At 32.9% G+C, this 230,686-nt stretch carries 192 protein-coding genes (2 of these 192 running past the window's edge); 98 read left to right on the forward strand and 94 right to left on the reverse strand.

The genetic code is table 11. The annotated features are described in order from the left end of the window. Positions 1 to 76, reverse strand: the 5' portion of a protein-coding gene (locus tag ACFQ1Q_RS01175) for a DUF6090 family protein (protein ID WP_386127123.1). It extends 638 nt beyond the left edge of the window; the window shows 76 of its 714 coding nt (coding positions 1-76); the start codon lies at positions 74 to 76; its stop codon lies off the left edge, out of view. A gap of 92 nt (positions 77 to 168) precedes the next feature. Here ACFQ1Q_RS01175 and ACFQ1Q_RS01180 point away from each other — a divergent pair, with 92 nt between their 5' ends. After that, positions 169 to 2,286 carry a DUF3857 domain-containing transglutaminase family protein gene (locus ACFQ1Q_RS01180; protein ID WP_386127125.1) on the forward strand — a complete coding sequence of 706 codons (2,118 nt, stop codon included), beginning with the start codon at positions 169 to 171 and terminating at the stop codon, positions 2,284 to 2,286. Positions 2,287 to 2,289: 3 nt separating this feature from the next. On the opposite strand, the gene ACFQ1Q_RS01185 is transcribed toward ACFQ1Q_RS01180, so the two are convergent. Beyond that, on the reverse strand, positions 2,290 to 3,408 hold the full coding sequence (locus tag ACFQ1Q_RS01185) for a DEAD/DEAH box helicase (RefSeq protein WP_386127127.1): 1,119 nt from the start codon (positions 3,406 to 3,408) through the stop codon (positions 2,290 to 2,292). 82 nt (positions 3,409 to 3,490) lie between these two features. On the opposite strand from ACFQ1Q_RS01185, the gene ACFQ1Q_RS01190 reads away from it, so the two are divergent. Continuing rightward, positions 3,491 to 4,300 carry a DUF1853 family protein gene (locus ACFQ1Q_RS01190; RefSeq protein WP_386127129.1) on the forward strand — a complete coding sequence of 270 codons (810 nt, stop codon included), beginning with the start codon at positions 3,491 to 3,493 and terminating at the stop codon, positions 4,298 to 4,300. Next, positions 4,300 to 4,866 (forward strand): pseudouridine synthase, encoded by a 567-nt coding sequence (locus tag ACFQ1Q_RS01195; RefSeq protein ID WP_386127131.1) that lies wholly within the window; start codon positions 4,300 to 4,302, stop codon positions 4,864 to 4,866. Before ACFQ1Q_RS01190 ends, ACFQ1Q_RS01195 begins: the two co-directional genes overlap by 1 nt. Here ACFQ1Q_RS01195 and ACFQ1Q_RS01200 read toward each other — a convergent pair. Next, the gene (locus tag ACFQ1Q_RS01200; RefSeq protein ID WP_386127133.1) at positions 4,847 to 5,557 is read right to left on the reverse strand and encodes a hypothetical protein; all 711 of its coding nucleotides are present in this window, start codon (positions 5,555 to 5,557) and stop codon (positions 4,847 to 4,849) included. The two genes, ACFQ1Q_RS01195 and ACFQ1Q_RS01200, sit on opposite strands and share 20 nt — an antisense overlap. Before the next feature lie 94 nt (positions 5,558 to 5,651). Beyond that, a complete protein-coding gene (locus ACFQ1Q_RS01205) occupies positions 5,652 to 7,172 on the reverse strand; it encodes a DEAD/DEAH box helicase (protein WP_386127135.1) in 1,521 nt (506 codons plus the stop codon). A 167-nt stretch (positions 7,173 to 7,339) separates the two neighbouring features. Here ACFQ1Q_RS01205 and ACFQ1Q_RS01210 point away from each other — a divergent pair, with 167 nt between their 5' ends. Both ACFQ1Q_RS01210 and ACFQ1Q_RS01215 read left to right on the forward strand, forming a co-directional pair. Next, positions 7,340 to 7,906, forward strand: a complete 567-nt coding sequence (locus ACFQ1Q_RS01210; protein WP_386127137.1) for an ExbD/TolR family protein — start codon at positions 7,340 to 7,342, stop codon at positions 7,904 to 7,906. Between the two features lie 366 nt (positions 7,907 to 8,272). Next, positions 8,273 to 9,382, forward strand: a complete 1,110-nt coding sequence (locus ACFQ1Q_RS01215; protein ID WP_386127139.1) for a dipeptidase — start codon at positions 8,273 to 8,275, stop codon at positions 9,380 to 9,382. Between the two features lie 88 nt (positions 9,383 to 9,470). Here ACFQ1Q_RS01215 and ACFQ1Q_RS01220 read toward each other — a convergent pair whose 3' ends face one another. Next, positions 9,471 to 9,950, reverse strand: coding sequence for an Hsp20/alpha crystallin family protein (locus tag ACFQ1Q_RS01220; protein WP_386127141.1), 480 nt, complete (start codon positions 9,948 to 9,950; stop codon positions 9,471 to 9,473). A gap of 104 nt (positions 9,951 to 10,054) precedes the next feature. Continuing rightward, positions 10,055 to 12,031 carry an alpha-ketoacid dehydrogenase subunit alpha/beta gene (locus ACFQ1Q_RS01225; RefSeq protein ID WP_386127143.1) on the reverse strand — a complete coding sequence of 659 codons (1,977 nt, stop codon included), beginning with the start codon at positions 12,029 to 12,031 and terminating at the stop codon, positions 10,055 to 10,057. 175 nt (positions 12,032 to 12,206) lie between these two features. Here ACFQ1Q_RS01225 and ACFQ1Q_RS01230 point away from each other — a divergent pair, with 175 nt between their 5' ends. The 7 genes from ACFQ1Q_RS01230 (at position 12,207) to ACFQ1Q_RS01260 (ending at position 17,144) form a co-directional block, all read left to right on the forward strand. After that, a complete protein-coding gene (locus tag ACFQ1Q_RS01230; RefSeq protein ID WP_386127145.1) occupies positions 12,207 to 13,154 on the forward strand; it encodes an isopenicillin N synthase family dioxygenase in 948 nt (315 codons plus the stop codon). Positions 13,155 to 13,268: 114 nt separating this feature from the next. Then, on the forward strand, positions 13,269 to 13,598 hold the full coding sequence (locus tag ACFQ1Q_RS01235) for a translation initiation factor (RefSeq protein ID WP_386127147.1): 330 nt from the start codon (positions 13,269 to 13,271) through the stop codon (positions 13,596 to 13,598). A gap of 5 nt (positions 13,599 to 13,603) precedes the next feature. Continuing rightward, positions 13,604 to 14,530: a DUF1835 domain-containing protein gene (locus tag ACFQ1Q_RS01240; RefSeq protein ID WP_386127149.1), complete on the forward strand. Its 927-nt coding sequence runs from the start codon at positions 13,604 to 13,606 to the stop codon at positions 14,528 to 14,530. A gap of 3 nt (positions 14,531 to 14,533) precedes the next feature. Next, a complete protein-coding gene (locus tag ACFQ1Q_RS01245) occupies positions 14,534 to 15,406 on the forward strand; it encodes a nucleoside phosphorylase (RefSeq protein WP_386127151.1) in 873 nt (290 codons plus the stop codon). 4 nt (positions 15,407 to 15,410) lie between these two features. Further along, complete coding sequence (locus tag ACFQ1Q_RS01250; protein ID WP_386127152.1) at positions 15,411 to 15,617, forward strand: hypothetical protein; 207 nt, start codon at positions 15,411 to 15,413, stop codon at positions 15,615 to 15,617. Positions 15,618 to 15,625: 8 nt separating this feature from the next. Continuing rightward, positions 15,626 to 16,486 (forward strand): substrate-binding domain-containing protein, encoded by an 861-nt coding sequence (locus ACFQ1Q_RS01255; protein ID WP_386127154.1) that lies wholly within the window; start codon positions 15,626 to 15,628, stop codon positions 16,484 to 16,486. A gap of 52 nt (positions 16,487 to 16,538) precedes the next feature. Continuing rightward, a complete protein-coding gene (locus ACFQ1Q_RS01260; RefSeq protein WP_386127156.1) occupies positions 16,539 to 17,144 on the forward strand; it encodes a hypothetical protein in 606 nt (201 codons plus the stop codon). Here the strand turns inward: ACFQ1Q_RS01260 and ACFQ1Q_RS01265 are convergent. After that, on the reverse strand, positions 17,134 to 17,808 hold the full coding sequence (locus ACFQ1Q_RS01265) for a uracil-DNA glycosylase (RefSeq protein WP_386127158.1): 675 nt from the start codon (positions 17,806 to 17,808) through the stop codon (positions 17,134 to 17,136). The two genes, ACFQ1Q_RS01260 and ACFQ1Q_RS01265, sit on opposite strands and share 11 nt — an antisense overlap. A 106-nt stretch (positions 17,809 to 17,914) precedes the next feature. Between ACFQ1Q_RS01265 and ACFQ1Q_RS01270 the strand changes: the two genes are divergently transcribed. Further along, the gene (locus tag ACFQ1Q_RS01270; protein ID WP_386127160.1) at positions 17,915 to 20,098 is read left to right on the forward strand and encodes an endonuclease MutS2; all 2,184 of its coding nucleotides are present in this window, start codon (positions 17,915 to 17,917) and stop codon (positions 20,096 to 20,098) included. Continuing rightward, positions 20,098 to 20,517 (forward strand): thiol-disulfide oxidoreductase DCC family protein, encoded by a 420-nt coding sequence (locus ACFQ1Q_RS01275; RefSeq protein ID WP_386127162.1) that lies wholly within the window; start codon positions 20,098 to 20,100, stop codon positions 20,515 to 20,517. Before ACFQ1Q_RS01270 ends, ACFQ1Q_RS01275 begins: the two co-directional genes overlap by 1 nt. A gap of 258 nt (positions 20,518 to 20,775) precedes the next feature. On the opposite strand, the gene ACFQ1Q_RS01280 is transcribed toward ACFQ1Q_RS01275, so the two are convergent. From ACFQ1Q_RS01280 to aroC, 7 genes are all read right to left on the reverse strand, one after another. After that, positions 20,776 to 21,933 carry a flavohemoglobin expression-modulating QEGLA motif protein gene (locus tag ACFQ1Q_RS01280; RefSeq protein WP_386127163.1) on the reverse strand — a complete coding sequence of 386 codons (1,158 nt, stop codon included), beginning with the start codon at positions 21,931 to 21,933 and terminating at the stop codon, positions 20,776 to 20,778. Continuing rightward, positions 21,933 to 22,769 (reverse strand): N-formylglutamate amidohydrolase, encoded by an 837-nt coding sequence (locus tag ACFQ1Q_RS01285; RefSeq protein WP_386127165.1) that lies wholly within the window; start codon positions 22,767 to 22,769, stop codon positions 21,933 to 21,935. Before ACFQ1Q_RS01285 ends, ACFQ1Q_RS01280 begins: the two co-directional genes overlap by 1 nt. Then, the gene (locus ACFQ1Q_RS01290; protein ID WP_386127167.1) at positions 22,766 to 23,095 is read right to left on the reverse strand and encodes a hypothetical protein; all 330 of its coding nucleotides are present in this window, start codon (positions 23,093 to 23,095) and stop codon (positions 22,766 to 22,768) included. The genes ACFQ1Q_RS01285 and ACFQ1Q_RS01290 overlap by 4 nt, the downstream gene beginning before the upstream one ends. Before the next feature lie 139 nt (positions 23,096 to 23,234). Then, entirely contained in the window at positions 23,235 to 24,065 is an 831-nt protein-coding gene (locus ACFQ1Q_RS01295) for a sulfurtransferase (RefSeq protein WP_386127169.1), read from the reverse strand. A gap of 77 nt (positions 24,066 to 24,142) precedes the next feature. After that, entirely contained in the window at positions 24,143 to 25,180 is a 1,038-nt protein-coding gene (gene gshB / locus ACFQ1Q_RS01300) for a glutathione synthase (RefSeq protein WP_386127171.1), read from the reverse strand. A 140-nt stretch (positions 25,181 to 25,320) separates the two neighbouring features. Next, entirely contained in the window at positions 25,321 to 26,646 is a 1,326-nt protein-coding gene (locus tag ACFQ1Q_RS01305; protein ID WP_386127173.1) for a dicarboxylate/amino acid:cation symporter, read from the reverse strand. A gap of 72 nt (positions 26,647 to 26,718) precedes the next feature. Further along, positions 26,719 to 27,789 carry a chorismate synthase gene (aroC, locus tag ACFQ1Q_RS01310; RefSeq protein WP_386127175.1) on the reverse strand — a complete coding sequence of 357 codons (1,071 nt, stop codon included), beginning with the start codon at positions 27,787 to 27,789 and terminating at the stop codon, positions 26,719 to 26,721. Between the two features lie 185 nt (positions 27,790 to 27,974). Between aroC and ACFQ1Q_RS01315 the strand changes: the two genes are divergently transcribed. Continuing rightward, positions 27,975 to 28,802: a UDP-2,3-diacylglucosamine diphosphatase gene (locus ACFQ1Q_RS01315; protein WP_386127177.1), complete on the forward strand. Its 828-nt coding sequence runs from the start codon at positions 27,975 to 27,977 to the stop codon at positions 28,800 to 28,802. 1 nt (position 28,803) lies between these two features. On the opposite strand, the gene ACFQ1Q_RS01320 is transcribed toward ACFQ1Q_RS01315, so the two are convergent. After that, a complete protein-coding gene (locus ACFQ1Q_RS01320) occupies positions 28,804 to 31,704 on the reverse strand; it encodes an FAD-binding and (Fe-S)-binding domain-containing protein (protein WP_386127179.1) in 2,901 nt (966 codons plus the stop codon). A 101-nt stretch (positions 31,705 to 31,805) separates the two neighbouring features. Between ACFQ1Q_RS01320 and ACFQ1Q_RS01325 the strand changes: the two genes are divergently transcribed. Next, complete coding sequence (locus tag ACFQ1Q_RS01325) at positions 31,806 to 32,300, forward strand: hypothetical protein (protein ID WP_386127181.1); 495 nt, start codon at positions 31,806 to 31,808, stop codon at positions 32,298 to 32,300. Positions 32,301 to 32,358: 58 nt separating this feature from the next. Here the strand turns inward: ACFQ1Q_RS01325 and bshA are convergent, their stop codons facing one another. From bshA to ACFQ1Q_RS01385, 12 genes are all read right to left on the reverse strand, one after another. Beyond that, positions 32,359 to 33,495, reverse strand: coding sequence for an N-acetyl-alpha-D-glucosaminyl L-malate synthase BshA (gene bshA, locus ACFQ1Q_RS01330; RefSeq protein ID WP_386127183.1), 1,137 nt, complete (start codon positions 33,493 to 33,495; stop codon positions 32,359 to 32,361). 87 nt (positions 33,496 to 33,582) lie between these two features. Beyond that, positions 33,583 to 36,543: a glycoside hydrolase family 3 N-terminal domain-containing protein gene (locus ACFQ1Q_RS01335; protein WP_386127185.1), complete on the reverse strand. Its 2,961-nt coding sequence runs from the start codon at positions 36,541 to 36,543 to the stop codon at positions 33,583 to 33,585. Between the two features lie 275 nt (positions 36,544 to 36,818). Then, positions 36,819 to 38,042 carry a phosphoserine phosphatase SerB gene (gene serB / locus ACFQ1Q_RS01340; RefSeq protein ID WP_386127187.1) on the reverse strand — a complete coding sequence of 408 codons (1,224 nt, stop codon included), beginning with the start codon at positions 38,040 to 38,042 and terminating at the stop codon, positions 36,819 to 36,821. A 170-nt stretch (positions 38,043 to 38,212) separates the two neighbouring features. Next, complete coding sequence (locus ACFQ1Q_RS01345; RefSeq protein WP_386127189.1) at positions 38,213 to 38,695, reverse strand: ABC transporter ATPase; 483 nt, start codon at positions 38,693 to 38,695, stop codon at positions 38,213 to 38,215. Between the two features lie 25 nt (positions 38,696 to 38,720). After that, positions 38,721 to 40,220 carry a PH domain-containing protein gene (locus ACFQ1Q_RS01350; protein ID WP_386127191.1) on the reverse strand — a complete coding sequence of 500 codons (1,500 nt, stop codon included), beginning with the start codon at positions 40,218 to 40,220 and terminating at the stop codon, positions 38,721 to 38,723. After that, entirely contained in the window at positions 40,207 to 40,722 is a 516-nt protein-coding gene (locus ACFQ1Q_RS01355; RefSeq protein ID WP_386127193.1) for a PH domain-containing protein, read from the reverse strand. Before ACFQ1Q_RS01355 ends, ACFQ1Q_RS01350 begins: the two co-directional genes overlap by 14 nt. Positions 40,723 to 40,829: 107 nt before the next feature. Then, positions 40,830 to 41,480, reverse strand: a complete 651-nt coding sequence (locus tag ACFQ1Q_RS01360; RefSeq protein WP_386127195.1) for a hypothetical protein — start codon at positions 41,478 to 41,480, stop codon at positions 40,830 to 40,832. A 180-nt stretch (positions 41,481 to 41,660) separates the two neighbouring features. Further along, complete coding sequence (locus ACFQ1Q_RS01365; protein WP_386127196.1) at positions 41,661 to 42,164, reverse strand: hypothetical protein; 504 nt, start codon at positions 42,162 to 42,164, stop codon at positions 41,661 to 41,663. Between the two features lie 4 nt (positions 42,165 to 42,168). Then, positions 42,169 to 42,954, reverse strand: a complete 786-nt coding sequence (locus ACFQ1Q_RS01370; protein WP_386127198.1) for a (Fe-S)-binding protein — start codon at positions 42,952 to 42,954, stop codon at positions 42,169 to 42,171. Positions 42,955 to 42,966: 12 nt separating this feature from the next. Continuing rightward, the gene (locus tag ACFQ1Q_RS01375) at positions 42,967 to 44,304 is read right to left on the reverse strand and encodes a 4Fe-4S dicluster domain-containing protein (RefSeq protein ID WP_386127200.1); all 1,338 of its coding nucleotides are present in this window, start codon (positions 44,302 to 44,304) and stop codon (positions 42,967 to 42,969) included. 9 nt (positions 44,305 to 44,313) lie between these two features. Further along, on the reverse strand, positions 44,314 to 45,264 hold the full coding sequence (locus ACFQ1Q_RS01380; protein ID WP_386127202.1) for an MlaD family protein: 951 nt from the start codon (positions 45,262 to 45,264) through the stop codon (positions 44,314 to 44,316). Between the two features lie 59 nt (positions 45,265 to 45,323). After that, positions 45,324 to 46,436, reverse strand: coding sequence for an N-acetylmuramoyl-L-alanine amidase family protein (locus ACFQ1Q_RS01385; RefSeq protein ID WP_386127204.1), 1,113 nt, complete (start codon positions 46,434 to 46,436; stop codon positions 45,324 to 45,326). A 112-nt stretch (positions 46,437 to 46,548) separates the two neighbouring features. On the opposite strand from ACFQ1Q_RS01385, the gene ACFQ1Q_RS01390 reads away from it, so the two are divergent. The 5 genes from ACFQ1Q_RS01390 (at position 46,549) to ACFQ1Q_RS01410 (ending at position 53,480) form a co-directional block, all read left to right on the forward strand. Then, entirely contained in the window at positions 46,549 to 49,344 is a 2,796-nt protein-coding gene (locus ACFQ1Q_RS01390) for a putative LPS assembly protein LptD (RefSeq protein WP_386127206.1), read from the forward strand. Between the two features lie 138 nt (positions 49,345 to 49,482). Further along, positions 49,483 to 49,863, forward strand: a complete 381-nt coding sequence (locus ACFQ1Q_RS01395; RefSeq protein WP_386127208.1) for a RidA family protein — start codon at positions 49,483 to 49,485, stop codon at positions 49,861 to 49,863. Positions 49,864 to 49,905: 42 nt separating this feature from the next. Continuing rightward, positions 49,906 to 50,670, forward strand: coding sequence for a TIGR02757 family protein (locus tag ACFQ1Q_RS01400; RefSeq protein ID WP_386127516.1), 765 nt, complete (start codon positions 49,906 to 49,908; stop codon positions 50,668 to 50,670). Between the two features lie 48 nt (positions 50,671 to 50,718). After that, entirely contained in the window at positions 50,719 to 51,915 is a 1,197-nt protein-coding gene (locus ACFQ1Q_RS01405; protein WP_386127210.1) for a sensor histidine kinase, read from the forward strand. Positions 51,916 to 51,992: 77 nt separating this feature from the next. After that, positions 51,993 to 53,480, forward strand: a complete 1,488-nt coding sequence (locus tag ACFQ1Q_RS01410; RefSeq protein WP_386127212.1) for a S10 family peptidase — start codon at positions 51,993 to 51,995, stop codon at positions 53,478 to 53,480. Here ACFQ1Q_RS01410 and ACFQ1Q_RS01415 read toward each other — a convergent pair. Continuing rightward, positions 53,477 to 54,649 carry a proline dehydrogenase family protein gene (locus ACFQ1Q_RS01415; RefSeq protein WP_386127214.1) on the reverse strand — a complete coding sequence of 391 codons (1,173 nt, stop codon included), beginning with the start codon at positions 54,647 to 54,649 and terminating at the stop codon, positions 53,477 to 53,479. The two genes, ACFQ1Q_RS01410 and ACFQ1Q_RS01415, sit on opposite strands and share 4 nt — an antisense overlap. 94 nt (positions 54,650 to 54,743) lie before the next feature. Here ACFQ1Q_RS01415 and aroB point away from each other — a divergent pair, with 94 nt between their 5' ends. Then, positions 54,744 to 55,820, forward strand: coding sequence for a 3-dehydroquinate synthase (aroB, locus tag ACFQ1Q_RS01420; RefSeq protein ID WP_386127216.1), 1,077 nt, complete (start codon positions 54,744 to 54,746; stop codon positions 55,818 to 55,820). Here the strand turns inward: aroB and ACFQ1Q_RS01425 are convergent. Continuing rightward, positions 55,817 to 56,896 carry a DUF3667 domain-containing protein gene (locus ACFQ1Q_RS01425; RefSeq protein WP_386127218.1) on the reverse strand — a complete coding sequence of 360 codons (1,080 nt, stop codon included), beginning with the start codon at positions 56,894 to 56,896 and terminating at the stop codon, positions 55,817 to 55,819. The two genes, aroB and ACFQ1Q_RS01425, sit on opposite strands and share 4 nt — an antisense overlap. A 249-nt stretch (positions 56,897 to 57,145) precedes the next feature. Between ACFQ1Q_RS01425 and ACFQ1Q_RS01430 the strand changes: the two genes are divergently transcribed. Together ACFQ1Q_RS01430 and ACFQ1Q_RS01435 are read left to right on the forward strand one after the other, a co-directional pair. After that, positions 57,146 to 57,814, forward strand: coding sequence for a hypothetical protein (locus ACFQ1Q_RS01430; protein WP_386127220.1), 669 nt, complete (start codon positions 57,146 to 57,148; stop codon positions 57,812 to 57,814). A gap of 137 nt (positions 57,815 to 57,951) precedes the next feature. Then, entirely contained in the window at positions 57,952 to 59,247 is a 1,296-nt protein-coding gene (locus tag ACFQ1Q_RS01435; RefSeq protein ID WP_386127222.1) for a hypothetical protein, read from the forward strand. A 98-nt stretch (positions 59,248 to 59,345) separates the two neighbouring features. Here the strand turns inward: ACFQ1Q_RS01435 and ACFQ1Q_RS01440 are convergent, their stop codons facing one another. Genes ACFQ1Q_RS01440 through ACFQ1Q_RS01455 form a run of 4 tightly spaced genes read right to left on the reverse strand, consistent with a single transcriptional unit; the run spans position 59,346 to position 64,878 of the window. Beyond that, positions 59,346 to 60,803 (reverse strand): lipopolysaccharide biosynthesis protein, encoded by a 1,458-nt coding sequence (locus tag ACFQ1Q_RS01440; RefSeq protein WP_386127224.1) that lies wholly within the window; start codon positions 60,801 to 60,803, stop codon positions 59,346 to 59,348. Between the two features lie 25 nt (positions 60,804 to 60,828). Then, positions 60,829 to 62,118: a glycosyltransferase gene (locus ACFQ1Q_RS01445; RefSeq protein WP_386127226.1), complete on the reverse strand. Its 1,290-nt coding sequence runs from the start codon at positions 62,116 to 62,118 to the stop codon at positions 60,829 to 60,831. Between the two features lie 3 nt (positions 62,119 to 62,121). Next, a complete protein-coding gene (locus ACFQ1Q_RS01450; protein WP_386127228.1) occupies positions 62,122 to 64,566 on the reverse strand; it encodes a YfhO family protein in 2,445 nt (814 codons plus the stop codon). A gap of 30 nt (positions 64,567 to 64,596) precedes the next feature. Further along, on the reverse strand, positions 64,597 to 64,878 hold the full coding sequence (locus tag ACFQ1Q_RS01455; RefSeq protein ID WP_386127230.1) for a DUF4834 family protein: 282 nt from the start codon (positions 64,876 to 64,878) through the stop codon (positions 64,597 to 64,599). 105 nt (positions 64,879 to 64,983) lie between these two features. Between ACFQ1Q_RS01455 and ACFQ1Q_RS01460 the strand changes: the two genes are divergently transcribed. Together ACFQ1Q_RS01460 and ACFQ1Q_RS01465 are read left to right on the forward strand one after the other, a co-directional pair. Beyond that, positions 64,984 to 65,973 carry a transporter gene (locus tag ACFQ1Q_RS01460; RefSeq protein ID WP_386127232.1) on the forward strand — a complete coding sequence of 330 codons (990 nt, stop codon included), beginning with the start codon at positions 64,984 to 64,986 and terminating at the stop codon, positions 65,971 to 65,973. Positions 65,974 to 65,984: 11 nt separating this feature from the next. After that, entirely contained in the window at positions 65,985 to 67,103 is a 1,119-nt protein-coding gene (locus tag ACFQ1Q_RS01465; protein WP_386127234.1) for a GTP cyclohydrolase, read from the forward strand. Between the two features lie 50 nt (positions 67,104 to 67,153). Here ACFQ1Q_RS01465 and ACFQ1Q_RS01470 read toward each other — a convergent pair whose 3' ends face one another. The 3 genes from ACFQ1Q_RS01470 to ACFQ1Q_RS01480 form a co-directional block, all read right to left on the reverse strand. Beyond that, complete coding sequence (locus ACFQ1Q_RS01470; protein ID WP_386127236.1) at positions 67,154 to 68,413, reverse strand: aminotransferase class I/II-fold pyridoxal phosphate-dependent enzyme; 1,260 nt, start codon at positions 68,411 to 68,413, stop codon at positions 67,154 to 67,156. Positions 68,414 to 68,606: 193 nt separating this feature from the next. Next, entirely contained in the window at positions 68,607 to 69,644 is a 1,038-nt protein-coding gene (locus ACFQ1Q_RS01475) for a PLP-dependent cysteine synthase family protein (protein WP_386127238.1), read from the reverse strand. Between the two features lie 69 nt (positions 69,645 to 69,713). After that, a complete protein-coding gene (locus ACFQ1Q_RS01480; RefSeq protein ID WP_386127240.1) occupies positions 69,714 to 71,774 on the reverse strand; it encodes a S9 family peptidase in 2,061 nt (686 codons plus the stop codon). Between the two features lie 91 nt (positions 71,775 to 71,865). On the opposite strand from ACFQ1Q_RS01480, the gene ACFQ1Q_RS01485 reads away from it, so the two are divergent. Next, complete coding sequence (locus ACFQ1Q_RS01485; RefSeq protein ID WP_386127242.1) at positions 71,866 to 72,177, forward strand: YbaB/EbfC family nucleoid-associated protein; 312 nt, start codon at positions 71,866 to 71,868, stop codon at positions 72,175 to 72,177. A gap of 445 nt (positions 72,178 to 72,622) precedes the next feature. On the opposite strand, the gene ACFQ1Q_RS01490 is transcribed toward ACFQ1Q_RS01485, so the two are convergent. The 3 genes from ACFQ1Q_RS01490 to ACFQ1Q_RS01500 all read right to left on the reverse strand — a co-directional run bounded on the left by ACFQ1Q_RS01490 (position 72,623) and on the right by ACFQ1Q_RS01500 (position 76,602). After that, entirely contained in the window at positions 72,623 to 73,012 is a 390-nt protein-coding gene (locus tag ACFQ1Q_RS01490; protein ID WP_386127244.1) for a hypothetical protein, read from the reverse strand. Positions 73,013 to 73,034: 22 nt separating this feature from the next. Then, positions 73,035 to 74,054: a threonine aldolase family protein gene (locus ACFQ1Q_RS01495; RefSeq protein WP_386127246.1), complete on the reverse strand. Its 1,020-nt coding sequence runs from the start codon at positions 74,052 to 74,054 to the stop codon at positions 73,035 to 73,037. A 133-nt stretch (positions 74,055 to 74,187) separates the two neighbouring features. Continuing rightward, positions 74,188 to 76,602 carry a zinc-dependent metalloprotease gene (locus ACFQ1Q_RS01500; protein WP_386127248.1) on the reverse strand — a complete coding sequence of 805 codons (2,415 nt, stop codon included), beginning with the start codon at positions 76,600 to 76,602 and terminating at the stop codon, positions 74,188 to 74,190. A gap of 105 nt (positions 76,603 to 76,707) precedes the next feature. On the opposite strand from ACFQ1Q_RS01500, the gene prfB reads away from it, so the two are divergent. The 3 genes from prfB to ACFQ1Q_RS01515 all read left to right on the forward strand — a co-directional run bounded on the left by prfB (position 76,708) and on the right by ACFQ1Q_RS01515 (position 78,676). Beyond that, positions 76,708 to 77,809 (forward strand): peptide chain release factor 2 gene (prfB, locus tag ACFQ1Q_RS01505; RefSeq protein WP_386127250.1). Its coding sequence is split into 2 segments (ribosomal slippage): positions 76,708 to 76,770 and positions 76,772 to 77,809, totalling 1,101 coding nucleotides; the frame shifts between segments, so codons are not numbered across the junction. Positions 77,810 to 77,861: 52 nt separating this feature from the next. Continuing rightward, positions 77,862 to 78,203, forward strand: a complete 342-nt coding sequence (gene arsC / locus ACFQ1Q_RS01510) for an arsenate reductase (glutaredoxin) (RefSeq protein WP_386127252.1) — start codon at positions 77,862 to 77,864, stop codon at positions 78,201 to 78,203. Then, positions 78,200 to 78,676, forward strand: a complete 477-nt coding sequence (locus ACFQ1Q_RS01515; protein ID WP_386127254.1) for a hypothetical protein — start codon at positions 78,200 to 78,202, stop codon at positions 78,674 to 78,676. The genes arsC and ACFQ1Q_RS01515 overlap by 4 nt, the downstream gene beginning before the upstream one ends. 6 nt (positions 78,677 to 78,682) lie before the next feature. On the opposite strand, the gene ACFQ1Q_RS01520 is transcribed toward ACFQ1Q_RS01515, so the two are convergent. From ACFQ1Q_RS01520 to ACFQ1Q_RS01530, 3 genes are all read right to left on the reverse strand, one after another. Continuing rightward, complete coding sequence (locus tag ACFQ1Q_RS01520) at positions 78,683 to 79,339, reverse strand: HAD family hydrolase (RefSeq protein ID WP_386127256.1); 657 nt, start codon at positions 79,337 to 79,339, stop codon at positions 78,683 to 78,685. A gap of 233 nt (positions 79,340 to 79,572) precedes the next feature. Then, positions 79,573 to 81,480, reverse strand: a complete 1,908-nt coding sequence (gene acs / locus ACFQ1Q_RS01525; RefSeq protein WP_386127258.1) for an acetate--CoA ligase — start codon at positions 81,478 to 81,480, stop codon at positions 79,573 to 79,575. An 8-nt stretch (positions 81,481 to 81,488) separates the two neighbouring features. After that, positions 81,489 to 82,868 (reverse strand): alanine/glycine:cation symporter family protein, encoded by a 1,380-nt coding sequence (locus ACFQ1Q_RS01530; protein ID WP_386127260.1) that lies wholly within the window; start codon positions 82,866 to 82,868, stop codon positions 81,489 to 81,491. Positions 82,869 to 83,046: 178 nt separating this feature from the next. On the opposite strand from ACFQ1Q_RS01530, the gene ACFQ1Q_RS01535 reads away from it, so the two are divergent. Together ACFQ1Q_RS01535 and ACFQ1Q_RS01540 are read left to right on the forward strand one after the other, a co-directional pair. Beyond that, positions 83,047 to 84,150 (forward strand): heparan-alpha-glucosaminide N-acetyltransferase domain-containing protein, encoded by a 1,104-nt coding sequence (locus ACFQ1Q_RS01535; protein ID WP_386127262.1) that lies wholly within the window; start codon positions 83,047 to 83,049, stop codon positions 84,148 to 84,150. A gap of 45 nt (positions 84,151 to 84,195) precedes the next feature. Beyond that, complete coding sequence (locus ACFQ1Q_RS01540; protein ID WP_386127264.1) at positions 84,196 to 85,092, forward strand: carboxylesterase family protein; 897 nt, start codon at positions 84,196 to 84,198, stop codon at positions 85,090 to 85,092. Here ACFQ1Q_RS01540 and ACFQ1Q_RS01545 read toward each other — a convergent pair. Further along, positions 85,089 to 86,015 (reverse strand): LysR family transcriptional regulator, encoded by a 927-nt coding sequence (locus ACFQ1Q_RS01545; protein ID WP_386127266.1) that lies wholly within the window; start codon positions 86,013 to 86,015, stop codon positions 85,089 to 85,091. The two genes, ACFQ1Q_RS01540 and ACFQ1Q_RS01545, sit on opposite strands and share 4 nt — an antisense overlap. A gap of 89 nt (positions 86,016 to 86,104) precedes the next feature. Here ACFQ1Q_RS01545 and ACFQ1Q_RS01550 point away from each other — a divergent pair, with 89 nt between their 5' ends. The 3 genes from ACFQ1Q_RS01550 (at position 86,105) to ACFQ1Q_RS01560 (ending at position 87,766) form a co-directional block, all read left to right on the forward strand. Further along, complete coding sequence (locus ACFQ1Q_RS01550; protein WP_386127268.1) at positions 86,105 to 86,359, forward strand: hypothetical protein; 255 nt, start codon at positions 86,105 to 86,107, stop codon at positions 86,357 to 86,359. 22 nt (positions 86,360 to 86,381) lie between these two features. Beyond that, entirely contained in the window at positions 86,382 to 86,696 is a 315-nt protein-coding gene (locus ACFQ1Q_RS01555) for a hypothetical protein (protein WP_386127270.1), read from the forward strand. A gap of 107 nt (positions 86,697 to 86,803) precedes the next feature. Next, a complete protein-coding gene (locus ACFQ1Q_RS01560; protein WP_386127272.1) occupies positions 86,804 to 87,766 on the forward strand; it encodes a sodium-dependent bicarbonate transport family permease in 963 nt (320 codons plus the stop codon). Positions 87,767 to 87,782: 16 nt separating this feature from the next. On the opposite strand, the gene ACFQ1Q_RS01565 is transcribed toward ACFQ1Q_RS01560, so the two are convergent. Together ACFQ1Q_RS01565 and ACFQ1Q_RS01570 are read right to left on the reverse strand one after the other, a co-directional pair. Then, a complete protein-coding gene (locus ACFQ1Q_RS01565; protein WP_386127274.1) occupies positions 87,783 to 88,736 on the reverse strand; it encodes a phosphoribosylaminoimidazolesuccinocarboxamide synthase in 954 nt (317 codons plus the stop codon). A gap of 213 nt (positions 88,737 to 88,949) precedes the next feature. Next, positions 88,950 to 89,903 (reverse strand): PhoH family protein, encoded by a 954-nt coding sequence (locus ACFQ1Q_RS01570; RefSeq protein WP_386127276.1) that lies wholly within the window; start codon positions 89,901 to 89,903, stop codon positions 88,950 to 88,952. A gap of 112 nt (positions 89,904 to 90,015) precedes the next feature. Here ACFQ1Q_RS01570 and ACFQ1Q_RS01575 point away from each other — a divergent pair, with 112 nt between their 5' ends. The 10 genes from ACFQ1Q_RS01575 (at position 90,016) to ACFQ1Q_RS01620 (ending at position 98,270) form a co-directional block, all read left to right on the forward strand. Then, entirely contained in the window at positions 90,016 to 90,852 is an 837-nt protein-coding gene (locus ACFQ1Q_RS01575) for an SAM hydrolase/SAM-dependent halogenase family protein (RefSeq protein WP_386127278.1), read from the forward strand. A gap of 1 nt (position 90,853) precedes the next feature. Next, positions 90,854 to 91,150, forward strand: a complete 297-nt coding sequence (locus ACFQ1Q_RS01580) for a putative quinol monooxygenase (RefSeq protein ID WP_386127280.1) — start codon at positions 90,854 to 90,856, stop codon at positions 91,148 to 91,150. 101 nt (positions 91,151 to 91,251) lie between these two features. Next, the gene (gene gldF, locus ACFQ1Q_RS01585; RefSeq protein ID WP_386127282.1) at positions 91,252 to 91,974 is read left to right on the forward strand and encodes a gliding motility-associated ABC transporter permease subunit GldF; all 723 of its coding nucleotides are present in this window, start codon (positions 91,252 to 91,254) and stop codon (positions 91,972 to 91,974) included. After that, the gene (locus ACFQ1Q_RS01590; protein ID WP_386127284.1) at positions 91,975 to 92,475 is read left to right on the forward strand and encodes a hypothetical protein; all 501 of its coding nucleotides are present in this window, start codon (positions 91,975 to 91,977) and stop codon (positions 92,473 to 92,475) included. Further along, on the forward strand, positions 92,462 to 94,129 hold the full coding sequence (gldG, locus tag ACFQ1Q_RS01595) for a gliding motility-associated ABC transporter substrate-binding protein GldG (RefSeq protein ID WP_386127286.1): 1,668 nt from the start codon (positions 92,462 to 92,464) through the stop codon (positions 94,127 to 94,129). Before ACFQ1Q_RS01590 ends, gldG begins: the two co-directional genes overlap by 14 nt. A gap of 119 nt (positions 94,130 to 94,248) precedes the next feature. Further along, positions 94,249 to 95,367 carry a DNA polymerase III subunit beta gene (dnaN, locus tag ACFQ1Q_RS01600; protein ID WP_386127288.1) on the forward strand — a complete coding sequence of 373 codons (1,119 nt, stop codon included), beginning with the start codon at positions 94,249 to 94,251 and terminating at the stop codon, positions 95,365 to 95,367. 57 nt (positions 95,368 to 95,424) lie between these two features. Continuing rightward, entirely contained in the window at positions 95,425 to 96,075 is a 651-nt protein-coding gene (locus ACFQ1Q_RS01605; protein WP_386127290.1) for a hypothetical protein, read from the forward strand. Positions 96,076 to 96,151: 76 nt separating this feature from the next. After that, entirely contained in the window at positions 96,152 to 96,352 is a 201-nt protein-coding gene (locus ACFQ1Q_RS01610; protein ID WP_386127292.1) for a hypothetical protein, read from the forward strand. Between the two features lie 110 nt (positions 96,353 to 96,462). After that, positions 96,463 to 97,512, forward strand: a complete 1,050-nt coding sequence (locus ACFQ1Q_RS01615; protein ID WP_386127294.1) for an acyloxyacyl hydrolase — start codon at positions 96,463 to 96,465, stop codon at positions 97,510 to 97,512. Between the two features lie 5 nt (positions 97,513 to 97,517). After that, on the forward strand, positions 97,518 to 98,270 hold the full coding sequence (locus ACFQ1Q_RS01620) for a head GIN domain-containing protein (protein WP_386127296.1): 753 nt from the start codon (positions 97,518 to 97,520) through the stop codon (positions 98,268 to 98,270). Positions 98,271 to 98,327: 57 nt separating this feature from the next. Here ACFQ1Q_RS01620 and ACFQ1Q_RS01625 read toward each other — a convergent pair whose 3' ends face one another. Next, positions 98,328 to 99,110, reverse strand: a complete 783-nt coding sequence (locus ACFQ1Q_RS01625; protein WP_386127298.1) for a DUF547 domain-containing protein — start codon at positions 99,108 to 99,110, stop codon at positions 98,328 to 98,330. Between the two features lie 119 nt (positions 99,111 to 99,229). Next, positions 99,230 to 99,568, reverse strand: a complete 339-nt coding sequence (locus ACFQ1Q_RS01630) for a DUF4870 domain-containing protein (RefSeq protein ID WP_386127518.1) — start codon at positions 99,566 to 99,568, stop codon at positions 99,230 to 99,232. 147 nt (positions 99,569 to 99,715) lie between these two features. Here ACFQ1Q_RS01630 and ACFQ1Q_RS01635 point away from each other — a divergent pair, with 147 nt between their 5' ends. Next, positions 99,716 to 101,836, forward strand: a complete 2,121-nt coding sequence (locus ACFQ1Q_RS01635) for an MORN motif precursor (RefSeq protein WP_386127300.1) — start codon at positions 99,716 to 99,718, stop codon at positions 101,834 to 101,836. A gap of 10 nt (positions 101,837 to 101,846) precedes the next feature. Continuing rightward, a complete protein-coding gene (locus tag ACFQ1Q_RS01640) occupies positions 101,847 to 102,473 on the forward strand; it encodes a hypothetical protein (RefSeq protein WP_386127302.1) in 627 nt (208 codons plus the stop codon). 2 nt (positions 102,474 to 102,475) lie between these two features. Here ACFQ1Q_RS01640 and ACFQ1Q_RS01645 read toward each other — a convergent pair whose 3' ends face one another. The 8 genes from ACFQ1Q_RS01645 to ACFQ1Q_RS01680 are packed head-to-tail and all read right to left on the reverse strand — an operon-like array spanning position 102,476 to position 114,388. Further along, positions 102,476 to 103,219 (reverse strand): LytR/AlgR family response regulator transcription factor, encoded by a 744-nt coding sequence (locus ACFQ1Q_RS01645; RefSeq protein WP_386127304.1) that lies wholly within the window; start codon positions 103,217 to 103,219, stop codon positions 102,476 to 102,478. Positions 103,220 to 103,223: 4 nt separating this feature from the next. Then, on the reverse strand, positions 103,224 to 106,070 hold the full coding sequence (locus ACFQ1Q_RS01650) for a sensor histidine kinase (RefSeq protein WP_386127306.1): 2,847 nt from the start codon (positions 106,068 to 106,070) through the stop codon (positions 103,224 to 103,226). A 20-nt stretch (positions 106,071 to 106,090) separates the two neighbouring features. After that, positions 106,091 to 106,594 carry a hypothetical protein gene (locus ACFQ1Q_RS01655; RefSeq protein ID WP_386127308.1) on the reverse strand — a complete coding sequence of 168 codons (504 nt, stop codon included), beginning with the start codon at positions 106,592 to 106,594 and terminating at the stop codon, positions 106,091 to 106,093. An 18-nt stretch (positions 106,595 to 106,612) separates the two neighbouring features. After that, positions 106,613 to 107,200, reverse strand: a complete 588-nt coding sequence (locus tag ACFQ1Q_RS01660; RefSeq protein ID WP_386127310.1) for a hypothetical protein — start codon at positions 107,198 to 107,200, stop codon at positions 106,613 to 106,615. Between the two features lie 18 nt (positions 107,201 to 107,218). After that, positions 107,219 to 107,662 (reverse strand): hypothetical protein, encoded by a 444-nt coding sequence (locus ACFQ1Q_RS01665; RefSeq protein ID WP_386127312.1) that lies wholly within the window; start codon positions 107,660 to 107,662, stop codon positions 107,219 to 107,221. 29 nt (positions 107,663 to 107,691) lie between these two features. Continuing rightward, positions 107,692 to 108,714: a hypothetical protein gene (locus ACFQ1Q_RS01670; RefSeq protein WP_386127314.1), complete on the reverse strand. Its 1,023-nt coding sequence runs from the start codon at positions 108,712 to 108,714 to the stop codon at positions 107,692 to 107,694. A 9-nt stretch (positions 108,715 to 108,723) separates the two neighbouring features. Continuing rightward, positions 108,724 to 111,870 (reverse strand): isopeptide-forming domain-containing fimbrial protein, encoded by a 3,147-nt coding sequence (locus ACFQ1Q_RS01675; RefSeq protein WP_386127316.1) that lies wholly within the window; start codon positions 111,868 to 111,870, stop codon positions 108,724 to 108,726. 22 nt (positions 111,871 to 111,892) lie between these two features. Then, a complete protein-coding gene (locus ACFQ1Q_RS01680; RefSeq protein ID WP_386127318.1) occupies positions 111,893 to 114,388 on the reverse strand; it encodes an outer membrane beta-barrel protein in 2,496 nt (831 codons plus the stop codon). A 174-nt stretch (positions 114,389 to 114,562) separates the two neighbouring features. On the opposite strand from ACFQ1Q_RS01680, the gene ACFQ1Q_RS01685 reads away from it, so the two are divergent. Then, positions 114,563 to 116,407, forward strand: a complete 1,845-nt coding sequence (locus ACFQ1Q_RS01685) for a cystathionine beta-synthase (RefSeq protein WP_386127320.1) — start codon at positions 114,563 to 114,565, stop codon at positions 116,405 to 116,407. A 71-nt stretch (positions 116,408 to 116,478) separates the two neighbouring features. Here ACFQ1Q_RS01685 and ACFQ1Q_RS01690 read toward each other — a convergent pair whose 3' ends face one another. Both ACFQ1Q_RS01690 and mnmE read right to left on the reverse strand, forming a co-directional pair. Further along, on the reverse strand, positions 116,479 to 116,910 hold the full coding sequence (locus ACFQ1Q_RS01690; RefSeq protein WP_386127322.1) for an organic hydroperoxide resistance protein: 432 nt from the start codon (positions 116,908 to 116,910) through the stop codon (positions 116,479 to 116,481). An 85-nt stretch (positions 116,911 to 116,995) separates the two neighbouring features. Then, entirely contained in the window at positions 116,996 to 118,387 is a 1,392-nt protein-coding gene (mnmE, locus tag ACFQ1Q_RS01695; protein WP_386127324.1) for a tRNA uridine-5-carboxymethylaminomethyl(34) synthesis GTPase MnmE, read from the reverse strand. Positions 118,388 to 118,493: 106 nt separating this feature from the next. Between mnmE and ACFQ1Q_RS01700 the strand changes: the two genes are divergently transcribed. Next, the gene (locus ACFQ1Q_RS01700; protein WP_386127326.1) at positions 118,494 to 119,645 is read left to right on the forward strand and encodes a redoxin domain-containing protein; all 1,152 of its coding nucleotides are present in this window, start codon (positions 118,494 to 118,496) and stop codon (positions 119,643 to 119,645) included. A gap of 48 nt (positions 119,646 to 119,693) precedes the next feature. On the opposite strand, the gene ACFQ1Q_RS01705 is transcribed toward ACFQ1Q_RS01700, so the two are convergent. Then, positions 119,694 to 121,745 carry an HD family phosphohydrolase gene (locus ACFQ1Q_RS01705; RefSeq protein WP_386127328.1) on the reverse strand — a complete coding sequence of 684 codons (2,052 nt, stop codon included), beginning with the start codon at positions 121,743 to 121,745 and terminating at the stop codon, positions 119,694 to 119,696. Positions 121,746 to 121,858: 113 nt separating this feature from the next. On the opposite strand from ACFQ1Q_RS01705, the gene ACFQ1Q_RS01710 reads away from it, so the two are divergent. Both ACFQ1Q_RS01710 and ACFQ1Q_RS01715 read left to right on the forward strand, forming a co-directional pair. Continuing rightward, the gene (locus ACFQ1Q_RS01710; protein ID WP_386127330.1) at positions 121,859 to 123,037 is read left to right on the forward strand and encodes an acetyl-CoA C-acyltransferase; all 1,179 of its coding nucleotides are present in this window, start codon (positions 121,859 to 121,861) and stop codon (positions 123,035 to 123,037) included. Between the two features lie 9 nt (positions 123,038 to 123,046). After that, positions 123,047 to 123,796 carry a C40 family peptidase gene (locus ACFQ1Q_RS01715; RefSeq protein ID WP_386127332.1) on the forward strand — a complete coding sequence of 250 codons (750 nt, stop codon included), beginning with the start codon at positions 123,047 to 123,049 and terminating at the stop codon, positions 123,794 to 123,796. A gap of 76 nt (positions 123,797 to 123,872) precedes the next feature. On the opposite strand, the gene ACFQ1Q_RS01720 is transcribed toward ACFQ1Q_RS01715, so the two are convergent. Both ACFQ1Q_RS01720 and gyrA read right to left on the reverse strand, forming a co-directional pair. Then, on the reverse strand, positions 123,873 to 125,138 hold the full coding sequence (locus ACFQ1Q_RS01720; RefSeq protein ID WP_386127334.1) for a tetratricopeptide repeat protein: 1,266 nt from the start codon (positions 125,136 to 125,138) through the stop codon (positions 123,873 to 123,875). 25 nt (positions 125,139 to 125,163) lie between these two features. Beyond that, entirely contained in the window at positions 125,164 to 127,689 is a 2,526-nt protein-coding gene (gyrA, locus tag ACFQ1Q_RS01725; RefSeq protein WP_386127335.1) for a DNA gyrase subunit A, read from the reverse strand. 261 nt (positions 127,690 to 127,950) lie between these two features. On the opposite strand from gyrA, the gene ACFQ1Q_RS01730 reads away from it, so the two are divergent. Further along, positions 127,951 to 130,509 carry an ATP-dependent Clp protease ATP-binding subunit gene (locus ACFQ1Q_RS01730; protein ID WP_386127337.1) on the forward strand — a complete coding sequence of 853 codons (2,559 nt, stop codon included), beginning with the start codon at positions 127,951 to 127,953 and terminating at the stop codon, positions 130,507 to 130,509. A 52-nt stretch (positions 130,510 to 130,561) separates the two neighbouring features. Here the strand turns inward: ACFQ1Q_RS01730 and hutH are convergent, their stop codons facing one another. The 3 genes from hutH to ACFQ1Q_RS01745 all read right to left on the reverse strand — a co-directional run bounded on the left by hutH (position 130,562) and on the right by ACFQ1Q_RS01745 (position 135,128). Next, positions 130,562 to 132,109 carry a histidine ammonia-lyase gene (gene hutH / locus ACFQ1Q_RS01735; protein ID WP_386127339.1) on the reverse strand — a complete coding sequence of 516 codons (1,548 nt, stop codon included), beginning with the start codon at positions 132,107 to 132,109 and terminating at the stop codon, positions 130,562 to 130,564. A 290-nt stretch (positions 132,110 to 132,399) separates the two neighbouring features. Beyond that, positions 132,400 to 133,941: an NAD(P)H-hydrate dehydratase gene (locus ACFQ1Q_RS01740; RefSeq protein WP_386127341.1), complete on the reverse strand. Its 1,542-nt coding sequence runs from the start codon at positions 133,939 to 133,941 to the stop codon at positions 132,400 to 132,402. Between the two features lie 20 nt (positions 133,942 to 133,961). Beyond that, the gene (locus ACFQ1Q_RS01745; protein WP_386127343.1) at positions 133,962 to 135,128 is read right to left on the reverse strand and encodes a THUMP domain-containing class I SAM-dependent RNA methyltransferase; all 1,167 of its coding nucleotides are present in this window, start codon (positions 135,126 to 135,128) and stop codon (positions 133,962 to 133,964) included. Positions 135,129 to 135,216: 88 nt separating this feature from the next. Here ACFQ1Q_RS01745 and ACFQ1Q_RS01750 point away from each other — a divergent pair, with 88 nt between their 5' ends. Genes ACFQ1Q_RS01750 through ACFQ1Q_RS01765 form a run of 4 tightly spaced genes read left to right on the forward strand, consistent with a single transcriptional unit; the run spans position 135,217 to position 137,490 of the window. Beyond that, entirely contained in the window at positions 135,217 to 135,948 is a 732-nt protein-coding gene (locus ACFQ1Q_RS01750; protein ID WP_386127345.1) for an SAM-dependent methyltransferase, read from the forward strand. Between the two features lie 9 nt (positions 135,949 to 135,957). Then, entirely contained in the window at positions 135,958 to 136,632 is a 675-nt protein-coding gene (locus ACFQ1Q_RS01755; RefSeq protein ID WP_386127347.1) for a ZIP family metal transporter, read from the forward strand. After that, on the forward strand, positions 136,633 to 137,061 hold the full coding sequence (locus ACFQ1Q_RS01760) for a DUF4268 domain-containing protein (RefSeq protein ID WP_386127349.1): 429 nt from the start codon (positions 136,633 to 136,635) through the stop codon (positions 137,059 to 137,061). Positions 137,062 to 137,118: 57 nt separating this feature from the next. Next, complete coding sequence (locus ACFQ1Q_RS01765) at positions 137,119 to 137,490, forward strand: VOC family protein (RefSeq protein ID WP_386127351.1); 372 nt, start codon at positions 137,119 to 137,121, stop codon at positions 137,488 to 137,490. Here the strand turns inward: ACFQ1Q_RS01765 and trhA are convergent. Together trhA and ACFQ1Q_RS01775 are read right to left on the reverse strand one after the other, a co-directional pair. Then, complete coding sequence (gene trhA, locus ACFQ1Q_RS01770) at positions 137,487 to 138,113, reverse strand: PAQR family membrane homeostasis protein TrhA (protein WP_386127353.1); 627 nt, start codon at positions 138,111 to 138,113, stop codon at positions 137,487 to 137,489. The genes ACFQ1Q_RS01765 and trhA overlap by 4 nt on opposite strands. Position 138,114: 1 nt before the next feature. Next, positions 138,115 to 138,792 (reverse strand): DUF4294 domain-containing protein, encoded by a 678-nt coding sequence (locus tag ACFQ1Q_RS01775; protein ID WP_386127355.1) that lies wholly within the window; start codon positions 138,790 to 138,792, stop codon positions 138,115 to 138,117. A 124-nt stretch (positions 138,793 to 138,916) separates the two neighbouring features. On the opposite strand from ACFQ1Q_RS01775, the gene ACFQ1Q_RS01780 reads away from it, so the two are divergent. From ACFQ1Q_RS01780 to ACFQ1Q_RS01840, 13 genes are all read left to right on the forward strand, one after another. Next, positions 138,917 to 140,005 carry a M42 family metallopeptidase gene (locus ACFQ1Q_RS01780; RefSeq protein ID WP_386127357.1) on the forward strand — a complete coding sequence of 363 codons (1,089 nt, stop codon included), beginning with the start codon at positions 138,917 to 138,919 and terminating at the stop codon, positions 140,003 to 140,005. 95 nt (positions 140,006 to 140,100) lie between these two features. Further along, positions 140,101 to 140,613 (forward strand): hypothetical protein, encoded by a 513-nt coding sequence (locus tag ACFQ1Q_RS01785; protein WP_386127359.1) that lies wholly within the window; start codon positions 140,101 to 140,103, stop codon positions 140,611 to 140,613. Positions 140,614 to 140,744: 131 nt separating this feature from the next. Continuing rightward, positions 140,745 to 141,440 (forward strand): hypothetical protein, encoded by a 696-nt coding sequence (locus ACFQ1Q_RS01790; RefSeq protein ID WP_386127361.1) that lies wholly within the window; start codon positions 140,745 to 140,747, stop codon positions 141,438 to 141,440. Positions 141,441 to 141,596: 156 nt separating this feature from the next. After that, entirely contained in the window at positions 141,597 to 142,127 is a 531-nt protein-coding gene (locus tag ACFQ1Q_RS01795) for a DUF6584 family protein (RefSeq protein WP_386127363.1), read from the forward strand. Positions 142,128 to 142,312: 185 nt separating this feature from the next. Continuing rightward, complete coding sequence (locus ACFQ1Q_RS01800; protein ID WP_386127365.1) at positions 142,313 to 143,068, forward strand: fibrobacter succinogenes major paralogous domain-containing protein; 756 nt, start codon at positions 142,313 to 142,315, stop codon at positions 143,066 to 143,068. A gap of 505 nt (positions 143,069 to 143,573) precedes the next feature. Further along, complete coding sequence (locus tag ACFQ1Q_RS01805) at positions 143,574 to 144,290, forward strand: VIT1/CCC1 transporter family protein (protein ID WP_386127367.1); 717 nt, start codon at positions 143,574 to 143,576, stop codon at positions 144,288 to 144,290. Between the two features lie 104 nt (positions 144,291 to 144,394). Continuing rightward, positions 144,395 to 144,949, forward strand: a complete 555-nt coding sequence (locus ACFQ1Q_RS01810; RefSeq protein WP_386127369.1) for an NUDIX hydrolase — start codon at positions 144,395 to 144,397, stop codon at positions 144,947 to 144,949. Then, entirely contained in the window at positions 144,949 to 145,635 is a 687-nt protein-coding gene (locus ACFQ1Q_RS01815; RefSeq protein ID WP_386127371.1) for a PrsW family intramembrane metalloprotease, read from the forward strand. The genes ACFQ1Q_RS01810 and ACFQ1Q_RS01815 overlap by 1 nt, the downstream gene beginning before the upstream one ends. A gap of 138 nt (positions 145,636 to 145,773) precedes the next feature. Beyond that, positions 145,774 to 146,250 (forward strand): biotin/lipoyl-containing protein, encoded by a 477-nt coding sequence (locus tag ACFQ1Q_RS01820; RefSeq protein ID WP_386127373.1) that lies wholly within the window; start codon positions 145,774 to 145,776, stop codon positions 146,248 to 146,250. A gap of 1 nt (position 146,251) precedes the next feature. Continuing rightward, positions 146,252 to 147,691 (forward strand): acetyl-CoA carboxylase biotin carboxylase subunit, encoded by a 1,440-nt coding sequence (accC, locus tag ACFQ1Q_RS01825; RefSeq protein WP_386127375.1) that lies wholly within the window; start codon positions 146,252 to 146,254, stop codon positions 147,689 to 147,691. A gap of 6 nt (positions 147,692 to 147,697) precedes the next feature. Then, positions 147,698 to 149,239 (forward strand): acyl-CoA carboxylase subunit beta, encoded by a 1,542-nt coding sequence (locus ACFQ1Q_RS01830; protein WP_386127377.1) that lies wholly within the window; start codon positions 147,698 to 147,700, stop codon positions 149,237 to 149,239. 164 nt (positions 149,240 to 149,403) lie between these two features. Beyond that, positions 149,404 to 150,381 (forward strand): serine hydrolase, encoded by a 978-nt coding sequence (locus tag ACFQ1Q_RS01835; protein ID WP_386127379.1) that lies wholly within the window; start codon positions 149,404 to 149,406, stop codon positions 150,379 to 150,381. 24 nt (positions 150,382 to 150,405) lie between these two features. Then, positions 150,406 to 153,237 carry an Npt1/Npt2 family nucleotide transporter gene (locus ACFQ1Q_RS01840; protein WP_386127381.1) on the forward strand — a complete coding sequence of 944 codons (2,832 nt, stop codon included), beginning with the start codon at positions 150,406 to 150,408 and terminating at the stop codon, positions 153,235 to 153,237. On the opposite strand, the gene ACFQ1Q_RS01845 is transcribed toward ACFQ1Q_RS01840, so the two are convergent. The 4 genes from ACFQ1Q_RS01845 to ACFQ1Q_RS01860 form a co-directional block, all read right to left on the reverse strand. Further along, on the reverse strand, positions 153,234 to 154,565 hold the full coding sequence (locus ACFQ1Q_RS01845) for a serine hydrolase (RefSeq protein ID WP_386127383.1): 1,332 nt from the start codon (positions 154,563 to 154,565) through the stop codon (positions 153,234 to 153,236). The two genes, ACFQ1Q_RS01840 and ACFQ1Q_RS01845, sit on opposite strands and share 4 nt — an antisense overlap. A 2-nt stretch (positions 154,566 to 154,567) precedes the next feature. Next, positions 154,568 to 157,462: a PEP/pyruvate-binding domain-containing protein gene (locus tag ACFQ1Q_RS01850; protein ID WP_386127385.1), complete on the reverse strand. Its 2,895-nt coding sequence runs from the start codon at positions 157,460 to 157,462 to the stop codon at positions 154,568 to 154,570. A 132-nt stretch (positions 157,463 to 157,594) separates the two neighbouring features. Beyond that, entirely contained in the window at positions 157,595 to 159,367 is a 1,773-nt protein-coding gene (locus ACFQ1Q_RS01855) for an ABC transporter ATP-binding protein (RefSeq protein ID WP_386127388.1), read from the reverse strand. Between the two features lie 24 nt (positions 159,368 to 159,391). After that, a complete protein-coding gene (locus ACFQ1Q_RS01860) occupies positions 159,392 to 159,832 on the reverse strand; it encodes a DUF1572 family protein (protein WP_386127390.1) in 441 nt (146 codons plus the stop codon). A 63-nt stretch (positions 159,833 to 159,895) separates the two neighbouring features. On the opposite strand from ACFQ1Q_RS01860, the gene ACFQ1Q_RS01865 reads away from it, so the two are divergent. Beyond that, positions 159,896 to 161,107, forward strand: coding sequence for a multidrug effflux MFS transporter (locus tag ACFQ1Q_RS01865; RefSeq protein ID WP_386127392.1), 1,212 nt, complete (start codon positions 159,896 to 159,898; stop codon positions 161,105 to 161,107). On the opposite strand, the gene ACFQ1Q_RS01870 is transcribed toward ACFQ1Q_RS01865, so the two are convergent. Continuing rightward, the gene (locus ACFQ1Q_RS01870) at positions 161,104 to 161,724 is read right to left on the reverse strand and encodes an L-threonylcarbamoyladenylate synthase (protein ID WP_386127394.1); all 621 of its coding nucleotides are present in this window, start codon (positions 161,722 to 161,724) and stop codon (positions 161,104 to 161,106) included. The two genes, ACFQ1Q_RS01865 and ACFQ1Q_RS01870, sit on opposite strands and share 4 nt — an antisense overlap. 97 nt (positions 161,725 to 161,821) lie before the next feature. Next, a complete protein-coding gene (locus tag ACFQ1Q_RS01875) occupies positions 161,822 to 164,173 on the reverse strand; it encodes an ATP-dependent helicase (protein WP_386127396.1) in 2,352 nt (783 codons plus the stop codon). Positions 164,174 to 164,324: 151 nt separating this feature from the next. Here ACFQ1Q_RS01875 and ACFQ1Q_RS01880 point away from each other — a divergent pair, with 151 nt between their 5' ends. The 6 genes from ACFQ1Q_RS01880 (at position 164,325) to ACFQ1Q_RS01905 (ending at position 172,688) form a co-directional block, all read left to right on the forward strand. Then, entirely contained in the window at positions 164,325 to 167,306 is a 2,982-nt protein-coding gene (locus ACFQ1Q_RS01880; RefSeq protein WP_386127398.1) for a sensor histidine kinase, read from the forward strand. A gap of 9 nt (positions 167,307 to 167,315) precedes the next feature. Next, complete coding sequence (locus tag ACFQ1Q_RS01885) at positions 167,316 to 167,960, forward strand: response regulator (protein WP_386127400.1); 645 nt, start codon at positions 167,316 to 167,318, stop codon at positions 167,958 to 167,960. Between the two features lie 768 nt (positions 167,961 to 168,728). Next, the gene (locus ACFQ1Q_RS01890) at positions 168,729 to 169,271 is read left to right on the forward strand and encodes a DsrE family protein (protein ID WP_386127402.1); all 543 of its coding nucleotides are present in this window, start codon (positions 168,729 to 168,731) and stop codon (positions 169,269 to 169,271) included. 16 nt (positions 169,272 to 169,287) lie between these two features. Continuing rightward, on the forward strand, positions 169,288 to 170,556 hold the full coding sequence (locus ACFQ1Q_RS01895) for an amidohydrolase (RefSeq protein WP_386127404.1): 1,269 nt from the start codon (positions 169,288 to 169,290) through the stop codon (positions 170,554 to 170,556). Between the two features lies 1 nt (position 170,557). Further along, the gene (locus ACFQ1Q_RS01900) at positions 170,558 to 172,120 is read left to right on the forward strand and encodes an FMN-binding glutamate synthase family protein (protein WP_386127406.1); all 1,563 of its coding nucleotides are present in this window, start codon (positions 170,558 to 170,560) and stop codon (positions 172,118 to 172,120) included. Positions 172,121 to 172,166: 46 nt separating this feature from the next. Continuing rightward, entirely contained in the window at positions 172,167 to 172,688 is a 522-nt protein-coding gene (locus tag ACFQ1Q_RS01905) for a DUF7935 family protein (protein ID WP_386127408.1), read from the forward strand. Between the two features lie 30 nt (positions 172,689 to 172,718). Here the strand turns inward: ACFQ1Q_RS01905 and ACFQ1Q_RS01910 are convergent, their stop codons facing one another. Both ACFQ1Q_RS01910 and ACFQ1Q_RS01915 read right to left on the reverse strand, forming a co-directional pair. Further along, complete coding sequence (locus ACFQ1Q_RS01910; protein ID WP_386127410.1) at positions 172,719 to 173,606, reverse strand: patatin-like phospholipase family protein; 888 nt, start codon at positions 173,604 to 173,606, stop codon at positions 172,719 to 172,721. Next, positions 173,606 to 175,561, reverse strand: coding sequence for a M1 family metallopeptidase (locus ACFQ1Q_RS01915; protein ID WP_386127412.1), 1,956 nt, complete (start codon positions 175,559 to 175,561; stop codon positions 173,606 to 173,608). Before ACFQ1Q_RS01915 ends, ACFQ1Q_RS01910 begins: the two co-directional genes overlap by 1 nt. A 78-nt stretch (positions 175,562 to 175,639) precedes the next feature. Here ACFQ1Q_RS01915 and recG point away from each other — a divergent pair, with 78 nt between their 5' ends. After that, a complete protein-coding gene (gene recG, locus ACFQ1Q_RS01920) occupies positions 175,640 to 177,814 on the forward strand; it encodes an ATP-dependent DNA helicase RecG (protein WP_386127414.1) in 2,175 nt (724 codons plus the stop codon). Positions 177,815 to 177,956: 142 nt separating this feature from the next. Here the strand turns inward: recG and ACFQ1Q_RS01925 are convergent, their stop codons facing one another. After that, positions 177,957 to 179,006, reverse strand: a complete 1,050-nt coding sequence (locus ACFQ1Q_RS01925) for a DUF2911 domain-containing protein (protein WP_386127416.1) — start codon at positions 179,004 to 179,006, stop codon at positions 177,957 to 177,959. 157 nt (positions 179,007 to 179,163) lie between these two features. Then, positions 179,164 to 179,784: an SDR family oxidoreductase gene (locus tag ACFQ1Q_RS01930; protein ID WP_386127418.1), complete on the reverse strand. Its 621-nt coding sequence runs from the start codon at positions 179,782 to 179,784 to the stop codon at positions 179,164 to 179,166. A gap of 109 nt (positions 179,785 to 179,893) precedes the next feature. Between ACFQ1Q_RS01930 and miaE the strand changes: the two genes are divergently transcribed. Further along, complete coding sequence (gene miaE, locus ACFQ1Q_RS01935; protein WP_386127421.1) at positions 179,894 to 180,475, forward strand: tRNA-(ms[2]io[6]A)-hydroxylase; 582 nt, start codon at positions 179,894 to 179,896, stop codon at positions 180,473 to 180,475. 37 nt (positions 180,476 to 180,512) lie between these two features. On the opposite strand, the gene ACFQ1Q_RS01940 is transcribed toward miaE, so the two are convergent. Continuing rightward, positions 180,513 to 181,730 carry a peroxiredoxin family protein gene (locus tag ACFQ1Q_RS01940; protein ID WP_386127423.1) on the reverse strand — a complete coding sequence of 406 codons (1,218 nt, stop codon included), beginning with the start codon at positions 181,728 to 181,730 and terminating at the stop codon, positions 180,513 to 180,515. A gap of 194 nt (positions 181,731 to 181,924) precedes the next feature. On the opposite strand from ACFQ1Q_RS01940, the gene pheT reads away from it, so the two are divergent. The 8 genes from pheT (at position 181,925) to ribB (ending at position 192,762) form a co-directional block, all read left to right on the forward strand. Then, entirely contained in the window at positions 181,925 to 184,351 is a 2,427-nt protein-coding gene (pheT, locus tag ACFQ1Q_RS01945) for a phenylalanine--tRNA ligase subunit beta (protein ID WP_386127425.1), read from the forward strand. A 2-nt stretch (positions 184,352 to 184,353) separates the two neighbouring features. After that, entirely contained in the window at positions 184,354 to 185,205 is an 852-nt protein-coding gene (locus ACFQ1Q_RS01950; protein WP_386127427.1) for a phosphatase PAP2 family protein, read from the forward strand. A gap of 205 nt (positions 185,206 to 185,410) precedes the next feature. Continuing rightward, the gene (tpx, locus tag ACFQ1Q_RS01955) at positions 185,411 to 185,911 is read left to right on the forward strand and encodes a thiol peroxidase (RefSeq protein WP_386127429.1); all 501 of its coding nucleotides are present in this window, start codon (positions 185,411 to 185,413) and stop codon (positions 185,909 to 185,911) included. Between the two features lies 1 nt (position 185,912). After that, positions 185,913 to 186,290 carry a diacylglycerol kinase family protein gene (locus ACFQ1Q_RS01960; RefSeq protein WP_386127431.1) on the forward strand — a complete coding sequence of 126 codons (378 nt, stop codon included), beginning with the start codon at positions 185,913 to 185,915 and terminating at the stop codon, positions 186,288 to 186,290. A gap of 207 nt (positions 186,291 to 186,497) precedes the next feature. Continuing rightward, positions 186,498 to 188,927, forward strand: coding sequence for an FtsK/SpoIIIE family DNA translocase (locus tag ACFQ1Q_RS01965; protein ID WP_386127433.1), 2,430 nt, complete (start codon positions 186,498 to 186,500; stop codon positions 188,925 to 188,927). A 27-nt stretch (positions 188,928 to 188,954) separates the two neighbouring features. Continuing rightward, complete coding sequence (locus ACFQ1Q_RS01970; protein ID WP_386127435.1) at positions 188,955 to 189,593, forward strand: LolA family protein; 639 nt, start codon at positions 188,955 to 188,957, stop codon at positions 189,591 to 189,593. 3 nt (positions 189,594 to 189,596) lie between these two features. Further along, complete coding sequence (locus tag ACFQ1Q_RS01975) at positions 189,597 to 191,582, forward strand: LptF/LptG family permease (protein ID WP_386127437.1); 1,986 nt, start codon at positions 189,597 to 189,599, stop codon at positions 191,580 to 191,582. A gap of 31 nt (positions 191,583 to 191,613) precedes the next feature. Continuing rightward, complete coding sequence (gene ribB / locus ACFQ1Q_RS01980; RefSeq protein ID WP_386127439.1) at positions 191,614 to 192,762, forward strand: 3,4-dihydroxy-2-butanone-4-phosphate synthase; 1,149 nt, start codon at positions 191,614 to 191,616, stop codon at positions 192,760 to 192,762. Here the strand turns inward: ribB and ACFQ1Q_RS01985 are convergent. From ACFQ1Q_RS01985 to ACFQ1Q_RS02000, 4 genes are all read right to left on the reverse strand, one after another. Further along, positions 192,759 to 194,333, reverse strand: a complete 1,575-nt coding sequence (locus tag ACFQ1Q_RS01985) for a family 16 glycosylhydrolase (RefSeq protein WP_386127441.1) — start codon at positions 194,331 to 194,333, stop codon at positions 192,759 to 192,761. The two genes, ribB and ACFQ1Q_RS01985, sit on opposite strands and share 4 nt — an antisense overlap. A gap of 87 nt (positions 194,334 to 194,420) precedes the next feature. Further along, entirely contained in the window at positions 194,421 to 195,617 is a 1,197-nt protein-coding gene (locus ACFQ1Q_RS01990) for a DegT/DnrJ/EryC1/StrS family aminotransferase (RefSeq protein ID WP_386127443.1), read from the reverse strand. A gap of 3 nt (positions 195,618 to 195,620) precedes the next feature. After that, the gene (locus ACFQ1Q_RS01995) at positions 195,621 to 196,052 is read right to left on the reverse strand and encodes a hypothetical protein (protein WP_386127445.1); all 432 of its coding nucleotides are present in this window, start codon (positions 196,050 to 196,052) and stop codon (positions 195,621 to 195,623) included. 55 nt (positions 196,053 to 196,107) lie between these two features. After that, the gene (locus ACFQ1Q_RS02000) at positions 196,108 to 196,737 is read right to left on the reverse strand and encodes an NAD(P)H-dependent oxidoreductase (RefSeq protein WP_386127447.1); all 630 of its coding nucleotides are present in this window, start codon (positions 196,735 to 196,737) and stop codon (positions 196,108 to 196,110) included. A gap of 276 nt (positions 196,738 to 197,013) precedes the next feature. On the opposite strand from ACFQ1Q_RS02000, the gene ACFQ1Q_RS02005 reads away from it, so the two are divergent. The 11 genes from ACFQ1Q_RS02005 (at position 197,014) to ACFQ1Q_RS02055 (ending at position 211,755) form a co-directional block, all read left to right on the forward strand. Then, positions 197,014 to 198,495, forward strand: coding sequence for a helix-turn-helix domain-containing protein (locus ACFQ1Q_RS02005; protein ID WP_386127449.1), 1,482 nt, complete (start codon positions 197,014 to 197,016; stop codon positions 198,493 to 198,495). Between the two features lie 191 nt (positions 198,496 to 198,686). Next, positions 198,687 to 205,814: a BspA family leucine-rich repeat surface protein gene (locus ACFQ1Q_RS02010; protein ID WP_386127451.1), complete on the forward strand. Its 7,128-nt coding sequence runs from the start codon at positions 198,687 to 198,689 to the stop codon at positions 205,812 to 205,814. A gap of 1 nt (position 205,815) precedes the next feature. Continuing rightward, positions 205,816 to 206,748, forward strand: coding sequence for a PorP/SprF family type IX secretion system membrane protein (locus ACFQ1Q_RS02015; RefSeq protein ID WP_386127453.1), 933 nt, complete (start codon positions 205,816 to 205,818; stop codon positions 206,746 to 206,748). Between the two features lie 4 nt (positions 206,749 to 206,752). Beyond that, positions 206,753 to 207,322, forward strand: a complete 570-nt coding sequence (locus ACFQ1Q_RS02020; protein ID WP_386127455.1) for a methyltransferase domain-containing protein — start codon at positions 206,753 to 206,755, stop codon at positions 207,320 to 207,322. Between the two features lie 87 nt (positions 207,323 to 207,409). Next, entirely contained in the window at positions 207,410 to 207,970 is a 561-nt protein-coding gene (locus ACFQ1Q_RS02025; protein WP_386127457.1) for a helix-turn-helix domain-containing protein, read from the forward strand. A 3-nt stretch (positions 207,971 to 207,973) separates the two neighbouring features. Then, positions 207,974 to 208,420: a response regulator gene (locus tag ACFQ1Q_RS02030; protein WP_386127459.1), complete on the forward strand. Its 447-nt coding sequence runs from the start codon at positions 207,974 to 207,976 to the stop codon at positions 208,418 to 208,420. Positions 208,421 to 208,422: 2 nt separating this feature from the next. After that, on the forward strand, positions 208,423 to 210,207 hold the full coding sequence (locus tag ACFQ1Q_RS02035; protein WP_386127461.1) for a sensor histidine kinase: 1,785 nt from the start codon (positions 208,423 to 208,425) through the stop codon (positions 210,205 to 210,207). A gap of 139 nt (positions 210,208 to 210,346) precedes the next feature. Beyond that, complete coding sequence (locus ACFQ1Q_RS02040) at positions 210,347 to 210,871, forward strand: hypothetical protein (protein WP_386127463.1); 525 nt, start codon at positions 210,347 to 210,349, stop codon at positions 210,869 to 210,871. Between the two features lie 22 nt (positions 210,872 to 210,893). After that, entirely contained in the window at positions 210,894 to 211,046 is a 153-nt protein-coding gene (locus ACFQ1Q_RS02045) for a lmo0937 family membrane protein (RefSeq protein ID WP_386127465.1), read from the forward strand. 55 nt (positions 211,047 to 211,101) lie between these two features. Further along, positions 211,102 to 211,332, forward strand: coding sequence for a hypothetical protein (locus ACFQ1Q_RS02050; RefSeq protein WP_386127467.1), 231 nt, complete (start codon positions 211,102 to 211,104; stop codon positions 211,330 to 211,332). Positions 211,333 to 211,581: 249 nt separating this feature from the next. Further along, a complete protein-coding gene (locus tag ACFQ1Q_RS02055) occupies positions 211,582 to 211,755 on the forward strand; it encodes a hypothetical protein (RefSeq protein WP_386127469.1) in 174 nt (57 codons plus the stop codon). Positions 211,756 to 212,143: 388 nt separating this feature from the next. On the opposite strand, the gene ACFQ1Q_RS02060 is transcribed toward ACFQ1Q_RS02055, so the two are convergent. After that, positions 212,144 to 212,332 (reverse strand): hypothetical protein, encoded by a 189-nt coding sequence (locus ACFQ1Q_RS02060; protein WP_386127471.1) that lies wholly within the window; start codon positions 212,330 to 212,332, stop codon positions 212,144 to 212,146. Between the two features lie 209 nt (positions 212,333 to 212,541). Between ACFQ1Q_RS02060 and ACFQ1Q_RS02065 the strand changes: the two genes are divergently transcribed. Beyond that, the gene (locus ACFQ1Q_RS02065) at positions 212,542 to 213,291 is read left to right on the forward strand and encodes a hypothetical protein (protein ID WP_386127473.1); all 750 of its coding nucleotides are present in this window, start codon (positions 212,542 to 212,544) and stop codon (positions 213,289 to 213,291) included. Positions 213,292 to 214,158: 867 nt separating this feature from the next. On the opposite strand, the gene ACFQ1Q_RS02070 is transcribed toward ACFQ1Q_RS02065, so the two are convergent. The 13 genes from ACFQ1Q_RS02070 to ACFQ1Q_RS02130 all read right to left on the reverse strand — a co-directional run. After that, entirely contained in the window at positions 214,159 to 214,599 is a 441-nt protein-coding gene (locus ACFQ1Q_RS02070; RefSeq protein ID WP_386127476.1) for a heavy-metal-associated domain-containing protein, read from the reverse strand. A 32-nt stretch (positions 214,600 to 214,631) separates the two neighbouring features. Then, positions 214,632 to 216,410, reverse strand: a complete 1,779-nt coding sequence (locus ACFQ1Q_RS02075; protein WP_386127478.1) for an efflux RND transporter periplasmic adaptor subunit — start codon at positions 216,408 to 216,410, stop codon at positions 214,632 to 214,634. Continuing rightward, positions 216,400 to 216,882: a DUF305 domain-containing protein gene (locus ACFQ1Q_RS02080; RefSeq protein ID WP_079738446.1), complete on the reverse strand. Its 483-nt coding sequence runs from the start codon at positions 216,880 to 216,882 to the stop codon at positions 216,400 to 216,402. The genes ACFQ1Q_RS02075 and ACFQ1Q_RS02080 overlap by 11 nt, the downstream gene beginning before the upstream one ends. A 17-nt stretch (positions 216,883 to 216,899) precedes the next feature. Next, the gene (locus ACFQ1Q_RS02085; protein ID WP_386127481.1) at positions 216,900 to 219,401 is read right to left on the reverse strand and encodes a heavy metal translocating P-type ATPase; all 2,502 of its coding nucleotides are present in this window, start codon (positions 219,399 to 219,401) and stop codon (positions 216,900 to 216,902) included. After that, positions 219,401 to 220,639 (reverse strand): TolC family protein, encoded by a 1,239-nt coding sequence (locus tag ACFQ1Q_RS02090; RefSeq protein WP_386127483.1) that lies wholly within the window; start codon positions 220,637 to 220,639, stop codon positions 219,401 to 219,403. The genes ACFQ1Q_RS02085 and ACFQ1Q_RS02090 overlap by 1 nt, the downstream gene beginning before the upstream one ends. After that, positions 220,636 to 224,358 carry an efflux RND transporter permease subunit gene (locus tag ACFQ1Q_RS02095; protein WP_386127485.1) on the reverse strand — a complete coding sequence of 1,241 codons (3,723 nt, stop codon included), beginning with the start codon at positions 224,356 to 224,358 and terminating at the stop codon, positions 220,636 to 220,638. The genes ACFQ1Q_RS02090 and ACFQ1Q_RS02095 overlap by 4 nt, the downstream gene beginning before the upstream one ends. Before the next feature lie 109 nt (positions 224,359 to 224,467). Then, complete coding sequence (locus ACFQ1Q_RS02100) at positions 224,468 to 224,881, reverse strand: HYC_CC_PP family protein (protein ID WP_386127487.1); 414 nt, start codon at positions 224,879 to 224,881, stop codon at positions 224,468 to 224,470. Between the two features lie 71 nt (positions 224,882 to 224,952). Next, complete coding sequence (locus ACFQ1Q_RS02105) at positions 224,953 to 226,905, reverse strand: heavy metal translocating P-type ATPase (RefSeq protein ID WP_386127489.1); 1,953 nt, start codon at positions 226,903 to 226,905, stop codon at positions 224,953 to 224,955. Then, positions 226,902 to 227,264, reverse strand: a complete 363-nt coding sequence (locus ACFQ1Q_RS02110; RefSeq protein ID WP_386127491.1) for a DUF3703 domain-containing protein — start codon at positions 227,262 to 227,264, stop codon at positions 226,902 to 226,904. Before ACFQ1Q_RS02110 ends, ACFQ1Q_RS02105 begins: the two co-directional genes overlap by 4 nt. A gap of 56 nt (positions 227,265 to 227,320) precedes the next feature. Further along, complete coding sequence (locus ACFQ1Q_RS02115; RefSeq protein WP_079738441.1) at positions 227,321 to 227,734, reverse strand: Fur family transcriptional regulator; 414 nt, start codon at positions 227,732 to 227,734, stop codon at positions 227,321 to 227,323. Between the two features lie 2 nt (positions 227,735 to 227,736). Further along, a complete protein-coding gene (locus ACFQ1Q_RS02120; protein ID WP_386127493.1) occupies positions 227,737 to 229,923 on the reverse strand; it encodes a TonB-dependent receptor in 2,187 nt (728 codons plus the stop codon). Positions 229,924 to 229,972: 49 nt separating this feature from the next. Continuing rightward, positions 229,973 to 230,293 carry a DUF6660 family protein gene (locus ACFQ1Q_RS02125; protein WP_079738439.1) on the reverse strand — a complete coding sequence of 107 codons (321 nt, stop codon included), beginning with the start codon at positions 230,291 to 230,293 and terminating at the stop codon, positions 229,973 to 229,975. 50 nt (positions 230,294 to 230,343) lie between these two features. Beyond that, positions 230,344 to 230,686: the final stretch of a hypothetical protein gene (locus tag ACFQ1Q_RS02130; RefSeq protein ID WP_079738438.1), read on the reverse strand. The gene runs 1,154 nt beyond the window's last position; the window shows 343 of its 1,497 coding nt (coding positions 1,155-1,497); its start codon lies beyond the right edge, outside the window — the gene reads right to left on this strand; the stop codon is at positions 230,344 to 230,346.

The raw sequence follows: 230,686 nt of genomic DNA on the forward strand, positions 1-230,686 counted from the left end.
CAACTGCATAAGCTAAATATTTTCCTATACGTTTTTTGCTCATCGCTTTGTTTCGTAATTTGTTAAAAAACTTCATTTCGTAAAATTCAATATTTAAATTAAAAGTAAGATATAAATAGTTAACTGTAAGTATTTTCTTTTTTATATTGCTTGCTGAAATTTATTAGCATGCAAAACAAACCTACCTTTTTAAAATTAAAATCTTTTCTTTTTTTAATCCTTATTTCTTCAAGCTTAATTGCACAGATACAAAAACGTAATACACCTAATTGGGTTGATATTCAATCTTATGAGAAAGCTCCAGATATTGATGGCGATGATATTTCGTTTGGTTTATTAACATTGTTAAGCGACGAGCAAATTCATGCACCTAAACAAGAGCGTTATTTGCGTACAGTAAGCAAAATTACAGACAATGTTGGTGTACAATCTGGTTCTTTAATATCTATAAATTATGACCCAACCTACCAAAAGTTGTATTTGCACAAAATATTGGTAATTAGAGATGATAAAGTAATTGATAAACTTAATTTAAATGATTTTCAGACTATTAGAAAAGAGTCAAATTCTGAAAATTATATTTATGACGGAAGCGTTAATGCTACGGCAAATTTGTCGGATATAAGAACAGGAGATATTGTAGATTATAGTTACACTATTGTTGGTTTTAATCCTATTGATAAAAAGTTTTCGGGTATGTTTTTATTGAGTGCTTATGTGCCAATAGGAAAAATAAATGTTAGTATTTTAAATGATTCAGACTTAAACATTAAGCTTATTAACTCGGAGATTCAATCAAAAATCAGTTCAGAATTTGGTTTAAAAAAATACAATTGGACTAACACAAATACAACTGCACCAGAGTTTGAAGAAAACACGGCCTCTTGGCACATGCACTATGAAAATTTGTTTGTTTCTGAATATGATACTTGGAACCAAGTTGTAGATTGGGCAATACCAATCTACGAAAAAGAACAACAGCTATCAAAAGAGCTAAAAACCAAAATTGCATCAATAAAAAATGCTTCTGAATATGAAAAAGACCGGATAAAATTGGCTTTAAAATTTGTTCAGAACGATATTAGATATTTAGGATTAGAATCTGGAATTGGAGCCTACAAACCATTTAAACCCAATAAGGTTTTTGAACAACGCTTTGGAGATTGTAAAGACAAAAGCTGGTTATTAGTAAATATGCTGCGAGAAATGGATATTGAGGCGTATCCTGTACTTATTAATACAACCTATGGCAAAACATTAGGTAATTTTTTGCCATCACCTAAAGCCTTTGACCATGTTATTGTAAAAGTGATTGACAGTACAAAAACAGGTCGTTTTTTTGACCCAACAATTACCAACCAAGAAGGTTCTTTTAATACTATTGCTACACCAAATTATAAAAACGGACTGGTTTTAAAGCAAGGAAATTCAAGCTTTGAAGCCATACAAAATGATGACCAAGATTTAGTTGAAATATTCGATATTTTTAATGTTAATGGCATCGGAAATGATATGACACTTAACGTTACAACTGTGTATCGTGGTAGTGAAGCAGACATGATGCGTGGTGTTTTAAAATCGAATAGTTTAACGTCTTTAAATAAAGATTACAGAGATTATTACAAGAATTTATATGGCGAAGTTGAAATTATAGAAGCCATGATTTTTGAAGATGATACACTGAGTAATAAAATTACTATAGAAGAGTCTTACAGACTTGATAAAGTTTGGGAACCGGTTATTGGTGATGACAACCAGATTGGTCTTAATTTTATGCCTTATAGTTTTTATAACAATATTGTTTTTCCTACAGAGAAAAATAGAAAAACACCTTTTTCGCTATATTACCCAATTCATAAAAAACACAAGGTAACGATAAAGCTCCCAATGTCGTGGGGTTTTACACCAGATAGCAAGCAAATTAATAATGAACATTTTAAGTTTTCTTACAAATCAAAAGCCAACAGACGCAAAGATATTTTGTACTTAGATTATGAGTACATCAACAAAAAAGATGCAGTTGCTCCTGAGGATTTTTTGCAATTTTATAATGATTGTAAAGCGGTTGAAGAAAACTTTTCCATGTACCTTTTTATTCCGAAAAGCGCTGCTAAAATGAGCTCATTATTTTCAAATAAGAAAACCAAAGTAACACCAAAAATCTCAAATACTTCTGAAACAAAAAGTCAATCTGATACCGTAAATATTATATTCTTGGTGCTAATTGGCTTTGGTATTGTTGGTTTGGTGTCTTACGTCATCAAAAACAACAGAAAATACAAATAGGCTTTACACATTCATTTCAGCAAAAGTAATATTTAAATTATGCTGAATATCAATGACTTTTTGCATTTCTCCTGGAATAATTAAGGCTATAGATTGCCCTGTTTTGCCTGCTCGAGCTGTACGTCCACTTCTATGAGTGTAATATTCTAAATGTTCTGGTAATTGATGGTGAATAACAAAAGCTAAGTTATTAACATCAATGCCTCGTGCAGATACATCCGTTGAAACTAATACTTGCAAACTTTCATTTTTAAAAGCACGCATTACTTTATCGCGTTCTTTTTGCTGCATATCACCTTCTAAAGCATCAACTGAAAAACCTTCTGCCTTTAACTCTAAAGCCAATTTTTTAGTTCCAGCCTTTGTACGGCAAAAAATTACACCACGGTCATTTGGTCTTCGGTCTAAAATTTTAGAAATCACTAAGGTTTTTTCAGGAATTGAAGTCTTTATGTAGTGATGAGAAATATTTTCATTTACTAAGGAGGTTTTATCAATTTCAATACGTGCGGCATCTTTAGACATATAAGTCTTAATCATATGCTTTATATCGTCTGGCATTGTTGCCGAAAATAACCAAGTTTTACGCTTGCCCGTATTGTACTTTAAGATTTTACTTAAATCTTCTTTAAAACCCATACTAAGCATTTCGTCTGCTTCATCAAAAATAAGTGTATGCACATCACTAATATCAACAGCACCTCGTTCTACTAAGTCTAAAAGTCTACCTGGAGTAGCAACAACTATATGCGTACTACGATTTAAGTTAGAAATCTGGCGGTCAATTTTTTCGCCACCAAAAACGGCTTCTATAAAAATGCGGTCATCCACATATTTGGTGAATTTAAAAAGTTGCTTTTTTATTTGCTGAACCAACTCGCGCGTTGGTGCAATAATTAGAGCTTGTACATTGTTGTTTTTTGTGTCAATATATTTAAGAACTGGTAAGCCAAAAGCCGCCGTTTTACCTGTACCAGTTTGCGCTAGTGCAATTAAATCGGTTTTAGATTCTAAAACTACCGGAATTACAGCTTCTTGTATTTTAGTAGGCACTTTTATACCTAATTCCTTTAAGCCTTTTACGTAGTCGTTGGTTATTCCAAGTTCTAAAAATGTGGACATGCTAATAATTTTTTTTGCAAAGGTAAACTTATTTATAGCGTCGAGACATTTTTGCGTGCTTCTTTGTATTTTTATTTTCTGAATGAAAAACATCACGCAACGGCAATATTTAGGTTTTCTCAATACACCAAATCTTTGGAAAGGCAATGTTGTAAAAGATTTGCAACAGTTTGAAATGCCTTTAGAATATGAACAATTAAATTGTGCGGAAGATTTTAACGAAATCCGATTAGGAAAACGTGTTGAACAATTTTTTAACTATCAAATTGAAAAATCTTCAGAATTTAAAAGCATTGTAGCAAACCTTCAAATTAAAAATGAAAAAATTACTATTGGCGAATTAGACGCTTTAATTGCATCTAAAACCGAATTATATCATATTGAAATTGTTTACAAATTTTACTTGTACGACCCAAACATTACAACCAAAAATGAACTAGACAAATGGATTGGCCCAAACCGTAAAGACACTTTAATTTATAAGCTTGATAAACTTAAACAAAAGCAATTGCCACTGCTCTACTCCAAGCATACAGAAAAAGCAATAAGACATTTTAATTTAAAAGCTATACATCTTAATCAGCAAGTGTATTATAAAGCACAACTATTTTTGCCTTTTGAAAGTGAAGATGTATCTATTAACCCTTTAAATAAATCTTGTGTTTATGGTTTCTATTTAAATTTTGATACTATAGAAAGATTTTCAGAATGTAAAATGTTTATTCCAAGAAAATTAGACTGGTTAGCGCAACCACATGCAGAAGTAAATTGGCTTGATTTTGAAACTGGAAAAACTGAAATTTTTAAATTTATATCTGAAAAACGGTCTCCAATGGTTTGGCTTAAATCCAAAAAGGAGTCGTTCCAAAAATGTTTTATAACCTTTTGGTAATGCACAAATACTACAAAATTTACAAGCCATATGGTGTGCTGAGTCAGTTTGTAAACAACCAAAACAAGCGACGTAACAAAAAGCTACTTAGTGATATTTATGATTTGCCACCAAATACGATGGCAATTGGAAGACTTGACGAAAAATCTGAAGGTCTGTTATTGCTAACCACAAACGGAAAATTTAGCGAATACATTAGAAGTCAATCTGTAGAAAAAGAATACCATGTCATGGTTGACGGTATTATTACTGATACGCACATTAACCAATTAACAAAGGGAATTGACATTTCTATAAATGGTAAATCCTACCAAACTAAACCTTGTAAAGCACATATACTTAATGACATATGCCATATAGAAGAGCGTTTTGTACGTGACCAACGTCATGGCAAAACGTCTTGGCTCAGCATTACAATAGCGGAAGGCAAATTTAGACAAGTCCGAAAAATGACCTCAAGGATTGGATTACCAACGTTGCGATTGGTACGTGTGAGAATTGGAGATTATAGATTGGAAAATTTAACGTCCGGTAAAATTGAAGAAATTAATTGCCCTCATTTTTAGCGGTAATTACAGGCTTTTCGTTAATAAACGTGATGGTGGCTTTTACGCCAGTGAGTAAATTCCATTCTTTAGAGGAAACAACATTACCTTTGTCATCGTAAACAACGAATTCTGCGGTATTTGGACCAGAATCACCCTGATTAAGTGCTTTAAAATCAATCTTATTAATACCTTCGGATAATTTTATTTTTAACCTTCTGTATTGTGATTGTAAAACAACACTAGGATAAATTATTTCGTCATTTACAGAAACGCTTACACGGTCGCCATCTGGATATTCATGGTCTCTACAAATGATATTAACAAATTCTGTATCAATATTATACTGTCCTAAAAATTGGTCACTCATATATTGAACAATACCTGTTCTTGCAGCTTCTTTTCGCCAGCGTTCTTCAAATATCTCACCTGGATTTTTAAGGCCATCACCACCAGTCATAGAAAAAGGTCGTTCAATTTCATTTTTTTTAATTCTTGAAATTGTACCCGTTTTATTGTCTTTATCTTTGTCGTCTTTGGCTTTGGGATTCTCTTTAGGAGCAACTTTAATCACTTTTGGCGCTTCGTCTTTTTTAGTTTTAGACTCAATTGCAGGTATTCTAATCGATTTGTTTTCTTTATCCGTCACTTGGGCATTCAGCATTATACCGAAGCTTAGAAAAAGGAGTAATAAAATAAAACGATTGTTCATAATTTTCTTTTTTGTTATAGCATTTAAAATATAATCAAAAACTATACCTACTTCAAATTAAACGTATAAAAAACAAAAACCTTTCAAAAAAAAGTTAAAACTTTCCGTTAAAGCTCAGTCGTAACCGTCTGTTGTATTCCTCAAACAACCAATCTTTATAGTTTTGTGTGCTGTTCATTATGCAATAGCAATACTGCTTAATTCGGTAAGCAATTTCATCTTGAAGCTCTTTTATTAATTCTCGTGCTTCAAACACATCTTCACAATTTTCTATACAAATTTTAGAGTGTTGTTCTATTGATTTTTCTATAACAGTAAACGACTTTTTGTTTGATTTTAATACCTTTTTATATTCGGTTTTGACATTAAAATCTAAGTCATCAGACTTGCCAAGTCTTTGTTTTAATGCTTCTGGCATTTTGTAAATAAAGTCACGCTCTAATGCTTCGTCATCTACAATATTTTCCAAATAAAAATCTGGATATTTAAAAATATGTTGCCAATCAACCGGTTGGTCCCAAGGTCCAAAACGCGCAATATTATTTCCTAAATCTACAACCTGAAACGTATCTCTATCCTTATAAATACGTGAGCCACGACCTATCATTTGAAAATATAATGTTAATGAGCGCGTTGCTCTATTCAAAATAATAGATTCTACAGACGGTTCATCGAAACCAGTCGTTAAAATACTTACTGAAGATAAAATAGCGTTTGGCGTTTTATTAAACCATTTTAGCGTGTCTTTTCGTTCTTGTTTACTAGCAGTGTTATCTAGATGTCTAACATCATAACCAGCACGTTTAAAGGAATGATAGACTTCTTTTGAAGTGTGAATACCATTATTAAAAATCAGCGTTTTTTTGTTTTTAGATGTTTCCTCGTAAGCGGCTATTAATTTGGTTTGCATAAAGCTATTGGTATACAATGCTTCAGAAGATTTTACAGTATAATCACCATTAATTCCAATTTTTAAACTTGTTAAACCAACATCAAAACTTATAGCTTCTGCTTTTGCTAAAAAACCATTTTTAATTAATGTTGCAATGTCATCGCCAACAATAAGTTTATCGTAATTATCTTTCATCGGCAGCTTTATATTGCTACTCAAAGGTGTTGCTGTTACACCAAGAATAAAGCAATTATCAAAAAATTTAAAAAGCTTTCTAAACGAATTATAATGTGCTTCATCAATAATAACAAGTCCAACATTTTTTAACTCAAAATCATTTTCAGACAAACGGTTATTCAGCGTTTCAACCATGGCTACAAAACATTGATACTCGTCTTGGTCTGGTAAGGTTTTTACCTTACTGTTGATGATTTTATTTTTCACATTAAAACCAGACAATACATTAGAGGTTTGCTTACACAACTCAATGCGATGGGTCAGTATAACAACTTTTTGGTTTTTCTCTTTGATATAACGACGAACGATTTCGGAAAAAATCACCGTTTTTCCGCCACCAGTTGGTAATTGATAGAGCAAATTGTAATCAGCCGGCGCTTGGTCCATAACATCAAAAATTCGATTTAAATCGTTTATTTGATAGTCGTACAAACGCTTTTCGCTCTGTTGCTCTATTTCTATAGTGTCTTGAGTCTCTAAGGACATATAATTTTTTGTGTTGTATTAATAGCTTAGGTCTTTGGCTATGCTAAAAAGACCAATTTTGCAAAAATAGTACATAATAACGGTTTGATTAAGCGATGTTAACAACATTTTAAAAGTGGTATTGTTTTTGTGATTTCTTTAACAATAATCCTAAAACACTACAAATTATGAGAGATTCTAGACGACAAGCCCCAACAGTAAATGCAGGTTCAATGGCAGATATCGCCTTTTTGCTATTAATCTTTTTTTTAGTGACCACAACCATTTCTGCCGATAAAGGAATTTTGAGGAAATTGCCCGCAGAATGTTTAACGCCAGATTGCAATATTGAAGTGAATGATAGAAATGTTTTAGAGATTTTTATCAATAGGAATAATGAATTAATGGTTGAAGGTGAATTAATTGAAGTCAGCGACTTAAAAACTTTGGCTATAGATTTTATTGATAACGACGGTGCAAATCAATGCGACTATTGCAATGGAAAGCAATTAGAAACTTCATCTGATAAACCTCAAGATGCCATAATCTCATTAAAACACGATTCTGAAACGAGTTACGGCACTTTCATCGATGTACAAGATGAAATTAGTAAAGCTTATCTTAAATTGAGAACAGCTTACGCAAAGTCAAAATTTAATAAACTACCCGAAGGATTAACAAAAGACGAGCTTATTGAAGTGAAAAAAGCTTATCCTTTTATTCTTTCTGAAGTTCAATTAGATAGAAATCAATAGTTAACTTTTGTTAAATCAGTAAGTTAAATGTAACACAGCTTGTTTTTGGTCGTCTTTATTATATAACAATCAAAAATCGAACAATCATGAGAACATTAAACAGTAATCAGTTAACAGACAGAAATTCAGAATCAAAAAGTTTTACTTGGAATAGTAAAAGACGATTTAGATAACCCTTTAAAATCAATCAATTATGAGAGCTTTATCAAAAATCGTTAATACATCTAATAGCCTAGATGATGACCTAGAAAATTTTAAAAGATGAATTTAAAACTTATTAACTTTAACTAAACCAGTATTTGAAAGAATGCTGGTTTTTGTTTTTCAATCTTAAGGCATTACATTTATAAAAAATTGACACGAACTATGCGACCAACTAAAACTTTAATCCTATTAATTATTACAATTCTTTTTTTAAGCTGTAAATCCGAGACAAAAACTGAAGCAGAACTATTGGCTTATGCAAAAGATATTCACGAGCGCGTCATTACTCTTGACACGCATTGCGATATAAACGTAAAGAATTTTACAGATTCTATCAATTACACCCAACGTCTCAAAACACAAGTAAATCTTCCTAAAATGATAGAAGGTGGATTAGATGTGCCATGGTTCATAGTGTATACAGGACAAGATAGTTTAAGTAGACAAGGTTTTGAAAATGCTTACGATAATGCCATGTCTAAGTTCAATGCCATACATCGTTTAGTAAAACAATATGCGCCAGACAAAATTGAATTAGCGACAACATCAGATGATGTTAGGCGCATTGTAAAATCTGGTAAAAAAGCAGCTATGATTGGGATTGAAAATGGGTATCCTGTTGGTCTTAATATCGAAAATGTAGAGAAATTTTACAATTTAGGTGCACGTTACATGTCTTTATCTCACAATGGTCATAGCCAATTATGCGATAGTAATACTGGCGAAGCCGATGGCGTTTGGTTACACAATGGCGTTAGTGATTTTGGGAAATTAGTCATTGCCGAAATGAACCGCTTAGGGATGATGATAGACGTTTCGCACCCGTCAAAAGAAGCGATGCGCCAAATGATAGAACTGACCAAAGCACCTATTATCGCGTCTCATTCTTCCGCAAGAGCGCTTTGTAACCACAGTCGTAATTTAGACGACGAGCAACTCCAATGGCTTAAAGAAAACGGTGGTGTTGTACAAACTGTAGCATTTAGAACTTATGTGTCTGATAAAAAAGACAAAAAAGATGTAAATGTCTCAGATTTTATAGACCATATCGATTATTTGGTAGAAAAAATTGGCATTGACCACGTTGGTATCAGCTCAGATTTTGATGGTGGCGGTGGCGTTAATGGTTGGGATGACGCCTCAGAAACCTTTAATGTGACTCACGAATTGGTAAAACGCGGTTATTCTGAAAAAGAGATAGAACAATTATGGTCTGGAAATTTGTTCCGTGTTTTGGATGAATGTGCTGCTGTAGCTGAGAGTTTGAAATAAATTTTTGATATTTAAACTTAAAAAAATAGCAAATCATATTATAAAAAAAGCCAGCGATAGCTGGCTTTTAGTTTTATAGAAATAATAATTATGAAATCTTGATTTGTTTTGCTGGTTTCTTTTTAGCCTCATCGCGTTTTGGCAATAAAACTTTTAAAATACCATCTTCATATTTTGCTTCAATTTTGTCTCTTTCCACGGTTTCTGGCAGAGAAAACGAACGTTTAAATGATGAATATCCAAATTCACGTCTTGTGAAATTGTCATTTTCATCTTCATTAGATATTTCTGTTTCTGCAGAAATTGAGAGCATATTATTATCTAAATTGATATCAAAATCAGATTTCTTTAAGCCTGGCACGGCCATCTCAACTATGTATTCTTCATCTCTGTCTAATACATTTACTGCTGGTAGCGTAATACCAGTATTAAAATTTGATGTTAGCTCGTGACCAAAACTTTTATTAAAAATATCATCCATCCAAGATGACAAACTCGGTAATGTTCTTAAACCTACGTTAGAATTTGAATCACTACCATTTCTTAATGTTGGAAATAAATTACTCATAATAATATAGATTTTAATTAAACTTTATTTACATATACAAGTGCAAACAAAGTGCCAACCAACTAATTATGAAATAATTGCAGTTTTTCTGACATTTTTTCAGATTAATATTTAAGTAATTTTTTAAGAGCTTCTTCAAACCTGCCTTTCGCCAAATATTGTTGTTCCAATTCACTTTCAAAAGGAATTGGTGTTTCTAAACTTGCCACTCGTTTTACTGGTGCGTCTAAATATTCAAAACAGGCTTCCATTAGCATTGCAGATAAATCACTCGCGATACCGCCAAACAGAGAGTCTTCTTGCAGAATTATAGCTTTGTTTGTTTTCTTAACTGAATCAATAATCGCGTCTTTATCTAAAGGCTGTAATGAACGTAAATCAATTAAATCTGCTGAGATTTCAGGATTGTTTTTAAGTGTTTCTAAAGCCCAATGCACGCCAGCACCATAAGTAATGATGGTAATATCATTTCCAGTTCTTAAAAGTGATGCTTTTCCTAAAGGTAAGGTGTAATAATCTGTCGGTACATCTTCTCGTATACTTCTGTATAAAGCCTTATGCTCAAAAAATAACACAGGATTTGGGTCATTAATCGCCGTAGCCAACAATCCTTTCGCATCAGCAGGAAATGCCGGATAAACTACCTTAAGACCTGGCGTTTTGGTAAACCAAGCTTCGTTAGTTTGTGAGTGAAATGGTCCAGCAGCAACGCCTGCACCACAAGGCATTCGTATCACAACATCGGCGTGTTGTGCCCAACGGTAATGCGATTTTGCTAAATAATTTACTATTGGATTAAAACCAGAACTCACAAAATCGGCAAATTGCATTTCTACAACGGCTTTCATTCCTGCAATGGATAATCCCATTCCAGCTTCAACAATGGAAGATTCGCAAATTGGTGTGTTACGCACACGCTCTTTTCCAAATTGCTCGACAAAACCATCTGTAATTTTAAAAACACCACCATATTCGGCAATATCTTGACCCATAATTACAAGATTATCATGACGTTCCATAGACTGTTTTAAACCATCAGATATAGCATCAATTAATCGTTTTTCTTCAACTTCAAAACCTTTGCTAACTTCTTGATAATTATACGGTTTGTAAACGTCATTTAATTCAGTAGTTAAATTCGGAATTATGTTTTCTTCCGCATAAGCTTGATCTAAAGCATCATCAATTTCAGTCTTTATTTCGCTTTCAAATTTCTGCTTAATGTCTTCGGTTAAAACCCCTTCAGATTTTAAGAATTCTTCAAAGTTAGAAATTGGGTCTTTTTCTGCCCAAGCATCCATCAAATCTTGCGGAACATATTTTGTGCCACTCGCTTCTTCATGACCACGCATTCTAAAGGTTTTAAACTCAATTAAAACTGGACGCGGATTATTTCGGATATCTTCAGCTAATTCCGAAAGTGTATTGTAAACTTCTAAAATATTATTGCCATCGATAATATGAGACTCCATGCCGTAGCCTTTTCCTCTATCGGCCAAATGCTCACAATTGTATTGCTCTTTTGTCGGTGTAGATAAGCCATAACCATTGTTCTCAATACAGAATAGCACTGGCAATTGCCAAACCGAAGCCACATTTAAGGCTTCATGAAAATCACCTTCACTTGTACCACCTTCACCTGTAAATACAGCAGTGACTTTCTTATTTTTCTGTAATACATTTGCCAACGCAATACCATCTGCAACACCTAATTGTGGACCGAGATGCGAAATCATTCCAACAATATTATACTCTTGCGTACCAAAATGAAACGACCGGTCGCGACCATTAGTAAAACCACTGGCTTTACCTTGCCATTGACAAAACAAACGAAATAGCGGAATTTTACGGGTTGTAAATACACCTAAATTTCGGTGCATTGGTAAAATGTATTCTTCGTCTCGCATAGCCAAAGTAACACCAACAGAAATGGCTTCTTGTCCAATACCAGAAAACCATTTTGAGATTTTTCCTTGTCGCAATAAAATAAGCATTTTTTCCTCTATTAATCGAGGTTTGAGCATATTATAGTATAAATCTAAAAGTGTACTTTTTGATAGATTTTGTTTATCAAATTTCATTGATTTTGGTATTGTGTTCGGCAATTAAGCAAAACATTTAGTTGGTATTTCAAATGTAATTAATTTAACAAGAAATCACTTCGTTACAGCTTTCATTTTTATTCTTCAAAATATCCCAATTTTAAAGGCTTTTCATTAAATTTGTGATTACATCAAATAAATAAAACGTTATAACATGGACAGAATACCTAGCGTAGACCTGAAAGATTTTTTGTCGGGTGACCCAAATAGAAAACAAAAATTTATTAATGAAATTGGTAAAGCCTATGAGGATATTGGCTTTGTAGCTTTAAAGGGTCATTTTTTGGACGATGCATTAGTTGATGAACTTTATAGCGAAGTCAAAAACTTTTTTGATTTGCCTGTTGAGAAAAAGCGTGAATACGAGATCGAAGGTATTGGCGGACAACGTGGCTATATTTCGTTTGGTAAAGAGAGTGCTAAAGGTAAAAAAGAAGGCGATTTAAAGGAATTCTGGCATTTTGGTCAGTACGTTGAAGATGATGAAGAACGCAGAAAAGAGTATCCTGAAAATGTTGAAGTTAAAGAGCTTCCTAAGTTTAATGAAGTTGGAAAAAAAGCATACAGAAAACTTGAAGAAACTGCTAAATATGTGTTACGTGCATTAGCATTGCATGTCGGTTTAGAAGAAACTTATTTTGATAATTATATTCATAATGGAAATTCTATTTTAAGACCAATACATTACCCACCAATTTTAGAAGAACCAGAAAACGCTGTTCGTGCAGCTGCTCACGGTGATATTAATTTAATTACACTTTTAATGGGTGCGCAAGGTCGTGGATTGCAAGTGCAAAATCATAAAGGCGAATGGATTGATGCCATTGCTGAGCCAGATGAATTGATGATTAATGTTGGTGATATGTTATCGAGACATACTAATAATAAGTTAAAATCGACAATTCATCGTGTGGTTAATCCACCAAGAGAATTATGGGGAACTAGCCGCTACTCTATCCCGTTTTTTATGCATCCAGTAAGCGAAATGAAACTTGATGTTTTAGAAAGCTGCATAGATGAAAATAATCCAAAACAATACGATGACATTACAGCTGGAGAATTTTTAGATGAGCGTTTACGAGATTTAGGTTTAAAAAAATAAAAAAAAAAACACCTTAATCCTCCCAAAGGGAGGAAATACTCACTCATATGGAAATAAACACTCAGACTGCTTGTGTAACAATTTTTCCCCTTTGGAGAAATTAAAAGAGCTTTTATGGATTTACAAGATCAACTCAAAAACCTTTTTCCAGAACACGTGCCTGAAGTTTCAGAAAATAAAACAGACGAAACTTCTGATATTTGGTTGCAAGACGACCCAATAATTTGTAAATACGAAAAACGTAAAGGGAAACCAATAACTATACTAGAAGGTTATACAGGCGCTACGGAAAATTTTAAAAAATTGGCGAAAGAGTTAAAACAGAAACTGAGTGTCGGTGGTAGTTTTAAAGATGATAAAATAATTATTCAAGGTGACTATAGAGACAAAATCATGGCAATGCTCAAAGAAAAAGGGTTTAATGTAAAACGTGTTGGCGGCTAAGTTTTATGGCCAAAAACATCTTACATATCACAAATGGCGATAGCCTGACAAATTATCTCAACGAACTAAATTTTGAGGGTGATATATTCACTTGGCGTGAAATGTTGTGTGAAGGTCCTGTAGTTCCACTTATAGATTCTGAAGATTTTTTTGAAAAGCGACGAGCGTTTTTAAACGAAACTTACAATATTAAATTATCGGATTACACGTTTAATGCGGATTTAAAAATTTTGGAGAATGCAGATGATTACAATGAAATTAATTTGTGGTTTGAGTATGATTTGTTTTGTCACATCAATCTTATTGCAGCTATTAATTTATTACATCAAAAAAACATAAAAAAACCAATTTATCTTATCTGTAGCGGATATATTGATGGCGAGAAACTCTTAAAAGGATTATCAGAACTTACAACACAACAACTAAAAACACATTACGATAATAAAATTTTACTTCAAAAAGACGATAAAGATATGGCAATTGCCATATGGCGCACTTACTGCGGCACAGACCATAATATTTTGAAGCCTTATATTACTAAAAAATCAAATTTTAAATATCTGACCAATTGTTTAAAAGCACATTCCAAACGCTTTCCTAATGCAAAAACTGGACTTTGTACTATAGAAGAAAACATCCTAAAGTTAATAAATGAAAAGAATATTAAATCAAAAAATCATCTTCTTGGTTATTGCTTAAATTATCAAGGTTATTATGGTTTTGGAGATATTCAGTTTAGACGAATGATTGAAAAACTATCATTTTTATTTGACGAATCCGGTAACGTTCTTACTTTAAATTCTGAAGGTTTAAAAGCTCTAAATGGTGAAAAAAACTATTTGAATGAAATAGATAATAATATTGCTTTTGGAGGAATAAACCGCTTAGATTTTGTTTTTAGTACAACAGAAAATAAACTTATAAAGAAATAACAAATGTCTATAAAAGACTCCGAACTTATATTAAACCCTGACGGTAGTGTTTATCATTTAAATTTAAAACCAGAAAACATTGCAGAAACTATCATTTTTGTGGGTGACCAAGACCGAGTAGAAAAAGTTACAAAGCATTTTGATAGTATTGAATTCACAACTCAAAAGCGTGAGTTTAAAACTCAGACAGGAAGTTACAATGGCAAACGTATTTCTGTAATTTCAACAGGTATTGGACCAGATAATATCGATATTGTTTTGAACGAACTAGATGCGCTTGTTAACATAGATTTTGTTTCAAGACAACCAAAACAAATATTAACTAGTTTAAATATTATAAGAATTGGAACTTCTGGCTCATTGCAAGCTGATATTCCTATAGATTCTTTTCTAGTTAGCGAATATGCTCTAGATTTAAACGGAATGCTTCATGCTTATCAAGTTGAAGGTATTACAAATCCTGAAATTGAAGCAGAATTCATCAAACAAACCAATTGGAGCGAAAATAAATCAAAACCTTTGGTCATTGGCGGAAGTGATTTCTTGCAAATGCATTTTAATAGCGATGTGATCTTTAAAGGAATGACGGCAACTGCTGGCGGATTTTACGCACCACAAGGTCGTGTGTTACGCTTGCCACTTCAAGATGAAAACTTAAATTCTAAGATTGATAGTTTTAAATATCGTGATTTTAGAGTAACAAATTTAGAAATGGAAACCTCTGCAATCTATGGACTTTCAAAATTAATGGGTCATGAGGCTATATCGCTAAATGCTATTATTGCCAACCGTGCAAATGGTACGTTTAGCAATCACCCAAAAAAAGTGGTTGAAGACTTAATAACATTCACATTGGATAAAATTTCAAATTTATAGTATAATGTCAAAGAACGTAAATAGGCTACTTAATATATTCAGCGTCATTTCTGTAATTGTATTAATAGCAACAGCGTTTAGAACGCTCATATATTGGTTTATAGGCATTGACAATGCACGAGTTTTTAGAACAGAATTATTTATTATTTGGGGAATTTGTATAACGGTGTTATTGCTAAATTTCTTTCAAAACAAACAAAAACGAAATTAAATATAGAAGTGGATTCTAGACAAATAAATATTGGTGGCGTTCCAGAGCATTTTAATTTAGCTTGGTATCTTGGACTTAAAAATGGCGAGTATAAAGCTGAAAACATCAACTTACGATGGCACGATTATCATGGCGGAACCGGCCAAATGTGTAAAGCATTACGTGACGGTAGTATTGATATGGCAGTAATTCTTACCGAAGGTATCGTTAAAGACATTATCGCAGGTAATCCATCTAAAATTGTACAAACATTTACGAAATCGCCATTAATTTGGGGAATTCATGTTGCTGCCAAATCAAAATTTAAAACCTTAGAAGATATAAAAGGTACTCGCGCTGCAATTAGTCGTTATGGCTCGGGATCACATTTAATGGCTTACGTTAATGCCCAAAATAACGGTTGGAATTTGGAAAAAGACCTCAAGTTTGAAGTCATAAAAAATCTTGATGGTGCAGTCGAAGGTCTTACTAATGGTGATGCAGATTATTTTATGTGGGAAAAATTTACCACAAAACCATTGGTTGATGATGGTACGTTTAGACGTATTGGCAATTGTCCTTCGCCTTGGCCATGCTTTGTTATTGCTGTGAGGAACGAGTTTTTAAAGTCTAATAAAGATGATGTGAAAACCATTTTAGATATCGTCAACAGCACGACTTCAGAATTTAAACATATTCCAAGTATAGACAGAACCATTGCGAATCGTTACGGACAAGAATTAGAAGATGTGCAAGAATGGTTATCACTTACCGAATGGTCACAAGAATTAATTGATGAAAAAACACTGACAAAAGTGCAAAACCAACTTTTCGATTTAAATATTATTGACGAAAAGTGGAAGTATGATGATTTGGTTTATAAATTATAGATTTATTACGCAATCTTTCTGCAAATAATCCATCTAGGAAGAAATCAAGTCTATGAAACTATCTTCACTTCTTTTTATGGTTACAATTTCTCTGTGTGCATCTTTATGTTGCCCAGAAGAAAATGATTTTGGACCTACAATTTTTATTGAAAATGAAAATCTTATTCAAGTTGAAAATAGTGAAACTACTTTTAATTTAAATGAGAGTATTGTTATTGAAACCACTATAAACAATAGTCAGACAACAACTTCAGGTGAAACTATTTTGCTAACAGATTTGTTTTATAATGATAGTTTAGAAGATGCGTTTCTTCAATTTGATGTATCTCTTTTTAAAGAAACTGGATTTGGTACCTTATCGCCTATTTCACTAACACAAGACGCAGTTACTAATGATTTCGGTCAGGTGGAAGTTAACAGCCAATTCAACCTTGTTAGAGCGTTTTATGACGAAACAACTCATAGTTTTAGAAGTCGATTTTCAATTAACTTAAGAGAAAGCGGCACTTTTTTTCTGGCAAATTCACGTTTTGGATTTAATGATTTTACGCAAGTAATTATTTCTGGCGGCGTTTATGAATTAGGTTTTGTAGAGTTAAGAACCAGCATCGAAAACGCAAATGCTGAAGGTGCTTATGAGTTTCAGGTTATTGAATAGTCCAATCAATTTCAGATTTTCCTAAATCTCTTAAAATCGAATTCGTTTCACTGAAATGTTTATTTCCAAACCAATAGCCGCGATTAGCGCTTAATGGCGAGGGATGCCCAGAAGTTAAAATATGATGTTTTGTTTTATCAATCAGCTTTGCTTTCTTTTTTGCAAATCCGCCCCAAAGTAAAAAAACTACATTCTCTTTCTGGTCACTTACAACATTAATTACTTCATCTGTAAACGTTTCCCAACCTTTTTTCTGATGACTTCCTGCTTCATGCGCTCTTACAGTTAATGTCGCATTTAACAACAACACACCTTGGTCTGCCCAAGGCATTAAATTTCCACTTTTTGGATAAAGCATATTAAAGTCTGCCTGTAATTCTTTAAAAATATTTATTAAAGATGGTGGATGCGAAATGCCATCATTCACAGAAAAACATAGACCATTAGCTTGATTTGGCCCATGATAAGGGTCTTGACCAATGATAACAACTTTTAAGTTTTCAAACGTACAATGGTTAAAAGCGTTAAAAATGTCTCCGCCTTTTGGGTAACAGGTATTAGTGCTGTATTCCTGTTTTACAAAAGCGACTAAGTCTTTAAAATAGGGCTTTTCAAATTCAGAAATAAGATATTTTTTCCAGCTTTGGTCAATGGATACGTTCATAATACAAAGATAAAATTTTAGAGTCAAAAATGCCTCTTAATGTATTAGGTCTTAAATAGTATTTTGATGTAACTTTGTTTTTAAATTCCGCTATTACAAAACAATTTTGAGTAAAGACAGAACTATAAATATTCACCAAAAAACTTTAGATGACCTTGAGTTTGGCACTGTACAATCGCAATTAAGTGAACATTGTATTACTAACCTCGGAAAAGAAGCCGCATTAGCTATTTCACCCTTTGAAAATGCTGAAATTCTAAAAAAAGAATTGGCCTACACTAATGAATATTTATCGTCTTTTGATAATGACAATCGCATACCAAATCACGGGTTTGAAGATTTAAGCAAAGAAATTAAACTTCTCAATATAGAAAACACATATTTAGAAGTGCTGAGTCTACAGAAAATTGTCAGCACATCTTTAACTGTAAATACTATACTCACATTCTTGAAGAAATTTAAAGAATATTACGAGAGTTTATACCTATTATCTCAACCCATTGAGCATACGACAACTATTATTGAGCAGGTTGATATTGTTGTAGACCGCTTTGGAGATATTAAAGATAATGCCTCGTCAGCGCTTTCGGTCATTAGAAAATCGATTGCAAGTTTGCGCACAAAAATAAATACAAGTTTTGCTTCAGCCTTAAATAAATACCACAATCTCGAATATTTGGATGAGATCAGAGAATCCGTAGTAGAAAACAAACGTGTACTTGCCGTAAAATCCATGTATCGCCGCAAAGTGAAAGGCGCTATTATGGGCGGCAGTAAAACGGGAAGCATTGTTTATATTGAGCCAGAAACGACACTTCAACATTCACGAGAGCTGAATAATTTGGTGTATGAAGAGCAAGAAGAAGTCATTAAAATTCTAAAAGAATTAACCGATTACATTCGTTTGTTCTTGCCGCTATTAGAAAAATATCAATCTTTTCTTACTAAAATAGACCTCATTTCTGCGAAAGCAAAATATGCGCGTAGCATGAATGCGATTCTACCAGAAATCTCTGAGGAACGTGAAATGTTTCTGCGAGATGCTTATCATCCACTACTCTATTTAACCAATACTGAGAAAGGCGAAAAAACCTTTCCACAAACGATTGGTTTAAAAGATGATGCACGGATTATCGTGATTTCTGGGCCAAATGCTGGTGGAAAAAGTATCACACTAAAAACTGTTGGTTTATTGCAAGTCATGTTACAAAGTGGACTTCTAGTACCTGTTCATGAGCGTAGTAAAATGTTTTTATTTGATAGGATTTTGAGTGATATTGGTGACAATCAATCTATAGAAAATCACTTAAGCACCTATAGTTACCGCTTAAAACAGATGAACTATTTTTTGAGGAAATGTAATAAAAATACACTGTTTTTAATAGATGAATTTGGTACAGGCTCTGACCCAGAATTAGGTGGTTCTTTAGCTGAAACATTTTTAGAAGTTTTTTATGACCGAAAAGCCTTCGGAATAATAACAACGCACTACTCCAACTTAAAATTGTTGGCTAACGAACTGCCGTACATGCGCAACGCGAATATGCTATTCAACGAACGAACGTTGGAACCAATTTACAAATTAGTTATCGGTCAAGCCGGAAGTTCATTTACGTTTGAAGTCGCTCAGAAAAACGGTATTCCGTATAGTTTAATTAACAAAGCAAAGAAAAAGATTGAGCGCGGTAAAGTCCGTTTTGATGCTACGATTGCAAAGCTTCAAAAACAACGAAGCCGACTAGAAAAGACCGAACAATCTCTAAAAGCCAATGAAAAGAAAAAACAAACAGAAGCTGATAAACTTGAAGAGATAAATCAAAAAGTTCAAAAAAAATTAGAAAGCTATCAAGAGTTATATGACAGCAATCAGCGACTCATTTACCTTGGACAGAAGGTGAATGATTTAGCAGATAAATTTCAGAATAATAACAAAAAACGCGAATTAATGTCGGAATTATTCCGGTTGGTTCAAATTGAAAATTCCAAGAAAAAGAAAGTTTCTGCCAAACAGAAACGTGCCGAAAAAGCAAAAGAAGAGCAAATAAAAAAGGAAGCCGAAAAGAAGGTTGAAGTAATTAGAAAAAAGAAAAAAGAAGCCAAACAAAAAGAGAAAGAAAAACCAGCTCCACCAAAACCCGTTTTAAAAATTGGCGACCGCGTACGAATGCACGATGGTAGAGCGATTGGTAGCATAGATAAATTTGAAAAAGGAAAAGCTATAGTAAATTATGGTATGTTTACCACAAATGTGAATGTTGATTTACTAGAATTAGTTGAAGCAAAAAAATAATGAAAGGCGTACCAAAAGATAAACAACTTATTTTATTTGATGGTGTTTGCAACCTTTGCAACAGCAGTGTTTTGTATGTTATAAAACGAGATAAAAAAAATCTTTTCTTGTTCGCACCATTACAGAGCAACATTGGTGAGCAAATTATAAATGAGTTTAATATTGATACTACAGAAACTGATTCTATAATTCTTTATAATCCTTCAGAACAAAAAATTTACAGTAAATCTACGGCAGCACTTAAAGTCGCAAAACTGTTATCTTATCCAACAAAACTACTTTCTGGGTTTTTAATCGTTCCTGCTTCGATTCGTAATTGGGTTTACGATTTTATTGCTAAAAACCGTTATAAATGGTATGGCAAAAAGGAATCTTGTATGATTCCTACTCCAGAATTAAAGGCTAAGTTTTTGGATTAAGTCTTACTTATTAAAACATCAGTTTTACTCACTCAAAAGGATTATTTACTCAGTATGAGTTTTAGAATCTCAACTAAATTTCTACTTTTAAAAAGAGTTTAAAGTTAATGGTTGGTTAACGAAACCTCAAAGTTGGTCTTTTAGTTTGAGCCTTACTTCTGTTAGTGAGGAACGAATCGAACTCTATTAATTTGGCAAGTCTACCCAATTAATAGCTTTATTTTACAAATGATGATTGAGTGACTGACTTTGAGGTTTTTATTTTAAACTATTAAGGATAAAATCTAAATTTGGATTGCTATTATTATTTTGTTCGTAAGCATCAGTATAATGTATTGGGTTTATAGCTAAACCAACATCCAATAACTTTTCAATAGTTGGTTCGTAAGACATACTGACTTTTCCCATTAAAAGTTTTCCTAAGTCGTTTCCTTTTTTTGCATATTGATATACGTTTCTTAAACCCGTTAAGTATAAAAAATCTTTTGTAAATCCACCACCACGATGAATACGTTGCGTAATACTAAAAGCTTTGTTTCTTTCTAATTTATGATTTCTGTGTAATAAATCAAAGGTATCAGCGAAACTGTAACCTTTACTTAAACTATCTGCGGCTATAACTCTAAAAGACAATTCGCGTAAACGGTCCATTGTTAAAGAATCGCTCATATACTCGGCATATACCGCTAATCCTTCTTGAGTTTCAACATTATTAGGAAAGCCGTTTGAAAACAATTTTAATGGCTGAGATAACCCATTAAATGTAGTGACCATATGAACGCCAATTTCATGATTTGCTAAAACCTGAAGCTGATTTTTACTAAACTTATGATTTTTCTTTAATACCAACGTTTGCGTATTATTTAAAACCATAGCAGCTGCCGAGATATTATTGCTCGTTTTTAAGTTATATTTAAAATCATAACGTTTGGCATAATTTTCAAAATAATTAATGGCATAATCCGTATCATGGATTGGTTCTAAATCTGCGTCATCATTTGGGTCGAATCGTAATATAAATTTTGCATTATCAATATCATTTTCAGTTGGTGTACCAAAGCTTTTTAAGCTATTGAAATAGAATTTACGTCCTTGTCCAATAGTTTCAATACACTCAATTAAACCCGAATATTCATAAATAATATCTTCATACAATTGTCTAATATCATCGTCTTCAATACGTTCTAAACGCTGAGAGAAAAACAACCGATGTAACTTATACCCATTAAATTTAATTTTACGATACTTAAATTCTGGCTCGTATGTATATTTTGAAGTAAAAAACTTCTTTTTTTCCGCAGCAATATTTAGCGGATTGATGTAATTAAGTAATTCGATATTTTTTACCAATCTATCAAGATTAGAATCAATATCAAATATATTCTGAAACTCTAATGTTGTTTTTATTTGAGACATTAATTATGATGTGTATTGTAAAATTCTGAAGCATGCTTTGGTAATAAAAATTTAAGCTGTTGTGCTACGGCATCGACCACTTCAGGATATATGATTTGCTCATATTCATCGCAATAAACTTTTGCGATTTCGGTTGCCAAAACTAAGGTATTTTTAAAATTATTTGTTATGAATTTTAGAAAATAACCATTGCCTTGAAAAGTGTCATTTATTTTTGAAGTTTGCTTTATACCATGAGGTAAATTAATGGAAGCCAAAGTTACTCGCCATGATTCAACTTCGTTTCCAAAACGCTCATTATCAATATTTGATGTACCCAAATTCCAAGTTGGCACTTCTCTATCCCAACGCTTCCAATTGTAACTGTGCATATCATAAACGATACAAATCTCAAATTTTTCTTCGAGTTTGGATATTAATGCTTCTACAACTTTATAAAAGTTTGAATGTTTTTTTAAACTATGTTCCTTTTCTGAGGCATCTAAGGGTGATTTCCACAGTTGTTTTCCCCAAGCTGTATCAAAAACCGCATTTTCTGGGTCGCGATTAAGGTCATATTCAAATCGAGAATCGCATGCAGCCAGAACAATTGGGTGCGACGCAACCATCCTTTTAGTTTCTGGGTCTTCTTCGTACCATCGTTCATATTCGGTATGCAAACAATTATCCCATAATTCTTTTCTAAACTGATGACCATCATGTACTGCAGCACAAGCATAATGTACATAACTTTCAATTTTTAATGTAAAAGAATAATCATCAGAAACGGCATGAAAACAAAATTCGTTTTCAATATTATTTATAATTTCTGCTAATGAAAGTCGTTGTAATTTCATTTTAAAATACGTTTTAAGAATAATAACATTGAATGCTCACGGATATCAAAATCGCCATCAGCAAAAAATAAGGCTTTGATGTCTGCCAAGAGTTGATTAAAATTTTGTATTGAATAATTGTGATGCTTAACGGAAGCCAATATTTTTTGAATACTTTGATAATCGTTATCATCAGAAAATTCCTCGTGCACTTTTTGAAATGTTTGCATATCCACCTTTGAAATAATAACGTTTCGTTCGTGATTATCTTCCTTAAAGTCTGAATGTGCAGCGTACAATAAAGTGTATGCAATAAGCTCGTCTTTTGTCCAATTTGGTACTTCCATAATTTCAATTTATTCCATTTGTTTAAGCTTATTCATTGCCTCGTTGAGTCCAATTAAAACCTTAACCTTACGATTTGCAATGCAAAGTGATTTCGACAAAATTATTTTTGTCTTAACCAATGCCTAAGGCATCATATAGTCATTCTTTTTTTAATGTACCATATTCCGTCCAAGAACCATCGTATACAACTAAATCTTTATAACCTGCAATTGTAGCGCCTAATGCAAGATTGCAAGCCGTAATTCCTGAACCACAACTAAATACTAATTTTTTATTATCAATTTGAAATTGACTGAATATTGATTTTAATGCGTCTTTAGATTTCAATGTATTACCGTCTAATAAATCAGTAAAAGGTAAATTTAATGAGTTTGTAATGGTTCCGCTTGGTAAACCTTCTCGAGGCTCAGGAGTTTCGCCTTTAAAACGTTTAGCTGAACGTGCATCAAAAATTTGTGTGTTTTTATCGTTAGAAAATTCACAAACCCCTTCAAAATGTGTAAATAATTTTGAATTTATATTTGCTTTAAAATCTCCTTTTTCAAATTTCAATTGATAGTCGTTTACAGTTTGAAAGCCTTTAGAAATCCACTCGGGCAATCCACCATCTAAAACAGCAACGTTTTCATGACCAAAATATTTAAAAAACCACCAAGCTCGTGCAGAAGAATAAATACCGTGCTGGTCATAAACTACAATTGCCGATGAATTATTTATGCCTAATTTACGAGCTTCAAGTTGAAATTGTTCTAGGCTTGGCAGTGTGTTAGGAAGTTCAGCTGAAACGTCACTAAATTTTTGCTTAATATCGAAGAATTGTGATTTTGGAATGTAACCCAATTCATCATTTAAAATTGCACCTGAAACCTTAGGAATAGTTGCATCTAAAACCAAAAGATTTTCAGCTTCAATGTGTTTTTGAAGCCATTCTGCTGAAACTAAAGGAGATTTAAATTTTATATTATTCATGTAAAGCGGATAATATTATTTAAGCGTTTCAACACGTTAGTAAAACTGAAAATGACGACGGTAAATTACTAATACAATTAAGCGTCTTCAACTGTTTTTCGCAGGCGTGTTCTTCGATTAAAAGCTTCGAGATTATCTAAGACTTTACTTTCTAAGAAATCAATTACTTTTTCTTCGACCTTACGCTTGTTTTTATAGACTTTGTTAATGTAGGTTATTCCGCCAGGTGACATAACATTAACTTCAACTAATTTTCCACCGATAACATCAATTCCTACAAAATATAAGCCATCTTTTACCAATTTTGGCCCTATTTGCTTACATAAAGCTTTTTCTTCTTTAGTAAGCGTATGTCTTTGTACAGAACCACCAGCAGAAACATTTGAGCGATGGTCATCATTACCAGGAACACGTCTCATGGCACCAACAGGTTCACCATTTAGCAACAAAATACGGACATCACCTTTATCGGCACCTTCAATATAATCTTGAAGTATAACGTAATTAGATTCGCCATCACCAGCACTTATATAAAAATCTAAAAGTGAATTTATATTATTCATCGCTGATTTTTCAATTAAAATAACTCCAGAACCACCAAATCCATTTAAAGGTTTCAAAATCATTTTATCTGACTTTGAATCTTTAATTTGCTGAACTAAGTATTCTTTATTTTTTGATACATGCGTGTTAGGAATAATATTGCTGTGCGCATCTCCAAAAGCAGCAGTGTATAATTTGTTATTGGCTTCGCGCATGCCTTGAAGGGAATTTACGATAAACACATCATCTTTAACAGAATCTAAAAAGTTAAGCATTAATGGATCTAGCGGCGGATTTGCTCTAAAGAAAATAGCATCAAACCCAGCAAGCGGCAACATTTCTTCCCTTAAATTCGCTTTATTATAAAACGCTTTTAATGATGCCGGTACTTTATCCATTCGGCCAACTACCGTACAAAAGGCATTAGTTACGCTATCTCGTATTGTAAGGTTTGCTGGTGAGCACATGGCAACACCATGACCACGTTTTACACATTCTTTAATTAAGGCTAAACTCGTATCGTTTTCTGGGTCAATTTTTTCCCAAGGATACATGATAAAGCAAATATTCATAGTTTTCGGTTGGTTTTAGTATGAAGTGAAAAGATACTAACTTTTCTTTTTTCTATGAAATTATGAAAGAAATTTATGCTAAGTCAACTCTTTGATTGCCTCAAGTATGGTTATTTGCTCTTTTAAAAAAAGTTGTTTACTTATTTTACTTCCTCATAATGGTCATCCCACTCTTTTGGTTTTGGGTTATCATGAAGTTTTCCAAGAGACTTTGCCACCAACATTGACACTGTTGCATCACCAGTAACATTAACAACAGTTCTGCACATGTCCAAAGGTCTATCTACTGCAAAGATTAAGGCCAAACCAATAGGTAATAATTCTGCGGGAAAACCTATAGATTCTAAAACAATAACCAACATTACCATACCAGCGCTTGGTACTGCTGCAGAACCAATTGACGCTAATAAAGCTGTAAAAATGATAACCATTTGATTGGTAAATGTTAAACCTTCAGGCCAAATTACTTGCATGATAAAAACGGCTGCAATTCCTTGGTATAAACTTGTTCCGTCCATATTTACAGTAGCACCAACTGGTAAAACAAAACCAGACACTTCTTTGTCTACACCCAAATGTTCTTCCACACGTTCCATAGTTACCGGCAATGTCGCTGCACTACTACTAGTAGAAAATGCTAATAATTGTGCCGGACTAATTTTATTTAAAAACCACATTGGTGATTTTTTGGCATAAACGCTGACTAGTAAAAGATAAAAACCAATCATTAAAACCAAGCCACCAACCACGCAAAATGCATATTGAAGAAGTTTTACAAGAATTGTTGTATCGTCAAAAGCAATAATAACGTTTGCCATTAGTGCGAAAACTGCATACGGTGCAAAAAGCATGATTAAATCTACCATTTTCATGACGACTTCATTGAGAGAATCAAAAATATCAATCATGGGTTTGGCTTTCTTCTCTCCAATCAACAACAAGCAAATTCCAACAAAAAGCGCAAAGAAAATGACCTGTAACATACTTGCATCTGCCATTGACTGAAAGATATTACTTGGAAAAATATCAACCAATGCTTGTAAAGGTCCAGCATCTTTTTGAGCACTGGCTTTCATCAATTTATCTGTAACACCAGCATCATTCTCATATTTTTGTTTGATATTCTCAATTGTTTCCGCAGGCATTCCAGCGCCAGGCTTTACAATATTTACAATCGACAAGCCAATTACAATAGCTACTAAAGTAGTTGCCACATAGATTCCGATAGTCCGTAATCCCATGCTTTTAATTTTAGAAATATCTTTTAAATCTGAAATTCCTTTTATTAAAGATGCTAGTATTAAAGGAACCGCAATTAGCTTGAGAAGATTAATGAAAATCTTACCAAACGGTGCAATCCAATCGGTTACAAATTGTTGTCCGTTTACAGAATTCATGATAAATCCGAAAATGATTCCAAGAACCATTCCGATGATGATTTTCCAGTGTAATGCGAGTTTTTTCATAAGTCGTTTTACCTTTCAGAAATCTTTCTAAAGAAAGAAATTCCGACAAAGTTTATTGTTTTAAATTATAATTTACCATTTAGTAGTTTCAGTACGTCTCAACAGCATATAATCTGCAATAACCAACGCTGCCATAGCTTCAACAATAGGTACGGCACGTGGCACAACACATGGGTCGTGACGGCCTTTGCCTTGCATCTCTACGGTTTCCCCTGAGCTATTAATGGTTTCTTGTTTTTGTAGAGTTGTTGCAACTGGCTTAAAAGCTACTCGAAAATAAATGTCCATTCCGTTAGATATTCCGCCTTGTACACCACCAGATAAATTGGTTTGCGTTGAGCCATCTTCGTTAAATTTATCGTTATGGTCGCTACCTTTCATTCTGGCACCGCAAAAACCGCTTCCATATTCAAATCCTTTTACAGCATTGATGGATAACATGGCTTTACCAAGTTCGGCATGAAGTTTATCAAAAACAGGCTCACCCAAACCTGCAGGTACATTTTGTATAACACAAGTAATTGTTCCTCCAATAGTGTCGCCTTGTTTTTTTATTTCGGTAACTTTAGCAATCATCTTTTCTGCGGTTGCTGCATCTGGGCAACGGATTGCATTGTCTTCAATTTTAGAAAAATCTAAATCTTGATAAGGTTTGTCGATAAAAATATCGCCAACTGAGGATGTAAATGCATTGATGTTAACTTGATTAATAAATTGCTTTGCAATAGCTCCAGCAACTACTCTACTTGCGGTTTCTCTTGCAGAACTTCGTCCGCCACCACGATAATCGCGTACACCATATTTTTGGTCGTACGTATAATCGGCATGGCTTGGTCTATAAACATCTTTAATATGTGAATAATCTTTCGATTTTTGATTGGTATTGTGGATTAAAAAACCAATTGGTGTTCCTGTTGTTTGTCCTTCAAAAATACCTGAATAAAATTCAACTTCGTCTGGCTCTTTTCGTTGTGTTACAATTTTAGATTGTCCAGGTTTGCGACGATTCATTTCGCGTTGTATGGCTTCAAAATCAAGTTTTATTCCTGCAGGGCAACCGTCAATTATACCACCAATTGCTCTACCATGAGATTCACCAAAAGTGGTGAGTTTAAATAGTTTTCCGAAGGAATTTCCTGCCATTTCAATTTATTTTACGCTAATGTAATTGTAATCTTAGAGAAACAAAAACGCAATATTAAATTTGTGCTATGCGTGAATCTTAAATTCGATAACATTTTAATAACAATTCCCTTATAAAGAGTTAATTATACAGTAACCTTTAAGTTACAAATGAAGGAGTTATTTGCAGTATTAATTTTCTAAAGTTGAATATTAAACGCAAATTAGATATTGTTGTTATTTCGGATGTACATTTGGGTACAAAAGCTTGCCATGCAAAAAAGTTAATTAATTACTTAAACAGCATTGAGCCTAAGCATTTGGTGCTTAATGGCAATATTTTAAATACTTTTAAGTCTGATAAAAATCATTTTTCGAAATCTCATTTTAAAGTTTTAAAGAAAATTATAAATCTTTCTGTGAACGGCACCAAAGTTACCTATGTAAAAGCAAAAGGTGAAGATGCGATTAAGAAAACCCAATATTTTAAAGTTGGAAACATCTCGTTTGTAAATAAATTGTTACTAAATGTTGATGGAAAAAAGGTGTTGATTATTAATGGCGATGTATTTGATTTTGCAATTCGGAAAACGTATACCTTAAACAAATTTGGACGCATTGGTTTTGAAAGTGCTTTACTTTTAAACAACCTTTTTAATTGGTATAAAAAAAGTATTAATAAGCAAAAAGAATCCAATTTTGCAATAGAAAATAGAGATATAAAGTATGTCGATTTTTTTGAATCCTTTATATCAAAATATGCCAATAAAAAGAGATGTGATTATGTCATTTGCGGACATATAAACGCTCCGAAAATTAAAAACAGAAAAAACGGAACTGTAAAGTATTTGAATTCCGGTAATTGGACTGAAAATTTTACAGCATTAGAGTATCGATTAAAACGTTGGAAATTATACAATTACAAAAACGATAAACTTATCCCGTTCGTGCCAGATGATGATTTTGATGAGGTAAAATTAAAAGAATTTATTTCGGCGATTACCATTGTAAAGCTGCCAAATTCTGAAGATTAATTTATAACAACGCTTGTCTTAAAATAGTCACAGGATGCTTTGCAATAACATCTGTGCCATCTTTAATTTGATGCCTACAACTTGTTCCATTTGCAGCAATAATAATATCTTTTGAAGCTTTACGAACTGCAGGAAAAAGCGTTTGCTCACCTATTTGCATACTAACATTAAATTTATCTTTTTCATAGCCAAAACTACCAGCCATGCCACAACATCCACTTGGGATAATAGTGACTTTATAATTATGAGGAAGATTTAGGACATCAAAACTACTTTTTTGATTGGCCAATGCTTTTTGGTAACAATGCCCATGAAATTTAATAGTTCTAAACTCTTTAGTAAATTGCTCTGAGGTAATGTTTCCTAATTCAATTTCTTTCTGAATAAACTCCTCAATTAAAAACGTATGTTTTGCGATGCTTTTTGCGGCATCTTTGTCATCAGCTAATTTTATGTATTCATCTCTAAAAGTTAAAATGGCGGAAGGTTCTATGCCTATTAATGGCGAGTTTTCATCGATAAGATTTTTAAAAATCGTAATATTTTTATTAGCTAAAGATTTGGCTTTATCTAAAATTCCTTTTGAAATTTGAGCGCGACCACTTTCAAAATGATTGATGTAAATGAGTTTGTAATTTAACCGTTTTAACAAAATTTCGACATCTTTGGCGATATCAGATTCTAGATAATTAATGAATTCATCTACAAATAAATAAACTGTTTTTATCGGATTAGAAATATTTGAACCATCCTCGTTTTTATAAGCTTTTGTAAATCTTGGTAAACTTCGTTTAGGATGAATTCCGAGACTATTTTTTATAAGACTTCCAAGAATCTTATTTTGAAACAAGGCATTATTTAATTTAGGAAATTTAGCACCTATTTTATTGTATTTACTTGCATTGGCAAAGAATTTTTCTTTAAACGAAACACCATTTGCTTTTTGATACTGGTATTGAAATTCGGCTTTTAAACTCGACACATCTACACTACTTGGACATTCGGTTTTACACGCTTTACAGCTTAAACACAAATCAAAAACATCTTTTAATTCTTGATGATTAAATCTATTTTCTTTTTTAGAAGTCGTCAAAAATTCTCGTAAGGCATTAGCACGAGCACGCGTGGTGTCTTTTTCATTACGAGTAGCTCTGTAACTCGGACACATCGTTCCGCCAAACTCTGGTAATTTTCTGCAATCACCAGAGCCATTACATTTTTCGGCTTCACGAAGAATTCCTAAGGATTCTGAAAAATCTAAAATTGTTTCAATTTTTGGTTCTTCTCTACCAACTTCGTAACGCAAATTTTTATCCATCGGTAAAGCATCAACAATTTTACCTGGGTTAAAAATATTATTTGGATCAAAGGCTGATTTAATTCGTTTTAAAATTTGATAGTTTTCTTCTCCAATCATCAACGGAATAAATTCTGCTCGGACAATACCATCACCATGTTCTCCAGACATTGAGCCTTTATATTTTTTAACCAAATGCGCCACATCTGTTGTAATCTTTCTAAATAATTTTACATCTTCTTTATCCTTTAGATTTAATATTGGTCTTAAGTGGATTTCGCCTGCACCTGCATGTGCATAATAAACCGCATTTTGGTTATAGGTTTTCATTAAAGCCGTAAACTCAGAAATAAAAGGACTTAAATCATCTAAAGCTACCGCAGTGTCTTCAATACATGCTACTGCTTTTTTATCGCCAATCATATTACCCAACAATCCTAAACCTGCTTTACGCAATTCCATAGCTTTGGTGATGTCTTCACCCTTTAAAATAGGTTGCGCATAACTTAAATTTTGTGTTTTTACGGTGTTAAGAAATTGAGCGATTAAATTTTCTAAATCGTCATCTGTTTCGGCCTTAAGTTCACACATTAAAATGGCAACAGGTTCACCTTCGATAAATTTTCGGTTTTCTTGTTGTGTTTTATTGTGCTTTGTAAGATTTAAAATAGTATCATCCATCATCTCACAAGTATGTAAATTGTGTTGCATAAGCCCTTTTACGGAGAACATGCATTTTTCAATACTTGCAAAATGCAATGCAACCATTACATTTTTAGAAGGTGGTAAATCATCTAATTGTAGGGTTATTTCAGTAGTAAAGGCTAAAGTGCCTTCGCTTCCGGCGAGCAATCGACACATATTAAAATCTTCTGAATAATTATCTGAAAAGACATTATTCTTTATAATCTCATCAATAGCATAACCTGTGTTTCGTCTGTGGATTTCGGGTTTAGGAAAATTTTTATTTATTTGATTTTTAATAGTTTCAGAATGTAATTCTTGATAAATTGTACTATAAATTTTTCCCTCTAAATTGCTTTGCTTTCGTTTGTTTTCGAATTCTTTTTTTGAAATTGATTTAAATTCAATTTCGCTCCCATCACTTAAAATTGTTTTAAGAGAAATAACTTTGTCTCGTGTAACACCATATTGTATAGAAGTTGTACCCGAAGAGTTATTACCTACCATTCCGCCAATCATACACCGATTAGAGGTCGATGTATTTGGTCCAAAAAACAATCCAAATGGTTTTAAATAGTTATTTAACTCATCTCGGACAACTCCTGGTTGTAGAGTTACTGTTTTGGCAGATTTATTTACAGAAATAATCTTATTAAAATATTTAGAAACATCGACAACAATACCATCACCAACACACTGTCCAGCCAATGACGTACCAGCTGTACGAGGAATTAAAGACGTATTATTTGAGTTAGCAAACGCTATAAGTTCCCTTAAATCTTTATGAGACTTAGGCAAAGCTACTGCTACAGGCAACATTTTATAAACTGAGGCGTCTGTGGCGTATATTTTGCGCATCAGGTTATCCGTGTGTAATGAACCGTCTAAGTTATTTTTTAAAGATTTAAGTTCCTTTTTCAATCTTTTTTATTTGAGTTCATAAAACTATTAATAATTATACATTCTTATACAGTTTTAGCGTTATTATTGTGAATCAAATAAATCAATTAAATAAACTCATTATGAAAAAACTAATTTTATCGGCAGTTGCCGTATTTGCTTGTGTTTTATTTACTAACGCACAGTCTATTGCAGATAATGCTATTGGCTTACGCTTGGGTGACAGTGACGGTTTTGGTGCTGAAATTTCTTATCAACGTGCACTTGGAGATAACAATCGATTAGAACTCGATTTAGGTCTAAGAAGCGGTAACAGTTTTGATGGATTTAAGCTCGTGGGTCTTTACCAATGGGTTTGGAACATCGATGGTGGTTTTAACTGGTACGCTGGCGCTGGTGGTGGATTGGCATCTTACGAATTTGATAATGTTCCAGCTGGCATTGATGATAGCGAAACCTTTTTCTTTGTTGCGGGAGATGTTGGAATAGAATATAATTTTGATATACCACTTATACTTTCATTAGATTTTAGACCAGAATTTGGTTTTGGAAATGACAGATTTGATAATGACGATTTAGACTTTGATATTGCTTTGGGTATTAGATATCAATTCTAAACAGAAAAGATAGATTTTAATAGCCATTTTTTCCTTCACAGGAGAATATGGCTTTTTTTTATTTTGCTAAACATTCAGATAATGTGCGCTCATAAATTTCCTCGTACATCGGCACAATTGCTCGCAAATCAAATTTTAAAGATTGTTTTTTAGCATTGATTTTAAATTGATTTAATGTTTCTGAATCTCGTAATATTTTAATTGCATTTTTAGACATATCGCCAACATTCCCAACATCGCTCAAATATCCTGAAAACCCATTCGCATTTACTTCAGGCAAACCACCAGTGTTAGATGAAATAACAGGAACACTTGCAGCCATAGCTTCAAGTGCTGCTAAACCAAAACTTTCTGTTTGAGATGGAAGCAAAAATAAATCGGTAAAGCATAAAATTCGGTCTATTTCGTTACTGTTTCCAAAGAATACAACTTTATCACTAATCCCTAAATTTTGAGCCAATTCTTGTGCAGGTTCTCGTTCTGGACCTTCACCAACCATCATTAATTTAGCAGGGATTTCTTTTTGAATATTATTAAAAATTCGAATGACATCAGGAATGTTCTTAACTTCTCTAAAATTACTGATGTGAGTAACAATCATTTCATTTTCAGTAGCCATAGCTGTACGTTGACAGTCGGTAAAATTTGGTTGAAACTTTTCTACATCGATAAAATTTGGAACAACTTCGATATCTACTTTAATGTCAAATAATCGAAGCGTATCTTGCTTTAAACTTTCTGATACTGAAGTAACTGCGTTAGATTTATTAATACTAAAAGCAACTGCAGGTTTGTAAAATGGATGACTACCTACTAAAGTAATATCTGTGCCGTGTAACGTTGTTACAATTGGAATAAAGATACCTTCTTCTTTAAGCATTTGTTGAGCCATATACGCTGCATAAGCGTGAGGAATAGCATAATGCACATGAAGTAATTCTATACCATATTGCTTTACCATATTTACAAGTTTGCTAGATAACGCAAGCTCATAGGGTTGATAATGAAATAAAGGATATTCTGGGACATTTACTTCGTGAAAATGGACATTATTACTTAATAATTCAAGTCTAACAGGCTGTTTGTAAGTTATAAAATGAATTTCGTGACCACGTTTAGAGAGTTCTAAACCAAGCTCTGTAGCTACAACGCCGCTACCTCCAAAAGTTGGGTAACAAACAATTCCTATTTTCATTTTTGAATTTTTATTTCTGCTAATTTAAAGGAATAATAACGCTTGAGAATACAGAAATGATAATTTAACGAATAATTTAGAACCTTTTTATTCTTCGATTGCTTCGTAAATATAGCGCTGAATTTCGGTTCTTATATTTTCGCGTAATAATAAATTTTTACCAGCTTTTGGATAAGTTCTATTAGCTAAAAAGATATAGACAATTTCTTCTTCTGGGTCTGCCCATGCATATGTTCCAGTAAAACCAGAATGGCCAAAACTTGTCATAGATATACAGCCACAAGTTGGTCCAACATCTCCTAATTGTGGCTTGTCAAAACCTACTCCACGACGATTATCTTTATGGCAAAAATGGCATTTTGTAAATTCGTCAAGTGTATCAGTGTTAAGATAGCGTTTGCCACCATAAAATCCTTTTTGCATATACATCTGCATAATTTTTGCGACATCGTTAGCATTACTAAAAATGCCTGCATGTCCTCCAACACCATCTTGCATTGCTGCACCCATGTCATGTACAAAACCATGAACTTTTTGATTTCTATAATAATCATCAACTTCTGTTGGAACAATATCCTTTAAGCTAAATTTATCTCGTGGATTATACGTTGTATAGTTGGCACCTAATGATTGGTAAAAATGGTCTTGTACCAATTCGTCTAAACCTTTGTTATGATAATACTCTAAAAATCGCTTAAGTATATAATATGGCAAATCGCTGTATCTATAACGTAAGCGGTCTAGTAAATCTGATTCTTTAATTATCTGCTGTATAGAATCTTGATACTCTCTTTTCATAAAAAGTTTGTCGGTTACCTGCACATTAAAATCACCAGTTTTTGTAGTTCTGTACCATTTTTTTGAAGGCTTGCCAGTAACAGTATCTAGAGTTTTTGCATAAAATGGTACCCAAGGCTTTAAACGTGCATAATGCGAAAGCATTTCTTTAATTGTGATATTCTCTTTATTGGTGCCTTTGTATTCTGGCAATAATTTAGAAATTTTTGTATTAAGACTAATAACATTTTTCTCTTGTAGCTCCATCATAAGTGGTAAAGTCGCTAAGATTTTTGTAAGTGAGGCTACATCGTAAACATCGTCAAAATCTATTTTATTCTTTTTGCTATATGTGTGATACCCAAAATTTTTGTTGTAAATGACTTTTCCTTTTCTGGCAACCAATAACTGAATTCCTGGAGTCATTTTCTGATTAACTGCATAATTAGCTATAGAATCTAATTTTTGATTTAATTTTTTGGAGTTCATCCCAACATCTTCTGGTAAGCCATAAGATAAATTGCTTAGTGCACCAAAGGTAATACCATCTGCAACAGAGAAATATTCACCAGCAGAAACAGGAAGTTTTCCCTTCGCTTTAATAGCGCCAAAAAGTAATTGCGCAGATTTTTGTTGAGCAATTTCACTATTTTGATAACTCATTACAATACCTTCAATGTTTTCTATTGTTGATAAGTCCATTAATGCATAAGGCCTCGCAAAAACATCTAAAATTACTGTATTTGTTCTAGCAATTTCATAAAGCCATGTCAACTCTTTTGTCGAAAATTTATAAGATTTCCATGGATTATCATTCGATTTATGAAAGCCTAAGATTACTGTATTGTAGTTTTTTAGTTTACCTAATAAATCACTTAGGTTTTCTGCTGAAACCTTATGAACTTTGGTATATCTTTTTAATTCTGAATAAAACGAGGAGCCATTATCATCACCTAAAGACACATAAGCAATTTTTTTTGTCTCAAGATTTCGTAATGGTAAAATATCATTCTTGTTTTTTAGAACCGTAATCGCCTCTTCCATCAACTTTCCATACAAAACGTCATCCTTAATACGTTTGATATCACCATGTGCACCACGAATATCTAATGGTTTGTAGTTTTGAAGTCCTACTTTATATTTCGCCATTAAAATTTTCTTAACCGAATGTGCCAAACGCTCTTCTGTAATATCGCCTTTATTAAAAGCTGCAGTAATTTTTTCGATGCCTTTTTCAACATTTTCAGACATGAGCATTACATCGTTTCCTGCTTTAAAAGCCATTAAATCTATTTCGCCTCGTGTATCTATTTTTCCTTTTGAAACGCCATCCACACTTGGGTTAACAAAATCTGCAGCACCTTTCATTGTTAACGCGTCAGTAAAAATAAGGCCTTTAAATCCTAATTTTTCTTTTAATATATCAGTTACTACATATTTTGACAATGAGGTAGGTAAACCATTCTGAATTCCTAATTCTGGAATGTTAAGATGAGCAACCATTACGCTAGATAAGCCTTCTTTAATAAGTTTTCTGTATGGATATAATTCTACCGAGTCGATGCGTTGTTTGGTGAAATTTACCGTTGGTAAAGTTTTGTGTGAATCTGCATCTGTATCACCATGACCTGGAAAATGTTTTGCATTTGCTAAAACGCCTGCATCTTGCATTCCTTTCATAAATGCAGCTGCTTTTTCCGTAACATTATATTTGTCTTCTCCAAAAGATCGATTACCTATAATTGGATTTTTTGGATTTGTATTAATATCTACAACTGGAGCAAAATTAAAATGCACACCAACGCGCTTACAGTGTTCACCAATTTGGTAACCTGTTTGTTCAATTAATTTATTATCAGAAATTGCACCAAGTGTCATATTCCATGGAAATGCATACGTAGAATCTAAACGCATACTTAAACCCCATTCAGCATCCATACCAATAAGTAATGGTACTTTTGATAATGATTGTAAATTATTATCAAGTTTAATTTGTCGTGTCGGTCCACCTTTTGAATAAATAACACCACCAATATGATGATTTGTAATTAATGCCGAAATCTGGTTTTCATGCTTGTAACCTTTGTCCGAAAATGCCTGCACCATAAATAATTGGCCAACACGTTCTTTCAATGTCATATTATTATAAATACTATCTACCCATTTTTGCTGAGCTTCAATATCATCTGCTAATAGTGGATTTGGCGTTTCTTCTTGAGAAAAACTATGAGTAAAAAATGAGAAAAATATTATGAAAGCTATATAACGCATGAAGTGTCTTTTTGGAAAGTAAATTAATAACTAATACTATGCCAAATTAGTATAATTAATATGAAGAAAAAAAGGCTTTAAGATAGATTTATAAAGACATTAATTAACAAGGTAAAGCTGAATTATTTGTCGAAGTTAACGAGCAATGAAGTCGCAAATTATTTTTACACAACGAATTAAAGAGCATCACAGAAATTCTAAGAGATTGTTGATAAAACAAATAACTTATTCAGACTCAAACTACGAACTTTCTTCTGCATACTTCTCACTGAATACTAATCATACAAATCTATATGCCTATCATGATATCCTAAAAGATATAAAACACCATCTAAACCAATACTTGATATAGAACTTTGGGCAGCATCTTTTACTTTTGGCTTGGCATGAAATGCAATACCTAAACCAGCTAAGTTAAGCATTGGTAAATCATTAGCACCATCACCAACCGCAATAGTTTGACCAATGTCAATTTCTTCGTTTTTCGCAATTAGCTTAAGATATTCGGCTTTTTTATCGCCATCAACAATTTCTCCAATATATCCGCCAGTTAGTTGGCCATCTTTAATTTCAAGCTCATTAGCATAGACGTAATCAATATCTAATTTTTCTTTTAAATAGTTTCCAAAATAAGTAAAACCACCTGAAAGAATTGCAGTTTTAAAACCATAAGCATGAAGCGTTTCAATGAGTCTTTTTGCACCTTTTGTAATCGGGAGGTTTTCAGCAACGTTCTGTAGTAGATCTTCTGATAAACCCTTAAGAAGTTTCATACGCTTTGTAAAACTTTCGTTAAAATCTATTTCGCCTTGCATTGCAGATTCTGTTATAGCTCTAACTTCATCTCCAACACCAGCGAGTTCTGCAAGTTCATCTATAACTTCAGTTTGTATTAGAGTAGAATCCATATCAAAGCAAACCAATCGCCTATTTCGCCTAAAAATAGTATCTTCTTGAAATGCAATATCTACGTCCAAATCTTTAGAAATTTGTATGAACTTTTCGGTTAATTCAGATTTGTTTTCAATTTTTCCTCTTATTGAAAGTTGTATCGAAGCTCTCGGATATTCTTCTTCTCTAACTAAAGACAGTCGACCTGTTAGGCGCTTAATATTATCGATATTAAGACCTATATCCGAAATGGCTTGCGTCACTTGAGATATCTGTTGTGCAGCCAATTTTTCGCCAAGAATTGTTATGATATAACGGTCTTTTCCTTGAAGATTGACCCATTTTTCATAATCTTCTAATGAAATAGATTTAAAAGTTGCAGTGACATCGAGCTCGTAGGCTTTAAAAAGTAAATCTTTTTGAACGGCCGAAGACGTTTCTCCAGCATCAATTTCAAACATCATACCTAGTGACAAAGTATCGTGAATGTTCGCCTGTCCAATATCTAAAATTTTAGCACCATATTGAGCCAAAACACTTGTTAAACCAGAGGTTAATCCAGGTTTATCTCTTCCAGAAATGTTAAGTAAAAAAATGTCTTTAGCCAAAAGATATAAGATTTGCGATTATTGATTTACGATTTCGTAAATATTGAATAAATAGATGATTTTTGAAAATTTTGAGAGGTGTAAAATATTGAAAAATTTACGTGTTAAAATATGATTTCTTCAAAAAAAAAACTCTCAACTGCATCTCAAAGTAACAGTTATAAAAAAAACTATAAAAATCGACTGTGCCAACTTTCGCTTGCTGGTACTTCCCAGTTTTCTTTGTATTCGGCAATATTATTAACCAAATTATTAAAAACTATAGTGTTTTTTGAAACTGCTTTTTGCTTGGCCATCTTTTTAAAATCTAATAATGGTTTATGAGCAATAAATTCGCCTTGCTTGTAAGACACATTCATTTTATCCATTAAATCGACATTGTATTCTTTTTCTAATTGTTGAATAAAATGTACTGATGCATCGATAGAACAACCAGTCGCAATATTTAAATTTTGGTTTAAAGCAATAACTATAAAACGCTTATATTTAATTTCGAAACCCGCTTGAAGGTCTTTGCCATGTGCCGTCCAAACCTCTATAAATTGTCTGAGCTTATCCTCTATTTCTTTTATTTCAGAGTCTGAAAATGACCGGTTAGCTTGGTAAATCCAAATTCTAGACTCTTCGGGTAATGTGTTAAAATCTACTAGCATTTTTTTCTTTTTTCAAATATATAATTTACATCCAATCTTTGTTCTCAAACTCAACTTTAAACAATAAAAAGTTTTTTATTTGTTGTCCAAAAGCAATAGGAATGTGTGGGATTTTTAAAGATTTGCCTGCAGTATAAATAACCAATGTGCCTAAATTTCTTCTTTTTTGAAATATAGTTTGATTAAAACTTACAGCTTGCGTTTTATGTAGCTCTGCAACAGTTTTTACGGTACTTATAAAATTCCCGCTACCTATTGTTATAAGTGCGTCATCAATCTTAAAATATGCTTTTTTGTAGTGATAAATAGCATTAAGGGCAATTATTGACATTATCGGAATATTAAGTAAATAATATTCTGGAGAAAAGAAATAAAACAAAATATTTAGTAGCAGTATTGGTATAATCGATATGTAAAATATACGATACATAAGATATTTATGCGGTTTGTGTTTTATATTTTCCGAATTAAGCATCGGCAATATTTCAGATAAAAATGAATTTAAATTATCTTTTTTAAGACCTATTACAGTAAATTTCTCTTTCTGTTTTTTATTTACCATCGCTTGTGTAAAACGCAATTGATACAAGCCCAAGGCTTTTTTAAAACGGTTAGTTACAACACTTGTGGTTTGTATACGAGACGTTTTTAAGCTTAAGTTGACTTTATTGAAAAGTCCTTTTGAAATTTCGAAGCCTTCTGATTGTTGGCTTACTGTTAAGTTAAAATTTTGAAGGAAGGTTCGTATAAGTGATAACAAAAACGAAACAACTATTAAAACGAAAACAATACCAGTATTAAAAAGAAGAATACCCATAAAGCTTTCTGTGTCTAAGTCAAACCAAGAAGTTACTTGAGATTTAGAATCGAGCTGGTCAAAAAAATCTTTTAAATCGCTATAAATTCCAAAAATAAAAGCCAAAATAATACCAAAGCTTCTAAAATGATTTTCGCTAATTCCTTCTAAAAATAAAAGTTTAGGAGACGCTTTAAAAAACACACTTGCATCTTCTGTCTGAACATTATCAATAGAAAATTCATTTTTTTTATCAGACTTAAGTAAGATACCTTTCAAAGCTAGTGCTTTTGGTCTGCTCAATGCTTTTATTTCAATTTCGGTAGAATCGTCACCTGCCGTTTCTATGGATAACGATACTACATTGATAATTTGTTGCAAGACATTTTGCTTTATAAAAACATTTTGGATTTTTGATTTATTTATTGAAACTTCTTCCTTATTTATTATTCCATCTTGAAGTACAAACGCAGAGTCATTGACATAAAATTTAAAATTGAGATATTTTAAAATGGCAATGCATAGAAAAATAATTAAAGTACCTATACCATAAAGTATTAAACTTTGAATTGAAATAAAACCTGAACTTCCGCCTTGAAAATACTTAAAAAAGAATGCTAATATTAATATAATTGAAGCTCTAACGATTTTATACAAACTGTATCCAAAGATTACAATAATGCCCTTGGAGGATTGCCGAGAAGGAATACTAAAGTTATACTCGCTCATTTAATATGTCAATTAAAAAAGCGTATTTATTCTCTGCAACAGATTTTGGTAATCCAGCAATTGATATATCACCACCAGATTCACCTGCAGAGTATATTTTTAATGTTGATAAGCCAAGTTTACGAGATAAAAATGAACGCGAAATTTCAATATGTTGTACCCTGTTAAAAGGCAAGGTTGTAGTTTTATTTGTTATAAAACCTGCAGAGTAAATTATATCTTTTTCCCTTAAACCGTACTTACGCGTTTTAAAATTTAAATACATAAAAATAGCCTGAATACCAATTAAAAGAAGTATACCAGCTATTGCAAACCAAAAATAATTACCTAAAAAATTTTGATTAAAAATGTATTTTATTGAAATAAGTGTAATTAATACAATGCCATAAGTAAAAATCAAATTAAAAAAAAGAATATAGATGTATTTTGAAGATATAGGCTGTAATTGTACATCTTGAAATTTTGGTAAACTATCTATATCTATTTGAGAATTTGAAAACATTTTTTTTATTAAATTTTATCTACTCGCCGAGCTCTTAAAAATTATATGATAATGAAATAAAAACTATTGGAAGTAAATTCTTTTCATTCATTAAGTATTTATTCTTGTTATATCATTTTTAATGATTTTAAAACTTTCTTTTTCACGTAACGTTTTTCGCTTAAATCATAAACATCAAGCTCATAATACTCAATTACAAAATTCTTTTTAAAATTTGATTTTTTCAATAATTCTGAACCGCTAAAGTCATTAATTATAATAAAATTATGAGTTTTCCCAAAGTCATCTTCCATATTTAGAGATGAAATGGTATTATTCTCCATTGCAATCAAAGTTGCATTGAGTTTTAGCGTATTTGTATTAGAATAGGTGATTTTATTGCTTTCCGTACTTTTTTCATCATAGGTTTCTTCTGCGTAATTTATAAGCTCCTCTTCACTAAACACATTTAAAAAATTTTCACTACACATTCCTAATAAAAACATGCCCACTTGTTCTCCAAAAGCTTCAAAATCATCTACAGGATTTTCTTCAAAATAAGTACTTCCCTTTTTACGCTCATTTAAGCTATTTATCATACAAAGACCTAGTGCCATTTGCTTTTGCTTTGGAGTTTTTCCATCAAAATTTTCTTTTTTTGATATGCACTCGCATGTATCTTCGGCTACCAATTGTAATACTTCTTCTTTTGTTTTGTCCTGTGCGTTTAAAATTAAACCGCTAGCAAGAAATAAGGTAAATAGTAATTTTTTAATCATTTGATTTTTTGTTTAAATAGTAAAAGCGAAGTGCACCTGTTGCAGCAAAAAAAATAAACCAAATAGGAATCCAATTGTAATTAATCATTCGGTTTTTGAAGTAACTTATAATAAGCAAAATAGCCGTAAAAGCTATTCCATTTTTTAAAGCAACTTTAAGCATTTGCTTATCGGTGGAATTCACTGATTATAACGTTTTTTAAATTTATTTGAAGCAATATAGATATACATACTATAACTTAATAAGCCTAACACAAAAAGCTTCAGCATTATACCACGATACCATTCTGTAGGGTTTAGAACAATTTCTATCCCATAAACAAATAACATGAGAAATAGTGGAATACCTAGAAAAACCAAGGGTGCTTTTTTAATAAGTAGTGCAGAAGCAATAATAATTGTAGGAATCAAAAACGAGATGATTGCAACAATAATATTTTGAAAAACCACTTCGTAATTTATTGCTATACCCACAATATTAAGTATAGCTACAAAAAATAATACATTTCTGCTTTTATCTAAGCTATTTTCAGAGTCTTGAATAATTCCTTTTTTACCAATAAATTTTCCGATATGTATAGATTTCTCTTTATCTGAACCTTCAAAGGGAAAATCACAAATCATGCAATTAGCATTACCAATAATATGTTCGTTTTTACAGGCAGGACAAAATTGTGCTTCCATGCATTTATAATGAATTAGCAATCACTTCTGCAACGTCTAAAACTGTAACTGAATCTTCTTTTTCTTTGGCTTTAATTCCGTCTGTCATCATGGTATTACAGTATGGACAGCCTGTTGCAATAATATCTGGCGTTGTTTCTAAGGCTTGTTCTGTTCTTAAAATATTGACATCCATATCACCTTTTTCTGGCTCTTTAAACATTTGTCCGCCACCAGCGCCACAGCATAAACCAAAACGCTTATTCTTTTTCATCTCAACTAAAGTGGCATTTGATTTGCCAAGTATGGTTCTCGGTGCATCAAATTCGCCATTAGCACGTCCGAGATAACAAGGGTCATGAAACGTAATACGCTTTCCTTTATAAGTATCGCCTTTTACAGAAAGCCTACCAGCGTCAATTAATTCTTTTATATATTGAGTGTGGTGAACTACATCGTAGTTTCCACCCAATCCAGGATATTCATTTTTTATACAGTTGAAAGAATGCGGGTCACAAGTGACAATGCGTTTTATTTCATAAGCATTAAGCACTTCTATATTCATCATTGCTTGCATTTGAAATAAGAACTCGTTTCCTGCACGTTTTGCCACATCACCAGTGTTGCTCTCTTCTGCACCTAAAACGGCAAAGTCTACACCAGCATTATTCAAAAGTTTTACAAATGCGCGTGATATTTTTTTTGCTCTATCGTCATAACTTCCAGCAGAACCAACCCAGAATAAAATTTCTGGTTGTTTACCTTCTGCCATAAATTGTTCCATGGTTTTTACCTGTAATTTTTCGCTCATCATCAAAATATTTTACTCATTAACCCAATTTAAGCGGTCTTGTTGGTTGTATGGCCAAGGTGCGCCGTTGTTTTCTATATTGGTCATCATATTGTTTAATTCCATTGGTGCGGCGCTTTCTTCCATCACCAAATAACGACGCATATCCATGATTATAGATAATGGGTCGATACTGATTGGACAAGCCTCTACACAAGCATTACACGTTGTACAAGCCCAAAGTTCTTCTTTAGTGATGTAGTCGTTGAGTAGCTGTTTACCATCGTCTTTAAATTCGCCGCCGTTTGCTTCAATATTTTTACCAACCTCGGTTAAACGATCTCGAGTGTCCATCATAATCTTACGAGGCGATAATTTTTTACCAGTTTGGTTGGCAGGACATTCGCTAGTACAACGTCCACATTCTGTACAAGTGTAAGCGTTTAATAATTGGATTTGATTTAAATCCATAACATCACTTGCACCAAATTTAGCTGGTATTTCCTCATCATCTGCGCCTTCTGCTGGCGTTGCAAATGGGTCAGCATTTGGGTCCATCATTAACTTTACCTCATTGGTAACAGCTTCTAGATTATTGAATTGCCCTTTTGGCGTCACTCTTCCGAAATACGTATTAGGAAACGCTAAAAGAATATGTAAATGTTTAGAATAATAGAGGTAGTTTAAGAAAATTAAAATACCAACAATGTGCAACCACCAAGCGGTTCTTTCAACAAATGATAACGTGGAATCTGATAAACCATCAAACCAAGGTGCAATAAATTGTGAAATTACATTCCCTGAATTCATATCTTGAAATGTTTGACCAGTTGCTTCAATGACATGTACCGAATCCGTGGCGTTCATTACCAAGAATAAGCACATTAAAACGACTTCAAAATACAGTATGATATTTCCATCGTTTTTTGGCCAACCTTTTAAACTTTTAAAACGTTTTATGTTTATAACGTTTCTTCTTGTCCAAAAGAAAATTACCGCAACTAAAACTAAAACGGCTAAAATCTCAAAACTACCAATAAGGAAACCATAAACAGACTCTGGTAAAACACTTAAACCAATACGATGCGTCCCAAAAAGACCATCAATAATGATTTCTAAAACTTCAATATTTATAATAACAAACCCTATGTAAACAATAATATGAAGTATTCCAGCGATTGGCCTTACCACCATTTTGCTTTGTCCTAAAGCTATTCGGGCCATGTTTGTCCATCGCTGAGATTTATTATCGCTTGCATCAACCTCGCGACCAAGTTTTATGTTTCTAATAAGTTTTTTAATATTTCTGGCAAAATAGCCGATGCCAGCAACAAGGAGAATTGCAAAAATTATATTTGGTACGTATTGCATAATTGGTGGTTAATTCTTTTCGTTAATTTGTTCTTCAGTCGGTGGTTCGTAAGGAATTTCTCTTTTAGACAAAATACGTCTGTAACGTGCTGGATGCAACTTTATATCTAAAATGAGTAGCTCCATTTCCTTTGAAACCGCTTCTAAATTGTTGTATAATTTATCGTCTTTTAGCAATTTACCCATTGAACCTTGACCTTGTTCTAAACCAGATAAAACACTATTAAATTTTTGTAAAGTCTCATCAAAGCTAGCAACAGCTTTAGACAATTCTGCTTTTTTTAAATCCTCAGACAATGCTGAAAAATTTTCACTCGCTTTTTGTATACTTTCTAGTGTAGCAGCAATTTTTTCATCGTTTTGTTTTACAACATCGTTAATAGAATACGATAGATTTTTAAAAGATTTAAGTGTTCTATTTAATTCTGAAATAGTTGCTTTTAATCCTTCTGGTGAAGCATCATTGACAACGCTTGTTAAACTTAACAATAAAGTGTCTGCAGAACGGATGGTTTTGTCTAGGTCTGTGCTTATTTCTGAAAAATTTCCACTTAATGAAGATATTAATCCTTTTTCAACTTCAGACTGAATGAAATCTCCTTTTTGAGCAATTGGGCCTTCGTTTGAATCTATAATTGCCAAGCCGTTTCCGCCCATTAAGCCAGTTTCATATAAACGGATAACCGAAGATTTTGAAAATTTAAGTTTTGGGTCAACAGAAAACTCTACACGTGTTTTTCCTGATTCAAAATCGTATTTGATTTTTTCGATTTTACCTATTTGATTTCCTTTTATTGTGACGGGAGATGACATGTTTAATGCATTATATTCAAACTCTGTGTAGAATTCGACTTCATCTGCAAAAATGTTTTCACCCTTAAGAAAATTAAATAAGTATATAAATAGAAGGATGCCTGATATAACAAGAACGGCTGCTTTTACTTCTCTAGAAATTTTCAATTTTTTTGAATTTTAATGTAAACAAAATTAGGAATAATAATATTAAGACCGGTTCTAATTTATGAGCTTTTAAGAGCTGTCTCTACAGATATTCGCTTTCCGTCTTTATAGGCTACAATAAAACAAGATGTATAGCCTTTAGATTTTGCAATTTCTTTAAATTCTTTAGCCTTATTATAATCTCCAGTGTAGCCAAAGTAGTATTTGTAAAGATTTCCTTCTTTTTGTCTACTAATATCTGACAAGCCTTTAAAATTATATGCTTTTGTTTCAAGCTTTTTTGAACTTGCTGCTATTTGCACTTTAAAGGTTACATCTTCTATATTTCTAGTCTCTGTTGTTACGTCTGTTTCGTTTGGTACTGTTTCGCTAATCAAATTTTCACCAACGTTACCATCAAGCTCTTTTTTATAATCTAAAATAGCATCTTTTATTGCATTTGCCATTTTTGACTGACCGGTTTTGGTGTTTAAAAAAGCGCCTTCTTTTTTGTTAGTTAAAAAACCAAGCTCAATTAAAACACTTGGCATGTACGTATTTCTAATAACGAGTAAGCTTTTTTGTTTTAGTCCTCTACTCTTTCGTTTCACTTTTTGTTTGAATGCATCTTCAACTTTACGAGCTAATAATATACTTTGCTCAACATAAACTTCTTGCTCAATACCAATGGCAATCGTAGATTCTGGAGAGCTAGGGTCAAAACCAGCATAGTTTTTTTCGTAATCATCTTCAAGAAAAATAACTTCGTTTTCGCGTTTTGCAAATTCAAAATTTCGGTCTGTATTTTTTTCACCTAAAACCCAAGTTTCAGTTCCGTAAGGTTGTGAGTTGGCTACTGAATTACAATGTATAGATACAAAAAGGTCTGCATCAGCTTTGTTTGCAATATCGGCTCGTTTCCATAGTGGAATAAATTTATCGGTTTTTCGGGTATAAATGACTTTAAAGTTATCGTTTGCTTCTAAATCTTTGCCTAGTTCTAAAATAACTTTTAAAGCGATATCTTTTTCTTTATAACCATTACCTAAATTTCCATGGTCTTTTCCGCCGTGACCTGCATCTAATACTACTATAAACTTATCTTTATTAGTTTGAGAATAGCATTGAGATGTTAAAGCTGTTATAAATACAGTAATGAATAATACTAATATGTGTTTGTAGTTCGTTTTCATGTAAATTTTAAACGGTATTAAATCAATGTTTATTACCTAATAATATTTGGCACAGTTATATTAAAAACTTTACTTGCAATTATAAATCAATCACAAAAAAATAAATGTAATTTTGGGGTTTCAAAAACCGAGCCATACTTTTACAAAAATACCATTAAAAGGTTTGCGTACAAATAGCCTAAAGATACTTTTTACTCTTAGTTTTACAGTGTTTATCAACACTCTTGGCTATGCTCAAGACATACCTCCTAAACAAAAGCCAATTAAGCCACAAGAAACACCTAAAGAGGTTATAAAAGATACAACTACAGTTTCTGTAGATTCTATATTAAATCCTTTAACAAATATAAAAGAAGTTGATTCTATTAAAAATGACAGTTTAAAACCTAAAGAATTTCTTGAAGACGTTGTAAAATATAGTGCTGATGGATATGTAAGTTTAAATAAAAAAGAAAATAAAATTTACCTCTACGACAAAGCAAAAATTACTTACCAAGACTTAGAAATTACCTCAGGAATTATTGTAATTGATAATAATACAGGGTTAATCTATGCTGGAAGATTAAAAGATTCTACAGGATACTCGCAAGCACCAGTGTTTACCCAAGCTCAAAATGTGGTTGAGCCAGACTCCATAATATTTAATAAGGATACTAAAAAAGCCATCATCTTTAATTCTAAAACTGAACAAGACGGTTTTAACATTTACGCACCAATAACGAAGCGCGAAAACGACTCTACAATATTTATGAAAGATGCCAGATTTACTACATCTGAAAATTTAGACGACCCAGAATATCAATTTATATCCAACAAAATTAAATTGGTACCAGGAAAGAAAATTGTGGTTGGACCAACATATATGGAAATATATGGCGTACCGACACCAATTGCACTGCCATTTGCCTATTTTCCATTAACTAAAGAACAAAAATCTGGTATTATTTTTCCGACTTTTGGTGAAGATACGGGTAGTGACAGAGGTTATTTTATTCAAAATGGTGGGTATTATTTTGCAATAAGTGATTATCTAGATTTAGCTGTTTTAGGAGATTATTATACCAATGGTAGTTACGGTTTGCGTGTGGAGAGTAATTATGCAAAACGCTATAAGTTTAATGGAAATGTAGCCATACGCTATGAAAATTTGTTGACTAGTGAGCGTGCTTTTCCAGACTTTACGCAAAATACGATTTACAATATCCGCTGGTCTCATAGTCAAGATGCAAAGTCTAACCCAAATTCGAGATTTTCTGCATCTGTAAATTTAGGTAGTTCTCAATTTTTTAGACAGTCTATAAATCAGAACAATATCATTAACTCACAAAATAACACATTGGCATCATCAGTGTCTTATTCAAAAACTTTTACTGGAGAACCACAGGTTAATGTAAATTTAACGGCAACGCATTCTCAAAATACACAAACTGAAACCATCAATTTAACACTACCTACATTACAAATGTCTGTCGGTCGTGTTTTTCCTTTTGCACCAAAAGTTGGTTCTAAAAAAGGAATTATACAAAACATAAACTTGCAGTACAATTCTAGAGCAGAATATAGAATTTCTACTACAGATTCCATCTTTGGGACAAGCGCTATGTTTGATGATGCATTAGCAGGAATGCAACATAGTATTCCTATTACAACAAACTTTAAAGTATTTAATTATTTTAGCGTTAGTGCTGGAACAAACTTTCAAGAAAACTGGACACTTAATACCATTAGAAGACAATTTGACCAAAATACACAAGCCGTAGTGACTACTGATGTCAATGGGTTTGATAGTTTTAGAACTTATAATTTCAATGCCAATATCGGTACAACCTTATATGGTATGTTCAACTTTAATAAAAAGAACAAAAACGCACATATACAAGCTATTAGGCATGTCGTTAGACCATCATTAAGTTACACAGTACAACCTGCATTTGACCAGTTTTATGAAACCTATGATGTTATTGACGCTAACGGATTAACAACAGACCAAGTTGAATATACCCGTTTTGAACGCTCTATTTTTGGCTCACCAGGAAACCGCTACTCTAGCTCAATAGGCTTAGATATTGGAAATAATATTGAAGCAAAAGTATTATCAAAAAACGATACAATTGATGATGCTGAGCCTCGAAAAATTTCGCTAATCAACAACCTGAATTTTAATACAAGTTATGATTTAGCTGCAGATTCATTAAATTTTTCTCCAGTGCGAATGTCTGGTGGATTAAAGTTTTTAAAAGATAAAATGTCTGTAAACTTTTCTGCAACGTTAGACCCTTACGCTTTAGACAACAATAATAACAAAGTCAATAAATTTAATATTAATAACGGAGGAAGTCTATTTAGAATGACGTCTGCAAATATTAATATGAGTTATTCCTTATCCAACGACACATTTAAACGTACTGGCAAAGATCCGGTTGACCGTGACAAAGCTGAAGCTATTAGAGCCAACGGACGTACCGATGATTTGTTTGGTGTAACAGAAGATTTTACATCACGAATTTATACCGAAGAAGATGCTGAGCGCCAAAAAGAAAAAGAAAAAAACTTAGAATACTATAATTATAAAATTCCTTGGAATTTACGCTTGGCGTATGCCGTAAATTATAGTAACACTCGGCGCGAAGACCAAATATCATCACACTCGTTAATGTTTTCTGGCGATGTTGAATTATCTCCAAAATGGAGTGTTGGTGCTTCCTCTGGCTATGATTTTTTAAATAATGGCTTTACATTTACCCAATTCCGATTTGAACGCGATTTATTAAGTTGGCGAATGAATTTTACGTGGGTTCCATTTAGTACATTATCTAGTTGGAATTTCTTTGTCGGTATAAAATCTAATTTCCTTAAAGACCTCAAGTACGAACAACGTCGTCAGCCAGACCAGCGATTGGGGAATTAGTATTTTAAAACTTAGATTTAAGAAATTATAAATAAAGGCTAAAAGCCTCAAAGATAAATTGTTTTGAGAATTTCATTGAGCACAATAAAATTATGGGCAAGTGAAAACCGAAATGATTTTTATTTAAAAAATATAAATGTGAAAAAAATAATAAACACTACCAAAGCACCTGCACCTATCGGACCATATAACCAAGCGGTTTTAGTAGGAAACACTCTTTACACTTCAGGGCAAATTGCACTTAATCCAGAAACCATGGAATTGGTTTTAGACGATATTAAAATCGAAACTAAGCAAGTCATGGAAAACATGAAAGCTGTGTTAGAAGCTGCAGATATGACGTTTGAAAACGTATTTAAAACTTCAATATTTATCAGTGATATGAATAACTTTTCACAAATTAATGAAGTTTACGCCACATACTTTGATGAAGCAACTGCACCAGCTCGCGAAACCGTTGAAGTTGCAAATTTGCCTAAGTTTGTAAATGTGGAGATTAGTATGATTGCGGTGAAATAAATTATTAAAATTTCAATTTTAAATCACACTAATCGTTTGAAAATTAAAAAAACAGAGCTAAAAGACTTTCTTGACGAAAAAGTAATTCAATATAACAACCCAAAGTTTATTGAGAGCGACCCTATACAAATTCCACATCTGTTTTCTAAAAAGGAAGACATAGAAATTATTGGTTTTTTAACAGCTACCATTGCTTGGGGAAATCGCAAAAGTATTATTACTAATGCTAATAAAATGGTGAATTTTTTAGAGAATTCACCTTACGATTTTGTATTAAATCATCAAGACAGGGATTTAGAAAAATTGTTACCTTTCGTGCATAGAACTTTTAATGGCAGTGATTTTATTCAATTTATCACAAGCTTAAAACATATATATAACAATCACGATGGATTAGAAGCCATTTTTGCTAAATATGCCGAATCTAATTCGCTTCAAAATGCAATTCATAATTTTAAAAACGTATTCTTTGAAATAGAACATTTAGAACGTACAAAAAAACATGTGAGTGACCCAAATAAAAATTCAGCGGCAAAACGCATAAATATGTTTTTACGCTGGATGGTACGTAATGACAATACTGGTGTAGATTTTGGTATTTGGAAAAAACTTTCTCCTGCACAATTAAGCTGTCCTTTAGATATACATTCTGGTAATGTAGCCCGTAAACTAGGCTTGTTAAAACGAAAGCAAAATGATGGAAAGGCATTATCAGAATTAGATAATGCATTGCGTAAATTAGACCCATCAGACCCTGTTAAATACGACTTTGCGTTGTTTGGTTTAGGTGTTTTTGAAAATTTTTAAAACCTACTAACCATTTTTTACGTAAAGTAGGTTATAACCTACTTTGTTATGATAGTACCAAAATTACATAAAAACGAAAATGAACGTCTTAAAGCCGTACAGAGTTACGACTTGTTAGATACGCTTCCCGAATCTGATTTTGACGATATTACAAAACTTATTTCAACAATTTGCGAAGTCCCAATCTCTCTGATTACTTTGCTTGACGCGGACCGAAATTTTATAAAATCTCATTTTGGTATTGAATTAAATGAATCGCCACGCGATATTTCTTTTTGTGGCCATGCTATATTGAGTGATAAAGATATTTTTATCATTGAAGACGCACGTGAAAGCGAATTGTTTAAAAATAATCCACTTTTAGAAGACTTAAAAGCTATTTTTTATGCTGGTGTACCATTAAAAAATCCTGAAGGCTATCCGCTTGGAACTTTGTGTGTATATGATCATAAACCGAGAAAACTAACTTTAAATCAAATAGAAACTTTAAAAATTGTTGCAAGACAGGTAATGAATTTGTTTGAGCTGAGACGTAAAAACAAATTACTAGAATCTGCAACTGAGCAACTTACGGTGCAAAATAAATTTTTAGAAAAATTTTCTGGTCAAGTATCGCACGATTTAAAATCACCAATAGCAAATATTAGTTCTCTCACTGAGTTTGTTAAAAACGAAAATTCTGATGTTCTATCACAAGAAACATTAGAATATTTAGATTCTATAAGTGAATCTACGGAATCGCTTCGTAAATATATTGACGGCGCACTACTTCATTACAAAGCAAGTACAAATCTAGACACAAATTTAGAGGACACAACTCTTAAAATTATTTACGATGAAATTTCAGCCATTCAAAATTTAAAGAAAAAGAATTTTAATTTATTAAATGATGCCAATCTTATTCGTATAAACAAATCCGCATTGATGCAAATTTTATTCAATTTGGTGGAAAATGCTTATAAATATAATAATAATGCTACTCCAAGAGTCGATTTAGGTTTTAAAGAGTCAGAGACACACTATCATTTTATTGTAAAAGACAATGGAATGGGAATTAGCAAAGTAGATAAAGACAAAATTTTTGATTTATTTAAGGTCGCAAATCCAAAAGATATATTCGGCAAAACTGGTACAGGAATTGGATTATTTACTGTAAAGACCATTATACAAAAATTGGGTGGTGATATTGATGTTGAATCAGAAGTAAATGTCGGAACCACTTTTAATTTTTCTATTAAAAAATAGCAATTCAAATATTTATGGATAGTAAAATGTTTGTACTATCTTGAAGGCTGATTTCAAACTATCATAAATAGCAAAACATGAAACTTTTTTTCACCTTTTTCTTAGCATTAGCTAGTGGTTATATTTTTTCTCAAAACCTTAAGGTTCCTGTAGACACTGTGTATACCACAACCAACTCAATTAAAATAAAAGGCCAATCAGTAGATTACAAAGCTATGACTGGTTTTCAGCCCGTTTGGAACGATGATGGAGAAGTTACAGCTTCTCTTTACTACACCTATTACAAACGTACAAATGATAGTAAAGGCAATAAACGACCATTAATTATTTCTTTTAATGGTGGGCCAGGTTCGGCTTCTGTTTGGATGCACATAGCCTATACAGGCCCAAAAATATTGAATATAGATGACGAAGGTTATCCTATACAACCTTATGGTGTTAAAACAAATCCAAATTCAATTTTAGATGTTGCAGATATTGTTTTTGTTAATCCTGTAAATACAGGTTACTCGAGAAAAATAAAGCTTAAAAACGGCGAATATGAAGATGATAAAACATTTTTTGGGATTAACGCTGATGTAAAGTATTTAGCCAGTTGGATTAATACCTTTGTCACTCGAAATAATCGCTGGGAATCGCCAAAATATATCATAGGCGAAAGTTATGGCGGCACACGAGTTATGGGCTTGGCATTAGAGCTTCAAAATAACCAATGGATGTATCTTAACGGTGTTGTAATGGTGTCACCAGCTGACTATAAAGTGCTGCGTGTCGGTGGACCAGTATCTTCAAGTTTAAATTTACCGTATTTTACTGCTACAGCTTGGTATCACAAAATGTTACCTGCTGAACTTCAAAATAAAGACTTATTAGATATTCTTCCAGAGGCCGAAGATTTTGCGGTTAATGAACTAATTCCTGCTATCGCAAAAGGAGGATTTATATCTGAAAACGAAAGGAAAGCTATTGCAAAGAAAATGAGTTATTATTCTGGGCTATCAGAGAAAGTTATTCTTCAACAAAATCTAGATGTCCCAAACCGCTTTTTTTGGAAAGAATTACTACGAGATGAAACCGGCCAAACTGTAGGCAGATTAGATAGTCGTTATTTGGGTATTGATAAAGTTGAAACAGGTGATGCACCAGATTACAGTGCTGAATTAACCTCATGGTTACATTCGTTTACTCCAGCAATAAACTATTACATCCAAAACGAATTAGGTTTTAAAACTGACCTCAAATATAATGTTTTTGGAAACGTTGGGAATTGGGACAGAAGCAACGATAATGTTAGGGATAATCTTAGACAAGCTATGGCGCAAAATCCATATTTAAAAGTTTTGACACAATCTGGATATTACGATGGGGCAACTACATATTTTCAGGCAAAATACAGCCAATGGCAAATTGACCCTAGTGGAAAATTAAAAGACCGCATGTACTTTAAAGGCTACCGTAGCGGACACATGATGTACCTTAGAAACGAAGATTTAATTAAAGCTAATGACGATTTGAGAGAATTTATTATTAATTCTTCGGCTAACGGAAAAGCAGCAAAGTATTAAAGCTTTCGGCGATTGCGTTCAGCTATAATTAAATCTAGCTCTCTGCTTGTTTGTCCTGCAACAGATGTGTTTTCTTCAGCTCGACGTATCAAATAAGGCATCACGTCTTTTACAGGTCCAAATGGTAAATATTTAGCTACGTTGTAACCTAGCTCTGCCAAATTAAAGCTGATGTGATCGCTCATACCATATAACTGACCGAACCAGACATTGTTATCAGATTTAGAAATCTTTAATTCTTCCATCAGATCCATGGCCAAATAACAACTTTCTTCATTATGAGTCCCAATGAAAACCGCAATGTCTTTGTTGTTTTCAAGAATATATTTTAGACCATCATTAAAATTGACATCGGTGGCTAATTTGCTTTCGCATATTGGTGACGGATAGCCTTTTTCTTCAGCACGGCTTCGCTCCTTTTCCATATAGGCACCACGGACAATTTTCATTCCTATATAAAAATTATCAGCTTTTGCACGTTCATGCAAGGCTTTTAAATAATCTAGTCTATCCCAACGGTATAATTGCAGCGTGTTATAAACGATAGCTTTTTCAGTGTTGTAAGTACGCATCATCTCTTCTACCAAATCATCTGCAGCAGACTGCATCCAACTTTCTTCGCCATCGATTAAAACTTCTACGTCTTTGGCTTTTGCGAGCTCACAAACTTTATGAAAACGCTTAACAATTCTATCCCATTCGGCTTGTTCGGCTTCAGTAAAAGCTTTTCCTGCTGATTTTATTTCGTATAAATAAAAACGACCAAATGCCGTTGGCTTAAACACCACGATTGGCATAGCTTCACGCTCATCACAAAAATTTATAATTTTTAAAATCTTTGCTAACGCGTCATCAAACTGATTTTGAGATTCTTTACCTTCAACCGAATAATCTAAAACTGAACTAACACCTTTGGTGTACATTTCATCAATAGTATTTAAACAATCTTCTTCATTAACACCACCGCAAAAATGATCAAATACCGTAGACCGAATTAAGCCTTCAACTGGTAAATTAAGATTTAAAGCAAATTTAGTTGCCGCTGTACCAATACGAACCAATGGTTCTTTAGAAATCATTTTAAACAAAAAATAAGCGCGCTCTAATTGAGAGTCTGTTTTTGTTGCAAAAGCGATTTCGGTGTTATTAAAAAGCGTTTTGTCGGTCATTCAAATTCAATTTTTCACAAAAATAGATATAAGATTTATTATTTTCTGAAAAAACAGACTATTTTCACAACATAAAATTAAGTTAAACATACTAATGCAATCCATTAAAACTAAAAGTGCCGTAGTCCATTTTAATTCAAAGGTTTATATCGAGTTAAATTCTTATATAAAATATACAAATCCGTCTAGTATTTTTATACTAGTTGATACAAATACTCACGATTTATGTTTGCCAAAATTTATGGCGCAATTAGAAAACGGAGATATTCAAACCGAAGTGATGGAAATGCCTGAAGGCGAAGACCATAAAACTATTGATATTTGCATGGGTGTTTGGGAAGCGATGTCTCAATATGGTGCAGATAGACAGAGTTTACTTATTAATCTTGGTGGTGGCGTTGTAACCGATTTAGGAGGATTTGTAGCCTGTACTTACATGCGTGGTATTAATTATATCAATGTGCCGACGTCTTTATTGGCAATGGTTGACGCCTCTGTTGGAGGTAAAACTGGTGTAGATTTGGGACCACTTAAAAACCAAGTTGGCGTTATTTCTGAAGGAGAAATGGTACTTATTGATACCAGTTATTTAGACACTTTGCCTCAAAATCAAATGGTATCGGGTTTTGCTGAAATGTTAAAACATGGTCTTATTACAGATAAAAATTATTGGCACACCTTAACGCATTTAGAAAATTTAGATATTTCGGATTTAGACCAAATAATATATGATTCTGTAGTGATAAAAAATACTATTGTAAGCGAAGACCCTACAGAAAAAGAGTTACGCAAAACTTTAAATTTTGGTCATACAATTGGTCATGCTATTGAAAGTTATTTTTTAGAAAATGATGAAAAAAGAACCTTACTACATGGTGAAGCGATTGCCGTAGGAATGATTCTAGAAAGCTTTATATCTACTAAAATTTGTGGATTAAGTACAGTTGCTTTATCTGAAATTTCGGAAGGAATTCTAAAAACATTTGCCAAGGTTGAAATTGATAAAAAAGACCACGAGCATATTATTGATTTTATGAAACATGACAAAAAAAATAGTCATGGTATCGTAAAATTTGTGTTACTTGAAGCAATCGGTAAAGCGAAAATTAATTGCGAAGTTTCAAACGAAATTATTCTTGAAGCTTTTGAGTATTATAAAAATCTTAGCTAGGCATTTACAAAGGCAACTACGGTAATAATACCTGCAGCAAAAGGTATAACCATCATTAAAAATATAAACGTTATAACATTAGCTTTAATAAATGTTGTAAACCAGTGACTATTATAAAAATGCAATACAGCTAGGTAAAAATAGATAAATGTAGAGAGAGCAATTAGTAAATTTACATACCACGGTATTACATCAAAAATCTCATTTGTTGCTAGTAAAATACTAAAGACCGTAAACAAAAAAGAAAAAAAGTAAAAACTAAACACCAAATGATGTGCATATCTACCTCTATTAAAATAAAATATCTTTAATAGAAAGGCAAAAATTGGCAACAAAAAGAACATGGCTATAGGAATAGTATCTGCAAAACGCTTTATTAAAATACCTACACCTTGTCCATCTGCTAAGTCTAACATTGTTTTGTAAAAACCACGAGTAATAAACCCAGCGTCATCATCCATACCCATTTCCTTATAAATAATATTATTATCTACACCTGCATTTCGGAGTGAGTCTAGTTTTTTCTTACTTATACCAAAATTAATAGAGTTTCCATTTTGATTCGATTTTACTGATTTGAGAATAGAATCAATAACTTTTTGAGTTTCATTTTCGCTAAGTTGCGTTGATTTACCATTTGTTTTTTCATCTCTTAGCTGAGACATTTTTACGATGGTGTCTAATGCCTTTTCATAAGCATTGTTTAGTCTGTCAATTTCGTTTGGTTTAACAATAGCAGCATTAGCATTGTTTGCTTCTTTTATCCAATCGTTAACTGTAAATGAAAAAATGAAAAAGAAAATGACTGAGACAAATAAATACATTTGTGCCGGATGTAAATAAAGTAGTCGTTTGCCTTCTAAAAATTTTTTAGCCAAATAACCTGGCTTAAACATAAGCGGTATAAAACTTTTTAAAAATCGAGCATCAAACGAAAAATAATTACTGATGGTATTGTAAAAAAGCACACCAAGGGTAAGTTCTTCATTAGTTTTTTGCCCGCAGTTTGGACAAAACTTAAAGTCTCCCTCTAATGGTTCTTCACAATTTTGACAACAATCTATTTCGGTTTTCATTGTTTTTTATTCGCTAGCTTAAAATTACAAAATGAATATTTATGTCTATAAATGTAGCTGATTTTAATTCAAATTATCAGTAAAAATTTACATAAAATCATATTCAGTAAAATATAAGATTAAAAATAACACCTCTAAAATATTGATATACAATGTGTTAAAATAATGGCACGCAAATTGGTTTATTAAAGTCAAATAGCGTAAGCCGAAAAGCTAAATATGAGTAGGCACAATCTAAATTTTTTAATTATGAAAAAGGTAACTTTACTTTTAGCAGTTATGTTAACTGGGTTAACATCTGTAACAGCAGCAGAAAAAACATCAGCAACGATTAATGAAGGTTTAGACATTACATCACGCTATAATTATGTACAACCTATTTTGTTCGTAGAACGTGGTGTAGAGTTTTTAATCTTTGCTGATGGTAGCTTTGATTTTAATACCGATGTTTTTGGTAACTCAACAAATCCAGACTACTATCGTAACCGTCGTAGAAACGTAAATAGGTCGTTTGGCGCTCCTGGAACTACATATAGTCATCGTGGTGCCAGAGGTGTGAGAGTTACGCACGATTATCTTGGACGCGTAAGACGAATTGGTAACGTTTTTATTAACTATGATGATCAAGGTCGAATAAAACGTGCCGGAACAGTTTATATAAGATACCGTAACAATAGATTACAACAAGTTGGTAATCTGAGATTACAGTATAACCGCAGAGGTCGTTTAGTTGGCTTTAGAGGATTTGTAAACCATAACAACAGAGATTGTAATATGTTTCAATTAAACGATTGGAACAACAATTGGGGAAACAATCATAACTATGATGATGATGATGGTGAATTTTACTATTACCGTCAGAACGGAAAAGTAAAAAAACATAAAAAACTAAAGAGACGTTCTCGTGACGATGACTAATGTTTTAATAATCAAGAGCCTGAAGCTATATGCTTCGGGCTTTTTTGTTGCTTAAAACCCTTGTAAACTATAGCGTTTTTGTTTTTGGCACGCTGTTTGGTATTAATAAAATGAGTTTAATTTAAAACCCAAATATTATGAAAAGGATTCTATTTTTATTAGCAGGTATGTTCCTCATCGGAGGCACATCTTATGCATCAACCAGCACTACCAATGAAGCAGATGCTTCAATAAATACATTTGTGAGAGGTTATGGTAATTCTTTCATATTTACAGAAGGTGGTATTGAATTTTCGGTTTTTCCTGATGGTCAATTCGATTTTTATGCACAAGCCTTTGGACCAGAAGTTACTTTTGGTGTTAGTAACAGAAATTTCAGCTTTAGCTTTAATACTGGATACAATTACAATCCATATGTTCAGTATGATGAGTTTGGAGCAGTAATCCAGGTCGAAAACACACCTATCTTTTACGACTTTTATGGTCGAGTAAATCAGATTGGAGATATCTTTATCGATTACAATGGGTTTGGTCGAGTAGCACGCGTTGGAGGATTAAATGTATTTTATAGAGGAAATGTATTTTCGCACTATACCGGATTTATAAATATATACAATAGAGCTTATGTATATAGACCATGGCACAGGTTTTACGCAGTGCCACCAGTAAACTTATGTATAGTAAACACAAGGCCATACAGACAGTTCTATACACCATACAGAAACGTATTTTACAGACCATACAGAAATAACGTACGCTATGTAAATGTTAATGGTAGACACGGATTTAACGACTTTAGAAGAGGTACAAATAGAGATTATTACCGTAGATACGCTCAAACACCGAGAAATAATAGAGAACGTAACTTAGGTAGACGTGTACAAGAACGTCATGAGCGTTTAAACAGAAGTAGAAGTACACGATTGGCTTCAAACAATTCTGGAAGACGTAATAGTTTAGCTTCTAATAGAGAAAATTCAACTAGAAATGATAGAGCTACTCGCGGAACATCTAGAGATAGAAACGTGAATGCAAACAGAAATACTAGGCAGAATGAAACAAGACGAAGCAATACTACTAGAAACAGTAATGCAAATAGAGGTGTAAGTAGAAACAATAACGTTAATAGAAAATCAACGCGAAATAGCAGACCTCAGGCAACAAAAAGGTCCTCTTCTCGTAGTTCTAATGCAACGTCAAATACAAGAACAACAAGACCTAATGTTTCGTCAAATAGAAATCAGAGAAATAATTCAGCTTCTAGAAAACCGACAAGCACAAATTCTCGTAAATCTATTAGAACTGCACCTCAAAGAAAAATTAGAAGTGTAAATTCGAATACTAAAAAACCGTCTTCAATAAAATCGAGATCAAGTAATAATAGAAGTTCTGGGAGCAGAACATCTAGGTCAACATCAAGAAGACGCGGATAACATTTTTTTGGTTGGTTAGATTGAATATCCTGCAAGTGTGTGCCTCAAAGCATTCTGCGGGATATTCTTATTTAGGTATTATTTTTTGGTTTAATTATTTAATTAAAAAATAAATACTTTTTAATCTGTTGATTAATATCCTCAGAAATTTTCATTTTAAAGACTAAGAATATATAAGCAATACTTAAAAAGATTGTTTTTAGAGTAATATTTAGAATAGGATGAAAGCTGAATTCAAAAAAATAAAATATTGAACCTAACAGCAGAAGAAGCCCAATAGCCTTCAGTGTAGCCCAACTAAAAGGTTGCATATTAAATTTCATTTTTACGAAAAAAAGCTTTAAGGTATTATAAATTATTATGGCTAGAAACGTGGCTATAGCAGAACCATTGATTCCATACAGCGGAATTAAAATCATATTAAATACCACGGCTAAAAAGGCTAATAACACCCCGAAAACAAGTACCATCCTATAATAATCGCTGTTAAATAAAATGGCATTATTAATTCCCATTGCATTATCAAATAATTTTGCTAGGCTAATGCTAATAACTACAAACAATCCGCCAGTAAATTGCTCTGGTAAAATTTCATAAAGCATATTAATATTTACGACAATCAACAAAAAAATCAAACCACTGATCACTAAAAGATTTATAGAACTTTTTCTGTATAATCTCCTTAATTCATTCTTTTCGCCATTATTTAAAAATTGAGCAGTCAAGGGCATCATAATTTGATGCATAGATCTTTGTGGCACTGAAATGACTGTAGCAATAAAAATAGCTACGCTGTAATAGGCGACGTTTTTAATTTCAAGATATTGACCAATCATAAATTTGTCTAAATCTAAAATGACCATCGCAATAGATCCAGCAATAATAATGAGAAAGCTATATTTTAATATGGATGAAATATTTTCAATTTTATTAAATCTAAATACTGGTAAATAAATTGAAAAGGCATAAATCATCATAATTAGCATTCGCAATACATAAACACAAACCACAGACCAAATAAAGGTTTCTACAGAAATGTAACTTAGATAAACTCCAAAAAGCAATAGCATGATTGCTACACGATGAAAAATTTCACGCATAACGTTGCCAAATACAGTTTTTAACTTCACTTTAGACCAAGCAAAGAAAATTTCAAAATACGCCATAGCAATTGCTGTGATAAAAATGTACCAGACATAATCGTAAACCAATTGGTTTTTTTGAGACAATAAATTAGCTACGAAATCATACCCAAAAACACCAACAATCGTTGTGGGAATAATAAACACTAAAGGCAAAAACAACATTAGCGTTAAAAAGCTATTTCTATTGTTTTTTGTCTTAAATGTAGAATGAAATTTTATCAGCGCATTCTGCACACCAAAAGCCATAAAAGGCAACATTATATTAGCCGCAGATAAGATAAATGCAACTAGACCGTAATATTCGTCCGTTAAAAAATTTGTATATAAAAACAGAGTGTTTATCGCGCCAATACCAAAGCCAATATAGGTACTTATGGTGTTTTTAAAGGATTGACTAATTACGATGCCCATGAGATAAATTTACAATTTTACTGTTTTATAAATCCTTTAAAAGCTCAGAAAGTTTTTTGGTTAAAGCTTTTCGGCTGTATTGTTCTAAACCAATTGGGTTTGTTTTTAAATTCTCTTTTTTAAATTTCTCGAAAGAATCTAAAAGCTGTTTTTTCAATTCTAATTTCTGATTGTAATAAAAATAACTTCCTGTATTTGTAGAAGAAATCATCTGCTCAACATCAGAATCTTTTGGCCCAATTGCTAAAATTGGTGTTTCAGAAATCATATATTCAAATAACTTTCCTGGAATAATAGCTTTGGTATCCTCCGAGTTTATTTCAATTAACAATAATAATTGCGATTTTTTCTGAAAGTGAATTGCTTTTTTATGACTCACATACCCAACCAAATTTAAATGACTTTCAAGATTATGCATTTTAATAGATTCAACAATAGAGTCGCTTACAACACCAACAAGATTTAATTGAAAATTAGTTTTAAAATCTTCATTTTCTTGAACTAATTCTGAAAGACATTCCCATAAAATTTGCGGATTTCTATCTGACAATAAAGAGCCAATATGGGAAATACTAAATTTTGAATCTTTTTGAATTGAGACTTCAGATTTTGAATCGTATCCGTTAGTAATTACTGTTGTTGGCTTATGTGTTTTTGAAATAAACTCATTTTTAGTGTTATAACTTGTAACGATGATTTCATCGGCAGCATTTAAAACATCATTTTCCAACTGCAAATGTTTTTTCTTTGCAAATGGTAATAGTTTTAAAGCTTTATGATAACCAATAGTTGTCCAAGGATCACGAAAATCGGCAACCCAGTTTACGTTTAATTTTTGTTTTAGTTGAAGTCCAATAAGATGCAAACTATGAGGCGGACCTGTGGTAATAATGGTGTCTATATTATGTTTATTAATATATTTTGAAAGAAAACTTACCGAAGGTTTAATCCAATTTTTCCGGGCGTCAGGTATAAAAAAATTTCCACGGATAAAAAGCATTAATCTTTCGACGAATGATTGCTTTTTCTTATCAGGAATTACTCCAGAACTAATAGTTTTAGCGCTATTTTTTGACAAAAATTTAGCAAAACGATAAGGCTCCTTTATAGGCTGTTTTAGGATTGTAACTTCACTAGGGATTTCATCTAAAAGACTTTTATCTCCAATAGGATAATTTGGGTTTTCTGGACAATAAACAATAGGTTTAAATCCAAAATCTGGTAAATACTTTGTAAACTTTAACCAACGTTGAACGCCTGGACCACCAGCTGGCGGCCAATAGTAAACAATGATAAGTACGTTTTTGTCGGTCATAAATTATGATGTCGACTTGTGTTTTTTATATTGAAAAAATCCACCAAGCAATAACAAAATCACAAAAACAGCTGAACTACCCAAAGAAATTTTGCTACCTGTTTTTACAACTTGTGGTTCAAATTTAAATTCTATAGTGTGATTTCCTTTTGGAATTTCTAAACCACGTAAAGCGTAATTAACTCGTAAGTGCGGGACTTCTTTTCCATCTATATAAGCTTGCCAGCCTTTGTAATAGTACAGTTCTGAAAATATTGCGAAACCGTCGTTCCTATTGTTAGATTCGTATTTAAGGTAATTTGGTTTATGTTCAGTAAGCTTAATTGAGGCTAAACTATCTCTCTGATATTCTTGTTTAAGCTGAAATTCTTTGGCAATGGATTTTAAAACAACTGCTTTATTTTTAGTATCTAAACTATCTAAAGCCAAAATTTCTAAATCTGCATTTTCAACAGATTTTAATTCAGAAATAAACCAAGCGTTGCCATTTGGTTCTGTATATCTCGTAGAAGCTTCTACTCTACCTGATTGGTCTTCAGCTAAAACATATTTGGTGTTAAGCATGTTAAGAACTTCGACATTATTTTTATAAATATGAAACTCCATTAGCGCATCAAAACGATTCATTTTAGCCGCATGATAACCACTTAAAGAATTATGAAAATACGCTGCTCTTGCCGGTTGTTGCTGACCCTGACGAGAAACATCAAAAACTCTGAAATGTCCTTTGTCTTTTAATATTTCTTTATCAGCATCTGTAGCTTGATAAGGCTTATCAACTTGTCTTGCTTGTACAAAATTATCGCTATTAACGTATTCTCTATTCACAGAAACCAAATCAAAAACAATAAGTACGGTAAAAACAATGACTAGGACTTTTTCAGACAATTTTTCTTTTAAAAAGAAGAAGATTGCACCTGCTGAAAGTAAAACTAAGAGTAAAGTCCTAATCGTATCTGAAATAAATAATGACTTTCGGTCTTCAACTAAAGCATTAACAAAAGGTCTTCCGTAAGCTTCAGCATACCTATCATCTCTAAGGCTTTCAAATTCAAAAAACACAGAATGAAATAAAAGAAATACTAAAGCCAATCCACCACAAATAAATACAGCATACTTAAGTGCTTTAAGCTTTTCTTCTCTGCTTTGAAAATCATTGAATAATCGTACCAAAGCAAATATTCCTAACACGGGAATACATAGTTCTAATATGACTTGAATTGAGCTTACTGCACGGAATTTATTATACAACGGAACATAGTCAATGAAAAAGTCGGTCAAAAATCCAATATTTTTTCCATAGGATAATAAAAGTGATAATAATGTTCCGCCAACAAGCCACCACTTTAATCGGCCTTTTACTAAAAATAAGCCTAATACAAACAAAAATATGATTACTGCACCAACATAAGCAGGTGCTTCAACAATGGTTTGGTCGCCCCAATACATTGGTGCGTTTCTTGCTGCCTCTATCGCTTCTATAGGAGATGCACCTAAATTTAAATATGCTTTATAGGTTTCAGAATCTCTACCGACATCTTCTGTGCTTCCGCCACCCATAAATTTTGGGATGAATAGATTAAAGGACTCCGCGATGCCGTAACTGTATTCTGTTATGTAATCACGGTCTAAACCATCGGTTACCTTTTTTGGCTGACCACTTGCAGTTATTGTTAAATCACTTTTTCCACGCGTACTTTCCTTTACATACTCTTGAGTTGCCATGATGTTTGTGGCATTTAATCCAACGGCTAAAATGGCTGCGATAGATAAAATACCAACCGACTTGAAAAAGTGCGGCAACATTTTCTTTTTGTAGGCATCTATGAGATAAGCAATGCCTAATACCAAAACCAAAAGCAACAGATAATAGGTCATTTGGTAATGATTGGCTACTATTTCTAATCCTAGCGCTACTACAGTGAGTAAAAATCCCCAAATATATTTTTTTCGGAAGGTGAGAATTATTCCAGATAACACTAACGGCATATAAGCAATAGCATGTGCTTTAGAGTTATGACCAACGCCTAAAATAATAATCATATAGGTTGAAAACCCAAAGGCTAAAGCACCGAGTGCAGCGAGTTTAAAGTCAACTTTTAAACTCAACAACAAAATGTAAAATCCTATAAAGTATAGAAATAGGTAATCTGCTGGTCGTGGCAAAAACCGAATAGCTAAATCTAATTTCTTAATATAATTATGTGGATATTTTGCACCTAGTTGATAAGTTGGCATTCCGCCAAAGGCGCTGTTTGTCCAATAGGTTTGCTCTCCTTCAGCTTTAGCAAAATCGACCTGTTGTTTAGACATGCCAATGTAATGCATAATATCACTCTGAAAAATTTTTTTACCCTGTAAAACAGGACTAAAATAAGCTAGTGATAGAACTACAAAACCTATTAATACAAGTAAATGCGGTAAAAATCGCTTTAAGTATTTTAACATGAAAAAAAGTTAAATGAATTATGCTGAAAATTAATCAATTTCTTCGTAATCGATATATTCACCAACCTTTTTATTTGAAGAATTACCCGTGTTTGGCATTTTGTCAATCACTGTTTCACCTTCTTTATGTTTAGGTTGTTGTGGTTGACGTTGTTGATTAAATTGCTGACCAAATCGGTCTTCCATTTTTTTGGCAGCGTATTTAATTAAAAATGGAGATAACAATCTCGATAGTATTTTAATTACAAAATAAATACCAATAATATATAATAGCATTCTTGCTAATCCTGCGGCCGATAAAAAATAAATCATAACTCTGTATTATGCTTCAAAAATACAATTAACATCATTTATAATCTGTTATAATTCTATAAAAAAAGTATAAAATATCTATATTTGAAATCTAACCTATTTAGCATGAAAAAAATAAAATCAATATTGCTTATTGCGCTTGTTATGTCTCCACTAGCTGCGATTGCTCAATATACAGATGTTATAAACTCAAATAGACCAGGTGTTTCCAAATCAGCATTTTCAGTTGGCACCAATGTTTTACAGTTTGAACTTGGCGCATTAACAGTTAAAGAAGAACATGAACCTCTAAACTACGAAGTGTCAGGATTTGGTATTGATTTTGCAACACGGTTTGGTCTATTGTTGGAACAGCTAGAGATTAATATTGAAGGTATTTATCAAAACGATACGTTTATGAGTACTGCTTCATCTTTAGTCACAGAAAATAAGCGCTCAAACTTTAGAAACTTTACTATTGGTGCTAAATATTTGGTTTATGACCCATACAAAAATGCAGAAGAAGATAAACCTAATATTTACAGTTACCACGCAAACAGAAAATTTAAATGGAAATCTTTAATTCCTGCTGTGGCAGTCTATGCCGGCGCAAATCTAGATGGCGAAGGTAATCCATATATACCAAATTCATCTGTTTTTGGTGGTGTTCGTGAAGGCGGATTTTCCCCAAAAATAATGGTTGCTACACAAAATAATTTTGCTGGTGGTTGGGTTTTTGTTACAAACTTTTTAATGGATAGAATTGGTACAGACTATTCAGAATTTCAGTATATCCTCACTTTGACACATTCGTTCTCTGACCAATGGGTCCTTTTTGGCGAAGCGCAAGGCATAAAAGGCGATTTCTACTCGGATAATATTTTTAGATTTGGTGGCGCATATTTATGGTCAAAAAACTTTCAGTTAGATACCAATATAGCGTTTAACACTAAGAATACGCCTTCTGTATTTAATATTGCGTTAGGTGCCTCTTATCGTTTTGATTGGCATAAAGATAAAGAGATTGATAATGGCGGAAAGGTTGAGGACAAAGTAGATACCTCAAACAGAAAGACCAGAAAAAAGAAGAAAACAGATTTCGATTCTGATAATTAATAGCCGATTTTATGATTGAAATTAAGGAAGCGATTTCTAAAAAGGAATTAAAACAATTTGTAAAATTTCCTTTTAAGCTTTATAAAGATTCAAAATATTGGGTACCTCCAATAATTAGTGAAGAGCTTAAAACGTTTGATAAATCTGAAAATCCTGTTTTTAATGATGCAGAAGCCCGTTTTTTTCTGGCTTACAAAAATGGAGAAATTGTAGGTCGTATTGCTGCAATTGTTAATTGGTTAGAAATAAAAAATCAAGACATCCAGAAAATGCGTTTTGGTTGGTTTGATTTTATTGATGATTTAGGCGTATCTAAAGCCTTACTTGATAAAGTTATTGAAATAGGAAAATCTTATAACCTCAAATATAACGAAGGTCCTGTTGGGTTTTCAAATCTTGATAAAGTTGGTGTAATGACAGAAGGTTTTGACAGTATTGCACCTATGATAACTTGGTATAATTATCCGTATTATGTTGAGCACTATAAAGCGCATGGTTATAAAATTGAAAAAGAGTATTCAGAAAGTAAATTTCCTTTTGCAAACGTAAAACCAGAATTTTTTAAAAAAGCACAAGATCTAATAAAGCGTCGTTATAAACTAAAGGCAAAGAATTTTACAAAAACAATTGAAGTGATGCCATATGCGGATAGGATGTTTGATTTGTTTAATAAAAGTTATTCTTCTTTAGCGTCGTTTGTTGAAATTACTGATATTCAAAAAGAATACTTTAAAAAGAAGTTTATCAGCTTTATAAATCCAGAATATATCAAATTTGTAATTGATGAAAATGAAAATCTAGTAGCCTTTGCTATTGTAATGCCACGCTTTGCCGAAGCTTTGCAAAAAGCGAAAGGAAAACTTTTTCCATTTGGAGTATTTCATATTTTAAAAGCAAAAAAACACAGTAAAGACGTTATATTTTATCTCATTGGTGTTCACCCAGATTATCAAAATAAAGGTGTACATGCAGTTGTTTTTAATGAAATGTATGAAACATTTACTAAAAAAGGAATAGAAATGTGTTACCGAACTCCTGAGCTAGAAGATAACGAAGCTATTCATAAAATTTGGAAACATTTTGACCCTGTAGTGTATAAACGACGGAAAACATTTAGAAAAGATTTGTAACAAAAAAAGCTACCAAAAAGGTAGCTTTTTTATTATTACTATAAGATTATTTATTCACCCATTGCTGCCATTAAAGCTGCAGACATGCGTTTGTAAGTTCCATTATCTAATCGTTCTCTAATAGCATCAAATGCGTCAAGTGTTTCTTCAACATCTTGCAACGTGTGCGTTGCTGTAGGAATCATTCTAAGTAAAATTAATCCCTTAGGTATCACTGGATAAACAACTATAGAACAAAATATTCCGTGGTTTTCTCTTAAATCTCTTACCAATGCCATAGCTTCAGGAATACTTCCTTTTAAGTAAACAGGAGTTACACAACTTTGAGTTGTTCCGATATCAAAACCACGATTTTTTAAACCCGATTGTAACGCATTAACAATTTTCCAAAGGTTCTCTTTCAATTCTGGCATTGTTCGCAACATCTCTAAGCGCTTTAAAGCACCTTTTGTTAAAGTCATTTGTAATGACTTAGCAAACATTTGAGAACGTAAGTTGTATTTTAAATAATCAATAATTTCTTGGTCTCCAGCAATAAATGCACCTGTACTTGCCATTGATTTTGCAAAGGTTGCAAAATATACATCAATATCGTCTTGTACGCCTTGCTCTTCTCCTGCTCCTGCGCCTGTTGCACCTAAAGTACCAAAACCATGTGCATCATCAACTAAAAATCTAAAATTGAACTTTTTCTTTAATTCAACAATTTCTTTTAATCGACCTTGCTCACCACGCATACCAAACACGCCTTCAGAAATAACTAAAATACCTCCGCCTGTTTGTTGTGCCATCTTAGTAGCTCTTTCTAAGTTTTTCTCTAAGCTTTCTACATCATTATGTTTATAAGTAAAGCGCTTACCCATATGCAAACGTACACCATCAATAATACAAGCGTGTGCATCTACATCATAAACGATAATATCATCTTTACCAACTAGAGCATCAATAGTAGACATGATGCCTTGGTAGCCAAAATTTAATAAGTAGGCGGCTTCTTTATTTACAAATTCAGCTAATTCGTTTTGTAATTGTTCGTGCAGCTCTGTATGACCAGACATCATGCGTGCACCCATTGGGTAAGCAGAACCGTATTCTGCCGCAGCTTCTGCATCAACTTTACGAACTTCGGGATGATTAGCTAAACCTAAGTAATCATTAATACTCCAAGTAATAACTTCTTTTCCTTGAAACTTCATGCGGTTAGAAATCTGCCCTTCAAGCTTTGGAAAAACAAAATATCCTTCGGCTTGAGAAGCCCATTTTCCTAGCGGTCCTTTATCTCTGTAAATCTTTTCGAATAAATCCTTCATATTATCGCTCTCGAAATCCTTTTGTCAATGTAAGCTGACAAAATTATTGCTAAATAGTTTAGTTTAACCCTGCAAAATTAAGGCAAAATATTATGAATGCATAATTTATTTACCCTTTATATTCACCAAGTTTTAAACATAAAAAACCCTTTGAAAACATCAAAGGGTCTTTAGTTTTATATTAAAATAGAAATTATTTTACGTATTCTATTGCTGCTTGCATTTCTGTTTTTGAGTCAAAAAAACCTTGGTCTTCCATCCATTTATCGTTGTAAACTTTACTCATATAACGAGAACCGTGATCTGGAAAAACAACGACTATGTTATCAGTTGGCTTAAACTCACCTTCTTCATTTAAGATTTTAATAGCTTGTAAAGCAGCGCCACTAGTATAACCTACAAATAAGCCTTCGTTACAAGAAATTTCTCTTGCTGAATGTGCACTTTCTTCATCCGTAACTTTTACAAACTTATCAATAGCATCAAAATCTGTTGCTGTAGGTATTAAGTTTTTCCCCAAACCTTCGATACGGTATGGATAAATTTCGTTTGAGTCAAACTCACGTGTTTCGTGATATTTTTTTAATACTGAACCATAAGCATCTACTCCAATAACTTTTACATCCTTATTTTGCTCTTTTAAATAACGAGCAATACCAGATATTGTTCCTCCAGTACCACTACAAGCTACCAAATGTGTTATTTTACCTTCGGTTTGTTCCCAGATTTCTGGACCTGTAGATTTGTAATGTGCCTCAGTATTTAAAGCATTAAAATATTGGTTAATATAAACTGAACCTCTTATTTCAGAATGTAAACGCTTTGCCACTTCGTAATATGATCTAGGGTCATCTGCCTTTACGTGGGCAGGACAAACATAAACCTTTGCTCCCATTGATTTTAGCATGTCTATTTTGTCTGGTGATGACTTAGAACTTACAGCTAAAATACACTCATAACCTTTAATAATACTCACCATAGCAATACTAAAACCTGTATTACCAGATGTTGTTTCTATGATGGTATCGCCAGGTTTTAATATACCTTGGCGCTCCGCTTCTTCAATAATATGAAGCGCGATTCTGTCTTTTGAAGAGTGACCTGGATTAAAAGCTTCGACTTTAGCATAAAAATTGCCTTCGAAACCTTCTGTAACCTTGTTTAATTTAATTAGGGGTGTACTTCCTACAAGCTGAAGTACATTGTCATAAACGTGTTTACTTTTCGTCATATTTGTAATTTATGTGGTACTCAATAAAGTAGTACCCAAAACCGTGCAAAATTACAATATTTTTTTTAATTAGGAATTTATACCTTCTAAGTCCAACAGAAACGCAAACTCCTCGGCATCTTCTTTTAAAGATTCGAAACGGCCAGATGCGCCACCGTGACCAGCATCCATATTGGTCTTTAAAAATAATTGGTTGTTATCCGTTTTATACTCGCGGAGTTTTGCCACCCATTTTGCTGGTTCCCAATATTGTACCTGACTATCATGTAAACCAGCAGTAACCAACATGTTTGGATATGCTTTTGCCGAAATATTATCGTATGGCGAATAGCTTTTCATGTAATTGTAATACAACTTATCATTAGGGTTGCCCCATTCGTCATACTCGCCTGTTGTTAGTGGAATAGATTCGTCTAACATCGTCGTCATCACATCTACAAAAGGAACTGCTGCGATAATTCCGTTATATAATTCAGAAGCTTCATTAATAATGGCACCCATTAATAAACCACCTGCACTTCCACCCATAGCATACAAATGTTGCGACGACGTGTATTTTTGTTTAATTAAATGAATAGAACAAGCTATAAAATCTGAAAACGTATTTTTTTTATTTAGAAGTTTTCCATCTTCGTACCAATTTCTACCGAGATATTCGCCGCCACGAATATGGGCAATCACATATATAAAACCTCTGTCCAACAAACTTAAACGGATGGTCGAAAAATAAGGGTCTACAGTAGAGCCATAAGACCCATAAGCATATTGCAATAATGGATTATTTCCATCTAATTTGATGCCTTTTCTGTAAACTACTGACATCGGTATTTTTGTACCATCTTCAGCAGTTGCCCAAATCCGCTCTTCGGTATAATTATTCTTGTCGAAATTTTTATCTAAAACGGCTTGCTCTTTCAGAATTTTCTCTTCACGAGTTCTCATATTAAAATCAATGACAGACGCTGGAGTTGTCATGGAATTATAGCCATAACGTAAAATTTCAGTATCAAAATCTACATTTGTACCTGTGTAGCATGTGTAAGTTTCTGAAGTGAATGGCAAGTAATAATCTTCAGTATTATCCCAACGTTTAATCCGAATTTGATTCAACCCGTTAGTACGCTCACTCAAGACCAAATAGTCTTTAAAAATATCTAAACTTTCTAATAAAGTATCTTCTCTATGCGGAATGACATCTACCCAATTCTCAATATTGGTTGCCGCTTCTGGCGTTTTCATTAATTTAAAATTGGTGGCCTTATCTTTATTTGTTAAAATGAAAAAATGACCATCGTAGTGCGATATATTATATTCTAAACCACGAACACGTGGACTAAAGACTTTAAATTTTCCATCTGGATTGTCGGCACTTAGCACGTGATATTCGTTGGTTAATGTGCTGTAACACGCGATGATGAGATACTTCCGAGATTTAGATTTGTAAATGGCAACGCCAAACGTATCATCGTTTTCTTGAAAAATAAGTTCGTCTTGAGTTTCGCCTAATTTGTGTTTATAAATCTGGAATGCACGTAAAGTTTTTTCATCTTTCTTGGTATAAAAAAGAGTTTCATTATCATTTGCCCAACTCGATGAACCTGTGGTGTGCTCTATTTTATCTTTAGCAATTGTTCCAGTTTCTAAATCCTTAACATAAACGGTATAGTTTCGTCTTCCTGTTAAGTCTAAACCATAGGAAACTTTTTTGTTATCTGGACTTATGGAAATGCCAACTAACTTAAAATAGCTTTCGCCTTCAGCCATTATATTACAGTCAAAAAGTAGCTCGGCTTCAGCATCTAAACTTTCTTTTTTTCGGGTATAAATCGGGTAATCTTTCCCTTTTTCGTATTTGGTAATGTACCAATAGCCATTATATTTGTAGGGTACAGACTCGTCATCTTCCTTAATTCGGGCTTTCATTTCTTCAAATAAATCTTTCTGAAACACTTTGGTATGCGCCATCATCGCATCACAATAAGCATTTTCGGCATTAAGATGATTGATGACTTCTTCATCTTCGCGATTGTTCATCCAGAAATAATTATCGGTTCTCACATCAGCGTGCGCTTCTAATAATTTTGGAATTTTCTTAGCAATTGGTGGTTTAATTTCTGAAGGATTTGCCATATGGAATTATGAAAATTTTAAATCTATTTGTTCTGAAAAAAGAAACGCAATTTACTAATTTTGTTGTGTAAAATTTTTAAATACACGGAATATGTTTGGAGATATGATGGGCATGATGAATAAACTGAAAGAAGCCCAAAAGAAAGTTGAAGAAACCAAAGAACGTTTGCATAGCGTTTTGTTAGACGAAGCCAGTAATGACAACAAATTGAAAGTGACAATTTCGGCAAATAGAACCATAAAATCTTTGGAAATTTCTGATGAATTATTGGAAGACAAAGAAATGCTCGAAGATTACTTAATCTTAACGCTTAACAAAGCCATTGAACGCGCTACTGCCGTTAATGAAGCAGAATTGGCTGCAGTTGCTAAAGAAGGTATGCCGAATATTCCAGGACTATAGCCCCATTGTCCTTCGGACATTTCCCCTAAGGGGAAAATCTGTTCACTGTTGTATTGTTACGGTTCCTTATTATTGTTTGTCATGCTGAACTGTCTCACTGAGCGTAGTCGAAGTGTGTTTTAATTTTAGAATTATCAATTACACAAAACTCCAGAATGATGCAAGTTATTAGCTAATAAACAAATACTAACACTTGCAATAGCAATTATCACAGCATGTTTTATTATCTGCTTTTTTAATAACAATAATATTCCTGATATAAGATTTACGATACAAATAAAAATTGAACCAAAAATAATCCAATTTGGCAACATAAAAGCAAAATTAATATTTGGGTTCTGATATGCGATGTATAAACTTAAGTAATGCCATATAAAATATATTGAAATTGATATTACTAAAATTGCATATATGTTTTTAAGTATTTTTCGCATCAAAATAAAGTTTAGATACCAAGCGTTTCATAAATAAAACATTTACCGTTTTTAAGATTTATGAAATAGGCTGACCTATCATATTTATCTTTATTGGAGTATTTAGTGTAGCTGGAATTGAATTTAAACCATTCTGGTAGTTCCGTTAAAAAATCAGATGATGTGTTATCTAAGCTTAAATTATTAATTCTTATAAAATCTTTCCACCACGTTTTTGTGACTTCCATTTCTAAAAAAACTTCATACTCTAAAGTGAAATGTGGAGATTGGTAATAACTTCCATTAATAATTTTTAACTCTTTAGGTGGTTTCTCTCCAAGCCAGTATTTATAGACCTCTTCAGGATTAGTTGATGATTTTGAATAGCATCCAGCTAAACTAAAACTAATTATAAAAATCAATATAAATTTTGAAATTTTCAAACTACAAGCTTTTCAAAATCTCTAAAACCCGCTCATGCATCGCGTCTGTATAATCCAAATGCGTTACCATTCTTAACTTATTGCTGCCCATACCTATAATCTTGATATTTTGCTTGGTCAGTTTTTTAAGAAATTCAGCTTCATCGATATGCGATTTTAATTCAAAAATTATGATGTTGGTTTCAATTGGCTCTACTTTTTCTATGTCTGAATGTTGACGCAACACCTCGCCTATTTCTTTGGCTTTTTTGTGGTCGTCGGCAAGTCTTTCAAAATGATTATCTAAAGCATATAACCCTGCTGCTGCTGCAAAACCGACTTGTCGCATTCCGCCACCTAAAATCTTACGAACACGGATGGCACCTTTCATCAATTCAGAATTACCAATTAAAACCGAACCCATTGGGCAACCCAAACCTTTACTTAGACAGACTGAAATGGTATCGAACAATTCGCCATATTGTTTTGGCGACTGTCCTGTTGCGATTAAAGCGTTCCACAAACGTGCACCATCAAGATGATAGCCTAAATCGTGTTTTGTTGCTACGCGTCTCAATTTTTTAAGTTCTTCAAAGTCCCAACATGCACCTCCGCCTTTGTTAGTGGTGTTTTCAACAGCTATTAATGAAGTTAGCGGACTGTGATAAAAATCTGGTGGATTTATAGATGCTTCCGCTTGTGTTGCTGTGAACATTCCACGATGACCATCTACCAATTTGCATGAGATTCCGCTATTAAATGATGCGCCGCCACCTTCATAATTATAAATATGGGCGTATTTATCGCAAATCACTTGCTCACCTGGATTGGTATGTAATTTTAAAGCGGCTTGGTTGGCCATACTTCCTGTTGGGAAAAATAAGGCTTCGTCCATGCCAAACATATCGGCTAAGCGTTGCTCTAAAACATTAATACTTGGGTCTTCTTTATATACATCGTCACCAACTTCTGCGGATAGCATGGCATCTAACATGCCTTTGGTTGGTTTGGTTACGGTGTCGCTTCTTAGGTCTATTATCATATTTATTTCCCGTAAAAACCGGAATTTATTTTGTTAAACTAAGTTTTATTTTGACACGAATAGCACTAATTTACACGAATGGAATACTAAAAATCATATTTGTGAACATTCGTGGAATTCGTGTCGATTTAATTTAATACTGATTATACTCACAAAAACCACTTCCAATTGGTGAACCATCAGGAATTTTTGGTGCTGCATCTAATTTGAATTTTTCTGGGTGTTCAAAAAACTCTTTCATCATAATTTTATATTGTAAATCAAACTTTTCAGATTCACTATAACTTTTACCAAAATTCTCTAATGATTTAACTAAAATATTATTTACAATTGCTTTAACTTGAAAATAAGATTCATCATTCACAGCAAGATTCATCAAATATTTAAGTACATTAACATTGACTTGATGTTGACTATCATTGATATAACTATCTGAATAATTTTTACCAAAAGTATTACTCATTATTTCATTAATTACTTCTTCCAATCCAATTTGCTTATCATCCAAACTCTTCTGCAACACCAAACGATTAGCTCGTTGCGGATGCAACAAGAATTTCAACGTCATGTCACTTGCCGTATTTGCCGCACTAAATGGGTCAAAAGCAACACCCGTTTTTCCTTTAAAAGATTCTCGTGAGCGACCATAACCAAATGCGCGTGGCGGAAATAAGCTCAATTTATCTTTCGGAATGGCTAAATTTTCAGCAGAAAGTGTTTTTAAAACAGCGTCCAAAGTTTCTTTTTGAAGTTTTACATCAATAGTTTTCACTGTAAACTCTTCACCATTTTTAACCGCATAATTATAATCCAATCCACCTATAACCTTAGTCGCAGCTTCAGTTTGGTAACGGTGATAAAAATAAAGTGGCACAAAAACATCTTCTAAAACAGAATAAGGCTCGTAACTCTTGATATTATCTTTTGAAAAGTTCTCAATAGCTTTTTTTCTTAATTCTAAAACAGCATTTAATTCATCAGCAGCACTTTTGCCATTGTCCCACAAATGTGCCGTAGCATGTGCGCCGCCAGCTGCTCGAGCATCAGAGTCTGTGATAAAACGATGACCTGAAAAAGTTGCTGCTTTTAAGATTTTGTTTAATTCAGTTTTCTCATCGACATTCTTATCAAATTCAGAATAACTGTAAGCTACGGTGACTTTATCCCAATCGCCAATTCCTGTTGCGTAAGCGTTACTGAAATCTATGTTTCCGTTTTTAAGTTCAATCTGTGGATGCGGATAATCCATAACCGAAGCCCGATTATTTGCACTAGCCGCAAAATTATGAGCAAAACCTATGGTGTGACCAACTTCGTGAGCACTTAATTGACGGATACGTGCCAATGCCATGTCTAACATTGGTTGGAAATTATCATCACGCTCAGCAAAAGGCTTGTTCATCAAGGCTTGCGCAATCATAAAATCTTGACGAATCCGCAAACTTCCCAAACTCACATGGCCTTTGATTATTTCTCCAGTTCTTGGGTCAACCACACTGCCGCCATAACTCCAACCACGCGTACTTCTGTGCACCCATTGAATCACGTTGTATCTACAATCCATTGGGTCGGCATCTTCAGGCAATAGTTTCACCTGAAAGGCATCTTTAAAACCAATAGCTTCGTAAGCTTCATTCCACCAACGTGCACCTTCTAACAATGCAGAACGCACTGGTTCTGGCGTTCCTGGGTCGAGGTAATAAATAATTGGCTCTTTGGCTTCACTAATTTGAGCATTAGGATTTTTCTTTTCCAAACGATGACGAATAATAAAGCGTTTTCTAATATCGTCTTGAATTGGTGTTGCATAATCCATATAACTCATAGAAATCGCACCGCTACGCGTATCAAAAATTCTTGGTTTATAATTATCATCTGGTAATTCTATAAATGAATGATGTTGCGTCACTGTAACTAATGTTGGTGTTGGCGTTACACTTCTTAGATTTCGACCTGCAGGATTTCCATTAAAAGTTAGCATGGCTTCAAATTCCACATTCTTAGGAAATGCTTTTGTGCGTTCTAAAGCTAATGCGCTTTTTGATGCATCTATTTTGTAATTACCTTCGCCTCTACCTTTTAAACGTCCTGAAACATTATGTGCATCTTCCATCAAAAATGGCGTAAAATCAACATAAAATGCGTCGTCTTTTTGTTCTAAAATTTTAAATCCGAATAATACAGACTTCGCAAAGGCTTGTTCTATGCTTTTCTTTTCTAATTCGTTATCGGTATTAGCACGGAATTTTAAATTCGGCTGAATCAACAATAATTTATTTCCTGCTTTTTGAAAATACACCATACGTTCGTTTCCTAATTGTCCACGGTCTAAACCAATGTCATTACTACCAACTCCAGAAGCGAGAGAATTCACGTAAAGAAATTGGTCGTTCAGCTTTTCAACTTTTAGATAAATTTTATCGGTAGCTTCTTCATAATAAAAATCAAAATACCCTTCATAAGCTTTCAAATCTTTTTTATTGGTAACTTGAGCTTGAATAGATATGGAAAACAAAAAAAGAAAAGTGAGTTGTATAACGTGTTTCATAGTTGATTTTTTTAAGCGACATAAAACTACGGAATTTCTAAAAATTCCTCTAAAAATAAAGAAGACTTTAAAGCATCCTATTATATTTGCAGAAATTGAAGATAGATGATAACATCAGACCAAATAAAATCCCTAAACCAACGTCTCGACACACTGAGACAGTATCTTTGACTTAGATGCCAAACGCATAGAAATTACCAACGAAGAAGAGCAAACCTTCGACCCAAATTTTTGGAACGACTCTAAAAAGGCAGAAGCCGTAATGAAATCGCTTCGCGAGAAAAAAAGTTGGGTCAATGATTTTGAAAATGCCAAAACACTCTTCGAAGATTTAGAAGTTATTTACGAGTTTTTCAAAGAAGATGAGGCACCAATGGAAAACGTTGAAGAGCGTTATGAAAAAGCCGTAAACGCCATTGAAAAATTGGAGTTTAAAAATATGCTTTCTGAAGAAGGTGATTCTCTAAGTGCTGTCCTTCAAATTACTGCTGGTGCAGGCGGCACCGAAAGTTGCGATTGGGCAAGTATGCTCATGCGTATGTACATGATGTATGCCGAAAAAAGTGGTTTTAAAATAAAAGAGCTTAACCTTCAAGATGGTGATGTCGCTGGAATTAAGACTGTGACCCTAGAAATTGAAGGTCCGTTTGCTTTTGGTTGGCTTAAAGGCGAAAATGGCGTGCATCGTTTAGTACGAATTTCGCCTTTTGATAGTAATGCCAAACGCCATACGAGTTTTGCTTCGGTTTATGTGTATCCTTTGGTGGATGATTCTATTGAGATTGAAATAAATCCCGCGGATATCGAAATAACGACAGCACGTTCGAGCGGTGCTGGTGGACAAAATGTGAATAAAGTCGAAACAAAAGTGCAGCTATTACATAAGCCATCTGGAATTCAAATTCAGTGCTCTGAAACGCGTTCACAACACGATAACCGAGCACGTGCTTTACAAATGTTGAAGTCTCAACTTTATGAAATAGAATTACAAAAGCGAATGGCACAACGTGAAGATATTGAAGCTGGAAAGATGAAAATTGAATGGGGAAGCCAAATACGAAACTATGTGATGCATCCTTATAAATTGGTTAAAGATGTTAGGACTGGGCACGAAACAGGAAACGTCGATGCCGTTATGGATGGCGATATTGAAGCATTTCTTAAGGAATATTTGATGATGATGGGTCAAAAAGATTCGGCACAGTAATTGATTAAAAGAGTTTAATAAAATAAGATTCCCAATTTCACAGGAAATAAATATGATACAAATTTTACACAACCCAAGATGTCGTAAATCTAGAGAAGGTCTACAACTCTTGGAAGCCACAAATAATGAATTTGAGGTTATTAAATACCTAGACCATCCACTTACTGTTTTGGAATTAAAATCCATTATCAGTAAATTAGAGATTTCACCTTTAGATTTAGTAAGAAAAAATGAAGCTATTTGGAAGAGCGACTACAAAGGAAAAAATCTATCTGATGAAGACATCATCACAGCTATGGCTAAACATCCTAAACTTATTGAACGTCCAATCGTAATTAATAAAGACAAGGCTATTGTTGGGCGACCAGCAGAGGCTATAAATACAATATTATGAGAAAACTTGCACTATTTACTATTCTACTGTTATTTTCGATTTGCGTTTTTGGTCAAATTGGTCGTCAACGTCAAAATAGATTTAATCGTCAGCCACAAACTCAACCAAATCCTAATCAGATTGCGCATATGGAGAAAAAAGCAGCTGAAAACCAAGCAGAATATATTAGAGATTTTTTATCAACTTTAGAGGCTGACGATTTTCAAAAAGAAATTGCAAAACAATCTTTAAATGAGTTCTATGAAAAAATAAAAGAATTTGCGAAAATACCTTTTGAAAGTTCCGTAAAAAGAAAAGATGCTTTTGATTATTTTAAATCAGAACATTTTAAAGAGTTAAAAACCATAATTTCTGAAAGTGATAGCAAAAAACTAGATGACTTCTTAGATGGTAAATTTGATAAAAAAGACTCTGAAAAGAAAAAGAAAAAACGCAGAAAGAAAAAGAAAAACAAAGAGGAAAACGATAATTAAAAACTATCAGAAATTACTTTGAATTTTTTCAGTATAAATCTCTTTAAAGTTAGATATTACCCTATTTGCTAAACTATAGTCTTGTTTTATTGAGTGTGGACTTTTAAAAGCTACGCAATAAATACCGGCTTTATGCGCTGCCTTAATGCCGTTGGTTGAATCTTCAATAACCATACATTCGGATTTTTTAAAACCTGTATATGCAGCTGCTTTTATAAAAATTTCTGGATGTGGTTTTGATTGCTTTAAATCGGCTCCACTAAATTTCCATATAAAGTATTGATTTAAATCAAATCTTTCAAAAATTCGATTAATATTTGGCATTGATGCTGAAGACGCAACAACCAATTTTATTTTATTAGAGTGATAATTTTTTATTAAGTCTAAAACACCTTCAATTAGTTTTAAGTCTGAATCATTTTCAAATAAATATTTAAAATGCTTTCGTTTTAGGTTTACCAAAATGTCTGGAGTTTCAGAAATATCAAAATGTTCAACTAAACGCTTGCAAATGTTTATTGTGGATTGCCCCGTAAAAGATGAATATAACTCGTCGTCCACGATTATACCTACATCATCAAACATTTTATAATAAGCTTTTCTGTGTAAAGGCTCAGTATCAACAATGACACCATCCATATCAAACAAGACTGCTTTAAGCATAAATATTTAGTAATTTTGAATATTAAACGCCGAAATTAAGGATATAAAACGGTATTAGAAATTTATCATGGCCAAAAAGGGACAAGAAAAAAACACGAAAAACAAAGCCAAACATAGTCGGTTAGTAAATCAGAAAAAAAACAAGAAAAAGAAAGAAACCGAAATACGAAAAGCACGCCTTAAAGAAATCGTTAAAAAAGCAAACGACCTTAAAAAGGAGTAAATTGAATTTTTTATAAAGAATTTTCTTTTATTTCTTGAACCACTTCAGGATTTAAAAGTGTGCTAATGTCACCAATATTTTCAATGTCGTTTGAAGCAATTTTTCTTAAAATACGACGCATAATTTTTCCACTTCTTGTTTTAGGTAAACCAGTTGTAAATTGAATCTTATCTAACTTAGCGATTGGTCCTATTCTATCCGTAATAAGTTGATTAATTTCTTTCCGAACATTATCATGATTTCGGTCTTCACTAGTATCTTTTAAGGTTACAAAGCCGTAAAGTGCATTTCCTTTAACATCATGAGGAAAACCAACAATAGCAGATTCCGCAACGGCTTGATGCTCATTAATTGCATCCTCAATTGGTGCAGTACCCAAATTATGACCAGAAACAATAATGACATCATCGACACGACCCGTGATACGATAGTAACCTACTTCATCTCGTAAAGCGCCATCACCCGTAAAATACATATTATTAAAAGCTGAGAAATAGGTGTCTTTATAGCGTTGATGATTTCCCCAAATGGTTCGTGCCATAGATGGCCAAGGTGCTTTTATACACAAACGACCTTCAACTTGATTTTCTTTTAATTCATTTCCATTCTCATCCATTAACGCTGGCTGAATTCCTATAAATGGTAAGGTGGCATACGTTGGCTTAGTAGGCGTAGAAAATGGTATTGGCGTTATCATTATTCCGCCTGTTTCGGTTTGCCACCACGTATCTACAATTGGGCTTTTTTTCTTTCCTATATTTTCATTATACCAATGCCAAGCTTCTTCATTTATAGGCTCGCCTACAGTTCCCAAAACTTTTAATGAAGATAAGTCGTGTTTTTCAACCAACTTTGTACCATGCTTTGCTAATGCACGTATAGCGGTTGGTGCTGTGTAAAATTGATTGACTTTATGCTTTTCTACAATTTCCCAAAAACGTCCAAAATCTGGATAACTCGGTACACCCTCAAACATAACAGTAGTTGCACCATTTACTAAAGGTCCATAAACAATATAACTATGACCAGTTATCCAACCAATATCGGCCGTACACCAATACACATCATCTTCTCGATAATCGAATACATTTTTAAACGTATAAGCCGAATATACCATATAGCCAGCGGTAGTATGCATCATCCCTTTAGGTTTTCCAGTTGAGCCAGATGTATAAAGAATAAATAACGGGTCTTCCGCATCCATCAATTCAATATTGCAATCGCTATATGCTTCATCTAGCAATGGTTGTAACCATTCGTCACGACCATTCTTCATATTAATTTCAGAATCAATTCGCTTTGCGACCAAAACTGTTTTTACGCCTTCGCATTTATCTAAAGCATCATCAACAATACCTTTTAAATCAATAGTCTTATCACCACGGTAAGAACCGTTGGAAGTAATAACCATTTTAGCATCACAATCATTAATTCTGGTAGCTAAAGCAGAAGAAGAAAATCCAGCAAAAACAACGGAATGTACTGCCCCAATTCTTGCACAAGCTAAAACCGAAATAGCCAATTCTGGAATCATTGGCAAATACATACAAACGCGGTCACCTTTTTTAATACCTTTATCTTTTAGCACGTTAGCAAATTTACAGACGCGCTCATGTAGTTGTTTGTAACTAATATGTTCGCTTGGCTCTTCAGGATGATTAGGCTCAAATAGAATAGCTGTTTTATCGCCACGTGTTCTTAAATGACGATCTATACAATTTTCGGTAATGTTTAGTTTTGCACCTTCAAACCATTTCACTTCAGGTTTTGTAAAATCCCATTTTAAAACAGTTTTCCATTTTTTTCGCCATGTAAAATGCTCTTCAGCAATTTCTTCCCAAAAACCTTCAGGATTCTCTACTGATTTGCGATAGACTTGAAAATATTCTTCGAAATTTTTTATATGGTAGTTGCTCATTTTTAATTTTAATTTTCAGACTTCAATTTATTAAAATAAATTTTAGAAGCTCTAATTACTTTTGGTGCTAAAATAAGAGTTGCCGTCATTGTAGGTATGGCCATTAGCGCAAAAACACCATCTATAAAGTTTATCATAGCTTTAAAGTCTGTCGTAGCTGCCAAAATAATACTAGCAATGTATAAGTAGTTATAGTAGTGTTTTCGCTTTGCACCAATAAGAAAAGACAAACATTTATTACCATAATAGGCATAAGAAAACAAGGACGACACACTAAAGACAAACACGCAAATCATTAACAAATACTGACCAAAACCTGGCATCGCCGATTGAAAAGCAGCGGCTGTTAAGCTTACGCCATTGGTGTTCGTTGTTTCCCAAACACCTGTAACTAAAATTGCTAAAGCTGTTAGTGTACAAACAATTAATGTGTCTATAGCTGGTCCAAGCATAGCTACTAAACCTTCTCTGATAGGTTCGTTGGTTTTTGCGGCGCCGTGTGCCATCGCTGCTGTTCCGAGACCAGCTTCGTTTGAGAAAGCACCTCGCTTTATACCGTGTAAAATCAAAGCTCCTAAAACGCCACCAAGAAATGGTTTATCCTTTGGGTAATAATCAGCATTAAAAGCATCAGTAACTATCATTGCTAAATATTTAGGGACTTCAGAAAAGTTTACAACCAGAATTATTAAAACTAATATAAAATATAATACCACCATTGAGGGTACCATTTTAGATGCCCAATTGCTAATACGCTTTAGTCCACCAAGGACGACTATGCTTGTGAAAATAACTAAAACACCAGCAATTATTAAGTTAGTAGTCAAATTTACTTCAACGCCATTTGGAATTAAAATAATATCATTAATCGCTTGTTTTAATTGATTGACGTTTACCACTGGTAAAGCACCCAACATTCCAAAAAAACTAAACATTATAGCTAGGAACTTCCAGTTTTTCCCAAGACCTTCGACTATAAAATACATTGGTCCGCCTTGTAGCTCTCCTGCAGAATCTTTTCCTCTATATAAAATTGCTAAAGAAGACGTGAAAAACTTTGTACTCATACCAATTACAGCACTAATCCACATCCAAAAAACTGCTCCTGGTCCACCAATAGCAATAGCTAAAGCCACACCTGATATATTACCCATGCCAATGGTTGAAGACAATGCTGTTGTTAAAGCCTTGAAATGAGATATTTCACCAGAATCATTAGGATCATCAAATTTTCCTCGTAACACTTTTATGGCGTGTCCTAGATATCTAAAAGGTAAAAATTGTGAACGAATGATAAGATACAATCCGCCACCAACTAATAAAATAAGGAGTGGCAAACCCCAAGCGAACTCAGAAAATACTGAAAAAATAGAGTTGAGTCTTTCCATGTAAGGTTAAAATTAGAAAAATTATCTTATTGTAATCTTTTTTATCAATGTTTAATTTTTTCTCTTTAAAAACAATTTATAATGTTCTTATATAAATCTTTTAGGCGTTTTTAAAAAATTAAGTTTAATTTCATTCTCCACTCAAATTCCTATATTTACGTAACTAATTCAATCTACCTTGTCGTCTACCCAACGCCTCTATTTTATTGATGCCGTACGAGCATTTGCTATATTAATGATGCTTCAGGGTCATTTTATTGATACACTATTAGCACCAGAATTTAGAGATAAAACTTACGATGCCTTTAGAATTTGGTCTTATTTTAGAGGTATAACAGCTCCTACTTTTTTTACCATTTCAGGACTGATTTTCACTTATTTATTACTTAAAGCTAAAGAAAAAGGCAACGAAAAACTCCGTATGAAAAAAGGGATTAATCGTGGTTTGATGTTAATTGGTATTGGCTATTTGCTTCGTGCACCTTTTTTAAGTTGGCTTACCGGCCATTTTAATTCCTATTTTTTTGTGACAGATGTATTACAAATTATCGGTTTGTCATTGATTTTTGTGGTTATATTATATTACATATGTTTTAAAAATGTAACACTGTTTTCGGTAATAACAATCGTATTGGGATTTCTAATATTTTTAACAGAACCAATGTATCGAGAAGTTAGTTTTGAGAACATACCATTATTATTTTCAAATTACATATCTAAAGCAAATGGCTCTGTCTTTAAAATTATTCCCTGGTTTGGATATATTGCCTTTGGTGCGTTTATTGCCACTTTATTTTATCGCCATTTAGATAAACCAAATTTTAAACCAGTCACCGTTTCAGTATTTTTTATTATAGGCTATTTCTTAATAGAAAAATCTTCAATAGCCTTATTTTACTTACACAAGTGGACAGATATAAAACTATTTATTGACTCTGCAAATTATAATTATTTATTCTCTCGTTTAGGAAATGTATTTTTATATTTTGCTATATTTTATGGCTTAGAACGTTACTTAAAGCCACCATTATTACTAAAAATTGGACAGAAAACTTTGTCGATTTACGTTATTCATTTCATAATAATTTATGGAAGTTTTACAGGTTTTGGCTTACATCAACTGATTGGTAAAACATTAAACCCATATGAAGCCGTCATCGGAGCGATTGGCTTTTTAGTAATTGTTTGTATTATTTCTTTTCATTACGTTAAGACAAATGCATATATATACGAAAAACTCCGTCTTCTATTTTTTAAACTGAAAGGAAATTCGAAGACTTAACGACAAACTGATAAAACACTATAACAAATCATAAAATATCATAAATTGAACAAATACATATTTACTTTATTTATCTTATTTCTAACTCTTCAATCTGAAGCACAAACCGAATATTTAGATTCCCTTTATGCGGTTGAAAAATCAACACACACTTATTTAAAACTGGGTAAAAAAGATAGTCTTCAATTAGATTTTTACAAACCAGTAGGTGACCAAAAAAAACGTCCTCTACTACTCTATGTTCATGGTGGTGGATTTTCGGGCGGTCAACGAGATGATGAAAATACGATTCAGTTTTCCTATAAGATGGCTGAAAAAGGCTATGCTGTTGCTTCTATTTCGTATCAATTGATTATGAAAAAAATAGGTTTTGGTTGCGACACTAAAACAAAAGAAAAAATAAAAGCTTTTGACACAGCTGCGGAGGATATTAGTGAAGCCATAAAATTTATATTAAAGAATGATGATATTTTTAACGTGGATGAAGAAAAAGTGGTGATTTCAGGCACAAGCGCTGGTGCTGAAGCTGTATTGCATTTAGCTTATGTTCATGAAAATATAATATTGCCTCGAAAATTTAAATTTGCTGGTGTAATTGGTATGGCTGGCGCCATAATTAATATTAATAATGTAACTTCAGAGACTGCAATACCAACACAACTATTTCATGGAACAAACGATAATTTGGTGCCCTATTATATTGCGGCTCATCATTATTGCAGCCCAAATGATAAAGGCTACATGATGCTTTATGGTAGTCGTGCCATTGCAGACAGACTTAAAGGACTAGGCAAAACATATTATTTGTTTTCTATAAACGGAGGTACACATAGTTGGTCCGGAATTCCAATGAGTCGCTGTATTATGGAAGTTACGGACTTTTTATATAATGATGTGCTCAATAACGCAAAACGACAGACAGAGCGTACTATTGGACTTTAGTTATAAGCTTCGTACCAACTAAAAGTATCCTTTATAATTTTTTCTTTTTCAGATTGAATATATTTTAGGTATTCTGATGCAACTGGAGATAATTTTTTGGATTGGAGCCAAATTAAATTCCAATTGGTTTTAATAGGTAAATTTTTAAAAGGTATTATTTGAAGCTCATTATCCTTCAACTCATTTTTTAAACCAATTAATGGCATTATAGAAATTCCCAAGCCAGCAATTAAAGCTTGTTTTAAGGCTTCGTTAGATTTTAGTTCTATTTTCTTCTTATCAGGGACATTTAAACTTGATAAAAACTTCTCCATTGCCGCTCTGGTTGCAGAACCTTTCTCGCGATAAATAATAGGATGTTTTTCGAAAATAGTTTTTGTAATACGCTTATTCTGTAAACTGAAATTAGTACTACTTACCAAAAAAAGCTTATTCTGCATTAGCTCTATTTTGTTTAAACTTAAGTGTTCTGGCAATACAGAAACCATCGCAAAATCAACCTCGTTATTTTCTAAACTTTTAATAACTTCAGCCTTATTGGTAACATCCATTAGTAAATCTACTCCTGGATGTTTTTCCATAAAACCGCTTAAAAAGTAAGGCATAGCATATTTCGCAGTCGATACTATTGCAATTTTTAGTTTTCCTGCTAATTTACCTTGTTGAGATAGCGTTTTGTAATTAATGGCTTCCACTTCGGCTAATATTTTTTCAGCAGCTTCAGCTATTTCTCTTCCAAAATCTGTAACGTACAATTGTCTTCCAACGACTTCGGTTAAAGGAATTGAAAATTGGTCCTGAAACTTTTTTAGTTGCATAGAAACGGCAGGTTGACTCAAAAAAAGTTCTTCCGAAGCCTTCGTTACACTCTTTAGTTCCACGACTTTCGAGAATATTTGAAGTTGATGCAATGTGTAATTCATAAGTTATACTTATATATATCATAACAAATATATATAAAAATGTATGAATAATTTGTTTCAATTTTGCAGCGTCTAAAACTACAAACGCCATGAAACAAAATTTTATTCAGCATCAAAATCAAAATGCTAAAACTCAAAAAGAAAAAACGTTCTCTAAAAGCTATAAAGACGCATCTAAAAAAGATATCCGTTCTGGACTTCAAGCAGCAGGATTAGTTTTAACACTAATGTTGGCCTTAGGTTTTACATTTTATGGCAATTCAATTTTTTCTGAAAAGATTGCTTTATGCCTCTATATCGTCGTAGGAATATTATTTATTAAACTTTGTGAATCTTCAAAATAAAAATAACTAAACACTTAAAATTATGTCATTAGAAACTAAAGAAAACACGCTAGTAAAAACAAAACAAGAAGTTCAACTTGTTGAAGGTCAATTTTCATGTTCGGAAGCTTCACACGTTATAAACGAATTAATTAACGAAAAAATTAACTTTCATAAATTACAACGTTTAAGCCTTTGCGAAGGAAATGAAAACGCAGATACACACTACGCAACCAACAGAATTGCAGAGTTAGAAAACGAAAAACTAATTGCAAAATCATATATTGACAAAGCTCGCAAAGAAGGATACGATGTGTTTATAGATGGTGTTTTAGAAATACGATTTGTAAAAAAATAACTAACCATTTTAAATCCCGCTTAACCAGCGGGATTTTTTCAAACTAACCTTTATTTTAATACAAGCTTATATCTCTTTCTGAGTTTATAGGACTAACCGCTTATGTCATGGATTTAAACTTATTATTTGACAATCTCACTAATCCTGCGCTTTTATTTTTCTTTCTAGGTATTATTGCTGTGCAAGTAAAAAGCGACTTAGCATTACCAGAAAATTCTTCAAAATTTATCTCATTATATCTTTTATTATCTATTGGTTTTAAAGGCGGACATGAGTTAGCACATAGCACACTAAACACCGAAATTATTCTATCGTTATTACTGGGAATTCTACTCGCTGTCATTGTTCCTTTTTACACTTACTTTATCTTAAGGCGAAAATTTAATGTCGTCAATTCTGGTGCAATTGCTGCAACATACGGTTCTATTAGTGCTGTAACATTTGTAACAGCAGTTTCCTTTTTAGAAATAGCAGATATTCCGTTTAGTGGACACATGGTAGCCATTATGGCATTGATGGAAGCACCATCGATTATTGTAGGTGTTTTACTTATTTCTATTTACGATAAAACAAATAAAACAGATATTTCTATTCCGAAATTGGTTAAACACTCTTTTACCAATGGAAGCGTGCTTTTAATATTAGGAAGCCTTATTATAGGAATGCTTACAAGTGATGCTCAAGCTGAAGGTATAAAGCCATTTACTACAGATATTTTTAAAGGCTTTTTGATGGTTTTTTTATTAGATATGGGAATAACAAGTGGAAAAAAATTGGGGTCTTTCTTAAAAAAAGGATGGTTTGCATTTCTCTTTGCCATTATAATACCTATAATAAATGGTGTAACAGTTGCTGTTGTTAGTGGTTGGATTACGGATAGCGTCGGAAATCGATTGTTGTTTTCCATTTTAGCGGCAAGTGCTTCTTACATCGCAGTGCCAGCAGCAATGCGTTTAGCAGCACCAAAAGCGAATCCAAGTTTGTATTTACCAATGGCTTTGGCCATTACATTCCCATTTAATATAACGCTTGGGCTACCGCTCTATTTGGGCGTTATAAACTGTTTTTAAAATCAGTTATTGTTTTTTACTTAGATGTCTCTAAATAATTTAGCACGTTTTTTTCAATTCGAAGCTGAATGTTAGAGACATCTGCTTTTACGAATGTTTCGCCAGTAATATTCTCGTATAGTTCAATATATCGTTCGCTAACAGATTCTATGTATTCGTCTGACATTTCCGGAACGGTTTGTCCTTCTAATCCTTGAAAATTATTTGATATCAACCACTGACGCACAAATTCTTTGGATAATTGTTTTTGGGCTTCTCCTCTGCACTGGCGTTCTTCATAACCATCTGCATAGAAGTAACGTGAAGAATCTGGCGTATGGATTTCGTCAATCAACACAATTTTTCCGTCTTTGGTTTTTCCGAATTCGTATTTGGTATCGACTAAAATTAGTCCACGGCTTGCCGCGATTTCTGTTCCACGTTGAAATAGTTTACGGGTATAATCTTCGAGAACTATGTAATCTTCTTCAGACACAATGCCTCGTTTTAGGATATCTTCTCTAGAAATATCTTCGTCATGGTCACCCATTTCGGCTTTGGTTGCTGGTGTAATGATTGGATTTGGGAATTTGTCGTTTTCTTTCATGCCTTCTGGCATTGCAACGCCGCAAAGCATGCGTTTACCAACTTTATATTCTCGTGCAGCATGACCAGACATGTAACCACGAATAACCATTTCTACTTTAAAAGGCTCGCACAAATGTCCTACTGCAACATTTGGGTCTGGTGTAGCTACGAGCCAGTTTGTCACTATATCTTCTGTAGCCTTCATCATTTGAGTAGCAATTTGGTTAAGGATTTGACCTTTATACGGAATTCCTTTTGGCATAACCACATCAAAAGCCGAAAGTCTATCTGTAGCAATCATTACCAATTGTTCGTCATTGATGTTATATACTTCTCTTACTTTTCCTTTGTAAACACTTTTCTGATTTGGAAAACTAAAGTTGGTGTCTGTAATTGTGTTCATTCCCTTTCTATCTTTCAGACATCTTTCCCTAAAGGAAAGAAACCGATTTTATACTATTTATTTATTCAATTAAAAAAAAGTTACTCTTAAATCAATTAATAACTTTCTAGTTTAGCCCAGATGGAGGCATTTGTTGAAGCTCCTCGAAGAGAGCGACTGCCGAGAGCTGGAAATAGCTCCAAAAAACATATTTCTTTATCTTATTATTAATTACTAATCTCTATTCTCAATTTCTTTATATGCTGCAATAACTTTCTTTACTAACTTATGACGAATAACATCCTTATCATCTAAATAAATCATGCCAATACCTTCGACATTTTTGAGAACCAAAAGTGCTTCCTTAAGACCAGAAATTGTACGACGCGGTAAATCAACTTGCCCTGGGTCGCCAGTGAGCAAAAACTTAGCGTTTTTCCCCATTCGGGTTAAAAACATTTTCATTTGATTGTGCGTGGTGTTTTGGCCTTCATCTAAAATTACAAAGGCATTATCTAAAGTACGACCACGCATAAACGCTAATGGCGCAATTTGTATGGTACCTTTTTCTATGTAATTGGCGAGTTTTTCTGCAGGAATCATATCGCGTAATGCATCGTATAGCGGTTGCATGTACGGATCTAGTTTTTCTTTTAAATCGCCTGGCAAAAATCCGAGATTTTCTCCTGCTTCTACAGCTGGTCTTGTTAAAATGATACGTTTAACTTGCTTCTTTTTTAATGCCTCAACAGCGAGTGCAACGCCTGTGTATGTTTTTCCTGTTCCGGCAGGACCAATAGCAAACACCATATCATTTTTGCGCATACTCTCTACTAACTTTCGCTGATTTGCGGTTTGGGCTTTTATTAGTTTTCCACCAACGCCATGGACAATAACTTCGCCACTTTGTGCGGATGTGTTATAGTCGTCACTGGTTTGACTTGTTAATACACGCTCTATAACATTTTCATCTAATTTGTTGTATTTGCCAAAATGATTCATGAGCATTGTCATGCGACGATCAAATTCTTCTAGCAGCTCTTCATCGCCATAGGCCATGATTTTATTGCCGCGCGCAACGATTTTTAATTTTGGAAAAAACTTTTTAAGTAAAGTAATATTGGCGTTTTGAGCACCAAAAAATTCTTTAGGCGAAACTTCTTCGAGTTCTAAGATAAATTCATTCAAAAGCAAGCTGGATTTAGTGAATATATATGTTTAATTTTAATAGCTTTGTATTGTAACAAATCTAACAAATTTAATCGCGTAGTAGATTAAAAAAATATTAACAATTCGGTAAATGCCCATCATAACTTTAACGACAGATTTTGGAGAAAAAGACCATTTTGCGGGTGCTGTTAAAGGTGCTATTTATAGCGAACTTTCTGATGTAAGAATTGTTGATGTTTCGCATTCTATTTCTCCATTTAATATCATTGAAGCGGCGTATACCATACAAAATGCGTATAGCAGTTTTCCTAAAGGCACGATACATATTATAGGTATTGATTCTGAGCTTAGCCCAGAAAATAAGCACATTGCTGTACAATTAGACGATCACTATTTTATCTGCGCCAATAACGGAATTATGAGCATGATTTGTCAAGATATTGTACCCGATAAAATTGTTGAAATTAATATACACGATAAGATACAGACTAGTTTCCCAGTGCTCGATGTTTTTGTAAAAGTGGCTTGCCATATTGCACGTGGCGGAACGCTAGAAGTGATTGGCAAAGTTATTAACAATATAAAACCTATTAAATATTTGGTACCTTTTGTTAATGACGATAAAACTCAAATTATTGGTACTGTTATTCATATTGATAATTACGGAAACGTCATCACAAATATTAAACGTAAATTTTTTGAAAACATACAAAAAACACGAAACTACCAAATTGCTGCACGCAGTTATAAATTTAAAAAAGTGTATAATAGATATGGTGATTTTATAAATTTTGATATTCCTGAAAATAAACGTGATGACGAAGGAAAAGCACTTGTTGTTTTTAATGCATCAGATTATCTAGAAATTGCTGTTTACAAAAGTAATTGTAGTACAGTTGGTAGTGCATCTACACTTATGGGACTGAAAGCTATGGATACAGTAACAGTGACATTTGATAAAATTTAATATGTTAGTACGAATTGTAAAACTTAGTTTTAAGCCTGAGAAAATAGATGAATTTTTAGCTAATTTTGAAGCAAATAAATTGAAGATTCGTGCGTTTGAAGGCTGTCATTTTTTAGAGTTATACAGAGAGCAAAACAATACAAACGTATTTTTTACGTATAGCTATTGGACATCAGAAACCGAATTGAATAATTACAGACATTCGGAATTATTTAAAAGCGTTTGGGCAAAAACCAAACCTATATTTAATGCGAAACCTGAAGCTTGGAGTGTGGAAAAACTCGCTTCGCTTGAGTGATGAGTGAAAAAATACTCTTGAAAAGGCGCAAAGTGGAATTAGGAAAATTATTGATTTTTAAATAAATAAAAACTGAGACTGAACACTGAATACTAAGAATAATGTTAGCAATATTAAAAAAAGAAATAAACACCTTTTTCGCTTCACCAATTGGTTATTTGGTAATTGCGGCGTTTTTAGTGCTTAACGGTTTGTTTCTTTGGGTATTTACTGGAGAATTTAATGTGTTGGATAATGGTTATGCAGATTTGTCCTCTTTCTTTTTATTAGCACCTTGGATACTAATTTTTTTAGTTCCCGCTGTGACGATGCGCAGTTTCAGCGACGAAAAAAAACAAGGCACTTTGGAGTTGTTGATCACAAAACCAATTTCGCATCTACAGATTGTTTTAGGAAAATATTTTGGAGCATTTTTGCTGATTGTAATCGCTTTAATTCCCACATTACTTTACGTTTTTACCATTTACAAACTAGGCAATCCAGAAGGTAATTTAGATTTCGGCAGTACACTTGGCTCTTATTTTGGACTTCTATTTTTGGTGGCTGCTTATACCGCAATTGGTATTTTTGCATCAAGTGTTACAGATAATCAGATTGTGGCATTTATCATTGCAATATTTATATGCTTTATATTCTATTTTGGATTTAATGGTATTTCGAGTTACAACTTATTTGGCTCAGGGTTTAATTTTGAAACTCTCGGCATGTCTTCTCATTATAAAAGCATGAGTCGCGGCGTTATTGATACTCGCGATTTAGTCTATTTTATAAGTATTGCTGCATTTTTCATTTTACTTACTAAACTTAACATAAAGCAGAAATAAATGATAATTACACCCGTATTAGTTGTTTTTTTAGTGATTGTTTTTGTACTTCTGTTTTTGTTTTTAAAAACAGTTGATAAGCGTAATTGGTTGGTCTTTATAATTAGTTTGGTGTTGACGCCTATCGTTTACTTTTATGTAGTTTATCCGTTTATAAATATTGTAAGTAGTTACCATCATCAAAAATACTTTGATGCAGAAGCTTGGGAAGAAAAGCCCGCATTACGTTACGAAATGATTGATTCTACTATAGAAACCGATACATTGATTGGGCTAACAAAACCTCAAGTAAAATCACTTCTTGGTGAAGCCGAATGGTTAACTTGGAACGACGCCATTAAAGCACACAATCCAGATAGATGGAACTATGGGTTAGGTATAGAACCAGGTGCATTTACCGAAGAAAAAAGTAATGTAGAAATTCTATTTGAAAACGGAAAAGTATCTGCATTGAGGCCATACACAGAACCTATTACTTTTGAAACTATTGAAGACAAATAAACTTACATATATCATTTCGGTTATTGCTGCTGTCATTTTGATTAATGTTTTGGCTAGCTATGTATTTAAACGTTTCGATTTAACTAAAGACAATCGTTATACACTTTCAGAAACCACAAAAAACATTATAGATTCAGCAGATACGCCACTTATAATTGATATTTTCTTGGAAGGCGATTTACCGTCGGAATTTAAATTACTTCAAACCGAAACAAAACAACTCATTGAAGAATTTCAGACTTTAAATCCTTTATTGAAGGTAAATTACATAGACCCATTAGCTGATGAAGCTAATCGTGATAACATCATAAGAGAACTCACTAAAACGGGGCTTGAACCGTATGTAAATAGCAAAAAAGTTAGTGGAAAAGTCACACAAGAACTCCTTTTTCCTTGGGGCTTTGCTAGCTATAAAAATCGAACAGTTAAAATTCCGCTTTTCAAAAAAAGTATTACTGAAGATTTACAAACACAAGTTGCTAACTCTGTACAACAGTTAGAATATAATTTTGCTGATGCCTTTAGTCAACTCACAAAGGAAAAATCTAAAACTGTAGCGGTTTTAAAAGGGAATGGTCAATTATCAGACATTTACATTGCAGATTTTCTTCAAACTATAAAACCGTACTACAATATTGCGCCCTTTACTTTAGACTCTGTGGCTACTAATCCAGTTTCGACATTAAAAAAAATTAAAAATTACGACCTTATTATTTCAGCAAAACCAAGCGAAGCTTTTACAGAAGAAGAAAAGTTGGTGCTCGACCAATATACCATGTCTGGCGGAAAAAGCATTTGGCTAACTGAATCTGTAATTATGGACCGCGATAGTCTTTACAATGATAACGGTAGTTCAGTAAGTATCGGAAGAGATTTAAATTTGACGGATTTCTTCTTTAAATATGGAGTCCGAGTTAATCAGAATTTGGTAAAAGATTTGTACTCTGCTCCTATTCCTTTAGCCATTGGCGAAGGAAACAATACTCAATTTCAACCTGTACAATGGCAGTATTCGCCTTTAGCAAAAGCGGATAATAATCACCCAATTAGCGATAATATCGATTTGGTAAAGTTCGATTTTGCAAGCCAAATTGATACGTTGAAAAACACAGTCAACAAAACAATTTTATTACAATCTTCTGACCGCACAAAGCTCGAAGGTCCTCTAAAAACCATTTCATTATCGTCAGTGACTCAACAACCAGATGTTGAAAATTATACTGAAGGAAATCAGAATTTGGCCGTTCTATTAGAAGGCAATTTTACTTCTGTTTATAAGAATAGAGTTTTGCCTTTTGAAATTGAAAATTTTTTAGATAAAAGTGAGTCTACAAAAATGGTTATTATTTCTGATGGAGATGTTATAAAAAATGAGGTATCTAGAAACCGACCAATGCAACTTGGCTTTGAACGCATTACTGGTAAAACCTTTGGAAATAAAGAATTTTTACTCAATGCAGTGAACTATCTTTTAGACGATACAGGACTTATAAACATTAGAGCAAAATCTGTAGAAATTGCGTTTTTAGATTCTGAAAAAACTGAAGCCCAAAAAACAACTTGGCAATTTATAAATTTGGTCTTACCATTAGTGATTTTAGGCATTTTTGGACTACTATTTAATTTTATTAGAAAGCGAAAATACACGCGATAAATCGCTTTATTCCTTCATTTTTAGTACAAATTATTGTTAATAAGTTTGTTTCCTTAAAACAAGTGTTTACGATATATTTGTAAGTAATATTGAATGTTAAAAATTCGGAATTAAATCCTATGAAATTTATAGTATCAAGTACTTATTTACTAAAGCAACTCCAGGTTTTAGGTGGCGTGATAAACAGCAGTAACACCTTACCAATTTTAGATAATTTTTTGTTTGAATTAAACCAGTCAAGCCTTACCGTTTCGGCAAGTGATTTAGAAACAACAATGGCTTCAAAAATTGAAGTCGAAAGTGATTCTGAAGGTAGTATCGCTTTACCAGCACGTTTACTTTTAGACACGTTAAAAACATTTCCTGAGCAACCATTAACTTTTGTTGTTGAAGATAACAACACGGTTGAAATCAGCTCTAATCACGGTAAATACGCCTTGGCGTATGCTGATGGCGCTGAATTCCCAAAGGCTGTTGCTTTAGATGATCCAAGCACAACAAAACTTGAAGCTGATATTTTAGCAACTGCAATCAGTAAAACCATTTTTGCTGCAGGAAACGATGATTTACGTCCTGTAATGAGTGGTGTTTTCTTTCAGTTTTCGCAAGAAAATTTAACTTTTGTAGCTACTGATGCTCACAAATTAGTAAAATACACTCGCGAAGATGTTTCTGCAGATGCCGTTGCCGAATTTATTATGCCTAAGAAACCTTTAAATCTTTTAAAAGGAATTCTTGCAGGAAGCGAAGATGATGTAACGATTGAGTATAACGATTCTAACGCAAAATTCACTTTCAATAATTCTGAATTGGTTTGCCGTTTAATCGATGGAAAATATCCAAATTACGAAGCTGTTATTCCAAATGAGAATCCTAACAAATTGGTTATCGACCGTACGCAATTTTTAAATTCTGTTCGTCGTGTGAGTATATTTTCAAATAAAACTACTCATCAAATTCGTTTAAAAATCGCTGGTGCCGAATTAAATATTTCTGCTGAAGATATCGATTATAGCAACAAAGCCGAAGAGCGCTTAAGCTGCGATTACCAAGGTGATGACATGCAAATTGGTTTCAACTCCCGTTTTTTAACAGAGATGATAAATAACTTAAGTTCGGACAACGTTCAGTTAGAAATGAGCTTACCAAACCGCGCTGGTATTTTAACACCGACTGATGGTTTAGATGAAGGCGAGCATGTAACGATGCTGGTTATGCCAGTTATGCTTAATAACTAAAACCATAAAATCTACAAAAGCTCACCAAACGGTGAGCTTTTTTTATATCAAAAAAATATGATTCGTTATAAAAAAATACGAAACACGAAATTTATAGAAAAAGACATCCAAATCTGGAAAAATTACAATCTAGATTTAGATTTAGACTATCTCGCATCTCGGCAACGCAATTACTGTAAGGTTTACGTCAGTCCGTTCTGTGATATTTCTATGTTACAGTCTGATATTCCTTCACCTTATGGTAAATTCAGAAAAGAAATTATTAAAAGTTTATTGGAAATTTACAACAGTTGGGAAGCAAAACTAAAAACACTTAATAAGCCTTATTATTTAGCAATTTGGCTAACAGAACCAAAAATTGAAAAATCGCAAGTGGTTTGTGCCATTGACGATTTTCTTCATTTTTATGAAGATACCTTTTTTAGACCTGAAGAACAACGCAAATTACCAATACAGAATTATGGCAAATTCAAATCTGAATTAGAGCAATTTAATTGGATTTTCGGGCACGATGAAGGTCATTTTACAAATGACGATTTGGCTATGGAAGTTGACGATTACGCCAATGAAGAAGACTATCATTACTACCAAAGTTGGTACAAACGAAAAATAAAAGAAGGTGCACGCGTTTATGATGACGGCAATGGTTATGTGAGTTATTCATTTAAGCAGAATGATGTTTGGATTGGGACAAAGGAAAATAGATAGAATGAATTTTAAGACTGTTTAACAAATCTCAAATTATTCGAGTATCTTGTCAGTCCACTAATCAATTCAATTTATTATGAACAAAACAGTACAAACCATTTTACTTGTTGTTGGTGTTATTCTTGTTGGTTACGGTATTTACCAAATGATTGCTCCAGAAGCTTCGATAGACATTGGTCCGTTAAATGCCGAAGTTCAAGATAACAACAACGCTTATATCGCAATTGCTCTTGGCGTCGTGGCACTTGTTGGTAGTTTTATTGGTCGAAAAAAATAAAAATTTTATTTAGCAATTTTAAAAAATTAACTATCATCAAAAACCAATTCAATCTTCCTTTTAAATGCAGTTTTATTGTTTTAATAGGAAGCTTTTTTTGCACTACACTTTTGGCTCAAACCGAAGAGAAAAAGCCAGTTTCCGTAGATTTTAGTCCCTTTTATGGAACTATTTTGCAGCACAATCCTGATATTTCGCATTTAATTACGGAACATCCAACTGGTTTTATTTTAAGCTACAATCGTAAAACCTACGGATTTAACGACTGGGAACGCCGTTACAATTACCCAGATTGGGGTTTTTCTATGGCTTACCAAGACATGAAGAATTATAACTTAGGTGAAGTCTTTAGTCTCTATGGTCATTTTAATTTTTATTTTCTAAATAGAAGTTTGGTGTTTAGAATTGGACAAGGTATTGCTTATGCTAATAAACCCTATGATAAAAATGATAATTTTTTAAATAATGCATACGGCTCACATTTATTAAGCAGTACATATCTAAAGTTTGATTATATAAAGGAAAATATTTACAAAGGATTAGGTGTAAATGCAGGTGTAACCATCATCCACTACTCCAACGCCAATCTTAGAGCGCCGAACAATAGTACAAACACATTCGCATTTTCTGCTGGATTAAATTACACGTTTGATGGAGAAAATTTCCCTGAATACATTCCCGAAGGCGAACGCACTAAATACAGCGAACCTGTAAAATACAATTTCGTATTTAGAAGTGGAATTAATGAGAGTGACGTTAATGGTAGCGGACAGTTTCCGTTTTACGTATTTACAGCATTTGCAGATAAACGCATCAACCATAAAAGCACATTTTTGGTTGGTACCGAATTGTTTGTGTCTTATTTTTTGAAAGAATTTGTTGAGCATCAATCCATCGCTTTCCCAGAAAATAATGTAAGTGCTGATACTGATTTTAAACGTGTTGGTATTTTTGCTGGGCACGAACTGCGATTTAATAAAATCGCTTTCATCACACATTTAGGCTATTATTTATATTGGCCAGTTGAATTTGAAAGCCGAATTTATAACCGTTTAGGTTTGAAACGTTATTTCTCTGATAAATGGTTTGGTGTTATCAATGTGCATTCGCATGGCGCAAAGGCTGAAGCTGTTGAATTTGGTGTAGGAATTAGACTTTAAAAACAATGAAAAAAATAATATACATAATTGCACTATTATCTGTATTTACTTGTGACAATGCAGATGTTCCCGATTGTTTTCAAGCAGCTGGTGAAATTATTCAGGTTGAATATGATTTGAACGGTTTTGATAAAATCACAGTTTTGCAACGCAGTCAACTTATAGTTTCAGAAGGTCAATTTTCAGTGACTTTAGAAACAGGAGAAAATTTAGAAAATGATATTTCTGTTTTTGTCAACGCCAACGGAAGATTAATCATTGATAATGAAAATGCTTGTAACATTTCTAGAGATTATGGTATTACAAAAGTTTTTGTTTCGGCACCAAATGTGACTGAAATACGAAATGCATCAGGACTAGAAGTTTTGTCTGTTGGTGTGCTTTCTTATCCTAATTTATTATTAATTTCAGAAGATTTAGAAGAAGAAGAAGATGCCTTTAATACCAATGGCGATTTCAGATTGGACTTGGACGTTCAGAATTTAAAAATCATTCAGAATAATTTGAGTAATTTCTTTTTAACAGGAAATGTAACCAATCTTGATATCAACTTTTTATTTGGTGATGGTCGTTTTGAAGGTAGAAATCTTAGTGTTGAAAACACGACGCTTTTTCATCGTGGTACCAATGACATTATCTTAAATCCGCAAAATAGCTTAACAGGTAGCATTTTAAGCACTGGCGATGTGCGTATTACAAACACACCAACAGTTTTAAATGTTGAAGAATTATATACAGGCCGTTTAATTGTTGAGTAATTCTTAAACATAAAAAATCCCGTTTTTCAACAGGATTTATAATATTTATAGAAAAAATTACTTTGTATCATTTAATCCCCAATCGTATTCAATATAAGAAATTTCAGTATTTGAATTTATTTTTACTTCAGAATATCTATTTACATACTCAATTACAGACGATGCATTTTGTAAAAAGTCTTTTTTATACCATTTAAAAATTTCCGAAAGTTTGACACTGTTTTCAGAAATTTCATTTTTATCAGAATTTATAAATTCTTTTGCTGCCTTATCCATGAGCTCATCGACATTTTTTGCGGTGTAAGCCTCATTTAATAATTTAGGACATGAAATTGATGCACAATTAATGGCAAAGTGAATTCGAGGTTCGTTCATTTTTTGAAGAATTCCTTTTTCAATATCTGCTAATGAAAATTCCTTTTCACCAATAAAAATAAAGTTCTTTAAAAACGGTGAAATCGTTGCATCCACTTTTTTTATACTTTCAACAGGGTAATTATCTACAATAAGTTTTATTGTATTGGCATTGTAAACGTTGATAAAATATGCTAATTGTTCTGCTGTATTCCATTTTTTATTTGGTATTTGTTTGCTAAGAAATTTTACATAAGCATCCAAATCAGATTTGTCGGCTTTAAAACCTTTATAGTCTACCAAACCATTTGTTTTTACGTGTTTTTTAAGAAGTTTATCCCATTTACTATGGTCTATTTCATTCTTAGACGCGCTTTGAAACGTATCATCTACTTTTTTTACGTTGATGCCTTTTGCCGAAATGCACGATGTAGCACTCAATAAAATAAATGCCAATAATCCTATTTGTAATTTAAAATTTTTCATACATCAATATTACTATTTTTTAAAATGGTCGTTTAATGGCAAAAAAAATTACATTAACTCTTATACCAAAAAAGGCTTTCTGTAAAGAAAGCCTTTCTTATTATCTCCATAACAAATAACTAACTAATAAGATTCAGAGATAATGGATAGCTTGGCATTTCGCCATTACTAGCTTTTATAGCGTTTATAATTGGAAAAATGATAGAGAAAATTCCGATTAATATTAAGGTTAAAATTCCTAATCCAAACAACAATATAAGTGGAATACTAATTAGTGAATAAATAATAATACTTATCTGAAAGTTGAGTATCGCTTTTCCGTGTTCGTTCATGCCTTCTACACTGTCTCTTTGAGTTAACCATAAAATTAATGGTACCACTAAACCACCAAAACCAGTAAAGGCAGTAAGTAATTGACACAAATGCGTTATAACCAATAATTGATTGTCTTTACGCATTGATACTTGATAATAATTTGATTCCATGATTGATAATTTTTACCTATATGACGCGTAAATTATAAAAATGTTACAGATATACGCAATTTTTCGTATTCCATAAAAAGATAAGTAAAAGTAGTTTTACAGCAGAATAAATTTGATATTATGAAAGCTATTAAAACACTCCTTATTATTCTACTGTCTATTCAATTTGGATTTTCTCAAGTTATTGATATGGTAAATGCGCCGAGAAATCCGATTGGCTTTAAACACAAAAAAGAACATTTTTATTTAAAAGGCGATATTTATTCCTCTGCCGGAAAGATTTTTGACAAAGCTGGTAATATAATTTACAACTACGGGACACGCTACTATTACGAAAATAATGATGGCAGAATAACTGGTAACAATTATGGAGATGAATTTAAATATGATTCTCGAGGCAACATCATAAAATTTAAGTACAAAAGCGGAAGCACTAATGAATATAAGTTTGATAGTAATTATTTACTAGTATTTGAAAAAAATTCTTATGGAGATGAAAAATTTTATACCTACGATTCCCAAAATAGAATTATCAAAGAGGTCATCAATAAGAAAGGTGTGTTTTATCAGCAACGCGATTATACCTATGATAAAAAAGGTAGTAATATAATTGTTTCGGTGCAGTACTTAAATGCCAACAAAATGCCAGGATTTAAAGGCAGTTATCACTATAAAAATGGTTTTTTAGTAAAAGAAGAACTTGCAAGTGGCACTTACGAGTATATTGTTGATACTGATAAAAAAGGAAATAAAATTAATTTTTATGCAGCAAATGAGCCAAATGCAAAAGAGTTTAAAACCTTTAATCGATACTATAGTGATGCCAATAAAAACATAAAAATAGAATTTGGCTACTACAAACCTTACAATACTAAAGACCAACCAAAATTAGAGACTGTATTTATTGATGGAGAAAGAGATAGTGCTTTAAAAATAAGCAAGAGTGTACGACCAAATGAAAAACTAATTTATGACGGTTTAACGCAAACCTACTATGTAATTCCGCTTGGAAATCCTGATGACCATACCTTAGAAACGCGAATAGAAGCTACTTCAATTTTATCTAAAGGAGAACCTATGATAAGTTGCTCTTATGACGGAAAGTTTATCAATTATGTACATGGCGAAAACAGAGTAAAATCTCGTGAATTTGCATTTATTGGACCACATATGGTAGATTATCGTATCGACAAATCTGAAGGGCGCACTTATGTTGTTGATAATTATCAAAACATAAAAAATCAATCGCTTAAAACCATGCGATTGTTTACAACCAACGAAAACTCCATACTGTATTTGCGTGAGCTTGAAAAAGACAACTTTTTTATTGTTGTAGAAGGTAAACATATCGACTATAAAAAAGCACGTTTCGAATATTTAACTAATGGCGACCCAGTAATCTTTTTAGATAATAAACCCTTATATATTCTTACTGGTTTTAGAACTGCGCAAAATAATAAAATCTATGAAGGACGACCTTATAATGGCGAGTTAGACACTCAAAATTCAGTATCTTCAGTAACACCTACACCTAAAACCCAAACGACTCAAACTGCATCTTCTCCAACAGATTATAACTGTTCAATTGGTGATTGTCAAAATGGCTGGGGACAAGTCAAAGTAAATAATATTACTACAGATGCCACATTTAAAGATGGTGCAATAAATGGCGTTGCGTATATCCAATATCCAAATAACGCTTTTTATCATGGCGAATATGTAAATAATCGTAGACATGGTTTTGGTTATTACAAATGGTCTACCGGAAATAGTTACGTTGGCGAATGGAAAGATGGTAAACAACATGGTTTGGGATATACCATGGATGATAAAAATTACATAACAACCGCTGGTCGTTTTGAAAATGGAAAATTAGTAGAAAAGCAAGACCAAGATTATCTAAACACTAAAAAAGTTGGAAGCTGCACAGGCGAATGCTCAAATGGTTTTGGAAAATATGAGTACTCCAATGGTGATGTTTACTTTGGGTTCTTTAAAAATAGTCAGCGTTATGGCGTAGGTTCATATTCTTGGAATAACAATAGCGCATATACTGGCGCATACACAATCGGTGGCAAACGCAATGGTTTTGGTATTTATACTTACGTCGATGGTTCAGTATTTAGGGGTATGTTTACAGATGACCGCATTGATGGATTAGGCCGGATGACCTATAAAAAATCTGGAAATACTGTAAAAGGTGTTTTTAATAACAAAGGCGCAAAAATAAGAGATTATTAAATTTTAAATAATGAAAAAAATATTACTAATTATTCTCGCTTTTACGGTTCAAGTATCGTTGACCAATTGTCAAAACAAAACAATAGAAACAAAAACTTACGAAGTTACTCCAGAATTTGCTAAAAGTATTAACAAGCCTGAAGTTCACTTTAAAGTTGAAATTCCAACCTCGTTAAATTTTGATAAGCCGCAACCTGGAAAGAAAACCTCTTCTTACGGTATGATTCAGAAAAAAAATGACAAGAATGAAATTATAGAAATGTGTTCCTTTGGATACATTGACATAAAAGGACAAACCGATTTTGAAGACACAGCTAAGTCATTTTTAGGACAAGTTAAAGACATGCTTGAAGGTGCTGGTTACAAAATGGAAGAAAGCAAAATTGGCTACATTAAACTAGATAATAACGACCATTTGGCACTTACAGCTATTGCTAGTATGGATGAGGGTTTATTTGATGAGTTTGTTGGTCGTTATTATTTCAATGCCGTTATAAGACCAAATCCAAACCCTAAAGCATCTACACAAATCATGTTTTTTATGTCCGCGAGAGACGACCAAAATATTAACGAGTACAAAGATTTTATTGAAAAATTAGATATTTCTACCGTTTGGGAAACGTTTAAATATTTGTAAATCTAGCTTTTTAAGCTATTTAAAAATTCTTGACGTCGGTTACGAGATACTGGCAGTTTTGAGCCATTTGATAATTGTACGTAACCTTCATTTAAATATTTTTCTATATAGCTTAGATTAATTAAATGTGATTTATGGATTAAATAAAACGATTGATTATCCAAAATTTTATTAAAATGCCCAATGCTATTGGAACTTAATATAGATTTTCGGTTTTCTATGTAAATATGCGTGTAGCCATTATCACCCTTTAAATGAATAATTTCTGAAATCTTTACAAACTCTAATCCATCTTGCGATGGTATTACAATCTTTTTATCCTGAAAAGTTTGTACGCCTAAATTGTCAATTAGTAACTTATTTTTTTCTAAAGCTGATTTCTCTTCTATATTATCAATCGCTTTTTTAACTGCTGTCACTAAATCTACATTGTCTATTGGTTTTACTAGATATCCGATAGCACAATGTTTGATTGCTTCAATAGCGTAGTTATCAAAGGCCGTGGCGAATATAATTTCAAAATTTGGTTTTTTAATTTTAGATAATACATCAAAACCACTAAGTTCTGGCATCGCTACATCTAAAAACACCAAATGCGGATTTTTGGCTTCAACCAACGCAATAGCATCTTTTGGGTCTTGAGTTTCGGCAATAATATTAACATTAGGACAAAGACGTTCTAATTTATTTTTTAGAATGGCAATCGCCTTTCGTTCATCATCAATTATGATGGCATTTATCTGCATTTTGTTAGTTGGTTTTAAAAGTTAGGTTAACTAATGTGCCTGTGGTTTTTGGGTCAATTTCTGAGCAATCTTGTATGCTATAATCAATACTAATAGCATCTGTTTTATTCAATAAATCCAAACGTTCTTTTAATACTGCAGAAGAGTTAGAATTGTAATTTTTGGTCGACGTTTTAAAAATTTCTTTCGCCTTATTAATACCAATACCGTCGTCTAGTACAGAAACTTTGAAGGTGGTTTCATCTATATATTTAAACGTAATTTTTATATAACCATTTTCCTTTTTATGAAATAAACCATGATTCAGCGCATTTTCCACAATCGGTTGTAACAACATTGAAGGTATGGTTTGTTCTTCAGTTTCAAACTCATCACTCACGTAAATATCATAATTCAGCTTATCTTCAAACCTCAACTTTTCGATATCTAGATACAGTTGAAGCAACTCAATTTCTTGTGCTATGGTAATGTTTTGCTCTCTTGAATATTCAAAAAACAAGCGAATTAATTTTGAAAATTTAGACAAGTAATTCTCAGAAAATTCCACCTCATTTCGTTGTATAAAATACTGAATAGCATTTAAAGAATTATGTACAAAATGAGGATTCATTTGGCTACGTAACGCTTGTAACTCTAGACCTGCGGTACGCTTTTCTCTTTCTGTGCGCTCATATTCGCGTTTTTTAATTTGTTTTTTTAAAACAAAATACATGATTACAAAACTGGATAATCCTAAGATTACAAAACCTATTTTTGCATAAATAGTTTGCCACCATTTAGGAATAATTTTTAAGTATTGTTTTACAACAGTGGTGTTAAAATGCTGGTCACGCGCTAATACTTTTAACTCGTATAAATTAGGCGAAAGGTTTGAGAAGTTTAACGTTTTTGTATTTGTAATTGTCCAATCCGTTCGTGTTGGCTCTAATTTATATTTGTATTTTATGTTTTGTTGATTTTTAAAATCTAAAGCCGCAAATGAAATTGATATATTATCTCTAGCGCCATTTTTGTAAACTAACGTATCACTTTTAGTATTAAAATATATGTTGGGTTGTTGTTTGTAAATGGGATTGTTAACATTAAGCTTTGCTAATCCCAAATCGCTTGCAGCGTATAAGGTATCACCAACTATAAAAATATCATTAGTATTTGTCTGTAGTAAACCATCTGATTCTACAAAACGGTCTGTAATTTTTGAGGCTTCTAAATTATTATTATTCAGAGTTACTTTAAGCACACCATTCTGGGTTGCTAACCAAAGGTCTTCATTTTGTTTTACTACTTTTTGTACAAATAAATCTGAAGTGTTTTTAAGAGGAATTACTTCTTCTTCATTATATAAATAAACACCTTGACCGTCTGTAGCTACATAAAGGTAGTTTCCTTCTTTTTGAATATAATTAATATTCGTTTGTAAAATTTCATGTTTTATGCTAGGCTTTACAATGCTGTCATTTTGCAAAACGCTTAACCCATCGCTTCCACCAAGATATATTCTATTTTTAAAAGTCTCAAGCTCAATTAAACCAATTTTTCTATCAATATAACTTACGATATTGCTTTGTTTTGATAATTTTGAGAAACCAGCATTTGTAATAAGATAAGTACTATCATTTTTGAAAATGACATCTTTATAATTTAAAGTTTCATCTTGAAAATATTCATATTTTAACGGTGTTATATCATTTTTTGAAAACGAATACAAATCATAAGATGATACAATCATATTATTTTTTATTTGATAAATATTCTGTTTCTTTTTATTCAGATTAGAAAGGCGTCTTGCCTTATTATTTTCCAGCTTATAAATGCCGTCTTGATTGGTACCTACATGCAACTGGTTGCCAATATTTCCAATTCTTTTAGTTGCTTTGTTTTCTAAAAAGTAAGCAGAGCTTTTTTGAGTATTATTTATTAAATACACACCCTTATTTGAGCTAACAGTCCATAAATTACCATGGCTATCTTTGTAAGCGCGTGTCGCGTTATTTTCTTTAGGCAATTCTATGGTTTCAATTAAATTGTAATCAGTATCAAATCTTAACAATTGATTGTCAATAGTAATTTGCAGTATGTTATCATTTATTTTATAATATAGTTTGTCTAATATCGTTTTATATTGATAAGTTTTAAATGGGTGAAATTTGTAATTGTCTTTGCCATCTGTTAATAAAATCCCATTTTCTGAAAATATTAAAAAAATTGATTTTTCACCTAAAACTTCGAAACACGCAACTAAAGGTTTTATAGGTACTGATAATCTAAAATTGCTTACTTCTTCATGTTTATTATTAAAAAGACGTATTTGATTTTCATCTAGAGTTAATGAGTTTTTACTTATAAAATCATCATTTAAATGAGTATATCCTCTTTTTTTAAAATACAACTTTCTTGATTGTATTGAATCATGTCTGGGATATTCCTTCAATACATTATTTTCTAATTTATAAAATGACTGAAAAGCGAAATAAGTTTCTAATTTGCTTGATACTACATAAGGCGCAATTACTTTATTATTACTAGTTTTTACCTTATGGATACTATCATTTTCAAAATAACTTTGGTATTTACTTTTAGAAATAAACCATATACGGTTTCTATGGTCTTTTTCCAATAACCAAATATCATTATTTTGCAAACCGTCTTTAATGGTGAAATTTTTAAAAGTTTCCCCATTATATCTAGAGACACCACGATTTGTTGCAAACCAAATAAAACCATCGTTATCTTCCAACACATCGTAGACGTGGTTACTAGGCAAACCATCATCTACAGTGAGAGGTATTGGTTTTTGGGCAGAACCTACCCAGCATACAAAAAGGAAAAGAATGGTTAGTTTTTTAATCACATTTTAAAGATACTAGAAAATTAATCTCTTACAATATCAATAACTACAGAAATGGTATGTTGTACAGAGCTGTTATCAAAATAAGTACCTGTGATATTTATCTCAATGGTGTCACCAGTATTTGGTCCAAAAGCCACATAACTAAAAGTTAAATTGTTAGCTGCAGCGTCATCTATATCTACTCCAAATATTTGCAAACGCCCAGAAACAGGTCCTGAAATCGTTTCAGAACTTGGTACCGTCACTGTAAACGGATTTGCATTAGATGGTCCAAACTGAAACAAAAAAGGATTTGTACTCGTGTCTTGAGACGTGATTCTAAAAATATTAGAAAATCCTGTTTGTGGTGCAACAGGAAAATCGTCTGCTGTTATGTTCGTTGAAAATTCAACAGGCACTGTTGCACCATCTATAAAAACTTCAATAGTTTCAGAACCTCGTTGTGTTGCGTCGTCATCACCTTCACATGATATAGATAATGTTATTGCTAAAATACAGATGAGTGCTAAAACTCTATTTTTCATAATTATAAATTTAAAAGTTTAAATACCTTCTGAATCTAACCAATCGCAAGACCATTTTCCTGTATCCGATTTTCTGAATTTTACTTTGTGAGAATAGACACCGTTTCTACTCTTCAGCAAAGCGTTATCTGATGACGCATCGTAAAATGGTGTTTTCACTTTTTCAAACTCAGCTGTAACTATTGCTTGTCTTTCATTTACCATATTGACTTCAAGTATAGATTTTGTATCTCTATATGCAGTTTGCACTTGTGCAGAATTGCCTTGTTGTTTAATAATAAAATTTTGGTATTGTGGTTTAATTGCAATGGTGTAAATCGTATGGACTTCCGTTCTTGTTCCAAAAGTCAAGGTTTTACTCGCACCTGTTGTAATGGTTATAACACCTTGTTGTTCTAATTGGCGTAACTTATTAAGTTCTGAAACTCCAGAGCCAGAATTCTTTAATGACACCTGACCAACAGGAATAAATCTTGTGGTTTGCATTGGTCTCTCAACTTCCATTTGCTTCATTACGGCTAATGCTTCTGTCTTGGTTAAGCCTTGACTTCCACAAGCCAATAATAACAATAGCGCTAGACCTGATAGTCTTGATAAAATTTTCATATTAAAAAATTTAGATGATTATGGTGATACGCTATCAATCGTTACGCAAAACTCTGCCTCGCCTACATTAGGTATAACTACATCAAACCTAAACTCATCGCCAACATTGGTGCCTGCACGCTGACATGTTACTGTAGCATTATTATACGTATTCCCGTTTAAGGTAATAGTTCCTGGTCCAGATGCATTTTGTGTGACGATGTTTGTAACAAAGTTTGTCATGGCCTGAGCGCCAGATTCACCAATTTCTATCTGACCAACGCCTTGACCCAACGCGTTTGGAAAAAAGTCAGTAATCATCGATGTATCCGTGTATTGTTGTACAATATTGCCATTAGTATCTACATAGGTTAAACCGGCGAAAGTGCACGCATTATTGTTTGGATTATTGGCATCATCATTATCACAATTAAATAATAAGATGGCGCATAAAACGATTAAGGAATTTTTTAAAGTTTTCATGATTTTTGAATTTTAAGTTATACTTGTTTTTAATTATTGTTTTTAGATGTTAAGCCAATTAAATAAAAAGGAATACTTTGGCTTGAAGTTGTACTGTTGGCTAAATCTATTTCTTTAAAGAAACTAACATTTGGATTTGATGTGTCTGATGTTGTTATACAATATGTATCATCAAAAGCATCATAAGTTGTAGAATAGCGCTCTTTATCAATGCTATTGTTATTAGATATAAAATCATACAAAACTAATGGTGCAGAAGTAAGATTATTAATATCTAGTTGGACTAACTCTAATCTTACGCCATTGACACCATTTTGCTCTCTTATTGCTAATAAATTACCGTTTCTTCGATATTCTAAACCATAGAATTCTTCAAAACTAGTTGTAGCATTGAAATTGGGAGATAATTCCGTATGCGCTGTCGTATTTGAATTAATAGTATAACTCACCAAATTAGTTCCTGATAAAAAGTAAAGTGTACCTGTTCTGTTTGATGCAGATGACATATAATTCCAATCAAAACGACTAAGTAAAGGGAATGAACTAGACGTATTTATTGATAAAGAACCATCTGCCTGGTTTATAGTATCGATACTATAATTGACAGGATTATTTCCACTTCCAAAATTATCTACGGTTATTGCATATAAATTACCATTATCAAATATAGGCGCCGAATAAAATCCTGAGATGACAAACTCTTGTCTACTTTGAGCATTTAAATCGTATTTATAAATGCGTTGTTCTCTTGGAAATTCGATAAAATAAGTGTTTGAATTACTATCGTAAGCATCATAATTTAATGGCTTTGTCGACACTCCGAAAAAATTCTGTTGCACATCAGTTCTGATGGTATTAAATACCACGGGAGATGAAATAGGTTTACTTATACTATCTAATGAAAATGTCACTGAAGGCGTCTGAGTTACGTCTGAGGTGATTACCAAAAGACCATCAGATTGATTATTATTAGTATTAATACCATCATCACTATCGCATGCAAGCAATACAATTGAAATAATTATTGCAAATATGTATTTAGTCGTTTTCATAATATTGATTTACATTTTAGTAGAAAATCCACCATTCAGTATTATGCCACCACCAAGATGCGTTGGTTTGTAGCTTGCAAAATATTTGTAATAATCTGTAACGTAACAGATGCTACAATCCTCGAAATAGACTACTGCTGTTATTGAATATTCGTAAATACCATTACAGTTTAAACTTGTTGGAAACTTAAATGTTCTATTATCTTGTGTTACAGCATGTGGCATTCCGCTATACTCAACCTTATTTGTTTGGCTATAGTTACCTATAATCGGAGGTTGGTTTACTAACCAACTGCCTGGACTTGGTGGCGGACTTGTGCTGATAAAACGACCTGAGATGTTTCTATTACATGCGCCGAAACAACCATAAACAAAAGGTCTTCCGTTAAAATAGAATACATTTGGTATACATGGATTTACAGGTTTAATATCATTAAGCACATACTCAATCTTCATTATTTTTTCTTGAGAATTATTATTCAATGTGGTTGAAATATCTCCGTTTCTAGACACACCTATGATATTAAAATCGAAACTACCATTGCCATCTACAATACAATCTGCTTCTTTATTTTTAACACAATCTGAAATTGTGATACATTTTTGAGGTAAACTCTGCGTACCGAAATCTATGTTTTTCTGAAGTGCCGCTTGATAATTTTGGCTTTTTTGAGGTGTATCGAAATTTACAATTTCAGGATTTTGTTGTAATGCTTTTGCTACCTCAACAATATCGAGTTGTTCTTTTCTAGAACCTGCATTTAAATATTGCTGAATTAAAGAGGTATCTGATAATAAAACGGGTTTTACAATTGAAGATTGTGGACCATCTATATAGGTTTTCACTTTTGCATCATTACAAACCTGAACTGTTTCGTTATTTGGCAATTGTGCAAAATTATATTCGAATTCGTAACTTATAACTCTAGCCTCGCAAGGTTGTAAAACAACACCGATATAATCAAATCCTGTTGCGGTTGCAGCTGTTGGCGAAAATGGCGTGCTCGGCGAACATAATGGTCCTGCTCCTATACTTATACATTCTTTAAAATTTCCAAAACTTGTTACTGTAATATTATTTGGTACCGTTAAACGGTCTGTAATATCAGCTGTTACTGGAATACTTCCTAGATTAGCCAACAATATAGAATAAGTCACCTTTTGTGTATTTAAATCACAATTTTTTGTATCGGCATCCATAGACTTATAAGCCATCACTAGATTATCTCTATTAATTTGAATTGAAGCTTTATTAGATAATAAAGATTGCCTTCCGCCAAGATTAGAATCTATATAGTCAAGCCTGTAAATATTTTCGTACAAACCTGTTGGTGCATCGGGTTTAATTTTGGCTTTAACCTTAACGATGTATTGCACAACACCATCGCACGTAAACTCATTCAGTCTATGCTTATTGCCAAAATCAATATTCAATAGATTGGTATTTGAATTAAATCTTTTGGCTACTGTGCTTGTCACATCCTTAAAATCTGACGTGTCGCATGTAGAAATAGAAGTCTGTCTAGTTTTAGATTTAAATATTCTTACATCAGTATTAATATCATCAATTGTAAAATGTGTAGGAAGAGCATCTTCAAGATTAATGTCTTTGGCTTCTGCAAGACCGTAATTATAAAAATGAAGCGCATACTCAACTGTATCTCCTGGCAAAAATTCATCTATTGCAAATGGACCACATGTTCTATCTGGACTGTTACAAATCGTTTTAGTTCTTTGAATAGCTACTGAGTTTGGTACAGTTCGCAATGTTTCTGCACATGATTCTTTATTTAACGTAAAGAGATTTCCTAATTCATCTTCGCCATCTACTATTAACGTTGCGCAATTATCAATAGATTCATTAGGCACATTGGTAGATGTTTTAAAAGAAATCTCAATTATAATACTCTCCGTCGGCGCAATATTAGCATTATTTGTAACTGTTAAATTGTTGTTAGCTAAATTTGCAGTAGCATTATTCGAGGTCGTAATTTGACCAATATCTAAATCCTGATTTGGTAAAATGTCTTTGAGTTTAATAGTATTATAACTTAATCTAGGCGTACAGTTTTTAATTTCAATGGTATATTTCCCTTTACAACCTTTCATGGTAAGGTTTAAATCGTTACCATACATTTTTAAAGTTTTAGAAAAACAAATGCTATCTTTTATGGTCACAGGAATATTCGGAGATCCTCCGTTAGGGTTGTTTGGGTCTTTAATACAGGTAATATTCTCAATAATTGATTGTTCTTTTTCAAATATTCGATTTCCGCATTTATCTTTTGCTTCAAAATAAGCTGTGTTGGACAATGTAAAGGTTGGGCCAAAACACGTACAATTAACTAATCTAATTTTTACTTGATATAATAGGCTGCTTGCTGATTTCAAGTTTTGGTCAAGATTCCAATCCATGGTTACAACATTTGGGCTAAATGCTATATTTGGCGTAACTGTGTTACCTGTCATCGCTGATTCGTCTGTAATATGCTCTACTTCTATATCGCTTGGATTACCTGTTAGAGTTATACAATTAGGAATATTAAATTCGTCAAAGAATTTTGGAGTAAAATTTGCAAAGTCTAAAAATTCAAAATTCCCAGTATTTGAAGTCAATCTCACATCATAAGTCAATACATTATTTTGAAGATTTCTAAACGTTTTCTGTAATTGTATTGGGATTTGAGTTTTTACAGAAATTTGCTCTGTATTCGATTTTATATTGGCATCAGCCAATTTTAAAACACCTTGATTATCTAATGTTGAATAATTACAAGCTTGACTATTAAGCTTTACATAAATTTTAAAACTGTAAGATCCATTTGGTATTGCTGAACCATTACATTGATTAAATTCTACTTTAACTTCTCTCGTACCAGCATTGTAAGAATTATTAATTGCATTGCAAAACCCCCAATTTTGAAGTAAAACTGTCGATGGATTATATTCCACTCTCACAAAATCTAAAGCTGGGTCTATTTTATCTGTAAACTCAATTAATTTGCTTAAATCAGTCACGTTATTTATAGAAATGGTATAATGAAATTCTTCTCCAATAAATACTGATGATTTTGAAGCTGTTTTTGTTACCGTTTGTGCCTGCATTACTTGAACTAATGCAAAAGCAACTACTAAAATGTTTATTATTTTTTTCATTTTTTAAAGTCTTTAATTTGAATTAGTTCGGGATGTATTGCTCGCAAAATTGTCCATCAACCATATGCACAGTCACCTTAATTCTATACTGAATCATTTCTTTGTTATAGTAATTATCTATTAAAAGTTTTAAAGGCACACTTTGTTTTAATGGCGAAATATCTTGAATAATCATTGTACTTCTAAAGCCTGATAAACTTCCTGTAAGTTGTACTGGATTATTGTCTATTCTTGAGGTACTTAAAAATTCAAAATTTACTGGAGTAACAAGTCTTGTATTAGGTATATCTTTAACTTTCGTATAATCTAATTTTACAACAATCTTCTCTATGTCTGTTGGTGCATTTACAACAGCATCTACTACAAATTGATTGCCGACCTGATTTGGTGGGGTTGTATTATTAATAACAACGCCATCACAATCGATACAACACATAGGTATGTCAAACGTTATTTTTTGGCTACATATAATTGTGCCTTTACTATCTCTAAAAACAACAATAACAATTAAGCTTTCTCCTGTGTAATTTGAGAAATCTCCACTTAAGTTTAGCTTTCCGTTTGCATTTAAATTGTTGTTATTATTTGTTATAGGAATATTAATTACAGTGTTGTTTAAATCTCTAATTTCAACAGAAGCTGTATGAGTTGATGGATTATTGTAGTTATTTAAACTCGCGACAAAATTTAGCTCTGTTTTACCGTTATTAAACAAGCATGATTGTGGTTCTGCATCGATACCACAACTCTTCACTGGTGGACATTGCGGAACAGCAAGATTTATAATTCCGCAACTAAATGGCTGACCTGTAGTCGGGTCTGTTAGTGTTACGCTAATATTAATATTAGAATTTCCATAACTGTTAGGAATAGTAATATCATAAGAAATATTACCAGTAGTTGCCGTTGTCACATAAGGAAAGTTTACAGTACTTGTAACAGGAACAGTGACTCCATTTTGTGTCGCTTCGAGCGTAATTGTACTACCAACTAAATGATTTGCCCATGATGTTGTGACGCCTGTAAATGTAACTGTATTGGCGTCACAGGTAAAAGCAGTTTGGTCTATATTGAGCTCGCAGTCTTTGGAAGGAACACAAGTTGGTACTAAAACATCTGCTCCACCACAACTTCTAGCAAAACCTGTATTTGGATTAGATATTCTAGAGATTAAAGTAATCTGATTTCCAGAATAAGTATTAGGTATTGTAATTGAGTATGATGCAGTTCCACTTAAATTACCATTAGCAGTCGTTAATTGAATTGGTAAATTATTTGGATTAACTATTAATGGTACAGAATTTGCGTTTTGATTAGTTGCTAATATGTCTATTGTACTACCACTAATTGCATTACTCCAAGTTACAACTCCAGAATATGTAATTCCATTACTATCACAACTGTAGTTGTTAGGGTCAATCTCAAAATCACAAGTATATGGTGCTATACATGGCGGTACTTGAAAAGTGATAACTGGCGAGGTACAAACTATATTACCTGTTGCATAATCCATAACTTTGAAAACTGCAGTTAAAGTAGAATTAGCATGACCATTGAGAGTTGCACTACCAGTAAAGCTTCCTGCACTTCCTCCCAATGCAGTATTATTCCCGACAATAGAAGTATTCACTATATTGTTATTAGTGTCATAAACTTCTATGAGTTTAGCGAAATTAGGATTATAACCAGACCAATTGACTGTTAAGCTAGCATAAGGCGTTGTATATTTACAATTAACATTATTAAAAACAATTTCACAAAAAGGCGGAAAAACACTATCTGGCTCATCCTTATCCTTAGAACTTCCACCAAGATTAATTTTTATTCCCGCGTTAATCCCAATAGATGAAGTCTTTACGGTTTCGTCATTAAAGTCCTGCTCAAAATCTATTTGGTCATCTGCGCCTGGTCCATCAGCTAGAATTATTGTAAAATCTCGTGTTTGGTAATTGATTTCAGAACCTGAAAAATTAAACTGAGGATTTACAAATAAAGAGATTTTAGGAGAAACATTGTAATTAAATCTAACTCCAGTAGTTAAACCAAATGCAGTGGAACTCTCTTCTTTGGTATTAAAAACTTCAGTCATATTTATTGAAGCACTCGTTGTTGGACTATTTACAAAAGAAATACCAGCTTTACCATATAATTCAGTTGTAAATTTTCCTGAGCCAATTTTATAAGTTGGACCAACGGTTATGCTTGTTGTTGTAAAATTTTTATCAGTATTTTCTGATATTGCAAAAGAACCAGGCAAAGCATTAAAATCTATGGGATTCTTTACTGCAAAAGTCTGATAATTAAAATCTAAACCAAAAGCTAAGCGTTTAGTAACATATTTATCTGCTGCTAAGCCAAAACCAAATCCATTATCTGCAATATTTTTAAAACTAGATTGTGGTGTACTTAAACCAGCGTATGGCGAAAGATTAAAAGGATTAGAACCTTTCTCCTGAGCGTACAAATTACTTGCTTGTAAACAAAAAAGTATAAGTACTAAAAAACATCTATATCTCATATGGGTGATTTATTTTACCTAAAGATTTCATATTTCTCTTACAAAACAAGTCACCAATGCATTATCGGTTGATTTCAATCTATGAACAGAAAATAAGGTTAACGGTATTTTAGGGTTTGTACCTTTAAATACTTTACATTTTAATGTAAATTGCAGCTCAAATTTTTCAGAAAAATGCAGCAAAATCGAATATTAAACTATATAAAAAACGTTTTAAAAAACAAACCATCGGATTGGGTGAAATTAACCACTCACAGGTTAGATATTTATAATGAAAGCTTAGCAAAAACACAGTTTTTAGAATATTTCGAAAATTTATTTTCGGATAATAATTACGAGGTTTCAGCACTCGAAAATTTGCCAACGGCGTATGATTATATAAGACTTGGTCATCCGCTGTCTTGCGTTTTAGAATGGACCATTGCAAAATTGAACAATTTAGATGCAGAATCTGTTATCAGTTTTGACTCCAAAACAGTGCCAGTACTTTCAATCTTAAGAAAGAATTTATTAGACGGTAAAGCAACCACAATATATTATTCCGAAGTTATTCCAGAAGCTTTTAAAACGGACGTTTTCAAAACAGTTTATGGTTATAATTTTGAAGTTAAAAAGGTTGAAAGCATTTCAGATATTTCTAAAAATGCATCCACTTCAGTATTTATTTCAAATTCTAATACCATTAAAGATTTTAATCTGAATATTAACATTGATATTTTAATTAATAGCTACGGAAATTACGGAAGTATTTTGTTAATTAATGGCAAAGAGAATAAAGATTTTATTTCTGAAATACAGCATGTACGCCGACGTGAAACTGTGGCAATGACGCCCTTAAATTGTCTGGAAGTTTTAGAAGCTGTATCAAGTTCAGAAACTATTGAAGAACGACAAATTAATATTCAAACAGAAAAGCAATCTGTTTTAGAATCTTTAAAAAAAATAACTTATACATCAGCGGAACCACTTGTTGCATCTAGCGGTTTATCCATGCAATATGCCATTATGATGGGATTAATTGATGATGCGCAACATAATTACCCTAACAAACCTATACGTTTTTTAGTTCCGCCTAATTGCTACGGTGGCACCAACGACCAAGCAAGACGAGTCGCAGCTTGCCTTGATAATGTCGAAATTTTAGATTTACCTGTTGACGGTGAAAACGATATGGTAAAAAGCGTTGATAACGTTTTAGAACAAGTTGCCAAAATTGATGGTGTGCCGTTTATCATTGCAGAAATACCAACAAATCCAAGAGTTGAAGTCCCAAATCTTGACGACTTAAAAACAGCTCTAAAAAAGAAACGAACTACCAAAAATGGAGAAACTGCCATTGATTCCGTTTTTATATTAGACCAAACGTTTTGTCCAAATGTTAATTTTTTAGGTGAAAACAAAGTTCTTTCAGAAGTAAGAGCACTCTCCTATTCTAGCGGATCTAAATTTCCAAGTGGTGGTTTATGTACTGCTGGTTATTGTGTGGTTAATAACAAGGCAGAAGCACTTCAAAATAAGATAGCAAAACACCTAGGTTTGTGTGACAATGAGGCTACAGTTCAGCAATATCAAATATTAGCAAAACAGTTACCATCTATGTTGCAGCGTATTGATAATGCTTATAAATACACACGTGAATTTGTAAATTTTATAAAAGAAAAATTACCTGAAGCCAAAATTAATTTTGTTTCAGAAGAATTGGCTTCTCATGGATTTACGCCGTCGGTATTTTCATTAGATTTACCCACTAAAGGAGAAACACCAGAAGAAAAAGAAAACTACAAACGAGAACTGAATCATAAATTAATTAATCTTATGATTACAGAAATCCCTGATGAAAGTAAATACTGCGTCAGCTACGGGCAACTCAAAGGGTGTTATTGGACGATACCTGCGACTTCTACACAAGGCACAACCAAAGAAGGCGACAAAGATTATATCGCACGTGTGGCTTTGTCCGGTAATATGGATTTAGAAAAACATAAAGCTGTTTTTCAACAGTTTGTGAATTCCATTTAATTGATTTTAGAAACAAGAAATGCCATTGTTATTCATCACAATGGCATTTTTTTTATATAATAAAATAAATTTTATTCGTCCACTAATAAATTGAGTGTCACTGTTATATTGTCTCGCGTCGCTTTACTAAATGGGCAAACCTCGTGTGCAGCATTAATTAATTCTTCACCAGTTTCAATATCTACATTTGGGATAAAAGAATCTAAAGTTGCTTCTAAGAAAAAGCCATCGTCATCTTTGCAAAATCCTATAGTTGCAGATACTGAAATTTTATCAGTATCAATATCTTTCAGCTTTTTATTTTCTATAACGGCCTGTATTGCTCCTCCAAAACAAGCTGCATAAGCTGCTCCAAAAAATTGTTCTGGGTTTGCACCGTTTCCACCATCACCACCCATTGATTTAGGTACTGATAAATTAAAATCCAATGGTCCATCTTCAGATTTTACTTGGCCGCTACGACCACCTTTTGCTACTGTTGTAGCTTCGTATAACGTTTTCATTTTTTCTAATTTTATTTAATTATTTCAATATAAAAGTTAAATTGAAGGAAGTAAAATCTAAGCTCATAAAATTGTCTTAAATCTGTTACTTCCCGATACAAAAATTAGCAAAGATATTGCCCAATAAATCATCAGTTGTAATTTCGCCTGTAATTTCACCAAAATGAAATAAAGCTTGACGAATGTCAATTGCCATTAAATCACCTGAAAGACCCATTTCTAAACCAGATTTAACTTTAGAAATTTCTTCAAAAGCTTTCAGTAAAGAATCGTAATGACGTGTATTAGTAACGATAGTTTCATTGTTTCTGAGAGCGCCTGTATTGACAAATCCAATTAATTTTTCTTTAAGTTCTTCTACGCCTTTTCCTGTTTTTGCAGAAAGCAAATGAATGGTTTCAAATTCAGACTCGATACTCATTAAATCCTTTTTGGAGACAGTATCAATTTTATTAGCAATAATAACCAATGGTTTTTGCGGAAAACGGTTTTTTATTTTCTCAATTTCAACTTTTAAACGTTTTCCGTCTTCTTTAAATTCTTGAGCAGAAAATAGAAGCACAACGACTTGTGCTTGCTCCATTTTTTCGAACGTCTTTTTTATACCAATACTTTCAACTACATCTTTGGTTTCTCTAATTCCTGCAGTATCAATAAATCGAAATCCAATACCACCAATAGATATTTCGTCTTCAATAGTATCTCGAGTAGTCCCTGCAATGTCACTTACAATGGCACGCTCTTCATTTAACAATGCGTTAAGTAATGTAGATTTACCTACATTAGGCTCGCCAACAATGGCAACAGGAATTCCGTTTTTAATAACATTTCCGACTGCGAAAGAATCGATTAGGCGTTTTAATACAAAGGAAATTCTATCAATTAATTCTTTAAATTGTCCTCTATCGGCAAACTCAACATCTTCTTCGGAAAAGTCTAGTTCTAATTCAATTAAACTGGCAAAATTCATTAATTCTTCGCGTAGTTTTGCAATTTCAGAAGAAAATCCGCCACGCATTTGTTGCATAGCTATTTGGTGAGAAGCTGCATTGTCACTTGCTATTAAATCGGCAACAGCTTCTGCCTGACTTAAATCTAACTTCCCATTTAAAAAAGCTCTTAATGTAAATTCACCGGCATCCGCCATTCGGCAACCATTCCTCAAAAACAGTTGTATTATTTCTTGTTGGATATATATTGAACCGTGGCAAGAGATTTCCACCACATTTTCTCCAGTGTAAGAATTTGGATTTTTAAAAATAGAAACCAAAGCTTCGTCAATGACACGATTATCGTCAATAATATGTCCTAAATGAATTGTATGCGTTTTCTGATTAACCAACAATTTATCTTTAACCACAGATTTAAAATGCCTGTCTGCTATTTTCACTGCATCTTTACCAGATAAGCGAATTACGGCAATTGCACCGCTTCCTGAAGCTGTAGCTAAAGCAACTATTGTATCGTTGTTAATCATGACATAAAATTTTATTCAAAAATAGGGCTTTTACGCTTTTTAAGATATAATATTTATTTGCTTTAATCTAACTTTTTATATTTGCGGAAGACTAAAAAATCATATTATGAAAAGAATAATTTATTTCGCTTTTTTAAGCTTGTTTTTAATAGCATGTGAGCAAGAACCTAAAGATAGCTATGTGATTGATGGTAAAGCAGAAGGAGTATATAACGGTATGCGAGTATACCTAAGCAAGGTAAATGAAAGAGGTGCGCCAATACCAAAGGATACTGCGATAGTCATGAATGAAAAGTTTTCTTTTAATGGTAAAGTAGATTATCCGCAGTTATATTATGTTACAATTAATGGTACTCCAGGTAGATTACCGATTATTTTAGAAAATGGTATTTCTAAATTACATATTGACAATAAAATTTTAAGTAATTCTAGGTATACAGAAAACAAAGCACACAATGTATTTAGTCAGTATAATTCTCAATTAGATGAATTGAATGAAAAGAGGAATTTAGCCAAAAAGAATTTATCTGAATCAACATTTCTTAAAAATGATGAAGTAATGAAAACAGATGCAGAAATTCTAGAAAAAATTGAGAATAAAATTAAGGAATTTCATTATGAGTATATAAAAAGTAATAATGATAGTTATGCAACGCTAACGATTCTTAATTCTCAATTAAGAACACGAGATTTAGAATACGATAAAATAGTGGAGCTTTACGAAAACCTTGACAACAATTTAAAAAAAACAGCTGAAGGGCAATTTATAAATGAAGCCTTAATTAAGATAAAAAAAATAAATGAAGCTGAAAAAGCTACTGCTATTGGTGCTACAGCTCCAAAATTTTCTGCACCAACTCCCGAAGGTGATATTTTAGCTTTAGATGATGTACTTTCTAAAGGAAAAATTACAATTATAGATTTTTGGGCAGCTTGGTGCGGACCTTGTCGAAGAGAAAACCCTAATGTTGTCAAAATTTACGAGAAATATCACGATAAAGGCCTCGAAATCATTGGTGTTGGTCTAGATGGGAGACGTGGCCAGCAAAATCCTAAAGAGGCTTGGATAAAAGCAATAAAAAATGATAACCTGACTTGGCATCAAGTTTCTAACCTTAGATATTTTGATGAAATTGCAAAAATGTATAATGTAAACTCTATCCCTTCAATGTTTATTTTAGATAATGAAGGAAAGATTGTTGCCAAAAACCTTAGAGGGAAAGCTTTAGAACTAAAAATTGGTGAGTTTTTAGACTAAGTTTTCAAATTTATAATTAAAAAAGCCATTCAAATTGAATGGCTTTTTCTATTCAGGATACTCAATTCTTAGATGGTAAATATTTGCAAGTTTTAGTTTAAGCACTTTTTTTATAGATTCGATATCTTTTAAAGTGATATCTGCATTTAAAAATTGACCACTTTCTACCTGTTTTGAGATAATAGTTTCTACGAAATTGTTGATTTTTGTACTTGTAGGTTCTTTTAGACTTTTTGAAGCTGCTTCTACACTATCACACATCATTAATATAGCAGTTTCTTTACTAAATGGTCTTGGTCCTGGATAAGAAAAATCTTCTTCTTTAACTTCGTCATTAGCTGCCTTTTCTTTCATATAAAAATAATATACCGTACTAGTACCGTGATGCGTTCTAATAAAATCAATAACACGATCTGGTAAGTTATTTTTCTTTGCAATTTCAATTCCATCAATAACGTGGTCAATAATTACATCTTTGCTTTCTGAAGCAGATAACTCATCATGAGGATTTAATCCTGTTGATTGGTTTTCAGTAAAAAAAGTTGGATTTTTCATTTTACCAATATCGTGATACAATGCTCCAACTCTTATTAACATGGCATTGGCGCCTATTTCATTTGCAGCAGCTTCAGCTAAATTAGCTACATTTAAAGAGTGATGAAAAGTTCCTGGGGCTTTATTTGAAAGTTCTTTTAGTAATTTAGTATTAGTGTCTGATAATTCTAAAAGTGAAACGTCAGATACCAAACCAAATAATTTTTCGTAGATGTAAATCAGAGGTTGAACAAAAAGTGTCGCTAAACCACATAAAACAAACAGTCCAAAAGTTCCCCAATTTATAGTAGTAATTTGGCCTTCGTGAATCACAAAAAAAGCAAAATATGCAATGATATAAATGAGTGTAATTTGCCCTACAGAAATAAACAAATTTGCTCGTTTATAAAGTTCTGAAACTGTAAGTATGGTCACAATACCAGCTATGATTTGTAAAAACATATACTCATAACTATTTGGTACAATAAAACCTAACAATAAAACTGTGAGAACATGCGCAAAGAGTCCTAAACGGGCATCGAAAAATGCTTTTAAAACTAAAGGTAAAATACACAACGGCACAACGTATAGATATTGAGAATCGTAACCAATTACAATCGTTGTAAGCAATATCATACTTACAATGTTAAAGAAAATGAATGTAACTTTAGTGTTGTTTAAAAATACATCTTCTCGGTATTTTCTTAAAAAAAGTAAAAGCATCAAAAGAGTTAATGATACTAACAACGTATAAGCAACAATTACCCAATTATAATTGTTAGACGTCCAAACTTGAGATTCATATTCAGACTTTAAAGAATTTAACACGGCATATTGTTTGTCTTCAACAACTTGACCTTTTGATATAATCAATGTACCGGTAGAAACAACACCTCGTGTTGGGGAAATATTAGCTAAATTTTCTTTTAGGGTTTTCTCTGTTAGTGATTTATTGTAAGAAAGATTTGGTTCAACTAAATCAAAAAACAAAGAGATAAAATCATCTTTATAATTCTTAAGATTATTTTTTATAATGATAGATTCTAAGTAAGGTCTTATTTCATTTTGACTTGTTAAATCTTTAAATCTGACTTTTTCTTTTTCAACATTGTTCTCAACAATAGCGACTTCTTTATCATCATCATAATTATATATTGAATTTAAAATTCCATACTCATAGAAGTCATCTAATGCTTTTTTTCCAGAAGAAAATAGTGCTTTTCTTTCCTCAAAACCGACGACAGAATCAATGAAAATTTCATTAAATTTAGGTAAATAGTTATTTTTTACTTTAGCCTCTATATCTGAATCTGTTTCAAAATAAACAGTGCTATTTTTAGTGATATTTTCTGTTTCCTCTTTTAATTGATTTTCTGATTTTTTTATTGCAAAATCAAAAGGAGCTAACAAACTTTCGGACTGCCATGGCTTCCCTTTTTCAAAAGAATATCTAAATTTTCCTGTTTTTGGAAAGAGATAAACTATAAAAAAAGTAGTCCCTAATAAAAGTAGGATTTTATAAACGAGAGCATGGTTTTTATACCATTTATTTATAAGTTCAGTCATATGCAATCAAATGTAATAAATATATATATTTTGATGTTGGTTTAACTGAAATTTAGTTATTAAATCGTATAAAAATTATTAAATTCGCAACAGCAAAATTCAAAAAAAGTATTATGAATAAAGAAGTCGTCATTGTATCAGCAGTTAGAACTCCTATTGGTAGTTTTATGGGTGCGCTTTCAACAGTTTCGGCACCTAAATTAGGTGCGATTGCTATTAAGGGAGCTTTAGAGAAAATAAATCTAAAACCCGAAATGGTTGAAGAAGTACTCATGGGCAATGTTGTACAAGCTGGTACAGGACAAGCTCCGGCAAGACAGGCTGCAATTTACGCTGGTATTCCTGATACAGTTCCATGTACTACTATAAACAAAGTCTGTGCTTCTGGCATGAAATCTATTATGCAGGCTGCTCAAGCTATACAGCTTGGTGATGCAGACATTATAGTTGCTGGTGGAATGGAAAACATGAGTTTAATTCCGCATTATTACCATGCGCGTTCAGCAACAAAATTTGGTCCGGCAACTTTTGAAGATGGCATGCAAAAAGACGGTTTGGTTGATGCTTATGATAATAATGCAATGGGCGTTTGTGCAGATGCCTGTGCCAAAGAATACAATTTTTCAAGAGAAGACCAAGATGCATTTGCAATACAATCTTACGAACGCTCTAAAGCTGCTTGGGATTCAGGAAAATTTGACGATGAAATTGTGGCCGTTGAAGTTCCTCAGCGTCGAGGCGATGCTATTATAGTTTCTAAAGATGAAGAATATACTAATGTCAAAATAGAAAAAATTCCTGCATTACGACCTGCATTTACAAAGGAAGGCACAGTTACAGCTGCAAATGCCTCTACAATTAATGACGGAGCCGCAGCGGTCGTCTTAATGAGTAAAGAAAAGGCTGACGAACTTGGATTAAAACCATTAGCTACGATTAAAAGCTATGCAGATGCGGCACAAGAGCCAAAATGGTTTACTACAGCACCTGCAAAAGCATTACCAAAAGCATTAGCAAAGGCAAACTTATCTTTAGAGGATATAAACTATTTTGAATTTAATGAAGCATTTTCTGTAGTTGGTTTAGCCAATATGAAGATTTTAGGACTCAACGATAGTAACGTAAATGTCAATGGTGGTGCCGTTTCATTAGGTCATCCATTAGGATGTTCAGGAGCACGAATATTAGTAACACTACTTAATGTTTTAAAACAAAACGATGCTAAGTATGGTGCTGCTGCAATTTGTAATGGCGGTGGTGGCGCATCTGCATTAGTTTTGGAGCGTTCTTAAACAAAATCTATGCAATACGGTATCTGTAACCTTGGTATTGTACCAATGCGATTTGAACCGAGTGATAAGTCCGAACTTGTTTCTCAAGTACTTTATGGAGAATTTTTTAAAGTTTTAGAACGCCGAAAAAAATGGAGTCGTATCAGAATTGCTTATGACAAATACGAAGGTTGGATAGATAACAAACAATATAAAGAAATTACTGAGGAAGATTACAATGACAATGTTATCTCTTCTCCAATTTTGTCTACCGACTTACTAGAATACGTTTCAGACGAAAATGAAAATATCTATACAATTCCTTTGGGTGCTACCTTAAATGGTTTACATATTTTAAATCATAAATTTGATGGGAACAAAATTCAAAAGGTTCTAAAAAAATCTAATCTCATAAAAACGGCATTTTTATATTTAAATTCACCTTATTTATGGGGAGGAAAAACTCCTTTTGGTATAGATTGCTCTGGTTTTACACAAATGGTCTATAGGATTAATGGCCATAAATTAAAGCGAGATGCTTCGCAACAAGCATCACAAGGTGAGGCGTTAAGTTTTATTGAAGAAAGTGAACCTGGCGATTTAGCCTTTTTTGACAATGTAGATGGAGATATTATTCACGTTGGAATAATTATGGAAGACAACTACATCATCCACGCTCATGGAAAAGTACGCATTGACAGACTAGACCATAGTGGTATTTATAATGTTGACACAAACTTACACACTCATAAACTTAGAGTAATTAAAAAGATTATTTAATTTTTTAAAAAAAATTATATTCAATAAAAAAAGACAATCCTTTTGAGATTGTCTTTTTTATTAATGAAATGAAAATTTAATTTCCTGCTTCCATTTTTTCTTTTAATGCTTTTGCTTTTCCGTTTTGAAAAGATGCATTATAAACACTTACTAAAAACTTTCCGATATCTTCGGTAGGCTTAAGTTCGTAAGCCTTTTCAAGATAAGGAATAGCTTTCATTAGTACCGCTGTTTTCTGATTTCTTAATTCATCATATCGAGCATTGTCTGCCGCAGAAGTTCCTAAAGCATTCATTTCTTTCACAATTGCTTCTTCTTCAGTAGTTATGAGGTTAGCAATATTCAAATAAGCATCTGCAAATTTTGGATCTTTTTCAATAGCTTTTTCAAAATATTCCATAGCCATTTCATTTTCTCCAGATTCCATTGCGTAAAAACCAAGATTATATAAACTTACAGGGTCGTTTCCTGCTAGAGATTTTGCTTCCTCTAATAAAGATAACATCTTGTCTTTCTGCCCATTTGCTAAATATGCTTTAGCTTCTGCAATGATTAATTGCATGTCATTTGGATTGTATTTTTTTGCGTCAGAAATTAAAGATAATGCTTTCTCTGTATTACCTTGATAAGAGTATATTAAAGACATGTATCTAAGAACATCTCCTTTTTTAGAAGGTAATTTTTCGTCTTTTGGAGCTACATACTTACCAGATTTAACAGCTAAATCTCTAAGATTTTTATTTCCAAAGGTCTCTAATTCGTTAGTAGCTTTATTAGTTGCTTTATAAACCGTACCTGAACCTTCATAGTTCAACTCTAACAATTTTTCATAAAGAGGTAAAGATTTATCAAATTTTTGACCGTTAAGGTAAGCAGTAGCGGCTGCATATAAAAACAAGGTGTCTTTCTTTGACATTGTATACGCCTTATAATAGTTTTCTGCTGCTGCATCATATTTTTTTGCTTTAAAAGCAGATTCAGCTTTACTAGCAACGCTTCCAAAAATCTGATTTTTTATTGCCAATGCTTCATCCAAATATTTAGACTTACCCGTTTGTTCTTTAAGGGTCATTAAATTATCAATGGCTTTCATAGCTTCATCAATATCATCAGCAACAATTGCTCCGCCTGCATTAAGAGATTGAGCCTTTAAGTAATAAAACTTATCCTTAGTTTTATCATCCATATTTGCTAATAAAACTTCTGCAGCCATAACGCTGGATTTAGCGGTTTGATAATCATTATTTTTTAGTGCTTTTTCGATAGCTTTAATCTCGTTTTTTTGAGCAAACGACATTGCGCCAATTACAAATGCACAAATTAAAGTTATTAGTTTTTTCATTTTAATATTTAATTTTAGTTATTTTTTAGTTTTCAGTTTCATTATTATCAATTGCTGTGCCATTTTCTGTATCGCCTGTGTTTTCGGAAGTTTCATCAACAATTTCTTCTTCATCGTCTTTCATAACTTTTGCAACTGCGGCAATAGAATCATTTCCTTTCAAGTTAATTAATTTTACACCTTGAGTCGCTCTTCCCATTACACGTAAGTCTGAAACTTCCATACGAATAGCAATACCAGACTTATTAATTATCATTAAATCATCGTCATCAGTAACATTCTTAATTGCAACTAAATCTCCTGTCTTGTCAGTAATAGAAATTGTTTTTACACCTTTTCCACCACGATTGGTGACTCTATAGTCTTCAAGGCTAGAACGCTTACCATATCCGTTTTCTGACACAACAAGAATGTTACTTTCCATATCATCTACTGCAATCATACCAATTACTTCGTCTTTATCGTGTTGAAGCGTAATACCTCTTACACCTGAAGCATTACGACCCATAGGGCGCGTTTTTGCTTCTTCGAAACGGATTGCTTTTCCAGATCGTAATGCTAACATAACTTGACTTTCGCCTGTTGTCAATTTAGCCTCTAACAACTCATCATTCTCTTTAATGGTAATAGCATTAATACCATTTGTTCTAGGACGAGAATATTGTTCTAAAGCGGTTTTTTTAACCTGACCATTTTTAGTAGCCATAATAACGTAATGGTTATTAATGTACTCTTCATCTTTTAAATCTTGAGTACAGATAAATGCCATTACTTTATCATCTTGTTCTATATTGATAAGATTTTGTATAGCTCTACCTTTAGATGTTTTGCTGCCTTCTGGAATTTCGTAAACACGCATCCAGAAACATTTTCCTTTCTGGGTAAAGAACAACATATATTGGTGATTTGTGCCTACAAATAAATGTTCTAGGAAATCTTCATTACGCGTCGTTGATGCTTTTTGTCCAACGCCACCTCTATTCTGAGTTTTGTATTCTGTTAAAGACGTACGCTTAATATAACCTGCATGTGAAATAGTAATAACTACTTTTTCATCTGGTATCATATCTTCAATACTTAAATCGCCACCAGCATATTCAATTTGCGAGCGACGCTCATCACCGTATTTAGACTGCACTTCTCTCAACTCTTCCTTAATAATTTCCATACGACGGTCTTTCTTGTCGAGAATATCTTTAAGGTCTTCTATAGTTTTCATCAACTCATCATACTCAGCACGTAACTTGTCTTGTTCAAGACCCGTTAATTGACGTAATCGCATCTCTACGATTGCTTTTGCTTGTAATTCTGAAAGTTTAAATCGTTCAATTAATTTTTCTCTTGCTTCCTCAGCATTTGAAGACGCTCGGATTAAAGCAATAACTTCATCAATATTATCTGAAGCAATTATTAAACCTTCTAAAATATGAGCACGGTCTTCAGCTTTTTTTAATTCAAACTTTGTTCTACGAACGACAACCTCATGTCTGTGCTCAACAAAATGATGAATTAAATCTTTAAGGTTAAGCATCTCCGGTCGTCCATTAACTAGTGCAATATTGTTTACACTAAAAGAAGACTGTAATGCTGTGTATTTGTATAATTTGTTTAAAACAATATTAGGAATAGCGTCACGTTTCAAAATATAAACAATACGCATACCATTTCTATCCGATTCATCACGTATCGAAGAAATACCATCAATTTTCTTATCATTAATTAAATCAGCAGTTTTTTTAATCATGTCTGCTTTATTGACTTGATAAGGAATCTCATCAACTATAATACATTCACGACCATTAACTTCCTCTATATTAGCACGACCTCTTAAAACAACACGTCCGCGTCCTGTATGAAATGCTTCTTTAACACCATCATATCCATAGATTGTTCCACCTGTCGGAAAATCTGGCGCTTTAATGTGCTGCATTAACTCATCAATCTCTATGTCGTTGTTTTCAATGTAAGCAACGGTTCCATCAACAACTTCTGTTAAGTTGTGAGGTGGCATATTTGTAGCCATACCAACCGCAATACCAGATGCACCATTTACCAAAAGACCTGGAATACGCGTTGGTAAAACTGTTGGTTCTTTTAAGGTATCATCGAAATTTAGTTTGTGATCAACGGTATCTTTATCGATGTCTGCCAACATGTCTTCTGAAATTTTACGCATACGCGCTTCAGTATAACGCATTGCAGCAGGACTGTCACCATCAATAGAGCCAAAGTTTCCTTGTCCATCAACCAACATATATCGTAAGCTCCACTCTTGTGCCATACGCACCATAGTGTCATAAACTGAAGTATCTCCGTGTGGGTGATATTTACCTAAAACTTCACCAACAATTCTTGCTGATTTTTTATGTGCGGTGTTTGCTCTAACACCAAGTTCGTGCATGCCGTAAAGTACACGTCTATGCACAGGTTTTAATCCATCCCTCACGTCTGGTAAAGCACGTGACACAATGACTGACATCGAATAATCGATGTAAGCCGATTTCATTTCATCTTCAATGTTAATAGGGATTAATTTTTCGCCTTCTGCCATATTATAAATGTTAATTTATTTACTTAATTTTCGTAACGTGCTAATATACCAATTTCATTAGGTTTAGCTGTGCATTTCAACAGTTCATTTACGGGTATTTATTAACAATTTTTAACTGCTTTTTCGTTAATAACTCCTAATAGCAAAATTTTGAAATATGATGCTTTTTTAGTCAATTCGTTAATTATCTATTAATAAGGTATAGTTTTTGCCTTATTCATAGTTGAATTTATTATTTTTAATGCTGAACGATATAATATAATGGACGATAATTTTTCACCAAGAGTAAAAGATGTAATTGCATATAGTAAAGAAGAAGCTTTACGTTTAGGCCATGATTTTATTGGTACTGAGCACTTAATGCTTGGACTTTTGCGCGATGGCAATGGCAAAGCTATAGATATTCTAAATGCTTTAGATGTAGACTTAAATCACCTTCGCCGAAAGGTTGAAATATTAAGTCCTGCAAACCCAAATATTGCAATAGTTTCAAACGAGAAGAAAAACTTGCATTTAACGCGTCAAGCAGAACGCGCTTTAAAAACTACTTTTTTAGAGGCAAAACTTTTTCAAAGTACATCTATAAACACAGCGCATTTATTACTGTGTATTTTAAGAAATGAAAACGACCCAACAACTAAACTTTTAAATAAGCTAAAAGTTGACTATGACAACACAAAAGAAGAATTTAAAACTATGATAACAAATGAAGATGATTTCCTTGACACACCAAAAGCCGAATCATTCTCTGATGACGATATGAACGAATCAAGCGAAAATGAAAAACAAAATCCTTTTGGTGGCACACCGCAAAAAGGAAATAAAAAGTCTAAAACTCCTGTTTTAGATAATTTTGGAAGAGACTTAACCATACTTGCCGAAGAAGGTAAATTAGACCCTGTAGTCGGTCGTGAAGAAGAAATACAGCGTGTTTCCCAAGTTTTAAGCCGACGTAAAAAGAATAATCCTCTTTTAATCGGTGAACCTGGTGTTGGTAAATCTGCCATTGCCGAAGGTTTAGCGTTGCGAATTGTAAAACGAAAAGTGTCTCGTACGCTTTTCAACAAACGCGTTGTGACTTTAGATTTAGCAAGTTTAGTAGCAGGCACAAAATATCGTGGTCAGTTTGAAGAACGTATGAAGGCTGTAATGAATGAGCTTGAAAAGAATGATGATATAATTCTATTTATAGATGAAATTCATACCATCGTTGGTGCTGGTGGTGCAACAGGAAGTTTAGATGCTTCTAACATGTTTAAACCTGCCTTAGCTCGTGGCGAAATACAATGCATCGGTGCTACAACATTAGACGAATACAGACAATACATAGAAAAAGATGGCGCTTTAGAACGTCGTTTTCAAAAGGTAATTGTGGAGCCAACTTCTGTTGAACAAACTATAGAAATACTCAATAATATTAAAGGCAAATACGAAGAGCACCATAATGTTAATTATACAGATGAAGCTATTGAAGCTTGTGTGAAGTTAACAAATCGTTACATGACGGAGCGTTTTTTACCAGACAAAGCAATTGACGCTTTAGATGAAGCTGGTTCTCGCGTCCACATTACTAACATTGACGTACCAAAGCAAATAATTGAATTAGAACAAAAACTTGAAGAAGTACGTGAAACAAAAAATTCTGTCGTAAAAAAACAGAAATATGAAGAAGCAGCTAAACTCAGAGATGACGAAAAGCAAATTGAAAAAGATTTGGCTTTAGCTCAAGAGAAATGGGAGGATGAAACGAAGCTTCATAGAGAGGTTGTAACAGAAGAGAACGTAGCAGACGTTATCTCAATGATGACAGGTATTCCTGTTAATAAAATTGCGCAAACCGAAATTAATAAATTAGCAGATTTACCTAATTTAATAAAAGGACGTGTTATTGGTCAGGATGAAGCGGTTAAAAAGGTTGTAAAAGCCATTCAGAGAAATCGTGCTGGACTTAAAGACCCTAATAAGCCAATTGGCTCATTTATTTTTTTAGGTCAAACTGGTGTTGGTAAAACACAGTTGGCTAAGGTATTAGCAAATGAGTTATTTGACAAAGACGATGCGCTCATTAGAATTGATATGAGTGAATACATGGAGAAATTTGCAATTTCTCGATTAATTGGTGCACCTCCAGGTTACGTAGGTTACGAAGAAGGCGGACAATTGACTGAAAAAGTGCGTCGCAAGCCTTACGCTGTAGTTCTTTTAGATGAGATTGAAAAAGCACATCCAGATGTGTTTAATATGTTGTTACAAGTGCTTGATGATGGTTACTTAACAGATAGTTTAGGTCGTAAAATCGATTTTAGAAACACTATAATTATAATGACTTCTAATATCGGTGCTCGTAAATTAAAGGATTTTGGAACCGGAGTTGGATTTGGTACTGCAGCGCAAGAATCTCAAGCCGCAGACCACGCCAAAGGAATTATCGAGAATGCTTTGAAAAAAGCATTTGCACCAGAATTTTTAAATAGAATTGATGATGTGGTAGTGTTTAATGCGCTTGATAAAGAAGATATTAATAAAATTATTGATATTGAATTAGTGAAATTAGTGAAGCGTATCGATGGTTTAGGTTACAAACTTATTTTATCTGATAAAGCAAAAGATTACATTGCTGAAAAAGGATTTGATTCGCAGTATGGAGCTAGACCACTTAAAAGAGCCATTCAAAAATATATTGAAGATGCCTTGGCTGAAGAAATTATTGCATCAAAATTACAAGAAGGTGATACTATTTCTATGGATTTAGATGAAAAAGCAAATGAACTAACTATTGCTGTAGAAAAATCTAAAAAGAAGCCAAAAGAGGAATCTTAAGCCTAAACGCTCACATAAAACAATTAAGCCATTTCAAATGAAATGGCTTTTTTTATTGCTCTAATAAGCTAGCTTTTATACCGTAATCATTCAAAAAAAGTTCAAAATCGGTAATATTATATTTCTTTAAAAACTGAATAGATTTTTCAATATCGTCGTGCAGAATTTCATCTTTCTTTATAAATGGAACTTCTTTTCGATATGCCTTCAAAAATAATTCTATAAATTTTGAAGACTTTAATGGTCTTCTAAACTCTAAAGCTTGCGAAGCATTAAATAACTCAATAGCAATGATACGTTCTACATTTCGGATTAAATTGTAAGCTTGTACAGCTGCATTTGCGCCCATACTTACATGGTCTTCTTGCCCATTACTACTTACAATACTATCAACACTGGCAGGAGTTGCTAATTGTTTATTGGCACTGACAATACTTGCCGCTGTGTATTGCGGAATCATAAAACCAGAATTTAAACCAGGATTATCAACCAAAAATGCTGGTAAACCTCTTAAACCAGAAACTAACTGAAATACTCGTCTTTCAGAGATATTTCCAATTTCTGCCATAGCTATTTTTAAATAATCAAAAGCTAGTGCTAATGGTTGACCGTGAAAATTTCCTGCTGAAATGATTTCATCTTCATCAGGAAAAATATTTGGGTTATCAGTCACCGAATTAATTTCGGTTATTATCGTTTTTTCTACAAAATCAATTGTATCCTTTGTTGCGCCATGAACTTGAGGAATACATCTAAACGAATATGGGTCTTGAACATGTGCTTTAGGCTGAGCGATAATTTCGCTATCCTTTAAAAATTCTCTAAAACGTCTCGCTACTTTAAATTGTCCGGCATGTGGCCTAATAACATGCACCAAATCGTTAAAAGGTTCTATTCTACCATCAAAAGCATCAAGTGAAATACTCGCTATAATATCTGCTAGATATGATGACTTATGAGATAATAGCAAACAATATACTCCGTAAGCCGTCATAAATTGGGTACCATTTAATAAAGCTAAACCTTCTTTTGCTTCAAGTTTTATAGGTTTCCAATTAAACTTCTTTAGTACAGTTGACGTATTTACCAATCGATTTTTATAAGTAACTTTTCCTTTTCCAATAATCGGTAAAGACAAGTGAGCTAATGGCGCCAAGTCTCCGGAAGCTCCTAGAGAACCTTGTGTATAAACAAATGGAAAAATATCGTTATTAAAAAAATCAATAAGTCGGTTGACAGTTGCCAACTGCACACCACTGTGGCCAAAACTTAGAGACTTAATTTTTAGTAGCAACATTATCTTAACAATGACTTCTGGCACCTTGTCTCCTGTGCCACACGCATGAGACATTACTAAATTTTCTTGTAAAGTGGTAAGATCTTTTTTAGATATTTCTAGATTATATAAAGAGCCAAACCCAGTGTTGATACCGTAAAATGGTTTATCGCTATCAAAAAGTTTCTTGTCTAAAAATGCTTTTGCCTTTTTTATTTTAGCTTTAGAAGCATCTGATAACTTTAATTTTTTATTTTCAAAAATTATAGCATTGATATCTTTTAAAGTTAAAAGTGATGCCGAAATTGTATAATACGTTGCCATAACCATATATTTTAATCAAAAGTGAAAATATCTTTTTGGCTATGCAACAAATGTTAATAATTAATTAAACGGTTAATAGGTCTAAAAAAATATAAGTAATGCAACATTAGTAAACAAAAAGCCAATCAATTTTTCTATATTCAATTGACGTTATTTAGTCAGAAAAATTCAAAATTTTTAATATAAAAAAATTAAAAACTCTAATCTTGCAAAAATTATAATGCATTAAGAATACAACTTGACTTCTCATTAACACTAAATGATTGACAATAGCAAGTTGTCTGTTTTAATTATTCCGCTTCCTCAACTTGTGGCTGCTCTGGCTGTTTAAATAAATCAATATAAGCATCGCCCATATAATCAATAATATTACTTGCTAATAAACTTTGATAACCATATTCTTCAAGAGCCATATCTCCTGCTCTACCATGAAGATAAACGCCAAAAAGAGAAGCTTCAACTGGACTGTAAGATTGACAAAGTAATCCCGTTATTATTCCAGTTAACACATCACCCGAACCACCTGTTGACATACCAGGATTTCCAGTAACATTTATAAACTTTTTTTCACCTAAAACTGTAATAGTATTTGCGCCTTTAATAATAACAATGACTTTGTGTTTTAATGAAAATTCTGAAGTCTTTTTTAATTTATCAAAATCATCTGTCCAATTACCAATTAAACGTTCTAGCTCTTTTGGATGTGGTGTTAATATTGAATTTTCTGGAACTAATTCTAGTAACTCCTTATTTTCTGAAATCATGTTTAATGCATCAGCATCAATTACCATTGGCACTTTAGTTGAGGTCAACAACGTTTTAAAGACTTTAAAAGATTCTGCTGCTTTGCCCATTCCAATACCAATACCAATTGCTGTTGGTTCTAAATCAAATTTTATGGAAGTAATACTATATTCGTCTTCATCTGTAATTACCATAGCTTCCGGTAAACTTGTTTGAATGGGTAAATATCCACATTTTGGCACATAAGCTGTAACCAATCCTGCACCAGCAGATAATACCGAGCGTGAGGCCAATTGCACTGCACCAATTTTACCATAACTTCCACCAATTATTAAACCGTGTCCAAAAAGACCTTTATGCGAAAAACGCTCGCGAGGCTTATATATAGGAATTACTTCATTTTTAGAAATTAGTTCAAACTCCGTTTCCGTTTGCATCAAAAATTCACGGTCAATACCAACATCAATCACTTCCCATTGTGCTGTATATTCAGCAGTTTCTGGTAAAAAGAAAATAGCTTTTGGCGCTTGAAAACTCAGCGTATAATTTGCTCTAACAACACCTTCTCTATCTTCAATAGGTGCATCTGTATATAATCCGGAAGGAATATCCACTGATAAAGTAAACGCGCCTGATGCTTTAAAATGCTTAAATAAGGCTTTTATCCAATCGTCAATTTTTCGGTTTAACCCAATACCAAAAACAGCATCTACAATAATGTCGTCTTTATGAAATGTCGGAAAATCATTTTCACATTTTAATAATTTCGGCCATTTTTTGGTAACCTCTTTAACCTTATCGTAAGCCGTTAAAAAATCGTCAGAACGACTGTTACCGCAATTAACTACATACACTTCTACATTATAACCGTGTGTAATAAGATGTCTTGCCAAAACCAAACCATCACCACCATTATTACCAATGCCACAGAATATATGAACTGGTACTTGTGCACCTTGCATACGCATATGCATCCAATTAAAAATTTGCAATCCAGCGCGTTCCATAAGCTCGGAAGCTGGGAGTTCTTGACGTTCTTCGGTTATTTTATCACCTTGATATATTTGTTCTTTCGAAAAGATTTTCATTTTTAGAAGTTGATTAATTATTAATCTTGGTTTTGTTTTTTGGCTTTGCGGCTACCTTCATACATTTCGTACTTTACCAAACGTGATTCTAACTTTGCGTTAAATACCTTAATTTTTCGAGATGGTCGCAAGCCAACAAATTTCAAAGCTTCGAGATTTGAAGTTATAAGCCAAGCATTTGTGTTTGGGTAACCGTGTTTTAAGGTTGTACCTATATTTCCATAAAATTCTTCAACATTTAAATTTTCTAAACGTTCGCCATATGGTGGATTAAAAACCATAGTCAGCTTATCGTTTCCGCCCTTTTGGGTTTTAAAGAAATCTTCGTGTTGAATATGCACAAATTCGTCTAAATGCGCATTTTTAATATTCTCTTTTGCTTTGGCAACAGCTGATGGCGACTTATCATAACCCGTAATTTTATAATGAAAATCTCTGGTTTTTTTCAATAGGGATTCTTCAATTTTTTCAAATAAATCCACATCCCAATCGTTCCAACGCTCAAATGCAAATTCTTTTCGCATTAGATTCGGCGGAATGTTACACGCAATCATCGCAGCTTCAGCAAGCATAGTTCCACTACCACACATTGGGTCCATAAAATCGGTTTGTCCGTCCCAACCGCTCATCATAATTAAACCTGCTGCTAACACTTCGTTAATGGGTGCAATATTGGTTGCTATTTTATAACCACGCCGATGTAAAGATTCGCCAGAAGTATCAAGAGAAATCGTACAACGTTGGCGGTCTATATGCACATTGATTTTTAAATCTGGGAAACGTAAATCAACGTTTGGCCGCGTGCCATCATTTTCTCTAAAACGGTCTACAATGGCATCTTTAGTCTTTAAAGCAGTGTATTTGCTATGGGTAAAAACACTGTGATGTACTGTAGAGTCGACAGCTAATGAGCCTTCTGGTTTAAGAAAATCTTCCCATTTTATGCTTTTAACGCCATTGTATAAATCTTCTTCACGATTTACCCTAAAAGACTTTATAGGCTTAAGAATTTTTATGGCTGTTCTTATGCCCAAATTCGCCTTGTACATAAAGCCTTTATCCCCAACAAAAGAGACAACACGCACGCCTTTCTCAACGTTCATTGCGCCCAATTGGGTTAATTCTTTTGCTAAAATATCTTCGAAGCCAAATAAAGTTTTGGCTACCATTTTGAAATTTTCGTCCATAGATTTCGTCAAATATCAAATCTTATGAATCCATAAGATAGGTTGCAAAAATACAGTATTTTTGTGACGTCGAAAGACATAAACTACTATGACAAAAACTGCTAAAAAATGGTACGCTTCATGGTTTGATACACCATACTACCACATTTTATATAAAGATAGAGATTATTCTGAAGCCCAACGGTTTATGGATAATCTCACGGATTATCTTAACTTACCTGAGCAAGCAAAAATTTTGGATTTAGCCTGCGGAAAAGGCCGACATTCCATCTATTTAAACAAATTAGGATATGATGTTACAGGTGTTGATTTATCTGAGCAAAGCATAACACACGCCAAAAAATTTGAGAATAATACACTTAAGTTTGATGTGCACGACATGACTAAACCTTACCCAAAACAGTTTGATGCCGTTTTTAATCTCTTTACAAGTTTTGGTTATTTTGAAACTGAAGAATGTAATCTACATACTATTAAGTCTATAAAAGCAGAGCTAAACGAATTTGGTTTTGGAGTCATTGATTTTATGAATTCAGAATACGTCATCGAAAATTTGGTTGCAGAAGACACAAAAAGTGTTGACGGTATTGACTTTTTACAGCAACGACGCGTTGAAGATGGCTTCATTATTAAAGACATATCTTTTACTATTGATGGCGAAGATTTTAAATTTCAAGAACGTGTTAGAGCTTTTAGTTTGAAGGATTTTGAAGCATTATTTAAAAAAGCTGGTGTCTATTTATTAGATGTTTTTGGAGATTATAAACTTAACAAGTTTCATCAAAAAACTTCTGAGCGTTTGATAATGATTTTTAAGTAAATTGCGTCCATGAAAACGTTTCTTATTCCTGTATTGGCTATTATTATTGGTATTGCTATTGCGTTTTTCTCTAAAAATAAAAAAACAGCTGGCACTAAACTCCTACTCTCATTTAGCGGTGCTTTTTTATTAGCATTAACGCTTTTTGATTTATTACCAGAGGTTTACGAATCGCTTAATGCCAAGCGTACTGGCGTATTTATAATGATTGGGATTTTACTTCAAATTATTTTGGAGTTTTTATCTAAAGGTGCTGAGCATGGACATGTTCATATTCATAAAGATGATACTGAATTTCCGTGGCTACTTTTCGTGAGTTTGTGTATTCATAGTTTTTTAGAAGGTTTTCCTATACATCAACATAACGACATGGTATATGGCGTTTTTATCCATAAAATCCCGATTGCTGCGTTAATAACCATTTTTTTATTACAATCGAGTTTTGCAAAAGCTAAAGTTGTTGGCTTCTTGTTTGTCTTTGCAATTATGACACCTTTAGGGACTTTGATATCTAATCACGCTGCGATTCCAGCAGAATATATTAATTGCATCAATGCTGTAGTCATTGGTATTTTCTTTCATATCTCAACCACTATTTTGTTTGAAAGTAGCGAAGGTCATAAGTTTAATTTATCAAAACTTTTGGTTATTTGCTTGGGTATTATAATTGCTTATTTTGTTTAAATGTTTAGTAAAGAAGAAAGCCGAAAATTACGCGAAGACTTTTGGATTAGCTTCGGGAAATCTTTCCCACGAAAGTGGTTGCTCTACAATACAAAGATTAAGGGTTTAAGCTTTAAATTTTATTTTGATACCAAGAAAGCCTTTGTTTCACTAGACCTTGAAGACGATTTAGAAAACCGCATCAATTGCTGGGAAAAGTTAGTAGCCCTTAAAAACATTTTGCAAGCTGAATATCTTCCAAATGCCATTTACGAAGAAGAATTCTATTTAGAAAATGGAAAAGAAATCTCACGTATTTATGTACCATTAGAAGAAAAAGTATCTATCCATAACAAGAATACTTGGCGCGATGTCATGGAATTTTTCTATGAGAAAATGTCCTGTTTTGAAGCATTTTTTGAGGAATATAGGGATATTATAAAGTCTTAAATATTTGTTACGACTTTTAATTACCTTTATATTATTAATTCCTAAAATTTTTTAATTATGAAACTCGGAGCATTTTCAATTAGCCTAAGTGTTAAAGATATTAAAGCCTCAAAACAGTTTTACGAAACTTTAGGATTTACAGTATTCGCGGGCGATTTAGAACGTCAATATCTAATTATGAAAAACGGGGATGCACTCGTCGGATTATTTCAAGGCATGTTTGAAGGTAACATTCTTACTTTTAATCCAGGTTGGAATCAAGATGCTCAAACTCTAGACAGTTTTGATGATGTTAGAACTATTCAAGACCATTTAAAAAAGAATGCTATTAAACTTGAAAAAGAAGCCGATAGTAAAACAAAAGGTCCTGAAAGTATTACGATGATTGACCCAGATGGAAATGTGATTTTAATTGACCAGCACGTTTAAATCACATACAAATACATCATCATAAAATGGCAAATGGCACCAGCCAAAACAAAGAAATGCCAAATAACATGGTTATACGGAATTTTATGAATGGCATAAAAGACAATGCCGACCGTATAAAATAAACCACCAGAAAATAGCCAAAGTATACCATTTGGATGCATAATTTCAGATAGCGTTGAAAAATCGAACACTATAAGCCAACCCATGACTAGATAGAGTAATGTTGAAAAAAATTCAAACTTACCTGTAAAAAAAAGTTTTAGAACAACACCAAATATAGCAATACCCCAAACCGCATAAAATAGTGGCCAACCCAAACTGTCTGATAATACAATGAGTAAAACTGGCGTGTAAGTTCCTGCAATTAAAAGGTAAATACTAATATGGTCAACAATTCTAAATTTCTTTTTTAATGCCTCAGAATTAATGGCATGATATAAGGTCGACGCCAAAAACAAAATGATAATAGACAGACCATAAATAACCACGCTAAACAAATACCATGGTTTTGTACTATCGACATCTAAAATTAAAGCAATTAAACCAATGATACCCAATAATGCACCAAAACCATGCGACCAAGCATTGAGTAATTCTTCACGTTTTGTTTGTAAACTCATCTTAGTTCTGGGTTTGGATTTTTGTCCATTTGTCTGTTAAATCGTAATAATCAATTTCAAAAGCAGGTTCTTGGCGTTCTAACTGACCATTTTGAAACGCACGAAGCAAAATATCTTCAATTAAAAAATCTTCTTTGACTTCTATAGGCACAAACTCACGTTTTAATGAAATATCAAACAAACTCGCAGTATTATTAAACCAAAAGGCACGCCAACCGTTACGCAATTCTTTAATAAGGCTAAAGGCTGTTTTTCCTGTTTGGCGATGAATTAATTTTATAAGAATCTGGCCTTCGGTTTTTGTCAAATTCTTCAACTCTTTTGAAAATTCTTTTTCAATAAATTTCTGAACTTTCTTGGCGTGTTTCTTTTTTTTTCGGCGTTTATCAAACTGTTCTAACTCTTTATTTAATTCGGTTAAACGTTCTGCTGCCATTTTAGCATAAGGATACACTTTAAGCGTTTTTCGCTTTAAAATGTAATAGTTGATACGTTCATCTTTTGTTTTTAATTTTAACCTTGGCAGTACTAAAACCTCTTTTAATTCAATAGTTTTTTTTAAGGTCGTATCGCCATCAATAATCAGGTATTTTTCTGAAATAGAATCTTGTACCACAGGTTCAATTTGGCCTTGTAGTAAGAACGGTAAAAACAGAAAAAATGCTAATAAGTGTTTCATGTTTAGTGGCATTGCCAAAATCATTCCAAATACAGATTTTAGAGCTTTTCAAAATTAAGAATAATCTATTCTGTAACTCTATTAATAGGATTAATATTATTATTTTTAAGAAAAATTTAATCGTATGGCAAAAAAGAGTTTACTCAACAAAAAGTCAATGGACTTTTTAGAAAAATATTTAAATAATGCATCACCAACTGGTTACGAATGGGAAGGTCAAAAAATTTGGATGGACTACCTTAAACCATATGTTGATGATTTTATTACCGATACTTACGGAACCGCTGTTGGCGTTATTAACCCAAAAGCAAAATATAAAGTAGTAATAGAAGGACATGCCGATGAAATTTCGTGGTACGTTAACTATATCTCTGATGAAGGTTTATTATATGTGGTCAGAAATGGTGGTAGCGACCACCAAATTGCACCGAGTAAAGTGGTAAATATTCATACCAAAAATGGCATTGTAAAAGGTGTATTTGGATGGCCAGCGATACATACGCGTAATAGGTCTAAAGAAGAGCCGCCAAAGCCAGACAATATTTGTATTGACATTGGAGCAAAAGACAAAAAAGAAGTTGAAGAAATGGGTGTGCATGTGGGTTGTGTAATTACATATCCTGATGAATTTCACATTTTAAATAAAGACAAATTTGTTTGCCGCGCGCTAGATAACCGAATGGGCGGTTTTATGATTGCCGAAGTTGCGCGTTTGCTTAAAGAAAACAAAAAGAAACTCCCTTTTGGTTTGTATATCACCAACTCTGTACAAGAAGAAATCGGGCTAAGAGGTGCCGAAATGATAACACAAACTATTAAGCCAAATGTGGCAATTGTAACTGATGTAACGCATGATACTACAACACCAATGATTAATCCTAAAAAGCAAGGGTTGGCAAAAATTGGTGATGGACCAGTCATTGCTTATGCACCAGCAGTACAGCAAAAATTGAGAGATTTAATAACAGATACGGCTGAAGAAAAGAAAATTCCTTTTCAGCGTGCTGCGTTATCGCGTGCCACAGGAACAGATACCGATGCTTTTGCCTACAGTAATGGCGGCGTAGCATCTGCGCTTATTTCTTTACCGCTACGCTACATGCATACCACTGTAGAAATGGTACATAAAAATGATGTTGAAAACGTTATTAAACTCATTTACGAATCGCTATTAAAAATTAAAGATGGCGAAACGTTTAGTTATTTTAAGTAAGTAATTGAATATTTAATTTTTTAGAAAGTACGCTTATGCCCTAGTTAGCCTTTATTTAAACCACCTTTTGTACATCCACCTTTTATATAAGATTTATGATATTTAGGAATGAATTTACTGAATTTTGCGAAAAATTTAATCTTGGAAAATGGGTTTTTAAAGCTACTGAACTTAAAAATGTTTTGACTTTTCATAAATCTGATTTAATAAAAATTAATAATCTTCATAAAATATATAATGGAGAACAAGGTGGACTCGTTATTGGTAAATTACATTGTGATGGTGGTGTGCATATGATAAAACCTAATAAAGACGGAACTGAATTTACATATGCTGGAGAAATGGAAGGTTGGGAATATATATCTACTTCAGCGAAAACAGTTGAACACGTAAACAGTTTAGTTAATATTAACGATAGTGTAAAGCCTAAAAATGACTGCGTTAGTTCTGAATTTGAAATACCTAAAAACTGTAATATCATTGATATGACTGAAAGCGTAATCCAAATTTTATATTTAAGTAGGTTTACACAGGTAATTATAAATAGAGAGTCGACAAAAAGAAACATAAAAAACATAATTAAAATTGAACAAAAAAACAAAGGCTAACAACGTATAAAGTTAATAGCTGTTTTTAGCGTGTTTAAGATGTTAATTTATTAATTCAATAGTCTTTATTTAGTTTGTTTCGTGTCTTAAATACGCTACTAACCTTATACAATACGTTGTACAACATACGAATGAACAAACTGCTAATATTAAATATTCTATTTTTTTTACTCGTTTCTTGCGTTAGTAAAGAAAAAAAAGAAGCGGAATTTTATGTAGAAACTCAAACTTCATTTTTCGGATTAAATCACTCGGATTGGACAAAAAGTAAATGGATAAGGAAACCCGAAAATCTAAAAATGATTCACGAAACATTTAAGAAATTTGGTTACGAAAAACTTGAAAGCGGAATTTACGAAAGTGAGAATTTATTCATAGCCAATGGAATTTATATAAAACGAAATTTTGACAATGTTTTGGACAGTTTGGAACTGAGTTATAACCACCCAGAAATGCAAACCAAATATTACAGTGAATTCTGGAATCGTAGAAAAGCGGAGAGAAACGACTCAATCGTTTATGAAATAATCCGAGAATTTAACTCTTTAAAATCGCACAAAAAACGACTAAATTATGAAAATGAGTTTGTAAATGATACTTTGGTTGACTTATTGAAAATTGAATTTGACAATGACAATCTGAATTCTGAAAAAGCGAAATCGGATTTTTATACATTAAAGAAATACGGACTTCATCAATCAGCTTATAATCTACTCTATGAACGAGCAGAATATTCTGAATTGGAATTAGACCGAGAAAAACTAAAAAAGGAATTAACAAAAGCGACGGAATTTACTTATCCTTGGTTAATAGATACGGAAAAGTAAGTACGTTGTACAACAACGTGTATAGCTCATTGCGGCTGAATTCCTTAATCAGAATTTATTGCAATTTACTATCTTTCGGTTACGGCGGAAAATCATAGCTAATTTTCCGCAACTACTCATAGCCGAGACCGTTGTGGTGCGCTTAAGAGAAACATTGTGAGTTTAAAAGAAAAGTTAGAGAAAATAGATTCTGAAATTGAAAACGGCTTGAAATTCAAAGCATCTGACAGATTGCGGAATTTAATTCAGGAAAATCCAAACGAAACTTCACTGTGGAATAAACTGGCTGAATTATATTATGAAAGCGGATTTTTGGATTCTGCTGGAAAATATTGGATTCTGACTGAACCAACTGAAGACCGAATCAAAAAATGTATTGAGATTTATGAAAAATCAGTAAACTATTCTGGATATCAAATTTTGCAAGAAATTGTATTTCGCGGAGACAAATCCAAACTTTCGGAATTTGCTCAAAACAAATTAACGGAATTAGAAGCTGATAGTAAAAAGAAAGCTGATTATGTTCCGAGATTTAGCCCAAAAAATGATAAACGGAAAAACAAAAACACTCAATACAAAAGAACTTTTAAAGATAAACTTGGAGAATTGACATTAATTGGAATCGTTTCTTCAATCGTAATTCTGATTATAATCGGATTTGTAACTGTAATTAAATGGATATTCTAAAGATAAATAAAGAACCGAAACCAATGGCTATAAATAATTGCTCGTTCTCGCCTATTTATAAAATTCTCGCGGAATATCTATCTGTGATTTATTTCTTAAATTAGTTAAATAAACAAGCCACTGATTATAAAAATTAACATTAACAAAAATTAGAAAATAATTTTTAAACTCAAATCAATAATTAAATGAAGCGCATATTTAAATTACTGACAATTTCTTTAATAACATTACAATTAATAGGATGTTCACAAAATGATAATTCTTCAACTGAGCAGCCTGAACTGACAGTAACAGATGCAGATGGTAACATTTACAATACAATAACTATTGGAGGGCAAGTCTGGATGCTTGAGAATTTAAAGACCACAACATACAATGACGGTACACCAATAACTCAATATAACTTTGATATACATGGCACCAATTGGGCCGCGACTGGTAGCATGTTTAATGGTGAAGGCTTTTATAAATGGGCGGATACTGCAGATTTAAATAACGCATCAGATGAAGAATTAGCTTTTGACGAATATGGAGCTATCTATAACCATTTCGCTCTAGAAAGCGGAAAATTAGCGCCTGAAGGATGGCGTATACCAACCGAAGCAGATTTTATAGAACTTGGAAATTTTATTGCTAACGATGGTAATTTAGGTAACGTAGCTGGAGCATTAAAAAGCGAAACGGGTTGGGTTGATAGCTCTGGAAACGGTACAAATACCTATGGATTTAATACTATTCCTAACGGTTATGTTACAATTTTTGGCAGTAATGCTGCAGGCGGAATTCTTTCCACATGGGCTACTTCAAACCTTACGGGTAATGGTGGTAACACTTCATCTTTAATTCGAAAATTGATTCAACTATCAACAAATGATGAGACCTTAGAATGTATTGATTTTCCAATGCAAATTGGTGCTGGTGTTAGATGTATTAAAGAATAACGTTTGCCAATACGCATATAATTTATTGCTTTGGCAAGTGCCTATTTTTTGCTTACATTTTTTTTTAATTGAAAAAAATATTTTAGTGTTAGGATTTTTTTCACCACGTAAAAATCAGTACAATTCTTAATTGAATTTTTAATTACTGGGATACTTTGCGTTTTTGTTCAATAATTTAAATCTTATATATAATCATTAACTTGGGTTCTTAACCAAAATATTACTAGCCTTAAGACTTCATCTAGGCTGGAATTTTGCTTATAACACAATAGTTTCAAAAAAACCTTTGCAAAAATTAGTCTTAATTTTAAAAAGTGGAAATAAATTTACTGATTTGGCATCGTTGTTAAATTTTATTATTGGATTAGTATTAGTTCCTATTTTTATTCTCATGTACATTAAATTTTTTGTAAAAAAAGAAACGAAAATAGGAGCAAAATAAAATAGTCGTAAAAAGAAGTATTTTTATAGCTAATCACTGCATACTTTTAAAACGATTCTGAAGATGACAAAAAAAACAGACCAATTAGATGATTATCTAGCAGTACATTACATACACCGGAGCAATTGGTTAAGAGCGGCTGTACTTGGCGCTAACGATGGTATTTTATCAACAGCAAGTATTGCCATTGGCGTTGCTGCTGCCAGCGACACTCGTGAAACAGTGGTATTGGCAACTCTAGCAGGCTTAGTGGCTGGTGCTTTATCCATGGCAGCTGGAGAATATGTTTCTGTAAGTTCACAAACGGATATCGAAAAAGCTGATATTGAACGCGAAAAGCAAGAGCTTATAGATATGCCAGAAATTGAATTACAACGATTAGCAGAAATCTATGAAAAAAGAGGTTTAAAAAAAGAAACTGCAAAAAAAGTGGCTGAAGAATTAACTGCACATGACGCGCTCGGTGCTCACGTTAGAGATGAATTGGGTATAAATGAAATTAGTCAAGCTAAACCCATACAAGCTGCTCTTGCCTCTGGAGTTGCATTTACTCTTGGAGGATTACTTCCGTTTTTAGTTACATTATTTCTCCCTTTAAAACGAATGGAATATTCACTTTATGGCTTTGCACTATTTTTTCTAATTGTTTTAGGTGCTCTTTCTGCAAAAACAGGTGGTTCTAGCATCGGAAAAGCTGTTATTAGAATTACATTTTGGGGAACAATTGCCATGGGACTTACGGCTTTAGTAGGTTACTTATTCAATGTAAATGTTGCTTAAACAAACAAACGGTTATTCTAAAATATAAAACTTCTCATCTTTTTTTAGAATTTAATTGATAGTGAATTTTCTCATAAAAGAATAAACTATCGTAAATTCGTAATATGGACGAACGCATCGACATTGTAGATTCCGAAGGCATTCCAACAGGAAAAACCGCTTTAAAATCTGAGATTCATAAAAACGGATGGTATCACAACACGATTCATTTATGGTTATACAATGCAAATAACGAAATTCTATTGCAACAACGGTCGCACAAAAAAGTCATTTACCCACTGCTTTGGGATGTTTCAGTTGCTGGACACATAGATGCTGGTGAAAGCTTTATTGAAGCCGCATTGCGCGAAACTAAAGAAGAAATTGGTTTACAATTAAAAGCTGATGATTTGGTAAAAATTGGAACACGACTCCACAAATCAATTTATAATGACGGTGCTATTAAAGACTTTGAATTTCACCAAATTTACATTTCAGAAATCAAAGTTAATTTAGAAGACTTAACACCACAAAAAGACGAAGTTGAAGCTTTAAAGTTTGTAAGCTTTAAAGATTTTGAAAATCTTTTGGCCAACAGCAAAAACAATTCTCATTTTATAGCATCTAACTCAAGCTATTATAAGTTTGTACTCAACCATATTAAAAAGCAATATTATTAATGCAACTTTTATTATTTGCCGTAGCACCAGTTTTAGCTGTAATATTTTATATCTATTTTCAAGATAAACATGAGAAAGAACCTTTTGGATTATTATTCAAAAGCTTTTTATTAGGTGCTTTTTTAAGCATAATCATTGTATTGGTCTTATATTTATTTACTGGTAAATTATTACCGCTGACTGATAAATTTAGCATTTTACAACAAGCCGTACAGGCATTTATTGTTGTAGCCTTAGCCGAAGAATTTAGCAAGTATATTTTTGTTCGGTATTACGCACAACCAAAAAAGGAATTTAACGAACCTTATGACGGTATCATCTACGCCGTTATGGTTTCAATGGGTTTTGCATGCACAGAAAATATACTTTATGTTTTAGAAGGTGGTTATCAGGTGGCTTTATTAAGAGCAATTACCGCTGTACCTGCACATGCAACTTTTGGGATTTTAATGGGTTATTTTATGGGGAAAGCAAAGTTTTCTGATAACAGAATTAAACTTAACCTTATGGGTTTAGCCTTAGCCACTTTATTTCATGGTGCTTACGATTTCTTCCTATTCATTAATTTTATTCCTGGTATAGCCATTGGGGCTTTTATATCACTATTAATCGGACTTATTTTATCAAAAAAGGCGATTCGCCGTCATCAAAATGATTCAAATTTTAATCCAGATAATCTCGAATAATTTTCGGCTTTCTAATTTTCTTATAGTTTAAAGTTTGCCTTCAAAACTCCTGATGATGAGTTTCACTAATTTATGATTTTCTTAAAAGTATTACTCAAACGATTGCGTTAATTTTGTTGAACTAAAATCTAACTATTCATGTACAAAACCAACGTAAACAACACCTTTAGTTTCTATGTATCGGCAGATTCAGTTAAAAAACTAGATGTTGTAGAAACTGATAGCAATCAATTTCATATTCTTCAAAATAACAAGTCTGTAAAAGCTTCTGTTTTAGATTCAGACTTCAATAAAAAAACTTATGAAGTTCAAGTGAATAATAACAGTTACACTGTTGTGATTCAAGACGAACTAGACCAACTCATTTCCGACTTAGGATTCGAAGTTGGCGCTTCAAAAAAGGTCAATGATATCAAAGCACCAATGCCAGGTTTAATCCTAGAAATCAACGTTTCTACAGGTCAAGAGGTGAAAGAAAATGATTCACTTCTCATTCTTGAAGCTATGAAAATGGAAAATGTCATAAATTCTCCAAGAGATGGCGTTATTAAATCCATAGCTGTAAATCAAGGCGAAACCGTTGACAAAAACAACCTTTTAATTGAATTTGAATAAGATGAAAAAAATACTCATAGCCAACCGAGGCGAAATTGCCATCCGAGTGATGCAAACAGCAAAGAAAATGGGCATCAAAACCGTGGCTGTTTTTTCGGAAGCTGATAGAAATGCACCTCATGTAAAATTTGCAGATGAAGCGGTTTGTATTGGTCCTGCGCCTTCAAATCAGTCTTATTTATTAGGCGATAAAATTATTGAAGTTGCTAAATCTCTCAATGTAAATGGTATACATCCTGGATATGGATTTTTAAGCGAAAACTCAAAATTTGCAGAACTTTGCGAAGCAAATCACGTCATATTTATCGGTCCAAAATCTAAAGCTATTGAGATGATGGGCGATAAACTTGCCGCAAAAGATGCTGTAAAAGATTACAATATACCTATGGTTCCTGGTGTTGATCATGCGGTGACTGATACCAAAGAAGCTATCGAAATTGCAAAATCTATTGGATTTCCTATTCTTATTAAAGCTGCAGCTGGCGGCGGCGGAAAAGGTATGCGTATTGTAGAAAAAGAAGAAGATTTAGAGCAACAAATGAAACGTGCCATAAGCGAAGCAGTTTCTGCCTTTGGAGATGGTTCTGTTTTTATTGAAAAATATGTGAAGTCACCAAGACATATCGAAATCCAAGTGATGGCGGATAGTCATGGTAATTTTCTTCATCTATTTGAGCGCGAATGTTCTGTACAACGTCGTCATCAAAAAGTTGTTGAAGAAGCACCATCAGCTGTTTTAACACCTGATTTAAGAGAACGCATGGGACAAGCGGCTATTGATGTTGCTAAAGCTTGCGACTATATTGGTGCAGGAACAGTTGAATTTTTACTTGATGCCGACCATAATTTCTATTTCTTAGAAATGAATACGCGTCTCCAAGTAGAGCATCCAGTTTCCGAATTAATATCGGGTGTGGACTTAGTAGAACTTCAAATAAAAGTTGCTCGTGGTGAAGCATTAGAAATTACTCAAGAAGACTTAAAAATAAAAGGCCATGCTCTTGAACTTCGTGTTTATGCCGAAGATCCGATGAATGACTTTTTACCAAGTGTCGGTAATTTAGAAGTTTACCAACTTCCTGTTGGCAAAAACATAAGAGTCGATAATGGTTTCGAAGAAGGCATGGACATTCCCATTTATTACGACCCAATGCTATCAAAATTAATTACTTATGGTAATACTCGTGCCGAAGCGATTGAGCTTATGATTAAAGCTATTGATAATTATAAAGTGAAAGGCGTAGAAACAACCTTACCATTTGGACGTTTTGTTTGCGAACATGAAGCTTTTAGAAGCGGGAATTTTGATACGCATTTTGTAAAAAAATATTACTCGCCTAGTCTTTTAGAAGCACAGTATAAGGCTGAAGCAGAAATTGCAGCTCAGATAGCTTTAAAAGTTTACTTAGAAGAGCAAAAATTATTAAGACTACCAAACTAAGATATTATGAATTCTAAAATAAAAACTCTAACCGAAAAGCTTGAATTGTCAAAACTTGGTGGTGGTCAAGCTCGAATAGATAAGCAGCATCAAAAGAAAAAACTAACTGCAAGAGAACGCGTTATGTATTTACTAGACGAAGGTTCTTTTGAAGAAATTGGTGCTTTAGTAACTCACCGAACCACTGATTTTGGTATGGCACAACAAAAATTTTATGGTGATGGTGTAGTAACTGGTTACGGCACAGTAAACGGAAGATTAATCTACGTTTTTGCACAAGATTTTACTGTTTTTGGAGGTTCATTATCTGAAACACATGCCGAGAAAATTTGTAAAATTATGGATATGGCTGTTAATGTAGGTGCGCCAATTATAGGATTAAATGATTCTGGTGGTGCACGTATTCAAGAAGGTGTCCGATCACTTGGCGGTTACGCTGATATTTTTTACCGTAATGTTCAGGCTTCTGGAGTTATTCCTCAGATTTCTGCAATCATGGGACCTTGTGCTGGTGGCGCGGTTTATTCACCTGCAATGACAGATTTCACGTTAATGGTTCAAGATACGAGCTATATGTTTGTTACTGGTCCAAATGTGGTAAAAACCGTTACAAACGAAGAAGTAACTAGCGAAGAATTAGGTGGCGCAAGTGTTCATTCCACAAAATCTGGTGTGGCGCATTTAACGGCTTCAAATGATGTAGAAGCTTTGGAAAATATCAAGCGTTTACTCAGTTATTTACCTCAAAATAATAAAGAAAAAGCTTTAGATATTCCATTTGAATTAAAAGAAGAAGTCAGAGAAAGTTCATCAGACATTGTTCCTGACAACCCAAACAAACCTTACGATATGCATCAAGTTATTGAAGGTATTATTGATGAGAATTCATTTTATGAAATTCACAAAGACTACGCTGAAAATATTATCGCCGGTTTCGCACGCTTGGGTGGAAAATCTGTTGGAATTGTTGCCAATCAGCCCTTATTTTTAGCAGGTGTTTTAGATGTAGATAGTTCTAAAAAAGCAGCAAGATTTGTACGTTTTTGTGATGCTTTCAACATCCCACTTTTAGTTTTAGAAGACGTGCCAGGATTTTTACCAGGAACAGACCAAGAATGGAATGCGATTATCACCAATGGCGCCAAATTATTATATGCTTTCAGTGAAGCGACAGTGCCAAGAATTACGGTAATTACACGTAAAGCCTATGGTGGCGCGTATGATGTAATGAACTCTAAACACATAGGTGCAGATATGAATTTTGCTTGGCCAAATGCTGAAATTGCTGTAATGGGCGCAAAAGGTGCGGCAGAAATTATTTTTAAACGTGAGATATCAACATCAGACAATCCTGATGAAAAATGGAAAGAAAAAGAAGCAGAATATGCCAATTTATTCGCAAATCCTTACAGTGCAGCAGAACGTGGTTTTGTAGATGAAGTTATTCTTCCAAAGAATACAAGAAGAAAGCTTATTAAAGCTTTTAAAATGTTAGAAAATAAAATTGTAGAAAGCCCTAAGCGAAAGCATGGTAACATCCCTTTATAAGCGGTATTTTGTACAATAGTTGTTTTCTTTAAAAACTTACAACTTAAATTGTGTGATTTAAGATAATCTTATGAATTATACTTTTGTAATGACATCTATATGTTTATACTATACGTATATAAATCATAAATCATAAATCATAAATTAAAACTAGAAAAAATTATATGAAAACATTATTGTTACCTGTTTTATTCTTAATCACTTTTGCTTGTACTTCTCAAGGGAATAAAAAAGACATGGCCGAAGTGGTTGATATGCCAAAAATGGTTGAGCCTCAGGTTCCACAAATTTTGGTTGACGGGATTATGCAATTGCCTTTAAAACACGTTGAAGAAATTCCAAAAATTGGTGAGTTAAAAGATATAGAACTTCAGTCTTTCCTTGAAAAAGAAATAGATAAAAAACCGCTTTGGCGCAACTTAGTTGATAACAACAGAATGTCTGTGGCTATCGTCGACTTGCAAGATGTAAATAATATTAAATATGCAGGCATCAACGATAACAATATGATGTATGCTGCTAGTCTGCCAAAAATTGCAATTCTTTTAGCTGCAATGGACGCTATTGATAAAGGAGAATTAAAATTAACTCCAGAAGTTAAAAAAGACATGCGCTTAATGATTAGCAAATCTAATAATAAAGCTTCAACACGTATGATTGACCGCGTAGGTTATAAAAAAATTGAAGAAGTTTTGCGCTCTCCTCAACATGAATTATATGATGAAGAAACTGGTGGTGGACTTTGGGTTGGAAAACGTTATGGCGGTGGAGGAAATACATATAGAGAACCGCTTAAACAACTTAGTCATGCAGCAACTACAAAACAAGTAGCTAGTTTTTATTACCAATTAGCTATGGGTAATCTTATAAATGATAAACGTTCTAAACAAATGTTGGAATATATGAAAGACCCAGCTTTGCATCATAAATTTGTGAACACTTTAGATAGAGTTGCTCCTAATGCAGATATTTACAGAAAATCAGGGTCATGGAGAAATTATCATTCTGATTCTGCTTTAGTTTGGGGTCCAGAAAGACGCTATATTATTGTTGCATTAATAGACAATGAAAGCGGAGAAAATATAATTAGAGAACTTGTTGTACCTTTAGAAAAAGTTATGAAAAAGGCGAAAGCTTCATAAAAACAACAAAGTTCTATTATTATAATGCTTAAAAGAATTTTTAAGACAACATTTGGTTTAAGAGATGGCGAAATACACATCTCTTTTTTAATGCAATTATATATTTTTTTAATTATCACTGTGCTATTGATAATTAAACCCAACGTAAATGCATTATTTCTTTCAAGACTAGGTTCAGAGCAGTTGCCAATTGGTTACATCCTTGTTGCTTTTATTGCTGTTATTGTGACTTATTTTTATAATAAATGGGTTCGCAGATTTTCATTTAGGCGAGTTGCAATCATAACACTCGTTTTTTTTGGACTTTCATTTTTACTTTTAGGATTAGCTATAAAACTCAATTTTATAAAAGATTGGGTACTTTATGTTTATTACATAGGTGTTTCTCTATTTGCCGTTATAACTACATCCCAATTTTGGATATTAGCAAATTTGGTATTTAACTCAAGAGAGGCAAAACGATTATTTGGTTTTATTGGTGCAGGAGCAATTGCAGGTGGTGTTTTTGGAGGTTATCTAACTAGCATTATAGCATCAAAATTTGGTATTGAAATTTCTATTATTGTAGCATCAGTTTTTTTGCTTTTATGTATTCCTATTATTCAAAAAATATATAAATTAAAAGTCAATAAGCTAAATATGCACATGAGAGCGCAAAGACGCTCACAAGACGCCAAAACAAACTTACCTTCTTACAAGGTTGTTGCTAAGTCAAAACATTTAACTTTTTTGGCTATCATCACTGGTGTTGGAGTTATTGTTGCAAAATTGGTTGATTTTCAATTTAGTGATATCGCTCATAACACTATTACAGATAGTGACGAATTAGCATCATTTTTCGGGTTTTGGTTTTCGACATTTAATCTGTTAGCATTGGGGCTTCAATTATTTTTAACTAACAAAATTCTTAGTAAACTCGGTGTATCGTCTACGTTATTAATTTTACCATTAGGAATCGCTTTTGGGAGTTTATTATTTCTAATTTTTCCTGAATTATGGGTTTTAGTTATCATTAAAGGAATTGATGGAAGTTTTAAACAATCACTTAATAAGGCAGCTTTTGAATTGTCTATAATTCCCATTCCTTTTACCATTAAAAATCAAGCAAAGTCATTTATTGATGTTGCTGTAGATAGTATTGCAACAGGCTTAGCTGGTCTAATGCTTATTTTCATTGTAAAGCGGTTTAATCTTTCTTCAATATATATCACAGTTATTATTTTACTATTAGTATTTCTGTGGATTATTCTTATTTATAAATTAAGGGAAACGTATTTTCATTCGTTTAGGTTAAATATTCAAAGAAACCTAGCTACTACAAGTAATCAGAAAATTTCTAGAAAAAATAAAAGTGTAGATTTAAAACGAATAATTTTAAAATCCGATAACGAAATTGAAATTCTTACCGTTTTAGACAGATTGAGTGCATACAAAATTAAAAGTCTAAAAACAGAAATTACTAATTTACTACACCATCCGTCATATAGAGTAAAAGTTAAAGCTATACAGCAACTTTACAGTTATGATAAAGGCGCATCTTTGAGTGATATAGAGCCATTAATTCATTCATCAAATGCTGAAGTTTCTCATGCAGCTTTAGCTTATGTATTGGAATACTCCCAAAGTTCACAACAGTCTTTTTTTGAGGAATATTTAAATCATCACAACAAAACTATAGCCTCTGCAGCTTTACTATGTTTGGCAGAAGAAATTGGAGATAACAAAAGTTTAGATTTAAAATTTCATTTAAAACACAGAATTGAAACCAATTACCGAAAAGCCTTAACACTTGACGATAATCTTTACAAAGAAGATATTGCTAAACTCATGTTAACCATAGCGCATGCACGATATGAAAAGTATTACTCTTACATCAACATAAATCTTATTCACGACAACCCTTATATTGTAAAGCATGCAATAAAAGCAGCAGGTATTACTGCAGACGATATGTTTGCTAAACCTTTAATTCACTTTATTTCTGATAAAACTTACCGTAAGCAAGCTATTAAAGCATTACGTGAATACAGCAGTAAAATAACAGATACTTTACTTAAACTCTCTCTAAATGATGAAATTAATACAAATGCCCAACGGCATATTCCTTTATTGATTCGTTCATTTAAAAATCAACAATCGGTAAAAATTTTAACTCGCTTTTTAAAAAACAAAGATGTATTTACTCGATTGGAAGCGGCAAAAGCTCTAATTAAACTTAAGTCTAAACAAGAGAATCTCTATTTTAATAAAAGACGATTTAAAAAAGAAATTTTTAGGGAATATAAGTATGCTAAACAAACTGTTGATGCATTATCTTCCATGCAAAATATTATTCATTTAAATGCAGAAAGCAAAATTAATACTGATGAAACTAGAGAAATTGAAATTGCTCGAGAAGCTATTGTTAAATTGCTAGAAGAGCAATTAAACACAAGTCTTAAGTGTATTTTTAAACTACTCGGTATTTTATATGATGAAGCTGATATTGAAGTAAGCTATTCTGGATTAATCAGTGATGTCAAAGAAGCTAAAATAAACGCCTTAGAGTTTTTAGATAATTTATTACAAAGCCAAATTAAAACTCAAATTTTACCACTTATTGAGTATTATTCAATAGAGGCAGAATCTCAAACACAAAACAATGAGTTAAGTATAAATATTCTCGCAGAGCCAAAATTGATAGAAATGTTATTTTCTAGCAGAAGTAAGCGCATGAAACTAGAGCTACTCTATCTCATACGCTTGCTTAAAGACAAGTCTTATATACGATTAGTTCAAAAACAAACAATTAAAACTAGTAAAGAAGTTAGAATTTTTGCTACAGATACTGCATCTATTTTATTAGATAATTTTTAATTTCCATCACCTATTGCACCATTGCCATCATCTTCGTCATCATCTGCTTTGTAAGGCTCTTCTTTTACTTCTGGTAAATCGACATTGTTTTTTATAACATCGTCAATTTTACTTGCTAAATACATATGAGCACCAGCTGAATTTTTATTTAATACATTAGACATGAGACTAACGATGTATTTAACGCCATCATCGTGCTCTACAATAATTACAGAATTCATATAATTAAAAACATTACCAGCGTAAGACGCACAATTAGGGTTCTTTTCTCTATCGCATTTGTAATAACTACCAGATTTAAAATACACCGCAGCACTATCTAAACGAGGTGATTTTGCATAGCGAATTCGACGATCTGTTAAATACAATAAACGCTTCATTTCTAAACTAGTTTTTTCGTCTACTACTTTACCTTGCTCTAGAAGAACCAAAAATTTCATCAATCCTTTTGGAGTGCCAATACTACCGCCTTTTCTGCCCACATATTTGCCAGCAGGTCTTGTAAATAATCCACCCAATCGCCATTCGTCCTCTGTTATTCCTAAATCTCTTAAAGGTTGATTAACAACAGTATGCATCAAATTTGTTAAAGAATCTCTTTTAGTGTTTTTAAAGTACTCTTCTGCTTCTTCTTCAGTTAAATCAATATATTTTTCATTAAATGCTGCCATTAGCATAGACTCGCGCATTAAAACACTAGCCGCTCCATTATTGCTCACAGAAACCATATGGTCTAACCACTCAAATAATGAAAACTCATCGGTTGCACGCACCTGACGCTTGGTTAATTTATCTTCTTCAATATTGTAAATTGGAACCGTATGATGATCGCCAGTACCCCAATAACGAGATGACACTTTTATATCTTTTAAATACATCATCCTATCATCCCAAGAGTCTGGGCATATTCGCGCCAATTGCGTAAACAAAGCATTTAAAACCGCTAATTTGCCAACACTTCCTGGCTGATACCCTATATTTTCTCTGTGCTCTGCATATTTTAGATCGTTAGGATTACTCATGTCTAAAACCGCAGCAGAATATGCACCTCCAGGAATTATTCGTTTTATTTTTGTAGAAAATTCTTTGTCTTCTTTAAGAATTGAACTTAAACTATCAGATACCGATTTTAGATTTAGTTTTATGTCTTTAAAACTTTTATAAGCACCAGCCGGAATCCTTCTATAAGGAATACTATCGTCATGGAATTTTTTAATTTGATACAAACGTTTTATTCCTGTGCGCTCGTAACCATCTATAGGATAAATATTAAAACCAAATGAGGCTAAAATTCCTACTACTAATGTAATTTTTAATACGTTTTTCATCTCTATAGTTTTGTATTGCGATTAACAATTTTATTATTATCGATTTTTGGAGTAATAGAATTTAAGTAATCTGAACTTTTTGCGGCTTTATTTTCCACAAAAGGCCTTATTTGAAATAGCCATAGTTTATCGTTTTGAAATCCAAATTCTACATCAAAAGCTTGATGGCTGTCTTCTGAGTCTATTTTATTTCTAACTTCTTTTGCCATTTCTCTTATTTCTTGAATATTTTTTGGATTGAGAATTGGACGCTCAAAACCTGTAAAATAAGATTTAGTTCCTCCGCTATCTGGAAGTCGAATGTAATCTGGTTGACGCGCTGGCGAGATAAGAACGTCTTCGAATTTTGTAATTAAACGCGTTTCAGCAGATTGTCCATCAACTGCGCCACCAGCACCACGACTAAAGGCTACAGTTAAATCATCATCATTTCCTGAGTTAATACCTTTCGTAATCATAACGCCAGAATAATCAACATCTACGCTAGGAATAATTAATATTGAAGGAAAAACGTTTTCAGGATTAGATAAGTATTTCTGACGCCATTTAAAGCTTCTCTCCGTGTATGCTGATGCCCAAACACGTTTAATACCATTTAAGATTTCATTTTCATCTTTAATATTAAATAAAGTTAAATTTAATCCAGCACCAGTAAACTCTTTTAAATCTTCCATGTTAGTGTCACTTCGGAGAAAGACTGGAACATTGCCCATGTTACCGTTAAATGCAGTCTTAAACTGACTTTTTAAGTCTGATACAAATTCTGGAGCAAGATCAATATTTACAATAGCTTTATGCAATTTTTCTAAAGCTTCAAGCTGAAAATTCTCAATTTCAGAATCATTTTTCCCTTCATTTTTCATTTGCTCAGCTTTGGCAAACGTGTCATTTAAGAATGTCCAATATGTTTTTGATTGACCTGGCATTTGTAAGTCCATATGCATTCTAAAAATTCCGAAAGGAATAATAATACCTTCCACTACATTATTAGGGAATAATTTTTTTAATTCGCCCAAATTAGCAGCTTTTGGTCCGCAAACTTTACCAGAATCGTCGGCATCAACCTCTCGCATATTAATAACTGTTTTTTGGTCTAAACGAATTTGATTGGTTGGAACTTCGATAATAGCTTTGCTTCGCTCCTTTTTATCAAATAAAGATTTTTCAACATCTGTCATTTCATCATCAAGCTTTAATTTTATATTTCCCTTGCTAGATACTGCAAAAAATACATTTTTACCATCATGCTTCTTTAAGGATTTCAAATTTTCATAACTTAATGCTGCGTTAGGAATACCTAGATTTCTTGCGAGTAATTGTACATGAGACACTAAATTACCTTCTGAAACGGTCATGATGCCGGCAATGGGTTTTAAATCTGCCGGTGGACGCTCAAAAACATAAATATTCTTAGAATTTACTTCTACGTCATCTGGGTTGCCATCAACAACAACCAATTTACCAAAAGTATAACCAGGATTCAAGCCTCTAAAACTGCCAGAATTTTCAACTCCTGAAACATTACTTTTTATATTAGTTAGCTCAGCAAATAATTTTCCAAGTTTGCTTACAGCATCGCCTAAATTTAGTGCAACACTGCTTCTAACTCTATCATCAATAAACCCATAAGCTAAAGGCTCAAAAGCCGTGTAAGTATTAACAACTTCTGTATAATTAGCTTTTACAAGCGCAGCACTCCACTCAACCACACTACGAGAAATGTTTAGAAACTGTGATAAATCGTCAATTGTCAGGTTTTCTTTTGCGTAAATGCTATTTAATTTGTTTTCAATTGAAGCGTATTCCCAATCTTCAATTAAGCCAGTTCCATTTGCTGCACAAACTAAAGTGAGTATTTTATGCATATGGGTTTGTAAATCTTCTGGTTGCCATTCTTGTACTTTAGTTAGCATATAATGTTCTAAATTATTAGAAATGTCTAAAATAGCTAAGCGATGTCGAGGGGATTTAAATGTGGTAACGCCTTTTCTTATTTCGTTAAGTGCTTCGGAAATATTATTAATTAAAACGCTTAAATCTGAAGTTTTACTATTAGAGATAAATGTTTTTAAGTACTGTGTAACAGAATTATCCTTTGGTAGATTATTAATTTCAGCTTCAAACTTAGACAAATCTAATGGTGCGTAATGCAGTTTCATCGTAGAAATTAGCTCATTAAAATCCTTACGTAAATCAGTATCTAATTTTGAATCATTATTAGCATAAAAATTTTCAACTCTAGCGACATCTGAAGCTTCAGGCTGCCCGTGAATTTTTATTCGTAAATCCATGAATTTTTCATAATCTTCAGATATGGTCTTAGATTGGCTTCGCATAAGTTGAGCTGTATTAGTATCGCCATTATGCGGAATATCTTTTAAAGCTTGTTTAATGAGATAAAAATTTTCATTAAGTAATTCATCATCTTTTAAAATAGTTTCAAAGAAATCTTTTCCCCAAGCTTGTTCGTCTTCAGATTGAACAGAACCTCTATAGAATTGTCCTTTTTGCAAAACCCAACCATCATCAACACTCACTAAATATTTATTGACTTGGTATTGCTTTAATCTGTTAAAATGATTTTTGGTATCTAAAAACGGTTCAATTTCATTAGCTGCCAATATTTCTGCAAAATATAGATTGTTTGTTTTTCTAAGTTTCAAAGCGTTTTCTTTAAAACTTGCGTGTTGTATACCGCCACCAATATCGTCTGGACAAGGGTCTTTCGGGTCTCTAATTGTGCCATCTTTACAAAACCATTTAATACGATAATAAGGACCTCGAATGTCCTTTTTGTAATCTTGTACTAACTCGGCAATTTGTTTGTTAGAAAGCTTTTGCGCTGTGGAAATTTGAAAAGTGCACAACACAATTATTAAAAGCGTAATATGTTTCATTGATTGATTTTAATTAGTATTACCAAATTTACCTTTTTATTTAATGCTAAAGACTAAAAACAATACGTCTAAAGCTATTGCGTTAACAATAGTTTGTATCGCACACAAAAAAAGTAATTGGACTGAAAAAAATTAAATTTTAGCCTGATATGTATATAGCTCGTAATATCGACCTTGTTTTGCTAATAGCTCGTTATGATTTCCACGCTCAACAATTCTACCATCCTCAACAACTAAAATTTGGTCTGCTTTTTTAATTGTACTCAAGCGATGCGCAATGACAATTGTAGTTCGATTGTTGGTAAGCTCTGCTAAACTTTTTTGAATAAGACCTTCGCTTTCTGTATCTAAATTTGATGTAGCCTCGTCTAAGATTATAATTTTTGGATCAGCCAAAATAGCTCTAGCAATAGCAATACGCTGTCTTTGACCGCCAGACAATTTAACGCCACGCTCACCAATTAAAGTTTCTAAACCATTATCAAATCGGTCTGTAAATTCGTTTACATAAGCTGCATTTACAGCATTTTGAAGTTGTGCCTCGGTTGCATTTGGTCTCGGAAACATAATATTTTCGCGTATGGTACCTTCAAACAAAAATTCATCTTGTAAAACAACGCCAAGGTGCTTACGAAAACTATTCAATTTTACTTTTGATAAGTCCTTGCCATCAATAAGTACAGAACCCGATTTTGGATTTAAAAAAGTGGCTGATAATCCTGCAATTGTAGATTTACCAGAACCCGAACTTCCTACAAGTGCTACTACAGACCCAGATGGTGCTTCAAAATTGATGTTGTGTAAAACAGGTTTTTCAGGTTCATATTCAAACGACACATTATTAAATTTCAAACTTCCTTTAAAATCCTTTAATTCAATTACTCTCGTATCATCATCCTCTTCGGCTGTCATATTCATCAATTCTTCAGTACGGTCTAAACCAGCTAAAGCTTCCGTTAATTGACTGCCAATATTACTCATTTGCACAATTGGCGCTATCATAAAACCTAAAACCAAAGTAAAAAATAAAAAATCACCTGTTGTCATTTGATCTTGCATCATGTAATAACCACCAATACCCATAATACCTGTTGTAGCGACGCCAATTAAAAACGTTGAAGAACTCGTCATTAATGCTGTAGCCGTTAAACTTTTTTTTACGTTTTGATAAATATCGTCTACACCTTTTTCAAATATCTTGTTTTCTTGCGCTTCAGCATTAAATGCTTTTATGACTCTAACGCCTGCCAAAGTTTCTGTAAGTCTACCAGTAACTTGAGCATTTATTTTTCCTCGAGTTCTAAAAATTGGTCGTATATATTTAAAGGCTTTTAAGGCTATAATCCCGAAGATAGAAAGTGGCACAAACACAAAAAGCGTCATCCAAGGATTGAGATTTATTAATATTATTAAAGAAACAATAGCCGTAAATGTACCGCCGACCAATTGAACCAAACCTGTGCCAATTAGATTTCTTACGCCTTCAACGTCTGTCATTATTCGTGAAACTAATGCGCCAGATTTTGTATTATCAAAAAATCGTATTGGTAAAGACAATACTTTTTTTTGAACTTGAGCTCTCAATTCGCTTATTAAATATTGTGCTTGTACACTTAATATTTTGGTTAGTGCATAGGACGTTACAGCTTGGACCGTTATTGCTATAATTACAATGGCGATTAAAACATAGAGCCCTTTATAATCTTTGTTAGGGACAACTTCATCTAAAAGAACTTTACTTTGCCAAGGAAGAATAAGTCCTGCCAAACTTCTTATAACAATTAATATAAGACCAATAAAAACCAGATTACGTCTTGGCCAGATAATGGTTTTAAATGCCTTACCAATTGTAACTTTTGGTTGCTTTTTATCTGATTTTGAATTTGATTCTTTAAAATGTTGCATGAAATTTATTAAGACGTAAAGATACTATTCTATTAAGCGCCTATGATAATTTATTTGACCTAAATGATATGCTAAATGTGATTTGAGATGAAGTAGAAAATATTCCGTAGTCATAAAATCTTCAAAAGGATTTCTTCGGTATTCATTTTGAAAGTCTTGCTGAGTTAAAGAGTCTAGCGTACTAGTGACTATATTTTTTGTTTCATCAACTTGATTACAAATCTCTTCAACTGAAATATTTTTTTGCGAAAATTCCAATTCGCGCTGACGAACATAACCCGTATTTCCTAAATTTGCTCCTATAAAGTGATTAAGGTTTCCAATAATGTGTAAAACCAAATTACCCCCGGAGTTACTTATGTTTTTATCTAATTTCCAAATATTTGCTTCATCAGAATAAAGCTGTAATTCTGTTTTTAATTTTTCTAAATCGCGATTAAATAATTTAATTAATGATGCTTTCATTTGAGTTAGGTATTACTGCATTTCTATTATAAAAATAGTATTTAATTAGTTTACCTTTGCAGGATGAAAAATAAAAGCCGTTCGCAATTAGAATTTGTATTATTAATGGCGGCGCTAATGTCTATAGTTGCTCTAACTATTGACGCTTTATTACCTGCATTACCAGATATTGGGGCTGATTTAAATGTTAGCACTATAAAACACAACCCAAAACTAATTACTTCTATTTTTTTAGGTCTTGGTTTTGGGCAACTTTTGTTTGGACCATTGTCAGATAGTTTTGGAAGAAAGCCTATTGTTTACTTAGGTTTTATTGTTTTTATCATTGCATCATTTATTTGTATTACGACCAAGAGTTTTGAAATGATGTTATTAGGTCGTGTTTTACAAGGTGTTGGTTTGGCTGCGCCACGCACAATGACTATAGCTATGGTTAGAGATAGTTACAGTGGCGATTATATGGCTAAAATTCTATCCTTCGTGGTTATGATTTTTATTTTAGTGCCTATAATAGCACCATCTTTAGGGCAATACATCATGAATCATTTTCATTGGAAAAGCATCTTTATTTTTAACGGTTGCTTTGGTATCGCTGTAATGCTTTGGTTTTGGCTTAGACAACCAGAAACATTGAAAGACAAATACCGTATTCCGTACCGGATATCTATATTTAAAACAGGTACTATAGCATTTTTTAAAATAAAACCTGCTGTTATTTATACTTTGTTATCGGGATTAATAACGGGTTCATTTATGGTTTACCTCAGCACATCGCAACGTATTTTTGAAAAGCAATATGATTTAAAAGAAGAGTTTCCCCTCATTTTTGCGAGTTTAGCGATATCAGTTGGCATATCGACATTACTTAACAGTCAATTGGTAATGCGTTTTGGGATGCGAAATATTGTAAAACTAGCTATGACAAGCTTTGTTATTATTTCTTTAGTTTTTATAGGCTTATTTTATTCTGGAGCAAACCCAAGCGTTGAAGTTTTAATTGGCTTTTTTGCGCTACAATTTTTAACAATTGGTTTTTTATTTGGAAATCTTAGAGCATTAGCCATGGAGCCAATGGGACACATTGCTGGAATTGGCTCTGCATTAAACGGATTTATTTCTACAGTAATGGCTGTACCAATTGCAAATTACATCGGAAAATTTGTAATCAATTCAGTTACACCATTGTTTATAGGCTTTGCTGTTTGTGGACTAATTTCCTTAGTGTTGTTTTATATGGTGAAAAAACCTGTAAAAGAAGAAGCTATTTCAGCTTAAAAAATCTCTAAACTCCCTTTTCCTTCGCGGATAATTTCTGGAATGTCTTGAGATAAATCTATTACTGTTGAAGCTTCATTATCACCGTAACCACCATCTATAACAACATCAACTAATTTTTCCCACTTTTCAAAGATTAATTCTGGGTCAGTCGTATACTCTAAAACCTCATCTTCGTCTCTTATAGATGTCGAAACAATTGGATTTCCTAAGGCTTTTACTAATGCCAAAATAATTGAATTATTTGGCACACGAATACCTACCGTTTTCCGTTTTTTAAATGGGTTTGGTAATTTTTTAGAACCAGGAAGAATAAACGTATAGGCACCAGGCAATGCACGTTTTAGAATTTTGAACGTTGAAGTATCTATTTGTTTAACGTAATCACTAAGATTGCTTAAATCTTCACAAATAAAGGAGAAGTTAGATTTTTCGAGTTTAACACCTTTTATTCTGGCAATTCTTTCTAATGCTTTTGTATTGGTGATGTCACAACCCAAACCATATACAGTGTCTGTAGGATAAATAACCAATCCTCCAGATTTAAGTATATTAACCACTTTTTTAATTTCCTTTGGGTTAGGATTATCAGGATATATTTTGATGAATTCTGCCATAAACTAAAATTATGAATTATTTTTTAGTTCTACATAGCACCAATAGCAAATTTATTATCAGGTAATCGACGTTTTTAAAATAAAAACTAATCAGCCATTAACGAACACTATCGCTATTTAAAATTTCAAGCTTTGCAAAACGTAATAACAGCTTTTTTGTATCTCCGTTAGAAAATTTAATTTCTGCTTTAGAGTCTGCTCCTTTACCTTCAATTTGAAGCACTTCACCTCTACCAAATCGCTGGTGGTTTACAATGTTTCCTACTGACAATTTACTAGCGGATAAACTATTCTCTACAGGTACAGCTTTACTTACAGCTGTCATTTTTTTTGGTGCTTTAATTTCGAAATTTTCTGCTTTCTTTTTCAATGTCTTTTTCTGAAATTTTTGGGGTGTTTTCGGCTTTGCGAATCTTATTTTATTTGGTTCTATATCTCCAAAGATAGAAGAATCTAGCATAGGATTAAAACGTTGTTCTTGAATTGGTGTAATATTATCGACAAATTCTTCATCTATTTCCTCTATAAAACGACTTGGCTCGGCATCAATGAGCTTTCCCCAACGGTATCTCGATACCGTGTAAGTTAAATAGGCTTGTTTTTCGGCTCTTGTCAAAGCTACATAAAATAATCGACGTTCTTCTTCTAACTCACTACGTGTATTCATACTCATTGCGCTTGGAAATAAATCTTCTTCCATACCCACAATAAAAACGTGAGGAAATTCTAATCCTTTAGCTAAATGAATAGTCATTAAAGCCACGTGGTCTGGATTACCTTTATCCGCATCTAAATCTGTTGCTAGAGCGACATCTTCAAGAAACTCAGCCAATGATGCTGTGCTGTCTGCAATTTCCTTTTGTCCTTCTACAAAATCTCCAATACCATTAAGCAATTCTTCAATATTTTCCATCTTAGCAACACCTTCTGGTGTACCATCTTTATTGAGGTCTTTTACAATTCCTGTAACTTTTACAACATGCTCAGCTAACTCAAATGCATTGGCATTTTGGTTCATGACTTGAAAACTTTCAACCATGGTTACAAAGTTGCGTAACTTTGTTTTAGTACCACCGTTTATGTTAACATTAAGGTTCTCGATATCTCTAAGAACATCAAAAATTGGACGGTCATACGCACTCGCGGCGACAATTAATTTATCCATTGTGGTTTGCCCAATACCTCGAGCAGGATAGTTAATAATTCGTTTTAAAGCTTCTTCATCTGATGGATTTATAATTACTCTTAAATAAGAGAGTACATCTTTAATTTCTTTTCGTTGATAAAAGGACAAACCACCATAAATACGATACGGAATGTCTCGTTTACGTAAAGCATCTTCAATAGCACGGGATTGTGCATTTGTACGATATAAAACAGCAAAATCACTATTGTTTAGCTGTTCGTTCATTTTAGTTTCCCAAATGGTACTTGCTACAAAACGACCTTCGTCACCATCTGTCATGGAACGATGCACTTTTATTTTTCCACCCTCGTCATTTGCAGTCCAAACCACCTTATCAAGTTTAGTTTGATTTTTATCGATAACAGAATTTGCAGCATTGACAATATTTTTAGTTGAACGGTAATTTTGTTCTAACCGAAAAACTTTGACATTATCATAATCGCGCTGAAAATTGAGAATATTATTGATATTTGCACCACGAAACGCATAAATACTTTGGGCATCATCACCAACGACGCATATATTTTGAAATCTGTCTGAAAGTGCACGAACAATGAGATATTGAGAGTGGTTGGTATCTTGATACTCATCAACCAAAATATATCTAAAACGGTCTTGATATTTTGCTAACACATCCGGAAAACGAGTTAACAGTTCATTGGTTTTGAGGAGTAAATCATCAAAATCCATTGCTCCAGCTTTAAAACAACGCTCTACATATTCTCTATAAATTTCACCCATTTTTGGTCGCCTTGCTGCTGCATCAGCTTCCATAATTTCGGGATTATTGTAATAGGCCTTAACAGTAATTAAACTGTTTTTGTAAGATGATATACGTGACCTAACTTGTTTGTATTTATAAATATCCTTGTCTAAACCCATTTCTTTGATAATAGAAGAAATAAGTCGGTCAGAATCTTGTGTATCGTAAATAGTAAAATTACTAGGATAACCCAATCGGTCCGCTTCAATACGCAGTATTTTGGCAAATACAGAGTGAAACGTGCCCATCCATAAATTTTTGGCTTCAGATTGTCCAACGATATCTGCAATTCTACCTTTCATCTCACGCGCTGCTTTGTTTGTGAAGGTTAAAGACAAAATATTAAAAGGGTCAACGCCTTGGCTCATTAAATATGCAATTCTGTAAGTGAGTACACGTGTTTTGCCAGAACCAGCACCTGCAATAACAATCATAGGACCGTTTTTTTGTAGTGTTGGCGCAAGCTGAGCTTCGTTAAGTTGACTTAGGTATTTTTCCAAAATGAGTAGCAATTATTAGAGTGTGAAAATACAGAAATACCTCGTTTTTATTGCCTAATTTTTAGAATAATTATAAACAAGTTATTCCAATAAAGGTGTCAATTATTTAATATATTTATGCTTTAGACTTTAATGCAGTTGTCTATTAATAATGAAAAAAGCCTGTTATGTTTTAGTTCTATTTTTTACCGTGTTTTTACATGGACAAGAAAAAGACGTGTACAGCAAAATATTTGGAAAAAACGAAGGTGTTAATTTTGATGAAATTAATACACTTTGTTTTGATAATGATGGCTTTTTATGGCTTGGCGGTAGCAACCTTAGTAACCGCACAATTATTGCAAACAAAAAGCCACTGACGCTTCAACGTTTTGATGGTATTGTGTTTCATGATGTTTTACTTCCGAAGATAGAAAAACCAATATTGAGTGTTGAACATATTTACAAACGTAAAGATGGATTGTTTTATTTAGTTACAAAAACAGCCTCTAGCTATAGATTATATAGTTTTGATGCTGTAAAAATTGAGTTTCAATCTATACGAGTAAATAATATATATGATACCGAAGGACTTTCTGACGTATACCATTACAATGGTGAAGATTACATAATTTCTCAAGAAGGAAAAAAAGTGTCTTTAAATACCATTTCTAAAGATTTGGAAGTAAAGTCATTATTCTCTTTTTCTCCAAAAACTAATACCTTTAACGTTCAATCTTCAACCACACTTATACCATTTAAAGACTTTTGTATAATTAGCGCTCGCTATTTTGAAATGACTTATTTTGATTGGAATGGGAATATTTTAAAAACACAGACGACGATTGATTATCCTAAATATTCAAAATCTACACGACTTTGGGTTGATGAATATTTTAAGCGAAACAACACGTATTACACATTTGTAAACGATAATAATTATTTATTCAAAATAGATACTCTTGCAAAAGAAATAGTTGGCGAGTCAAATAACAATAAATTAAAACAAACCCATTTAAAGACTTTTACAGATAATTCTAAAAACTTGGTGCTTTTTTCTTACGATGATGGAACGCTTAAAATGAGCACTTTTTTCAACAAGAAATTAAGTACCAAATACCAATTTAACATTCAAGCCTTAGATGGATTAACCGTCATTTCAAAAAACCTTGACGAAGATGTGTTTTTAGCAACTAATGGTAAACTTCATTATTTTAAATTTCCGAAAAAAAATGTAAAAACCTACCTAAAAGGCAAAAGCATTAGAACGATTAAACAAAAAGATTTAGACAATATAATTGTGGCTACCGAAACTGATGGGTGGCACAATTTAAATATTGAAACCGATAGCGTTTATAAACTTAAATATTACAATGATGATAAGGAGTTTAATGCTCAATCTAGCCGAAATATATTAGAATTAAAAGACAAATATTGGTCCTCTACTAGTAATGGTCTTTTTGAGATAGACAAAAAATCTAATACTGTTAACAATTACAGATATTTTCCTACTATCTGCATGGAGTCGTTAAATGATAGTATAATTATATATGGCACTAACAAGTTTAAACTTTTAGAATTTAATACAAACACAAAAGAATTTAAGTCAGTTGCCGAAACAGATTCTCTATATATTTTTGACTTAGTTATAAAAAACAACATTATTTTTTGTGCTACAGATAAGGGTGTTTTAAAATATGATTACGATAATAAAAAATCTAAGTTTTTTGATAAAAGTATATTAAGTGACCCATTTTTATTAATGGTAGATTATAATAAAAATTATGGAGCTTTATTTGGGTCTCGTTCTGGTGAAATATACAGCTATAACGAGGAAACAGATAATTTTAAAAGTGTTTATAAAGATGAGTTTAATGCTGGTATAGCTACAATACTATTTGACAAAGACGATTGGTGGATAAATACATTTAATGGTTTTGTGAAATACAATACCAAAGATAAATCGATAAGACGTTTCTCTGACAAAGATGGTTTTAGCCATAACGAAGCTAACAGATATAGTGCTTTAAAAACAGATAATGGTTTTTTTGTAGGAACTTTAGATGGACTCAATTTTTTTAAACCAGAAAATCTAGAGCTAAAAAAAGATAATGCACAGCTTACTTTATTAAAAATAAATAAGTTCGATTCTGGATTGAAAACATTCAATGACAACTTCAATCGAGAATATTTTAATAACATAAAAGAAATTGTTTTACCAGCCGAAAATAGAGCACTACAGGTAGACTTTGGTCTTCGTAATAATTTTGCACAAAATAATGGTGCTACTTATAAATATAGGCTTAACAATAAAAATTGGATAAACCTCAACCAAAATAGCAGTATTAGATTTCCTAATTTAGCAGCTGGCATTTACCAGCTAGAAATTCGTGCTGTAAACTTTTCAGGATTAGACATTGGTCAACCTCTAATTTTACAAATCAATAGTAAAGATTTTTTTTATAAATCATGGTTGTTTATCGTAGGTTTATCGCTAATTATAATTACCATACTTCTTTACTTTTTAAGACAATTTCAAATAAGAAAAAAACTACAAGACCAGTTTGCTTTAGACCTTATTAATTCGCAAGAAAACGAAAGAAAACGAATTGCTAGAGAATTACATGATAGCGTTAGCCAGCAACTAACTCTTATAAAACGGAAAGCACAAAACGAAGACCAAACCGAAATCTCAGAACTTACTAACAACACACTTGAAGAAGTACGTCATATATCTCGAGGGCTTTTTCCTCCGTTATTAAAACAGTTAGGGCTTACGGAAAGTATTAAACAATTGATATTAGACATAGACGAAAACAATGCTATTTTTGTTTCATCTGACATAGAAAAAATTGATAATAGTCTGGGCGAAGAACAATCACTTCACCTCTATCGTTTTATTCAAGAAACTATAAACAACATTTTAAAACATGCCGATGCTAAAGCGTTTTCAATTGAAATAACAAAACATAAAAATGAAATTCTAATCCTAATAAAAGATAACGGTAAAGGGTTTAACTTTACAGAGGCAAAACTTCAAAACAGCCTTGGTCTAAAAACTTTAGAAGAACGTATTAAAATATTAAACGGAGAATTTTCTATAAACAGCAAAATTGGTAAAGGCACTACTACAAAAGCACGAATATTTATTTAAATAAGAAGCATGAATCATTCTATAAAAATTTTAATTGCAGATGACCATCCTATTTTATTAAAAGGTTTGCAGGACGAATTAAAAAACCATAACTATGACAATATTTTATGTGCTAGCAATGGAGCTGAAGCCTTAGATATGATAGTTTCAAACCGACCAGATATAGCAATCCTAGACATAGAAATGCCACTTCTTTCTGGTTTTGAAATCATTAAAAAATGCCAAGAACAAGAATTACCAACCAAATTTATTGTATTGACTTCGCACAAAGAAAAACGTTATATTTTTAATGCAAAGTCTTTAAATATTTCTGGATATTTATTAAAAGATGAACCCTTTAGCGAAATTCAAACGTGTATTTCAAAACTCAGTGAAGACAAAACTTACTTTAGTTCTACCTTTAATTCTGTTTTTGAAAATGAAATATCACCAGAAATTGAAAAAATCAAATTACTCTCACCTTCAGAACGAACAATAGTGCGTATGATTGCAGATGGTAAGCAATCAAAAGAAATTTCGGAGTCGCTACTTATTTCACTTAGAACAGTTCAAAAACATAGAGCCAATATTATTCAGAAACTAAATTTAAGCTCTGACCATGATGCGCTTTCTGTATGGGTCAACTCTAACAAAACACTACTTTCTTCAATATAATTTACTACGTAGCCCTACGTAATTTTTGACATACATACGTATTGTCCGCTTTTAATAGATTAAGTAATTTGGTTTTAAAATTTTAATCATCTACTTCTGAAAAAAAATGACAAAAACTTATTTTATTTTAAATAAAAAATGTGAAAACAAAAATACTATCAGCATTAAAACTAATAATCACCTCTTTAACTCTAACGTAATACACTTTTGTAACAAAAGTAAACTTTGAAAAAAATCTAACCAATGGAGAATTAGAAGACCTTAGCGAAAGAAAATTATTAAAAGTGTACTTAAATCTTGTAGCTAAAGTTGATTTACTCTATAAATTAATTACTGATTCAATAAATATCAAATACTTTACTTGTATTCGTGTATACCAGATTACCTAAAAAAAATTATATAAATGTCATAAATAACCAATTCTCTAGTTTTAAATAAAAAAATATAATTTCACTACAAGCGGCTCTAAACATCAACAATCGTTTTGGGGGAAACAATCTAGATTATAAAAGAGTCGCTTGTAGTGAAATTATAGTTTTGTTTAACGGAATTTTTAACCTTATTTAACAATTTTGTATTTTAAAAAAAAAGAACCATAATTTACATTTGTATGTAAGAATTTGATGTAACAAATATTTCGGGGGAATATATTTTTTACAGAAAATTCTTTTTTTGGACTGACTAAGATATCAATTCAAAAGCATTCAGAAACCATCTCTATTTTGAGATGGTTTTCTTTTTTTAAATATCTTAGTAGAAATTTTTAAAATGAAAAAGAAAACACTCCTGTTCTATATTGCTGTTTGTGCAATTTATTTAATTTCCGCACAAGACAATCGTATCGATGGAAAAATAATTACAGGCTTTGGTGAAACCTTTAAAGTTGAAAATCCAGAAATAGCCACAAATATTAATGCAACACTTAAAGTTATTTTTGACGTTTCAAAAAGCCCCGAAGACAATTCAAAAGTTAATAGCTATATCGTCACTGCAGCACGTTTTTTAAATATGCACGCTGATGAAGGCATGGACATTAGTCAACTTAAAGTAGCACTCACCATTCATGGTGGTGCATGGAAAGATATTTTAACAGATGAAGAATATTTAAAAAAATTCGGCACAAAAAATCCAAATACAATACTCATAAAACAACTTAATGATGCTGGAGTCGATATTATATTATGCGGACAAACAGCCAATTTCAGAAAGGTATCACGTACAGACGTAAACCCTAACGTGAAACTTGCACTATCAGCAATGACAGCGCTAATTCAATATCAAAATAACGGTTATCAATTTATAAAATTTTAAACTTAAAAAATTACTAATGAAACTACTCACCTATATTTTTTGCTTAGGTCTTACATTAAGTTTTGCCCAAAATACCATTGAAAAAGATATCATCGATATCGAAGATAAACTTATTGAGTGGCGTCGCGATTTTCATAAAAATCCAGAACTCTCAAACCGCGAGTTTAAAACAGCTGAAAAAATTGCGAAGCACCTTAAGTCTTTAGGTTTAGACGTTGAAACTAACGTTGCAAAAACAGGTGTGGTTGGTATTTTAAAAGGAGACAATCCTGGAAAAGTCGTGGCTTTACGTGCAGATATCGATGCCTTGCCAGTTACCGAGCGCAACAATCTACCCTTCAAATCCGAAGTTAAAACTACATTTTTAAATACTGAAACTGGCGTGATGCATGCTTGTGGTCACGATACACATGCCGCTATATTGATGGCAACTGCCGAAGTATTTAGCAAACATAAAGACAAAATTAACGGAACAATAAAATTTATCTTTCAACCAGCAGAAGAAGGTCCACCACCAGGAGAAGAAGGTGGTGCTAAATTGATGATTAAAGAAGGGGTTTTAGACAATCCTAAAGTTGATGCCATTTTTGGTTTACATATCAACTCACAAACGCCTGTTGGTGTCATTAAATACAAAACCGGTGGTATAATGGCTTCTGTAGAGCGTTTTGTTATCAACGTTAAAGGCAAGCAAACACATGGCTCACAACCATGGTCTGGCGTTGACCCTATATTAATTTCGGCAAAAATTATCGATGGTTTACAAACAATCATCAGTCGCGAAGCCCGTTTAACGGATGAAGCTGCTGTAATTACCGTTGGAAAAATAACATCTGGCACACGTTTTAATATCATACCAGAATCTGCCGAAATGATTGGTACTGTAAGAACCCTAGACCCAAAAATGCGTGCTATGATTGAACGTCGTATGAAAGAAATGACAGAAACTATTGCCAAAGCGTATGGTGGTGAAGCTACGATTACCTTTCAGAATAATACATCAATTACCTATAATGATGCTGCCTTAACTGAACAGATTTTACCGTCAATTCAAAAAGTAGCAGGTGCAGAAAATGTACAATTAATGAAAGCAACAACTGGCGGCGAAGATTTCTCTTATTTTCAAGAAAAAGTGCCAGGCGTTTATTTCTTTTTGGGCGGAATGACACCAGGAAACACAGAATCTTTTCCTCATCACACACCTGATTTTCAAATTGATGAAAGCGGATTATTACTTGGTGTAAAAGCGTTTACACAAATTACTTTAGACTATTTAAATAATTAATATGAGTTCAGTTTTAGATTTTTTAGGCCAAATTCCTTGGTGGGCTTGGATACTTATCGTTTTAGTGCTTATTGCAATAAGAGATATCTTTTTTCAAAAAAAACACATTATCATTCATAATTTTCCGGTAGTTGGGCATTTGCGTTATTTTCTTGAAAGTTTCGGGCCAGAAATTCGACAATATTTTGTGGCGAACAATCGCGAAGAATTACCATTCAATCGTATTGAACGTGGTTGGGTTTACGCTTCATCTAAAAACGAAAACAATTACGAAGGTTTTGGTACAGACAGAGATATATATTCGCACCAACACTTGTTTATTAACAACGCGATGTTTCCTTTTAAAATTGAGGAAAATCATCCAAATTCAAAAGACAATAGCTTCTTGCCATGCGCAAAAGTTATGGGTGCATTTCACAAACGAAAAAAACCATATAGACCAGCGTCTATAATAAATATTTCGGCGATGAGTTATGGCTCTTTATCGGCTCGCGCTATAGAATCAATGAATAAGGGCATTGCTATGTGTGGTGCTTACCAAAATACAGGTGAAGGCGGATTATCTCCTTATCATAAAAATGGCGGTGATGTCGTGTTTCATTTTGGAACAGGTTATTTTGGAGTGAGAGATGACGATGGTAATTTTTCTATGGAGAAAATGATAAAATTGGTTGAAGACAATCCATTTATAAAAGCTATAGAAGTTAAATTATCTCAAGGCGCAAAACCAGGAAAAGGTGGTGTTTTACCAGCTTCAAAAATATCTAAAGAAATTGCTGAAATACGAAATGTTGAAATGGGAAAAGACGTATTGTCTCCACCAAATCACTCGGCGTTTTCTACAATATCTGAAATGGTAGATTTTATTGAAGCCATTGCTAACGCAACAGGTTTACCTGTAGGAATTAAAGCGGCAATAGGTAAAATTGACCAATGGGAAGAACTGGCGCAAATCATGAAAAAAGAAAATCGCGGTCCAGATTTTATTACAGTTGATGGTGGTGAAGGTGGCACAGGTGCTGCGCCTCCAAGTTTTGCTGACCACGTATCACTACCTTGGGTCTACGGCTTTAAAGAAATTTATAAACTATTCCAAAGTTACGGATTAGAGGAGCGAGTCGTTTTTATAGGAAGTGGTAAATTAGGTTTTCCAGGAAAAGCAGCTATGGCATTTGCAATGGGCGTCGATTGCATAAATGTTGCTCGTGAAGCTATGCTAAGCATTGGATGTATTCAGGCAAAAGTATGTCACAATAACACTTGCCCAACAGGTATTGCTTCTTCAAATAAATGGCTTCAGCGAGGCATCAATATACCTTTAAAGGCTGAACGTTTAGCACAATATTTTAAAACGTTTAGAAAAGAATTTTTAGAAATTACGCATGCTGCAGGTTACGAGCATCCTTGCCAGTTTACGATGGATGACATTGAAATGAATGTGGACGACCATCATTTAATGCAAGAGATTGATACTACCTTTGGTTACAATAAAACGCCTGTAATATTTAATAATATGCAAACGCTGAAAGATTGTATGCATTTGGGTGGAAAAACAAACGCATAATTGGTTCTTAGTCTCAAACCATTTATGTTTGCTAAAAAAAATTACAATGTCTACAGAATCTATAATCGTTCTCATTTTAAGCCTGTTTCCGGCTATGTTTATAGCAGCTTTATCTTACACGTTTTTTAAAAATCACATAGATAACGAAAATCGGCAACGCCAATTTTTATTACAAAAGGATTTACAAAAACAGTCTTTACCTTTGCGTCTGCAAGCCTACGAACGCATGGCGTTATTCATGGAACGTATATCACCTTCAAATTTAATTGTGAGAATTAACCCAAACTCTTCAAATAAAGAAGATTACGAATCTTTACTTATAGCGACAATTGAACAAGAATATCAGCATAATTTAACTCAACAAATATACATTTCGGACAAATGTTGGGCCGTTATAAATACTGCAAAAAACAGCACTATTCAATTGATAAGAAAGTCCGCAATGTTAGAGAAAACAGATTCTGCTCAAAAACTTCGTGAAGTTATACTAAGTGATTTAATGGAAAAACAAGCGCCAAGCGCAACAGCTTTAGCATTAATAAAATCTGAAGTTAGCGAACTTTGGTAATGAGCATTTTTACTGAAAAATTTCTAACTTTTACTTGATAGCGTGTTTTTGCTCTGCATAATCGTAACCTTGTTGCCACCATTTTTGCATCAATCGCTTACTAAAAATTAGAGAATTTTCAGTCAAAGTTGTTGGTGTATAATACAAGTTTAGTTTAGCGTCACGGGTTTTTGCTGCTAACTTTCCGATAAGAACATCATTCTTTTCATTCTGGTCAAGTAAATGCCCAAATAAGTTTAGCATTAGCGAAAAAGGATTTTTACCCAAAATTTTCTGTCTATCCATGTTTTCAGCTTCTAATACAATGGCATCTATCTCGGTAGCGCCTCGTAGAATAGCTTCTCGTATCGGAATTACACTTCCTAAGCCGCCATCAGCATATTCATGACCATTTACCATGGCTAGTGACATAAACGGTACATAATTGCAAGAAATCCAAATCCAATTACAAAATTCCTCGTAAGTACACTCTTGTATTGACTTGTACTCTACCCGATTCATAGATAAATTTGCTACCGTTACGACGACATCATGCTTTGTAGCTCTAATTTTTTCAAATTCGGGATAGGTCAAGTTCTTTTTAATATTTCGCTTTAGAGCTTTACTCTCTCCAAATGTACGCTTACGCCTTATAAATTGCCAAAAAGAATTTACAAAATCAATAGACACATATTCTCTATCTCCTTTTTTTCGCTGCACAAAAGGACTAATACTAAAAATATCGTGCTGTTGCACATTAGTAAAAATATCGAAAAGCTTACCTATTTCGCCACAAGCCAAATGCGGTACCAATAAACTTCCTGTAGAAGTTCCTAAAAACAGGTCGTAATTGTGTTTTTCGCGCTCCATAAGATACTGCGCTACACCGCCAGCATAAGCACCTTTACTTCCTCCTCCAGAAATTACCAATGCGCGCATTATTTGTTGTGTTTTTTTAGCATATCTTTTGCAAACTTAACCAATCGCCAGTTATGATGTGTCGTCGCTTGTTCTAAATTATTTTTACAATCATCATCACAAGCCCCAATGAGGTCTAAATAATTAAAAGCATTGATTCTAAGCTGAAAATTATGTTCTGGATTTGTATAACTTTTCAATTCATTCAGAATCTCTTGCTTTTTATCTGTTTGAAATTCTGGTGTATTCAAATGCAACACCAACCATAATAAACGTACGTTTTTATCTGAAAAACCCTGAATATTTCGTGTTTTACTTAGATATCTTGAACGTGCCGAAGGAAAATTCAACCATAAATTATACAAAGCAGATTCAATAGTTATATAGGATTTATCATCTAAAAACGATTCATATTCTGTTTGAAGGTTAGCTGGAATTTTAGTCAAATATTGTGAAATAGCTTGTCGCACTTTTCGGCTTTCTCTAAACGTATCTTTAGTTACCAAATCTGAGCGCTGCGCAATAATTTTTACTTTGGCTTCGTCGGAAATGTAACCACCTAAATATTCTTTGCATTTTGATGTTGCCGTTTCACAATCCACCATAATATATTCTTGAATAAAAACAGAATTTTCCTTTAACAACGTAACCGCATCATTAAATGGAAACATTTCAGCTTCAATCCATTTTGAAACAAATTCTGAAAGCGATTTACCATAAAGCACTTCAACTTCAGAAATAAAGTTTGATGTATTTACATTTAAAAATTGATATTTATTCAAATAATTTACGACTGCTTTTTTAAAGATGTCATCACCAACTTTATTTCGTAATGCATACAAAACCCAGGCGCCACGCTGATAAAAGGTTAAACTACTTGATTTAGAATTAAGCAATGACGTACCATTTCCAGCAACATCTTGTCGTCCCAAATCTTGAGCCGAATTGTAAAGTTTAAAATCGAAATAATCTTGACCAAACACTTCTTTCTCAGCTAAGAGCGCATAGTACGTCGCAAAACCTTCTTGTAACCAATGATGCTCACCAGACGTTGCAGTTACCAAATCTCCAAACCATTGATGCGCCAACTCGTGTGCGTTGACGTTGACGTAGTTTCTATCATTAAAACCAGTAGAATCTACAACAAACGCATCTGAAAAAATAGTCAAACTCGTGTTTTCCATTCCTGAATACAAAAAATCATGCACTGGCACTTGTTTGTAATTCTGCCACGGATAGGCAAAACCAATTTCATCTTCTAAAAAATCGAACAAATATTTGGTGTAACGATACGTTGGCTCCACTTTTAAAGAATCTTCTGGGTAATAATAATATTCTAAAGGAATGCCGCTTTTTGAGAATTCTTTTTTGACGTCGTATTTACCGATAGCTAAGGCAACGAGGTAGCTTGACATTGGTTTCTGCATGTTGTAAAACCACATTCTATTCTCTGGAATCCGCCCCTTTTTTATAAACTTCCCATTGGCAATTACATCATAACTTTCATCATATAAAATTTGAAGATTAAATTCAGCTTTCTCATTAACATCATCGAAACTTGGAAGCCAGTTACTTGTGTATTTCCCTTGACCTTGTGTCCAAATATTCCAATCTCCATTTCTCTTTGTAAAATAGAGTGACTTTTTTGGATATGCTTCATAATTAAACATTACCTTATAAAGACTATCCTTCTTAAAGTTTGATTTTATTATTATTTTTTTTGAATCATTTACAAATAATTTAATGTACCTATCGTTCAAAGAAACATTATCAAATTTCATATTTATAGCATCTATAAAAATTGAATCTGTATTTTTTAGTATTCTGAAGTAATATTCAGCAATTCCGAAGACTTTTGAAGAATCTGGTTTGACTCCTAATTGCACGTCTACTCGTTCAAAATCCACATATTCCGTTTGCTGCGCAGTTAAAACTACAGAAAACAAAAGAGTAAAAACAATGAAAATTTTCTTCATACAGTAAAACTACACAAGGATGAGACCAAAATGCAAATTATAACCATAACTTTTATCGAAAAGAATTAAATTCGCTTTATGAGCGCAAAACTTCAAACTCCAATCGATTATTTAAAGGGTGTTGGCCCTAATCGTGCAGATTTATTACGCTCTGAGCTTGGAATTGAAACCTATCAAGATTTACTCAACCTTTTCCCAAATCGTTATATAGACCGTACGCGCTATTACAAAATCAACGAGTTACAACGCAATAATGCCGAAGTGCAAGTAATTGGAACCATCACTGGATTTAGAGAAGTGGCTCAAAAACGAGGCAAACGTTTAGTTGCCGATTTTAAAGACGAAACTGGAATGATGGAACTCGTTTGGTTTCGTGGGCAAAAATGGATTAGAGAAAGCCTAAAAATCGGTAAATCTTACGTGATTTTTGGACGCACAAACTGGTTTAGCGGCAAATACAGCATGCCACATCCAGAAATCGAATTGCAATCAGAAAATGAAAACAACTTGCGTACTGCCATGCAAGCGATTTATCCGTCAACCGAAAAATTATCTAATAAAGGCGTTACCAACAAAGTGGTGTCTAAAATCATGCAACAATTGTTTTTAGATACCAAAGGAAAATTTACTGAAACCTTACCAGAAAAAACACTTTCAGATTTAAAATTAGTATCAAAATCTGAAGCACTTTTAAACATCCATTTTCCAAAATCTCCAGAGCTTTTAGCACGTGCTCAATTCCGGTTAAAATTTGAAGAATTATTTTACATTCAGTTGCAATTAATTCTTAAAAATCTTATCCATAAATCAAAAATAAAAGGATTAAAATTTGATAAAGTTGGCAACTATTTCAACACATTTTTTAATGAGCATTTACCTTTTGAATTAACCAATGCACAGAAGCGCGTTTTAAAGGAAATTCGGTTTGATTTAGGTAGTAATGCACAGATGAACCGACTTTTACAAGGTGATGTTGGCTCTGGAAAGACCATTGTAGCATTCATGTCAATACTCATGGGACTTGACAATGGTTTTCAATGCTGCTTAATGGCGCCAACTGAAATTTTGTCAGTCCAACATTATACTGGATTAAAAGAATTATGCAAACCATTGAATATCAATATTTCATTATTAACTGGTTCAACTAAAACTTCAAAACGAAAAGAGATTCACGAAAATCTCGAAAATGGCACTTTACAAATACTTGTTGGCACTCATGCCCTACTTGAACCAAAGGTGAAATTTCAAAATTTAGGCTTAGCAATTATCGATGAGCAACACCGATTTGGAGTCGCACAACGGAAAAAATTATGGGATAAAGGACCTTCTGTTTCTCCCAACAAAATTAGCTTTGAAAATTCGAATTCAACTTCATCTTCGTCTTCGAATTCAAAGACTATTCCACCACACATTTTAGTGATGACGGCAACACCAATTCCAAGGACCTTGGCGATGTCTGTTTATGGCGATTTGGATATCTCCGTGATAGACGAATTGCCTGCTGGTCGGAAAGCAATAAAAACAGTTCATCGCTTCGATAATAATCGTCTTAAAGTTTTCAGATTTATGAAAGACGAAATTAAAAAAGGGCGACAGATTTACGTGGTTTATCCATTAATCCAAGAAAGTGAACATATGGATTACAAAGATTTGATGGATGGCTATGAAAGTATTGTAAGAGAGTTTCCGCAGCCAGACTATCAAATTTCAATTGTACACGGCAAAATGAAACCTGATGATAAAGATTACGAAATGCAGCGTTTCGTAAAAGGGGAAACTCAAATTATGGTGGCGACTACAGTTATAGAAGTTGGTGTAAACGTTCCAAATGCTTCGGTAATGATAATAGAAAGCGCTGAACGTTTTGGTTTATCGCAGCTTCATCAATTGCGTGGACGTGTTGGTCGTGGTGCCGAACAAAGTTATTGCATTTTAATGACGAGTCGTAAACTTGGAGAAAATAGCAAAACACGCATAGAAACTATGGCAAGGTCATCTGATGGTTTTGAAATAGCTGAAGTCGACCTTAAACTTCGTGGACCAGGCGATATTATGGGCACTCAACAAAGTGGTGTTTTAAATTTAAGAATAGCCGATGTAGTAAAAGACAAAGATATTTTACATGAAGCACGCTACCAAGCTAAAAAGATTTTGTCTGCTGACCCATCATTGAGTATGGCTGAACATCTTCCTGTTCTAAGCACTTACAGAGAAATGAGCAAGTATAAGAATATCTGGAATTATATTAGTTAAGTTTTATGATAAAGGAGTTAAGAATATTAATTCAGTGTCTTTGAGAAAGATTCTAAAATAAATTTAGATTAAAAAAAAGGCTTGGCCACCAACCAAAATACCAAGCCTTCCAAAACATAAATAATCGTGTTTTGATGATTATTTACTTTCCTGTTAATTCTTCAAGATTTTTCTCTGAATTGGCTTTAATTCTTGTAGAAGGATTTAGACTCAATGCTTTCTTATAATTTTTGATAGCTGCTTTTTTATCGCCTTTTGCTTTGTAAGCTGCTCCCAAACTATCGTACCAATTGGCATTTTTAGGGTCGTTTTTAATATTTAAATTAAAATATTTTATAGCTCTCTCATAGTCTTTTTCGGTTATCATCATATAACCGATTCTATTGATTTGTATAGGTGTTGCCAAAGTTACCGCTTCATCCATCGCCGCGCTAAAACCTTTTAAATCTCCTTTCTTTTTTAAAATTTGAGCTTTTATAGCTAAACCATTTACAGTTTTAAGGCTATAAAAATTATTTTCTAAAGCGTTATTAATCCAAACTAAAGCTTCGTCTAAATCACCATTATTATTTAAAGCAAAGCTTGCTGCTTGCTCCCAATTTTGCCTCGTAAATCCTTTTTGCCCTTTAAATTGTGCTCTTATATCTTTAAGAACAATATCAGTAACATCAACTTCAATTTTAAACTCAAAGGCTTTCTTTTCCCACTTTAAAGACGCTGTAGTTGTAGTTGGTGTGACAGCGTCAAATACATAAGTCAAAGTTTCTACATGCGGAATATCTTTTACAGATATTTCTGTGTTTAAAATATCATTTGCCGAGTCGTAAAAATAACTTCCCCATGCATCTTTATCAGTCGATAAAATTAAATTGGCAGAATTTTCATCTTTTACATTTAAGTGCAAACCATAAGTACCCGCAGAAACATTTTTGCCTTCAACTTTGACATTATGCTCAAATGTAATAGTAGTATTTTCGTCAGCGCCAGCACGCCAAGGTGCAGCTTTAGAAGTTCCAAAACCTAAGTTATTAAGCCCAAAAGGAACTAATTTTCCGTAGATTTCTCGAGCTCGTACACTTGGTCTAGAATACTTTATAGTAATATCTGTAATACCTACAGTTTGTGTTACCGATGCTTTTTGACTACCACTAGGCAAATCTAATTGTGCAAGTCCAAAATAAGGTATGCTCATTAAAACGAAGGTAAATAGGAACCTAAATTTGTTTTTCATATTAAAGATAATTTAGTTAGAAATACCAAAGTAGAATCTATTTAAGTAAACGTCTGTTACGAACCTGTTAAAGAATATTGATAAGATGTTAATTAACTAATCATTAAGATAGGAAATTTTAGCATATTGCATCACCAATAAGCGTATCTCCATTTAAAATTTCAAAAACACAATTTGCCTGAACATCATCGTGTAAAAATCTTACTAAAGTTTGAGCTACATCAGCTCTACTTATTTCTCCTTTTCTATTTAGTGATTTTGATAACTCTATTTTACCCGTACTTTCAGAGTTGTTTAGTGTTCCAGGACGAATGATAGCATAATTTAATCCACTATTTTTCAAATGTTCATCCGCATTGTGTTTAGCTTTTAAATAGTCCTTTAAATCATCTGCCTCTTCTGGTTTGTCTGCACCCATTGAACTGAGCATTACAAATTTAGCCACATTTGACATTTTCGCAACAGCAATCAATCTTTTTGCTCCCTCTTGGTCTACTTCGACAACATTTTTTCCACCAGAACCAGCAGCGAATAAAACTTTATCTATATTAATCATAGTATGTGTTAAATCTTTTGTCAAATCTGCTAAAACCGTATCAATGTTTTTTTCTTTAAACTGTCCAATTTGCTCTTTTTTTCTGACCATCGCTATCGGATTGAAATATTGAGATTCCTTTAAAAGATGAACAATTTTTTTTCCTGTGGTACCATTTGCACCTGCTACTAATATATTTTCCATTTTATGCTATTTTTTTATTCGTTAAAATTATATAAGTTATTATAACATAATTAACTGATATGCTATTTATATTAGCAGTAAGAAATAACTACAACTTATAAATTAAAAAATGCTCCATCTTAAACTAGAAACTGACCCAAGATGGGTTAATATTGTTGAATCTAATATTGAAGAAATATTAGTTGATCATGCTTGGTGCGAACAAAAAGCTGCAACTAACGCCATAACCATAGTAACACATAATAGTGAGCATGAAGATTTGGTTACTAAATTGATAGAATTGGCTATGGAAGAGTTAGAGCACTTTCAGTTGGTTCATAATATTATTAAACAGCGCGGTTACAGTTTAGGTCCAAAAAGAAAAGATCACTATGTTAATCAACTTCATAAATTTATGAATCGCGGTGGTAATCCAACCCAAAGTTTAGTAGATAGATTGTTATTTTCGGCAATGATTGAAGCTAGAAGTTGCGAGCGTTTTAAACTCTTATCGCAACGAATCAGCGACCCAGAATTATCTAAATTTTACCATGATTTAATGATAAGTGAAGCGGGACATTACACTGTTTTTATTACGTTTGCGCGTAAATACGGAAAAAACATTAATGTAGAACAACGTTGGAAGGAACTTGTTGCCTTTGAAGGTGAAATCATTAAAAGCTACGGAAAGTCTGAGACAATTCACGGATAATTGTTTCGTATCATAATTACTTTTAAAAATAGTATTACTATTCATTTAAAAGTGTTTCAATAAACCCTTCAAATTCGTTTTTAAACTCGGTATATTTTTCGCCAGTAGCTGGGCCATTAAATCCAGTATGGATTTTACGAACTTTTCCTGTTTTATCAACAAAAATTGATGTTGGATAGGACAATATATGATTTAACATCGGTAGTTTTTCGGCTGCTTTTTCTTTATCATAGGTACCATATTGCGCTAACAAAACAGGGTAAACTATCCCAACTTTAGAGGTTAAACGCTCTATACGGTTAAAGGCTTTTTCTTTGGTTTTGGCAGACTCAAACGCCAAAGCAATAATTTCTAAGTCTTTGTCTTTATTTTTGCTGTAAAAGTCGGCATAATATTTACTTTCATCCAAGCAGTTTGGGCACCATGTTCCCATGATTTGTACAACTACTACTTTGTCTTTAAAACGCTCGTCAGATAACGAAACTTGATTTCCATTAGCATCAGGAAATGTAAATTCCAGACTCTCATAACCATCTTTTAAAAACGTTAAACTATTTGCACTTGGCAATTCGTAATCGGAGTTACGCTTAGCTACAAAAGGCTCTTTCCAGTGGTTTCCAGAATAGAATGTACCGTTCATTGTAGAATCGGTAACTTCAGCTGTAAATAGAAAAGCATGAGCACCGTCAAACGTAGATAACTCCATACGGTTTCCGTTTAAAACACCTTCCAAATAACGGTAATCACCAGTTGTTGTTCTGAATGTTCCAGTCACTTTTCCATCTTTCTGCTCAAAAACACCTTTAGCAATATATTCATCGCCTTCAATGCCTTTGCTAAACACGGTTTCCCAAACTCCCGAAACATTTGTTGCAGCATCACCATTATTGTTAAAACGTTCTTTTCGACCGTAATTCGCATAAAAAGGCACTACTCTATCTAGACTTTCGTTAATAAAATTGCCTTTTATGGTTGAATTATCCATAAATTTTCCTGCGAGATAACCTTCAAACACTGGAGCTTTTATAAAGATAGAATCGTTTTTATATTCAATTTCATCGACTTCAATCTGTTCTTCAGCATTAAAAATGGTCAAGCTATTTTGCGAATCGACTTCAACTATAAACGGCAATTCCTGATCATCTTGGAGCTGTAAAACAAAACGATACGTACCGTAATCGAGTGTTTTCGAGGTGGTTTTGTCTTTACAAGACACCAAGATTAAAGCCAATAGAAAAATTGAAAAATATCTCATTGAAAATTGTTTGTATTTAAAGTTCGAAATAACAACAAAAACCTTACATAAAAAAAAATTAAGATTTATGACACAGCTTTACATCATTACGTTAAATATTATAAAAGCAATAAATATTAGTTACCAAAATTTAAAGACGTATATTTCATTAACCTACAAGTATTATTATCTTTGTCGCTTATATTTTTGAGATTATGAAGATATCTTATAACTGGTTGAAGCAGTTTATAAATACCGATTGGAACGCCGAAAAAACAGGCGAATTACTTACAGACCTTGGATTAGAAATTGAAGGTATTGAAACTTACGAATCTGTAAAAGGTGGACTTAAAGGCATTGTAATCGGTGAGGTATTAACCTGCACACAACACCCAAATGCAGACCGACTTAAAGTGACCACGGTAAATATTGGAGAAGCCGAACCTGTACAAATTGTATGTGGTGCGCCTAATGTGGCTGCCGGACAAAAAGTACCAGTTGCAACTATAGGAACAACACTTTATACGGCTGAAGGCGAAGCTTGGAAAATTAAAAAAGGAAAAATAAGAGGCGAAGAAAGCCACGGCATGATTTGCGCTGAAGATGAACTTGGTTTGGGCGAATCGCATGATGGTATTATGATTTTAGATGCCAATTTAAAAGTAGGCACTCCTGCATCCGAGATTTTTAAAATTGAAAATGACGAAGTTTTTGAAATCGGATTAACACCAAACCGCGCAGATGCCATGAGTCATTTTGGTGTTGCCCGCGATTTAAAAGCTGGTTTATTACAAAAAGATGTTAATGTTGAAATGATTACGCCTTCGGTAAGTGCATTTCATGTAGATGCACGTTCTTTAAAGATTGATGTCGATGTAAAAGACAAAGAAAAAGCACCTCGCTACTGTGGTGTAACAATTTCAGGGGTAAAAGTTGAAGAATCGCCGAGTTGGTTACAACACCGCTTAAAATCTATTGGTTTATCGCCGATAAACAATATTGTAGACATTACAAACTATGTTTTACATGAGCTCGGGCAACCGCTTCATGCCTTTGATGCTAATAAAATTACTGGAAACAAAATTGAAGTAAAAACTTGTGCTGCTGGAACCAAATTTACAACTCTCGATGAAATTGAGCGCGAGCTTGATAAAGAAGATTTAATGATTTGTGATACCGAAAAACCTCTTTGTATTGCAGGTGTTTTTGGAGGATTAAATTCTGGCGTTACTGAAAACACTACCAACATCTTTTTAGAGAGTGCGTATTTTAATCCAGTTAGTGTACGTAAAACAGCAAAGCGTCATGCGCTTAATACTGATGCGTCATTCCGTTTTGAGCGCGGTATTGACCCAAATATCACTGAATATGCACTTAAGCGTGCAGCTTTACTAATTGTTGAAATTGCTGGAGGTGAAATTTCGAGTGATATTTCGGATACATATCCTAACAAGATTGAAGATTTCCAAGTACGTTTAAGTTTTGACAATGCAAAAAAATTAATTGGCGAAGAAATTCCTCGTGAAACTATTAAAAGCATTTTAACGTCTCTTGAGATTAAAGTAAACAATGTTACTGAAACTGGTCTGGGATTAACTGTTCCGGCTTACCGTAATGACGTTCAACGCGAGGCGGATATCATTGAAGAAATTCTTAGAGTTTACGGTTACAATAATATAGGTACTACTGAAAAATTAAATGCTTCAATTTCTAATTCTGGACGTTTCGAAGATTATAAACTTCAAAATACAATTGGAAATCAGCTAGCTTCTCAAGGTTTTTATGAGATTATGGCAAATTCTCTAACAACTTCAAAATATATGGAGCTAACTGAGCAATTAAATGCCGATAACAACGTAGAAATGCTAAACCCCTTAAGTCAAGATTTAGGGGTTATGCGACAATCGTTATTATTTTCTGGATTGGAAGCTGTGGCTTATAATATTAATAGAAGACGAAGTGATTTAAAGCTTTTCGAATTTGGAAAAACCTACCACCAATACAATGAAAATCGTGAAGAATACAAACATCTCTCGGTTTTTGTTACTGGAAATAAAAGCGAAGAACGTTGGAATATACAAACATTGGCTAGTGACTTTTTCTATTTAAAAGGCACTATTGAAGCAATATTTCAACGATTAGGCTTAAATCGATTTAAATCTGCACCGACAAAAACAGATTTATTGAGTGAAGGTGTAAGTTTATCAATAGGAAAAAAGAAATTAGTAGATTTTGGTTTAGTTAAAAAATCAGTATTAAAGCATTTTGGCATTTCGCAAAATGTGCTTTATGCCGATTTTAATTGGGACAATGTTTTAGAAATGGCAAAACATAATGCTATAAAATTTAAAGCCATACCCAAATACCCTGAAGTTAGACGCGATTTTGCATTACTTATAGATAATAAAGTAACTTTTGATGATATCTTTAGTATCGCAAAGCAAACTGAGCAAAACCTACTTAAAAATGTTAATCTTTTTGATGTTTACGAAGGTAAAAACCTACCTGCAGGCAAAAAGAGTTATGCTATAAGTTTCACGCTTCAAGATGAACATAAAACTCTCAACGACAAGCAGATTGACAAAATTATGAGTAAATTACAGTCAAACTTTGAAACTAAGTTAGGAGCAGAATTAAGATAATTATGAAAGCAAAAAGCTTAATTTTATTTGTAGCGTTATTTATTTTTGTTTGCAATAGTTTTAGCCAGCAGCTTCAAAACATAGAAAACGACTCCACCATTACCATATGGCAAATGGCTAAAGATGACGCTAAAAATACGATTAAAGCCGTTGGCCATTCCTTTACAAGACCTTTACATTGGAAAGGTGATGATTTTGCTAAATTAGGTATTTTAATTGGCGGTACAGCATCTTTAACTTTTGCCGACAGAGAAGTTAGACATGTGTTTCAGAGTAATGTTGATGGTTTCCCTACAGTTGTAAGAGATTTTGGTTGGTATTTTGGCAGTCCACAAAATTATTTTATGGCCAATGCTGGTCTTTATGGTTTTGGACTCATTACAAAAAATGAAAAAATACGAAAGACAAGCGTACTCATAATTTCATCATCTATTACTACAGGATTAATTCAAACTTTTACCAAAAATGCTGTTGGTCGTGCAAGACCAGGTCGTAATGAAGGTCATTTAACTTTCAAACATTTTGCAAATAACGTAGGTTACACCTCTTTTCCTTCTGGTCATACGATTTTGTCAGTAACTATGGCACATTCTATTGCAAAACAATTTAAAAATCCTTGGGTAAAATTAGGTATTTACAGTGTTGGTGCAATACCGCCAATATCACGCTTAGTTGATGATGCGCATTGGCTGAGTGATATTGCGTTTAGTACAGCTGTAAGTATTTTTGTAGTCGACGCCATTGATAGATTTTTAAACAAACAGGATGCCTACGGCATTGATAAAAAAGAAAAACAGATTTCTTGGAATCTTAGATTTGGTGCTAACCAAATTGGGATTGTTGGTACGTTTTAATTAATGACCATTGTAAATTAATCAATAAAAATCAACAAATTAATAGCTTAACAATTAAATGACATTAGGCTTTTACCAAATACTGCTTTCTGACTTGTAACTATTTATTGCTAAAAGCCCTCATAACAAAAAAACATTATCATTTCCCTAACAAAATAACACGGTTAATTTGTTAATTTTAACATTCACAAAAACGAAATTAAAAATGGCAAATATCACTTTAGGCGGAAATCCTGCTACAACCGTTGGCTCACTTCCAAAAACAGGAACCAAAGCACCTGATTTTAAATTAACCAATACAGATTTGGCTGATAAATCTTTGAAGGACTATGAAGGTTCTAGATTAGTACTAAATATTTTTCCAAGCGTTGATACGGGTGTATGCGCGCAATCTATAAGAACTTTTAATGAAAAAGCTAGCAATCTAGACAATACAAAAGTGCTGTGTATTTCTAAAGACTTGCCATTTGCTATGGCTCGTTTTTGTGGTGCAGAAGGTCTAAATAATGTCGAAAATCTTTCAGACTATAAAAATGGTAAATTTGGAGAAACCTATGGCGTTACAATAAAAGATAGCGCTTTTGAATCTTTACACTCGCGTTGTGTTGTGGTACTAGATACTGATGGCACTATTCTACATACAGAGCAAGTTTCAGAAATTGGAAACGAGCCAAATTATGATGCGGCACTAAATGCGTTGAGTTAGAATGCCAAACCCTAAAAAAGAACCTTTTATTAAAAACCGGCTTAAAAGTGTAGGTTACGCTTTTAAAGGCTTAATGGTCTTAATAAAAACTGAAAACAGTATTAAACTGCAATTGATTATTGCCACGGCAGTAACAATTGCAGGTTTTTATTTTCATATTTCTACAACTGAATGGCTTATTCAATTGGTTATGATTGCTATGGTCATGAGTGTTGAAGGCGTAAATACTGCCATTGAGTATATTGCCGATTTTATTCACCCAGAACATCATCCAAAAATTGGACTTATCAAAGATGTTGGCGCTGGCGCAGTTTTTATAGCGTCTATAATTGCTATTGTGGTTGCTGGGATTATTTACTTACCGAAGGTTTTTAGTTAATAAAATCTTTGTCTTGTTGAGCGCAGTAGAGACCTCCAAAAACTGTTCTAATCAAATTGACGATGTACTCATTACTATAATACATTTAATTGTTAATAAACCCTTAGCAATAATACCAAAACCGTTAGGATAAACGTTACTAATTTGTATTTTTGAATTACGGCAGTTCTCATGCCATAAAACACAAAAAAGGTTTTAAAATTATAAATGGCAAAACGGAAATCAACCACTAAAAAAGCAACAACCAAAACCAAAAAGGCGTTTAAAAAACCGTCTTTAAAGTTATCTAATCAGCAAAAATTAATTGTTGGTAGTTTGCTTATTATATTGGGTGTGCTGTTGTTTATTTCCTTTGTTTCCTTTCTATTTACCGGCAAACAAGACCAAAGTATTTTGGCAGAATTTCCATCGCGACAAGTCGAAGCCAAAAATTGGGCAAGTCAAATTGGTGCAAAACTTAGTGAGCTTTTTATAACTAAAGGTTTTGGTTTACCATCGTTTATATTTTCGGGATTATTGTTTTTGTCAGGTGTTTATGTGACTTTAAATCTAAATTTGGTTAAACTCCGTAAACATTGGATTTGGGGAACTTTAATTGTTATTTGGTTATCAATTCTATTAGGTTTTTTTACGCATAAATATGATATTCTAGGTGGCACGATTGGCTACGAGATGAATACTTTTTTTCAAGCCTATATTGGCAAAATTGGTACTGTGCTGCTACTCACTTTTGGGCTAATTGTTTATTTGGCTATTCGTTTTAAAATGACTGGCGATACATTCGTTTCTCTTTTCAATAAAGCGAAAAAAGATTTGAAGAACGATTTTAATTCCGCTGAACAAACAAATTCTGAAGAAGATATTGTTCCTATAGACAATAGTCTTTCTGAAGAAGCTGAAGCTATAAAGTCTGCTTTTGATATTCCTAAAAATTTAGAGCCAACAATTTCAAAACATTCAAAAGTTGAAACGGAGACTTTAAAATCAATAACTTCTGAACCTGCAAAGGCAATGAAAATGGAAGTAAAACAACTTGAGCCAGAACCTGAGGTTGAAATGAAGGTTGAGGTTATTGAAGAAGAAAAATCTGAAACTGATAACCTAGCAGACAAGTTAGTTGAAGACTTTGGGCAATTTGACCCAACTTTGGAATTGAGCAATTTTCAGTTTCCACCGTTAAACCTTCTAAAACAATACGATAACGAAGGTATTTCTATAGATCAAGATGAACTTGAAGAAAATAAAAACAAAATTGTAGAAACACTCCTCAATTACAAAATTGGAATTACTAGTATTTCAGCAACTATAGGTCCAACTGTTACACTTTATGAAATTGTACCAGAAGCTGGAATCAGAATTTCAAAAATTAAAAATCTTGAAGATGATATCGCTCTATCGCTTTCAGCCTTAGGAATTAGAATTATTGCACCAATTCCTGGAAAAGGAACGATTGGTATTGAGGTGCCAAACAAAAAAGCTACAATAGTATCGATGCATTCTGCGATAGCTTCAAAAAAGTTTCAGGCATCTAAAATGCAGCTACCAATTGCCTTAGGTAAAACTATTAGTAACGAAACTTTAGTTGTTGATTTGGCTAAAATGCCACACTTATTAATGGCTGGTGCAACAGGTCAAGGTAAATCGGTTGGTTTAAATGCCGTTTTAACTTCTCTTTTGTATAAGAAACATCCTGCAGAAGTTAAGTTTGTACTGGTTGATCCTAAAAAGGTAGAATTAACGCTTTTCAACAAGATTGAACGTCATTATTTAGCGAAACTTCCAGATAGCGAAGATGCTATTATTACCGATAACACAAAGGTAATCAACACGTTGAATTCCCTTTGTATAGAGATGGATAACCGCTACGAATTGCTTAAAAATGCATTTTGTAGAAACATTGCCGAATACAATAAAAAATTTAAAGACCGAAAATTGAATCCAAATGATGGCCATCAGTTTTTGCCTTACATCGTTTTGGTGGTTGATGAGTTTGCTGATTTGATTATGACTGCTGGTAAAGAAGTCGAAACACCAATTGCGCGTTTAGCACAATTAGCTCGTGCCATTGGTATTCACTTAATTATTGCCACACAACGTCCATCGGTTAACGTAATTACAGGTATAATCAAAGCGAATTTCCCTGCGCGTATTGCATTTAGGGTAACGTCTAAAATAGATTCCCGAACCATATTAGATGGTGCTGGTGCAGACCAACTCATTGGTCGAGGTGACATGTTATACACGCAAGGCAATGATTTAATCCGTATTCAATGTGCTTTTGTAGACACTCCTGAAGTTGAACGGATTACTGAATTTATCGGCTCGCAAAAAGCATATCCAGATGCGTATTTACTGCCAGAATATGTTGGCGAAGATGGTGGCACAACTCTTGATATAGATATTGCAGATAGAGATAAATTGTTTAAAGAAGCTGCAGAAATTATAGTCACAGCACAACAAGGCTCAGCGTCTTTACTGCAACGTAAGCTAAAGTTAGGTTACAATCGTGCAGGACGTATTATTGACCAACTCGAAGCTGCCGGAATTGTTGGTGGTTTTGAAGGTAGTAAAGCCAGACAAGTGCTTGTACCAGATTTATTAGCTCTTGAACAATTATTAGAAAACGAACGCCAATAAAATTGGCTTAAAATATTAAAATTAAAAATGAAAAAATTAGGAATTCTTTTAGCATTATTGATTACAAGTACAGTATTTAGCCAGGATAATGCAGAAGCTTTATTAAAAGAAGTGAGCCAAAAAGTAAAGGCATACGATAATATTAGCGTAGATTTTAAATATGCGTTAAATAACACTAACGAAGAAAACGTAAGTCAAGAAACTAAAGGTGACGTTACTATTTCGGGAGATAAATATGTATTAAATGTGTTAGGCGTTACAAGAATATATGACGGCAAAACACTTTATAATATAAGCCCAGAGGACGAGGAAGTAACTATTTCTTCAGAAAATACTGAAGATGAAGGTACTATTACTCCAAGTAAAATGTTGTCATTTTACGAAGATGGTTATGCATATAAAATGGACATTGTCCAAAATGTAAAAGGAAGAAAAATTCAGTATGTAAAACTGACACCGATTGACAGCAATTCTGAAATTAAGCATGTTCTACTCGGAATCGACGCCACAACTAAGCACATTTACAATCTTATTGAAATTGGAAAAAGTGGTGTAAAAACAACATTAACCGTTAATTCTTTCAAAACAAATCAGGAGTTACCAGAAAGCCTTTTTACTTTTGACAAAAGCAAATACTCAGATTATTATATTAATAAAATAGACTAATCCTTGAAAATTTTAGACAAGTATATCCTTAAAACTTATCTAAGGACATTTGTGAGCATATTTGTAATATTTATGTTCATTTTTGTTTTACAAGGACTTTGGCTTTATATCTCAGAGCTTGCTGGTAAGGATTTGGATGTTGTTACTACATTTAAGTTTATATTTTATTATTCTCCAAAATTAATTCCACTTGTAATTCCGTTAACCGTATTATTAGCATCTATTATGGTTTTTGGAAATTTTGCCGAAAACTATGAGTTTGCAGCAATGAAATCTACAGGCATTTCGTTGCAGCGCGCTATGCGAAGTCTCTCGGTGTTTATTGTAGCTTTAGGTATTGGTTGCTTTTTCTTTGCCAATAATGTAATTCCTTGGGGCGAGTTTGAATTTTATAACTTAAGACGAAATATTGCAAAAGTTAAACCTGCATTAGCAATTGCTGAAGGGCAGTTTAACGAAATTGGAAATATAAATATCCGAGTAGAAAAGAAAAGTGGCGATCGTGGTCAGTTTTTAAAAAAGGTTATTATTCATCAAAAGAAAAACTTTAGACATGGTAATTACACCGTTATTATTGCTGATAGTGGCGAATTAAAAAGCGCTGAAGATTCTAATATTTTAAAATTAGAACTTTATAATGGTAATTATTATGATGAACTTATCAGTAGAGACATAAGAAAATTTAATAAGCGAAAACCACACGCACAAAGCCAATTTGATATTTATACCATTAATATGGATTTAGGTAATATTGGCAATGTAGATTTGGATGAAAAAACTAGCGATGATAAATACTCAATGTTAGATGTTTCTGCCTTAAACTACACCATTGATAGCCTATATACAAAACGCGCTACAGACTATAACAATCTCTCGCAAAGTTTGTATAACAGAAGTACATATGCAAGTTTAAAAACAGGAATTACTATAGAAAAAGATAGTGTTTTTGAAGGTGATGTTTTAGACCTTTTTCCTACAAAAACAAAAATTCAAATACTCAATTTAGCCTTTAATACCGCTAGTAGTACAGCTCAAATATTAAGCACAAACGAAAATACTTTTAAAAGCACAACATCTAACCGAAACAGACATATCATTGCTTTGCACGAAAAATATGCACTAGGTTTTGCATGTATTATCCTCTTTTTTGTGGGAGCACCATTAGGCGCATTAATAAGAAAAGGTGGCATTGGATTACCTATGGTTATAGCTATACTTTTATTTTTGACCTATCATTTTATAGGAATATTTATAAAAAATAATGCCAAAACAGACTCTATTGACCCAGCTTTAGGTACATGGCTTTCTACATTAATAATGTTGCCACTTAGTATTTATCTAACATATCGTGCAACAAATGATAGAGGTTTAATTAATCTTGATTTTATCACCGTACCAATAAAAAAATTATTTACTCCAAAATCAAAAAGTGAATTAGCGTCTATAAGAGGCATACAATCCTACAGCTATTACAATAAACACAGCATAGAGGATTTGGTTACCGTTGTAAAAAATCAAAACGAATACGATATAGACAAAAAACCAAAACAAATTGCGCTTCAACATTTATTTGATAGAAAAACTACCTTAACTAAACTTGGACAACATGGACTTAATATTCCACAAAACTTAAAAAAAGCAAAACTGTTTTTAAAAGATTACTTAGATTACTCTATCACTAATCTAGTGACCTACAGTTTAGGTGCCATATTACTTATTTTATTTTTTGTTTTTAAGAATAATAAATTACCAGAACTTGCTGAAATTGTAAAAACATTAAGTTTTATTTCTTTTGGCATTTACATTTTATATACCGTTGTTGCTTCTGTATATTATTTAAAATTTTATAAAGTACTTGGGTTTTCTAAAGTTAAAAAACGCATTTTTGCTCTAATTTTAGGTCTTCCTATATACCCAATTCTCTACTTTTTTACAAGAAGTAAAATGAAACAAGACTTTCATTTGAGTTGCCTTGAAAAAATAAATTAAGCGTATCTTTGCAAAAGCAAAAAACAAAACCATGATTACTGAGTCTGTGAGCAACAAAGTTATTTTAAATACGATTGAAGAAGCTATTGAAGATATTCGTCAAGGAAAGGTTATTATTGTCGTTGATGATGAAAACCGAGAAAACGAAGGCGATTTCTTAGCTGCCGCTGAAACAGTAACACCAGAAATGATAAACTTTATGGCAACTCATGGTCGCGGATTAATTTGCACACCATTGACCGAACAACGTTGTAAAGATTTAGATTTACACATGATGGTGACTAACAATACTGACCCAATGGAAACAGCCTTCACTGTTTCTGTAGATTTAAGAGGTAATGGTGTAACTACTGGAATTTCGGCTAGTGACCGAGCAAAAACAGTTAAAGCATTAGTAAGTAATGATACCAAATCGTTTGATTTGGCACGTCCAGGACATATTTTTCCGCTTGTTGCAAAAGAAGGTGGCGTTTTAAGACGTACAGGCCATACAGAAGCTGCTATTGATTTTGCAAGATTAGCAGGTTTTGAACCTGCTGGTTGTATTGTTGAAATTATGAACGAAGACGGAACGATGGCGCGTTTACCACAATTAGCTGATGTAGCAAAAAAGTTTGATTTAAAAATCGTTTCGATTGAAGATTTGGTAGCCTATCGTATGGAACACGATTCTTTAATTGATAAAAAAGAAGATTTTGACATTGAAACACGTTTTGGAAAATTTAGACTTCGTGCTTACGAACAAACTACAAACAATCAAATTCATATAGCCTTAACAAAAGGAAGCTGGAAAAGTGGTGACGAGGTTTTAACAAGAATCAATTCGACATTAGTAAATAACGATATTTTAGGAACTTTAACCAATAATGCAGACCAAAAATTAGATGATATGTTTAATGTTATAAACACTGCGGGAAAAGGTGCAATTGTGTTTATTAATCAGCAAAATCAGTCGACTAATTTATTAAATCGTTTGTCTATTTTAAAAGACACGCAAAAACAAGGACAAATCTCTAAAGCACCAAGCATAGCAATGGATAAAAGAGACTTTGGTATTGGTGCTCAAATTTTACACGACCTTAATATCAGTAAAATCAAACTTATTTCTAACAGCGAACAAACCAAACGAGTTGGTATAATTGGTTACGGATTAGAAATTGTTGATTATGTAAATTTCTAATAAACTGTAACTTTTCGTTCTGTTTGCATATTACCTGAACTAATTTTCAAGATATATATACCTTTTTCTAAATTTGAAACATCTATCGTTTTGGTGTTTCTATTTACAGAAACTAATTGACCTAAAATATTATACAAACGAATAGTATCAATTGTGCCGGTTGAAGAAATAGTTATATTTTCTGAAGCTGGATTTGGATGTACTTTTATCTTAGCAATTGAACTATTTACAGAACTTAAAGAAGATTCTTGATACACACGTACGTAATCTATGACCATTTCACTTTGTGTAAAATTTGAATCTATTGTACCTGCAATTCCGCCCATAGCAATATTAAGCAATAAATATTGATCCTCAGTAAATGGCCAAGTCGAAGCATCTTTATTAATTGGATTGTAAGTATAAAAAGGAACGTCATCTACCAAAAAAACGATTTTATTTGGCGACCAATTCATTGAATAAGTATGAAATTCATTTGCCACGTCTGATAAAAATTGCTTTTCCGTATTCATTGTGTTTCCGAAGCTTGAAGGCGAATGTATCGCAGAACTAACTTCATTTACGGCATGTAAACCATGCTCCATTATATCAATTTCACCACACGCTGGCCAACTAGTTGTATCGTAACCTTGGTTATCCCAATAAGCACCATCTTCATTTATATTTTTGCCTAAAGTCCAAATTGCTGGCCAAGTTCCATTTCCAAAAGGTAATCTAGCACGTACATCTACTCTTCCATAAGTAAATGCAAATTTAGAATTCAATCTCGCCGATGTGTATTCCTTAGTATACCCTTGATTAGTGAAATTTTCTTTTTTAGCTGTAATAATTAAAAAACCATTTTCAATTTTTGAATTATCAATTCTGTTAGTATAATGCTGAAGTTCACCATTATACCAATTACCTCCTGCTGGTAATTCTGTCTGATGGTGCCATTTTGAAGCATCAATAGCACCGTTTGGACCATCAAATTCATCAGACCAAACGAGTTCGGTATATTCAAAATCTATATCGTCTTGATTTGGAGGCGCTGTGGCACCATTATTAATATCATCAATTATATAAGTGCCTGGTGTTGTTTGCCCAGCGTCGATGAATAAAACCATTCGCCCATAGTTTCCTATTACATCAACTGGTGTAGAACCGTCAGCACTACTTACTGCGTTACCAAAATCGAAGGTTACATCAATCCAAGCTGATGGCGAAGGCACACTGAAGTTTACTTGAACTTGAGCGTCTGTATTTGCAGAGTCTTCTAGTTTTAAAAGAATATTATGATTATTAGGATCGAATGAAAAGAATCTTAATGTAAAAACTCTATTATTTTCATTTAAATTTAAAGGTTGTGCAAAATCTAGATAAAACCCTTGAAAAGCATTTGAACCATCGTTAAAAAATTGACCTCCTCGATTTAACTCACTTGAAGGAGACACAGAACGAAACGCAAAACCACTTCCAGCAAAGGCTAAAAAGGCTTCGTCATTATTTGAAAAAGTAATAGGCAGCGATTGCGAAAAAACTTGGGGTATTATTAAAAATAAGGCAAGAAATAATATGTACTTTCTAATCATTTGAGAAACTTTTTTCAAACTTAGACTTAAAAAAAATCACAAACAAAGGTTTTACCTATACATAAACCATACGACCAATTAGAAAAGCTATTTTAAAGCTTCTTCGATACAAGCTCTCATTTTAAAAGCACGAGCTTTTACTTCATCTTCTGTCCAAGATAATTTAATCAAACACGAAATATTTCGGCTTATAAAATAATCTGATTGTGAAAAATCTTTAGTTTTTAGTGTATCTAAAGCAGATTTTATTTCTGACGATAAAGGATACAATGATTTAGCCTCTTTGAGATGATGCCATTTGCGTACATAGTGCCAATTATTTTCGTAATAATTCCAACAAACATCAATTCCGTTTTCTTTAAACGCTTTTGAAACGTTTTGAGAAATTTCTGCAGTTGGTAAAAAGAAATTTAAAAAAGCACAACTTTCAACTCCGCCATCTGGCACAGTTCTAAATTCTACTTCAGGAATTTTTGCCAATTCATTTCGTATAATATCAAAATTCTTTCTCTGAATTGCTAAAAATTCTGGTAAACGCTTAGCCTGAGCTAAACCTACGGCGGCATGCAATTCTGATATTCTAAAGTTATAACCTAAAAAAGGATGAGATTCTGCACCTCTATCGTTACCAATGTGGTCGTGACCATGGTCACTGTAATAATCAGCATTGGTGTAAAATTCTTTATTATTTGTAATAACAGCGCCACCTTCACCACAGGTCATTGTTTTTACAAAATCAAATGAAAAACAGCCAACATCAGCAATACTTCCTAGAGGTTGACCTTTGTAGGAACCACCAATAGCCTGACAAGCATCTTCTACAAATACTAAATTGTGTGCATTACAGATAGATTTTAAAGCATCCATATTTGCCATGCTTCCGCACATTTGTACAGCCATTACAGCTTTAGTTTTTGGGGTAATTGCAGCGTTTACAGCTTTTGGGTCTAAAGTTAACGTGCTATCTATATCTACCAGAATAGGAATAGCTCCAAGCATCATAATCGCTTCAAAACTTGCCACAAATGTAAATGTTGGCATAATTACCTCATCTCCTGTTCCAATTCCTGCAGCGGCTAACGCAACAGATACTGCAGCTGTTCCGCTAGAAACTAATTGTACATGTTTTGTATTAAACGTTTTACAAAGCTGCGCTTCTAATTCTTTGGCTTTCCAATGCCCATTGCGCATACCATCAAAACCATAACGCATTAATACGCCATTATCTAATACGTCTTTTACACTTTCGCGCTCTGCATCACCAAAAAGCTCAAATCCTGGCATAAATTATAATGATTTAATTTTTGATAAAAAGGTTGTAATCTCCTGGTCTGAAAAATTGGTCTGCAATGGCAATTCCTTTCGATGTCCAGGAATATAAACTTTTAAAGAAGGCATAATATTTTGAGAATTAAATGCTCTTAAAGCTCTAGAGTTATATGCGCGTGCCTGTTCTTTTTTTGAAGTATCGACAAGAAGTAAAACTAAATCTTTACCTAATTCTTTGAAACTATTAGACTTCAAAATCTGTTTTTTAATCTTCTTTTCGATTTTAGAATTTTCACCATCGTAGAAATAAATTACCATGATTTTTTCTTCATCAGCTCCTACCGAAAATTCTTGCATGGCTTGAGCATAGCTAGAAAATTCTTTTATATTCTGAGTGTAAACAAAGCCACTAAATAAAAAAGCTAAAAAAATGATGAAAAGTTTTTTCATAATAAAATGTTGAGTTACAAATATACGAGTTTTGAACGCTGAAATAGACTGAAAATTACAATTCAATAATTGTATCCTCTAATGGTTTTCGTACTTTTTTTAGTTCTGCAAACATATCATCATCGGCTCGTTTTCCTACGGGCAATAATAATACCGACTTTAAACCTTTTTTCTTTAGCTTAAGTACTTCATCATAAGCTTCAGGATTAAAGCCTTCCATTGGGCAACTGTCAATGTTTTTTAAAGCACAAACAGTCATTAAATTACCTAAAGCTATATATGCTTGGCGAGTTGCCCAATTGGCTTTTTTTCCATTTGGCATCGCTTCTATGGTGGCATTAAGTTGTTTTTTAAAAGGAGCTAAAATTGTATCTGGTGTATTTCGTATTTTAACTATATTATTAAAATGCTCATTAACATCTGCAGTATCTATTTTTTCTTGAATACACAACACCAATAAGTGAGATGCGTCTGCAACTTGCCTTTGACCAAAAGAGTACTCAACAAGTTTTTCGCGTTGCGCTTTATTTTTAATAATTACAAGCTTAAGTGTTTGAAGACCATAAGACAATGCCGTAAGATTAAAGGCTTCTTTTAAAACTTGAAGTTTTTCGTCTGATAAAACGAATTCAGAATCAAACTTTTTTGTCGCATAGCGCCACTTTAACTGTTCTATAATATCCATTCTTTTTTTTGCAAAAATACGGAACATTGTAACGATATATTTATAAAAAATATGAATTTAAGAATACAAAAAAGGTTAATAATTATTGAAGACTTACACTGATAAGATTTTAGAAACTCAAACGTTTATAAAATTTTGTTTTTAAGTAAGCTATTGTAAAACATTTCAATTGAGTTTCATATTTTTACTTTACCATTTTATAAAATGAAAAAAGTAAAACTCCATCTTTATCTGATTTTTTATTTTTTTACTCTATTAATTTGCCAAGCACAAGACTTGTCAGTCGATAGACAAAAAGCAAAACAATATTTTAATCAGCTACAAAGCGCATATAATGAAGGAAACTATAAAAATCATAAACTTTATAGTGACTCTTTATTGGTAATTGCCAAAAAAAATGAATTTCATAAAATGCATGTTTTAGCTTTAACAAATCAAGCCATATTTTATAATGGTATAAGTCAGCGTGAAACTGCTATAAAACTTTATCATGAAGCACTAAAAGTCAGCAAACAAATACCTAATGATTTTAAGACCAAAGCAGTTGTGCTCATTAATATGGGTAATACCTACAATAATATTGGAGAATACGAGAAGGCTAATGATGCTATGAAAAAAGTCATTAAAACGGCTAATAACGTTGAAGGATCATATAAAATTAAAGCTGCTGCTTTGATAGGAATTGCAGACAATTACATAATTTTAAGAGATTACAAAAAGGCATTAGAATATTCTTATTTAGCAAAAGACCTAGGTGAAAAGAATAATGATGAATTAGTTAAGGTATCTTCCGTAAATAAGATTTCGGATATTCTTCTAAAATTGAAGAAATATCAAGAAGTGTTGGATATTAGCAAAAGCATTGCAAATAATCCGTTTTTTAAACAATCTACTAAAATTAAGGCAGAATATCTTCTAAATATTGGTATTGCCAATTATTATCTTAATATAACAGATAGCGCTTTGATTAGTCTAAATGCTTGTAAAAAGATAGCAGAAAATAAAAATCTTTTAAAAACAGAAATGAATACATACGAGTACTTAGCAAAAGTACATGAGCAAAAAAACGATTTTGAAGCCTCGTATGACGCACAAAAAAAATTTACTTCACTTAAAGAAATTTTTTTGAACGACACAAAAAATGCTACAAACACTGATTTAAAAGAAGACATATTAATTAAAGAAAAACACATTAACCGCCTATCAAAAAAAAGTAATAAACTATTAATTTACGGTACGTTATCTTTATTTGTTTTAAGTTTATTTCTATTTTTTCTCTTTAAAAGAAAGAAGAAAATTGAAATTGAAAAAGAAATTATAAAAGCAGAAAACTTAAGTTTAGAAGAAGTTGTAAGTTTTTATAAAAAAGAAAATAAAAAGGAAGCAAAACCTTACAGAAACACCTCATTAACTCAACGAGATAGAGAAACGCTAAAGACGACTATTTTAGAGTTTATGGATAAAGAAAAGCCTTATCTTAATCCAGATATAAATCAAGCTGAATTAGCTTCAAAGGTTGGTGTAAGTACACATAATTTATCGGAAGTTTTAAATCATTCTTTCGGACAGAATTTTTACAATTTCATAAATTCCTATCGGGTTTTAACAGCTCAAAAATTGATTAAGGACAAAAATTACAAAAACACCAAAATGATTGCGATTGCTTTTGATTCTGGTTTTAAAAGCAAAACATCTTTTAACCGTGTTTTTAAAAAACACACTGGACTAACTCCATCAGAATATCGCGAAACCCACTGATATCTGCTATATCTATTACTTGTAAAACATAAAAGATGTTCCACTCCTTGGGTTGGTACCTTTAAAAACAAATAATTATTTAAATTTTCATTTAATGTTGCTATAATTACAAATATGTTTAATTGACTTAAAATTTAATGAAATCTTAAGAAAAAAATTAATATCTATCACCTACCAATCCCCCAATAATTATGCTTAAAAAATTGCTCCTATTATTTTTTCTTTTTTTTAGCTTAAATACAAATGCTCAAGATTTTACTGCTATTTGGAATACCGCTAATACCAATAACAATTCAACCGCAGACAACCAAATTGAAATTCCTACAAACCCAGCTTTTACTAATTATAATTACACAGTAGATTGGGGTGATGGAAATATAGATACTAATGTAACAGGAAATATAACACATACTTATGCAGCAGTTGGTACATACAATGTTAGTATTAGCGGAGTTTTTCCTGCTATCTATTTTAATGATGAGGGTGATCGTTTAAAAATTGAAGAAATCCTCAGTTGGGGAAATATACAATGGCTAAGTATGGAGAATGCTTTTTATGGTTGCGAAAATTTAAATTTTGATGCCATTGCGCCACCAGATTTATCTCAAGTTACTTCGTTGAGAAATATGTTTAGAGATTGTTCGGCTTTTAATGGAATTGTAAATAATTGGAATGTAAGTAATATTACCAATATATCAGGCACTTTTGCTGGAGCTAGTATCTTTAATAGACCAGTAGACAATTGGAATACTTCCTCTATTACAGATATGTCTGAAACTTTTGCTGGAACTGGTCTATTTAATGAACCATTAGATAGCTGGAACACTAATTTAGTTACTACTATGGCTGGTATGTTCTCCGGAGCTGGTGATTTTAATCAGAATATTGACAACTGGAATGTTAATCAAGTTACAAACATGAGTTTTATGTTTTCAGGAGCGAGAGTTTTTAATATGCCTTTAAACTCATGGAATGTTGCTAATGTCAATAACATGTCAGGAACATTTAACAATGCAAGGCTCTTTAATCAACCATTAGATAATTGGGATGTAAGTAACGTCACTGATATGTCAGATATGTTTAATGATGCACGAGAGTTTAATCAATCAATAGGGAATTGGGATGTTGGTAGTGTAACAAACATGAGCGAAATGTTTGATGATGCTGCACAATTTAACCAGCAAATAGGTACTTGGAATGTTACAAACGTTACAGATATGACTGAAATGTTTAGAGATGCGGGATTATTTAATCAACCACTTAATAATTGGGACGTGTCTAATGTAATTACTATGTCTGGCATGTTTAGAGAAGCAGATAATTTTAATCAGCCACTAGATAATTGGAATGTTGCAAACGTTACAGATATGAGTTTCATGTTTATGGATGCTTTTATTTTCAATCAATCTATAGATACTTGGGATGTAGGCAATGTAACTAATATGCAGCAGATGTTTGATGATGCGAGAGCTTTCAATCAGTCTTTAAGTTCTTGGGACGTTCAGCTTGTTGAAAATATGTCTAGAATGTTTACTCTAACACAAACATTTAATCAGCCTTTAAATACTTGGATTACTAATAGCCTTACTGATATTTCTGGACTATTCTTTAATGCTATAGCTTTTAATCAACCGTTGGATAATTGGAATATTACTAATGTTAGCTCTCTTAATAATAGTTTTAGAGGAGCAACTGCATTTAATCAAAATTTAGGTTCATGGGATATTTCTAATATAAACTCAATGTCAGCTGCGCTTGATAACTGTGGAATGTCTTTAGAAAATTATGATAATACTTTAATTGGTTGGAGTATTCAATCAGTACAAAATAATGTTTCACTTGGAGCTAACGGATTAGAATATTGCGATAGCTTAGAGGAACGCCAAAATCTTATAGACACAAATGGTTGGTCTATTACTGGCGATAGCGTCAATTGTTCTTTTGTATTATGTACAAACATTATCTCTCCAATTGCTGGAGACACAAATGTGCCTGCAAACTCAAATATTGTCTGGGAACCAGCTCCAAATGCTGATGGCTATAATGTAACTTTAGAAGTTGAAAGAAATGGTGTAAGAAGCTTTGTTAACATTAACGGCTTTCCTGCCGATAATTTAGACATCGGTAATGTTACCACAATTAATTTTACTAATGAGTTTCTTCCAGGAGATATCGTATTTATAACTGTTGTTCCTTATAATGCCGAAGGTCCTGCAGAAGGATGCCAAGAAACCCAATTTACAACCGTAGAAAGCTGGGTAAATAATCCTAATTCTTTTAAGTTAACATATGATACCTCTATACAAGTTATTAACCAAACAACTCCTGTAAATCAATTAAAAATAGAGACTAGCCCAGGTATTACTTATAATTACTCCATAGATTGGGGAGACGGACAATATGACAATAATGTTTCAGCAGATATAATACACACTTACTTAGTTCCTGGTGTGTATACAGTAAGTATTATTGGAGATTTTCCTGCACCTAGACATGAAGAGTTTAACAGTGATGCTCCAAAACTTTTATCCATAGACCAATGGGGAACATACCAATGGCAAAGCATGCAAGGGGCTTTTGCCGGTTGTACAAACATGGAATATCTGGCAACAGATATTCCTGATTTGTCAAATGTTACAGATATGGGTCGTATGTTCATTGTTTGTAGAAATTTTAATGGTAATATTAATAATTGGGACGTAAGTAATGTCACAAATATGTTTGCAACTTTTGGAGTTACTACAATTTTTGACCAACCCTTAAATAGTTGGAACACTACCAATGTCACCAACATGTCGTTAATGTTTTTTAGAACAGATGCGTTTAACCAAAATATTAATGGTTGGAATGTAGGAAATGTAGTTTCCATGGATAGAATGTTTGAAAACGCAAATGCATTTAACCAACCATTGAACGGCTGGAATGTAAGTAGCGTCACAAATATGGATAGCATGTTCCAAGGCGCTGCGCAATTTAATCAGCCACTTAATAACTGGGACGTAAGCAATGTTACCAATATGGAAGATATGTTTCAGTTCGCCATAAATTTTGATGGTATAATCGGCAACTGGGATGTAAATGCAGTTACTAATATGGCAAGAATGTTTAGAAGCGCTAGTAATTTTAATCAACCAATCAATGATTGGAATGTTCAAAATGTACTAACTATGAGTCAAATGTTTGAGTCTGCTAATACTTTTAATCAACCCTTAAACACGTGGTTATTAAATAATGTTGAAACCACAGACAGGATGTTTTCAAATGCTATTTCATTTAATCAACCTATAGGTACGTGGAATGTGGAATCTGTTCTTAACATGTCTTCAATGTTTAGAAATGCTACTTCATTTAATCAAAACATTAATACTTGGAATGTCACCAATGTTATAAATATGGCTAGCATGTTTGAAAGCGCTACATCTTATAACCAGCCTCTGGATAGTTGGGATGTTAATTCAGTAGTAAACATGAGTTCTATGTTTGAAAATGCTGCTGTATTTAATCAACCAATTAATACTTGGGATGTAAGTGCAGTTTCTTCAACAGTTTCAATGTTTCAAAACGCTATCGCATTTAATCAACCTTTAGATAATTGGGATGTCAGCTCCGTAACACTAATGAACTCCATGTTTCAAGGTGCTAGTATATTCAATAATCCTTTAAATACTTGGACTGTAGCTTCAGTGACAAATATGCAATCGATGTTTGAAGAGGCTTTTCTATTTAATCAACCTTTAGATAATTGGGATACTGGTGAGGTTTTAAATATGAGTGAAATGTTTAAAAATGCATCTGTATTTAATCAAAATATAGATACTTGGAATGTATCTTATGTAACGACTATGCAAGAAATGTTTAGCCAAGCAACTAATTACAATCAAACAATGGATTCATGGAATGTTGCTTCTGTCACTACTATGGAAGGCATGTTTTTTCAAGCTACAGCATTTAACAGCCCAATAAATAGTTGGAATGTTAGACGTGTACTGACCATGGAAGACATGTTTTTTGGAGCAACCTCTTTTAACCAAATTTTAAATAATTGGCGAGTTTCTGGTGTCGAAACCATGAGAAATATGTTTAGAGACGCTACGTCATACAATCAAATTATGGATGCTTGGACATTTGGCAACGTTAATATGCAAAGTATGTTTTCTAACGCTTCAGCTTTTAACCAAAATCTTGGTGTTTGGGATATTGAGTCAGTAAATAATGTCTCTAATATGTTAGACAACTCTGGCTTAATAAGAGAAAATTATGATGCAACATTAATCGCTTGGTCAAACCAAAACCTAACACCTGGACTAAATTTAGGTGCTAATACACTACTCTACTGTGACGCATTACAACAAAGACAATCAATAATAGATAATTTTGGTTGGTCTATTAATGGCGATATATTAGATTGCCCTATCCCTGAATGTACACAACTTGTGTTGCCTCTTAACAATGCTACTAATGTTCCTGTGAATACAAACATAGCGTGGGAAGATGTTTTATTTGCAAGCGGCTATACTTTAGAAATTGAAATTCAGCCTTCAGGTGTTATTATAAATGAAACTTTAGGTGACGGTACAACTTATAATTTTGCTTCAGATTTTACAGGTGGTGAAACAGTCACAGTAACTATAATTCCTTTTAACGATGAAGGTAGCGCTGTTGGTCCTTGTACATCAGAAAGTTTTACCATTTCAAACGATATTGCTACAATACCGGATTGCACACAACTAACCATACCAACTAATGGTTCTTCAAATATCATGGTAGACACCAATTTGTCATGGTCTCCAATCACTAACGCCAATGGATACATACTTAATGTAACTACAAATCCTGCAGGCGTTATTATAGTTAATAATGAAGATGTTGGAAATATAACGACATACAACATACCAACAGATTTGCCTGAAGAAACACTAATAGACGTAACAATTACACCTTATAATGACGAAGGGAACGCAGTTAATTGTAATACAGAAAGTTTTACGACACAAACAATACCAAGACCACCGTCATGTACGTCAATGACAAACCCTTTAAACGACGCTATTGATGTGCCAATAGATACAAATATAACTTGGGACTTAGTGCCAGAAGCTACTGGCTACTTAATAAGTATTGGCGAAACAATTGGCGGTATAGAAATAGCTAATAATATTGACGTTGGTAATTTCAATTTTTATGATATACCAAACGATTTAGACAATAGCAGACGTTATTATGTTACAATAATACCTTACAATGCTGTTGGAGATGCTACAAATTGTATTGAAGAAAGTTTCACTACAGTTGCTCCTACTCCTACAAATCCTGTTTGTACTAACCTCACTAGTCCTGTTAATGGAGCTACAAATATTGCGACAAATTTAAACCAAATCACTTGGGATGCAGCCACAAATGCAACATCCTATAGAATTACCATTTCGGGGACAGCAAATAACGATATTACCGATTTTGAGACTACGGATACCTTCTACAATTTCACAAATCCATTTGTTAACGGAGAAGTTGTTAATGTATTTATTGTACCTTTCAATACGTTGGAAGATGCTGTAGGTTGTACTTCGGAGAGTTTTACCATTATACCAACTACTCCAGCCTGTACAAATCTTACAAGCCCAGTTGATGGCGCTGTTGAAGTTGAAACAACGCTTAACCAAATTACTTGGAACGCCGTTGCAGACGCCACTGCTTACAGTGTTACCGTTTCTGGCACAGCTAATAATAATGTTACTAATTTTGAAACGACTGATACCTTCTTCGACTTTACTAATCCATTTTTGAATGACGAAGTCGTAACCGTAACTATTATTCCTATAAATGTTACAGTTCAGGCAGAGAACTGTACCTCAGAAAGTTTTACCATTATTCCCGAAACTCCTGATTGTACTTCTCTTTCTGCTCCGCTAAACGGCGATACAGATATTGCCACAGATTTAAACCAAATCACTTGGAATCCTGTTACAAGTGCAACCAGTTATACCATTACTATTTCAGGTACGGCTAATAACAACGTTACTGATTTTGAAACCACGGATACCTTTTTCAACTTTACAAATCCGTTTGTAAATAGCGAAACTGTTACTGTTACAATTACACCTATAAATGGTAATATTGAAGCCGTTGGTTGTACTTCGGAAAGTTTTACTTTTATTCCAACTACACCAGACTGTACAAATCTTACAAGCCCAGTTGATGGCGCTGTTGACGTTGAAACGACGCTTAACCAAATTACTTGGAACCCAGTTGCAGACGCTACTGCTTATAGTGTTACCGTTTCTGGCACGGCTAATAATAACGTTACTAATTTTGAAACGACTAATACCTTCTTCGACTTTGCAAATCCATTTTTGAATGACGAAATCGTTACAGTAACCATTATACCTATAAATGTTACAGTTCAGGCTGAAAATTGTACCTCAGAAAGTTTTACTATTATTCCCGAAACTCCTGATTGTACTTCGCTTTCAACTCCGCTAAACGGCGATACAGATATTGCCACAGATTTAAACCAAATTAATTGGAATCCTGTTTCAAATGCAACCAGTTATACCATTACTATTTCTGGTACGGCTAATAACAACGTTACTGATTTTGAAACTACGGATACCTTTTTCAACTTTACAAATCCGTTTTTAGTTAACGAAATTGTATCTGTAAGTATAACTCCAAAAAACGGAACAATTGAGGCGATAAACTGTACAACTGAAACTTTTGATATTGTAAAAACACCTAGATGTACAATTCTTAATAATCCTGAAAATGAAGAGTTGGATGTAGAGCTTGATGTTCAACTGACGTGGAATGAGATATCAGAAGCTGATGGCTACTTGTTAAGTATTGGTACAACATCTGGTGGTGTTGATCTACTAGACAACTTTGATGTTGGATTGGTATTATTCTACGACTTTGAAGACAACTTAGATGGTGATACAACTTATTATGTTACAATAACAGCATACAATGCTAATGGCAACGCCATTGGTTGCGAAGAAACTGTTTTTACAACTCTAACTCCACCTAAAAATGATGTTAAATATGGTTTTTCACCTGATGGAGATGGCATTAATGAATTTTGGAACATCACAGGGATAGAAGAACATCCACAAAATAAAGTCATGATTTATAACCGTTGGGGCGATTTGGTTTTTGAGATTGATAATTATAATAATACCACAAATGTATTTAGAGGAATTGCCAACCGTAAAACAAAAATGGGTGCTGGCATACTACCAGAAGGCACTTATTTCTTTCAGTTTGTAATAAACGAGCCTAATAATTTTGAGACCTTAAAAGGTTATGTTGTAATAAAAAGATAAGATGAAAATATCCCCAAAAATAAAGTTTACAGTAATTACAATCGGACTACTCTTTTTAATACCAAAGAAAAGTTTTGCACAGCAAACACCTACATTTTCTGAATACAACTATAATCCATATTTGATTAATCCTGCATACGCTGGGCTAACTCCAAATGCAGAACTAACTTTAAACAACTCAGGTTTTTTCAACTCTTTTGAAGGCAGTCCGCAAAGTTTAGCTTTAAGTTTTATAACTTCAGTGAAAGAAGGTAAAATAGGTATTGGTGCAGGCTATATAAGTGACCAAATTGGTGTTACATCATCGACAAGTACGTTTGCTACTTTCTCTTACAAAATATTTTTTGATACGAAATCTAACAGACCTTATTGGCAAAATTACACACCAAACTCTTTATCTTTTGCTATATCTGGTGGATTTCAGCAGTATAGAGAAAATCTTTTAGATTTAGGTATAATGGGTGATCCTAACTTTGCACAAAATATTGATACCAATTTACCTACTATTGGCGCAGGTATATTACTGAACTTAGCCAATTTATATGTAGGTTTTTCATCACCTAACTTACTTGGAGACAAACTCGCTCAAAACAAAGAAAATATTAACTTAGAACCAGTATTCTATGGTTATTTTGGATATCGTTTTTATTCAAATAATTTTGAGGAATTAATGATTAAACCAAACATATTAATAAAGCAGGAAAAAGGTGCACCTGTACAGTTAGACTTTAACTTATCAGCAAGTTTTAAAAATAAGTTTGAAATTGGAACTGGATACAGAACCAATTCTTCTGTAAATATTTTAGCAGGTATCTATTTATTTAATAACTTTAGAATTATCTATAATTATAACACATCATTTAATGATTCGCCATTAGGAAACACACACGGATTTGTATTAAGCTTTCAATTTGGTAATGGCTATTCGGAATAAATTAATGAATTTTCAAGAAAAAGAATATTGGACCAATCGATATATCAAAAACGAAACCGGTTGGAATATTGGTTTTCCATCAACTCCCTTAAGAGATTATATAGATCAACTTAAAAATAAAGCCTTGAAAATCTTAATTCCTGGAGCAGGAAACGCGTATGAAGCCGAATATCTTTATAAATTGGGTTTTAAAAATGTATATATTCTAGACATTTCTGATGTAACATTAAAAGATTTTAAAAAAAGAAATTCTGATTTTCCTGATAATCAATTATTGCACGAAGATTTTTTTACCCATGATTCCAAATATGATTTAATTCTAGAACAAACATTTTTTTGTTCAATGACACCTACTGAAAAAAATAGAACAAATTATGCCAAAAAAATGCATGAGCTTTTAAAACCAAACGGTAAATTTGTGGGTTTGTGGTTTAACTTTCCACTTAATAATGATTTTAATAAACGACCATTTGGAGGTAACAAAATGCTATATTTAGGCTATTTTTCAGAATATTTTAAGATTATAACTTTTGAAAACTGTTACAATTCGATACCCGAACGTTCTGAAAAATAGCTTTTTGGAATACTCCAACGCAGATAAATTTTTTGAGTAAAATATTGTTACATTTCATATATCTTTACGTTAAACAAAACTAGGTTTATGAAAGTCTTTATGCGTTTTAATTTCACTACAGTTTGTGAAGCTGTACTCAAAGAAAAATTAGACGCACTTTCTGTACCATACGAAATCATAAATTTTGGAGAGGTTGATTTTAAAGAACCTTTAACCATTCAAAAAAAAGAAGAATTTCTTAGCAGTCTAGCGCCTTACGAAATAGAAATCGTTGAAGATGAAAAGTGCATTTTAGTTCAAAAAATTAAAGACGTAATTAAAGAAATGGTTTATGACACTGACGAAGCAATAAATGTGAAAACCTCTGTATATATTGCAGATAAAGTTGGTCAAAGCTATGGATATTTATCTAATTTATTCTCTGAAGTTACTTATACGTCCATTGAGCATTATATTATTCTCACTAAAATAGAATATACCAAACATCTCATCATCAGTGAGGATATGAGTTTAACCGAAATTGCTTATAAGCTAGATTACTCTAGCGTAGCGCATTTAAGCACTCAATTTAAAAATACAACTGGTATAACTCCATCAGCGTTTCAGCGCATTATTAAACGTAGAAACGAACTTAAATCAAAATCATAAAAAATGAATGAAGATTTTACAAATGTTTATTTAGCAGATGACGACTCTGACGACCGCTTTTTGTTTGAAGAGGCTTTTGATGAGTTAAAAATGGATATTAATGTTAGTACATTTAACGATGGTCAGTACCTAATGGATTATCTTTTAAAAGATGACGCCAAATTGCCTCATATTCTTTTTTTAGATTTAAATATGCCAAGAAAAGGTGGTATGGAATGTCTTAAAGAAATTAAACAAAATCCAAAGTTTAGTGATATGGTAATAGCCATATATTCTACTTCTGCTTCCGAGGAACACATTGAAGATGCCTTTGTTATAGGTGCCAATATTTATATAAAAAAACCAGACAGCTTTAATAAATTAAAGAAGACACTTTCTACTGTAGTGAGCACTAATTGGCAATTTCATAAAGATGGTTTAAATAAAGACAACTTTTTATTACGATTATAGAAATGCCAGTAAGAAGAGTTTTAAAATCAGAATTATTTATTAAAATAACTTTTTTTGTAAGTCTGTTTTTTATTGTTGTAATTGCTGGTATAGGTTACAGGCATATCTCAAATTTATCAAAATCATCGAATTTGATGATGCATACTTATAGTGTTAATATTGAGCTAGAGCAAATATTATCTTATCTCAAAGATGCAGAAACTGGGCAACGTGGATTTATTACTACAAAAGATTCAATCTATCTTAGACCTTTTATATCTGGTCGTGACAATATTAACAATAGTTTTGCCCAATTAAGAGTTTTTACACAAAATGACTCAATACAGTATAATAACTTAATTTCTCTAAAAAAAATCATCGACAAACGATTTATAAACTTTGAGTTAGAAAATCAAATTGCATTTGATTATGGTACAAATTCACAGATTTTTAAAAAAGTTTTTTTAGAAGGAAAAAATATAATGGATGAAATCAGAAACCAATTACAGATGATGATTTCACTTGAAAATAAAAAACTTAGGATAGAAGAAAACAAAAACAGAGAATTTTTAAAAAACACACCACTTGTTCTATACGGTTTAGTTTTTATTACACTCCTAGTTATATATTTTTCATACTCACGAATTATAAAAAATCTTGAAGGTGTTAGACTTAAAAACAAAGAACTCGAGATTTTTAAAAAAGCAACCATACAATCAGAAAAAGTAAACAATGTTGGTAGCTGGAGATGGAATATAGATAGTAATAAATTTCAATTTTCAGAAAATTTGTTTCGCCTTTTAGGAGAAAAACCCTATTCTTTTGAGCAAACTGTTGAGGCATTTAACCAATTTGTTCATCCTGATGATGTAGAGAAACTGAATGAGCATGTTGAAGCAATGATGGAAATGAAAGAGCTTCCATTCATTTATTTTAGAATCATTCAAAAAGACGGCACAGTAAGACATTTAAAATCGTTTGGAAAAAGTATAATAAACATAGACGGCTCGAAACAACTTTTAGGAACTACCACAGATATTACAGATGAGATAGCAAACATGCATCTTTTAGAGAAAAGAAATAAAGAGTTGCTCACTAATAACAAAGAGCTACAGGCGTTTAATTATGTTGCTAGCCATGACCTACAGGAACCGCTCAGAAAAATACAAACGTTTTTATCTAGATTAGAAGAAAAAGAATCTAATAATTTATCAGCTTCTGGAAAAAAATATATAGAGCGCATTACTAATGCAGCAAAAAGGATGCGTCAATTGATTGATGATTTACTTCAATATTCGAGAACTAATAAATCTGATGAAGTTCTTGAAAATACAGACTTAAATAAGCTGTTAGATATTACAAAAGAAAATTTAGCAGAGCTCATCGCATCTAACGAAGCTGTAATAGTGTCAGACAAATTACCAACTGCAGAAGTTATTCCGTTTCAAATTCAACAATTGTTTAGTAATTTAATATCTAATTCAATTAAATATAAATCAACCCAAAGACAACCTAGAATTACTATTACTTACGAATTTATTGAAGCGTTAAACGAGTACGAAGACACTTTAGATGATAGTAATAATTTTCATGAGATAATTTTCTCCGACAACGGTATTGGTTTTGAGCCAGAATATGCCGAGCAAATCTTTGTGTTATTTAATAGACTTCATAATAGAGATGATTACAGCGGAACTGGTATAGGTTTATCTATTTGTAAAAAAATTATGGATAATCATAATGGCAAAATTTATGCTGAAGGTTTCCCAGATGAGGGTGCACGTTTTACTATACATTTACCTGCATAGTTTGTTGAAATTCTTAAAATTATCTATTTAAGTATCTACCAAATTTTCTTTAATCTGTAAATTCTATAACAGATAAAAAAAATAATATAAAATAAAATCTTAGGAAAATGTAAATATTTGTGTAATTAAATTTAATAACGTGAAAATTAGAAGATTTTATTACATAGTTTGTAGTCTATTGCTTTTAGCTAATATTTCTTGCAACAACTCTAATGCTAAAAACACCTCCAATGTAGATGATTTTAAAGTTGAAGCAAATTACCTAACAGAATTAGCAAAAGAAAATTTAAGCATCATTAATGTTTGTAAAACACTTGACACACTTTCTTTGCAGGAAGAACTCAAATCGACTGTTGATACAATTAAAGAAGAGCAAAATAAAATTCAGGATAACATTAAACAATTGGCTGATAACAGTATTGTTTTAATTGCCAACACTACTGATGAAGAATATAAAGTAGTAGATTCTTTAACAGAAGATACCGAAGAAGTAAAAAAAGCCTTAGAGTTTATACAATACAAAAGAGAAAGACAACTACAAATTCTAGATAGTCTAGAAAAAATCGAATCGGACAAGAGAACCAAAAAGGTTGCAGATGATTTAAAAAAGACAATTCAATCAAATATTTATATCACAAAGAAAACTTTAGAGCGTCTAAAGTAAAACAATTAAATACCAACAAATTATGAGGAGTTTATTATACTTAATTGCAGTTATTTTAGTTATTGGCTGGGCTCTAGGTTTTTTTGTCTATAGCGCAAGTGGCTTAATTCATATCTTACTAGTTATTGCAGTTATTGCTATTCTATTAAGATTAATAGGAGGAAAAGGTGTGTAACCTTTCTTCCGTATACACTAAATAAAAATCGAATCACCAAATAAAAAAAATCATTATGAAAAGATTATTTATAACTTCAATTTTAACCCTATTTATAGGTCTTGGCACTACATCATGCAGAGAAAAAACTGAGAAAGAAAAATTAATTGAACAAATGGAAGAAGAAGGTGCAGAAATTAAAGTAAAAGATGGAGGAAACAAAATAAAAATGGAAACCGATGATACTGAAATTAAGATTAAAGAAGATGACGGTGAGGTTAAAATAAAGAAAGAGGTTAACAACTAAATTTATGGTGACATTCATAAAATATATTAAAAAACTGTTAGGTAATATCTAGCAGTTTTTCATTTTAAATTGGAATTATAAAATATTCAGATTGTTATATTTTAAGTGGCGATACAATTGAAATCATAATTTATCTTAGAGAAATTTTATAAATATTATATAAAATTATATAACGGATTAACTCTAATAATAATGAATCTTTGTAATGTATAACAAGGGTTTATAAATCATCCTTACAAAACTATAATCATGAAAAAATTATTTATTACTTCAATCCTATCATTATTTTTAGCAGCTTCAATTACATCTTGTAGAGAAAAAACAACAGTAGTAGAAAAAGAAGTTGAAGCACCAAAAGAAAAGGGCAACAGCGTAAAAATAAAAACTGAGGGATTTGAATTAGAAGTTGATGACAACAAATAAAATTTTTAAAAACCAAAATATTAAAAAACCAGTAATTAACGTTGCTGGTTTTTTTAGTTTTTAAAAATTATTTAAACCCACAAAATTAGATTGCAATTAATACTGAAAATAATATTTCTTTTATAAATGAAGAAGTGAATTAAATTGTTGATTCTGATACGTTTGGAAACATTAAAATAATTGTAGAAAATTTAGATCAATTAAATATTGAAATTAAAAATATATCAATAAAAAAGCTCTATAGCGTAATGTTATAGAGCTTTTCGTTGCGGAGAAAGAGGTAAGTGAACCTCTTTCGTAGTGCCTTTGTTTATTACTGTTTCAGTCCTGTACCATTGTTGGGTCACCTAATAGGTCACCTTTATACCTTGTAGTAAAGATAAGGAATTTACTTGATTAATCCTTGTACTTTACTGATTTCAAAGCCCATAAAGTCGCAAAATTCATCGATAGTAACTAACTGATGAGCTTCTTTGTTAAGGCGTTCTTTAATCCTCTTGATTATTGTTCTGCCATAACGCTCACTCTTTCCTGTTACTACCTGCACGTCTTTAGGGTAAATACAGATTCTACTCATTCACTTTAAATTTAAAATTAATACTCTAACTATACTTTATCTATACCGTAGCTATAAAACACTTATATACAATATACGACTAATATCCCATTGAAAAAACTAACTAAAACGGAAGTATTGGCAACTTATAAACACTACGGAAGCCCTCTAATGCATTGACAGTCAATAGCTCGTATATTTGGTATTCATCATCAAAAAATGTATTAGTTATGGCAAAATTAAAAGGTATTATTAAGTTAGAGGGAACATTAGACAATCTAACTTTTTACAAAGCAAAAGAAGGCTATTTAGTAAAAACTAAAGGCGGTGTTTCTAAAGAGCGTATTCAAAATGACCCAGCGTTTGAGCGAACTCGTGAAAACGGTTCAGAATTTGGTAGTTCTGCATCATCTGGTAAGTTATTAAGAACATCAGTAAGAAACTTAATGATTAGAGCAAAAGATAATCGAGTTTCAAGTCGTGTTACTCAAAAAATGACACAAATTAAAAACTTTGATACAACCTCTGTAAGAGGTCAAAGAAATGTAGCTACAGGATTAGCAACACCAGAAGGTAAAGCCACATTAAAAGGCTTGGATTTCAATAATAGAGCCATTTTAAGTGCTGTTTTATTCGCTCCGTTTACTGTAGATGGTGCAACTGGTGAAATTACAATTCCAAATTTAACACCTACAAATGATATAGCCTATCCAAGTGGCGCAACACACGTAAGTTTAAGTTCAGCATTTTTAAAAGTTGACTTTGATACTACAGATAATTCAATCGAATACAGTCCGACTGTAAATATTCCGATTGATTCAACGTCTGCAACTCAAACACTAACTCCTGCAGGTGTTCCAACAGGCACAGGAAACGATATATTCGTTTTATTGGTAGAGTTCTTCCAAGAGATTAACGGTATTCAGTATCCGCTTAAAAATGGCGCATATAACGTTTTAAATATCGTAGAAGTAGCATAAAAGTTTCATTCTGACCTTTGAAGCTGAAAGAGTCCTATAATTTTTATTGTAGGGCTTTTTCTTTTGCCATAATTTTTTTGAAGAAAAGAAAAAAGACAGCCAATGTTAAAGGTAGCGTGGATGATGCTGTCAAGGTTTTTGGGTAAAAGTTTTTTACTCAAAAATCTTGAAACCTTTTACGATTGCTACTTAAAAAAGTTTTATTCAAAACCCGTAGGGCTTGACCTTTACAGTATTGAGCGTTGGCTGAAGGAAGCTACCTATATTTGCTTTCTTTTTTATTTTTTTATGTTCTCCATTTTCAAGTTTAGCACAATCTAATCACCTTTTAATTATAGTACTATGTTTCTTGATATTTGTTAACGAAATGAAACAAACAAAGACTTGAGGTAAGGAATACTTGGACTTAACGATGGTTTTGTGCAGATGAATGAGATAACTAATATTCTAACCTACTTTATCTTACTTCTGTTTCATTAGAGTTCCAAATGTGGTTGTGTGTTCCAATGTGAGCGTGGGTTAAGCGGATATTTTACATAATACCAGTTATAGCTACGAAAATATAAGAATACTGCGTTAGCAAACCTTTGAAAGGATTTTTGCTACTATAACTTGTATTATGTAACATAGCTTGGGTGAGTTTAGGGTTTTATGATATAAAAATAACAGAATAGCTTATTGCAGTTTGGTTTGATTTTATGAAAACCAAAGCTGTAATATGCTATTACCTTAAAGACAAAAAAACGCTAAACTTGTTAGGTGAGCGGAACAACACAAAAGACAGAGGATTTTGAGGTACGAAAAAACTGGATTTTGGGTTGTGGGGAATAAAAAAGAGCCTTCCGAAAAAGACTCTTTCATTATTGCTTAATGGTCGTGATTTGAATGGTCATCACTTTTTGTTTCACCTGATTGATTCATCATCATTTCGTGGTCGTATTTACAACAACCTGGTAAACCATCATATGCTTCTTCATCACCTGCTACTTTTTCGGTATCATAACCTGAAGCTGCGATTGCTTTATGGATTGCCATTGCATCGGTTTTTGTATCATCAAAAGACACATCAATCTTCTTTTTATCGACATCCCAATTAGCACTTGCAACACCTTCAACACCGTTAGCTGCTTTTTCGATAGTGTTTTTACACATTCCGCAATTTCCTCTTACACCAAAAGACAGGTCTGTCATTGCCATATCTTTTGACATTGCAGTAGTTGTGGTTTCTGTTTCTTTTTTGGTTTCGTTTTTACAACTTGTGAAACCTAATGCTGCTATTACAGCTACACTTAAAATTACTTTCTTCATTGTTTAAAATTTAATTGTTATTACTTGATTTATTATTCTATTATTTGTTTTACTTCACCACAGGTTAGCATTGCTTCGCCAAAGTATGGATTGATTACTTTTTCTTCTTTACTCAACCAATATGCACCATTGTTATTATCTGCCATTGGACAAAATTCTAAATAGACTTTTTCATTTACACCAAATAGTTGAACAGCATTGATTAGATGTGATGACAAATGCTTGAAATGGTTTCTTTGAAGTTTTATATCTGACGTTTCAGAAATTGAGGTCGCTGAAGATTTTATTTCCTTTTCTAATGACATCCAATGGTTATGCGCCTTATTATCTGACAACAATTTCATATTTACTTTGGTTAAATTGTTTAGTAAAGTTGATGCGCTTGTTGAAGTACTTTTTGAATCTTCTTTTACTAAAGCATCTTTTAAATTGATATATTCATTGTAAACACTATTTAACTGTTGTTGAAATTTCTCTGATACTTCCAAACGCTCATTCATATTGGTGTGGTCAGTTTGTTTGTTGGATGCATTGTTATCCATACCTAAATGTCCTTCGTGTCCAGTCATTACTTTACCACCATCTTTATTCATCATAGATTTTTTGCCTTGTAATTGTGCAGCTGCATCAACTGTAAATGTTCCGTTAGTCACTATTTCATTTCCAACAAATAAACCTTCTACAACTTCATATTCATTACCAATTTGATTGCCTAATTTAATTTCACGCATTTCAAAAATAGGTTGGTCTGGATTTGTTTTAAGGTACACCACAGAACGTTCACCTGTCCATAACACAGAAGATGTAGGAATTGTTAATACTTCGTCATTTTTAGCTGTACTGCCTTCAATATTTGCGGTTACAAACATTCCTGGTTTAAATACATCATCCTTGTTGTTTAGAACCACACGCAAGGTTACTGTTCTTGTTTTCGTGTTTAAAACTGGGTCAATGAAATCTACTTTACCTTTAAACTCTTTATTAGGATAAGCATTGGTTGTTATCATCACTTCCTGTCCTTTTTTAAAGCGTTCAATCTGATTTTCATAAACATCAAAATTTCCCCAAACCGTATTGAGATTAGCAATTTTTAATAAGGGTTGACCTTGTTTAATGTAATCGCCTTGCTCTACCAATTTTTCTGTAACAGTACCCGAAAAGGTTGCATAAACAGGAAAGTTTTCTTTCACTTTTCCTGTTTCTTCAATCTGATTGATTTGATTTTCAGAGAGCTTCCATAATTTCAGTTTATTACGGACTGCTTTATATAAAGCAGGTTGTGATTCTTTTAAAGATGCTGCTGTAATTAATTCTTGTTGTGCTGCATAGAGTTCTGGCGAATAAATGGTTGCCAATAATTGACCTTTACGAACTTCTTCGCCTGTAAAACTCACATTCAAACGCTCAATTCTTCCAGCGAAATAACTTACTTGTACTGCATTGGCTTCTTCGTTTTCAGCAATTTTACCAGATAGTTTTATGGTATTGCCTTCTGCATTGCCTTTACCCACAACGGTTGTTTGAATATTGGCTAATGCCATCGCATTTTCTGTTAGTTTGAACTGGACTGCCATTAAGCCATCGCTTCCGCTTTCCGCAGGAATTAAATCCATACCACAAATAGGACAATCACCTGGTTCTGGTTTCATAATCTGTGGATGCATAGAACACGTCCACATTTGATTGGTTTCTGCAACCGCATTGTGATTATGGTCTGTTTCTTTATTTGATGAGCCACCAAAAAGCAACCACCCCAATAACACACCTACTACGAGTAAGCCTATGTATATGACAATTTTATTATTTTTCATTTTCTAATCTTTTTATCATTGCTTTCATTTCTTCTATTTCTTTACGCTGTGCTTTTATGATGTCTTCTGCTAATTTCTTAACTTCTGGGTCTTGAATATCTGCTCTTTCACTTGTTAAAATAGCGATGGAATGATGTGGTATCATTGCTTTCATCCAAAGGACATCACCAATAATTGGTGCTTGTGTTCTTACCAATCCTAATGCACCAACAAACAGAATAAAACTACCTGCAAGTATGGCAATATTCTTCTTTTTATCATTATACATTTTTCGCATAAAAAACCACATTATAACTGCCATTGTTGAAATTCCTAAACACGTCATATAGAAACGTGTTAGACTAAACCATACGTGGTCTATGGAATAGGTGTTTAAATACATTGTGATGTACATTGCTACAAATGAGCAAGCCAGCATTATAAAGAAGGTTTTGTAGTTTCCTTTGTTTGAGTGTTCTTTTGGATTTTCCATAATCATTTGATTTATAGTTATACTTTAATCGTTCTTAATCTTAATGCGTTACCAATAACCGAAACAGAGCTAAAACTCATTGCTAAAGCTGCAATCATTGGCGAGAGTAATATTCCGAAGAATGGGAACAACACACCTGCTGCAATAGGCACACCTAATGTGTTATAGATAAGCGCGAAAAATAGGTTTTGCTTAATGTTTCTCATTACAGAATCGCTTAAATTTCTTGCTTTTACAATTCCGTTTAAATCGCCTTTTACGAGTGTTATCATTGCGCTTTCAATTGCTACGTCTGTTCCTGTTCCCATAGCAATACCAACATCGCTTTTAGCCAATGCTGGTGCATCGTTAATACCATCACCTGCCATAGCAACTACTTTTCCGTTTTCTTGTAATTTCTCTACTTCTTTGAGTTTGTCTTCTGGTAACATACTGGCTTTAAAATCTGCAAGATTTAGTTCTGATGCTACTGCTTGTGCGGTATCGTGATTATCGCCTGTAAGCATTATTACATCAATCCCTTTATCTTGAAGTGCTTTAATGGCTTTAGCACTTGTTTCTTTTATCTTATCGCCTATAACTACATATCCAACGACGGTTTCATCTATTGACAAATAAGAAACTGTTTTGCCTTGTTTTTGGTAAGATTTCGCTTCGTCTTTCATTTTAGAAGCAATTTCTGCTTTCACATATTCCATCATTTTAGGATTACCTAATGCTACTTTTTTATCTTTTATGGTCGCTTCAACACCTTTTCCTGTGACTGCACTAAAATCTTCGGACTTTAAAATTTCTGCGTTGTGTTCTTTGCCATATTTAACAGTTGCTTCTGCTAAAGGATGTTCGCTATTGGTATTTAATGAAACGATGTATTGTAACACTTCTTTTTCGCTTAAAGCCTCATTAAAAGCACCAACGGTTTCAACTGTTGGTTTTCCTTCGGTAATTGTGCCTGTTTTATCAACGATAAGCGTATTCACCTTATCCATTTTTTCAAGAGCTTCAGCATTTTTAATCAATACACCATTTTGAGCACCTTTACCTACACCAACCATTACAGACATTGGTGTTGCTAAACCTAAAGCACAAGGACACGCAATGATTAGTACTGCAATTGCATTCACAAACGCATACACATAAACTGGTTCTGGTCCCCAAATAGACCATACTATAAATGTGATTATCGAAATGATTACTACAACTGGCACGAAGTAACCCGAAACTCTATCCGCTAAATTTTGAATAGGTGCACGACTTCTACTGGCATCATTCACCATATGAATGATTTGTGATAATAAAGTGTCACTACCTACCTTTTCAGCTTTCATTAAAAAGGATTGATTGCCATTTATTGTTCCGCTACTTACTTTATCTTCTTGAGATTTGTTTACAGGAATAGGTTCTCCTGTAATCATAGATTCGTCAATAGTTGTTTCGCCTTCAGTTATCACACCATCCACAGGAATTTTATCGCCTGGTTTCACTTTTAGAATATCATTAAGTTCTATCTCGTCAATACTGACTTCAACTTCTTCGCCATCTACTATTTTTATGGCTTTGTTAGGTGCTAATTTTAACAATTCTTTTACTGCCGAATTGGTTTTACTATGCGCACGAGCTTCTAACAGCTGACCTAATAGTACTAACGTTAGAATTACCGTTGCTGCTTCAAAATAGACGTGGACTGCACCTGACTCGGTTTTAAATTGACTTGGAAACACATCCGGAAATAACATTCCAATTACGCTAAACAACCACGCAACACCTGCACCAATTCCAATGAGTGTAAACATATTGAGATTCCACGTTTTTATGCTTCTATAAGCACGTTCAAAGAACATCCACGTAGCGTAAAAGACAACTGGAATGGATAAAACAAACTGAATCCAGTTCCAATTTTTCTGTTCCATTATATTATACAATGGATTGTTATTAAGCATTTCGCTCATAGCAATTAAGAAAATGGGTAATGTGAATACAGATGCTATCCAAAATTTCTTTAATAGCTTCTTATACGTTTTTTCTTCTGCTGAACTATCTGCTTCCATTGGCACTAAATCCATCCCACAAATAGGACACGAACCTGCTTCGTCTTTGACAATTTCTGGATGCATCGGACACGTCCATTGTTCCTTTGAAGTTGCTGATAGATTTTGTTCTTCCACCAAATCCATTCCGCAAACAGGACAATCGCCTGGTTTGTCATAAGTTTTATCGCCTTCGCAATGCATAGGACAATAAAATGTGCCTTTGCCTTTCCCTTTTGGTTGCTCTTTCTTTTTATCTTTTGAATGTTGATGCTGTTCACCTTGTTTATGAATACTGTATCTGTCACCATCCTTTTTTAAGGCTTCTTGAAAAGTTTCTATGGGAATATGTGATTCCATTTCGATTGTAGCTTCTGACTTATCCAAATCAACTATTGCTTTTGAAACGCCTTTCACTTTAGAGAGTGCTTCTTCTACGTGACTTCGACAACCGTTACAGGTCATTCCGTGTATGTGATATGTGTGTTTCATTATTGCTGTGTTAAATAATTAATGATTGTACTTTGCACATAGTAGTTCTTCACAGATTCTATTTGGTTCATTTGAAACTTTAGCTGCAACTCTTGAATATCCAAAACATCATTAAAATCAATCGTTCCTGTTTCATAGCTTTTGATTAAGATGTCTTCTGCATCTTTAGCTTGTTTTAAGTTCTTGATTTGAGTCTCATAACTTATTCTTGCCGAAATACGTTCATTAATCGCCTTACTTAAAAGTGTTTCCAAAGTGTTTAATCGTTCTTGTTTTTGAGCTGTTATTTCTTCCTGTTGCAACTCATTTTGCTTGGTTTGAGATTCATATTTTTTATTAAAAATTGGGATTGACAATGAAACCATAGGCATCACAATATCTTTACCGTTATCCGAGAAATTCATATCTGGCCTTTCGGAAACATTGATATAGTCCAAGCCAAAACCAATCATAGGACTGCTTTCTTTTTGGTTTAGTAATTCTGATTGTTCTATGGATTGAAATAGTTTATCATACTTCAACAATTCAGGATGCAATGCTAAATTTTCAGTAGTGATTTCGAAGTCTTCTGATGGCATCATTAAATTATCTACCACAGTAACAACAACATCATTTTCCCTGTTCAAAAGATTATTCAGATTTGTTTGTTCTGCTAAAAACTGTTGACTTAAAACATCTTTTAGTTGTTGCATTTCGTTTTGACGCATTTGTAATCGCAATACATCTACAGCTGATGCTTTACCAACCTCAACAGAGGTTAGTGCTAATGTTTCATAGGCCTCAAGTAATTTTATGTTTTCTGTTAGCACCTTTTGTTTCGCTTTGTTGGCGTATAAATTATAATAGGATTGTGATACAGAAGCCATCAATCTTCGTTTTGCAATAACAATGTCTTCATATTTAGCATCAGCAAATGAACTGATATAATTTTCTCTTGATGTAATTGTACCAAACCACGGTAACATTTGTTTGGCAGATACTTTAAAGCGTTGCGCTCCTGTTCGTGTTTCTGGTTCGCTTACAAAGTAACCTACACCAAATTCGGTATTAGGAATGGTATTGACTTCGTTTACTTTTTCAGAAGCTCTTTTGTATTGCAACTCAAATTTTTGAATATCTGGATTGTTATTTAATGCAACATCAATAAGCGTTTCTAACTCTTGACTTTGTGCAGAAAAAACAAAGCATAAAGCACAAAGAACAAAGACTGTTTTTTTATTGATTTTTATGTATTTCATTTTGTTGCTCTTTTAAGTTGAACTTCGGATTTCCAGCTGTATAATACTGGAACTACAAATAAGGTTATTAAGGCTATGAGCATTCCTCCAAAACTTGGTATTGCCATTGGAATCATTATATCGCTTCCTCGTCCTGTAGACGTGAGTATTGGTAATAATGCTAATATGGTGGTTGCTGTTGTCATTAAACAGGGTCTGATTCGTTTTTCTCCTGCCTCAACAATGGATGCTCTAATTTCCTTTTTATTTTCTGGTGCGTTTCTATCAAAAGTTTGCGTTAAATAGGTGGCCATTACTACCCCATCATCTGTTGCAATACCAAAGAGTGCAATAAAACCAACCCAAACCGCCACACTTAAATTAATGGGATGCATCTGGAATAAGTCACGCATATTTTCCCCAAAGAAGTTGAAGTTTAAAAACCAATCTTGGCCATAGAGCCATATCATTATAAAGCCACCTGCAAACGCTACTGCAATACCTGTAAACACCATTAATGATGTGCCAACAGAACGGAATTGAAAATACAGTATTAAAAAGATGATTGCCAATGCTAATGGCACAACAACAGATAGTGTTTTTTCTGCTCGTAACTGATTTTCATACGTTCCTGTGAATGCATAGTTGATTCCTTTTGGAACTATTAATTCACCAGAATCTATCTTTTCTTGGATTAGTGCTTGTGCATTTTCAACAACGCTTACTTCTGCAAAACCATCTAATTTATCAAACAAGACATAACCTACTAAAAAGGTGTCTTCACTTTTAATGACTTGTGGCCCTTGTTCGTAACGAACGGTTGCCAATTCGCTTAATGGAATAGGACTACCTGTTGAAACTGGTACATAAATCTGTTGTAAGTCTGTTGGATTTGCTCGTAATTCTCTTGGGTATCGCACTCGAACACCATATCGCTCACGACCTTCAACCGTTTGTGTTAAAACCATACCACCAACTGCAACTTTTAATACATCCTGAACATCTTGTATTGAAATGCCATAACGTGCAATTTTCTCTCTATCAATATCAATTAACAAATAGGGTTTGCCAACAATACGGTCTGCAAAAACAGCTTCTTTTTTAACGCCTTCAGCTTCCTTGATAATGTTTTCTAATTGCACACCAAACGCTTCAATATGCTTTAAGTCTTGACCTTTTACTTTAATTCCCATAGGTGCTCGCATTCCTGTTTGAAGCATTACCAATCTTGTTTCTATTGGTTGTAGTTTTGGTGCAGAGGTTACGCCTGGTAATTTGGTAACTCTTACAATTTCATTCCAAATATCGTCTGGTGATTCAATTTCTGGTCGCCAATTACGATAGTATTCACCATCGCCATCTTCGATTAGTTGAGACCTTTTAACTGAGCTATAAGCAACATTTTCAGAATTATTAGGATTAGAAATAAAACGACCATCTTTTAATTCAAACCAACCATCATCATTTACTTTGTAGCGTTGCCTTTCTCCTTCTGCATTCAACATATATTCTGGTTTGTACTGAATGATGTTTTCGTACATTGATAATGGTGCTGGGTCTAACGCCGATTCTGTTCTACCTGCTTTACCTACAACTGTTTCAATTTCTGGAATACTGGCTACTGCCATATCCAATTGCCGTAAAACTCTTTTGTTTTCTTCTACGCCAGAATGAGGCATTGAGGTTGGCATTAGTAGAAATGAGCCTTCATTTAAGGATGGCATAAACTCTTTGCCTGTGTTCTTCATTATAAAAAATCCTGCGATGACAATAGCAGTCGGAACAGATAAAAACAATAGTTTGTTATCTAAACACCACCTTAAAATACGTGTGTAGTATTTTATAAATAATGAGAAAACACCCAATAAACCAAAGCAAATAATACTAACAAAAATGAGATTCCAAAAAATGCTTTTATCAACGCCTAATGGTCTCCAGTATTCGGCTAACAAGAACACAATAGCTGATACAGAAATAATAATATTGATAAGATTAGCTTGCTTGTCTGTTATCTTATTTTGAAGATTGAGAAGTGCTGTAATTCCAAACGCTATCAAAATCAATCCTAACCAATACCCATAGACTATAGCTACGATTCCCAATGCTATTAAAACACCATTTAAAACATATTTAAAAGTGCTTTTAATGTTTTTCTTTCTGAATAAAAATGCAGCAAACGGTGGAATTAAAAATAACGCTACTATTATAGAGGCTGTTAGTGCAAAAGTCTTTGTGAAGGCTAATGGTCTGAATAGTTTTCCTTCCGCTCCAATCATTGTAAATACAGGAATGAAACTGATAATAGTTGTCATAACTGCGGTTACGATTGCGCCAGATACTTCAGCTGTTGCGTTATAGACTACTGTGTTAATTGGGATGAGATTCCCACTTTCGTGGGAACGATTCTCGTCTAAATGCCGAATAATATTTTCTGATAGTATGACACCAACATCGACCATTGTTCCGATAGCAATAGCAATACCTGATAAAGCGACAATGTTGGCATCTACACCAAAGAGTTTCATTGCAATAAATACCATTAAAACTGCAACAGGTAATAGTCCAGAAATTAGTACGGAAGCTCGAAGATTAAACACCATAATAATTATTACTAAAATGGTAATCAATATTTCAAGAGTTAGGGCTTCGTTAAGTGTGCCTAATGTTTCTTGTATCAGTTCTGTTCTGTCATAAAAAGGCACTATAGTTACTTGTGATGTTCTACAATCCGCTAATACTTTTGAAGGTAATCCTGCACTTAATTCATTAATTTTTTCCTTTACGTTATTAATGACTTCCATTGGGTTTGCGCCATAACGAGCCACCACAACAGCTCCAACAACTTCTGCACCTTCTTTATCTAATAAGCCACGTCGTGTTGCAGGACCTAAAGAGACTTTTCCAATATCTTTGATTTTGATTGCTGTGTAATCCTCGGAAGTGACTACCGCATTTTCGATGTCTGAAATGGATTTCACATAACCCAAACCACGAACTAAATATTCGGCTTGGTTAATTTCCAAAGTCTGTGCACCAATATCCTTATTACTTTCCTTAACTGCTTTTACAACGTGATGCAATCCAATATTATACTGACGCATTAGTTCTGGATTTACGTCTACTTGATACTCCTGAACATAGCCACCAATAGAAGCAACCTCGGAAACACCACTTGCAGAGGACAACGCATACTTTACATAGTAATCCTGAATACTGCGTAACTCTTGCAAATCCCAACCACCAGTTACATTTCCGTTTTCGTCACGACCTTCAAGTGTGTACCAAAATATTTGTCCTAATCCTGTGGCATCTGGGCCTAAAGCTGGATTCACACCTTCAGGTAATAAACCACTTGGTAAGGAATTAAGTTTTTCGAGAATACGACTTCTGCTCCAGTAAAATTCTATATCCTCTTCAAAAATGATATAGATGCTTGAAAACCCAAACATAGAGGAACTACGAATGGTTTTTACACCTGGAATACCGAGTAAAGATGTTGTGAGTGGATAGGTAATTTGGTCTTCTATATCTTGTGGTGAGCGACCATCCCATTTAGTAAATACTATTTGTTGGTTTTCACCTATATCTGGTATGGCATCTACAGCAACTGGATTACTTGGTAAGAAACCAGTATCCCAATTGAAAGGTGCATTAACCGTTCCCCATCCTACAAAAAGGACGAGTAGCAGAACTGCTACGAGTTTGTTTTCTATTAAAAATTTGATGCTTTTATTGAGCATTGGCTTTGATTATTAAACAGTTGGACATTGGTGTAAGAAAAACACCGAATACAGCAAATTATCCTTACGACATTGCAGTCATAGGATAAAAAAGTCTATTGTTTAAAAATCAAATTAAGTATGTTTCGTCAATCTTGTAGAGTTGCCTTATGACGAGTGGCGGTTTATATTCTTCGTAAGTAGAAACGTTATTTTCTAAACCTTCAAAAAGGTTAATGTACGTGTAAACAAATGAAGCTATAAATAGGTGTTGTTCAAATGTGATTTTGTCAACTTGCAATTGTAATTCGTCTTGACCTTCAATTGCTAATTGTTCATCATCACAACAATTTTTCTTGGTAATAGAGCATCCTTCGGTTGAAGGCTTTTCCATTTCCATTCCGCACCCTTTGGCCTTATGAAAAATAGCAGTTTCTACTAACGTATCTCCGCAATAATGCATATTCACAGTAAATGACATTGTAGAGAATAACACTGCAAAAGTCATTGCTAAAGACATTATTTTATGGAAAATCTGCTTCATATTGATTGCGAAGTTACGAAATTTTAACAACTATTGATTTTGTTTAACAGAAGTTTAATTGATTAATCTGCTTAATCCCAAGTCATTTTCTGCAATCTAACTGCATTTAAAATTGCTAATAATGCTACTCCTACATCTGCAAAAACAGCTTCCCACATTGTGGCTAAACCACCTGCTCCTAATATCAAGACAATAACTTTAACTCCAAACGCTAAAATGATATTTTGCCAAACAATTTTTCTTGTAGAACGACTTATTTTAATGGCTCTAACTACTTTTGAAGGCTGGTCGGTTTGAATGATAACGTCTGCTGTTTCAATAGCTACATCACTACCTAAACCACCCATTGCAATACCAACGTTACTTGCTGCTAAAACAGGTGCATCGTTAATACCATCACCTATAAAGGCTATTTTGTTTTCAGGATTTTTCTTTAAAATTTCAACTTCGTTTAATTTATCTTCTGGAAGTAAACCACCTTTAGCATTTTCGATATTCAACTCTTTAGCGACTTGTTGCGTGATGGAATCTTTATCACCGGAAAGCATCATAATATTTTTAATGCCTACTTTGTGTAATGCTGTAATAGTTTCTTTTGCATCTTCCTTTAATTCATCTGCTATGACTACATAACCTGCAAATTGATTATCGATTGCAACTAATACTATCGATTCTACAATAGATTCCGTTTCAGATGGAACATTTATATTATTCGCAGTCATTAAGGCTTTATTTCCTACTAAAACTGTTTTACCATTAACAACGCCTTTTAAACCTTTACCTGCAATTTCAGAAACGTCTTGTGCTTCAAAATCTTCTCCTTCAGCTTTGTACTCTAAAATGGCTTTAGCAATTGGATGCGTGGATTGTTCTTCCAACGCCATTAAGTATTGCATAAATTCGGTTTCATTCCAACCAATTGCTTTTACTTCTTTGATTTTAAAAACACCTTTGGTAACGGTTCCTGTTTTGTCCATTACCAAAGTATTTATTTTGGTCATAGCATCTAAAAATGAAGCACCTTTAAATAATATTCCATTTTTTGAAGCTGCTCCCAATCCACCGAAATATCCTAATGGAATTGAAATCACTAAGGCACAAGGACAAGATATTACCAAGAAAATTAATGCTCTGTATAACCAATCTCTAAACACATAATCATCTACAAAAAAGTAAGGTATAAAAGTAACACCAATAGCTAAAAACACAACAATTGGTGTGTAGATACGAGCAAACTGTCTAATAAATAGTTCTGTTTTAGACTTACGAGCTGTAGCATTTTGAACCAAATCTAATATTCTCGCAATAGAACTGTCTTCAAACTTATTAGTTACCTCAACTTCAATAACGCTTTCTAAATTGATACTACCTGCGTAAACCTTTGCTTCTTTCTGAATGGAATCTGGTTTGCTCTCGCCTGTTAACGCTGCGGTGTTTAGAGATGCTTTTTCGGATAATAAAATCCCATCTAACGGTATTTTCTCACCTACTCGAATTTGTATTTTTTCACCAATATTTACAGCTTCTGGCGACACACTAACATAATCACCATCACGAAATACATTGGCTTCTTTTGGTCGAACATCTAATAAGGCTTTAATATTTCCTTTTGCTCTATTAACTGCTGCGTTTTGAAATAATTCTCCTACTGCATAAAATAGCATTACTGCCACACCTTCAGGATATTCACCAATGATAAACGCACCAATGGAGGCAATAGACATTAAAAAGAACTCGGTAAAAACATCGCCTTTTATAAGACTTTTCCATCCTTCTTTAATTACAGGAAATCCAACTGGAATATATGCTAAAGTGTACCAAACTACTCGAATCAATCCTTCAAATTGAGGAATCGCATCAAAATAATCTACAGCGATACCTACCATTAACATAACAAAACTTATAATAGCAGGAATGTATGTCTTGAATGCACTTCCATCTCCGTGGTCGTGACCATCATCGTGAGAATGTTGTTCTTCTGAATTTGGTTTTAAATCTCTTAAATTGACTTTCTTTTTTTTCATTTAATATCTAATAATTTTTCAATGTCATTGGGAATAGGCATCCGTTTTAATGGTGGCCCGTTTGCTCCACCTGTATTACCAAGTGGAACGTGATTTATAAATGATTTCCAGCCACCCACAAACAACCTAACTATTTGACCTATTACTTCTTTAGTATCTTTTTGTCTAAATCCAAATTTTAGCATTAACCAATGTGAATAGGTATGTTCTATTGGATAAGATTGCCCTATGATATGACTGCGTTCTAAATGATACCAAGCATTGCCAAAATGCTTATTTTCTAAACAGAAACTGTATAGTTTTAATTCTTCGTTATACGCCTGTTTAAGATGTTTAGGTATTTTAGTATTAAACTTCATATCCACTAATTTTGGATAAATGTACTTTAATAGTAAGTGCAATGGAAGTGCAATTATTAGCCACTACACTTATCGCAAATACCTTTTACCACCAAATTTACATTCTCTGACACAAAACCATCAGGTACTTTAATTTGCGGTATTTTATGTTCTGTTAGGCAAATGGTTTCATTGCAATTGTTACAATGGAAATGTAAGTGTAAATCGGTTTTTATATCACAATTACATCCCTTTTCGCATAACGCATATTTTGTTATCCCTGTGCCATCGTCTATTTGATGCACAATATCCTTTTCTTCAAAAGTTTTAATAGTTCTGTACAAGGTAGTTCTATCTGCTTTTTCAAAAGCATTTTCAATATCACTCAATGTTACCGCTATCTCTTTTTCTGCAAGAAACTTATAAATTAACATACGCATTGCTGTAACACGAATATTTTTTGACTCTAATACTTGTTCTATTGTTTCCATATTTAATCGTGGTCTTCGTTTCCAAATGGTTTAATAATAAGACCTACACTAAATATAAAACCATCTGTAGGTGCATAAATCTCTGGAAAAACAGGATTGTCGTGTGGTGGTAAAACCAAAGGTGAAAATCTGCTTTGTCTTCTATCTGTAAAGTTTTCGAAATTTACAAATACACTTCCTAATTTAAAGTTACGCATAACCAATAAACCCATAGTTACAAAGTCTGTAGTTTCGGTTCGATTAGATAAAAACTGTTTTCCTGTATAAAAGGTTTCGTAACCAATTCGCCATTTTTCAGATTCGTACATTAATACACTACCTGCGTTGTGTTTTGCGGTTAATGGCTTCTGTGGATTACCAGGTAAATAATTTAGTTTGGTATCAATAAGCGCATAGTTTAAAAACCATCTAAAGTCTTTGTAAGTAAATTTTATATTGGTTTCTGCTCCTTTGCTAAAGATTTCATCTGGTGCATTTTCAAACTGAAATAAACCGTTATCTGTAGAATTTAAAAGTAGACCATCATTTATTGCAGTCACATAGAATAATTGGTTTATAGAAAAACCAATCTCATCAGATAATCGTGTTTGATAGTTTACATCGAAATTAACACCATAAGAACGTTCTGCATCTATTGTTGATTTATCTATGGCGAGGACATTTTCAAAATTGATATACTCTGCTTCTTCTGTGAAAATATCTGGAATCTTATACCCTAAACCACCACCAATTCTACTTGAAAACCCACTATCATTTTTGTAGAGTAATGAAATTCTTGGAAGTGGAAAGAAACCGAAATCAGTATTATAATCTGCTCTTAATCCTGTTTCCAATATCCAATTATCTGATAAGTCATAAATATTATTTGCAAATGCGCCAAAGGTCACATCTTTTTGGTCTCGCTGTAATGGTGCGTTATCATTTTCATCGAAATTTGAGGTATAAAGATTAGCTCCAACTATCCAATCCGTATTTTCTGATGCTGTATTATATGAGATTTCAGTAAAGGTATTTGTTTGTTTGCCATCAAAATTAAAATCTGGAACGGTTAAATTCCTATCGAAAAAAGAGACACTATTTTTAAACTCTAATGAACTGACAGTATCTAATTGTGTTTGATATACCAATTGACTGCTTAATCGTTTTGAATTGTTTTCTTCTGTATATTGATGAATACCATCCTCACCACTTTCAATTTTAGTAATATCTCCACCAATTCTATCGTCATACGTTCCGTTTAATCCAAACCAAAGTGTTGTTTTCTCTGATGGGTAATAAAACAATTTAGGATTAAATGAAATTGATGTTGTTTTTGGTAGATTGCTAAAGCCATCATCTTCTGGGTCGTACCCTTTTTGGTAATGACCAGAGCCATAAAGTGAAACACCGAATTTTTCATTTCGTTTGCTATAAAAAACATTGGCTGTACTTCCTAACGCTTGTGTTTGAGTTAGCATAATATCTAATGCAGGTTCTTCATCTGGTGTTTTAGATACCATATTTACTAATCCTGCAATAGCACCTCCACCATAAAGTGTTGACGAACTTCCTTTAATAATTTCAAATTGTTGTAAGTCTAAAGGTGGTATTTGTAAAATACTTAACCCACTTGAGAAACCACCATATAATGGAAATCCATCTCTTAAAAGCTGTGTGTACCTACCATCTAAACCTTGAATACGAATATTGGTACTCCCACTACTTAATGATGTTTGTTGCATTTGTATTCCTGTGCTTTCACGAAGCACCATAGAAATATTAGTAGGATTCATTATTGCTTTTTCTCCTAATTCCTCTGCACCTATAAACTCTATACGTGTCGGTATTTTTCTAACGGTTCTCGTACTTCTTGAAGATTGCAGTACTACAGCATCTAATTGATTACCACCTTCTTTTAATTTAAAGACTAACGCTGTATTACTTGGAATTTGAATTGTTGTCTCAAATGCTTCAAAGCCTAAAAAGGAAATTATTATTTGATGCTGACCATCTGGTATTTCTGTAAAAGTTGCAATACCATCAAAATCGGTTACTGCTCCTTTTTCTAATGCTTCAAAATAAACCGTTGCGCCCAATAAAGGCTCGTTTTCAGCTTCTGTTAGGACTTTTATTTGTATGTCTGATGTTTGTGCCTGTAACGATAGGCAAAGTATTAATATGAGCTTTATGCTCAATAGGTATTTATTCATTGAATTGTATTTGTAATTAACTAAATAATTGATTTAAAATCGATTTGTTTTAGCTGATTACTTGTGGCGGATGCCAAATATTGGAAAGGAAATTAAACCCGTAAATAGGTTGATATGTAGAAATTAAATCCGTTGAGATTTCAATATTAAGTTTTAAATCAAATGTCTTGATGGGTTCGTAAGTAATTGTCATACCGCAACAATTACAAATACAAGTTACAGGACAAGAATCGTCGCTATCTTCTTGATGATTATGATTTGTACTTATCTCGTCTTGATGCTGCTGGTCTTCTATATTTTGCCCATCAGAACAAGGCTTTGCTGAAAGCAATAGTATAATTAATGATAATATGATTGTTACAAATTTCACAATTACAAAGATAAAAATTTAATGATGCAATGGTTGTGCAATTATTTTATTTAAGCGACAACCTTTGCTTTCTCCTTTAAAGTTTCAAGATGCTTTACCATATTGCTTTTACACCATACCTCTTGTTTTATTGTTGGTGGATGACCAATAGCCTTGGTTAACTCTTCCATCATAATCTGCTCAACTACTTCTACATATTCTTCAGTAGTAGATATGCTATCGTGAATAGTGTATATAGGTGCTAATGGATATTCTTCTGAAACACGCTTTGCTATGATGTTAATCATTAAATGACTCTCTATGCTCTGTAATAATCTTGGAAGTAAAGATTTGTCCTTACTTTTTATTTTAGCAAATACATCATACACCGCTTTAAACTTTTGCTCAAATAAC

The organism is Winogradskyella litorisediminis, assembly GCF_042675765.1.
Classification (GTDB): Bacteria; Bacteroidota; Bacteroidia; order Flavobacteriales; family Flavobacteriaceae; genus Winogradskyella; species Winogradskyella litorisediminis.

Excerpts from the sequence above, each read along its gene's own strand:
- ACFQ1Q_RS01180 (WP_386127125.1), top strand. The coding sequence starts at position 169 with ATGCAAAACAAACCTACCTTTTTAAAATTAAAATCTTTTCTTTTTTTA.
- ACFQ1Q_RS01185 (WP_386127127.1), bottom strand. The coding sequence starts at position 3,408 with ATGTCCACATTTTTAGAACTTGGAATAACCAACGACTACGTAAAAGGC.
- ACFQ1Q_RS01190 (WP_386127129.1), top strand. The coding sequence starts at position 3,491 with ATGAAAAACATCACGCAACGGCAATATTTAGGTTTTCTCAATACACCA.
- ACFQ1Q_RS01195 (WP_386127131.1), top strand. The coding sequence starts at position 4,300 with ATGCACAAATACTACAAAATTTACAAGCCATATGGTGTGCTGAGTCAG.
- ACFQ1Q_RS01200 (WP_386127133.1), bottom strand. The coding sequence starts at position 5,557 with ATGAACAATCGTTTTATTTTATTACTCCTTTTTCTAAGCTTCGGTATA.
- ACFQ1Q_RS01205 (WP_386127135.1), bottom strand. The coding sequence starts at position 7,172 with ATGTCCTTAGAGACTCAAGACACTATAGAAATAGAGCAACAGAGCGAA.
- ACFQ1Q_RS01210 (WP_386127137.1), top strand. The coding sequence starts at position 7,340 with ATGAGAGATTCTAGACGACAAGCCCCAACAGTAAATGCAGGTTCAATG.
- ACFQ1Q_RS01215 (WP_386127139.1), top strand. The coding sequence starts at position 8,273 with ATGCGACCAACTAAAACTTTAATCCTATTAATTATTACAATTCTTTTT.
- ACFQ1Q_RS01220 (WP_386127141.1), bottom strand. The coding sequence starts at position 9,950 with ATGAGTAATTTATTTCCAACATTAAGAAATGGTAGTGATTCAAATTCT.
- ACFQ1Q_RS01225 (WP_386127143.1), bottom strand. The coding sequence starts at position 12,031 with ATGAAATTTGATAAACAAAATCTATCAAAAAGTACACTTTTAGATTTA.
- ACFQ1Q_RS01230 (WP_386127145.1), top strand. The coding sequence starts at position 12,207 with ATGGACAGAATACCTAGCGTAGACCTGAAAGATTTTTTGTCGGGTGAC.
- ACFQ1Q_RS01235 (WP_386127147.1), top strand. The coding sequence starts at position 13,269 with ATGGATTTACAAGATCAACTCAAAAACCTTTTTCCAGAACACGTGCCT.
- ACFQ1Q_RS01240 (WP_386127149.1), top strand. The coding sequence starts at position 13,604 with ATGGCCAAAAACATCTTACATATCACAAATGGCGATAGCCTGACAAAT.
- ACFQ1Q_RS01245 (WP_386127151.1), top strand. The coding sequence starts at position 14,534 with ATGTCTATAAAAGACTCCGAACTTATATTAAACCCTGACGGTAGTGTT.
- ACFQ1Q_RS01250 (WP_386127152.1), top strand. The coding sequence starts at position 15,411 with ATGTCAAAGAACGTAAATAGGCTACTTAATATATTCAGCGTCATTTCT.
- ACFQ1Q_RS01260 (WP_386127156.1), top strand. The coding sequence starts at position 16,539 with ATGAAACTATCTTCACTTCTTTTTATGGTTACAATTTCTCTGTGTGCA.
- ACFQ1Q_RS01265 (WP_386127158.1), bottom strand. The coding sequence starts at position 17,808 with ATGAACGTATCCATTGACCAAAGCTGGAAAAAATATCTTATTTCTGAA.
- ACFQ1Q_RS01275 (WP_386127162.1), top strand. The coding sequence starts at position 20,098 with ATGAAAGGCGTACCAAAAGATAAACAACTTATTTTATTTGATGGTGTT.
- ACFQ1Q_RS01280 (WP_386127163.1), bottom strand. The coding sequence starts at position 21,933 with ATGTCTCAAATAAAAACAACATTAGAGTTTCAGAATATATTTGATATT.
- ACFQ1Q_RS01285 (WP_386127165.1), bottom strand. The coding sequence starts at position 22,769 with ATGAAATTACAACGACTTTCATTAGCAGAAATTATAAATAATATTGAA.
- ACFQ1Q_RS01290 (WP_386127167.1), bottom strand. The coding sequence starts at position 23,095 with ATGGAAGTACCAAATTGGACAAAAGACGAGCTTATTGCATACACTTTA.
- ACFQ1Q_RS01295 (WP_386127169.1), bottom strand. The coding sequence starts at position 24,065 with ATGAATAATATAAAATTTAAATCTCCTTTAGTTTCAGCAGAATGGCTT.
- gshB (WP_386127171.1), bottom strand. The coding sequence starts at position 25,180 with ATGAATATTTGCTTTATCATGTATCCTTGGGAAAAAATTGACCCAGAA.
- ACFQ1Q_RS01305 (WP_386127173.1), bottom strand. The coding sequence starts at position 26,646 with ATGAAAAAACTCGCATTACACTGGAAAATCATCATCGGAATGGTTCTT.
- aroC (WP_386127175.1), bottom strand. The coding sequence starts at position 27,789 with ATGGCAGGAAATTCCTTCGGAAAACTATTTAAACTCACCACTTTTGGT.
- ACFQ1Q_RS01325 (WP_386127181.1), top strand. The coding sequence starts at position 31,806 with ATGAAAAAACTAATTTTATCGGCAGTTGCCGTATTTGCTTGTGTTTTA.
- bshA (WP_386127183.1), bottom strand. The coding sequence starts at position 33,495 with ATGAAAATAGGAATTGTTTGTTACCCAACTTTTGGAGGTAGCGGCGTT.
- ACFQ1Q_RS01335 (WP_386127185.1), bottom strand. The coding sequence starts at position 36,543 with ATGCGTTATATAGCTTTCATAATATTTTTCTCATTTTTTACTCATAGT.
- ACFQ1Q_RS01345 (WP_386127189.1), bottom strand. The coding sequence starts at position 38,695 with ATGCTAGTAGATTTTAACACATTACCCGAAGAGTCTAGAATTTGGATT.
- ACFQ1Q_RS01350 (WP_386127191.1), bottom strand. The coding sequence starts at position 40,220 with ATGAGCGAGTATAACTTTAGTATTCCTTCTCGGCAATCCTCCAAGGGC.
- ACFQ1Q_RS01355 (WP_386127193.1), bottom strand. The coding sequence starts at position 40,722 with ATGTTTTCAAATTCTCAAATAGATATAGATAGTTTACCAAAATTTCAA.
- ACFQ1Q_RS01360 (WP_386127195.1), bottom strand. The coding sequence starts at position 41,480 with ATGATTAAAAAATTACTATTTACCTTATTTCTTGCTAGCGGTTTAATT.
- ACFQ1Q_RS01365 (WP_386127196.1), bottom strand. The coding sequence starts at position 42,164 with ATGGAAGCACAATTTTGTCCTGCCTGTAAAAACGAACATATTATTGGT.
- ACFQ1Q_RS01370 (WP_386127198.1), bottom strand. The coding sequence starts at position 42,954 with ATGAGCGAAAAATTACAGGTAAAAACCATGGAACAATTTATGGCAGAA.
- ACFQ1Q_RS01375 (WP_386127200.1), bottom strand. The coding sequence starts at position 44,304 with ATGCAATACGTACCAAATATAATTTTTGCAATTCTCCTTGTTGCTGGC.
- ACFQ1Q_RS01385 (WP_386127204.1), bottom strand. The coding sequence starts at position 46,436 with ATGAAAACGAACTACAAACACATATTAGTATTATTCATTACTGTATTT.
- ACFQ1Q_RS01405 (WP_386127210.1), top strand. The coding sequence starts at position 50,719 with ATGATAGTACCAAAATTACATAAAAACGAAAATGAACGTCTTAAAGCC.
- ACFQ1Q_RS01410 (WP_386127212.1), top strand. The coding sequence starts at position 51,993 with ATGAAACTTTTTTTCACCTTTTTCTTAGCATTAGCTAGTGGTTATATT.
- ACFQ1Q_RS01415 (WP_386127214.1), bottom strand. The coding sequence starts at position 54,649 with ATGACCGACAAAACGCTTTTTAATAACACCGAAATCGCTTTTGCAACA.
- aroB (WP_386127216.1), top strand. The coding sequence starts at position 54,744 with ATGCAATCCATTAAAACTAAAAGTGCCGTAGTCCATTTTAATTCAAAG.
- ACFQ1Q_RS01425 (WP_386127218.1), bottom strand. The coding sequence starts at position 56,896 with ATGAAAACCGAAATAGATTGTTGTCAAAATTGTGAAGAACCATTAGAG.
- ACFQ1Q_RS01430 (WP_386127220.1), top strand. The coding sequence starts at position 57,146 with ATGAAAAAGGTAACTTTACTTTTAGCAGTTATGTTAACTGGGTTAACA.
- ACFQ1Q_RS01435 (WP_386127222.1), top strand. The coding sequence starts at position 57,952 with ATGAAAAGGATTCTATTTTTATTAGCAGGTATGTTCCTCATCGGAGGC.
- ACFQ1Q_RS01440 (WP_386127224.1), bottom strand. The coding sequence starts at position 60,803 with ATGGGCATCGTAATTAGTCAATCCTTTAAAAACACCATAAGTACCTAT.
- ACFQ1Q_RS01445 (WP_386127226.1), bottom strand. The coding sequence starts at position 62,118 with ATGACCGACAAAAACGTACTTATCATTGTTTACTATTGGCCGCCAGCT.
- ACFQ1Q_RS01450 (WP_386127228.1), bottom strand. The coding sequence starts at position 64,566 with ATGTTAAAATACTTAAAGCGATTTTTACCGCATTTACTTGTATTAATA.
- ACFQ1Q_RS01455 (WP_386127230.1), bottom strand. The coding sequence starts at position 64,878 with ATGATTTATTTTTTATCGGCCGCAGGATTAGCAAGAATGCTATTATAT.
- ACFQ1Q_RS01460 (WP_386127232.1), top strand. The coding sequence starts at position 64,984 with ATGAAAAAAATAAAATCAATATTGCTTATTGCGCTTGTTATGTCTCCA.
- ACFQ1Q_RS01465 (WP_386127234.1), top strand. The coding sequence starts at position 65,985 with ATGATTGAAATTAAGGAAGCGATTTCTAAAAAGGAATTAAAACAATTT.
- ACFQ1Q_RS01470 (WP_386127236.1), bottom strand. The coding sequence starts at position 68,413 with ATGAAGGATTTATTCGAAAAGATTTACAGAGATAAAGGACCGCTAGGA.
- ACFQ1Q_RS01475 (WP_386127238.1), bottom strand. The coding sequence starts at position 69,644 with ATGACGAAAAGTAAACACGTTTATGACAATGTACTTCAGCTTGTAGGA.
- ACFQ1Q_RS01480 (WP_386127240.1), bottom strand. The coding sequence starts at position 71,774 with ATGGCAAATCCTTCAGAAATTAAACCACCAATTGCTAAGAAAATTCCA.
- ACFQ1Q_RS01485 (WP_386127242.1), top strand. The coding sequence starts at position 71,866 with ATGTTTGGAGATATGATGGGCATGATGAATAAACTGAAAGAAGCCCAA.
- ACFQ1Q_RS01495 (WP_386127246.1), bottom strand. The coding sequence starts at position 74,054 with ATGATAATAGACCTAAGAAGCGACACCGTAACCAAACCAACCAAAGGC.
- ACFQ1Q_RS01500 (WP_386127248.1), bottom strand. The coding sequence starts at position 76,602 with ATGAAACACGTTATACAACTCACTTTTCTTTTTTTGTTTTCCATATCT.
- arsC (WP_386127252.1), top strand. The coding sequence starts at position 77,862 with ATGATACAAATTTTACACAACCCAAGATGTCGTAAATCTAGAGAAGGT.
- ACFQ1Q_RS01515 (WP_386127254.1), top strand. The coding sequence starts at position 78,200 with ATGAGAAAACTTGCACTATTTACTATTCTACTGTTATTTTCGATTTGC.
- ACFQ1Q_RS01520 (WP_386127256.1), bottom strand. The coding sequence starts at position 79,339 with ATGCTTAAAGCAGTCTTGTTTGATATGGATGGTGTCATTGTTGATACT.
- acs (WP_386127258.1), bottom strand. The coding sequence starts at position 81,480 with ATGAGCAACTACCATATAAAAAATTTCGAAGAATATTTTCAAGTCTAT.
- ACFQ1Q_RS01530 (WP_386127260.1), bottom strand. The coding sequence starts at position 82,868 with ATGGAAAGACTCAACTCTATTTTTTCAGTATTTTCTGAGTTCGCTTGG.
- ACFQ1Q_RS01545 (WP_386127266.1), bottom strand. The coding sequence starts at position 86,015 with ATGAATTACACATTGCATCAACTTCAAATATTCTCGAAAGTCGTGGAA.
- ACFQ1Q_RS01550 (WP_386127268.1), top strand. The coding sequence starts at position 86,105 with ATGAAACAAAATTTTATTCAGCATCAAAATCAAAATGCTAAAACTCAA.
- ACFQ1Q_RS01555 (WP_386127270.1), top strand. The coding sequence starts at position 86,382 with ATGTCATTAGAAACTAAAGAAAACACGCTAGTAAAAACAAAACAAGAA.
- ACFQ1Q_RS01560 (WP_386127272.1), top strand. The coding sequence starts at position 86,804 with ATGGATTTAAACTTATTATTTGACAATCTCACTAATCCTGCGCTTTTA.
- ACFQ1Q_RS01565 (WP_386127274.1), bottom strand. The coding sequence starts at position 88,736 with ATGAACACAATTACAGACACCAACTTTAGTTTTCCAAATCAGAAAAGT.
- ACFQ1Q_RS01575 (WP_386127278.1), top strand. The coding sequence starts at position 90,016 with ATGCCCATCATAACTTTAACGACAGATTTTGGAGAAAAAGACCATTTT.
- ACFQ1Q_RS01580 (WP_386127280.1), top strand. The coding sequence starts at position 90,854 with ATGTTAGTACGAATTGTAAAACTTAGTTTTAAGCCTGAGAAAATAGAT.
- gldF (WP_386127282.1), top strand. The coding sequence starts at position 91,252 with ATGTTAGCAATATTAAAAAAAGAAATAAACACCTTTTTCGCTTCACCA.
- ACFQ1Q_RS01590 (WP_386127284.1), top strand. The coding sequence starts at position 91,975 with ATGATAATTACACCCGTATTAGTTGTTTTTTTAGTGATTGTTTTTGTA.
- dnaN (WP_386127288.1), top strand. The coding sequence starts at position 94,249 with ATGAAATTTATAGTATCAAGTACTTATTTACTAAAGCAACTCCAGGTT.
- ACFQ1Q_RS01605 (WP_386127290.1), top strand. The coding sequence starts at position 95,425 with ATGATTCGTTATAAAAAAATACGAAACACGAAATTTATAGAAAAAGAC.
- ACFQ1Q_RS01610 (WP_386127292.1), top strand. The coding sequence starts at position 96,152 with ATGAACAAAACAGTACAAACCATTTTACTTGTTGTTGGTGTTATTCTT.
- ACFQ1Q_RS01620 (WP_386127296.1), top strand. The coding sequence starts at position 97,518 with ATGAAAAAAATAATATACATAATTGCACTATTATCTGTATTTACTTGT.
- ACFQ1Q_RS01625 (WP_386127298.1), bottom strand. The coding sequence starts at position 99,110 with ATGAAAAATTTTAAATTACAAATAGGATTATTGGCATTTATTTTATTG.
- ACFQ1Q_RS01630 (WP_386127518.1), bottom strand. The coding sequence starts at position 99,568 with ATGCGTAAAGACAATCAATTATTGGTTATAACGCATTTGTGTCAATTA.
- ACFQ1Q_RS01635 (WP_386127300.1), top strand. The coding sequence starts at position 99,716 with ATGAAAGCTATTAAAACACTCCTTATTATTCTACTGTCTATTCAATTT.
- ACFQ1Q_RS01640 (WP_386127302.1), top strand. The coding sequence starts at position 101,847 with ATGAAAAAAATATTACTAATTATTCTCGCTTTTACGGTTCAAGTATCG.
- ACFQ1Q_RS01645 (WP_386127304.1), bottom strand. The coding sequence starts at position 103,219 with ATGCAGATAAATGCCATCATAATTGATGATGAACGAAAGGCGATTGCC.
- ACFQ1Q_RS01655 (WP_386127308.1), bottom strand. The coding sequence starts at position 106,594 with ATGAAAAATAGAGTTTTAGCACTCATCTGTATTTTAGCAATAACATTA.
- ACFQ1Q_RS01660 (WP_386127310.1), bottom strand. The coding sequence starts at position 107,200 with ATGAAAATTTTATCAAGACTATCAGGTCTAGCGCTATTGTTATTATTG.
- ACFQ1Q_RS01665 (WP_386127312.1), bottom strand. The coding sequence starts at position 107,662 with ATGAAAACTTTAAAAAATTCCTTAATCGTTTTATGCGCCATCTTATTA.
- ACFQ1Q_RS01670 (WP_386127314.1), bottom strand. The coding sequence starts at position 108,714 with ATGAAAACGACTAAATACATATTTGCAATAATTATTTCAATTGTATTG.
- ACFQ1Q_RS01675 (WP_386127316.1), bottom strand. The coding sequence starts at position 111,870 with ATGAAAAAAATAATAAACATTTTAGTAGTTGCTTTTGCATTAGTTCAA.
- ACFQ1Q_RS01680 (WP_386127318.1), bottom strand. The coding sequence starts at position 114,388 with ATGAGATATAGATGTTTTTTAGTACTTATACTTTTTTGTTTACAAGCA.
- ACFQ1Q_RS01685 (WP_386127320.1), top strand. The coding sequence starts at position 114,563 with ATGCAGCAAAATCGAATATTAAACTATATAAAAAACGTTTTAAAAAAC.
- ACFQ1Q_RS01690 (WP_386127322.1), bottom strand. The coding sequence starts at position 116,910 with ATGAAAACGTTATACGAAGCTACAACAGTAGCAAAAGGTGGTCGTAGC.
- mnmE (WP_386127324.1), bottom strand. The coding sequence starts at position 118,387 with ATGATTAACAACGATACAATAGTTGCTTTAGCTACAGCTTCAGGAAGC.
- ACFQ1Q_RS01700 (WP_386127326.1), top strand. The coding sequence starts at position 118,494 with ATGAAAAGAATAATTTATTTCGCTTTTTTAAGCTTGTTTTTAATAGCA.
- ACFQ1Q_RS01705 (WP_386127328.1), bottom strand. The coding sequence starts at position 121,745 with ATGACTGAACTTATAAATAAATGGTATAAAAACCATGCTCTCGTTTAT.
- ACFQ1Q_RS01710 (WP_386127330.1), top strand. The coding sequence starts at position 121,859 with ATGAATAAAGAAGTCGTCATTGTATCAGCAGTTAGAACTCCTATTGGT.
- ACFQ1Q_RS01715 (WP_386127332.1), top strand. The coding sequence starts at position 123,047 with ATGCAATACGGTATCTGTAACCTTGGTATTGTACCAATGCGATTTGAA.
- ACFQ1Q_RS01720 (WP_386127334.1), bottom strand. The coding sequence starts at position 125,138 with ATGAAAAAACTAATAACTTTAATTTGTGCATTTGTAATTGGCGCAATG.
- gyrA (WP_386127335.1), bottom strand. The coding sequence starts at position 127,689 with ATGGCAGAAGGCGAAAAATTAATCCCTATTAACATTGAAGATGAAATG.
- ACFQ1Q_RS01730 (WP_386127337.1), top strand. The coding sequence starts at position 127,951 with ATGGACGATAATTTTTCACCAAGAGTAAAAGATGTAATTGCATATAGT.
- hutH (WP_386127339.1), bottom strand. The coding sequence starts at position 132,109 with ATGGCAACGTATTATACAATTTCGGCATCACTTTTAACTTTAAAAGAT.
- ACFQ1Q_RS01740 (WP_386127341.1), bottom strand. The coding sequence starts at position 133,941 with ATGAAAATCTTTTCGAAAGAACAAATATATCAAGGTGATAAAATAACC.
- ACFQ1Q_RS01745 (WP_386127343.1), bottom strand. The coding sequence starts at position 135,128 with ATGGACGAAAATTTCAAAATGGTAGCCAAAACTTTATTTGGCTTCGAA.
- ACFQ1Q_RS01750 (WP_386127345.1), top strand. The coding sequence starts at position 135,217 with ATGACAAAAACTGCTAAAAAATGGTACGCTTCATGGTTTGATACACCA.
- ACFQ1Q_RS01755 (WP_386127347.1), top strand. The coding sequence starts at position 135,958 with ATGAAAACGTTTCTTATTCCTGTATTGGCTATTATTATTGGTATTGCT.
- ACFQ1Q_RS01760 (WP_386127349.1), top strand. The coding sequence starts at position 136,633 with ATGTTTAGTAAAGAAGAAAGCCGAAAATTACGCGAAGACTTTTGGATT.
- ACFQ1Q_RS01765 (WP_386127351.1), top strand. The coding sequence starts at position 137,119 with ATGAAACTCGGAGCATTTTCAATTAGCCTAAGTGTTAAAGATATTAAA.
- trhA (WP_386127353.1), bottom strand. The coding sequence starts at position 138,113 with ATGAGTTTACAAACAAAACGTGAAGAATTACTCAATGCTTGGTCGCAT.
- ACFQ1Q_RS01775 (WP_386127355.1), bottom strand. The coding sequence starts at position 138,792 with ATGAAACACTTATTAGCATTTTTTCTGTTTTTACCGTTCTTACTACAA.
- ACFQ1Q_RS01780 (WP_386127357.1), top strand. The coding sequence starts at position 138,917 with ATGGCAAAAAAGAGTTTACTCAACAAAAAGTCAATGGACTTTTTAGAA.
- ACFQ1Q_RS01785 (WP_386127359.1), top strand. The coding sequence starts at position 140,101 with ATGATATTTAGGAATGAATTTACTGAATTTTGCGAAAAATTTAATCTT.
- ACFQ1Q_RS01790 (WP_386127361.1), top strand. The coding sequence starts at position 140,745 with ATGAACAAACTGCTAATATTAAATATTCTATTTTTTTTACTCGTTTCT.
- ACFQ1Q_RS01800 (WP_386127365.1), top strand. The coding sequence starts at position 142,313 with ATGAAGCGCATATTTAAATTACTGACAATTTCTTTAATAACATTACAA.
- ACFQ1Q_RS01805 (WP_386127367.1), top strand. The coding sequence starts at position 143,574 with ATGACAAAAAAAACAGACCAATTAGATGATTATCTAGCAGTACATTAC.
- ACFQ1Q_RS01810 (WP_386127369.1), top strand. The coding sequence starts at position 144,395 with ATGGACGAACGCATCGACATTGTAGATTCCGAAGGCATTCCAACAGGA.
- ACFQ1Q_RS01815 (WP_386127371.1), top strand. The coding sequence starts at position 144,949 with ATGCAACTTTTATTATTTGCCGTAGCACCAGTTTTAGCTGTAATATTT.
- ACFQ1Q_RS01820 (WP_386127373.1), top strand. The coding sequence starts at position 145,774 with ATGTACAAAACCAACGTAAACAACACCTTTAGTTTCTATGTATCGGCA.
- accC (WP_386127375.1), top strand. The coding sequence starts at position 146,252 with ATGAAAAAAATACTCATAGCCAACCGAGGCGAAATTGCCATCCGAGTG.
- ACFQ1Q_RS01830 (WP_386127377.1), top strand. The coding sequence starts at position 147,698 with ATGAATTCTAAAATAAAAACTCTAACCGAAAAGCTTGAATTGTCAAAA.
- ACFQ1Q_RS01835 (WP_386127379.1), top strand. The coding sequence starts at position 149,404 with ATGAAAACATTATTGTTACCTGTTTTATTCTTAATCACTTTTGCTTGT.
- ACFQ1Q_RS01840 (WP_386127381.1), top strand. The coding sequence starts at position 150,406 with ATGCTTAAAAGAATTTTTAAGACAACATTTGGTTTAAGAGATGGCGAA.
- ACFQ1Q_RS01845 (WP_386127383.1), bottom strand. The coding sequence starts at position 154,565 with ATGAAAAACGTATTAAAAATTACATTAGTAGTAGGAATTTTAGCCTCA.
- ACFQ1Q_RS01850 (WP_386127385.1), bottom strand. The coding sequence starts at position 157,462 with ATGAAACATATTACGCTTTTAATAATTGTGTTGTGCACTTTTCAAATT.
- ACFQ1Q_RS01855 (WP_386127388.1), bottom strand. The coding sequence starts at position 159,367 with ATGCAACATTTTAAAGAATCAAATTCAAAATCAGATAAAAAGCAACCA.
- ACFQ1Q_RS01860 (WP_386127390.1), bottom strand. The coding sequence starts at position 159,832 with ATGAAAGCATCATTAATTAAATTATTTAATCGCGATTTAGAAAAATTA.
- ACFQ1Q_RS01865 (WP_386127392.1), top strand. The coding sequence starts at position 159,896 with ATGAAAAATAAAAGCCGTTCGCAATTAGAATTTGTATTATTAATGGCG.
- ACFQ1Q_RS01870 (WP_386127394.1), bottom strand. The coding sequence starts at position 161,724 with ATGGCAGAATTCATCAAAATATATCCTGATAATCCTAACCCAAAGGAA.
- ACFQ1Q_RS01880 (WP_386127398.1), top strand. The coding sequence starts at position 164,325 with ATGAAAAAAGCCTGTTATGTTTTAGTTCTATTTTTTACCGTGTTTTTA.
- ACFQ1Q_RS01885 (WP_386127400.1), top strand. The coding sequence starts at position 167,316 with ATGAATCATTCTATAAAAATTTTAATTGCAGATGACCATCCTATTTTA.
- ACFQ1Q_RS01890 (WP_386127402.1), top strand. The coding sequence starts at position 168,729 with ATGAAAAAGAAAACACTCCTGTTCTATATTGCTGTTTGTGCAATTTAT.
- ACFQ1Q_RS01895 (WP_386127404.1), top strand. The coding sequence starts at position 169,288 with ATGAAACTACTCACCTATATTTTTTGCTTAGGTCTTACATTAAGTTTT.
- ACFQ1Q_RS01900 (WP_386127406.1), top strand. The coding sequence starts at position 170,558 with ATGAGTTCAGTTTTAGATTTTTTAGGCCAAATTCCTTGGTGGGCTTGG.
- ACFQ1Q_RS01905 (WP_386127408.1), top strand. The coding sequence starts at position 172,167 with ATGTCTACAGAATCTATAATCGTTCTCATTTTAAGCCTGTTTCCGGCT.
- ACFQ1Q_RS01910 (WP_386127410.1), bottom strand. The coding sequence starts at position 173,606 with ATGCGCGCATTGGTAATTTCTGGAGGAGGAAGTAAAGGTGCTTATGCT.
- ACFQ1Q_RS01915 (WP_386127412.1), bottom strand. The coding sequence starts at position 175,561 with ATGAAGAAAATTTTCATTGTTTTTACTCTTTTGTTTTCTGTAGTTTTA.
- recG (WP_386127414.1), top strand. The coding sequence starts at position 175,640 with ATGAGCGCAAAACTTCAAACTCCAATCGATTATTTAAAGGGTGTTGGC.
- ACFQ1Q_RS01925 (WP_386127416.1), bottom strand. The coding sequence starts at position 179,006 with ATGAGCATACCTTATTTTGGACTTGCACAATTAGATTTGCCTAGTGGT.
- ACFQ1Q_RS01930 (WP_386127418.1), bottom strand. The coding sequence starts at position 179,784 with ATGGAAAATATATTAGTAGCAGGTGCAAATGGTACCACAGGAAAAAAA.
- miaE (WP_386127421.1), top strand. The coding sequence starts at position 179,894 with ATGCTCCATCTTAAACTAGAAACTGACCCAAGATGGGTTAATATTGTT.
- ACFQ1Q_RS01940 (WP_386127423.1), bottom strand. The coding sequence starts at position 181,730 with ATGAGATATTTTTCAATTTTTCTATTGGCTTTAATCTTGGTGTCTTGT.
- pheT (WP_386127425.1), top strand. The coding sequence starts at position 181,925 with ATGAAGATATCTTATAACTGGTTGAAGCAGTTTATAAATACCGATTGG.
- ACFQ1Q_RS01950 (WP_386127427.1), top strand. The coding sequence starts at position 184,354 with ATGAAAGCAAAAAGCTTAATTTTATTTGTAGCGTTATTTATTTTTGTT.
- tpx (WP_386127429.1), top strand. The coding sequence starts at position 185,411 with ATGGCAAATATCACTTTAGGCGGAAATCCTGCTACAACCGTTGGCTCA.
- ACFQ1Q_RS01960 (WP_386127431.1), top strand. The coding sequence starts at position 185,913 with ATGCCAAACCCTAAAAAAGAACCTTTTATTAAAAACCGGCTTAAAAGT.
- ACFQ1Q_RS01965 (WP_386127433.1), top strand. The coding sequence starts at position 186,498 with ATGGCAAAACGGAAATCAACCACTAAAAAAGCAACAACCAAAACCAAA.
- ACFQ1Q_RS01970 (WP_386127435.1), top strand. The coding sequence starts at position 188,955 with ATGAAAAAATTAGGAATTCTTTTAGCATTATTGATTACAAGTACAGTA.
- ribB (WP_386127439.1), top strand. The coding sequence starts at position 191,614 with ATGATTACTGAGTCTGTGAGCAACAAAGTTATTTTAAATACGATTGAA.
- ACFQ1Q_RS01985 (WP_386127441.1), bottom strand. The coding sequence starts at position 194,333 with ATGATTAGAAAGTACATATTATTTCTTGCCTTATTTTTAATAATACCC.
- ACFQ1Q_RS01990 (WP_386127443.1), bottom strand. The coding sequence starts at position 195,617 with ATGCCAGGATTTGAGCTTTTTGGTGATGCAGAGCGCGAAAGTGTAAAA.
- ACFQ1Q_RS01995 (WP_386127445.1), bottom strand. The coding sequence starts at position 196,052 with ATGAAAAAACTTTTCATCATTTTTTTAGCTTTTTTATTTAGTGGCTTT.
- ACFQ1Q_RS02000 (WP_386127447.1), bottom strand. The coding sequence starts at position 196,737 with ATGGATATTATAGAACAGTTAAAGTGGCGCTATGCGACAAAAAAGTTT.
- ACFQ1Q_RS02010 (WP_386127451.1), top strand. The coding sequence starts at position 198,687 with ATGCTTAAAAAATTGCTCCTATTATTTTTTCTTTTTTTTAGCTTAAAT.
- ACFQ1Q_RS02015 (WP_386127453.1), top strand. The coding sequence starts at position 205,816 with ATGAAAATATCCCCAAAAATAAAGTTTACAGTAATTACAATCGGACTA.
- ACFQ1Q_RS02020 (WP_386127455.1), top strand. The coding sequence starts at position 206,753 with ATGAATTTTCAAGAAAAAGAATATTGGACCAATCGATATATCAAAAAC.
- ACFQ1Q_RS02025 (WP_386127457.1), top strand. The coding sequence starts at position 207,410 with ATGAAAGTCTTTATGCGTTTTAATTTCACTACAGTTTGTGAAGCTGTA.
- ACFQ1Q_RS02030 (WP_386127459.1), top strand. The coding sequence starts at position 207,974 with ATGAATGAAGATTTTACAAATGTTTATTTAGCAGATGACGACTCTGAC.
- ACFQ1Q_RS02035 (WP_386127461.1), top strand. The coding sequence starts at position 208,423 with ATGCCAGTAAGAAGAGTTTTAAAATCAGAATTATTTATTAAAATAACT.
- ACFQ1Q_RS02045 (WP_386127465.1), top strand. The coding sequence starts at position 210,894 with ATGAGGAGTTTATTATACTTAATTGCAGTTATTTTAGTTATTGGCTGG.
- ACFQ1Q_RS02050 (WP_386127467.1), top strand. The coding sequence starts at position 211,102 with ATGAAAAGATTATTTATAACTTCAATTTTAACCCTATTTATAGGTCTT.
- ACFQ1Q_RS02055 (WP_386127469.1), top strand. The coding sequence starts at position 211,582 with ATGAAAAAATTATTTATTACTTCAATCCTATCATTATTTTTAGCAGCT.
- ACFQ1Q_RS02060 (WP_386127471.1), bottom strand. The coding sequence starts at position 212,332 with ATGAGTAGAATCTGTATTTACCCTAAAGACGTGCAGGTAGTAACAGGA.
- ACFQ1Q_RS02065 (WP_386127473.1), top strand. The coding sequence starts at position 212,542 with ATGGCAAAATTAAAAGGTATTATTAAGTTAGAGGGAACATTAGACAAT.
- ACFQ1Q_RS02070 (WP_386127476.1), bottom strand. The coding sequence starts at position 214,599 with ATGAAGAAAGTAATTTTAAGTGTAGCTGTAATAGCAGCATTAGGTTTC.
- ACFQ1Q_RS02075 (WP_386127478.1), bottom strand. The coding sequence starts at position 216,410 with ATGAAAAATAATAAAATTGTCATATACATAGGCTTACTCGTAGTAGGT.
- ACFQ1Q_RS02080 (WP_079738446.1), bottom strand. The coding sequence starts at position 216,882 with ATGGAAAATCCAAAAGAACACTCAAACAAAGGAAACTACAAAACCTTC.
- ACFQ1Q_RS02085 (WP_386127481.1), bottom strand. The coding sequence starts at position 219,401 with ATGAAACACACATATCACATACACGGAATGACCTGTAACGGTTGTCGA.
- ACFQ1Q_RS02090 (WP_386127483.1), bottom strand. The coding sequence starts at position 220,639 with ATGAAATACATAAAAATCAATAAAAAAACAGTCTTTGTTCTTTGTGCT.
- ACFQ1Q_RS02095 (WP_386127485.1), bottom strand. The coding sequence starts at position 224,358 with ATGCTCAATAAAAGCATCAAATTTTTAATAGAAAACAAACTCGTAGCA.
- ACFQ1Q_RS02100 (WP_386127487.1), bottom strand. The coding sequence starts at position 224,881 with ATGAAGCAGATTTTCCATAAAATAATGTCTTTAGCAATGACTTTTGCA.
- ACFQ1Q_RS02105 (WP_386127489.1), bottom strand. The coding sequence starts at position 226,905 with ATGAAAAAAAAGAAAGTCAATTTAAGAGATTTAAAACCAAATTCAGAA.
- ACFQ1Q_RS02110 (WP_386127491.1), bottom strand. The coding sequence starts at position 227,264 with ATGAAGTTTAATACTAAAATACCTAAACATCTTAAACAGGCGTATAAC.
- ACFQ1Q_RS02115 (WP_079738441.1), bottom strand. The coding sequence starts at position 227,734 with ATGGAAACAATAGAACAAGTATTAGAGTCAAAAAATATTCGTGTTACA.
- ACFQ1Q_RS02120 (WP_386127493.1), bottom strand. The coding sequence starts at position 229,923 with ATGAATAAATACCTATTGAGCATAAAGCTCATATTAATACTTTGCCTA.